Consider the following 219,844-nt stretch of genomic DNA (forward strand, 5'->3'; position numbering starts at 1 on the left):
GTATAGTTATTTTCCTCATTCCGTGTTAAAGTTTAATGTTGGAAGATAATTAGGAGGCTGTTGTAAATGACCTGGGATATTCTGAACATAATTGGCACGATTGCTTTTGCCCTTAGTGGAGTGAACGTGGCCATGGAGGAAAAATATGATTTAATGGGAGTATATGTGCTTGGTTTCGCTGCCGCTTTCGGAGGTGGTGCTGTGAGGAACCTGTTTATCGGGCTGCCTGTTTCCGCTCTATGGGAACAGGGGTATCTGTTTACCACTGCATTTATTATAATGACGGCAGCGTTTTTTACAACGGCGATATGGGCCACATTGTGGGAGAAATGGGGAGCGTTTTTTGATGCCATCGGGCTTGCAGCCTTCGCGATCCAGGGAGCGTTGTTCGCAGTTTCTATGGGACACCCAATGAGTGCTGTCGTTTTCGCCGCGGTGCTTACAGGTACTGGAGGAGGCATAATCAGAGATGTCCTTGCAGGAAGAAAACCACTCGTACTAAGAGAAGAAATATATATTTTATGGGCCGTACTTGGAGGCGTGGCAATCGCTGCCGGCTTAGCACAATCAGGCCTCGCCCTCGCTGTATTATTTTCGGCAATTGTCACACTCCGTATGCTTTCCGTACATTATAAATGGAAACTGCCAGTTAGAGCGGCAGGAGAAAAAACAGAAAGTATATAAAGGAATGAACCCCCATCAGTAAATATGGGGGTTCATTTTTATATATTCCGGGAAAGTGTCTCCAGCGTATATAGAATCGATTTATTTCTTTCAATAAACCGTTTCCTTTTTGTATCCGGCTGAAAACAGGTTACTGCTTCTATTCCTATATTCTCGTGTACATCTTCAATCTGTTTCACATGAAGATATTTTGGCTGCTTCTCCTTTACGAAAGGAACTGCCAGCTCAATCCATTCATCGGCGGTTTTATGAACTGTATCGGCAAATGGTTTGACTACCTTTACAAAATCGGCTGCTTCCTTTGTTTCCTGATGCTTTTCAAAGTATTGCAAAGCCTTTTTATTATATTCAAGCAATTTTCCTGTTAAATGATTTAATTGATCAGTTTCCCTAATGGCCACCATCAGCACCTCCTCTGCCATTGTAACAGATCAGCAGACGCAGAAGAAAGAAGGAGGATGCCAGTCAATCCGGATATCTTTCGTGCAGAAGGTGCTTGAGGGAGTATCAACAGCAAAATATCAGAAAGCTTAATTAAAAACTGAAAATACCTGCCAGTCTGTTTCGTTTTGGAGTTTTTTCAGCTTTTTTATCATGGAGATGAATGATTTTTTCAGCATTTGCCTGGAGAAGGTTTTCTATTTTCGCAAGACGGGTGTTAAATTGGTCAATGGAATTGGTAAGTTCATCGATTTCTTTCCTGTGCTGAAGCATTTGATACTCCACCACTTCATCTGCTTTATTCTGCAGCTGTTTATCAAGCTGGTCTACCTGCAGCAGCAGACTGCAGAACTTTTCATCGAGCATAGCAGCTGTCACCATTTTTACTTCCTCGGTTTCAGCCTTATGCCGTACAGGCTGTTTTCGCTTATTCCCTGTTTCTTTAGCTATCTTATGAAGCTTTTTATAATTATCTTCATTTATCTCATAATGGCCCGCTCCGCTGATTTCGCAATCAAGGCTGTGCTGTTTTATCCATCTCTGAATTGTCTTCTGGTTTACACCTAACTCCTCTGCTACTTCCTTTGTCCTCCACACCTTTTTCATACATAAAACCCCTTTCTCCCAGCTTTACTTCTCTAATTCTTCATTCATTAACCAACTCCTCCGACGGTGACAAAACTAGTTTGCTTTCGGCAAAGAAAGAAGAAAACTTCTTTATTTTTACAGCTTAAGTTAAAAAGGTGCAGTATATCTGCAGCTTATCGTTAAAGTATATGTTTGAGAGCGAGTAAAATACTTCTGTCTGTCCTGGAGCTTTTAAGGTTTTTGAAACGTTTTTATGTAAAAAACGTATATACAAGTGGGCATACTTTTATTAAGTTTAGTAAGAAAAGGCTATTTGCTTAAAATTTAATTATGTTAATATATAGTGATGGCTCTGGAAAAAAGGATGTGAAACAATGCCACTGAAATATCCGAATGGAAAAAAATATAGTCCAAAGCGCACCCTTTCGAAACCAAACAGCGTCAATAAAAAGGATGAAAGATACAGTAACAGGGGGATGACTCTTGAGGAGGATATTAATGAAACGAATGAGTATTACAGAGCACACGGGATAGCAGTCATTCATAAGAAGCCTGTCCCGCTGCAGATTGTTAACGTCCATTACCCTAAGCGGAGCGCCGCTGTTGTTACAGAGGCATACTTTAAAAAACCATCCACCACCGACTATAACGGGGTTTATAAAGGAAAATATATTGATTTTGAGGCAAAGGAAACAAAAAATAAAACCAGTTTTCCCTTAAAGAATTTTCACGATCATCAAATAACCCATATGAGACAAGTTACAGAACAAGGCGGTCTCGCTTTTGCCTTATTACGTTTCACTGTCACAGACGAAGTTTATTTTATACAGGCTGAGGCATTATTTGCTTTTTTAGAAGATAATGCAGACAAAAGAAAGTCTATACCGAAGAAAGATATTGAGGAACAAGGAATTTTAATTCCTCTCGGTTTTCATCCAAGGATTGACTACCTGAAGATTCTGGATAAAATAATTACTGATATATGAGTTTATCAATCAAACAGTATATTGATTGTATCTGAAAGGAAGATGCAAAAATGTCTGATAACTACCGGACAAGAGAAGAACGAAGAAAAGCAAAACAGCAAACTAAAAAAACGAATACGAATAAAAAAGGTAAAGGTCTCTTTAAAAAGAGTTTAACTGCTTTTGGTATTATTATGCTTATTATGTTAATCGGCGGAGCCGTTTCCGTGTTCGGCATTCTGAGAGGTGCACCGGACCTTGACCCGGATAGGCTTACTCTTGCCCAGAATCCGGAAATTTATGATCGGAACGGGGAACTAATGACTACCCTGCAAACTGCGGAGAACAGGAGATCAGTTAATATAAACGATGTTCCAGACCTCATGAAAGATGCTGTTCTGTCTGTAGAAGATGTTCGCTTTTACGATCATTTTGGTCTGGATATGCGTCGGATCGGCGGTGCTGTCGTAGCTAACGTTACCGGCGGCTTCGGAAGCGAAGGTGCAAGTACCATTACACAGCAGGTAGTTAAAAATCTGTTTCTGACTATGGATAAAACAATGGCCAGAAAAATACAGGAACAATATTTGGCAATCCGACTTGAACAACAGTACACGAAAGACCAGATTTTAGAAATGTATCTCAACGCTATCTACTATTCCGGAGGCCGTTACGGAGTGGTGGAAGCAGCTGATTATTATTTCAGCAAGGAATTAGATGAGCTTACAGTTGCAGATGCTGCCCTTTTAGCCAGAATACCGCAGCGTCCTAACCACTTTAATCCATTCAATAATCCGGAGGGTGCGGAACAACGAAGAAACATAGTTATCGGATTAATGGAGAAGCACGGTAAAATATCAGCTGAAGAGGCTGAGGAAGCAAGAAGTATTTCTGTACAGGATCAGTTAAACCGAAGTGAAAGGGATCCGAACCCTTATCAAGTTTTTCTGGAGCAGGCGCTGACCGAAGTGGAAGCAATCGACGGCATTGAGCCAAGCGATATTTACACTTCAGGCCTAAAAATTCACACTACACTGGATCAGGACCTGCAGCAGTATGTGGAACAGGTCATGGAATCAGGAGATCCATCCATTTTCCCTAATGATAAAATACAAGCGGGAATTACATTACTGGATACAAAGACTGGTGAAGTGCTTGCAATAGGTGGACTAAGGGAAGAGCCTGAAACACAGTTCAGCTATAACTGGGCTACGAAGCCAAGAAATCCACAGCAGCCAGGTTCAACAATCAAACCAATTCTTGATTACGGACCGGCAGTAAATGAATTAAAATGGTCTACCTACCACCAGATTGTAGACGAACCATATAACTTTGTTTCCACAGGAGATCCTGTGCGAAATGCAAGCGGGAACCACCGGGGCTCTGTTTCAATGAGAGAGGCTCTAAAAGACTCACTCAACGTACCTGCTGTTAAAGCGTTTAATGAAGTTGGTGTTGACAAAGCAAAAGCATTTGGTGAGAGACTCGGCCTTAATCTGGATTCCATTACGGAGGCGTATTCTATTGGAGGCTTCTCTAAAGGAGTCACTCCATTTGAAATGGCCGGTGCGTATGCGGCATTTGGTAATAATGGCCAATATAATCGTCCACATACAGTTACCCGTATCGAATTTCAGGACGGACAGACAATTAACCTGTCTCCAGAGCCTGTCGCTGCTATGGAGGATTACACAGCCTTTATGCTTACAGATATGATGAAAACAGTTGTTCAGTCCGGTACTGGAACAAATGCTGCTGTATCCGGCGTACCGATTGCTGGTAAAACAGGATCTTCCAATCTGGACCGGGAAGTCCGGGAAAGATACGGACTGACAAGCGGCGTAAGGGACTCCTGGTTTGCTGGTTACTCCACTGAGTTAACTGCCGCTGTATGGGCCGGATATGCGAGTCCTGAAGACGGTGTTATACAGTTAGGTACAGATGATGCAAGAGTGGCTAGCAATCTGTTCAGAACCGTTATGTCTTATGCCCATGAAAACCGGGAGGTATCTGACTTTGTACAGCCTGATTCAGTAGTAAGAGTAGCAATTGAGAGGTCAACTGGCCTTCTGCCTAGTGAATATACTCCTCAGAGTGAAATAGTTAATGAATATTTTGTCAGGGGAACTGAGCCTAGCAATGTTTCAGAGGAGTTTGAACAAACGGAAGCCGATTCTGTTCGCGGCCTCCAGGCTGTTTATAACGAAGAAGCCCATGAAATTCAAATAAGCTGGGATTACCCGGAAGATTTAAGAGATCAGTTCAGTTTCAGGCTGGAAATTAAAGGACCGGACCAAAGTGATTTTAATACAGTTGATATAACGAAAAATATGGAATACAGATTAAGCTCTCCGGAATACGGCGAGACGTATACGATACGTGTGACCGCTATTTCTGACAGCGACAGTAATTTAACAAGTGATCCTGCGGAAACTCAGGTGACTATACCTGAAGAGGAAATCGAAGAAGAAGAAGAAATTATTGACGACCTCTTTGAAGATGAGAATAATGAAAACGAAGCTCCTGAGAATGAAAATAATGACCAGGGAGAAAATGAAGGCAACCCTGAAGAAAACAATGATGGGAACGATCAAAACGAAGATCAAAACCAAGGTGACCAGGGGAATGGCCCGGGGCAAGGCAATAACCAGGGTAATGGCCAAGGACAAGGCCAGGGACAGGGGCAAGGCAACCAGGGCTCCGGACAAGGTCAGGGACAGGGAAACCAAGGTCCTCCTGATCAGGGTCAAGGAAACAACGATGAAGATGATAGCTCTGGAAATAACAACTCTGAAGAAAACAATGATTCTGCAGATGAATAAGCAAAAAGAGAACGGGGTATCCCGTTCTCTTTATTTATAAATTCCTTATTATTTATTTTTCATCAGAAAAACAGCCCATTTTTTACCCGACTCAATATACAGCTCGTTCAAAGTAATAAACGCATGGAATTGATTCGGTGAAGAAATGATATACTGAAGGCGGTCTGAAACATTCAATGGGGCATACTGAAAAGCTGAAACCGTTTCTGTTACCCCCTGAAGGCTTTTAACAGGCTGCCTGTTTACCCAATGCATAACCTGAATATAGATAGCGGTATACATAATAATGAGTGGTCTGGCCTCTGTCTTGTTTCTGACTTTAAAGAGATCCTCCAGCTGCGGTCTTCCCTCTTCCCTCCATAACCCGTATGCTAACTTTGAAACCTCTTCTGAATTGTCCCATGGAGTAAATAATGGTCCATTTTTATTATAAATGAAGGCAATGTCAGACAGAAAATGACCGTTCTGCCAAATTTCCTTTATAGAATGAAGATCTTCTTTAAGCTCCGCTGTATCCCCTGCTTTATAAAAAGGCTCAAGATGAAAATCCGGAGGTACAGAAACTATCCGTCTATCCAACAGTAATTCCCCGCTTCTTCATTCTTTTTTTGCCTTCCCTGCAAATTTCCAGCAGCGGGCATACCTCACACTGAGGGGACTGGGCCTTACAGTGATAGCGGCCAAAAAAGATCAGTCTGTGATGTGTAACTGACCAATCTTCTTCAGGTATTTTTCTCATTAGTGTTTTCTCAACTTCCAGCACAGAATCCTTCCAGCGGCATATTCCGAGACGCTTACTGACACGTTCTACATGGGTATCAACAGCAATGGCAGGTACATCGAAAGCAACAGAAGCTACTACGTTGGCGGTCTTCCTGCCTACTCCGGCAAGTTTAACCAGCTCATCCTTCTCTTTAGGTACTTCCCCGCCATAATCCTCTATTAACGACTGGCAAAGCTTCTGGATGTTCTTAGCCTTACTCCTGAACAGTCCAATTGATTTAATATCCTGTTCAAGTTCTTCAAGAGGTACAGCCAGATAATCTTCCGGCTCCTTGTATTTCTCAAACAGTTTAGGAGTGACCTTATTAACCAGGGCATCTGTAGCCTGTGCAGAGAGAAGCACTGCTATTGTAAGTTCAAAAGGATTAGTATGAGTCAGCTCACATTCAGCATCTGGAAACATTTTTGCGATTTCGGAAAGGGCATATTCGATTAGATTATTATTAAGCATTTTCTGTTCCCCTCCCCTTACCTTTTTCCGCCTTGCAGCCAGTTATAACGGGGATGTCTAGGTTTATTAGAGTTAGAGTCATTCACCGCTGCAGGTTCAAACATATTTTTGTTAGGCTGATTCCTTCTTATACGTTCCCCATGCTCTCTTGCCTGCTGGACCGACCGCACCCCGTTCTTTTTCCATTCGAAAAGAATCCTGTCTATGTATCGGAAGTTCATCTTCGAGGAAACTACCGCTTCCCTTAAAGCCGCTTCAATGATTTCAGGAGCATGTGTATCATCATCAAGCCACATCGAAATCATTTCCATTTCCATTGGTGATAGCGGCCGTGAGAATTCCTCTTCAAAACGGCGGAACAATCGTCCTTCTTCCACTTGCTTTGACTGTTTGCCCTTATCGATAGATTTTCCAGCTAAATACATTGTCACTTTTTCAAATAAAGGCTTTAAAGAAAAGCTCTCGGAAAGGCGCCCATCTTCATCCTGTTTTTCCTCTATTGCAAGGAAACCTTTCATTAACAGTTCCTTAAGTTCGTTAGCACACTGCAGTTCATCTATTGTCATCCGCTCCTGCAATTCAAATGGTGTAGGAAAAAAATTCCCTTCCTGTGAGAACTGGCGAATATGCATCAGGAGCATAAACTGCTGTTCTGAAATACCTAATTCTCCATAGCACTTAATAACTGATGAAGGAATGGTAAAAGGATCGTCCATATAAAGCTGAAGCATAAAGTCATTGTTCATTTTATCCACCTCACCCTTCATTATAACATGTTATTTCGTGTCGAACCGTGCCAAAATCAAGAAGTTAATATAGAAATATTTGAATAAAAGGTTGCGACAAGACGCTACTATCTTAAGGTGTTCTCTTGCTTTAATAAAAAAGCAGATACAGGCAGGATATATTTGTGATCTTCATATTCTTTATTTAAGCTGCTTTCATTAATTATACATCACTGTCCTGATAAATTTGGCTGTGATGGAAAAATAAACAGCCTCCTGGAAAAGGGGCTGTTTATTTTTAAATATGTGAATGCAGTACTAAAATACTGATTTATGGATACAGACGGTTTAAAAGTCGAGGGAATGGGATGGTTTCCCTTACATGTTCTGTACCGCAAACCCACCCGACTGTTCTCTCAAGACCAAGCCCGAATCCGGAATGAGGGACTGAACCATATTTCTGAAGATCCAGATACCACTGGTAGGAATCCAGAGACAGGTTATGTTCATCAAAGCGCTGTTTCATGAGTTCTTCATCGTCGATTCTCTGGCTTCCTCCGATAATTTCTCCATAGCCCTCCGGTGCAATCAGATCAGCACAGAGTACAACTTCTGGTCTGTCAGGATGAGGTTTCATGTAAAAAGCCTTAATTTCTGCTGGGTAATGAGTAATAAATACCGGCTTATCAAATTTTTCTGCAATGGCAGTTTCATGAGGCGCCCCGAAATCTTCGCCCCATTCGATTTCATGTCCGTCCTTTTGCAGCATCTCCACTGCTTCGTCATATGTGATTCTAGGGAATGGAGCTATTACATTTTCGAGTTTTGTTGTGTCTCTTTCAAGAGCTGCAAGCTCCTGTTTGCAGTTACGAAGTACAGACTGAACAATAAAGGAAACATACTCTTCCTGAATTTTGAGGCTGTCTTCATGGTCCATAAACGCCATTTCAGGCTCAATCATCCAAAATTCAATAAGATGTCTTCTTGTTTTGGATTTTTCTGCTCTGAAAGTAGGGCCGAAAGAAAATACTTTTCCTAAGGCCATCGCAGCAGCTTCCATATAAAGCTGTCCGCTTTGTGAGAGGAAGGCATCTTCATCAAAATACTTCGTATGGAACAGGTTAGTTGTCCCTTCAGCAGAACTGCCTGTTAATATCGGCGGGTCTACCTTAACAAATCCCTGTTCATTGAAAAACTCGTATGTAGCCCGGATAATTTCGTTTCTTACCTTCATAACCGCATGCTGCCTTTTAGAGCGGAGCCACAGATGCCTGTGATCCATCAGAAATTCAGTACCATGTTCTTTCGGAGTAATTGGGTAATCCTTCGCTTCATGAATAATTTCCACTGACTTCACAGTCAGTTCATACCCTGAAGGTGCCCTGTCATCTTCACGCACGACTCCTGTAACAAATAAAGAGCTTTCCTGAGTAATCTCTTTGCTGAGTTTAAATATTTCTTCTCCAACTTCAGCTTTAACTACCACTCCCTGAATAAATCCTGTTCCATCACGCAGCTGAAGAAAAGCAATCTTTCCGCTGGATCTTTTATTTGCAAGCCAGCATCCTATAGTAACAGATTGTCCTACATATTTACCTATTTCTGCAATTGTCGTTTTCACTCTATTCCCTCCAAAAAACTCTGTTTAAAGAAATATATGAGGCTGCCCGTTTTTATTTTGGGCAGCCGCCTTTTTATGGCTTGTTCTGCATCTTATTTATTATACCTTCGTCTGAAAATGGAAGTCAATCAGACTAAGCTTTACTGTGATTTCTAACAAAGCTTTCAATACGCTTTAATGCTTCCTGGAACTGCTCAAGACTTGTTGCATACGACAGGCGGATATTGTCATCTGCTCCAAACCCGCTTCCTGGCACTACCGCAACTTTTTCCTCTTCCAGGAGCGCTTTAACCCAGTCATCTGTTGAGGCAAAACCTCCATTTGTAACTGCTTCTTTTACATTTGGGAAAAGATAAAAAGCACCTTGTGGTTTTACACAAGAGAAACCTGGAATATTATTTACCTGTTCATAGACAGTGTTCAGTCTTTCCTCAAATGACTGCCGCATTTTTTCAACGGACCCATCCTCGTCCTCATAAGCTGCGATTGCTCCGTACTGTGCCATTACTGCAGGATTTGATGTAGTATGGCTTGCAAGGTTAGTCATTGCTTTAATAAGGTCTTTTCTTCCGGCTGTATAGCCAATACGCCAGCCTGTCATGGAATGTGATTTAGAAACACCATTTACAATAAGAGTCTGTTCTTTCAGTTCCGGTGAAAGCTGAGCGATGGAATAATGTCTGCCATTTCCGTATATAAGCTTTTCGTAAATTTCATCTGAGATAATAAGGATGTTATGTTTCAGGCAGAGCTCGCCAATTTGCTGAAGCTCTTCTTTCGTATACATAACACCTGTAGGGTTACTCGGTGAATTGATGATAACTGCTTTTGTATCAGCACTAACAGCAGCCTCGAGCTGTTCCGGAGTAATTTTAAACTGATTTTCTTCTTTTCCTTCAACGATAACAGGTTTTCCGCCGGCAATTTTTACTTGTTCGGTATAGCTTACCCAGTAAGGTGCCGGGATGATTACTTCCTCCCCGTCTTCCAGGAGGGTCTGGAATAATAAAGCAAGTGCATGTTTTGCACCGTTTGTTACAATAATTTCTTCAGGCTTGTATTCAAGCTGATTATCCTCTTTGAATTTGTTTATTATTGCTGCCTTCAGTTTTGGCAGTCCTCCTGATGGAGTATATTTTGTATGCCCTGCAAGCATGGACTTATAGCTTGCTTCAATTATATAGTCAGGAGTATTAAAATCCGGTTCTCCTGCCCCGAGACCGATGACATCATGGCCCTCTTCTTTAAGTTCTTTAGCTTTCGCTGTGATCGCAAGTGTTGAAGAGGGAGTAATTGCTGTTACTTTTGATGAAAATTTCATATTTTTCTCTCCTTGCTCTTATTAATTTCTGAATTGATAATGGCGGATGTATGTTCCGTCATTAAATGTCATATAATAAAACGAATGTCTGTCTGCCTGGTCTATGTATGTGATTTCATAAACGGGAGTGCTCCCGATCATACCTAAATTAATGCTTTGAATCCGGTCTATATCCAGCCGTGAAGCAGCGATATCTCTTGCCTCTTCCCTGGTTATCCCTTCTTCCTTTAAGCGGGTAATAACCCGTTGCTCCTGTTCCGCTTCCAAAGCCTCTTCCGACAGCTCTTCCACCCAGATGTATACTTCATTACCCGATGTATCAATTCCGTCAATAACCTGATATGCACGTCTTCCGTGATAATAGTTAACATCACGCACCTCTGCCAGATCTGTTTCTTCAAATGCCAGTGCCACAGCAGCTTGCTGTCTTTCCGTCAAAGGTTCCGCAACGGAATTGTACAGATAAAACATAAACCCGGCTGCTCCCGCTGCCAGAACGGCAAGCACCGCAATTATCCATGCTTTCATTTAAACACCCGCTTACGTTTTATAAATCGTAAAAACCATTTTATTCTCTTCCTGTTCGTCAAGGGCGAGCCCAAACATTAAATCTCTGTCCTTCAGTGTACGATTCAGCGAGTCGACGATTTTGTACAGATCGCCGGATTTTTCCACTTTAACAGTGGCTAATGTTTCTATTCCCTTTCCCTCTCCAGCCATTTCGACTCCTCCTGCTTAGTTAAAATTTCTTTAGTTTTGCTTCAGGGCGATCGTATGCTCCTTACTATTGCCACCGTCCACTAATATCAGCAATTAGCTCAAAAAAATGACTTTCCTTAACGGAGAAATATTGTTAATCATACTCCTTCTCCTGAAGGCGATACTAATATTAGCGCTCCGGAGTAAAGGATGATGAGCGTGGACGATTATAAAAACAGATACACTGCATCTGCTGCCTCCACAGCAGTCGTGTATCAGCAGCAAAAACATCTTTTTTCTCTGCGGTCACGCCACCGTCCAGACCATTTTAACATAATTTCGCTTAATTTCAGACAAACAAAGTTCCCGGATATGTGCAACAAAACTTAATACCAGCCTGCATCTCACTCTCATGGGCACCTGGTGATATCCAGGTGCTTTATTACATATGCAGATGAATCAATTTCATAATTCAAGATTTTCGATTTTAATGCACACTTATCTTAAAAAGTTACTTTATTGTTCGATTTACGCTTCAGACGGACGCGTTCTGCGGGCACGGCTTCAACTAATTTTTGCCGGCTGAAAGCCGTCAAAAATGGATTTTCAGCTCGCGCTATTCCCGCAAGAGTCGCCGTCTTACACTACAATCGAAAAGTAATGTTCGTCTTTTTTTATTCAAATCTTATATATGAAATTCATTACTAAGAATACCGATTGCACTTTCAGCACTCAGGCCTTAAAAAATTATTAGCTTCGAATTTTATTTTTTCTTCATCAAGAGTAGTTAATTCCTTATCTTTCAATAACTGCCTGCCTTGAACAAATACATCAGTTACATCAGAACTTTTAGCGGCGTAAACAAGATGGGATATAATTCTCGACTCATTCCAGGGACTCAAATGTACAGCACGCGGATCAACGAGGATAAAATCAGCCTGATAATTCTCCCGGATTATCCCTGTATCAGAGATACCCAGTGATTTCGCCCCCTGTCCGGCAGCCATTTTTAATACAGCTTCTGCAGTTGTAGCCTCAGGATCTTCCAGACGTCCTTTATGGATGAGGGCTGCGAATCTCATTTCCTCGAACATATCCAGGGTATTGTTACTCGCGGTTGAATCCGTACCGAGAGAAACAGAAATTCCTTTGTTCATCATTTCGGGAACAGGAGCAATACCTGAACCAAGTTTCAAATTACTTTTCGGATTGTGGGAAACAGAAACTTTTTCCTTCGCAAGTATCTCTATGTCTTCCTCATTTATATGTACACAATGTGCGGCAAGGCACGGAACGGAAAAGATCCCGAGCTGCTGCAGATGCTTAACTGGGCTCAAATGGTACTTTTCTATATGCTGTTCCACTTCTTTTCTCGTTTCCGCAACATGTGTATGGATGGCAATATTGTGCTGAACCGCCCTGTCTGCCACTTTTTCAAGAAATGCAGGTGGACAGGTGTATGGAGCATGCGGGGCCAGGGCAACCGATATTCTGTTATTACCGGCTCCGTTAAAATCTTTAAACAGCCGGACAGATTCCTCCAGCTTTTCATCCTGCTCCTTTTCCGGCGCAAGGCCGATCATCCCTCTGCATAATACAGCTCTGAGTCCGCTCTCTATCGTGTCCTTTGCTACAGTGTCCATATTCAGGTGGTACATATCAAGAAATGAGGTAGTGCCTGATTTGATCATTTCAGCCATAGCAAGAGAGGCTGCATTTTTTACAATTTCCTCAGTGAAGTTTCTTTCGTTTGGCCACATAACTGTTTCAAGCCAGGTCATCAGAGGCATGTCGTCACCTGCCCCCCGCAGGAAGGCACTCCCTAGATGTCCATGGGTGTTCATCAGGCCTGGCATGAGCCATTTACCTTTCCCATCAATCACATTACCAGCAAGCTCCACATCTTTTTCTGCTGGCTTCCCAGTTGATATTTCAATGAACTTCCCGTTCTTCACTTTAACATATCCCTGAAAAACTGTTTCCCCGTTTTCTTTATCATCCAGAGTAACTATTGTAACAGAATGTATTAAAAGCATTTTTCCCCTCCGATATGAACATACTGCCCTGTTTTTTTACCAGATTTGCTTCAATATATGCAGCCATCCAGCATGCAGCATATCTCTGGTATCAGATGGTTTTAACGTAATGATATCATAGTCCTCTTCATTACATTTTATCGTAACCGTTCCCATCCTGCTTGTCTGATAAATATCTATCCATGTTGCTTCGAGTCTTTCGAGTACATGGCTGCTTGGCGGTTCATTCCCATCCCTGAAAATAACAGCGACCTGCGGGTCCACTTCTTCCAGCAGTTTCTGCGATGTCGCACGGTCACTCGCAAAGTCCGGAACTTTAAAAATAGTCGATTTCAGGTCAAATTCCCGGACCAGTTCATTTTCAACCTGAATATCAGCAAGGCTTATATACAACAATTTCTTGTTATTGTTTTGAAGAAAAAATACCATTCCGCCTTTATCTGTCCCATTATTTTTCTCCACATACAGGACATCGAGCTGAAGGCCATCCGTAATAGTATACTGGCTGCCTTTTTCAAGAGTATTTATTTTGCCTTGATATGTTTTAAACAACGGCTCCGAGGACTTCAGGATCTCCTCGGACAGGAAGATTTCCCCCACGTCATAATTCTCAAGAATCCATTGTAAATTCCCGGCATATTCGCCCTGGCTGCCAGTTAAAATAAGCTTATCGACCAGATCTGCCTGATACAGTTCAAGCCTTTCCCTCAGCTCTTCCCTGCTGTTCTTGTGGCCTGTGTTTATCAGGACTGTTTCTCCCTGTTTATTTTGAACAAGCATCGCTTCTCCGTGGGTGAGATCAAAAAAAGTAAAGGCTGTCTCCCCTTCATCAAGATTCAGTTCTACAAACCCTGCAGAAACTGCAGTCTGGAAAAATAAAATACTAACCAGGCAAATAAGTATAGACCGTGTCAGAAAGGTTGTACGCATTCTAAAAACCTTCTTTCAAGATTCATTACAAAGCTTGTTTCCATGAAATTTACCTGTCAAAACGGAAAAAATCTGTTTTTGTTGTACATTCAGTGCCATGCCTATTTTATCCAGTCAGAAAGTTCTTCCTCCAGTTCATCCAGAGGCTTTTCCAGTACTGGAATATCAGGCAGAGACTTTATAAAGGATCCGCCATACCGGGTCGTGACAATTCTTCTGTCGAGAACAATCACCGCTCCTTTATCCGAACTGGTCCTGATCAGCCTGCCAAATCCTTGTTTAAAGCGAAGTATGGCCTGCGGCAGGGCAAGCTTCATAAATGGGTTAATCCCTTCCTCTTTAAGTCTTGAGGATTTCGCCTGAAAAACCGGATCATCAGGGGGCGAAAAAGGCAGACGAACAATGACTGTAACACTCAGATCTTTGCCGGGGATGTCCACACCTTCCCAGAAGCTGCTTGTACCGAGAAGGATGGATTGCTCGAACTGCTGAAAGTTTTTTGTCAGTTTTGACCTGCTCCCGCTTTGTACTCCCTGGGCAACGAGCATGAATTCATCATCCAGCATATCTTTAAGATGGTAATAACATTTTTTGAGCATGTCATAAGAAGTAAAAAGGACAAGCATTTTGCCTTTAGTTATTTGTGCAATTCGGTAAAGCTGGACAACCGCGGCTTCAATATAATTATTTTCCCCTGCTTCCTGGATGAGAGGCATGTCAGTCGGAATCATTAATTGTACCTGCTCGCCCCAGTTAAACGGAGACTCAACAATTTCACTTTCTGTCGGAAAGTCTTCCAGGCCGAGCCGCCGGGTAATATAATTGAACTTTTTCCCTACAGCAAGAGTGGCGGATGTAAAGATGATACTTTCTTTTTTCCTGAAAAGCCCGTCAGCAAGAAGATCTGCCACTTCGACAGGCCGGCCATGGACGTATACAGACTGTTTCGGACCTTTAATTTCAGCCTCCATCCAGTAAATCATCGATTCATCGTGGTCCAGGAGAAGGCTCTCAAACATCGCAAGGACTTTTCCGGTCCGTTCAAAGAAATTTCGCAGCGTTTCATTAAATCCGGGAATAAATTTATTATCGTTCTCATTTTCCTCCAGTATATCCTGAAGAGTATCAAGAGATAAGTACACTTCCCGCAAAGCACTCCTGCATCGCAGCGCGGCTTCTGTTACAGGAGACCACTGCTGGTCTCCATGGTCTATTTTCTTTGTATACCTTCCCCGCTCATTATATTTTGTATTCTTCCCTTGCACATATTGATTCAGAAGCAGAAATAATTCGTACCATTCCTGCTTTAAATTAATCCCCTGCTCATTCAGCCGTGACACAAAATTTTTCGTGCTGCTGCTGCTCAAAGCACTTAAAGAAGCCAGCCAGCCCTCGCCATCTTCCGTCCCCATTTCCTTCAGAAGATGTGTGAGAGACAGATAGTCCAGCTGGAGGCCAAACTGTTCTGTAGCTGTATCCTCCAGATGGTGAGCTTCATCAAAAATTATGTGCTTAAATCCGGGAATAATTTGATGTTCTGCTTTACTGTCCGCCAGTACAAGAGAGTGGTTAGTAATGATTAGGTCGGCTTCCTTCGCCATCCTTTTCGCACGCTGGTAAAAACATCTTGAAAACCACGGGCAATCTGGTCCTGTACAGGAAATTGCGTCACTTGCTATCTCCTGCCAGAAGCGGCTTGACCTGGGGGCAAGAGATAATTCCTCTACGTCCCCTGTTTCCGTTTCAGTCAGCCATACTAATATTTGCGCTTTTAAGAGAGACCTTTCATAGGAACCTGATAAATCGTTCTGGAGCAGCTGCTCAAATTTGTGGAGACATATATAATGGCCTCTGCCCTTTAGCAGTGCGTATTTCACTGAAAAAGGAAGTACATTTTTTAAAGCAGGGATTTCTTTTTTAACAAGCTGTTCCTGAAGCTGGATAGTCTGCGTGCTGATAACTACCGGCTCTCCTGCATGCTTAGCTTTAAAAGCTGCCGGGACAAGATATGCAAGAGTTTTACCTGTGCCGGTCCCAGCTTCAATAAGGCCAAAAGTTTTTTCGGTCAGTCTCTCATGGACAAATTCCATCATCCTCAGCTGCCCGGGTCTTATTTCATAATTCGGCATTCTTTCTTTGCACCATGCTTCGTTGGTGAGATAATCACTGAAATACCGGGAAAAATCCGGCAGCTCCCCGTCACTTTGTTCATTCTTTTTCTTCACAGCTTTTCTGATAACCAGCTCTCTGTACTCTTCCAGGTGTTCCGCAGTTTTCTCTGACATTTTTGCTAACTGCCATTTATGTATTAAAGAAGCAGTATGGCTTTTAAAAGACCCTGAAAGTTTATTAAGCTGCCGCAGGACACCGAAAGGGAGAGCTGAAATTTTTTCAACGATTTGAATAAACAGCTGGGCTGTCGCCTCCGCATCACTGTCAGCACGGTGGGGCTGGTCATGATTTACTGAAAAGTATTCGGAAAGCCGTGACAGCCTAAAGCTGTCAGCCGAAGGATAAGCAATTTTTGATAACTCAACTGTGTCAATAACAGGGCCTGCGTATGGCGAATAACCTGCAGCTGTCAGTTCTTCATTTATAAAATTAAGGTCAAATTCAGCGTTATGAGCCACAAAAAAAGCACCGTCCAGTGCTTCCAGTAACGGAATTACTGCTTCTTTAAACAGAGGCGCTTTTTCCGTATGATTTTTATTAATGCCAGTCAGCGACTGAATAAACGGGGGTATACTCCGTTCAGGGTTAACATAGCTTGAATATCTGTCTGTAATCTCCATATTTTCCACGACTACATAAGCAAGCTGAATAACACGGTCACCTTTAGCGAAAGATACCCCAGTTGTTTCCACATCTATGATAACAAACCGTTCCATCGTTTTTCCTCCACAACACCATCGGGCCTAGATCTCTGCAGCTTTTTCGGATAACTCCGATAAAAGAGGGTCAGTAATGTTATGTGCTTTTATTTCCGTGAGCGCTGAATCTATTTCCTGCCTGTCAGCCCAGCTGATTAGCAGCCACAAATAGGAAATCCAGCCATTACTATTTCTTTTATCCTGCTCAAAAAGCATCCGAAAAAACTTCTTTGCCTCCTCACGCTCATCCAGCAGCCCGTAATTCCAGGCCAGGCCGTGATAAACGACTGCAGGGTCACAGCCTTGTTTTTCTAGTTTTCTGTAGCAGTACAGGGCTCCGGAAAACAGCTCCATCTCTTCAAACTCCAGGGCAAGAGTCAGCAGGAGCTCCTTTGAATTAAATTTTTCAGCTGCATGGTACCATACTTCCATTGCCTCTGTATGGTTCCCTGTCTCCAAATAACATTTACCGAGCCAGAAAAAAACATCCGGATCCACATCGCCTGCAGATATCGTCTTTTTAAAATAAGGAAGTGCCTCATCAGGCATCTCCATAAGTAAATAACAGATTCCTAAATTATACACTACATCAGGGTTAAAGAGGAGTAATTCAGCTTTTTCTAAATAAAGAACTGCCTGTTCTGTGTTTTGCCGCTGTCCTTCCTGAAGTCCCAGACCGAGATAGGAAAAATGTTTTTCCAAAGGGTCGCTCGTCTGGTGCAGAACGTTTAAAAAGGATTCTTTTGCTTTGTCACCATCACCAGTATATAAAGCCGCATAGCCTGTATATAAATTCTTCCTTGGGGAAAGCAATTTCTCTTTTGCTTCCGCAGAAAAAAATTCAAGCGTCTTTTCATAAAGGCCTAAATTAAAATAACTGATTCCTTCACAGTTTTCATTTTCTTTATTAAAAGAATAAGGAGCAGATGTTACAAGTTTCTCTTTAATTTCATCAAGAAGCTCCAGTCTCTCGCTCCACTTTTCAAGCATCTTTTCATGCTGTTCAGCCAGCTGGGCCAGCCAGTAACTTTTTTCATACTCCGATAAATGTGACCCTTGTTCATTAAGCCAAGCGTATATCGTGTCCCATTTCTCCATATTCAAAATATATCCCTCCCTGCTGCCTGGTCCTGTAGTTTCAGTGTTCCAATGCACAGGGGAGAGATATACAGCTTTATTAAAGGACAATTTTGTAAAAAAAAACGATCGTTGAAGGTTCAGTTACTTTCAGTGTTTATCTGACTGTAGCTGCTGGTTCAGTATGCATCATTTCAATGATTTCATTTTTATCATTCAAAATAGCAACTTTTGGTTGATGAGTGGAGCATTCTTCTTCCTTAACCCATTTATATGAAATAATGATTACTGTATCCCCTGGCTGCACGAGACGGGCAGCCGCTCCGTTCAGGCAGATTGTTCTGGAACCTCTTGATCCTGGAATCACATATGTTTCCAGCCTTGCTCCGTTATTATTATTTACCACCTGTACTTTTTCATTTGCAAGTACTCCAACAGACTCCATTAGATCCTCATCAATTGTAATGCTTCCAACATAATTTAAATTTGCTTCTGTAACCGCAGCGCGATGCAGTTTCCCGCTCATCATTTCTCTGTACATGTCTTGTTCTCCCCTGTCAACTTTTTATTGCTCTGATTCCTTGCTTAATAGAATATTATCAATCAACCGAACCGTCGAATACTTAACTGCAGCAGCAATGATTACTGCTCCGTTTATTTCCTCTGTTTTTTCAAGTTCGGGAAAAGTTCTTATCTCTGCATAATCCACCGTGCCGCTTATTCTCCTGTTTAAAGATTCCTGCAGGAAATTTTCATAATAAGCAGAATCTTTTCGGGAACCTTTAAGAATAAGCTCCTTTGTTTCGCTGAGCACTTTATATATTTCCGGAGCTTCTGCTCTCTCCTCGTCATTAAGATTTACATTACGGGAACTTTTGGCCAGCCCGTCCTCTTCTCTTACCGTCCTGCCTCTGACAATGTCAGTTTTCAGGTGGAAGTCTTTTACAAGATTTTCAATTACTGCGACTTGCTGTGCGTCCTTCATGCCAAAGTAAGCCCGGTCAGGCGACACAATGCTGAATAACTTCATAACTACCGTGGCCACTCCGTCAAAATGACCTGGCCTTGACTTGCCGCATAAAACATCCGCCCCTTTTTTTACGATGAGAGAGGAAGTCATTATACGAGGATACATTTCTCTCACGTGAGGAACGAACAGGACATCGACACCGTTCTGCCTTGCAAGCTTTTTATCCCGCTCTAGGTTCCTGGGATATTCCTCAAAGTCTTCTCCTTCGCCGAATTGCAGAGGATTAACAAAAATGCTCATGACTGTATAATTATTTTCCTCCCCTGCCTGTTCTGCAAGAGAAAGATGCCCTTCATGGAGAAAACCCATTGTCGGTACAAAACCAATTGTTTTTCCGTCTCTTTTAATTGTTTCTGTCCAGTCCTGCATTGCTTTTACAGTGGTTATTACTATCATTATTTGCCTCCATAAAGCCTTTGTTCATTATCTTTCACTGCCTGGAAAACGTGTTCTTCTTCCGGGAAGGTCCCGTTTTTTACATCTTTATGATAAGCTGTTAAAGCTTCCTTCACTGATGAAGATATATTTGTATATCGCTTAACAAATTTAGGAACATAGCCTTGTGTATAGCCGACTAAATCGTGATAAACGAGTACTTGTCCGTCTGTAAATCTTCCTGCTCCAATTCCAATAACCGGAATAGACAACAGGCTGCTGATTTTTTCTCCGAGTGCTTCAGGCACACATTCGAGCACAAGCATACTGACTCCAGCTCTTTCTGCCTTTTCAGCATCAGCAATGAGTTTTTCTGCTTCACTGCTCTCTTTTCCCTGGACTCTGTATCCCCCTAATACACCTACAGATTGAGGCGTAAGCCCTAAATGGGCAACGACCGGAACCCCTGCGGCTGTCAGTTTTTCTGCAGTTTCAAGGACGGCTCCACCGCCCTCCATCTTTACAGCATGGGCCCCGCCTTCCTGAAGGAGTATCCTGGCTGCTGCGAAAGCCTCCTGTTCCGAAGCATGATATGACAGAAAAGGCAGGTCACTAACTATGAATGTACTGCCGGCACCTCTTTTAACGGCTTTCGTATGGTGAACCATATCCTGAACAGTTACTGGAATAGTTGATTCATAACCGAGTACCACCATTCCCACAGAATCCCCTACAAGCAGCGTGTCAATTCCAGCTTCTTCAGCCAGCTTTGCACCTGGGGCGTCGTATGCGGTAAGCATCGAAATTCTCTCGCCATTCATTTTCATTTTCTTAAAGTCAGCTGTAGATTTCATCCTCATTCTCCTTTCTGATTTGCCTGAGAAAAAGGGAAATATGTTGGCAAATGTGCTTTGAGCTGAAAATAGCATACTCCTAATTACAGCAAAAAACCTTCTTCCAGCAGGAAGAAGGTGAACACACTCCAAACCTTGATAAAGGGCATACTTCTCCCTTCATCATGTCACACCCTCTGTCCCAGTCCGGACTGCGGATCAAGGCAGAAATAATTTTTTGTAATACATCCAATCACAGGTACAGTTCCAGAGGATACTGCCCAACTTGAGTATAACAAATCTTTTTAAAACTATGTTAACTTTTTGCGAAGCTTATATCTGCCGAGTATATCTTTCTCAGTTCTCCGGCATCATCTCTCAGAAGTAAAACACCATCTTCATCAATTCCTTCAGCCACACCGGTGGTCTCCCCTTGCAGGTTCGAAGCGGTAATACGGCGCCCTATTGTGGAAGCATGAGCTTCCCACATAGGTTTTATCACTGAAAAACCTTTCGACAAGTACAGCTCATAAATCCATTCGAACTCTTTCAGCAGTACTGCAATTAAAGCAGATCTGCTGTATGTCCTGCCGGTTTCCGCAGCAAGTGAAGTTGCGATCTGGCTTAGTTCCCCTTCAAAACCTGTCTGATTAACATTCAGGCCAATTCCAATGATTACAGATTTTACCCTGTCAGGATCTGCCTGCATTTCTGTCAGGATGCCCGCTATTTTTCTCCCGTTCAGTAAAATGTCATTAGGCCATTTTATATGAACTTCCGCATTTGCTACCGCCTCCACAGCTCTTACAGCAGCCACGGCTGTAATTAAAGTAAGCTGCGGTGCCTGGCGCATACTGATATCAGGGCGCAGTATGAGACTCATCCAGATACCGGAGTTTTTTACAGATTCCCATTTCCTTCCAAGCCTTCCCCGGCCTCCTGTCTGTTCGTCTGCAATAACCACAGTCCCTTCGTCAGCTCCTTCACTCACCAGTTTGTTAGCTGTGGTCTGAGTAGAGTCCAGGGAATCGAAATAAACAATTCGGTGGAAAAGAGAATTTTCTTTTATCCGTGAAACAATTTCATGCTCGCTTAACGGATCTCCTTCAGTAGCAATGCGGTATCCTTTATTCGGTACTGCGGCTATGTCATAACCTTCTTTTCTGAGTGCGTCAATATATTTCCAGACCATAGTCCTGCTGCAGCCGAGCATTTCGCTTATTTTTTCACCAGATAAGTGTTCTTCTGAATGGTCCCTTAATAATTGCAATACTTTTGCCTTCATTCCCATTTCTCCCTTTTAAGCCATTCTAAAATTCGAGCCGTGTCATTTTCCACTTTGCCAAGGATGACTGCTTCTTCCACGGAATTAAGGACTTTCCCTATCCATTTCCCTGGCTTATGAGGAAACTCTCTCATAAGTATATGTCCATTGAGCTTCAAATCTTTTTTCGATTGCAGAGGAAGCTCCCTGAGCCGGCTGATCAAATAAGGAACATCAGGTTCTCTTTCTTCCCGGAGAGCAAGAAGCTTTTCCGCCGCAGGGATTAACTCAGACCCCAGGCGGTACAACGCGAGATCTTCCCATTGCTTCCCGGACTGTCTGGACGTTTCTTCGAGTACAGCCATCACCGACTTAATAATTTTTCCAGATCGCTTATAATAGTGAAGAAGTGTGTTCGCTTCCTCCCGATGCACGAAGCCGGCTATGATGCTCCACCATTCCACCGGAGTCCGGACAGGAAATCCGCTGCCTTCATTTGCACCTGCTTTTTCAGCGAGACTGATGCAACAGGCACCGAAATGGGGAAGCTCTTTTATGACAGGGTGTGATAATAAAAAAATGAGCTCATTAATATCCAGTTCGTTTTCCGCTGCCTTTTCAAACTCAGCAGCGACACGTTCCACTGCACATCGTCTGATGAGGGGGGCCAGTTTCTCCATCGCTTCATTTGTCCCTGTTTCAATCTCAAACCCAAGTTGAAGAGACAGACGAAGCGCCCTCAGCAGTCTCAGCGGATCTTCTCTGAAGCGGGCCGCCGGGTTTCCAACGGACTGTAGTAACTTCTTTCTGATATCTTCCTGACCATGAAAAGGATCAATTATTCTTCCTTCTTCTGTCATAGCCATAGCGTTACAGGTAAAATCCCTCACTGATAAATCTTCTGTAAGACCTCCATCTGTATGTGTCCTGGATTTAAATTCACTGACCTCTACTGTTCTTCCTCCAGCAGAGACAAGAATGGTCCCGTGGTTAACTCCAGGCTCTGCAGTACGTGGAAAGATATTTTTTACAGTATCCGCCGTCGCATCCGTACAAATATCAATATCTCTTACTCGCTTTCCCATCACTTTATCTCTGACAGCCCCGCCTACGATGAACGCTTCATAGCCTTCCTTTCTGAGCTCTGCAAGGACATAGCTGGCAGCTTCGTCCCAGCTTACCATTGCTCGTCACCATTTTTTCCATCGATTGCTTCCTGATAAATCCTTTCATAATGAGAAACAATTTTATCCTGATGGAAGTCCACCTGAGCTGTTCTCAGAGCATTTTCAGACATTCTGCTGTGTAATTTATCGTCTGTTAACAAATTGATTGATTTTCCGGCTATATCTTCAATATCGCCAAGTTCACAAATATATCCGCTCTCACCATGTTTAATCACTTCAGGGATTCCGCCAATGTTCGTGCCAATGACCGGTACACCACATGCCATTGCTTCAAGAATTACAAGGCCGAAGCTTTCTTTTTCAGATAAAAGAAGTTTCAGGTCACTCATAGCGAGAAGATCCGCTACTCTTCTTTGATTGCCAAGAAATTTAATTCTCGACGATATTCCAAGACGCTTTGCAAGTTCATTTACAACGGGGAGATCTGGCCCTTCTCCGATGAGCAGAAGGACAGCGTCTAATTTTTTCTGTACTTCAAAAAAAACTTTCACTACATCCGAAACTCTTTTAACCTGGCGAAAATTTGATATATGGACAATAATTTTCTGGCTTGGTCCAATTCCGTATTCTTCACGAAGGTTAGTGGTTCTGCGAGGGTAATAAACACGGTGATCAATGCAGTTATAAACCGTTTCAATATCCCTTTCAATCTTAAGAAGCTGTTTTGTATCTTCTGCAAGGTTGCGGGAAACGGCAGTCACTACGTCAGAACGCTCAATACCAAAACGTATCATGTCAGACAAGGAAGGGTCATGGCCAAGAATTGTTATATCTGTTCCATGCAGCGTTGTTATTACCTTCAAATGATCGCCTACCATTTCTTTAGCGAGAAAAGCGCTGATCGCATGGGGAATAGCATAATGCACATGAAGAATATCCAGCTGCTCCCGTTTCGCAACCTCAGCCATTTTGCTCGCTAAGGCAATATCGTACGGAGGATAGCGAAATACAGAGTACTGATTAACCTCCACCTCATGAAAATAAATATTTGCACTGCCATTTTCAAGCCGGAACGGAATACTGGAGGTAATAAAATGAATTTGATGCCCTTTTTCCGCAAGTGCTTTACCAAGCTCTGTAGCAACTACTCCGGAACCGCCTATTGTCGGGTAACATGTAATACCGATTTTATAATTCATTTTAAATATGATCTCCCAGTAAATGATGTATAAGTACAGGTTTTTCAGAAATAAATCCTTCTGCATATTCGACCCCGGCCTCGAATCCTAATACTCTCTCACGGGATTTCAGCCGATCTATGTATCCGTTATTAAGCGGGGTTGGTGTTTGGGAAGCCCCCCCCTGAAACTGACTTTTATAACTTGCTAACGCATCGAGCTTTACTGAAAGGAAACCAGAAATATCAACGACAAAATCAGGAGCTTCACTACCGTTTATTTGGTAATAATATAAGGCAGAAGGCCGGTATGCCGGAAAAGGGCACCTGTCCATATATTTTTTAATACCGGCGGAAAAAACAGCCTCCCTAACAATCTCTCCGCAATGTCCATGATCAGGATGTCTGTCTTTCCAGTGAGGAGCAAAAACCAGCCCGGGCCTGTATTCCCTGATAATTTCTACTAATGCTTCAATCGCTTCCTCTTTGTATACGTTAAGCTTCCTGTCCGGAAAGGATAGCTGACGGCGGCTGGAAATCTTTAAAATTTCTGCCGCTTTTTCTGCTTCTTTCTGCCTTTCTTCTACTGTTCCGTTCGATGAAAGTTCTGCCTTAGTAAGGTTTACAATCCCGGCAGCATAACCTTTATGGCAATACTTTGCGACCGTACCGCCCATACCTATTTCCACATCATCAGGATGGGCGCCCACCGCAAGAATATCAAGCTTTCTCCTGCTCATCAGAATCATCTTCTTTCTTTTTTTCCTTTATTAATTCCCGCCATTCAAAATCTCCCCTCTGCATACCTCTTAACAGTATTTCTGCGGTGGCTATATTCGTAGCCAGAGGGATGCTGTATACATCGCACAGGCGGATAAGCGCACTTATATCAGGTTCGTGAGGCTGGGCTGTCAGCGGATCTTTGAAGAAGATAACACAGTCCATTTTATTTTCAGCAATCATAGCACCGATCTGCTGATCTCCTCCGAGGGGCCCTGACTGGTATTTATGTAGTTTCAGAGATGTAGCCTCCATTATCCTTGTGCCTGTCGTTCCGGTTGAAAACAGGTTATGCTCTTTTAACAGATCTTCATATGCAGTCGCAAACTGCACTATCTCATCCTTTTTCTCGTCATGAGCAATAAACGCTATATTCATCTGCATCCCCCTATTATTCAATAATTTGTTCGAGACCGTAAACAAGGATATCAAGCTTCATAACCTCTTCACACGCAAGCTTTACTCCAGGCATGAAGGATGTTCTGTTATAGGAATCATGGCGCACCTTTAACGACTGGCCTTCCCCGCCGAAAATGACTTCCTGATGGGCTACAAGGCCTGGCAGCCTGACACTGTGGATTCTCATTCCTTCAAAATCAGCTCCTCTTGAACCTTCAAGCTGTTCCGTTTCTTCAGGATGTCCTTGCTTCTTCGCTTCTCTCACTTCAGAAATAAGCCTTGCAGTCTTAGCTGCTGTTCCGGATGGTGCATCAAGTTTACGATCATGATGCTGCTCAATTATTTCCACATCAGGCATATATTTAGCTGCCATCTGGGAAAACTTCATCATTAATATCGCCCCTATAGCAAAGTTAGGAGCTATGATTGCGCCAAGCTGTTTATTTTCCGCAATCTGAGACAGTTCTTCAATATCCTCATCTGTAAAACCAGTGGTGCCTACAACAGGCCTTACTCCATATTCAAATGCTGTGAGCATATGTTTTTTTCCGGTCTCAGGAGCAGTCAGATCTATTAACACATCACATTCTTCTTTTTGGAAGCATTCCTCCATATCCGTGTAGACAGGTATATCCAGCGGCTCCATTCCCTCTGCTTCTCTCATAAGCATTCCGTTAAACTTTCTGTCTATTACTGCCACAAGTTCAAAGCTTTCTTCTGCATGAACCATCTTAACAGCTTCCTGACCCATTTTACCTCTTGGTCCCGCAATTGCTATTCTGATCATTTTTTATTTACTCCCTTCGATTTTTGTCCAGCGGTCTTTATCTCTTGTCCGGAACTTTTCCATGACTATATCAAACGCTTCTTCCATATCTATATCCAGTGAATTAGAAAGGCAGATTAACACGAATAACAAGTCTCCTATCTCCTGTTCAATCGTCTTTTCTTCTTCACTGGATTTCTTCGGTTTTTCCCCATAATAATGATTGATTTCTCTTGCCAGTTCACCTGTTTCTTCAGTGAGACGGGCCATCATTGCGAGGGGGCTGAAATACCCTTCCTTAAACTGGCTTATGTAATCATCTACTTCCTTCTGCAACTCCTGCATCGTTTTATCAGCCATTATATACGCCTCTCTTTCCTTCGCTTCCCTAAAAAAGATACATACTAATGGTAGCGAAAACAAGCATGTTTGACAATGTTTAAGAGAATATATGCAGTAAGTGATAGTTCTTAAGGCAATCCTGTTTTCAAAAAATTTGAACCTCTTATATTAATACTTTATAATAGAGCAGTTAATGGAAATGCCTGGAGGTGGTTTAAGTGGCCGGTTCGATTAAAATTCAAAATATAATTTTTATCCTGATAGGGACAGCCATCATGTCATTCGGACTCGTTTATTTCAATATGGAAAACAACCTTGCTGACGGAGGATTTACTGGAATAACACTGATTCTTTATTTTGTCTTTTCCATCGATCCTGCATACTCTAACCTCGTTTTAAATATACCGTTATTTCTGATCGGGTGGAAGGTTCTTGGCCGCAATGTTTTTATTTACACAATTATCGGGACATTCGCTGTTTCTCTTTTTCTCTGGCTGTTTCAAAGGTACCCGATCATTTCTCTGCCTCTGCAGGACGACATGACGCTTGCCGCTTTATTCGCAGGGGTATTTATAGGAGTTGGCCTGGGAATTGTTTTCCGTTTCGGAGGTACTACAGGCGGGGTAGATATAATTGCCAAAATGGGGTTTAAATACCTGGGCTGGAGTATGGGGAAAACGATGTTTATGTTTGATGCTGCGGTTATCACTACTTCCCTCGTCTATCTTAATTACCGGGAAGCTATGTATACCCTTGTAGCTGTTTTTATAGCCGCTAAAGTTATTGATTTCATGCAGCAGGGTGCTTATTCAGGTAAGGCTGCCATGATAATTTCCGACCATGGTCCGGAAATAGCTGCAACTATTCTCAGGGAAATGGACAGGGGTGCTACTATTTTAAAAGGGAAAGGTTCATTCACAGGTATTGAGCGGGAAGTACTGTACTGTGTAGTGGGAAGAAACGAGATGGTGAGGCTGAAAAATCTTATTGCGAAAGTAGATCCCCACGCGTTCGTTACTTTAGGGGATGTTCAGGATGTTATGGGAGAAGGCTTTACATTTGACGAACATAAGCGGCCATTAGAGCGGTAGCAGAGTTTATCACCTGGCTGGAGGCGGGTTGAATATTCTTAACCATCGTGTGTGCAGGGTTCTTTCTAAGGTGGTTTCAGGACAAATTCCAGGTATTTCCCGGATAGTTGTCCCGCAAAAAAGCCAGAAAACTCTTCCACCTCCTGCAAAGCAATCAAACCCTTTCCCCAAAAAGAAAAGAGCCTGGATTCCCAGGCTCCTTACATTTTTAGTCTCTGTTCATAGCAACAAACATGAGGATAAACCTTACTAGTTCCATAACCGCTACGAGTGCGGCAGCAACGTAAGTGAGTGCGGCAGCATTTAATACCTTTTTGGTTTCCCGTTCCTCTTCATTCCGTATAACCCCTACAGAAACTACCTGCTCCATTGCACGGTTGGAAGCATTAAACTCAACCGGAAGAGTAATGACCTGGAACAGTACAGCAGCAGACATAAAGATAATACCAGCGAGGAACATGTTCGTGGCTCCCATGAAAATCCCAGCAAGGATTAGGAAAAATGAAATATTTGAGCCGAAGTTCGCGACCGGTACAAGAGCATGACGGAAACGGAGGAAAGCGTACCCTTCCGCATCCTGGATCGCATGTCCAACTTCGTGGGCTGCCACAGCAGCACCAGCCACGGAATTACCGTAATAATTTTGTTCAGATAAACGGACAGCCTTCTTACGAGGATCGTAATGGTCTGTCAGCTGGCCTTTGACTGGTTCAACCGTAACATCGTAAAGACCATTGTCATCTAATATTTTTCTGGCAACCTCCGCTCCGGCCATACCTGAAGAAGAAGCTACCTGAGAGTACTTCTGATAAGTGCCTTTCACTCTCATCTGAGCCCAGAGAGGCACTAAAAATAATATAGCAAGGTAGATGAGAAAACCCCCGAATGTTTCAAACATCTCTCCATTCCTCCTATTTAGTTAACTCTTAGCTTGTTAATATCAATTTTAGTCAAACTTTTATAAACTGTCAATTAAGAAGATTTATCCCGATGTAACCGTCCGTAGTACTCCCGCTTCAAAGCACGAGGTGAAGCGAAGATGTTCAGGCGGGAGAAACGGACGCTAACATCCCGATTAGTTCAGTTAACAATCAGTTGGGGATGCCCCCCCACTGATTGAAGGGTCACTTTATCGGTTCCGCCTTTTTTCGGGCTTATATTCTTCCTCTTTTTCACCTTTATACTTTCTCCAGCCACTGTAAGTGAGAGCTGTGACAATCGCCCCTCCAATTGTTAATATTACCCATATTAACGAAGGGTCTGAAGCCTCCTCCTTCTTACCTTCAAAAATTTCTGTCAGCATCGCTTCCAGGAGATTCAGCCTGTCGAGGAGGACTGCTGTGTTCTCCCCTTGCAAACCTGTGTTTTTCAGATAATTGACAAGGGCATTAAACTGCTGAAACTCTTCAGGTTTAAGACTTACAGACCAGGCTGGCTTCACTATCTCGTAAGCCCCGGTAAACTTCTCGATATTTTGAGTAAATTTACTCTTATCCCCTTCTTCTGCTGCAGATTTTAAAGCAGCGGCAGGTTCAAAAAGAGAGCTCTTTGTCTTTTTCCATAATGGCTGATGGGCTTTATCGTACACATCTACCAGGAGTCTCAGTTTTGCAGCCTTATTTACCCGTTCTTCATGGGGAAGCGAGACACTTACTACGGCCTCGTCAACTTCTTCATAAACTGAAGTAATCACTTGCAGCTCAGACATTGACAGATGATAATCCGACGCTCTGATGGATAAAAACTGATCTGAAAAACTATCGAGCAGCTGATGAGCCTCCTCATAACGGTTTTCCCTGATATACTGCAATATAGTATCGCTCGTATGATTAAGCTGTCTCCATAATTCCGCACCTGTTATTTCTCCCTCCCCATTCGCACTTACTGATGCGAATGGCAGGAATAATACTGTGCATAAGATAAGGATTAAAATTAATAATCTTTCGGCCATGCCTGTCCCTCCCCTTATTCATACTCTAACGTATGAGGGAGTGGACAGGAATAGACCGGAAAATTATTCAGTTCTAACTGCATTGGTTATCAGGATTTTTAATACCCTTTAAATTCTTCACGTACCTGATAGAAAGCATTGTTCACTTGTCTGTAGCTTTTAAAGTTCTCTTTTTTCTATATATTTATTACACACATATACTGTCAATAAACAGCCAATACTCAGCCAGAATGTAAAATAAGCGATTTCATTTATATATGAATAGATAGAACTGGAAACCCACGGATGCATACCATAGATATAATCAATAACATCATTATGCAGAGTCCATACAGCGGCTGCTATTAAGTGCCAGGCCTTTATTCTGTAAAAAGGCGAGTACAGCAACCCTTGTACAGCCATTCCCAGGTGAGAGCCAATCAGCATATATTGCTGCCATGTGAGCGTGTCTCCAGCGGCCGCTGCAGCAACAATCATAGCTACTGCCCAAATTCCGTACTTCAGCAGCGTTACGGCTGCTAAGGCTTCGATTAAGGGAATGCTTTTCCTCAGGAGAAATGCAGCTAATACGAAACAAAAGAATAAACTTGCTGTAGGGCTGTCAGGAACGAAAATGAGAAATATGCCAGGAGTGCGTTCCAGTTGAGGGATGTACCATATGTAGCCGTATATAGTTCCTAATATATTAATTATGAGAAGTATCCAAAGGAATGCTCTGTCTCTCAACATTGTAATTAAATATTCTTTCCACATAAGCATCTGTCCTTTTTGCTTTTCCAATATATTTGAAGGCTTGGTTAAATACAGGTGTAGGGGTAAAAGACTCTCGCTTGCACCACAGGCATAAGCGTAACATCTGCTTAATCTTCACGGCTCCCTTGCAAATGCGTCGATTTGTCTTGACGTATATTCTGCGGAGCTGTTCTGAAGAGGAAGAGACAGTCTCGCACATTCACCTGCAATCAACTTACCCAAAAAAACATTCTCTATTAACAGAGATTATTTGAAAAAAAGCTGACTGAACAAGTTCAGTCAGCTTTCTCCATTCATTTACTATTCATCGTCTCCGCCGTCGCCGTTTGGATCCTGGCCGTCGTTTGCGATAAATTCAGCAAGTGTTTCAAGTTCTTCATCGGTTCCATCGAACTGTCCAGGAGGCATATCTCCAAGACCGTTTTCGATGATATCCTTAACTTCCTCTGCAGTGTATTCACTTGCAAAGACACTTGGACCTGCGGCTCCGCCAAGCATGTCACCGCCATGACAGCCTATACAGGACTGCTGATTGAGATAAATCTCAAAGGCCTCGGATTCTTCATCGACTTCTATATCATCGACGATTTCACCCTGCTGTGCTGCAGCTTCCCAGTCATGCTCATCTACTGATTCCCATGTCAGGAAAATGACAGATATGACACCAAGCATCATTAGTCCGCTGGCGATTGGACGCTTAAATGGTCGTCTTTCAACACCTCTGTCAAGCCATGGTGCAAGAAGAAGCGCACCGAAAGCAATACCAGGCATAACCACTGCCCCAATAACAGTATATGGACCTGCAGCGAATTCATATTTCAGTAATTGATACAAGAATAAGAAATACCAGTCAGGCAATGGTATGTAGCCCGAGTCCGTCGGATCTGCCACACGTTCAAGCGGTGACGGGTGCGCCACTGTTAAACATAGATAACCGACGAGAAAAACAGCCCCAATCATCCATTCACGAAGCAGGAAATTCGGCCAGAATGCCTCTGTTTTACCTGGGTATTCAGAATAATCTTTTGGTATGTTCGGCTTTCTTTCAGCCGGTATTCGGGAATCCTCGACAAATTTCATACCTTTCCCGCGTTGCATAGCTTTCCCTCCTCTTCAAATCCGTTCCATCTTACAATGGACCGGAGATTCCTTGCTTACGAATCATGATAAAGTGGGCTGCAAGTAATCCCAGTAAAGCTCCAGGCAGGAAGAATACATGAATGGCAAAGAACCTGGTCAGCGTCTGAGCACCGATAATTTCTCCGCCGGCTAACAGAGCCTTCGCAAATCCTCCCACAACCGGAACACTTTCTGCAATTTCAAGTCCTACTACTGTTGCAAAGTAAGCTTTCATATCCCATGGAAGGAGATAGCCTGTGAATCCAAGGCCAAGCATTACAAAGAACATCAGAACTCCAACAACCCAGTTTAATTCACGTGGTTTTTTATATGACCCAGTGAAAAATACCCGGAGAGTATGAAGGAACATCATGACGATAACAAGACTCGCCCCCCAATGGTGCATACCACGAACGATCACACCATGTGTTACCTCATTCTGCAGGAAATAAACTGATTCATATGCATGAATAATATCCGGTACATAATACATTGTTAAAAACATTCCGGAAAGGATCTGGATAACGGTTACGAAAAATGTCAATCCTCCGAAACAATAAACAAAAGCTGAAAAATGATGGGCCGGGTTAACGTGTTCCGGAACCTCATGGTCGGCGACATCCCGCCACATAGGCGTAATATCAAGACGTTCATCCACCCAATCATAAATTTTTTGTAACATCCGTTACGCCCCCTTCTACCGTTGCATAGGTCTTCCTAAATACACGCTTCCGTCACGTACTTCCACTTCATACACGTCAAGCGGGCGCGTCGGTGGCGTTCCTGCAATATTTACTCCATCCTTCTCAAAACGCCCGTGGTGGCATGGACAGTAAAACTGATTTGGATGATCATCATGCCCTTCCCAGTTAACTGTACATCCCAGGTGAGTACATGTAGGCGATAATGCAACAATCTCGTCGCCTTCTCTGTATATCCACGCAGATCTTGGCTGGTCAGATGTATACCAAGCATCCTCTACTTCCACCTGGAAGTCGAAACGCTGAGGCTCCTCTGTTAAATCATCGAGAGTTGTAACTTGTACAAAATCAGATTCGCCGCCTGCCTCTAGAGCCGGGTCAAGTGCGAACCGAACCATTGGACTAATCATCCCCGCAGCCATAAAGCCGCCGACGCCCATCAGACAATAAGATAAAAACTGGCGTCTGGACACTTTGTGTTTCTTTTCTTCCACGACCTTCCCTCCTCACATCTATGTAATCTAAACGACACACAAAATAAGATACTAAGACATAATCATGATAGCCCAATAATTCTACGAATGTCAACAAATTCTATTAGAACTTGGTTAAAAAATCGGCTGCCTGTACACGTACTGGCAGAAAAACCATTGAGCCGCTTAAATCAGCACTTTTTCGCCTAAAACCAGAGCATTATATTCAGAACATTATGAAAAAGGCGTGAAATAGTATACTCAGAAAACATCAGAAATCAAATGTTAAGATCGTTCTTTCGGTTCCTGCTGCCATTTATCGGTAATTAATGGAAGCATCTGTTTCATCTGCTGGTTTAAAATCTCCTTCGCATAGGAAGCATCCATGGATTCCAGTGATAATGACGGCATCCAGATAAGCATGTCCGGAAGTTCGTTTTCGAGTTTTTTCCAGTCCCCGTCAGAAGTAACATAGACGATATGTTTGAAACCGTTTTTAAAAAAGTGCCTGTCCCATTCAAGAAGGCGTTCTAATTTTTGCTCATCTGCTTCACCGGATAAATAGGTAAAAGGTGCTATTTGAAATATCCTGCCTTTGAACTGTCTTTCCAGTTCTTCTGTAACAAGAGATGTAAACTCTCCCATTGATACCTTTCCTTTTGGATCTTTTTCCCAGTCGAGGGGAATCAGCGGGATCACCGCTGTGTCAACGTACTCTTTTGAATTTAGATATGTATCCATTTGCTGTGTAGTCCACTTCAATGCAATTCCTCTCCTTTGCTGATTTGATTATAAAGTCTGTTAATTTCCAAAAGAAAAGCCCTAATTAGTACAGGGCTTTTAAATCATTGTATTGTTTTACGAGATCATGAAAGGTCCTTTCGTCTCCATCAGCGAGCGCACGGTCAATTGCTTTTTCCAGTCCGGAGAGCTGATAGTCCCGGACCGCCTTATCCAGCACCATTTCGGCGAGAAGGCTTTGTACATTAGCCTCTTCCTTGTTTACAGGCAGATAAGGATTCTCCTCCAGTACAGCCATATATTGCGGTATTGACTGCTTGTTCTGAAAATTGAGCTGAATATAAACGTCTTCATTCCTGTTCAGGCGAATGTCATGAAAGGACTTCTCTGCGTCCATCGTCACATGCTGGTTCTTATGGAAAGCAAAAGGAACGCTGTCCACATCACTTGCTGAAATTACGAGCGCCTTCGGGCAATAGTCCGCCTGTTCCACAAAATGCACCCGTTCCATAAGAAGTTCATCACTCATAAGAAAGTTCAGGAGCCAGGCACATTCTCTCCGCTTAAGCTGATACTGATCCAGAAACCATTTTAAGAAATCACGTTTTTCCATAACAGGAACAGGGTTGTTCATCATAATTCCTCCCTCTTTTTCTGAGTAATACTTGAGGAAGACAATCTTAGCTGCAGCAGCAACGAAGTATACTGAGACACTTTCATGCTTTCTATTTTACTAATATATTCTTTACAGAGTCAAAAATTCCTTTATAAAATTTCGATTATCCCTTAAATAAATTTACTTTGACCTGTACTTTTCCTCTGAGCAAGAGTTATATAGCAGCATCCGTCCAGCACTGTGCAGGAAAGAAACCCTATATATTCCAGAACTTTAAACAATCTTTTCTCAATGATATCAGCAGGAGTGTCATAATAATATACTTCTACGTATTTTTCAAGAAATTCAGCTGTCTCTTTTTTTGCTGCAGCCATTTCTGAAGAAAGCCCATGGCTGAGCATATTGATGAGAAAAGGAAGACTTGGAACTGCACGTTTGTATACAGAAATATAAACCCGCATCAGTCTGTCCAGGATTTCGTTAAGGGATAAGTTCTGCCCGGCCTCCCACTTTTCTGTAACGATAAGTTTTTCTCCTGCTTCACAGATCCATCCCTGGCTGAACACAAAATCATAGAGCAGGGAAAAACAGTCGGGATAATAGTTAAAGTAACGTCCATAACCAAACCGCCATTGCTCTTCAGGGAGCTTTTCCCCCAGGGACAGCAGATTCAGAATTCTTTCCAGTTCCCTTTTATTAATAATTTTGTTCTTTGAAAGTTTTACAGGCCTCTCTGCCAGATACTCCATAAAAAGGAACAAATCATTAATAATATTTGCCGTATTATTGTTTTGACTGTCAGGGATATAAATGAATGTATCAGAAAACTTTCTGCATACGAACGTGTGAATTTTCTGGCGCAGCTCATCCGGCAGCAGCCAGCCTCCCTTTTCTGTTTTGTATATCCAGCCGTCTTCTTTCAGAATGGTAATTAACCTTTCGAATTTCCCTCTTTCAGATTTGTTTATAAAGGTAATAAGCTCACTGTCTGTAAACGAATAGTGAAATGTAGAGTACACAAACGGAAGGAGAAGCTGCTGACCGGCTGCTTCGAGTTTCCCCCATTTTCCCAATGCCAGTTCCTCATTAAGAAGTTCGTTAATCAGACCCCCTGCAAGCTCTTGTCTGGAATACAAGTTGCACGAGACCCCCAGCGCTTTTGCCCTGCTAACTAATTCTGACTGTGGCTGAGATAAAAGAACTTCCGTTAAATTCATAAGGTGCACCTCTTCTCTTATTTTGCCTTTTATTATTCCTCACAAAAAGAAAAAGCATCCGGAATTTGCCGGATGCTTACGTTTATTCGGTTAAATTAGCAAGTCTCTCTTCAATGTCCAGCCGGTCAGGCTGCAGAGAGAGGAGCTTCTTCAAATATGAAATTCCGGAATCTTTTCTGCCAGCTTCTAAATTTGCGTAGGCTGCTTCTTCAAGCAGTGTCTCATCTTCTTCAAATGCTTCCAGTGCATTTTTATATGCTTCTGCAGCTTCTTCAAGCCTGTCGTTTTCATAAAGGGCTTTACCCTTGTATCTTTCGAAGAAGGGGTCATATTCCCCATAATCATGGAGAAACGTTACCAGATCAATAGTTTCGTCATACATTTCCTCTTCCCGGAAATAAAGCAGCAGTTCCTTCACTGCAGAGACATTTGAAGGATTGATTGCAATAACCTTCTCAAGATAATTCTGCCCTTCTTTTCCGTTTCCTGCTGAAAACTGAAGCCTTGCCATTTCCAGATATAGTTCCTCATTATACTCGTCACGGCTAATCCCTTCCTTTAGAACTTCGAGCGCATCCTCCATTCGGTTCAGGGAGCGGAGCGCTTTAGCCAGATACGGAAATAAAGTAGTATAATCAGGATCTGTTTCCTTTAATTTCGTAAACTGCTTCACTGCAGTTTCATAATCATCCACCTGCAGGGCTGTATATCCATAACCGAATAATCCGTCAGAGCTTTCCTCTTTTTGAAGACCTTTTTCATAGTACTCCAGAGCTTCCTCGAACTGCCCTGTCGCCCCATATGCTTCAGCAATACGTAAAGCAGGATTGAGAGGATGGTCTTCCGGGAGCTTGTTCTGATGGATCACCTTTTTAAAATAAGGAATTGAGTGATGATAATCTCCGCGGTTTAAATAAAACTCACCGAGCCCAAATTGAATTACAGGCTCTTCCGGAGCGAGCTTTTCCGCCTGGAGCAGCTTTTGCTCAGCAACTTCTTCAAGTCCCTGGTTTTGGTATATATCAGCCAGCAGCAGCTGGGACTGGATAAAGGCCGGGTCGCTTTCATCAATTTCGTTCAGCATCTCAACAGCTTCGTCTTCCCTGCCCAGTTCACTGTAGCATTCTGCAGCAAAAGCAAACAGTTCTCCATTTTCCGGGTAATTGAACATGAGCTCTTCAACGAGAGGAAGAGCTCTGTCTACTAAGCCAAGTTCGTAATATAATTCAGCGATAGTTCTTTTCGTTTCGTCATCAGCCTTGCCAGAAAGCTTTTCCACTTTCTGCAGCCCTTCTTCATGCTGCCCGTTTTCTATTAATTGTATCGCGTTCCGCAGTTGTTCGTTCATAATAATCACCTTTCACTATTCGACTCATTAACCATTTTAACCAATAGTATTAAAGAGTCAAACAATTGGCTGCTACAGAGTGAAGGACATTGCCTCCCCTTCCCTACCTCAGCCAGCTAATCCTCATATTTATAAATCTCCTGTATCGGAAGGAATTTTTCCGGAATAAGATTGGTTAACTCTTTTCCTTTTATGTTTGAGAGTTTCCATTTGGTCCCTGTTTTCACTATCTTCCCTTTTAAAACAATAATGTCAGGAACCTTAAATGGCTGCGCAGCCTGTTCGGCTGAGGAAGAATACATAAGATAATCAGCATCGCTGCCCATTACAAGAGATCCCTTTTTAGGAAAGAGACCTGTTCTTTTTGCAAGAAAGGGAGAAACGGGAATGCCTGGGTCGGGAAAACTATAATAGGAATTGAATTTAAATACATCTACGATATGTTTCCAGGAGGCGTATATTTTTGCTTTTTCTTTCATATCAGTTACTTTTTCTAATGGTTTACAAATCAGCATCATTCTTTTTGGAAACATAGCTTCAGCAAACCGCTGCCAAGGAGCAGCAGCTATTTCATAGGCTGACTCAGCATAAAAAATTACTATTGGTACCGACTGCTGCCTTAGGCTGCGCATCCAGCTTTCAGACATTCTCGCCAGGGGGAGCTTCACTGCCTGTATATAATCAACAGGACAATCGGAAAGCTTGTGCCTTGTGTCCTGCAGGCAGTCGTCACTTTCACTTTCATATTCGATATTCACAGCATGTATAAGAGTTGTAAAGCCATGAAGCAGCTTCTGCTTGACATAGGATATCCCATTACCTGCTGAAAATTGTTCTGCTGCCTGAGTATCAAGAGTAATTTTTCCAGGGAAGACATTAAATTCTTTCGTATTCATTTTAAATATCCCTGCAGGACTCACAGGGAATTCTGCATACCTTACTTTTCCTCTGTCTATCCATAAACCTCGTGATTTATTCATGGTCTCGTCCCAGATATTCATAATATACTTCAAAAAGCTCCCCTCCTCTCATAGACAAGCTATGAAAAGAAGAGAGCTTTTATGTCAGCCATTAATCAGCATATTTAAATCCTTAAAGAAGTGTGGATAGGAAACTGCAACGGCTTCTGTATTCTTAACTGTAACTGGTCCGTCGGCAATCAGCCCGCATAAAGCCATTGCCATGCCAATTCTGTGGTCGCCAAAACTGTCAGCACTCCCGCCCTGAAGCTCAGACGGACCGTTAATAATCATTCCGTCACTGGTCGCTTCAATATCAGCTCCCAGTTTTTTCAGCTGGTTAACCATAGTGTCAATACGGTTGGTTTCTTTTACCTTAAGTTCCTCAGCGTCTTTAATTACCGTCCTGCCCTCCGCCTGGGTTGCGAGTACAGCTATTGCAGGTATTTCGTCTATTAACCTTGGTATCAATTCTCCGCTTATTGTAATACCCTTCAGGCGGCTGGATTTGATTTCAATTGTTGCTGAAGGCTCATTTCCTGATGATTCTTCCTCTTGTATTGTTACATCTGCACCCATTTGCTCCAGTACATCAAGAATACCGGTTCTCGTAGGGTTTATACCCACATTTTCAAGCCTTACTGAGCTGGACGGTGTAATAGCGGCTCCAGCGAGGAAAAATGCTGCGGATGAAATATCCCCCGGAACCTTTACAGTGGTGGCAGTAAGTTCTGGTTGCCCGTATACAGAAGCGTTCGTTCCTTCCACCTCCACTTTTGCACCAAAAGCTTTGAGCATCCGCTCTGTATGGTCTCTTGATCGATAAGGCTCCGTTACCGTCGTTTTACCTTCAGCCCCAAGTCCTGCTAGCAGGACAGCCGATTTCACCTGAGCGCTGGCAATGGGGGAGTGGTAATGTACGGGTACAAGATTGCCGCCTCTGATTGTCAGTGGTGTAAATCTCCCATTATCCCGCCCGTCAATTTTTGCATTCATCATTTTTAGCGGCCCTGTCACTCTCCCCATAGGCCTTTTAGCAATAGAATCATCACCTGCCAGGACAGCGGAAAATGGCCTTGTGGCAAGGATACCGGACAGGAGCCGGATCGTTGTACCGGAATTGCCTACATCCAGTATGGAATCAGGTTCCTGAAGACCCTCCAGTCCCCTGCCTTCCACGATAATTTTATCGTTCTCTTCATGAATAACAACACCCAGCTGTTTCATACAGCGGATGGTGCTCAGACAGTCATCTCCTTTAAGAAAACCGGTTATTTCCGATGTGCCTTCAGCAATTGAAGAAAACATAACTGCTCTATGGGAGATAGATTTATCTCCCGGGACAGATAATTCCCCGTTTAATCCCTGTGGTGCTCTGTTAATAATTTCTTCCATTTTTTTCAGCTCCTAAAGCAATTCATGTGTTTCATACATATGGTCATGGAGAATCTGTTTTGCTGTAACTAGATCTTCTCTTGAACGGAAACTCAGCTGGAGGACACCCATAATATCCTCCCTGGCCTCGATGATTCTAATATTGGTAAGACTGATTTCCTTCTTGGCCAGTATTCCAGTGACGTCAGATATTACCCCAGGATGGTCAGGGATGTCCACATATAGATCATTGAACGGCATGAGAGCGCCTTTTTTACGGGCGGGCAGCTGATCACGCAATGCTTTTGCCTCAGCGAAGAAGTTGTAAATCCCAATTTTATCTTCTTCTTCCAGCATATTCTTTACTTCCTGAAGGGCCCCGTCCCATTCTTGAAGCATTTCCAGCAGTACTTGCCTATTATGTAACAGGATATCACGCCACATAGCAGGTGAAGCAGAGGCAATCCTGGTCAAGTCTCTGAAACCTCCTGCAGCCAGCCGGGAAACAATAGGATTTTCCTTTCCCATCTCTCCCGCTTTCAGAACAAGAGAAGAAGCAATAATATGAGGCAGGTGGCTGATCATACCTGCAAACCGGTCATGTTCCTCAGGGTGCAGCTCAATAAATTTTGACCTCGTGCCCCGCAGCCAGTTTTGAAGCTGGATAATTTTAGATGCTGGTGTCCCTTCCGGTGGAGTAAGTATATAAAACGCGTTCTCAAAAAGCCTTTCATTTGACGCGGTTACCCCAGTTTTATGGGAGCCTGCCATCGGGTGCCCGCCGATAAAGGCCGCTCCCTTTTCTGAAAACACCCTGGCCTTATCCATGATCGTTGTTTTCGTGCTCCCTACGTCTGTAATAATGCAGTCTTTCTTTAATTGCAATTCGGAAAGCTCCCCAAGCATTTCCACAGCGCTTTGAACAGGAACAGCAAGAATAATAAGATCTGCATTTACTGCTTCTTTTTTATAGTCAACAGCTGTTTCATCCACAATTTTAAGAGACAAAGCGAGTTTGTTTACTTTGTCATCCGCATCCCAGCCAATTAATGTGCAGCCGGGATGCTCTTTTTTTACATTTAAACTTAGTGATCCTCCGATCAATCCTAATCCTAAAACTAAAACACGCTTTGCCAAAAATAGGACCTCCTTATTTAACCAGAACCGCAAGCTCCTTTAAGAGTCTTTCATTTTGCTCTTTATTGCCAAGGGTTATCCTTACTGCGGAAGGATATCCGAGGGCTTCTCCGTTTCTTGTAATAAACCCTTTTGAAAGAAGGTAATTAAACACATCTCCTCCTGGTTTATTAAAATCGATTAAAATGAAATTTGTTTGCGAAGGGAAGAAATTCAGGTTATTCTCTTTGCAGAATTCCTCATACCTTTTCATTTCAGTTCTGTTTTTTTCATAACACTCACTAATAAAGTCTTTATCTTCCAGTGCAGCACAAGCAGCCTTCTGTGCCAGTGTATTTGTATTAAATGGCTCACGTCCCGGGTCAATTGCTTTAACTACTTCCTCATGGGCAATTCCATAGCCTATCCTTAATGATGCCAGTCCGTATGCCTTTGAAAAAGTCCTTAAAATAATAAGGTTAGGAAAATCCTTCAGCAATGGAAGTGTTTGTGGGTAGTCTGCCGCTTCCACATACTCATAATAAGCTTCATCACTTATAACAAGGACATCAGAAGGCACTTTTTTAAGGAACTCACTGAACGCTTTTTCGCCGACATATGTACCAGTTGGGTTATTGGGATTACAAACAAATACCATTTTAGTATTTTCATCTATAGCCTCAAGCATAGCGTCCAGATCGTGTACTCCGTCTCTTAGTGGTACCTCTTTTACTTCCGCTCCCTCAATCACAGCATTATGCCGGTACTGGGGGAAAGTTGGTGCAGCTGTTACAATGTTATCATTTTTTGTCAGAATAGCTCTGCACAAGATGAGGATTACTTCGTCAGAACCGTTGCCAAAAATAAGTTCCGTTTCCTTAACACCAAGTGATTCAGCTGTTTTTTCACGAATTTCTCTTGCGTAGCCGTCAGGATACACTGCCAGATCTGTCAGCGCCTGGCTGATTGCCTCTTTCACTTTAGATGAATAACCATATGGGTTTTCATTTGATGCAAGCTTTACCACTTCACTAAGACCTAGTTCTCTTTTTACTTCTTCGATAGGTTTTCCAGGCTGATACGCGACCATGCCCACCATTGATTCTTTAACCTTCATATGCGTCCCTCCGCTTTCTCCTTCGTTATCACGAGTTTATTCATTAATAAAAGCAGGAGCAGTCTGCGTGTATTCCGGCAGCTGCTTCCCGCATTTTATATATATACTCTATCCTATTATGAAATTAACTCTGTGACAAACTCATTTATCTCATTTAGAGCATCTTTTCTGTATTTTTCATCAATTAACTGTTTTTCGTTCTTTGCAATTATTTTAACAAGGGCGCTTCCTACGATTACACCGTCAGAAATAGAATTGAAGTAGTTTACATGTTCCTTTTTCGATATGCCAAAACCGATGAGCACAGGAATATCTGTTTTTGTTTTTAAATATTCAAGTGTGTCAGGCAGCTTTTCCGAAAAGTTTTCCCTAACCCCGGTTACCCCGTAAGAGGAAACAAAATAGAGGAAGCCTTCACTTACAGAACTAATCTTTTCCATTCTTTCGAGGGAGCTTAAAGCAACAAGAGAAATCAGAGATATGTCCGCATTTTGGCAAAGTTCTCTTACAGAACCGCTTTCTTCTGCCGGAAGGTCAGGTACAAGAAGCCCATCAATTTCAGCCTCTCTCATTTTTTTGATTATTTCTTCTTCACCCGCTGCAAGAATGGGGTTAATATAAGTAAATAAAACTACCGGTATTTCCAGGCCTTTTTTCCTCGCTTCTTTCACACCGTCGATCGCTTTAAGAATAGTCATTCCGTTCTTTCTCGCCCTGTCCCCGGCTGCCTGAATCACAGGGCCATCGGCAAGGGGGTCACTGAAAGGAACTCCCCATTCAAGAGCATGGGCACCGGACTCCTGCAGTGCTAATGCAATATCAATTGACGCCTCCAGGTTAGGGTCTCCAGCCATTATATAAGGCACAAATAAGTTTTTCTGATCTTTGAATGCTGACGTTAGCAGCCGGCTCATCCTTCATCCCCTCCCAGCACTTGCTGAATTGTATGAACGTCTTTATCTCCTCGGCCTGATAAACAGACGAGAATATTTTCTGTCTCAGGGAGCTCACCAGCCCTTTTAAGGGCATATGCCAGCGCGTGGGCAGACTCAATAGCCGGAAGAATCCCTTCCTGAACACAGAGCACCTGAAGCGCTTCTATGGCTTCCTCGTCTGTAACAGCTTCATAGTTAACTCTGCCTGTATCTCGTAAATAAGCATGTTCAGGGCCTATCCCCGGGTAATCAAGTCCGGCAGATATTGAATACGGCTCTGTGATATTTCCTGCTTCATCCTGAAGCAAATAAGATAAAGAACCATGCAGAACCCCTTTTCTCCCTTTCGTTAATGTAGCTGCATGCTCTTCTGTATCAGTACCCTTCCCGGCCGCTTCAATTCCGGTCAGGCGCACCTCGTCCTCAATAAAAGGATAGAACATACCAATTGCATTGCTTCCGCCGCCTACACATGCTACTATTTCATCCGGAAGTTTTCCAGTTTCCTCTAAAAACTGTTCCCTGCTTTCCCGTCCGATTACTGACTGGAACTCCCTGACCATCTTCGGATAAGGATGAGGTCCGACTGCTGAACCGATAAGATAAAATGTATCATTAACATGAGCCACCCAGTGGCGGATCGCTTCATTTGTCGCATCCTTTAACGTCCTTCCGCCGCTCGTTACTTTGATAACTTCTGCACCGAGAAGCCGCATTCGGAAAACATTAAGTTCCTGCCGCTTCATATCTTCTTCACCCATAAAAACTTTACAAGTCAGCCCAAACCTGGCTGCCGCAGTTGCCGCTGCTACTCCGTGCTGGCCTGCTCCGGTCTCAGCGATTATCTGCTGCTTCCCCATTCGTTTCGCCAGCAGTGCCTGGGCGATAGCGTTATTAATCTTGTGGGCACCTGTATGGTTCAGGTCTTCCCGTTTAAGGTAAATGGAAGCTCCTCCGGCCTTTTCTGTAAGACGTTTTGTTTTTGTTAAAGGGGTAGGCCGCCCAGAATATTTCTTCCATTCCTCATGGAGTTCCCTGAAAAATTCTTCATCCTTGATCACCTTTTCAAAAGCTTCTTCCAGCTGTTCCAGGGCGTACATTAACGTTTCAGGGACATATTTCCCTCCAAATGAGCCGAACCGCCCTAATTTATCTGGTGCGTTGTATTTCTTCTTAACACTCAAAACCATCGCTTCCATCTTCCCTTCGTCCTTTTTTCCATGTGTTTCTATTCCTGAAGATAAATCAATTCCCGGCGGATGATATTTCATTAGCTCACTGACGTTTTCGGGTTTAATCCCCCCGGCGATAAAACAGAATGCACTTTGTTTACCAGCTTCCTTAACGTATTCCGGAACGCTTTCCCAGTCAAAGGCAACACCGCTGCCGCCCCATGCATTTGCTGTTTTCGTATCAATGACAAACCCATCGCATGCGCCATTATATTCCTGCATTTTGCTGAGGCTGTCCCCTCCATGGTGGATTGTTTTAAAAACCAGTGTTCCAGCTTTCTCTTTCAGCCTTTTTAAAAAATCAGGCGTCTCCGTACCATGGCACTGAAGTACATCCAGCCCGCACTCTTTTGCAGAGCTTAACAGAACATCTTCTTCCTCGTTTACAAAAACACCGGCAAGCTTCTGTCCAGTTTGTACTGGTTTTTTCCGTGTCCAGCTTTTCACCTCTGCTGCAGTAACCTGCCTCTTACTTGGAGCGAATACAAACCCCAGGAAATCAGCACCGCTGTCTACCGCATTACTGTAATCATCAAAGGACTTTATGCCGCAAAATTTCAAAAGTGTATTCATCTGAGTTCCTCCTTAAACCATTGCTCCAGGAGCATCTTTCTGTCAGATGCCGTCATGAAAGCTTCACCGATAAGCAGTCCGTCCGCCTTTATATTTTCCAGGTATTTAATATCTTCCTGCGTTTTCACTCCACTCTCACTTATGAAAAGGATGTCCTCAGGGACTAATTCTCTCAGCCTTGCAGATGTTTGAAGAGACGTATGAAATGTTTTCAGGTCTCTGTTGTTTACCCCAATCATTTTCGGCCGGCTGCCGGAAAGAACTTTCTCCAGTTCCTCTTCATCATGTACTTCCACTAATACATCAAGACCGAGTTCCTCTGCCATTCCGAGATATTCCTGTATCTGGGTTTTGCCAAGAATAGCAGCTATGAGTAATATCGCATCCGCTCCCATTTGCACGGACTGCTTTATCTGATTCTCGTGGATGATAAAATCTTTTCTGAGAACCGGCAGTGAAGTGCTCTCCTTCACTGCTGTAAGGTGAGAGCTGTGGCCCTTGAAAAATCGTTCATCTGTAAGGACGGAGACGGCATCGATAGCCAGCTGTTCGTATTCCCCGGCGATTTTCACAGGATCGAAGTTTTTCGTAAGCAAGCCTTTAGAAGGGCTGGCTTGTTTAACTTCGGCGATTATACCCATACTGCGGCTTGTATATTTCAAAGCTCTGAAAAGGGAGCGGTTTTCAAAATTCTGTATTAACTCCTGCCTTTCCGGAAGCTGTCGTACTTCTTCCAGTTTGTGATCAACAATAGTATCCAGGATCGTCGATGTCATTGTACGAGAACTCCCTTCCCTGCATTTCTGAGCTTTTCAAGCTGACTGAAAGCTTTATTCCCCAATGCTTCTTTTGCGGCATGCACGCCTTCCGCTATTGAAGAAACCGCTCCGTAAACATAAAGGGCCGCACCAGCATTAAGGAGAAGAATGTTTTCAGCCTCTTCTGGGCCTTCTCCTTTAAGAACAGATTCGATCATTTTGCCGCTTTCTTCTGCCGTTTCTACTAAAGCTGGCTTTATGTCACCGCGATTCAATCCCGCATCTTCCGGCGAAAATAAATACTCCGTCAGCCTGCCTCTCTGAATTTCATACACGTATGTTTTACCAGTTATTGTAATCTCATCAAGGCCATCGTCCCCTGTTACAAACATAGCTCTTTCTACACCAAGTTTTATCGCTGCCCTGGCCATCTTTACAGCTGCATGCCTGCTGTAAACACCGATCAGTCTTCTAGAAGCCCCAGCAGGATTGGTAAGAGGTCCCAGGAGGTTGAAAATTGTTTTAACACCAAGCTGCTTCCTTGCCTTTGCAACTTCCTTCATTGCCGAATGGTATATCGGGGCATAAAGAAAGCAGAGGTTGTCTGTTTTCAGCTTTTCTATCGCCTCTTCTTCCTTCGCCTGAATACTTATTCCGAGATAATCCAGTACATCGGCACTCCCTGTTTTCGATGAAACGCTTCTGTTGCCATGTTTAGCAACAGGGACGCCCAGTGAACTAAGAAGAATTGCAGCACCAGTTGAAATATTATAGGTGCCGCTTCCGTCACCGCCTGTACCGCATGTATCAAGAACAGGGAAAGGAGGTGTCACCTCCAGGGCCGACTCCTTCATCCCTTTAGCAAAACCTGCAATCTCATCAGCTGTTTCCCCTCTGTGCCTCAGGACAGCAAGTACTGCTGAGATTTGTTCATCGTTAAGTTCTCCGTTAAGCATGGATAAAAGCAATTCTTTGGCAGCCTCTTCACTGAGACTTTTAGTATTCAGAAAGTTTTCCATAACTTTGTTCATTTTAGAGTACCTCCTCAAGCTGATGCCGCCGCTCTGCGATCTTCACAGCGTACAATAATGCTTTAGCTTTATTTCTCGTCTCTTCCCATTCCAGCTCAGGAACGGAATCAGCAACAATTCCTGCGCCTGCCTGTATGGAAGCTGTACCATTTTTTAAGACAATTGTTCTGATTGCAATGCAGGAGTCGACACTTCCATTAAAACCGCAGTAGGTTACTGCTCCTGCATAAACTCCCCGGCGGCTCGTCTCAAGATCCTGTATAATTTCAGCAGCTCTCACTTTAGGAGCTCCTGATACCGTTCCTGCGGGATGTGCAGCAAACACTGCTTCAAAGGGCGTCGTCCCTTTCCTGAGCTGTCCGAAGACTTTTGTTATCAGATGCATGACGTGGGAGAAATAAGCCACACTCATCATATCCTCGACTCTTACAGAACCATATTCGCTTACTTTTCCAGCATCATTTCTCGCCAGGTCCACAAGCATAAGATGTTCGGCTCTTTCTTTTTCATCTGCGGCTAATTCCGCCGCCAGCATCCTGTCTTCGGCTTCATTGCTCCCTCGATGGCGTGTGCCGGCGATAGGATGAATCTCCAGCTCCTTTTCGTCATTAATTTTAACCAGCCTTTCTGGTGAACTGCCGATTATTTCCTGTTGCCCCAGTCTTAGATAATATAAATAAGGCGAAGGGTTAACTTTCCGGAGCACCCTGTACAGGTCAAGACCCGAGGAATTCACGTTGTACTGGAATCTTTGAGAGAGCACCGCCTGAAATATATCCCCTGCCTGGATGTACTCCTTTATTTGGGCTGCTTTATCGAGAAACTCCTCTTTTGAATAATTTGAAGTTACGCCATTGAATATATCTTCTGCCTCAGGCAGACTGCCTGGGGAAAGTGTCCGTTGTTCTGTTTTTCCGTATCTAATAACTGAAAGAATTTCTGCGATTTTTATCGTTCCTTGACGAAAACTTAATTCTGGTCTGCTTCCGTCCGCCTCCTGTAAGTGGATAATACTAATCTCCTCTTTTTCATGGTGAAAGGCGAGGATCGTATCACAAAAAACAAGATGAACATCCGGTTCTTCCGTACTGTTGCCAGATACTTTAGGTTCATAGTAGCTGTACGCTTCAAAACTTAAATAACCTACTGCTCCTCCAGGAAAAGGGATGTTCGGCAAATCAGGGGCTACATTCATATAATCCATGCTTTTTTCCCATGCCTCATTTAATGTACTGCACGTAATAAGACACTGGCCTGAAGCAGTTTCCAAATGAAATTGCCTTTGTTTCTCCACAATATAATATTTTGGATATAGTCCTATAAAAGAGTATTCTGACCATGAGGACAAGGCGTCCCGACTTTCCAGAATAAATGCTGCCTGCTTGTCAAACAACTGGAATAATTGAATAGGGGTTTTTGTATCTGCAACTATAGTAGATGTTACAGGGACTGTCCTGTACTTTGCTGCAGATTCTTTGAATTCTGAAAGGCTCGTTCCAATCACTGCTTTCACCTCTTTGGAAGAGTGACTGATTCGAGGGAGGTTTTACCAGAGGAGTGATAAACAAATACTAACTTTACTTTATCACTTTAAAACACTAAACCGACGAATGTACAAAAAGCGCCTGCCCCGGCAGAGGCAGACGCGCTATACGTCTGTCATATCAACTCTGCTCTCCTCATCTCGACTCATCTCATCTCAACTATTCTCATCTCATACACGACTTTCGCCGTTATAATGGTTAATGCTCTCAACTAAATTCTAACTATTCTTAACTAAGCTTGTTGTTATCCTAACGCATATTCGCATTCTTTGTCAAGGATAAATCCGGACGAAGAGTTACCGCTCTTTCTAAGTAAACATGGTTAATTTCTTCAGCCGGCTTATCCGTATTAACAGTCATCATCACCCGGATGCATTTCTCGAGGCTTCCAGGGACCGGGATTTCTCTTGCACACATAACCGGAACAAGATCATATCCTTCCAGTTTTCGTAATGCACCTGCAGGAAAAGCGGCATTTAAATCCTCCGTTACTGTTATCAGCACATGGGAAATATCATCAGGGCGGTAGGCGTTAGCCTCTTCCATCTCTTTAAACAGCCTGAAGGTGGCGCTTAAAATTTCTTCTGCATTATTTTCTTCCACTGTAGTGGCTCCTCTGATTCCCCTTACCATACTCATCCAACCTCTCGTTTAAATCTTTAGCTAAGTTTAACTTTATTGTTGATTTTCGTTACAGTCAGCTCGCTTTCCGCGGGCAATGCTTCAAAAAGCGTTACTTCTTAGAAATACTTCGATTTGTTTCGACGGATATCCTGCGAAGGTAAGCTGGCAGAGGAAGAAACAGCTACCATACTGCAGAGCGCACGTGGAGCTTCTGTCTCTTCCTCTTAACGTATCTCTTTGAAGCTACATGCGCCGAGACAACTCGCAGTGATTTCCTGATGTTATGCTCGTAGCTATTGCTTTTCCCGCAGGAGTCTCTCACCTTCCACTACAATCAATTTGCTTAAAAAGATTATTCTCATTTCACAAAGCTAATACTTTAAGAATTTCTTCATCTTTCACTTTTACCAGCTCTGGCTCTCCTATATTTTTAAGCAGCACAAATCTGACATCGCCATCGGACGCTTTTTTATCGCCTTTCATCCGTTTAAGAAGACGTTCTGCTGTGATACCAGGGGGAAGAGTAAGATCAAACCCCAGTGCTTCCATTTTTTTAACATATGGCTCATATGGAATTTTCACTCCGAATAAATATTCACTTAGCTGAAGTGCAAATTTCAAGCCCTTTGCGACCGCTTCTCCATGAGTGATTTTTCCATAACCCGATTCAGCTTCAACAGCATGACCCAGCGTATGTCCAAAGTTCAGAAAAGCACGGATTCCTTTTTCTTTTTCATCAAGTTGTACTATGTCAGCCTTTACCGAAATCGAACGTTGAAGCATCTCTTTCAGCACGTCTGTTTCTATGGAATGAAAGTCGTCCACTTTCTCGCTTATCCAGTTTAAGAAAGCTCCATCTGCTATAAAACCATGTTTAATTACCTCTGCAAATCCTGAACGCCATTCTTTTTCAGGCAGTGTCTTAAGGCATTCCGTGTCGTATATCACAAGCGAAGGCTGATGGAAGGCTCCAATCATGTTTTTGCCATAGGAATGATTAATCCCTGTTTTTCCACCAACACTGCTGTCATGGGCCAGAAGAGTTGTGGGCATTTGAATAAATGCTATGCCTCTCATATACGTGGCAGCAACAAAACCTGCAAGATCACCAATGACCCCGCCTCCGAGGGCGACAATCATTGAATTCCGGTCAAGATTTTTCTCAAGAGCCTCTGTCATTACCTGCTCATACACAGAAAAAGATTTAGAGCTTTCGCCGGACGGTACTGTACAGCAGTTTACCTTTACGGTTTCCGGAAAAGAGCTTAATACATCATTTAAATAGAGATTTCCCACAGATTCATCAGTTATGATGAAAAAGGAGGAAGGCTCCCCATTGAGATGATTTCTGATAATATTCCAGGTGTCCTTTCTGGTCCCTTCATCAATAATAACTGGATAAGGACTGGAACCCGCCTTTATCTGAAGGACTGAAGCCGTCATTAAAAATTCCTCACTTTTTCTGTATATGCTCTTAAATTAGCATCAATATCATTAATCGTATCCGCCCCGAACTTTTCGAGAAACGCATCAGCCAGCTCCCAGGCAACAGCAGCTTCACAAACTACTGCAGCCGCTGGAACCGCACAGCTGTCCGATCTCTCAATGCTTGCAGAAAACGGCTCTTTTGATTCAATATCGACACTCTGAAGGGGTTTGTACAGAGTTGGTATCGGCTTCATCGCCCCGTGGACAACAACTGGCATGCCATTAGTCATCCCGCCTTCAAATCCTCCAAGACGGTTAGTTCTCCGGTAGTAGCCTTGTTCTTCGTCGTGAAGAATTTCATCATGCACCAGGCTTCCAGGAAGCCTTGCCGCTTCAAAGCCTATACCTATTTCCACACCTTTAAAGGCGTTAATACTCATGACACCCCTGGCAATTTTACCGTCCAGCTTCCGGTCGTAATGAACATGGCTCCCAAGACCGACTGGAAGGTTGACAGCAACTACTTCCACAACCCCGCCAATAGAATCTCCATTTTCTTTCGCTTCATCAATTGCCTGTTTCATTTTCTCTCCGGCTTCTTCATCAAGGCAGCGAACCTCGGATGCCTCTGAACGTTCTTTCAGCTCACTGATTGAACTGTATTCAGGCTGGCTGCTTTTTATGTTTCCAATTTCAAGAACATGGCCGCATACTTCAATTCCGAAGTAGTTAAGTAATTCCTGAGCAACAGCACCAACGGCTACTCTTACTGTTGTCTCCCTGGCAGAAGAACGCTCAAGCACATTTCTCATATCCCGGTGATCGTATTTAATCGCCCCGTTTAAATCTGCATGGCCTGGACGAGGACGTGTAATTTTACGCTTAACCTCTTTCTCTTCCTCTTCTGTTAAAGGAGCGGAGCCCATTATCTTTACCCAGTGTTTCCAGTCTTTGTTTTCCACATGAAGTGTAATTGGAGCTCCGGTAGTTTTCCCGTGCCTTACACCGCTGGTGATCCGCACCTGGTCTTTTTCAATCTGCATCCTTCTACCCCGTCCATAGCCTTTTTGTCTCCTCGCAAGATGGACATTTATTTTCTCTTCTGTCAGCGGCAGCTGGCTGGGTACACCTTCAATAATTGCAGTAAGTTCCGGTCCGTGGGATTCACCCGCTGTTAAAAATCTCATTCTATCTACCTCTTCTTTCTTTATCGCTTTTATGTGCTAAATTAATGTTATGTTTAATTGTCGTTGATTTCAGTATATTTTTCAAGACCAAATAAAAAAAATTGTCTTTTTCTTATGTTGTTTGAGTGTATTATACAGGCAAAAGGGATATAAAGAAAACCCGCCGATTGGCGAGCCCGAAGGAGGTTAACTCCCTTATTTCCTGTATAAGTATTCAGCTCCCATTTTAGCTGGCAGGAGGGCGCCCCCCCCCCCAGGTTTCAATATGCTCAGGAAGATGCTTTTCTGTAAAAAAATGTGTCTTCAGATTCCAGTCCATATAATTTCGGATTAAAAATCTGCTCTGTACTTCCAACAAACAATAATCCCCCCGGCCTGAGAGAGTCACTCAGTTTTTTATATAAAGCCTGTTTTCCCTCTTCAGTAAAGTAAATCATAACGTTACGGCAGATAATCAGATCATAACCTGTTTCGCAATTGTCAGAAAGGAGATTATGCTGTCTGAATTTCACAGTCTTTTTCACTTCTTCCTTCACTTCATATCCAGAACCACTTTTTACAAAAAAGCTGTCCAGCATTTCCCGTGGGACCTCTTTTAGGGAACGTTCTATGTAAAAACCCTTTTTGGCGATTTCTAATACCGCCTTATCAATATCTGTGGCAAGGACTTCAAAATCATTGTAGGTAAAATAGTTCCTGAGCAGCATTGCCAGAGTATACGGTTCTTCACCTGTTGAACAGGCAGCACTCCACATTTTAATCTTTCGGCGGGAGACCTCTAATTCCTGAATTTTTTTCTCAAGTATTTCCCACCTCTCCGGGTTCCGGAAAAATTCAGAAACATTGATTGTCATCCTCGTTAAAAATTCTTCCATCATATCCGGTTCTTTAATAAGCGATTTATAATACAGCTGAAAATTAGTAAACCCCTGCTTTTCCCTGAGGGAAGTGAGTCTTCTTTTCATTTGTGCTTCTTTATATAATCCAAGATCTATTCCGGTACTGCTTTTTATATTTTGAACAAATAACTGATAATCGTCCTGCATCCTTCATTTCCCCTTATCATGTCGTGCCACTTGAATTTTAGCTGTTATAAAAAGCTGCCGGATTCCGGCAGCTTTTTATTAAACCCACTTAGAAACAGTTTTTTCGTATGTTACAAGCTCTTCTGTGTTGAAGAACAATTCTATTTCTCTTTTTGCACTTTCCTCAGAGTCGGAACCGTGAATAATATTCATGGAAACCTGTACTCCGAAGTCTCCGCGAATTGTTCCTGGAGCTGCTTCCTGCGGGTTTGTTTTACCCATCATTTTTCTTGCTTCAGCAATAACATTATCGCCTTCCCAAACCATAGCAAAAACCGGGCCGGAAGTAATGAAATCAACGAGCTCACCGAAGAAAGGGCGCTCCTTATGCTCACCGTAATGCTGCTCGGCTAGTTCTTTTGAAATCGCTAACATTTTTGCTCCCGCTAAAGTGAAACCTTTCTTTTCAAAACGGCTGAGCACTTCTCCAATAAGGCCTCGCTGCACTCCGTCTGGTTTAACCATTAAAAAAGTACGTTCCATTGTTGTCTACCTCCTGAAATTGTTATGTACTAAACAAACCTTTTTGATTATAGCAAATTTTCTCAGAAATCACAATGGAAACTAGTATATCGGTGTTATCCGAAGATAAATAAAAAGACCCTCGCCAAAGAGCCTTAAGATGAAACACAATTATCTGTAATTTAAAACTTGCGGCTGCCAATATAATCAGCGATTTGTATGAGGGCATTTTTCGCCTGAATGTCAGGAAGCTCCGCCATTGCCTCTCTTGATTTTTCGAGATACCTGTCGGCCATTTCCTTCGAATACCCAACAGCTCCTGACTCTTTAATAAGCTTTATCGTTTGTTTGATATTTTCCCCGGAGCCGTCTGCACCGTTCAGATAACTGATCACCCGCTGTTTAATGGATGGGTCATGATGCATCGCATATAATGCCGGAAGAGTTATATTCCCTTGCAGGAGATCACTTCCCGCAGGTTTGCCAAGTTCCTTTTCAGTACCTGTAAAATCGAGAATATCGTCTGTAATCTGAAAAGCCATCCCTGTATAGTAGCCATACCGGGCCAGTTCACGCTGATACAATACTGGTGCACCTGCTGCCACAGCACCGAGCTGGCAGCTCACCGAGATTAAAAGAGCGGTTTTTCGCTTTATCCGCCGGAAATACATTCTCAGGTTCTGATTCCAGTTGTACTGGTCTCTTATTTGTTCTACTTCTCCTATACACATTTCTACCATTGCTTCTGAGAGCAGCTGATGCACTTCCGGAGAATCGCTTTCTGTCGCTATCTCTATAGCTCTTGCAAACATATAATCTCCAGTGTACATTGCAACCTTGTTATCCCACTTAGCCTTAATCGTCTTTTTTCCCCGGCGAAGTTCTGCCTCATCAATCACATCATCATGAACAAGGGATCCCATATGTATTAATTCAAGGGGGACAGCTATTTTTTTTATTTCATCCAGATTATAGGTGCCAAACTGGGCAGCCAAAAGAACAAACACAGGTCGTATGCGTTTGCCTCCAGCTTTAAGTATATGTGCTGAAGCTTCCTGAAGCACCGGGTGTTCGGCGTTAATGTTTCTTTCAATTTCTTTTTCTATTTTCCCAATGTCAGAACGTAAATGCCAATAAATATCTGTCAGTTTCATTTGTGTCCACCTTGTCTTTGTTATACAGATTGACAATAGCCAGCCGGCTGCCAAAGCGAAATTTTGTGTACTTTTTCATCGAGTAAGCCCAGCTCATATGCCAGGTCATAATATAGATGAAGGCCTTCTATATGCTTAGCTGAAAGATCGTAATTGAGGCCGTTAAAATAGTTCTCCCAAAAATGGTATGAACCACCCATCTCCCCGCGTATCTTTTCAATCATTTCTTTAAAGCCATCCTGGAGCACCGCCTTCTTACTCAACTGAAACTGGTCATAAAGCGCGTGAAGGAGTTCTGGCTCCTTAAGCCATGCATCTCTTCTCGCTGCGATTACAGCAAAAGTCATTGGCAAGGATGTAAAATGAGCCCATACTTCTCCTAAATCATACCTGTAAATACTATTGTCCGCATTCCAGACAGAACGGATTGCATCGTCCCCAATGAGCAGGCAGGCATCATGAGATGCAAGCATGGATTGATAATCAGGAGCCATAGTTTCATAATTTACATTTAAATTATAAAATTTCTTTAATATGATCTTCAGCAGGTTCACTGATGTTGCAGAGCTTGAAGTTAGGGCAACCGACCGCCCCTCCAGCTGAGTTAACGGAACTTTTGAAAACAGAAAAATAGATCCCACTGCGGCCGGGGATGAAACAGACATATCCGGAAGAAGGATATACTCCTCACAATGTTCACCGTATGCAAAGGAGGAAATACCGCCAATATGCACCTTCCCCTCAGCCATGTCCCTGTTTAACTGTGCTGGAAATTTAGGTACGAAGCTGCATCCTCTGCTCTTTAACATTTCCCTGTCAATATGATAAAACAACGGCAGAATATTTGTATAGGAAATTTCTGCGATTACCAGGCTCATCTTTCTTCCCCCCAGCGTTTAAAAAGGTCATGTCCCACCCCGGCCTGGTCCAGCACCTTGCCTGCCACAAAGTTAACAAGATCGTCCAGCGTCTCCGGATTATGGTAAAACCCAGGCATGGCAGGTACAATCTGCCCGCCCTGGTCACTCACCTTTTTCATGTTTTCCAGGTGTACAGAATGGAGCGGTGTTTCTCTCGGAACAATAATTAATTTTCTTCTTTCTTTAAGCATAACATCGGCAGTTCTCTCCAGCAGATTCCCGGATATGCCGTTAGCAATTTTCGCTAAAGTTCCCATAGAACAAGGTACGATGATCATCCCGTCATTTTTCGCTGAACCGCTGGCGATTGGGGCTGAAAAATCCTGCTGTGTATGAAAATGAAGATTATCATTTTTGCCAAACAGTTCTTCAAGACAATTTTCCCTGTCTGTCGTGTCCATCCCCAGTTCATAATAAAACACCTGCCATGCAGCCTCTGTCATCAGGAGATGCACTGTATGTTCCGCTCTTAAAAGCGATTGTACAACCCTTACTCCGTATACAGCCCCGCTTGCCCCTGTAATTCCTACTGCGAATATCTTTTTATCGGTGTTCATATAAGTAAATCTCCAATCGTAAATGCAAGCATAGTCAGGCTGATTATTCCGTTCATTGTGAAAAAGGCTACATTCACCTTCGAAAGATCGTCAGGAGATACAAGGGAATGTTCATAGATCATTATCCCGGCCACAATAAGCACACCAGCCAGATATATCCAGCTGAGCGGTGTGATAAAGAATAATACGATCATAGCTGTTAAACTTAAAATATGGAATCCTCTTGCAAATAAAAGCGCTTTATGAATACCAAAAAAACTTGGAATAGAATACAATTTGACGTCTTTGTCGTATTCTGCATCCTGAGTAGCGTAAATCACGTCAAAGCCTGCTGTCCATAAAGCAACAGCAAGGAATAAAACAAATGCCTCCCAGGTTAATGTACCGGTAGCACCAACCCAGCCTCCAAGTGGCGCTATTCCAATGGTAATACCCAGAAAAACATGGCAGAGCCATGTAAATCTTTTTGTATAAGAATATATAACAAGAAAAAATACGGCAACAGGCAGTAAATAGACAGCCAGCATATTTAACTGAAATGCTGAAATAAACAAAAGGGCGAACGAGAGTACGAGAAACAGCCCTGTCTCTGACCTGGAAATCAATCCGGCAGGTATTGCCCTGTCAGCAGTTCTTGGATTAGCTTTATCAATCTTTGAATCAATAATTCTGTTTAATGTCATTGCCGCACTTCTGGCACCAACCATTGCCAGCGTAATCCAGATCCATTCGCTGATTGTAGGCCAATTCCCCTCTAACAGGAGACTGCCTAATACAGCCCCTAAAAATGCAAACGGAAGTGCAAAGACTGTGTGTTCAAATTTTATCATCTCTAATATTATTTTTAACTTCTTCATGGACATATCCTCGCTTATCCTGCAGTTAGTGATTAAGTAATCTATCAGTCTTTTCTGGCAAAGTGGGACGCAGCAGCCCCGCCGGAATAGGATTTATAGCTCACCTTGCTGAATCCGGCTTCCTGAAACATCTGCTTTAGTTCCTTTTTGCCCGGGAATGATTGCGCGGACTCCTGCAGCCATGAATATTCCTTATAGCTTTTCGCGAATATTTTCCCAAATACAGGCATAATGTATTTAAAATAAAGCCAGTAAACTTGTCTGAATACCGGAAGGTCAGGCTGTGATGTTTCCAGGCAGACCGCCATTCCCCCAGGTTTAACAACACGGTGCATTTCTTTAAGTACTGCCATATAATCAGGAACATTCCTTAAACCGAAGCCAATAGTGACAAAGTCAAAGGAATTATCTTCGAATGGAAGCTCCATAGCATTTCCATGCACGAGCTTAACTTGTTCCATACCTTCTTCCTTAATCTTCTTCTCTCCGACTGAAAGCATATTACGGCTGAAATCAAGGCCTGTGACCTCACCGCTGCTGCCTGCAGCCTTTCCGAGAGCAATTGTCCAGTCTGCTGTACCACAGCATACGTCCAGTGCCTTCGAGCCTTCCTGAACAGCCATTTTCTTCATCGTATCTTTTCTCCAGGCCAGATGAAGCTGGAAACTTATAATGGAATTCATTTTATCGTAATTGCCATATATAGATTCAAAAACCTGATGAACTTTTTCTTCTTTAGACTGTGCCATTACTTTACCCTTCCTCTGCAACACATTGTTTTTCATAGCGTACTTCTTCCAGCAATTCGTCCACACGGGAACAGATAATCGATTGTAAGGTTGTCCCTTCCGCACACATCCCGTATATTCTGTCTTTAACCGTCTCAATCCGGGCAATAAACAGATCATCCACATACTGGTCGCTTCTTCCTGCTGCGTATGACTCGGAAGCCAGTATTAAGGCGAGAGGGCCTTTTTTGCCTTCTCTCATTAGCATCGTTCTCTCTGTAAGCAGTCTTTTCAGGAGAAAAAATTCTTTAGCAGCCTTTTTCCAATCCTGGAGATTAAGTACACCAGCCACATGCTGGACAACAGATGAATCAATCGTAGCCATCTGTTCTGCACATTTGTAATAATCCAGCTTCTTATTTTGGTAAACACTCATCTTTGCCTCGTTAATTTCTTTAATGGAACAGGCAAGAGCCCTGATCATAGGGAGGTCATTTATCTTCGACAGTATAAAGTAGTAGAGACTGCTGTAATAGTCACCTGCTAGTACTCTCAGCTGTCTTTTCTTCTTATGGGAATCTTCCGTCTGCTGATCTGCAGAAACTTTCTCGTGGGTATCAAGGGCAGCCTGTACGAGGTAGGCAGTAATTACGCATTTATTGATATAGGAGGAGGAAAGCTGCTTTTCCTTCATCATACTGAATAAGATGACTCCCTGATCTTTATCCAGGGATGGTTCTTCTATGTATTTCTTTAAATAAGGATGCTCGATCCGGTTATAGAAACTTTCAAAAATCTCATTAAGTTCTTCGCTGTAAGTATATGATGATGTCATTAACAGATCCCCCAACGCAATTTCTATTTTGTCGCACAGCATCAAGCACCTTGCTTTGATTAACCACTAATTATGCAAACTGGCATGATAATTGTTTCAGCTGCTCCATCATTTTAAGTATACCATAATTGCCACGTATGGATAAGAGGAGCTTCTGAGGTTCATCACTGAGGGAAAGTACAAAAGCGCAAGCGCCTTGGTCACGAGCGACACTCTTTACCTGCGACGAGTAACCGCAGGTCCAAGCACTGGAAGGACTTTGACAGAAGCCGCTCTTTGGCTTCTGAAAAGGCCTGAGGTGACCTCGAGCTCGTAGGCGCTGAAGCTAGACAACTATCTTGGAAATTTATACTTTCTTACCCTTTAAAGAAAAGCAGGATTAACCTGCCCGCACTGCTTATTCATCACTGTGCATTTCCCCATGGGCTGTCTGAATAACCGCTTTTCCCCGTATTTTGATCGCTGAAGTATGTTCTGTGAACTGAGCAATCATTACTTCGTTTTTATCCAGCTTCTCTGAATGGTGAAACCGTGTATCTGTCCCTCTTGTTAAGCCGATGACATTAACCCCGTCCTGCTTTGCTTTAATAACAATATAATCTTTCTGATCGGACATTTCATTCACTCCCTGTGAAGTTGATTTTAAAATATTCCTGCCAGTTATTGCAGATCAGAGGTCTATCCTTTTATAAATGTGAGAACTTCGGCGCGTGCAGCTGCGTTCTCCTCAAAATGCCCCCTTACAGCAGAAGTCACTGTCTGAGACCCTGGCTTTTTCACACCCCGCATTGTCATGCACATATGCTCTGCTTCGACTACAACTATAACCCCATGAGGTTCCAGCGTTTCAACTATGGAATCAGCAATGGTAGAAGTAATTCTCTCCTGCAGCTGCGGCCGCTTTGTCACTGCTTCAACTGCTCTTGCCAGTTTACTCAGCCCTGTAACTTTTCCGCCTCGTGGAATGTAGCCAATATGGGCTTTTCCAAAGAACGGGACAAGGTGATGTTCACAAGTGGAATAAAATGGAATATCTTTTACAAGTACCAGTTCTTCATGGTCCTCACCAAAAATAGTTGTGAAATGTTCTTTTGGATCCTGATTAATTCCCTGAAAAATTTCCTCATACATTCTAGCCACACGCTTAGGAGTGTCTATAAGCCCTTCCCTGGAAGGGTCTTCTCCGACTGCTTCAAGAATCATTGTTACGGCCTCTTCAATTTTCTTATGGTCAACTTTATTCATAGAGGTGCCTCCGTTCATTATATCACTCATTAAGTCGATAAAATTCTAGCATATTCTGCAATATAAATACAAGCAGAGCGTGCTGTGTACAGCTTTCCTCTTATTATTCCTGCGGCTGGAAAATAAACACACAAAAAAAAGAACCACTAAAGTGGCTCTTTTTTTGCGGTAATTCGCGGCCCTGTATGTATGTTAATTATTTAACTGCATCTTTAAGGGCTTTACCTGGCTTGAAAGCAGGTACATTGCTTGCAGGGATTTCGATTTCTTCACCAGTCTGCGGGTTGCGTCCTTTACGGGCTGCACGCTCGCGAACTTCAAAGTTTCCGAATCCAATCAATTGTACTTTTTCATTGTTTTGAAGAGAACCAGTGATGACGTCAAAGACTGCATCTACTGCGTTAGTAGCATCCTTTTTGGAAAGTTCCGCCTTTTCAGCTACAGCATTGATAAGTTCTGTCTTATTCATACCATTCACCTCCTCCCATAGAATCATCTGTGTTATTTCTTTTCTTTCACAAAAATAAACTTTTTATACGTGTTTCCCTGTAAATCAAGGGATAACAAGGCTAATCTTAAACGATTAATAAAAATAATTCAACATTTTTTGCGGAATTCCTTGTAATTTCATGACTTTTTTACCTTATTTGCCAAAATTTCATCGAATGGCTAACATTTATTTCCATTTTTACAAAAGATACACTATCCGACCTTGCACAAGTAAAGCGGTCCTGAGAGCAGGCATATTCAGAATTATTCAGAATTCCGGAACACCCGATCACTTTAGCTGGAGAGAGGATTACTCCTTTCTTCACCTATAACTATATACCCCCCTGTTAAAAATAAGCAAAGAAAAAACCCTCCGAGTGGAGAGCTTATAAAATAATAGCTATTAATCCTCCTGAACCCTCATTGATAATACGTTCCAGTGTCTCCTTTAGTTTATACCTTGCATTTTCAGGCATTAACGATAATTTAGCTGATATACCTTCCCGCACAATAGAATTGAGAGACCTTCCAAATATATCGGAGTTCCAGATAGATAATGGGTTTTCTTCAAAGTCCTGCATCAGATAACGCACAAGTTCTTCGCTCTGCTTTTCAGTCCCTATAATAGGAGCAAATTCAGATTCCACATCTACTTTAATCATATGAATGGAAGGAGCTACTGCTTTTAAACGGACACCAAATCTTGATCCCTGCCTGATAATTTCCGGCTCATCAAGGCTCATATCCTCGATAGAAGGGGCGGCAATTCCGTACCCTGTCTGCTTAACCATTTTCAGAGCTTCTGCAACCTGGTCATACTCCCGTTTGGCTTCTGAAAAGTCCTGCATAAGCTCCAGCAAGTGATCTTTGCCCCGGATTTCCACACCAACCACTTCTTTTAATATCTCATCATAGAGATCGTCAGGTGCGTGCAGGTCAATTTCCGCTACTCCCTGGCCCATCTCAATCCCCGCAAGACGCGCTTCATCGATAAATTCATATTCAAAAAACTGGCCAACAACTCTGTCCACATCTCTCAGACGCTTTATATCTTTAACAGTATCTCTCACAGCAATTTCATAGTTGTCTCTCAGCCAGTGATCTTCCTTGAGCACCATTACCCAGCTCGGCAGATTCACATTTACTTCATGGACAGGAAATTCAAAGAGCACTTCACGCATTACATTATTTATATCCTGCTCTGCCATCCCCTCAATATTCATGGCCAGAACAGGCACGTCATGCTCCTCTTCAATACTTGATCTCAGCTGTTCCGTATCCGGATGCTGCGGGTGGACACTGTTAACAAGGACAATGAACGGCTTTCCTACTTCTTTGAGTTCTTGAATTACCCTCTTTTCAGACTCTGCATAATCGTTTCTTTCAATTTCGCCAATAGAGCCGTCGGTTGTTACTACAACTCCTAATGTGGAATGTTCCTGGATAACCTTTCTCGTTCCGATTTCCGCAGCTTCATGGAAAGGAATTGGATCCTCGTACCACGGTGTATTAATCATCCGGGGACCGTTTTCATCTTCGTATCCCCTTGCCCCGGGGACGGCGTACCCAACGCTGTCAACCACTCTCACATTAACATCAAGGCCATCGCCCACATGTATTTTAACCGCCTGGTTAGGTACAAACTTAGGTTCAGTGGTCATTATCTGTTTTCCTGCAGCACTTTGAGGCAATTCATCCTGTGCTCTTGCACGATCCGCTTCATTTTCAATATTCGGGATAACTGCAAGCTCCATAAACTTTTTAATAAAGGTAGACTTACCAGTCCGGACCGCCCCTACCACCCCTAAGTAAATATCACCGCCTGTTCGTTCCGCAATATCTTTAAAGATATCAATTTTTTCCACAAAATCCCCTCCCGGTCTGTTCAAAATAGATTGTATAACAGCTATTTTTCGATACAATGCAGAGACAATATATATTTATGATGTTGTCCATTAATTATGACAAAGCATTTATGTTTTCTGTCCGGTACAGGAGGTCAATATACCCCCTCCGCTTCCAGGCGCTCCAGAACTCTGCCTGTCTCTGAGCTGTCCCTGTGTTAAGACAACAAGTCTTCAGAATAAGAAAAGCTCTCCTTTCTCTTGTATGTATATGAGAAGGAGAGCTTTTTAGAACTGGCATGAACCAGTTCCAGCTTTGATTTATTCAGTTTCTGCCGGGAGAAATACAATTTCACCGTTCTCTATTGTCTGCCCCCTGGAATTCACTGGTGCAAAAGGAGAGTTTTCCAATAAAAGAAAGCGCAGATCATCTCCTTCCTCGTAGGAAGAAGCGTCTTCATTCTCAAGATAATATTGTATATCCAGAGAATAATCTATTATTATATCCCCATTTGTCTGCATGAGGAGAGGCAGGCGGTGGGTTGGATGGAACGGACTGTCAACAGCAGGCTGTTCCTCATAATTTAATGCTTCGTAATCAATCTCCAGAAGCTCGTCACCAGCGATTCCGGCAACAGGGGCGTACTCGTTTTCCCTTCTGTACATCTGAAGCCTTCGCTCAAATTCCTGAATTTCTCTGATTACAGTTAAATCAATGAGCTTAACTTCAGCCATTTCTTCTGGATTGGTGATTACATATTGATATATTCCACCGTTTTCAAACGAGTTCCCAGGAGCAGACTCCAGATATTGGGGTACCAGGCGTGCGAAATTCACCGGATAACGCCTGAATAACGGTGTTCCCTCTTCCCTGGGGGCCGTAGGGAGTACTCCGTTATCAAGACGATACTGAATGACGGCGGACTGTACAGCTTCAAGCTGTGCCTGGTATGGGGCCTGGTTTTCTACGCGGCGCTCCTGGGGGTAAAAACATCCGGCGAGCAGTACAGTGGCCAGTATTATTAATAGACAAGTCCTGATAGACACCATATATTCCACCTTGCATTTTCATTATAGTTTGTTTTATTCCGGTGTCGGCCCGGCAAAAACAGTAAAAAATATTATGAATCCTGCAACCATTATACAAATAAAGCTAATTGTTAATAACAGATACCTGAGAAAACCTGATAATTTCTCTTTTGTAAAAATTGTCAAAACTACAGAAATAAACATTAAACCCATTGCAAAAAAGGAGATCCACATATTCGTCATCGGATCGCTAGTCATATCTTCCACCTCATTATACACATTTAAAAGAAATTTACGGGATAAAGTGAACCTTCATTGGGGGTTTTGTTCATCCCCCAATGATTGTAAGTTGAACTAACCGGGATGTTAGCGTCCGTTATTTACCGCCTAATAAACATCTTTCCCACCATTTATGTTTGGAGGCGGGAGTTTTACGGACGATTGCATCGGGATAAATTATAGCACAGACGACAGCCCCTTGCACATCAATTACTATTTTCAGCAAATATATGTATGAATAAAAATAAGTGTTTTATTAGCTCAGAATGACTTTAAATTTTTTATAACAGTGATATCAATGAAATCAGAGCAAAGGAGGAACGAATTTTATCTATAAGCTTTGGATAAAAAGAAGAACATGACTTTTCGATTGCAGCGTATGACGGCGACTGTTTCAGGAATAGCGCGAGCTGAGAATCCATTTTTGACGGCGTTTTAGCCGGCAAAAATTAGTTGAAGCCGTACCCGCAGAAAGCGTCCGACTGAAGCGTAAATCGAACAACAAAGTAACTTTTTCCAAGATAATGTCCACATTAAAGTTGAAAATTATAAAATGGATTCAAATCAAATAAAAAGGCTGAAGAAACGGGGCAATTTCTTCAGCCGGTGACTAAACACTGCTTAATAGTGAAACAACCCGGATTTAGCGTTGCTTCGTTTTATTATATGCTTGCTTAAAAAGGTTCGATGAGAACATAAGCCCAGATTATCACTTATTTTGAAACATTTTTGCCAGGCTGGCAAAGTCAGTCGGAACATTGTTAGAAGTGATTGCTTTTACTAACTCATCTTCCTTTTTCTTCGAGACAGGTACATTAGCTAACTTTGCAACCTGATGAATGAGATTCCGGACATTTTCTTCGTTTTTCAAGTCGGTGGAGCTTACCTGATTAGCCAGTTTAAATAAATCCTGCTGCTTAACATTTGTCTTTTTTTCCACCTGATCAAATATCGATCCTTTTTTCTCGTCCAAAACAAAGCCCTCCTCATGCAAGATGTCAAGATATCTTATGCACAGGGGGGCATCATGTGATTACAGATCACTTTTAATCAGGCTATTCTTTAAAGTCATCTTTTCTTAATTTCAAATCCTCTACTTCGTGTTTTTTAACACGGCCCATAAGCTCAGTTACTGCTTCTTCGGGTGATTTATTATTGAATAGAACTTCATAAAGTTCGTTGGTAATCGGCATCTCCACCTCAAGCTTACGGGCAAGCTCATATGCAGCCTGAGTAGTTCTGATCCCTTCTACTACCATCCCCATCTCTGATAATACTTCCTCAACGCTTTTACCTTTTCCAAGCATATTACCAGCCCGCCAGTTTCTGCTGTGTACGCTGGTGCAGGTTACAATCAGATCGCCGAGACCGGATAGCCCCGCGAATGTCAGTGGGTTAGCTCCCATTTTCAGACCCAGTCGTGTGATTTCCGCTAACCCCCTCGTCATTAAAGCGGCTTTTGCGTTATCACCATAGCCTAGTCCATTTGTCATCCCGGCACCGATGGCAATAATATTTTTTAAAGATCCCCCGATCTCCACACCAATGAGGTCAGGATTAGTATAAACGCGGAAATGCTTATTCATAAACAAGTCCTGGACCCTTTTAGCTGTTTCCGGGTCGCTGGAAGAGCTTGTAACTGTTGTAGGCTGATAGAGGCTGACTTCTTCAGCATGGCTTGGCCCGGAGAGTGCTGCGACTCCGGCTCTCAGGGATACTGGGATTTCTTCTTCGATTATTTCCGAAACTCTCAAATGAGTACCAGGTTCAATACCTTTGCTGGCGTGTATAAACAGCACTGGACGGTCTATCAGAGTGGTAACCTTCTTAAGTACTTCCCTCATCGCTTTAGTCGGCACTACCAGGAGCACTGCTTCCGCCCCTTCAAGGGAGTGATTTAAATCTGTTACTGCGTTTATTCCTTCCGGAAGCTTTATATCCGGCAGATAACGGTTGTTCGTATGATTTATATTAATTTCGTTTGCCTGTTCTTCTGATCGGCCCCATAAATAAACATCATGCCCATTGCTGGCAAGAACGATGGACAAAGCTGTTCCCCAGCTGCCCGACCCCAGTACAGCGATTTTCGACATATTACTGCGTCCTCCCCTTTAAGTTGCTTTTTCTCCAATTTTGCTCTCAGTGCCTTGAAGCAGGCGTTTTATATTAGTTCTGTGGCGCCATAAAGAAATCAATGCAATAAACAGTATAAAGTAAGATAAATACGCCGGATAGTCAAAGAAACCGTGGAAGAAAAAGGTGATCACTGTAGTCAGTACGATAAAAAGCAGTGATCCTAAAGAAACATATCTTGTAATAACGATAGAAATAATAGCAATAACACCTGCGATTATTGCAGCGAAAAAAACAAGAGTAGCGAGCACACCTATTGTAGTTGCTACACCTTTTCCGCCTCTGAAGCCGAAATAAACCGGCCAGTTATGCCCGGCAATTGCGGCAATACCGCAGGCAGCGGCCACCATGCCCTCTCCAGTTAGCCAGAACCCCAGCAGAACGGCAGCGATACCTTTAAGACAGTCAAGCAGCAAAACCGCTATTGCAGGGCCAAGGCCGAGTACCCTCAGCGTGTTTGTCGCCCCGGCGTTTCCGCTGCCGTGCTGCCTGATATCAACCTGTTTCAGTTTTTTTGCCAGCAGATAACTGAAGCTGATTGCGCCTATTAAGTATGAAATTATAATCGAGATAACTGCTGTCATTACAACCCTCCAAATAATTAGTCATTTTTTTTACGGGCGATAATCCGGATCGGAGTACCTGTGAAATCGAATGTATCGCGGATTTTGTTTTCCAGGAACCTTCTGTACGAGAAGTGCATAAGTTCCGGGTCATTAACAAACAAGACGAAAGTTGGCGGTGCAACCGCGACCTGTGTGGCATAGTTGATTCGCAGTCTCTTCCCCCCACTGTCTGTTGGTGCAGGATTCATCGTTACTGCATCGACAATAAGATCATTCAGCACATGAGTAGGTACCCGCATATTATGAATTTCACTGACTTTATTCACCATAGGCAGGAGATTATGCATCCTGCGCTTTGTTTTAGCTGACAAAAATAAAATCGGTGCATAGTCAAGGTACAGAAATTCATCCCGGATCTTCTGCTCAAAGTTTTTCATTGTTTTATCATCTTTTTCTATGACATCCCACTTGTTTACAACTATTATTATAGCCCTTCCAGCTTCATGGGCGTAACCGGCAATCTTTTTGTCCTGTTCGATAATTCCTTCTTCTGCATTAATAACCATCAGAACAACATCGGAGCGCTCAATAGCCCGTAAGGCACGCAGCACAGAATACTTTTCTGTACTCTCGTACACCTTTCCTTTTTTCCGCATACCCGCTGTATCGATAACCACATAGTCCTGACCATCTTTTTCAAACGGGGTATCAATGGCATCTCTCGTTGTGCCCGGGATATCACTGACAATGACTCTTTCTTCTCCAAGAATAGCATTAACAAGAGAAGACTTACCGACATTAGGGCGGCCAATCAGACTAATTCTGACCGTATCTTCGTCATAATCCTCTTCTATGTCTTTTGGAAAATGTTCTGCGACTTGATCCAGCAGATCTCCCAGACCTATGCCGTGAGACCCGGAAATAGGGAAAGGATCACCTACACCAAGGCTGTAAAATTCATACAGTCGATCGTGCATAGTCGGGTCGTCTATTTTATTTACTGCTAATACGACAGGTTTTTTTGAACGGTACAGTATTTGAGCAACTTCTTCATCAGCTCCGGTCATACCTTCTCTGCCATTAACGACAAAACAAATGACATCCGCCTCTTCTATTGCCAGCTCAGCCTGCTGCCGCATCTGCACCATGAGCGGTTCTTCATTCATTTCTATACCGCCTGTATCTATGACATGAAATTCATGGTTAAGCCACTCTGCTGAACTGTATATTCTGTCTCTTGTCACCCCTGGTTTATCTTCGACAATGGCAATTCGTTCTCCTACTATTCGGTTAAAAATTGTTGATTTCCCTACATTTGGTCTTCCTACAATAGCTAATACCGGTTTTGGCACAATTTTTTCCTCACTTTCAAAACCAATTTTTCTTCTCTTCTGTATAATCAATAAAAAACTTCCTATTTATGCCTGGAAAGGAAGCAAGCTTTAATATTATAACAAACCATTTTTCTTTTTAACACTCTATATGAAAAGCAAGGCGCGAGAACTGCCAGCGAAAAGGATGGTCTTGTCCTCTTACGAGTAACGCTCAGGAAAGTATCAAACCACACATCACAACAGGACTCACCTGGATACCCCATCGCAGGTGGTGAACGACTTTCAAGATATTTTAAAGAATCTTAACTTCAAATAAATGATTCTTGTTATATGTGCATCCTTGAGCCGGGAAACCGTGCATGTCCCTGTCTTTTGTACCATTTCCGTTTAACCGCTTCCATAAACGCCTCTGTCTTGCTCCAGCAGAATACAAAGAGCATGCTTAATAATAATATATCAAGGAGCGCATTGCCGCCAATCACGTATTCAGGTGAAAACGGATGAGAAGACTGCCATAAAAAAACTGTGAAAATTATCTCACCCTGAATGAGGCCAGCAACTGCTACGGCCAGCCTGTTTGAAAGCTTTTTCACCAGTAAACAAACTACGAGGAAACAACTCGCACTAATTATATACAGCGGCGGTACATACAGCCAGACCGGCTCAAAATAAACAAGGTAATAGATAAAAAAGTATAATCCTGATAATAGAATACTAATAAAATAGAAATAGATAATGCTCAATTTCTGCAATGCCGAAACATATACACAAGCCGCAAAAGTTAAAATAACGATTGCCCCATTTACAGAAAACGCCAGCAGCTGCAGATTAATTGAGGACCCTGTTATTGCCCCCAAACAGATCACCAGCCACAAATTTCTCTTTTTTAAATTATCTTCAAAAAAGTAAATTACTATTATTGCCATCCAGCCTACCCAAAGAAATATAAAACCGTCCACACTTATTGCCTCCGTTCTTTACCAGGTCTTACAAGGATTGACCAGAACAGAGGTTTTGTATACATAATGAGCCTCATACTGAACCACGGAATAAAAATCGGCGAACTGAGTCGCAGTTCGCCGATTTGAGAAGATAAGGATATGTCCTTAACGTTTTATATCTGTCAGGCTTTAGTATACCAGTATACAAGGCGTTTAAATTCTGATTCTCCTGACTGTCCTGCTAATAGCAGGATGCCAATATGGTCAGGATTTGTTCCAGAATTCGCCGCTATCACCTGCAGCTGTTATTTTTTGTACTTTTTCAGCTGGTCTCCAATCATATCGCCTAAGGAAAAGCCTGAATGGTCATCTTCCTTTTGATACTCATTCTTAGCAGCTTTATCAGCTTTAGCCTCTTTCTCTTCTTCAAGTGCTCTGATACTCAGGGAAATGCGTCTTTCCGTGACGTTCACATCCAGCACCTTTGCTTTAACTGATTCCCCTTCTTTTAACACTTCACCAGGTGTTCCGATATGGCGGTTGGCAATTTGGGAAATGTGAACAAGCCCTTCCACTCCTGGAGCAATTTCAACAAACGCTCCAAAAGAAACTAATCGCTTTACCGTTCCTTCCACTACATCGCCATGCTGGAATTTCCCTTCAAGAGCTTCCCACGGCCCGGGAAGAGTATCTTTAATGGAGAGGGAGATACGTTCGTTGTCCGGATCAACACCAAGTACTTTTACTTTAACAACGTCACCTTCATTAACGACTTCTGAAGGAGTATCCACATGGTGGTGTGCCATTTGTGAAATATGAACGAGGCCATCCACCCCGCCGATGTCAACAAAAGCACCAAAGTCAGTCAGTCTTTGTACTGTACCTTCCAGTACATCACCCGCGTTCAGCTGGTTTAGTGTTTCCCGCTTTTTCTCAGCAGCTTCTTCGTCTAATACAGCCCGCTGGGAGAGGATTAGCTTATTCTTTTCTTTATCCATTTCCACCACTTTTACACGAAGAGTTTTGCCCTTATAGTCGGAAAAATCCTCAACATAGTGGCGCTCAACCAATGAAGCAGGGATAAAACCGCGAACACCAAGGTCCACTACGAGGCCGCCTTTAACGACATCAGCCACCTCCGCTTCAAAAGTTTCACTGTTCTCATGCTTTTCAGAGAGGTCATCCCATGCTTTCTCTGCAGCGACTGCCCGCTTGGAAAGAACGAGCTCTTCGTCAGTAAGCTTAATAACCTGAAGTTCTACTTCATCACCTTCATTAAGAACATCACTGACTTTCTCAACGTGTAAACTGGACAGTTCACTAATTGGGATAATACCATCCATTTTATAGCCTACGTTTACATACGCTTGTTTTTCCTCCACTTTAGTGACTGTACCTGTCACAATTTCCCCGACTGAGAAGTCTTTCACCTCAGCCATTTCATTATTCATCTCTTCTGTCATGTTAAATACCTCCTAAATCCCGAGTGACGGGCGACTTGGAACTTATTTTATGATAATCCCTACACCAATAGGGAAAATAACCAAATTAAAATCAGCCTCTTAACTCATATTCTTTAAGGAGTTTACGAATTCCTTCCATTATCTCCTCTGTCGCTTCTTCTGCGGAAGCCCGGTTTTCTCTGAGAGTTGCCATATCAACAGGGGGCCCGTAGACTACCAGAAGCTTGGAAAACAATTTATAGCTGCCTATCACGGCACACGGGACAACGTTCGAGTCAGAACGAAGGGCAAAAAAACCAACTCCGGCCAGGCCTTTTCCAAGATCACCGGTTTTACTTCTCGTTCCTTCAGGAAACACTCCGATCATCTCTCCTTCTTTCAGGAGTTTGAGACCTGTCCTTAATGCCTGGCGGTCACTCATTCCTCTTCTGATCGGAAATGCTCCGAGTTTTGGAAGAAGGGATTTTAAGACCGGCTGTGAGAAAAGTTCTGCTTTCGCCATAAATCGTGTCTTTCTCTTCAGAAAGCAGCCGACTAATGGAGGATCGAGTATATGTATATGATTGCTGCATAAGAGGACACCGCCATCGACTGGTATATTTTCTCTGCCGACGATCTTTACACGGTAAAAGATACGGAAGAAAACCCGGCACAAAAACTGGCCAAAACTGTATATACTGTTTTTCACCTGATCATTCCCTTTCTTTCGTCTGCGAGAGAGAGAATGGCCTTCACAACATCATCAATGCTCATCTTTGTAGAATCGATTTCCACAGCATCCTCTGCTTTTCTGAGCGGAGCGGTTTCCCTCTCGGAATCTATTTTATCTCTGTTGCGAATTTCTTCTTTCAGTACCTCAAGATCAGATGGCATCCCCTTTGATAGCTGCTCTTCATGGCGCCTTTTTGCCCGTTCATCGACGGAAGCGGTCAGAAACACTTTTAACTCAGCATCGGGCAGGACAGCTGTGCCAATATCACGCCCATCCATTACCGTGCCCCCTTGTTTTGCGAGCATTTGCTGCCTTTTTACCATCTCTTCCCTTACTTCCGGATGCCTGGCGACGTATGACACTTTACTCGTGACATCAATGAGGCGAATCTCTTCTCCAACATCATCATTGTTAACGGTTACGGTCTGCTGGCCGTTATATTTTACAAGTTCGATTTCTGTTTTATTTAGCAGCTTTAACAGTTCACTGCCGTTCTGAATATCTGACTGCTGCTTTAATGCTGCATATGTCAGAGCCCGGTACATTGCTCCTGTATCTATATATATAAATCCAAGCTGTTCCGCCACCATTCTGGCGACTGTGCTTTTACCGGCTCCGGCAGGACCGTCAATGGCAATATTCATCTGTTTTTTCATGGTGAAACCCCTCTTAACTTATCATATTGACTGCATCTTTATTTATCTTATCATACTTTTATTCCTGCGGTCTAATAATCACAGCCTACCTTTTGACTATATTTCCTTCCTGCCGTTCCTTCTCACGGTTTCTAATTGCAAGCTGCTTTTCAAAACAATAGCGGATAACTTTCTGCCTTTCAGTTTCTTTAATTAACATAAACTGAAGGGAAGCTCTCTGCCGGTCTCTGTACTCGTGTATTCTTACCACACGGGATTTTGTTTCAACATACAGACTTTCCCCGGAATTAAAATGGAGAGCTATCCATACCCTGATCGCTTTCCCTTTTTTCAGTTGATGGCTGTCCGGCAGAATGACAGACATCCCTCCTCCACTAAGATCTGCCGTCACTGAAGTGAACGGCTCGAATTCATGATCCAGTGGGTGAATGGCAACATCTGCAGCTGCATTGATCCGTACATACTGTCTCCTTTGAATTCTTTTATATTGCTTTTTCCCGGGATCGCTGAGAACTAACATTGGCCTTGGAAGTTCAGCGGCTCCTGCAACCTGAGATCTGAACAAGTATATAGCATCGTCATTACCGAGAAACCATACCCGAAACTCCGTGCCCCGGTGAAAATTCACTTGTTTACTAAACCCTTCCTCCACAGGAAAATCAATGTACAGCAAATCGCTGGCATAATCCAGCAGCTTGCTCCTGTATCTCTTTTTACTTCCGTCTGGTTGTGTCGTTTCTAAAAAAATAGTGCATCCTGCCTTAATCAAAGGACTCTTCCTTCCCTGTTAATTTTCCACTCCTAGATTATTCGACTCTGGAAAAGAAAATCCTTCAATTATTTTCAAATGGATATGATGTAAGGAAAAACAGAATATTTTTGTTAAAAATAAAGCTGCCAGCCCGGAGAGTGTTTCTCCGGCTGGCAGCTCTTCTGAATATTATTGATTCTGTCGGAGCACAGGTTCTGCATTTGCTAATTTTTCTACCTGCTCTTCTTTACCATTTTCAGCATTGATAAAAATTCTGTACGTATCATTATTTATCACACCAAAAAATTCATAGCAAAGTACTTCCTCTTCTAATTGGTTCTCAATAACCGCGAGATGGTATTCCATTACATCCAGGTTAGGGTTCAGCCGTTCTTCGGCTTCCTCTTTTGATAACTTCGGTTCTTCCACATCTCTGTCCCTGTGATGTTCAAGGTAAGCAAAGGCTTCAAATCCAATAACGTCCCCTTCATCAAGAGCAACTTCAACCGAGATTGAATCAGAATATATTCTCACATTGCCGAGTACTTCAGCAAACTTAAATACTCCGATGTTATCGTACTGTCTGCTGTCAGTTAACTGCATATTTTCATAGCCATTTCGCTCCAGGAACTTTTTCGCTTTTTCGGATGCTTCATTCAGGCTGATTTTCTGCTCGTCAATATCTCTTTCATTGAGCATCCAAACTGGTTCTCCGCCCTTTCTGGTCATATCCATAACAATATTCGTACCATGCTTTTGATCCGGAATAGTTATTGTGTAAGCTTTATATTCCAGCCCTTCTCCACTTTCACTAATCTCTGTCCCGCCGGAAGATTCTATACCCATAAATTTATGTGCCTTCTTAATTGCTTCTCTTTCTGAAACATTTTTACCTTTTAAATTTTCAGCAATTGCTTTATCATCTGCGCCGATTTCGGAAGAACCTGCTCCAAAGTCCACTTCTGAGAATCCGCCGACAGTTTCATCCAGCATTTCAAAACCGTTAATCACTGAATTATTATATGGTTCCTGCTGGGAAGCAAGCTCAAGTTCAACATCTGTCCATTTGAGATTATCCCGAAGGACCATGGACTGCACCTTTCTGATTTCACCCTGTACTTCTCCTGCCTGTTCATAAAGTTTTTGCAGGTTTTTGTATTCATCATCTGTTAAGGGGTCCTGATCCAGGTCTCTTATAGCGTTTTTATAAGAATACTGACCGATTTTGTATAATAATTCTTCCGTCTTACTAAAAGGCATCATACCAAGGGGAAGCTGCCCCAAATCTGTTTGCGCCTGGGCTGTAAGCCTCCACACTTCAGCAAGAGACGGGGAGAGACGTTCTTTAGAGTTCATGGCGAGTGTTGCTCCAAGTTCATCATGGAGCATATCTACATGGTAAGATAACTCATGAAATGCCCTTTGGTAATTATTCTCATTTTGCAGCAAAATAGCATTTTTCTCTTCCTGCTGTCCCCAGCCCCAAAATCCAGTGCCAATCAAAGCGATAGCTAATACTCCTATTAATACAGACCGAACCATAATTCCGCCTCCCTTCTTATTCGCAAAAAATGTGTTTGCCAATCTTCTTAATCTGCGGCCTCGTCCAAATCCATCCTGATGTTGCAGTATCAGGATTAAAATAATATAAAGCATTGCCAGATGGATCCTGGCCATTTATAGCATCAAGCACTGCTTTCCGGGCTGTTTCATCCGGCTCCATGTAAATCTGGCCATCTGCAACTGCAGTAAAGGCCCTTGGTTCAAAAATTACTCCTGAAGCTGTGTTAGGAAAAGTTGGGCTTGCTATTCTGTTTAATATGACAGCAGCAACAGCAACCTGCCCCACATAAGGTTCTCCCCTGGCCTCTCCGTAAACTGCCTGGGCCATTATCCTTATATCATTGTCAGTAAAGCCTTCAGGAACATTTATAGCACTTTCAATATCTGCTGCGTTATCCTGGGGGACTGGTTCTTCTTCTGCAGGAGCCGGAGTCTCTTCTTCCTGAGGAGCGGCAGGTGCAGGCTGTTCCTGCTCCTGGGCTGGCGCAGGCTGCTCCGCGCCTCCCCCCTGGCCTTCCTGAGGAGCAGGTGCTTCCTGCTGTCCGCCCTGCTGCTCAGGTTCAGCAGGAGGCTGCTGTCTCCCTCCGCCTTGTGGCTGCCTTTGCCCTCCTTGCTGAGGAGAATCCCCGCTGCCTTTTGGACCTTTTTGTATTTTTTTGTCCATCCCTCCGTAATAAGTAAACTTCCTGCCCTCCCGGAGCATGCGATGAACATATTCTTTGTCATATTGTGTTGATCTTTCAAGCATGTCCTTTGTTTTTTCACCTGCAAGCCCGGTAACTTCCATTCCAAACTCATGCTGGAAATTGCGTGTTGCCCAGTAGGTGCTCCATCCAAAAACACCATCAATATCTCCATTATAAAATCCAATGTACTGAAGGCGTGCCTGGAGCTCGACTACATCGTCCCCGGTAGCTCCCTTCTGGATAACCTGGTCACTGAATGCGTCTGCAGGCTGGGGAGCCGCCAGCAGCATTCCGTAAATAAACAGTGATACAACAAGACATATATGATGCTTTTTAAACTTTAAAAAACGTTGACTGCCCATATGAAATCCTCCTCAGTTTATTGCTCATTGCATAGCGGTTCATTATGGGTAGTTTTATCTAACGACCTCTTTTTATACAAAAAAACCAATTTAAAGAAAAACCTATTTTGCCGGATTGAATGTCCCCTTCCCTAAGACCATTGAAAAAGGACACATCCATTGGATGCATCCTTCAATTTAGATTTTCTATTCCGGAGATACATCGACCTCGAGCCGTGATTCATTTCCGCAAACACATTTCCTGAACCCCGTATCATATCCTCCTTCATTATTAGGCCTGCCTCGAAGGATATATTTTTCTCCACATTCCGGGCATCTGATCGTTATTTTATAACGTGGCTTAACTTCAGCCAACAAAATCACTCCTTTTTCCAAGTAAATTCAGCTTACCTGCAATGTATACAGGTTTGGCTGTCTCTTTAAGCTGCCGCCTTATCCCGCAGCACTCTTTCTGCTGAAAAGCTCCTGATTCTTGTTTGCCTTTTTTATCTTTCTTAAACTCAGAAGCCATAAGAAAATCATAAAAGGTATTAAATATAATACCCATTTATCCTGGGTCAGTAAAATAAAATTATAAAAACCATGCAAAAGGAATGGTAACAGAAAAGAATATGAAAGGAACAGTATCTTTTTCTTTTTGTAGAACTTCGCTTTACCAAGATAGTAACCCATTATGACGCCAAACAAAGCATGGCTGCTCACTGGAAAAACTGCTCTTAAAAAGGCTGTTTCCATCCCGTTTGCAAGGAGGTAGATAATATTTTCCGCAGAAGCAAACCCTAGAGCTACCGCTGTCGCATAAACAATTCCGTCATAGCGCTGGTTAAAATGCATGTGATGAAATACAGCAGCGACTACAACGAACCATTTAAGGAACTCTTCTATAAGAGCTGTCTTCAGAAAGGCCTGAACATAAACAGAGTCCGCCAGACCTTCTTCGACGATTGCAAACTGTATAAATAATATAGGAAATACAAGTAACCCGCCAAATAGAAAGCATCTTACCACCATGTGAACAGGTTCCTGCTCATATTCATCTTTTAAATAAAAATAACACAGAAGTGCTATTGCAGGGGCGATCCCTGCGGTAACCAGAGAAAGCATCCTCTTCATCGCCTTTCCGGCAGTTTTTTCCTCAAAACCGTTACTGAGTAAAGCCTTCTTTAATATTTTCCCCTGCACGAAGTAAGGTTATCAGCTTTATTCTGGCTTTTTTGCTGTCATAGTCTTTACCGAGAATCACACCCGCTTTGTACAAATCGTAGGCACTTCCTGAATACTCGTATGCAGTATATACCTCACCCTCTTCAGCTGCTGTCGTAACAACAATATGAATACCTTCAGCAATTGCCTCTTTAACAGCTTCCATCATATCAGGAGAAATCTGCCCACGACCTACTCCTTCAAGTATTATCCCGTCCACTTTACTGTCAATGCATGCCCGTATAAATTTATCATCTGCCCCGAGATAACATTTAATAATCTCTACAACCGGGACTTTACTATCTTTAGGCACCACTTTATCCTGCCTTAAAGGTTTTTGATACAAAAACAACTGATCATTATCAATTATACCTAAATAACCGTATCCGAATGAATTAAATCCCTGTATATTGGAAGCATGTTCCTTCTTAACGTATTTAGCAGCGAAAACTCTCTCATTGAATACCACAACAGTTCCTGTATCTCTTAACTGAGTATCAGAAGCAGAATAAATCGCATGGCGGAGATTAATAAAAGCATCACTCCCAAGCTCAACAGGGGATCTTTGTGAACCAGTGACAACAACCGGGCGAGGATCATCAATAGTCAGATCCAGATAGTACGCCGATTCTTCCAGCGTATCTGTTCCATGGGTCACCACTACTCCATCTGCTTCGTTGTTCTTAAATAAATGGATTATTTTTTTACGGATATTATCAAGATCTGAAAAACTAATATGCATACTTGGCTTCTGCAGCATAGAATAAATAGTTATATCAATATCTTCAGGGAGATTCAGAATAGTACTTAGTTCCTCTCCGGAAATAACACCTGAACTGAGCCTTCCTTCTTCATTATGTTTACTTGCAATCGTACCACCTGTTGTTATTACAGCAACTCTCTTCATAACTTTCCTCCCCATGCAGACTTATTAAATTTATCCCGATGAAATCGTCCGTAAAACCCCCACCTCAAAACATGAGTTAACCAGTGATGTTTAGGTGGGAGATAACGGACGCTAACATCCCGATTAGTTCAACTGACAATCAGTGGGGGATGAACAAAATCCCCACTGATTGAAGGTTCACTTTATGATTATCTGCTTCGTTCTTTGTCTGTAATTGCCACCGCTATTCTACCGCCGTGGAATCTGCCATTTTCAATAAAAATTTCATTTGCATTGTTTCCGGCTGCTATAACTCCAGCAATAAATATATTTTCCACATTCGTTTCCATGGTCTCTTCATTAAAAACAGGTCTTCCTGTTTCCGTTTCAACTTCAACACCCATTTCCTTTAAAAAAGAATGGTCAGGGTGATACCCTGTCATAGCAAAAACAAAATCAGCCCTGTCTTCCATTTTCTGATTATCTTTCCTGTATATAATACTGTTTTCCGTAATTCCCTCAATCTCAGTGTTAAAGTGCATGCTGATCCGGCCATTTCTGACAAGGCCATCAAATTCAGGGAGAATCCACGGCTTGATACTTTTTGAATATTCAGCCCCACGGTAATATACAGTTACTTTTGCGCCGGCTTTTTCAAGCTCAAGCGCTGCATCAACAGCGGAGTTTTTTCCGCCGATCACCGCCGTATGCTGGCCATAGAAAGGGTGTGCCTCTTTAAAATAGTGGAAAACATGAGGCTGATCCTCTCCTTCAATATTCATATAATTTGGGGAATCATAATAACCGGTGGCAATAATTAAATATTTAGTACTGTACTCTTTTTCCGAACCATTTAACAGCTTTGTCAGCACAGTGAAGTTCCGTTCCGCGTTTTTTGTAACCTTTACAACTTTTTCATAGGCGTTTATCTTCAGGTCTTTTTCCTCAGCCACCTGCCGGTAATAAACGAGTGCTTCGTTTCTTTTGGGCTTCCTTTCAATACTGTAAAAAGGGATATTGCCTATAGCCAGCTTCTCACTGCTGCTGAAGAACTGCTGATGAGTAGGATAGTTATAAATAGCATTAACTATATTGCCTTTTTCGATAATAAGCGGGCTCATTCCTTTATTCTGAAGAGCAATCGCCGCTGCAAGGCCACAAGGGCCGGCACCAATTATAATCGCATCTTCCTGCTTCATTTTTAACACCTCGATTGATTTACCTGTCATATATGATATTTATCCCGATGTAACCGTCCGTAAAACTCCCGCCTCAAAACAGGAGTGGAAGCGAAGATATTCTTTATGCGTGAGATAACGGACGCTAACATCCCGATTGGTTCAACTAACAATCAATGGGGGGATGAATCCCCCCACTGATTGAAGGTTCACTATATTATTAGCTTTCGTTAAAGTAAACTTGCAGCTCTTCCGGGATTGTCTCCACAACGAGAAAACGGGAGTAAAACTTGTGAAAACAGTAGTCACAAAAGAAACCCTTTCAGCTTAAGCGAAAGGGAATCTCTGATTCTTTTATTCTATTGTAACGCCATGTGAAAATTAAATCCAGCCTCGGAATCTGCTCGCTTCAGCCATTTTTCTCACACCAACCATATAGGCTGCAAGCCTCATGTCCACTCCTCTGGTAGAAGAGACACGATAAACATTATCAAAGGACGAGACAAGGATTTTTTCCAGTCTTTCTGCCACTTCTTCTTCTGACCAGTAGAATCCCTGATTGTTCTGTACCCATTCGAAGTAAGACACTGTTACTCCTCCTGCACTTGCAAGGACATCGGGTACGAGAAGGACTCCCCGGTCACTGAGTATCTCTGTAGCTTCGATAGTAGTTGGGCCGTTTGCAGCCTCAACAATAATTTCAGCTTTAATTTTATGGGCGTTTTCCTTTGTAATCTGGTTTTCGATTGCTGCAGGTACGAGAACGTCACACTCAAGTTCCAGCAATTCGTCATTTGAAATCGTATCTTTAAAAAGTTTAGTTACTGTGCCAAAACTGTCACGGCGATCAAGAAGATAATCGATGTCCAGTCCGTCCGGGTCGTGAAGACCTCCGTATACATCGGAAATACCGACAACTTTTGCGCCTGCATCATGCATAAATTTTGCCAGGAAGCTGCCTGCGTTTCCGAATCCCTGTATAACAATCCGGGCTCCCTCAAGGTTAATTCCCTTTTTCTTCACAGCTTCACGGATACAAATTGTAACACCTTTGGCAGTTGCAGATTCTCTGCCATGTGAACCTCCAAGGACAATTGGCTTTCCTGTAATAAAGCCAGGCGAGTCAAATTCTTTCATTCTGCTGTATTCATCCATCATCCAGGCCATTATCTGGGAATTTGTAAACACATCTGGTGCCGGAATATCTTTAGTAGGTCCCACAATCTGGCTTATTGCACGGACATAGCCGCGGCTGAGGCGCTCCAGCTCAGGAAAGGACATTTCCCGCGGATCGCAAACGATCCCGCCTTTTCCTCCTCCATAAGGAAGATCCACAATACCGGCCTTCAGACTCATCCAGATTGACAGCGCTTTCACTTCTTTTTCCGTAACGTTCGGGTGGAAACGGACGCCTCCCTTTGTTGGGCCAACTGCATCGTTATGCTGAGCTCGGTATCCTGTAAACACCTTGATCGACCCGTCGTCCATTCTAACAGGAATACGGACGGTCATCATTCTCAGCGGTTCTTTCATCAGCTCAAATACTTCCTGGGGATATCCAAGCTTGTCAAGAGCCCGCTTTATGACTGTACGTGTCGACACAAGTACGTCCTGGCTACCTTGATCACCTTTTACATTTTCGGCCTTTCCATTTTCCAACTTCTCGTTTCCTTCCATCACTTTCACCTCTGCGTCGTGTCCATATTAAAAAACAGATGACTAGCACCTTCTAACTATTACTATAAAGAATATAATATTATATTTCCACTATTCTATCGTTTTTTTAAACTTCTTTTCCTCTTCGTGCATATTTGAATCAATTTTATAATTCAAGGTTTTCATCATTTATACGAAATGATTCTTAAAATGTTACTTTGTGGTTCGATTTACGCTACAGACGGACGCGTTCTGCGGGCACGGCTTCAACTAATTTTTGACGGCTGAACGCCGGCAAAAATGGATTTTCAGCTCGCGCTGTTCCCGCAAGAGTCGCCGTCTTTCGCTGCAATCGAAAAGTAATGTTCGTCTTTTTTTTATGCAAAGCCTATATATGAAATTGATTCATTTACAAAAAAAAAAACAATATTACACTCTGTATTTTTTAAAAAAATCTGCTTCCTTTACAAGAAGAAAGAACAGGCAGGAATTTATTTTTTATTCTTGTCTATGTGATAAACACAAAAAAACTCCGTTTCGAAGGGAGTTTTTATTTAAAGTGCTCATTCAGCACCTTTAATGCTTTTTCTTTTATAATTTCTTTCCCGTATTCTTCAAGACGGAAGGCAGTAATTGTCGAGGTTTCGCCAAATTCAGCAAGCAAAGCTATTAAATTATCCGGGTGGATTATTTCCGTGTTTTCATCCATCAGCAGGTAATAAGAGCCGTCCATGGAGTACAGCTTCCCGGATTCCACTCCGATTCTCGCACATTCTGCTGCCAGCTGGATTACCTGCTCTATATCATCAAACCGGTAAATTAAATGTTCTTTTATATCAAGAGTGATCTGCAGTTCAATAAATGAATCATCAAAAGCGTCTTCCTCTTCTTCATCTTCGGTGATAGTAACAATAACCACCATGCCTTGGGATGGCAAGGCAAACACTTCCACAATAACCGGACCGTCAGTATGGAAACCGAGTTCAATGCTGGCCTCTGTTATCATGTCGCGAAATAAATCATGTACTTTGGGAATATCCATCCATATTTCTTCTTTTGATATCCCTCTCTCCCGGAGATCATCAAAGGTTAAAAATATTTTTATTTTATCAGATGCTAACCGCTCCAGGCGCATGGTCGGTCCTCCTCAATGATGTCAGATTGGGAATGTAAACATTTCTTACTGTTAACGTATGTACAGAGCATGTTTTTGGTTCGACCGAATACCCAATCATGCAGATGCATCTCTATTTTAATTATTTCATGCAGTTATGTATTCAGAAAGGAAACGGCTTGTCCGTTAAACGATAAAAAAACGAAAAAAGCCCGCTTAGCTTTTTCCTCTCAGTCTGAATAAATGAAACTGAGGTTTTGCCCCCAGTCTTAAATGTATACCAGTTGTGCCAAATCCGTTGCTTATAAACAGAGGGTTTCCACCCCGTACTTTCCAGCCGCCTTTTTCAGCTATCCCAAATGGTCCAAGGCGTATCTGTCCACCGTGTGTATGCCCGGCAAGGACTGCAGCTACTTCACTTCTTCCCCAGGTCAGAACAGCTGCATCCGGATTATGCGTAAGAAAAATAACCGGCCCTTTCGATGAGTTCAATGCTTTTCCTGCACATGTGCGCCCTGTACTCAGGTCCTCCACTCCCGCAATACTCCAGTATTCCTCTTGATCTTCAAATATATGCGCATCATTTTCAATCAATATAACTCCATAGTCCAGCAGCAGCTTCCTTAATTTATCTTCTCCGAATTCATAATCATTATTTCCCCATACAAAAAAGACCTGCCCTAAAGAAGTAAGGATCGTTAAATTATTCTTAATGTTTTCTTCCGGAACTCCCTTTTCTGCAATATCTCCGCCGATAAAAACATAATCCACTGGAGAAAATGAATCGAACATTTTTTTATCAAGTTTCCGGAAATGGATATCTGTTATAAAGAGAACCTTTTTTTCTTGTATTTTTACAGGGAGGTTAATTTGTTCTTCTGTCACTTCATAGCTCCTTGCCAGATGGTACATATAAAACAGAACGAAAAAGGGGAAGCATAAAATGGCTCCTGCAATCAGAAAATAATTCACTGTTTTTCTCTCCTCTTGTATCTGGCCAGGCGTTTATTGTAGGCAGCAGCCTCTATTATAGCATAGAGAACAGCTAAGGACAGAACGAGAAGGGCAGCATGCCTGTATAGAAAAAGCATGGATAATAAAGCCATTAAATATAACCACTTCTCAAGAAAAATTTTAGAGGGAAGAAGGAAATAAAACAGTATTCTCCCCAGACAGAGAAATCCTGCAGTAAAAGAAATGGTAGCCAGAAACCAGGTAAACGGCTCAAAAACAATTGATGCCAGAAAGGCTTCCCCTCCAACCTCCATGAAAGTATTATAATGGCCGGAAAACACTGCAAGACCGATCAATCCACCTGCCAGAATAAGAAATCTTTGTTTCATTTTGCCGCCCCCCGTTATTATACTCATTTATCAGAATATGCAGGAGGGGGGCAGGATTTGCAGCGATAATAGAGCAAAAAAAACAGAAGCTGCTGCTCCTGTTTTTATATGAGATTATTATTTTCTAGAATAAACCAACTGCTTTTCCGTTTTCGTCAACATCCATTTTCATGGCTGCAGGTTCTTTTGGTAGTCCGGGCATTGTCATAACATTTCCTGTAAGTGCAACGATAAAGCCTGCACCTACAGAAGGCTTCAGTTCTCTGACCGTTATTGTAAAATCTTCAGGACGTCCAAGCTTTGTCGGATCATCGGATAGTGAATACTGAGTTTTGGCCATACAGACAGGAAGATTTCCCCAGCCATTTTTCTCATAAGTCACAATCTGTTTCAATGCCTGTGCTGAAAACACCACATCTTTTGCGCCGTACACCTTCGTGGCTATGGACTCCACCTTCTCTTTGATAGAGGTGTCTAAGTCATAAAGATGCTGGAAGTTGTTATCCGATTTTTCAATCTCAGCAGTTACTCTTTCCGCAAGCTCTTTACCGCCTTCCCCGCCTTTTGCCCAGATGTCTGCAAGCTCTACATTGATTCCCTGCTCATCGCACCAGTTTCTGAGAACAGAAATTTCTTCTTCTGTGTCATGGATGAATTTATTTATAGCCACTACGTGCGGGAGTCCAAACTGGCGAATGGTTTCCACATGCTTTTCAAGATTTGTAAGCCCTGCTTTTAGTGCTTCCACATTTTCTTCCTTAAGCTGCTCTTTCGGAACGCCCCCGTGCATCTTAAGCGCTCTTATCGTTGCTACAATTACAACGAGGTCAGGGTCAATATCTCCTGCTCTTGTTTTTATGTCGAGGAATTTCTCAGCTCCTAAGTCTGCCCCGAAACCAGCCTCTGTAACCACATAATCACCAAGCTTTGATGCCATTTTAGTTGCGATTACACTGTTGCAGCCATGGGCAATGTTTGCGAATGGTCCCCCATGTATCAGTGCTGGTGTATTTTCAAGTGTCTGCACGAGATTCGGTTTAATTGCTTCCTTAAGCAACAGAGTTAATGCTCCCTCTGCGCCAAGATCCTTCACAGTAACCGGTTCTTCCTGAGGAGTATAGCCTACTACAATTTTAGCCAGGCGCTCTTTCAGGTCTTTCAGATTCTTAGACAGACAAAGGATTGCCATAATTTCTGAAGCAACAGTAATATCAAAACCATCCTGCCTTGGCATTCCCTGCAGAGGTCCCCCGAGACCGACCACAACATTTCTTAAGGCACGGTCATTCATATCCAATACCCGCTTCCATGTTATCCGGCGAACATCTATATTCAGCTCATTTCCACGGTGGATATGATTATCAAGCATTGCAGAAAGAGCATTATGGGCTGTTGTAATAGCGTGAATGTCACCAGTGAAATGCAGATTAATGTCCTCCATAGGGACAACCTGAGAGTATCCCCCTCCTGCAGCTCCTCCTTTTATCCCCATTGTCGGGCCTAAAGATGGTTCCCGCAGTGCAATAATCGCTTTTTTACCGATTTTATTCAGCGCCTGACCAAGACCTACTGTAACTGTAGATTTCCCTTCTCCCGCAGGAGTGGGGTTAATCGCGGTAACAAGAATGACTTTCCCGTTCTGCTTACTTTCCAGCCTGTCCATTATTGATAATGAGAGCTTTGCTTTGTAATGCCCGTACGGCTCCCATTCATCCTCTGATAATTCCAGTTCCTTTACCAGGTCTTTAATGGGAACCATATTCGCTTCCTGGGCAATTTCGATATCTGATTTTACATTCTGACTCATTCGCTTCAGCTCCTTATTTAATTTCTATGAATCTTTCTTTACAGCCCCATACCACTATTTTTTCAAAAAGGTAAAAAGCCCGTCTTTTCAGTATTAAAATTCTTATGTATTATCCTCAGCTGAATTATCCGGGACCTCTCATACCTTATCTGCAGTATATCAGGTTTTATGAGGAGTGTATAAAATATTCCGACAGGCTCTATTATATATTCATCAGTAAGCGCTTTCAAGCTTATTAATCACACCTCTCTATGTGAAGAAAACTTTCCAATTGACGTGCAGCTTTAGTATGAAGCTTTAGTAGATGAACATTGACTAAAGGATCGGACAGTATAAAATAACTTCACAAAAGCAGATCTGGGACTATGTAACGTGTAGACAACAAAGGGGAGGGGATCCGCAAATCGTCACATTCATTCGCTATTAACCTGGAATTTAATGTGATCAAGACACGATAACAAACAGAACGCCTGGAAAATAAAATCCAGGCGTTATTGCCAGCTATTTATAATGTTTACTTATGAAATAAATTAATATCATATTTATCGTTCAGTTCATGGTATTCCCTTAACCTGTTCCGGGATCCGCTTGGCGAGTGCCATATATCATCCGCCCGGTCAATGACATCCTCTTTCAATTCCTCAAAGTCCTTTTCCTTTTTGTCAAAGTATCTGGCTTTATTATTAAAGTTATAAAAGCATAAGAAAAGGGCTGCAATCCAAATCAACAGCAAACCGTCGTCAAGAAGGAAGGTTAAATATGAACTGCCTGGTCCCGCCTGGCTTAAACGAAGAAAAATATAAATGGCACCCAGGGTTAAAACGATGAAAAAAATAATCGCTGCTCTGTACATCTGCTTTTCAGCCTTTTTTTCTTTCTTTTTGGCCTGAATTAATGTATCAATAATAAACAGATGGTATTCCTTATTGTTATCTTCTGATACATCCTGTCCCATAATTCGCACCCTCCTGCATAGATAATCATGTTAATTAAGTCTATGCGGGAGACTGGACAGGTTTACCTTTATTTTTATATCAGCTTACTTTTTACAGGATTTCTATCCAGAGTGGATATGTAATCGTTGCGCCGACTATTAAAAAGAAAAGGATAAAAAGTATCCGCACGAGAGGAAACCGCGTGCTTTCTTTTTTTGCAGCAAAGTTTGCTTTTTTTCGGTTGCTTTCTGTTTCTCTTTGTTTTCTCCGGCGGTGGACTCTGCTTCTCGGAGGCAGTTCAAGCAGATTGCCCTCGTCCTCTTCCTTGTATTTTCTGTTCGGAAGGTCGGAGTTTTTCTCAGCTGTTTCATTATTCTCTTCTTCTGGTCCGGCATTCTGTGAATAAGGAGAGTGTTCGGCCATTTCCCCACCTCTTAAAGTAGATTTATATGCTTATTTTAACATAAGCCTGTTAAAGTTTGACATAGCCTGATAAAAATAAGTGAATTGCTGAATTTACACTGCCGTTTTTCTTATTTTATCTAAGAGTCCGTATCTGATACACCCTCCCAGCAACATATCAATGACCATATGGCATAATATTACCGTCAGAAGATTGCCGGTCACCAGAAACAAATATCCGAGAAAAAAACTCATTCCTACAGTAAATGAAAACAAGAAGAAATTATCGAGATACCGGAAATGAATGAGTGCAAAAATTAATGAAGCAGGAATAAAACCTATGCTTGTCTGAAGGACACCACGAAAAAGTAGTTCTTCAGAAAAACCAATGACAAAAGAGAGAAAAACAATGTGATATGGCGACCGGTTTTTAAACATTCTCTCATTTATTCCTCCGTCATCAAACCAGCTTTTGGGGAGATACCTTACAGCAGCAAGTTCTATAAGGACTATAAACAGACCAGCACCGGCGCCAATTAACAGATGATTTAGATTCCAGGAAATCAGAGTAAACGGGTAAAACCAGCTTTCAAAGATAAACCTGCTGAGAATAAGAGCAGCCAGAAGCATAATGAACTGGGTGATATACAGATTCAGCACCAGCTCTCTGTCTGAGAGGTGTTTGATTATTTCTGACTGTTTTGTCACCTAATCGTCCTCCGTTTAGGCCCTATCAGCATTTGGGCAAGCTCTTCTTTCCAGCCGTTTTGTTCAATTGGCAGCCGTCTGTTTTCTTGCATGTTTTTGTTCCCTGAAAAAACATCGTTAATGGACAGACCGCAAGCAGAGCAGCATTTTTCAATCCCTGCTTCTTTTTCTTCGTCAAAGTATCTTAATATGCCCGCGCGAATGCATGTCTTTCCCTGAACAAGGCTTTCCATGTCCTCAAATTTCCTTTCCTTTTCCAGCTTTCTGTAAGAAAACTGTCTGTTTAATTTATTAAACAGCTGTTCACTAATACCCCTCTCATTTATAACCGGGCCGGATATTATATTTTCTTTCTCAAGATAAAACTTCAGCATTTTCCACTGTGGTTCCTCAGCTTGCAGAATCTTACTCATTTCTCCGTCTCCAGGAAGGGACACATTGTTTTGCCCGAGCTGCTTGAGTGTTCTTAGCCATACCTTCAGTTCTTGTTCCTCAGGAAACTCCAGATCAATAAAAGACAATGGAATATATTTGTCTTCGTCTGTATAAATAATTACAGCAGCACTTTCAGCTTCGTCTCTTCCAGCCCGGCCGGCCTCCTGTACAAACTGCTCTGCGGACGGGGGAAGATGCATATGAATAACCGTACGAATATCCGGCTTATTGATTCCCATCCCAAAAGCACTTGTTGCACAAATAATATCAAGCTCGTTATTTAAAAACTGATGCTGGACCAGCAGCCTGTCCTCCTTTGACATACCTCCATGATAATAAGCAGTTAATCCGGCATTCAATGATTCAATATACCGGGACAGACTTATTGTATCGCTTCTTGTAGGAGCATAAATGATGGCTGGCTTTTCCAGCGTTTTCAGACAGTTTTTGAGATACTCCAGTTTTAGCTGTTTTGTTTCTGCTTTATGGACAAAAAATTTAATATGCTCCCTGTTTACTGAATATCGGTGTATAACTGGGTCGTCCATTTCAAGCTGGCCTATAATATCTTTTTCTACCTTATTAGTTGCTGTTGCTGTTAACGCAAGGCATGATGGGTTTCCGAGAAATTTTATCACTTCCTTCAGCCTTAGATAATCTGTTCTGAATTCATGTCCCCACTGTGAAATGCAGTGCGCCTCATCTACAACAAATAAGCCGTTTTTTATTGAGGCCAATCTTTGCAGTAACTTTCTGTTGGCAAGCATTTCCGGAGATAAAAACAGCATTGTATCTGCATTGATTTCATTCAGGACATGCTTCCTTTCTTCAAATGTGAGCATTCCGTTCAGCTGAAGCACATTCTTATCCCCTTTTGCCCGGAGCTGATGAACCTGGTCTTCCATTAAGGACAATAGCGGTGAAACAACGATTGTCATTCCGTCAATCAGTCTGGAAGGGAAATGATAGCATAATGTTTTTCCGGCTCCTGTTGGAAGCACCGCCAGTACATTTCTTTTTTCAAGTACTGACTGGATAATTTCCTTCTGTCCAGTGCGAAATTCAGTATGGCCGAATTTCTCCTGCAGTATTTGCTCAAGATTCATATTATCTCTCCCTCTGCCTTGCCAGTGCCAGCCTGATCTGAAAATAAGAGTATTTCCCACCCAGTTTGTCCTTTATTTGCTTAAGCCGCTTTGAACCAGTCTCTTCAGCAGCCCGCAAAATAACTGATGCCTCTTCTTCATTTATTAAATGATTACTAATATTTTCCTTATCATAAATCGCAATTTCAATAATATGGTCTTCAATTGTACTCCGCTTCAGACCTCTTATCCCCATTATTTCTTCCAGTGTTTTCCCTTTTTTAAGAAGCTTATTTGTTTCTTCTGCCGAAGCAGTTAATATCTGCTTCCCTTTTTTTATCTCTGCAAAAGTATGAAGGAACGGATACTTGCCCGGGTTTTCCCCTGTATTCTTTATCAGCAGATGAAGGACGGACTGGAAAAAAAGTTTAGTATACAACGGATCACCTGCATACATATAAGATAACTGATCAAATGTCCTGCCTGTATGGCCCGGGGCAGTCAGTCTGGAAACAAACAGTTCAGCCTCTCTCTCAGGCAGCTGGTGTAAAAACTCGACCAGTTCATTGTATAACTGTTCACTTGCCGTTGCAGCTGGCTGTTGCAGCTCCCTGATTCTCTGTTTAACCCACCTTTGAGTATCCAGTCTGTAACTTACAGGTATAAACTGTTTTTCGTTTACAGCAAATGAAGCGAGTGTCTGGAAAAATAAAGAAAATCGTTCCCAGTACACAGGAGCCAGGCCAGACCATTCGTATTTACCACCATTAAAATAAGCCGGGAGCTTATATTTCTTATCAAGTGTTTGCAGGACTTCTTTGCCCTTGCTTGTAAGCAAATAATAATTCCCTTCTGATTCAGACAAAAAACCTTTTTTGAGCATAAGAGAAACTGAATCTTCAAATCTTTCTCTGCTGAGGTTTTTAACTGAACCTGCTATTTTATAACAGTCGAATAAACGGGCATCCTGTATAGTCTGAGCAGAGCGTTTGCCTGTCAGCAAGTGGTATACTCCTCCGGAGGTGCGCTGTCCGTTCACTCTGTTTATTAAAGTTAAAATAATCCATTCTAAACAGCTCATTTTTTTACCCCTTCGAACCATTTATTTTATTATAAGTGACTGGCTGCAGACCAAGCTACTAAAGTACTTCTGCAGTGGTATCTATCGGTTACTTGTCCTGTGAATACCATTCTCTGCCAAAGTGGACCAGTGTTATTATGAAGACTTAGGATTTGTGCGGCCAGCGGCGGGAAACTGTGCAGTCTAATTTTATATTGAAATGTAAGTTTATAACCTTTACAATAAAATATGAAAGAACTTTCTTCACAAAAGAAGGAATATCTTTTCCCCTTTTAGAATAAACAGAGAGAACAAAGGGACTATTAATTTATATTCTATTTTTAATTTATGGGAGGTTTTTTGTTATGGCAAAGTACACAATCGTAGACAAAGACACATGTATTGCTTGTGGCGCATGTGGAGCTGCAGCACCAGATATTTATGATTACGATGATGATGGGATCGCATTTGTGATTCTTGATGACAATGAGGGAAACACTGAGGTTCCGGAAGAGCTTTACGAAGATTTGGAAGACGCTCACGAAGGTTGCCCGACAGACTCCATTAAAGTCGCTGACGAGCCATTCGAAGGAGACGCTTTAAAGTTTGAATAAAACACATAAACAATGACCACCGGTTAGTTATCGGTGGTCTTCCCTTTTTAATCGTCTAAAGCTGCCAGTTAAGTTTTTTACACTCTTAAACAGCTTATCCAAGACTCTCGAAATCCTCCTTCAGAATAACTCTGTCTTTTTTTACCTCAACCAGGTCTTGCTTCTCCCATTTTTTCAGCTGTCTGCTGACAGTTTCTCTTGTAGAACCTATTATATTTCCCATTTCCTGATGTGTTAGTCGGATAACATCCCCCTGGGTATCCTGCAAATGAGCCAGGGCTCCTTTAAGCCGTGATTCTACATTTAAGGACAGGATTTCGTTCAGCTTTTTCTGCAGGTAAAAAATCTTTTTATTCATTACCTGGATGATTCTTATCGCAATTTCAGGGTTACTCTCAATTAATTTCTCAAAAGAGTCAACAGGAATAGCCAGCACGGTCACATTCTTCTTTGCTGTCGCAGTTCCAGGATACACAGAAGAGCCAAAAAAACCTGAGTGAGGGAAAATTTCTCCCTCACCAAGAACATTTATCAAGCTTTCCTCCCCTGTTTCTGTGAGCTTACTTATAAGGATTGTCCCTTCCCCCAGTACATAAATGTGGGTCTTCGGCTCCCCTTCCCAAAAGAGGACTTCTTTATCTTTAAGCTGCCTTATTCTGCTCATTGTCAGAACCGGCTCCAGCTCATCATTTGTAAGCCCTTCAAAAAAAGGCATTTCTTTCAGATGGTTCTTCCAGTCTTTCATTTGGACCCCCCCAGTATGCTGAGTAACGAGACCTACATAGTCCGTTTACAAAATTAGATCATTCGATTTCCCCTCTTCTTGAGTTTACCGGTATTTGTCAATAGCTGCAATACTATTTAGTTTTCTTTACGGCAAAAAAGAAGAGGCTGGAATTCACTAAAGAAAAAACGAATGAGGGGCAGAACAAATAAATAGGTACTCTGCAGAAATATACGTTCGTGTTCCGCTGGCATGGATGGCTATGTTATTTAAAAATATTCAGCGGCAGGCAGGCGGAAACTAAATAGTTCGGTACATCTACGACTTCACTGATCTTTAAATCCACAGCCACACTGCAAAGAGCATATGCTTCCTGATCACTGAGCCCATATTGAGAGATTAGATGCTCAATCATGTAGCTTATGGACTTTTTGGTAGCTTCCATCAGATCGGGACTGAAACCTGTAGTGACATAATAGCCTTTCTCTCCGTTCCCCTGAGCGAGAGGGCCTGGCGTAACAAATTGGGGTTCCTTTATCTGTTTCCCTTTATGAACTTTAAACTTCAGCTGAATGTCCATCGGGGCTTCAATAGCTGTTCCGCACACTTCTCCATCCCCCTGGGCCGCATGAGTATCTCCGACAGAAAAAAGAGCCCCCTCTACCCATACTGGCAAGTATAGTTTAGTTCCTTTCGTCAAATGCCTTATATCCATATTTCCTCCATTCTGGCGAGGTGGCACTACACTATGTTCACCAGGTTCCTGCAGAGCAGTACCAATCGTTCCAGGAAAGGGATTCACAGGTATTTCAATTCCAGGCAGGAACTCAGCGTGAGTATTTTTCTTTAAGTCCCATATTTTAAGAAATGGTTCGGAAAATTCCTCACTCAGCAGACCGAACCCGGGAATAATTGCTGTCCACCCCCAGCTTTGAGGACCAAATCCTTCAATTTCCACTTCCAGGGTGTCCCCCTGTTTTGCTCCTTCAATGTATACAGGCCCAGTCACGGGATTCACTTTGCTGAAATCCAGGTTCTTTACATCTGATACATCAGATGAAGGAGACAGCTGCCCCCCTGACGAGTCTATTACCTCAAAGTACACGCTTTTCCCGGGAGTTACTGAGAGTGCTGGTTCAAGGCTGTTATCCCATACATTATGATGGCAATGGCTGTGTATCGTGTGATTTGGTTTTTTCATGTGTAGCCCTCCTATTTTTTATTGGTTCAATTATAATTTTCACAGCATAATTATTCAATTAAGAAAAAAATAAATTTTCCGATAACGTTACCGTGTGAAAGTTCTGTCTTCATGGTATGATTGTCACTAAAAAGAAAATTAAAAACGGAGGCGGAGTTATGAAAGTTAAAGACAAGATTGAACAGAGGACATTTACCGTATTAATTTCAGATCAGATTAGTGAGGAAGGACTGCAGCCGTTATTCAGGAACGAGTCAATTAAACTGGTTTTTGAGCCTCTCACAAGCACCTCACTTCCATTGAAGCAAATTGATGCGTTGCTTATCAGAAGCGCCACCCAGGTTACAAAAGAATACTTAGAGCAGATGGAAAACCTTAAAATCATTGGCAGGGCTGGTGTAGGAACGGATAATATAGACTTGAATGCGGCTACAAAACGAGGGGTTGTTGTAGTAAATGCTCCTGAAGGTAATACGATTTCCACGGCGGAACATACTTTTGCTATGATGATATCGCTTCTCCGGAATATCCCGCAGGCAGATGCTTCTATGAAGCAGGGGAAATGGGAAAGAAAAAGCTTTCAGGGAACTGAACTTTTTGGTAAAACAATCGGAATAATAGGTTTTGGAAGAATTGGCACAGAGCTGGCGAAAAGGGCAAACGCCTTTCAGATGAAGGTTCTTGCCTATGATCCTTTTCTGACTAATGAAAGAGCAGATAAGCATAAAGTAAAAGCTTCAGCACTGGAAAAACTCCTTGAAGAAAGTGATATTATTACTGTCCATACCCCGCTTACAAAAGACACAAAAGGAATAATTAATGAGGCTGCTTTTAAAAGGATGAAAAGCGGAGTGTATATATTAAACTGTGCAAGAGGCGGCATTATAGATGAAAAGGCTCTTGAAGCTGCTTTATCTGAAGGACATGTAAGAGGAGCTGCTATTGACGTTTATGAAAAAGAGCCAGCTGTTAATCACCCGCTTTCTAAGTTTCCGCAGGTAATTACCACCCCCCACATAGCTGCCTCAACTACGGAAGCCCAGCTTCACGTGGCAGAGCAGGTGTCTCAGGAGGTCGCCCAGTTTCTTGAAGGCCAGCCGGCAATTCATGCAGTTAATCTTCCGTATTTTGAGCAAGGGGATTACGAACAATATCTCCCGGTTTATAAATTAACAAAAACCATGGGGGAAATTGGAACACAGCTGTCAGAGGGGCCAGTAAAGCAGATAGACCTTTCTTATGCCGGAGAGATCTCCCATCAGAATACAAACTTTTTTAACAGAAGTTTTCTGTGCGGATTTTTTGAAAACCAGATTGACAGTTATGTAAACGAGGTTAACGCCCCTCTCATAGCAAAAGAAAGAGGCATCCAGGTAAGTGAAAAACATCTCAACGACTCGAAAGGTTATTCAAATTTGATACAGGCCGATTTATCAGGCGAGTTTTCAGGGGTGAGTATTTATGGTACTTACCACAAGGAATTCGGAGCAAGGATCATCCAGCTGAATGATTTTCAAATAGATTTCCAGCCACAAAAGCACAATCTTTTTATCCAGCATAATGATCAGCCTGGGGTTATCGGAAAAGTCGGGCAGCTCCTTGGCACACACGGGATTAACATTGGGACAATGCAGGTAGGGAGAAGAAGTGAGGGTGGCCGTGCTATTATGCTTCTTGCCATAGATAAAGTCTGTGACCGCGAAGTGATCGAAAGCTTCCGCACAATTGAAGAAATTTACTCAGTATCTCCTCTGGAACTGTCTGTAAATGAAAGATAATATTTACAGCTGCATGGTCCCTCCATGCAGCTGTACTTGTTTTTTTCCTGCACTGTTATTTAATCAAGCGGAGCGGTCGACCTCTCCCTCTGATTAAACACAGTAACTTTAGTATAGCCTGCTTCCTTTGCTAAACTTACTGCTTTATCATACTCATAACCTACATGCTCCGGTTCGTGGGCATCAGATGAAAGCACGAGGGGGATACCTTTTTTAAAGCACATTTTTAATAAATCCGGGTGAGGATACATTTCTCCTGCGGGTTTCCTTAAACCGGCGGTACTCAGTTCAATACATGTATCTGAAGCTGCAAGGGCGTCTGTAGCCCTTTCATATTGTTCCAAGAGAAAATCCCGATCCTCCGGTATGTAACGAAAGATTTTCACCAGGTCGAGATGGCCCACAATATCAAACAAATTAGACTGGGCAAGAGTTACGATCTGATCATAATATTCGGAATAAATTTTTTTCAGATCTCTTTTCTCCCACTCCGCTCTGAATTCTGCAAGATCAACGCCAAAATCACCATTCCAGTGTACACTTCCTATTACATAATCAAAATGATAAGAGTTAATAAATTCAGCCATTTCTTTATGCTTGCCTGGAGTGTAGTCCATTTCTATAGACATTTTTACATTATATCCTTTTTCCTTCGCCTCTTTAAACAAGCTTACATATTCCTCCATTTTATACCATCTTCGATCATTCACCCATGGATTGCTTAGTATGTTCTCTGTCTCATAAAAATGGTAGGCATGTTCAGATATACCAAATTCCTCAATTCCTTTTTTTTCAGCTTCTTTTAAAAATTTTAGCAAGTAATCAAAAGTCAATGTTCCTTTCTCCAGGTGATTATGGTAATCAGTCCGCATGTCTTCCCCTCCATTTTTCCTTAATCATAACATGGATTACCCAATAAAATTAATGATGAGCGCGGAAACTATTGCGGATGTTACTGATCCTCTCATAATTCAAGTTGGTTTGAAATGGATTTTAAATTTATGGTAAAGTGGGTACTAGTCCAAATGTATACAATGAGTAACCAGAAAGGTGGAAGCACGAATGCTTAATTTAAAAGGAAAAGGTCTGCTCGCACTTTCAGCTGCAGCCGTTCTGATTATTTCCGCTTGCGGAGATAATAATGATAACGGAGCCGGAAACACGCCTGTTGATGAAAACACAGGAAATGAGGAAGCAGCTCCTGAAACAGATAATGAAACCGATGAGGGAAGTGAAGAAGCCGCTGCCCGTGTAAACGGTGAAGAAATAACTGTAAATGAACTGGATGAAATGCTCCATCAAAGACTAGCCATGTGGGGATTAGACCCTGAAGATGAGGAAAACGAGGAAATGGTGCATATGCTTCGTGACGAGCTTCTTAATCAGATGATAACCAATGAAATATTAGTGCAGGAAGCAGAACGCCAGGAGATTACAGTAGATACTGAAGAAGTAGACGCCCAGCTGGAACAGATCATTGCTCAGTTCCCATCTGAGGAAGATTATGAAGCTGCCCTTCAACAGCAAAACTACACAGAAGAACTGCTCCGGAGTGAAATTGAGGCAGAGCTCAGAAGAGAAGAACTGCTGACACTTGATCACCTGGATGAATCGGAACTTGAAGTCAGTGAGGAAGAAGTACTGGAATATTATGAACAGCTCCAGCTTCAGGATGAGACAATAGGTGAGTTGGAGGAGGAGCAGGAAGAAATAGAGCTCCATCTGAAACAGCTGAAGTATCTCGAAGAGCTCAGAGAAGAAGCTGACATTGAAATACTTGTATAGAAAAAAGGTTAAAAATAGCGGTTCTAAGTCAAATGTTGGGGGTGGGAGATAATCTCCTGCCCCTTTATCCCACTCGAATTGTTTGTCCTTTTAATTGGTGATGTAATAACACACGAAGGCGTAAGCGATCGTACCTCCTAAAACCGAACCCGTTTCGTTTAATTACTTTTGTTTGGTTATTCAACCCTTCAATAGGACCGTTGGTATATCCAAAGGTAAAGCTATTCATGATTTCCGTCTGCCAGTTCTTTAGCGTTTCAATTGCTTTAATAAATTCTTTCATCCCGGACTGTTCCACCTGGTGATAAAAGCTGTAAAGGCCACGTTTTACTTTAAACCCATCTTTAGGCCCTGTCTTTTTGGCCTCATCAAACCAGGAACGAAATGCCTCTTTGAGCCTGTAAGCTTCCTTCAATTCATCAGACAGGTGAAGGTACCTCTCCAGATACCAGAGCTGCTTGTCCGTTAATTCCTCATATCGTTTGTTAAATACATGTTTCATTCGCTTGCATTTTTTACGGTCATACTCATGAAAATCCTTTTGGACCCTTCTCCGTACCCGGTCCAGTGCCCAGAAAATGTAACGGCAGAAGTGGAACCGATCTGCCACAATAACAGGATTACCAAGCGATTTTTCTACAGCCGACTTGAAGGAGTAGCTCATATCCATAACGACCACTTTCACATTTGTCCCTTTTTTCCGAAGGTAATTCTTGACGGTCCTTACGGATCGGTCAGGCAAAATGTCCAGTGGCTCCCCTGTCTCACCATTGGCAATGATCACTTGATACTTCCCTTTATTGGTATCACCCTTATACTCATCAATCGCGATTACTTCCGGCAGTTGTTTCACTTCTTTTAACATCGGGGCAGAAAGCGAGTCGAACCGTCTGATAGCTGTAGATGGTGAAGTGTGAAACTGCAGGGCGGTATCCTTGAAATTCTTCCCCTGTATTACACGCAGCCCCATCGCCTGATTCCATTCAGCCGAATGACGCTGATAACGTTCAACGATATGGGTTTTTTCCGGAAACCTCTTTCCGCAAGTGCATTTATAGCGACGCTTCCTGTAGAACAAATAAGAGATTCTTTCAAATATCTTCAGGTGTTTAATCTTCTGGATCCGGTAATCATGCACACGTTTCGTTTTCTCGCCACAGGCTGGACAACGATGATGTGTCACCTTCAGCTCTACATGGAGATGGAATGAATCTTCAACTGTCTCTGTTTTTGTGATTGTCACATCTTCTAATCCAGGTAAAATAGTGTTAAAATACATGTTGCACGCAACTCCTATCTTTTTTCTTGTTTCTAGTCAATTCAAGTGTAAAAGATATAGGAGCTTGCGTGTTTTTTTATGCTCACTAAATTTTCTAAAGACCCCAACAAATAGTTTAGAGCCAAAATAGCACACAAAAACGCCTGGATTTATTATCCAGGCGTTTTTGTCAGTTAATTTACCTTATAAACGTTTGGCCAGCACATTAATCACACACATAGGGAGTGTACTTTTGATCGGATCTCTTGTGCCAGACCTGTTCATTCTCTACAAAAAAATCAGCTATTCCGCTTATACAGAATATCCTCTTTCCCATATCTTTCATTCACAGTTCTGGCCGCAGTAAAGAAAAAGTCAGACAGACGGTTAAGGTACTTCACAGCTGCCGGAGGAATCTCATATTCATCGTTAATCCGCAGAATATTCCGTTCCCCTCTTCTTGCAACCGTCCGGCATACGTGGAGATTAGCAGCGGCAGTAGAACCTCCTGGCAGGATAAAAGCTCTGAAAGGGGTCAACTCTTCTGTGTATATGTCAATCCTTTTTTCTAAATATGGTACATAATCCTCTTTAATGGCCCATTCCTCATCTGTTTTTTTACTTACATTGGCAAGATCGCCGCCAAGGTCAAACAGCTCGTGCTGGATTTTTTGAAGATCTTTTACCAGATCTTCCATTTTCTCATCCTGAAGGGAGGCGACTGCCAGTCCAATAAAACTGTTCAGCTCATCAAGCGTGCCGTATGCTTCTACCCGCTCATTTGTTTTTCTTACCCTCTTGCCAATTAACTGTGTATCTCCGGTGTCACCTTTTTTTGTATATATTTTCACTTCTATACCTCCTTGTTCAGTTCAAGAGATATCCCATATGTTATAAGTTTTTTCAGGGACAGGATTAAAGCATTTTTACTTCGGTTCTCTTCAGATTTACGCTGCGATGCTGCCAGGACAATAACAGGTTCCTCTTCCTTATTCTCTGTATAAGGATTTTCTCCAATCCATCTGCCAATTTTGGCAAGCAGTCTGAAAAAATCCGATTCCTGCAAAAAGCCATCTATAAAAATGGCAAGTACCGCAATTTCATTCCTGCTGTTTTTTATGATAAGCAATTGGTTGTTATCATCAGTCAAAAGTCTCCCCCGCTTTAGCGATGGTCGATTATCAGATGCAAAAAAGAAGTTGTCATCACTCCGGAGTATAACAGGCTCCTGAGACTGCTTTACAAATTTAAATTCCTTTTCCCAGGAAAAACCTTCTTCTTTTTCCGAAGTAGTCAAGGTCTTCATAAACCCTTCAGCTGAAATTGTGATTACTTCCTCTGATTCCTTATAAGACACTAATTCGTCGTTATGAGACCAATTTCCTTTCTCCTGAAAATCGAAAGTTATTAACGGCTTGGGAGTTGTAGGATGATCTCTTCTCATCAGTGGAGTATTATATACACCTGAAATATTCCCCTCGCTCAGAGCTTGCTTTGGTCCGCTGAGAGAAACTTTCTCTCCTTCACTCATTAACAGGATTTCATCACAGAAGAGACTGGCCATATTAAGATCATGAAGAACAGCAATAATTGTAATCCCTTTTTCTCTTGCAAGCCCTTTAATTTGTTTCATCATTTCAATTTGATAAGAAATGTCCAGATGATTCGTAGGTTCATCGAGAAGCAGAATTGCAGGTTCCTGGACGAGCGCCCTTGCTAGGTAAACCCTTTGCTGCTCACCGCCGCTTAACGATGGCAGGGGGAGAGCAGCATACTTTTCCAGATTAAGAAGACGGATAACTCCGTTTACTTTCCTTTCATCTGTTTCATCGTAAAAGTGAAAAAGTCCTTTTTTATGAGGATATCTTCCCATCTCGATTACATCTTTCACCGTGTAGGAAAATGAGCTTTCAGGCTGCTGCGGAAGCAGGGTTATTTTTCTTGCCAGTGACTTTCTGTCGTACGCTTCCAGTTGCTTTCCATCAATAATTACTTCCCCTGCCTGTTTTTCCAGTACACCTGTGATAAGTTTGAGCAGTGTGGACTTCCCGCATCCGTTAGGCCCGAGTATCCCAAAAAACGTCCCCTTTTGTACTTTGAAATCCAATTTACGCACTACAGGTTTGTCTCCATAACCTCCAGTTAACCCATTCACTTCAAGCATTTGCTCTCCTCCTTTCTATGCAAGCTTCCCCCGGTTTTTGCTTATGAGTATAAGACCAAACACAGGAGCTCCTATAATTGCAGTAATAACTCCAATGGGAAGTTCTCCGGGAGCAATGATCGTTCTGGATATAATGTCAGCAAATACAAGAAATGCTCCGCCTGCCATGGCAGACAGAGGAATAAGATGCTTGTGGTCAGCTCCCCAGAGGATCCTGACAAAGTGCGGGATTACAAGACCTACAAATCCAATTGTACCGGAGACTGCTACCGCGGCACCTGTGAGCAGTGAAGCCGCAAATAAAATCATTACTTTTTTACGGCCCACATTAATCCCAAGATGATGGGCAGACTGTTCCCCAAAAACAAAAGCGTTAAGTTCGCGCCAGTGGATTAGTAATAACAGAAATCCGGCGGCAAAGAAAGGAATGATAATATAGACATGATTCCACCCTCTCATTCCGACTGATCCAAGAAGCCAGTAGATAAGCTGTCTTAATTCATCTCCGCTAAGTGCAATAAATAAAGAAATAACAGCTCCTAAAAATGAACTGAAAATAATACCTGTTAGAATGATGGTTTCCACTGCTAAACTCCGCTGTACCATTCTTGCAAATGCTAAAACGAGAATTAAAGTGAGAAATCCTGCGGAAATAGAAACGACCGGCAGTGTCAGCATCCCAAGCATTGGCAGGGACAGACCAAAATATATTACTGCAACTGCCCCGACAGCCGACCCGGAAGAAGCTCCGAGAGTATAAGGATCTGCCAGAGGATTCCTTAAAAGTCCTTGAAAAGCGGCTCCAGCCACTGCAAGAGAAGCCCCGACAAAAACTGCCAGCAATACTCTCGGAAGGCGGATTTCCAGAATAATATGGGCAAGAAGAGGATCTACCTGAGCCTCTGTTCCAGCCCACGGAAAAATGGAAACAATGGTGAATAATATATCCCTGGCAGTTATATTTGCACTTCCGGCACTTATACCGGCGAAAAACGCCACCGCCAGCAGTAACACCATGCCTGCATAGACAGCTGTCTTACTTTTTAATTTACTCGTAATACTCCGGATAAACGAGTTCCGCAAGCTGCTCGACTCCTTCAATTAAACGTGGCCCCTGCCTGGAAACAAGATTCGCCTCAATATCATAAACTCTCTCGTTCTGTACGGCTGATACATCCTGCCATGCTGAACGTTCAAGAATCTGTTCTTTACTGTTTTCTGTATAAGAGCCGTATGTTGTGATAATAACATCAGGGTTTGCAAGAACAGCATCTTCTTCTGTATAAGCAACCCAGCCATCTTCCTCACCCGCAACGTTTTCAGCTCCAATAATTGTCAGTATTTCATCCATAAAAGTTCCGCTTCCTGTAGTAAAAATATCTGGCGATGGTGATACTTCCACCCATACAGAAACTCTGTCTTCCTCGCTGATGCTTTCTCCGGTTTCCTTTACAGCATTCAGCCTTTCTTCCATATCGTTTACTATTTCAGCTGCGTTTTCCTGCTGTCCAAGTAAAAGGCCGATATCCTCTATCAGTTCATATACACCGGGAAAATCATTCGGGTCTTCAGCAACAAAAACAGGTATTCCAGCGTCTTCAATTTGGCCTACAGCATCCAGGTCATTTATGAGTCCTGCCAAAACAATGTCAGGCTCTTGCTCTAAAACGGCCTCCACATCAATTACCATATCACCAACGGTTGGCAGGTCTCCTGCTTCCGGCGGATAATCATCGTTGCTGGTTACAGCTACAAGCTGGTCCCACGCGTCCAGCGCGTATATAATTTCTGTATTGCTTGGGAGGATCGAAATTACTCGTTCAGGCTTTTCTTCAAGACTGATGTTTTCCCCTCTTGCATCCTCCACTTCGGCAGGTAACTCTTCGGCAGGTTCATTATTCACATCATTGTTACCGGCTTCGTTATTTTCATCTGCACTATTATCTTCTGCTCCGTTGTCAGCATTTTCCCCTGCCTCGTTACTTTCATTATTAAGATTGTTTTCTGCTGCGTTGTCTTCCGTCTGGCAGGCAGCAGAAAAAATCATTGTAAAAATAAGCACAGTACATAAATACCATTTCTTCATTACCTTTCCCCTCTTTCAGTTATGTAATTTTCCCGTAAATCAAATTACGCACCATAAGCCTGGCACTCTGGGATAACTGCATATTTAACAACTCTTCAGGAAATAAAAAAAGCGTTCCCCTTAACCTTGGGAACGCAGAGCGATCAGCATACATTGAATAATTTCCCACTGAACTGCAGCCAGATAAAAAATTAATGTTACTGCTCCACCTTTTCCTCGAAGGTATATTTACGTTAAGGCAGGTCTCCTGACTTACGCCATTACGTTTCTCTCCCTTCCCATGACCGCCTGGTCACAGTGGATTTGAAAAAAACGAAGCGATTACAGTGGCGGGACCGTGCCGGAATCACACCGGCTTCCCTTTTAACACACCTCACAGAGGTGTGACCTTACGTTGCAGATTACTATTTTGATTTACAACTTCATTATACACTAATCAACAAAAAAGAACAGAAATATAAAGTGAACCTTCAATCAGTGGGGGTTTTATTCATCCCCCACTGATTGTTAATTGAACCAATCGGGATGTTAGCGTCCGTTATCTCCCGCCTAAACAGCTTCGCTTCCACTCCTGTTTTGAGGCTGGAGTTTTACGGACGGTTACATCGGGATAAATCAGGTTGTCCTCAAACGGCCTTGGCGATAAAATAGAAATATAAGAAAGGCGGGATAAAGAATGAGCGTTGAAGAACATAAAAGCCAGGCACCTGACTCTGTGACATGCAGAATTCTCACTGTTTCTGACACCAGGACGATGGAAACAGACAAAAGTGGTAAACTGATGAAGGAATTTCTGGAAAATGCAGGCCATAAAATAGCCGGGCACGAAATCGTAAAAGACAGCTATACAGACATACAGGACAAGATAAGAGAAGCGAGTGAAGATAAGGAAACAGAAGCACTGCTGATCAATGGCGGTACAGGAATAACTTTCAGGGATACTACATATGAAGCGGTCCTTCCTATGCTGGACAAAGAACTTCCAGGTTTCGGAGAGCTATTTCGATATTTAAGCTATGAAAAAGATATAGGCTCCGCCGCTATCCTGAGCCGCGCTGTTGCCGGCGTCCGGGGCAGCACAGCTGTATTTTCCACACCTGGATCCTCAGGTGCTGTTAAACTGGCTATGAAAGAGCTTATCGTACCTGAACTGGCTCACGTAATGCGGGAAATATATAAAGATCAGAAATAAGCAGTAAAAAGGACTGGGCCAAATATTTAGTATAAATATGAATTTAAGAAATAATATGATAAAAATTACAGGGGAAGTGAAGTCAGCGTTATCTGGCCTCATGAATGATGGATAGCGAAGCGTGTTTTTTTAACAAAACGGGATAACGGAAGAAGGAACCGGCAAAATTGGGGCAGCGGATCTTCCCTCCGCTAATAAACAAAGTAAAAAGGTGGTTCTCGAGGATCTGCAATAAAGCACATTCACCATTAAACCGATAGTTCAGGTGAGTGAAAGAAGACAAAATAACAACAAAAACGCCTGGATGCTAAAATCCAGGCGTTTTTGTTTGCTAGCTATACTGTTTTTTTCGTTGTTAATTGATTATTTTATCTGTTATTCCTGACTAACTACGGACGGAAATACTCAGACCACAAGCCTGTATTTATGTTTCTTATGGAACAAGATTTTTCTTCAAATTTATTTCGGACCATAAGGTAAAAACACGGAAAATGTCGTCCCTTCTCCAACTTTGCTGTGTGCTGAGATTTTACCTTTATGAGCATCAACAATGTTTTTAACGATTGCCAGTCCAAGACCAGTTCCGGCTCTGCCACGAGTTCTGGCCTTATCCGCTTTATAAAACCGTTCAAATACAAAAGGAAGATCTTCTTCAGGTATTCCTGAACCTGTATCCTCAACATCTATTCTCACACCATCATCTGCAGGCTCCACTCTCAGGGTTACCTTTCCATCAGAAGATGTATGGCGAATAGCATTGTCTATCAAGTTTGTAAGCACCTGCTCAATCCTGTCAGGATCTGCAGGAACAGGATTATCAATCTCTTTTATATCTCCGGATACCTTTATCCCGTGTTCTTTTGCCACCCCCTGGAATTTTCGGAGCACTCGCTGGGAGAACTCTGTTACGTTCATTTCCTCCAGGTTCAGTTCTATATGTCCAGCTTCCATCCTGGCAATGTCCAGAAGTTCATTTACAAGACGGCCCATTCTCAGGGATTCATCATAAATGATCCTGGCCATCTCAATTTTTTCTTCTTCCGTATCTGCTATACCGTCAATAATTGCTTCACTATATCCTTGCAGCATGGAGATCGGGGTGCGAAGTTCATGAGATACATTAGCAATAAAGTCCTTACGCAATTTATCATGCTGCCGCTCCTCTGTCATATCCCGCATCACAGCTACTGCGCCCCGTACCTGGGACTGGTCGTACAAAGGGGTCATGAGAATAACCCAGCTCCGGCCCTGGACATCTACTTCTCCCATTTGTTCTTCTTCCTGTTCTACTACCTGTTCGAATAACTGGGCAAGTTCCTTAGGAAGTTCCCCGGATTCAACTACCTCTTCCCCCTGTTCATACAGCCACGCACCGATAAATTCATTAGCAGGAGGGTTAGTAACCATTACTGAACCGTCCCGGTCAAGGGTAATGACACCATCAGCCATGGAGCTTAATATTCTTGAAAGTTGTTCCTTTTCCTGATTCAATGCAGTTAAATTAGTATTTAAGGCTCTCGCCATCCGGTTAAATGCAATCGCAAGCAAGCCTATTTCATCATTTGTCAGGATAGGGACTTTCGTATCGAAATTACCTTTGGCAACTTCCAGGGAAGCTTTTCGCATTCTTCTCAGGGGAGAAGTAATTCTTGTAGTAAGGAAGAAAGCAAAAATAGTTGTAAGAACAATTGCAATTCCAGCGGACAAAAAGATAATGTGCTTTGTCTGGCTTGCAGCAGCATCCACGATATCGAGCGACTGGTAAAGGAACAAAGCTCCATCCTCACCATTTGCTACATCTACAGGGATGCCTACGAGCATCATTTCATCAGTTACTTCCTCTCCATTGAGAGGAAAAGAATACTGTCCTTCAGTAACTATCGATTCTCTGTCATCCAGCACATGAGAAAGGTCCCGGTCATCTATAAAAACCGAGACTGGAAGGTTATGGTCAATTCTGTCGGGTGTAAACCACCTGTCCTCTCCTTCTGTGATGAGAACAGCCTTTGTGGAATACGTTTCAGAAATATCCCTGCTGATTGAGATCGCCGCATCACTGGTACCTTCATCTTCAATAAGAGTTGCAATCAAGTCAGCGTGGTTCATCAGCTGATTTTCCGCCTGCTCTTTATGAAAATGTTCGAAATACTGAAGCAGAAGGATCGTTAAGATAGTCAATACAACCGAGACTAATAAAAGTATTGTAAGCCATAACTTACCAACCACACTTCTCCAGAGAAACATTACTCTTTCACAGCCTCAAATTTATAACCGACTCCCCATACGGTTGTAATCATATTGGCAGCTTCCGGAGACACTTTGTTAAGCTTCTCCCTCAGACGTTTAATATGCGTGTCCACTGTACGAAGGTCACCGAAAAATTCATAATTCCATACATCTTTCAACAGTTGTTCCCTTGCAAATACTTTATCAGGTGATAAAGCAAGGTAATGTAGCAGTTCATATTCTTTCGGCGTTAAACTTATATGTTTCCCATCGGCAGTTACCCGGTGTGCATCATTATCGATTGTTAAATGAGTGAAAACGAGAACATCTTTCGTTGTTGTTTCTGTCTGCAAAAACTTGGTTGAAGAAGCGCGTCTAAGCAAAGCTTTGACCCTGAGCACGACTTCCCGGGGACTGAAAGGTTTCACAATATAGTCATCCGTCCCGGCTTCGAAGCCCTGTACTCTGTTAGCTTCTTCTCCTTTTGCAGTAAGCATGATAATTGGTGTCGCTTTATGTTTCCTGATTTCCTCACAAACCTCTATCCCATCTATTCCAGGCATCATAAGATCAAGCACAATGAGGTCATAATCTGTATCAAGCGCCATTTCTAAAGCCTTTTCTCCATTTTCTGCGTCATCAACTTCGTATTCTTCCCGCTCAAGATACATTTTCAACAGCCGGCGAATACGTTCTTCATCATCTACTACAAGAATTTTGGCTTCTTCTGACATTAATATTCCTCCTCAAAAACTATAATAGATCAACGATCTCTAAATTATCAGCATTTTCCACACAATAATTATATTTTACCATGTTAATTTTCATCATTGTACAGTGATTATGAAGAAAGTGTAAACATAAAGCCGCCTCACAGGAGACGACTTTACACAGTAATGAAGGTTCAGCAGGCATTTAAGCAGCCAATCTGCTTAATGCCTTGCCGAAAATCAGGCATAGGAATGCAGGCCTGCAATTACAAGGTTAACGAAGATTAAATTAAACATAATAATGGCAAAGCCGATTACACACATCCACGCACTTTTTTCTCCATGCCAGCCTCTGGATAGACGAAGGTGGAGATAAGCTGCGTAGAACAGGAAAGTGATAAGTGCCCAGACTTCTTTAGGATCCCAGCCCCAGAACCTTGTCCAGGCAATCTGCGCCCAGATCATCGCAAAGATTAAACCTCCAAGTGCGAACAGCGGGAATCCGATAGCGATGGAACGATAGCTTAGTTCATCAACGGTGTTCGGATTTACTCCTTTAAGAAGCGGCTGAATAGCTCCTCCAACAGGTTTACGGAATATTGCACGGAGAATAAGGTAAAGTACAAGCCCTCCCAACAGGGACCAGATAACCGTGTTAAGGTCCTGGCTGACAATATTCGCAGGTGTGGAGAAGAATGGCTCCATCCTGTCTTCAGTAACCAGTTCACCCTGATTTGGACCTACGATCGCAGGCATAGTATAAGTAACAACACTTTCATTGTCTCTTTCATTGATATAATTAAACGTTGCTTCATATCCAGCAGCGTTAAATCCAATATTCAAACTGATATAAGCAACAACACTAACGAGGGAGTACATAATGAACTCCAGCCATTTTACTTTCTTTGACTTTTTCGTAAAGTCAATCACTCTTATGAGATATAACAGTCCGCCGACGAATCCAATGGCCAGCACTCCTTGGGCAAGAGCTACAGTAATAACGTGAATCGTGAGCCAGTAGGACTGCAAAGCAGGTATAAGCGGCTGCACTTCCCGGGGGAACATCGATGCGTAGGCAATGATCAGCATTACTATAGGCATCGTGAAAAGGCCAAGATAGTTATTTTTATATATCGGATAGATGATAATCAGTCCAAAGGACATCATAATGCCAAGGAATGCTGTGTATTCAAACATATTACTTACCGGAGCATGTCCGGCTGCTATCCATCTTAAAACAAAATATGTCATAGCAGCCAGAAACGCCAGAATGGCTGTAATATAACCGAATAGACCAGCTTTATTATTCTCGAGGCCTTCTTTATTTTTAAATTTCCTGCCCGTTATTGATACAGCGAAAAATACTGTTGATGCCAGGTACAGGAAAAATGCGATTAGTAGAAAGTTACTGCTTAGTTGGACCATTTTTATTCTCCACTCCTTCTGTTTCCTCCGGCCCTGCTTCTTCATTATCTGCTTGATCTGCAGGAACTGGTATCGCCGCCGATTTTGAGACCGCCTCAAAATCATTTTTCAGAGCATTCCAGTTTTTATTGGCATGCCCTGCGGCCCATATTTCACCATCGCGGTTCTGCAGCCAGATTCTTCGGTGGTGCCAGTAGGACCCCTGAACAAGCCCGATCATGAAGATAGCTCCTCCTACGATTAAGATCGGTATCGTTCTGTCTCTTCGGACGGTGAGGGCTGTCACATTAAGCATATCAAGATCAACCATGCGGATTGTATGCTCATTTTCTCCATTTATTTCTTCGTTCATCTGTATTCCTATTAAACTAATTTCCCCTGTGTCTGTTTCGGGATCCATATCCGGTGTGAACAACTCAAAGATAATCCTCGGATTGTCAGGAACCCGGTTAACTGTGTCAGGAGTCCCATTGTCATTAATATAGAAGTTAGGGAAGTATTCCATAATTTCAATTCTGTAGCCATTATCAAACTCATATACCATATCCGGTTCATATAAATCCACTGTAAATCGAAGGTCGGCAATCTCTTCATTCAGTTCTTCGTCTTCCGTTTCAATCGCAAACGTGAATTCAGCAAGCTCATTTAATTTATAATCTACCTGGTACAGGGAGAACCCTTCAAAAGTGAGCGGCTCATTAACACGGATTTCCTGCTGTTTAACTTCTTCAAGTTCTGTACCGACTCCAACAGCACCGTTATCAGTGCGCCTTAGTAAGGTAGCGTTAGTCTGAAAAGTCTCCACCACAGGAGCTCCTGCCCTTTCCAGCGCCTCCCGAAACTGCTCATCTTCTTCATCGTAATATTCTACAAAAAACTGGTCATTCCGAAGAAAATATTCGCCATCTGTACCTTTAATAACTACTTCTTCTCCTTCCCTCACCCAGATATGCTCATCAATATACATAGCAGGGAAGAAACGGAGCATTGCCCCGATCAGGAATATAATAAGGCCAATATGGTTAACATAAGGCCCCCATCTGGAGAACCGGCCCTTTTCAGCGAGAAGATTTCCATCTTCTCTGCGAACTTTATATCTTCTCTTTAATAACACTTGTTCTGCCTTGTCTATTTCTTCCTCAGGATTTTCAGCAGTGTCTGCCTTTGCGAAAAATCTCTGTCTCTTCAGAAAACCGGTATGCCTTGTAACCCGCTGTGTTTTTAATGCTCTGTGCAGCGGAACTATACGGTCAAGGCTGCAGATAACAAGGGAAATACCTAGAGCAGCAATAAGAAGCATGTACCACCATGAACCGTACAGGTTGTGAAAACCAAGCTGGTAGTAAAGTTTCCCGGTAGTTCCGTATTCTTCTTCATAATATGTGGTAGGGTTTTCCCCAGCCGGAATATACATTTCCTGTGGATATATTGTTCCCAGCGATGAAGCGAGCAAAAGGATAACAATAATCCATATACCAACTTTTACTGATGAAAAAAAGTTCCAGATTTTATCGATAAAAGATTTTTTATATGTCTGAGATCTTCTTGCGACCCCTTCGTACCGCATATTTGCAAGCTTGCCCTCTTCCTCTTTCAGAGGCTTTCCGCAAGACTCGCAAAGATAAGTCCCGTAAGGATTTACGTGACCGCATTCACATTTTACTTTCTCCATTTTTATCCCCCACTAGTTACCTCCAGGAATTAACCTATCAAAAGATTCAATAACCTGTGCTTCTGTTTTTGCACCGATCTGCCTCTCGATTACATTTCCATTTTCATCAATTAGAAACGTTGTAGGCAGGCTGGCAACACCATAAGCATTGCTTACGAGCATATCCCGGTCGATATACAAAGGAAAATCAAGCTGGTGACGTTCCTGGTGGCGTTCGACCCTTAAAGTAGACTCATCCACATTCACATTCACAACTTCTACTCCAAGTTTCTCATATTCTTTGTAATGTTCATTCATATATTTCATTTTATCTCTGCAGAAAGAACAGTATGTTGCCCAGAAATTAACATAAACACCATTTCCCCGAAGTTCTTCAAGCTCAAGAATATTGCCGGCAGGATCCTGGACCCTGAAGTTCGGGGCAATATCTCCCTGATCTACGACGCCCCGCTCTTCAGCATAATGGCTGTAAAAGGTATAGCTTACAGCGCCAATCATGATCAGCAAGATTACAGAACGGATAATAAGCCTTTTCTGTTTCATCTTTCTCCCCCATTTAATTATTCAAGGATAATTTCATGTTATCATCATATAAAAAGTGTTAACACATTTAAAAATGACAATTTGTGAACATTATGTGACAGCCATTTCTCTTAACTGTTTCACCTCATGAGGTTTCAGCTCTCTGTACTCTCCCGCATTCAGTCCTTTTAAATCAAGAAACCCATAAGATTCACGTTTCAGTTTAATAACTGGATGGCCTACTGACTCAAGCATCCGTCTCACTTGTCTGTTTTTTCCTTCCCGGATTGAAAGTTCAATTATTGCCGTATTCTTTCGTTTATCAGTGCGAATTACTTTCGCTTTTGCAGGAGCAGTTTTGCCATCCTCCAGTACAATGCCTTTTTCCAGCTTTCTCACTGTCTCCCGGAGGGGCATACCTTCCACCTTGGCAACATACGTTTTATAAATTTTATATTTAGGGTGCATAAGTGTGTTTGCAAAATCTCCGTCATTTGTGAGAAGAAGCAGCCCAGATGTATCGGAATCAAGCCTTCCAACCGGGTAGACCCGCTTATCGGTAAAAATATAATCGGTTACCACTTTTCTTCCCTTATCATCAGCAACACTCGAAATAACCCCTGCTGGTTTATATAGTAAAAAATAAACTGGTTCCTCCTTATCAAGAGGAACACCATCCACAACAACCTCATCTGTTTGGGTATCTACTTTCGTACCCAGTTCTGTAACCTTCTTTCCATTCACGAATACCTTACCATCGATAATAAGCTGCTCTGCTTTTCTTCTGGATGTAACCCCTGCCTGTGCAATCACTTTCTGTAAACGTTCCATCTATTTTCACCCCGGAAAGATTTTATTTTTAAAATTAAGGAAGTATAATATTCACCATGAAAATTGTCCAGCTCCAGCGCCTACTCGCTCGAGGTCACTTCGGTCCGTCAATCGAAGCTGAAAAGCGTGCTTCTTCAAAGCATCCTCGAATAAGCTGTCCAACGAGCATAACTTCATGAAATACTGCGAGTTGCCTCGACGGACAAACTCCGAAGCGATACTTGTAGAGGAAGAGGCAGTGCTTGGGCCTGCGGTTACTCGGCCCAAATTTACGCTTCGAAGCTAACGCAGGCAGCATTTGCTCCTGCGCCACTTCGTTTGCTCGTCGCAGGTAAAGAGTGTCGCTCGTAAAAAAGGCGCTTCCGCTCTTCTTATTAGTTTTGGGCTAACACTGCTTGTTCAAACGTTAATTTTATCTTTTTTTCCTGCAGGAAACAAATAAAAAGTCTTCCATGCTTTAAAAGCATGAGAAGACCTGAAACGTGTTTTGATAGGGTCCTTTTTTTCAGAAACTTACAGAAAAACAAGTGACACAATAATAATAGCAGCTGTTATTCCAATAACATCAGCTATGAGTCCTACTTTAAGCGCGTCTCCCATTTTTTTTATGCCGACTGCCCCGAAATATACCGTAAGAACATAAAAGGTCGTATCTGTACTGCCCTGCATTGTAGACGCCAGCCTGCCTATAAATGAATCCGGCCCATGGGTTGCGATAAGGTCACTCGTCATCCCGAGAGCCCCGGTACCTGATAAAGGCCTGATCAATGCGAGAGGAACGATTTCTGCCGGAACTCCGGCCATTTCCAGCGCTGGCCTGAAAAGAGAGACGAAGAATTCCATGGCACCTGATTCCCTGAATACCGAAATGGCCACCATCATTCCCACAAGATAAGGAATAATAGAGAACGACATCTTAACGCCCTCTTTCGCCCCTTCTACAAATATCTCGTATGTTGGAACTCTTTTAAGTGTGCCGGCTACAAGCACAATAGCTATAATTAAAGGAATCAGCCAGACGGATATTGCAGTGATCCATGCCAAAGTGCTCACATCCTTCGGTTAGTTCTCCGGTAATGAAAATATCTGTCTGTTAGAATTGCTCCCGCCGTTGAAACAGCAGTGGCCAGTATGGTTGTCCCGACTATTTCTGTTGGAGATACAGAACCATACTGCATTCTTATTGAAATAACTGTAGTCGGAATCAGAGTTATGCTTGCAGTATTTATCGCCAGCAAAGTTATCATTGAACGACTGGCTTCATTGCTTCCTCCATTCAGCTTTTTCAGCTCTTCCATTGCTTTTATTCCCATCGGAGTCGCCGCATTGCCAAGGCCGAACATATTTGCACTCATATTTGATAAAATATACCCCATTGCCGGGTGGTCCTTCGGTATATCAGGGAAGAGCCTCTTTGCCACTGGCCTGAGCACCCAGCTCAGAGCGCGGAGAAGGCCTGCTTTTTCAGCGATTCTCATTAAACCGAGCCAGAACGTCAGGACACTGATCAGCCCTATGCAGATAACAACCGCTTCCTTCGCGCCATCAAATACCGCGCTGTTGACTTTATCCATTGTCCCATTAATCCCTGCAAAAATAATCCCTATTACAAACAGTGAAACCCAGATAATATTAACCACCTGATTTCACTCCCGCTGCCATAAACAACTGCTCGAACCAGGTTTTCCAGAACGGCTTTTCCTTTGGTGCTTCCTCGGTATACCTGAGAGGGATGATACCTATCGTTTCATTGTCCAGTTCAACCTGGACTGTACCAATCGGATACGGATGGCCTTCTTCCTCCCATCGCCCGTCTTCAGGTGGCCGATATAAGGATACTATTTGTTTTACTTTGTTCTCCTCTTCTTCGGAAACAGGATAGCTGAATGTATATTCTGCTATGATTTTATTATGGTAGTAATCATCTTCTATATCTTTAACAACACCTTTTTTAATGATGTCCTTTACTTCGAAACTGTTAAATCCCCATTCAAACATACTGATATGGTCGTTCCAGTCACTGGGTGCGTTTATCGTGACTGCAATAAGCTCGTTGCCGCTTTTCTCCGCTGTTGATACAAGAGTCCGTCTCGCACGTTTCGTATATCCGGTTTTCCCTCCGGTAGAATGTTTATAAAGCTGTGTCAACAGCCTGTTCTTATTGTTAAAAACACGGTAGCTTTCATCTTTGCTTACAGAACGGTAAGATTTGGCCCCGGTGATTTCTCTGTATAAGGGATCATTCATCGCATACCTTGTCAGGACTGCCATGTCGTAGGCAGTAGAGTAATGTTCTTCGTGATCGTCAAGACCATGAGGGTTGGCAAAAACAGTGTTATTCATTCCCAGTTCCCTGCGCTTTTCTTCCATCATGTAAACAAACCCTTCAAGACTGCCTCCAACATGTTCAGCAATTGCCACGGCTGCATCATTACCGGAACGGAGCATAAGGCCGTATACAAGATCCTTCAGCTTAATTTTTTCTCCTGCAACTAAATATATTGATGATCCTTCCGTGCCCTGCGCGTTTTCTGATACAGTTACCCATTCTTCCATCTGGCCGGATTCAATAGCAATAATTGCTGTCATAATCTTTGTAATGCTGGCAATACGCATAGGTGTGTCCGCTTCCTTTTCGTAAAGTATCCTTCCGCTCTCCTGCTCCATAAGGATTGCTCCTTTTGCCGAGACATTACCAGGATAAACAGCAGCTGAAGCCGGCAGCTGAAGGCCTGAAGCAATGAATGTTATTATGAGAATCACTTTAATTATTTGTCTGCTCATCAGAATCCCCCAGGGTACCTTTTTGTACAAGTCTATGCGGCGCCTCTTAAGTTATGTCCACTTGAATCAACAAGACCAGAGAGGAGGCTTATCTGTACAAAAAAAAAGATTCTGATTATGGAATAGGAATTCTCATAATCAGAACCTTTTTTACTTGGCATCCTCTTACTTCGCTTAACCTTTCGGCTTGAATACAAGAGCGGCAAGAAAACTGAATATAATAGCAGCTGAAATACCAGCACTGGTCACTTCAAAAATACCTGTGATAATTCCAACCAGCCCATTTCTTTCCGATTCTGCCATAGCCCCGTTCACAAGTGCGTTACCAAAGCTTGTAATTGGCACAGTCGCGCCAGCTCCTGCAAAGTCGATCAGCGGCTCATACAGTTCAAGCCCCCCCAGCACTGCACCGGCAACTACAAGAGTACTCATTGTATGTGCTGGTGTAATTTTCAAACCGTCCATTAATAACTGTCCGATGAGGCAGATCGTACCTCCAACGATGAATGCCCACAGAAAAGTCACGATGAAATACCTCCTTGCATCTCAATAGACACAGCATGCGCAATACAAGGAATGGATTCCTGCTGCTGAAAAGTAAGCGGGGATAAAAGCGCTCCCGTAGCTACAACCAGAATCCTGTTTAATTCTCCCCGTTTCATTCTATTGAGAAGATGGCCATACGTAACAGCAGCGGAACAACCGGAACCACTTGCCCCTGCCATTACTTGCTGATCCTTTTTGTACAGAAGAATACCGCAGTCCATAAACTGATTTTCCTGGACTTCCAGACCTTTTTTTTCAAAAAGTTCAAGAGCTATATTTCTCCCGATCCTCGCCAGATCCCCGGTTACAATTAAATCATAATAATCCGGAGGCAGGTTTCGATCCTGCAGATGTGCTTCAATGGTGTCAACCGCTGCTGGTGCCATAGCCCCTCCCATATTAAACGGATCTTTAAGCCCTTCATCCACGACTTTACCTATAGTAGCTGAAGTGATTGCCGGACCTGCTCCTGTTTTACTTAAGATAGCTGCCCCCGCAGCTGTCGCTGTCCGTTGTGATGTTGGAGGTTTCTGTGCACCGTAATCATTAGGATAACGGAAGGTTTTCTCAACGGCTCCATAGTGGCTTGCAGATCCTGTCATAACCTTATCTGCACCATTGCTGTTCAGGATGAAGGCGGCCAGAGCAAGTCCTTCCATAGATGTTGCACACGCACTAAAGAGCCCGAAAAAAGGAATATTAATTTTTCTGCATGCAAAACTTGTGGAGGTAATCTGGTTTAAGAGATCACCTGCAAAAACGAACTGGATATCATCTTTCGTCATGCCTGCTTTTTGCATAGAAGTTTCACAGGCATTCTCAAAAAGCACTTTCTGTGCTTTTTCGTAACTGTCTTCACCAAACCACTGATCTTCGTAAAAAGCATCAAAATCTTCGGGAATGGCTCCCTTTTGTTCAAAGGGGCCGCCTATCACACCGGTTGAAATAATCACCGGCTTTGTTTCAAACAACCACGTTCTCTTACCTGTAAGCATCCTGGTTCCTCCTACATTCCGAGTAATGTTCTTACAAGAGCGATGACGAATGCGGCAACTGTGCCAAAAACTATGACTGATCCTGCCAGCTTAAACATGTTGGAACCTGTGCCTAAAACAAGTCCCTCTGTGCGGAATTCAATCGCTGCAGAAGCCATCGAATTAGCAAAACCAGTAACTGGTACAGCGCTCCCAGCCCCTGCAAACTGGCCAAAACGACGGTACACCCCAAACCCTGTCAGTAAAATAGCTATAAAAATAAGAGTGGCCACCGTTGGGTCTCCTGCAGTTTTTTCAGTAAAATCAAAGAAATACATATAAAAATTCTGTACAGCCTGTCCGAAGGTACAAACAAGCCCCCCGATAATAAATGCTTTTAAGCAATTTATCCCTATAGGCCTTTTTTCCTCATGCTTTGCGGCAATCTGCTGATACTCTCTTTTTTGCTGCTCTTTATTTTGCTGGTTTTGATCCATTTGCTCCGCTCCTTTACTTTCAGCCTTTCATGTCCTTGTCTGCCTTATCGAGTTTCTTTTTTAATTCTTCCTTTGTAATCGTCCTGTCATTTACTGAACTTTCAAGACGGGATAAATCCCTGTTGATTTTTTTGTCTGTTGAAACGTGCACAACCGCATCTTGATTTAACTTCTTAGCCCGTTCGTGTGCCCCTTTTCTAATCTTCTTTAAGAAGAGACGGTCAAACCCCGTTACGGTAAGTGTTATATATACTTCATTATCAATTTGCACCGCTGTTACAGCATCAACTTCCTTCATACGTTCCAGTTCTTCCTTCATCCTCTTTGCGTCCTGCTGCGGTACTTCAGCATAAACTGGTTCCTGAGTGCTGCCAAAGGCCCCCTGGTTTGCATCATTTGTCTGACAGCCTCCAATTAATGAAATTACCGCCATGAAAAATATAATTGCCGTTCTGGCTGATCTCATTTCTGTCTCTCCTTTCTCGTAGGTTTTATTATTTTGAAACAGAAGAGAAATATGTACGGTGGCGAATATTACTCTGCCTTTAAATATTTTATGGAAAATCGCAGAAAATAACCGGACAAAGTAATATGTACGGATGGAGGGATAGGTTTTGGATACAAACTTCACTTATTTAACAACTGAGTTGTTTTTTGGATTTATAGCACTGCTCGTTTTAACAAAAATACTGGGGAAAACACAAATATCCCAGCTTACTCCTTTTGACTTTATTTCTGCCCTTGTCCTTGGAGAGCTTGTAGGAAACGCTATTTATGATAAGAATATCGGACTGAACTATGTTTTATATGCAGTCTTTTTCTGGGGGACTTTAATAGCTGTAGTGGAAGCAATCACACAAAAATGGAAAAAATCGAGAGGTATACTTGAGGGAAAACCTTCAATTGTTATAAAAAGAGGAATTGTCGACAGGGAACAGCTGAAGAAAAACAAGCTTGATCTTAATCAACTGCAAAACCTGCTTCGAAATAAAAATGTATTTTCCATTAACGAAGTTGAATACGCCATCCTGGAAGCAAACGGAACCGTCAATGTATTAAAAAGGTCACCTTTTCAGACTGTTGAAAAAAGAGATTTCACAACTACCTTCTCTCCTGCTGTACTTCCGGTCTCTGTAATTCTGGACGGGGAATGGGTGGAGGATAATATTTCCGAAACACCATTCACTAAGAAACAATTAGAAGAGGCTCTGCTGCTGAAAGGCCTGAGGGCAGAACATGTTTTATACGGAGAATGGTCTTACGAAAACCAGCTTTATATTCAGACAGCCCATTCCCCGTATATAAAATATATAGATATATAAAAAGCTTCTTAGCAGAGGGGTCAATTAATAATTTGACTCTCTTCAATTCTGCTGTAATAAATCGATTAAATGTCTTTGACTATACTGAACCTCGCCCCGGCCCATGACCAGTTAACAACATTCCACCAATTAGTCACGTAACTCCCCCGGTCGTTCTCATACTGAAGATAATATGCATGCTCCCAGACATCGAGAGGGAGAACGGGTATTACATCCCACTGGCTCAGGTTCTGGTGTTTTTCAGCTGTAAGGATCTCCAGTCTTCCTGCCTGTGATTGCCACACAAGAATAGCCCAGCCTCCACCCTCTACATTTTTTGCCGCCTCCGAGAACTGAAGTTTAAATGTACTGAAATTATTAAAGTCTTTATTTATCTGCCTTGCTATGGCTCCTTCAGGTTCTCCGCCTCCTTTCGGCGACATGGCATTCCAGAACAAAGAGTGTAAATAATGTCCTGCACCATTGAAAGCGAGTTCCCTTTTCCAGTGCTTAATAAGCTCAAACTTCCGTTGGTTTCTTTGCTGCTGAAGTTCCTTTTCCGCTTTATTAAGCCCTTCAACATAAGATTGATGATGCTTGCTATGGTGAAGTTCCATAATTCGCCTGTCTATATACGGTTCAAGAGCATCATAGGAATATGGCAGTTCTGGGAGCTTATGCCCTCCCACTGGAACTCTGGCAACTTCGGGGTAAGCATTTTTACGTTCCGTCTCTGTTCCTGCTACTCTTCTACCGTGAAGGTAATGGCTGTATAAATGCTCAGCCTCTTTTTCCAGCTGCCTGAGAAAAGATGGATCCAGTATTTTTCGCTGACTGAGCATATAAAGGAGATTTTCAGCTTTCTCTGCCACATCTTTGTGTATGTTTGCACTGTCCTCCTTTAACTCTTCAGTAAAGTTCTCCAGCCAGACTGCTAAATCTCTGGCATAGTCTCTTTGTAAATCCATAATATCCCTCCCAGATTATCATTCACATCCTATCCTATGAAACTCCGGAAGAAAGCATGCCGTATTACTGTCCGGCTTTGCCTGCCAAATGCAAAACAAAAGAACATGGATTTTCCCATGCTCTGTTTTGAAATATCTATTATCTATTTAATAAGCGTCCCGCTGCTGTATTTTAGTACGATAATCTGTTTCATAGTATTCCAGTTCTTCTCTTACTTCCTGGATCGGTCCTTCCAGTTCTCCCATCAGGGTTTTCAGCTGGTCAGGGACGGGTGAGCGGAATTGTATCGCATTTTTCCCTGTATAAGCAGCCCGGCTGTCCTCATACCACACATCCAGTTTCGGCTGGAAAAACTCTTCAATACATTGATGAAAAATCCAGTATAAAGTTTTTTCAGCAGCACCTTTTCGAAAGGTTTCACTTCTTAATATTAAATTCCCGGATTCCTGTCCTTCATCAAAGAACACGAGAATTCTTCTGAACTGGTCAAGAATGTCTGTATAGTCCCCTTTTGAATGGTCCGCTCCTTCTTCCATCAGTTCTTCAAGTGTAGTACTGTTAAGATATTCCCGGAGTTTATCGGCCGAAGAATTTAATTTATCCACGGTAAGTGAAAGCTGTTGACGTACTAAATCATTCCCCATGATTTAATTCCTTCCTTTCATAATTGCCATATTATATATTATTCCATACAGTACATATAATGTCCTTCTTTTGGACACGAATGTTAATACTGGCCGGACTAGTACTCTGAACAGAGTCAGCCTTGCTGATGATCATCGTTTTCATGATCTTCCATCTGCTCCTGGAATTTTGACAGGAACAAATCCACCTCTTCTTCTGAATCCTCTTCCGAATCAGGAACCGGCAGCGGCGGGAGTTCTTCTGTGGACCGGAGGCCGAACTGTTCAAGAAATTCCTTCGTAGTACCATACAGAATGGCTCTCCCTGTACCTTCTGCCCGTCCTACTTCCTTAATTAAAGATTTAGCAGTCAGTGTTCTGATCGGCCGTTCCGACTTCACACCTCTTATATCTTCAATATCAACACGGGATACAGGCTGTTTATAAGCTATGATAGCCAGAGTTTCCAGCGCAGCCTGTGATAGTGTTGTCGAGGAAGGTGCCTGTACAAGACGTTTAAAATAAGGGGCATGTTCCGGTTTTGTAGTTAACTGATAAGCGCCTGCTATTTCTGTTATCTGAATTCCTCTTGATTCAGAAGAATAAAGTTCTTTCATTTCTGATATATAGAATTTAAGAGTTTTTCTGTCAATCTGAAGTACTTCCATCATCTGCTTCTCATCAAGTCCTTCTTCTCCTGCTACAAATAAAAGTCCTTCTATCACTGCTTTAATTTGATGGCTGTTCAACCTCCAGTGCCTCCTTTTCATGGATGATTATGTCGTCGAAATTAACGTCCTGGCTGCATATTATGCGGTCTGCTTTCATAAGTTCCAGGAGGGCCAGGAATGATATTACCATCTGGTATCTTTCTTTTTCCTCAAAGAGTTCGGAAAATCTTCGTGTCCCTCTGTGAGAACGGAGATTTTCCATAATTTCTTCCATTTTATTATCAATAGGAATTTCATCTCTCTGAATTTTTGATACGGCCTTTTTTCTGTCTTTTTTTCTTTTGCTGATTTTTTGGAAGGCAGTAAGCATATCATATATTGATACATTTATCTGACTCTGGTCTTCCTCGTTGTCTGTTTCCTTCAGCAAAGGTGTCAGGTCTGTCATTGGCTTTGAGAACAAATCGCTTCTTGCCCGTTCTCTTTCTTTGAGTTCTCCCGCTGCTTCTTTATATTTCTTATATTCAATAAGACGGTTCATCAGCTCATCCCGCGGGTCCTCCACTGCTTCATAATCATATTCCTGTTCCATCATTTCTTCTTCCTGTACCGGAAGAAGCAAAAGGCTTTTCATATGCAGTAATGTGGCAGCCATAACGAGATACTCGCTCGCAATGTCAAGCTGAAGTACTTTCATCGTATGTATGTACACCATGTACTGTTCAGTGATTTCTTTAACAGGAATATCATATAAATCAAGGTCATTCTTTTGAATTAAATGTAATAATAAATCAAGAGGGCCTTCAAAACTATGTAATTTCACACTGTATTGCATTATCTCACCATTCTTTCGCTCTTAGTTGTATTATAGCATAAAGTGAAACTTCCATCAGTGGGGTTTTGTTCCCCCCACTGATTGTCAGCTGAACCAATCGGGATGTTAGCGTCCTTTACCTTCCGCCTGTACATCTTTACTTCACCCACATATTTTAAGCCGGATGTTTTAACAGGCGATTACATCGGGATAAATCCCGGCAGGTCCGGCGCCATAAAATCCGGTCAGAATATATAATACTTAATGCATTTGTCCGCCCCTAAAGTCACCGGGCTTTAACAGTGCCATAAAACTATGGTAATCTATACATTAACCTGTACAGGCTGCCCGCTCCTCTGTATCCCCGGAGCTGCCTGTTTACGAGCAAATATTTATAGATGGAGGAAATTATGAACAGGAATTATCCAGAGGCTTATCTTGAATATTTATTTCATTTCCATGCCACCAGAGATTTTTTTGAATGCCATGAAGTGATGGAAGAGTACTGGAAAGCCAATAAAAACATTCGCTGGCTTGCTTTAATTCAGATAGCTGTCGCAGTTTACCATGAACGAGCCGGCAACATGCCAGGGAGCCTCCGTCTGTATCGAAAAGTATTATGCCATATAAGAAAAGATCCTGAGATTTTTGCAGGGCTTGGCATTAATACTGATGAACTTACTTCCATCGTCAGATTGAGGATTAAGAATATCATTGAGGAAGGTGTGTACGAACCCCTGAATCTCCCTATTAGTGACCCTGAACTTATAAAGAACTGTAAGGATATTTGCGCCCGGGCAGAACTAGACTGGTGTACTTCAGAAAACCTTGATGATAATGAACTGATTTTCAGACACAAATTAAGGGACAGGAGCGAGGTTATTGAAGAACGCCTGGCTTCATTAACTAATAAACAAAGAGAAAGGAAGGGTAGTTAACCCTGCCTTTCTCTTTTCTTTTACAGCTCTTGTTTATTCTATAGAATCCAGATCCGTATGTTAGTTATTTCTCTTTGCAATGTTCCAGAAAATCTTTTGTGTGCCTGGTTCCAAGAAGCTCTGCCCCAAGGGCCGTCTCTGCTGCCTGTATCATCTTAGTAGCGACACCTTCGTTACGGTAGGAAGGATTCACACTGAGGTCCTTCAGAACATAACTGTCCTGGGATTTTTCCACTCCTATAACTCCGACAAACGCTTCCTGCTTCCAGAGAAAGAGCTGGCAGTCAGGATCTGTCTCATAATGATCCACCGTCTGCTGAAGCTTTTTTATTTTTTTCTCGCCAGGCATAAAAGACAGTAAGCCCATTGCTATTTTCTCATGTTCCTTTTTATAGGGAACAAGCATAAACATCCCTCACTATGAAAAGCTTTTAGTTAAATTAGCCATTTCAATCGCTGAAACCCCTGCTTCATAGCCTTTGTTTCCAGCTTTCGTTCCTGCACGTTCAACAGCCTGTTCAATCGAATCGGTTGTAAGTACACCGAAGATGACAGGTATGCCGCTGGATAGTGTGATTGATCCAACTCCTTTGGCTACTTCACTGCATACATAATCGAAATGTGGAGTTGAACCACGGATAACAGTTCCAAGTGTTATAACTGCATCGTATTCCCCGGACTCAGCCATCTTTTTTGCTATTAATGGAATTTCAAAAGCTCCCGGCACCCATGCAATATCTACGTTCTCTTCATCCGCCCCATGGCGTCTGAGAGCATCCTGAGCTCCTTCAAGAAGCTTGCTTGTAATAAAATCATTAAACCTTCCTGTAACGATACCAAATTTCAGCCCTGATGCTACCAGATTTCCTTCAAAAACTTTTCCCATAATCATTTCCTCCTAAGAATAATTAAAAGTGCAGTATATGTCCCAGCTTGTCTTTCTTCGTTCTTAAATATTTATCATTATCTTTTGAAGAGGGAAACTGAAGAGGGACACGTTCCACAACTTCAAGATCATACCCTTTTAATCCTGTTATTTTGCGGGGATTGTTAGTTAACAGCTTCATTTTCTTAATCCCCAGGTCTCTCAGTATTTGTGCGCCAATACCGTAATCCCTCAGGTCAGGAGCAAAACCGAGTTTTTCATTCGCCTCCACAGTGTCGTAACCTTCCTCCTGTAGTTTATAGGCTTTCATCTTATTTAACAACCCTATGCCACGGCCCTCCTGCCTCATATACAGGACAACACCTGAGCCAGCGGCCTCAATCTGACTGAGCGCTGCGTGCAGCTGCGGGCCGCAGTCGCAGCGGTGGGAACCGAGAACATCTCCAGTGAGGCACTCGGAATGCACTCTGACAAGTGTTGGTTTCTCACTGTTTATATCACCTTTGACGATGGCAATATGTTCTTTTTTGTCCACTATGTTGCTGTAGCCGATTGCTTTAAAGTCTCCAAAATCTGTAGGGAGATCAATTTCCACTTCCCGCTGAACAAGTTTATCTTTCCTGTTACGGTACTGGATAAGGTCTTTTATTGTAATCATTTTAAGATCATGCTCATCTGCGATTTTTCTCAGGTCAGGCACTCTTGCCATTGATCCGTCTTCTTTAATTATTTCACAGATAACTCCGGCAGGTTCCGACCCGCACATCCTTGCAAGATCTACTGCAGCCTCTGTATGCCCCGCCCTGCGGAGTACTCCGCCATCCTTGGCCACAAGCGGAAAAATATGACCGGGCTTTTTAAAATCCGTAGCTTTAGTGTTACTGTCTATAAGGCTTTTAACAGTAAGTGACCTTTCGTGAGCAGAAATCCCTGTAGTCGTGAATTTATGGTCAATACTAACTGTAAACGCTGTACCATGAGGATCAGTATTATGATCAACCATCGGAAAAAGATCGAGCTGTTCAGCACGTTCCTGAGTGATTGGGGTACAGACTAAACCTCTTCCGTGGGTAATCATAAAGTTAATAACTTCAGGGGTGGTTTTGTCTGCCAGCGCCACAAAATCCCCCTCATTTTCCCGGTCTTCATCATCACAAACTATAACTACCTTCCCCTGCATCAGCTCGTATATCGCTTCTTCAATTGGATCAAACATGGAAATTCCCCCTTTTATTTTGACGCTGTTTTAGAATAACGAATTTAGAAGCCATTTTTCTCAAGAAAGTCGGCTGTCAATCTGCCCTGTTCCCGGTCCTTACCAGTTCCCCCGCCTTTTAGCAGCTGATCAATATATTTTGCGAGCATATCACATTCTATATTAACAATGTCCCCGGGCACTTTATTGCCAATAATCGTTTCTTCCATAGTGTGAGGTATAAGGGAAATAGTAAACGAGTCGTCTGTAAGCCCGAAGATAGTCAGGCTGGTACCGTCCACCGTAACGCTCCCTTTCATAATCATGTACTTTCTCAGGGCAGGTTCCACTTTAATTTCATAATAAACCGCGTTATGCTCCGGGCTTTTATTCTGAATTGTGCCTATTCCATCCACATGCCCCGACACAAAATGCCCTCCAAACCGGCCATTTGCCGCCATTGCTCTTTCCAGATTCACATAAGAACCATTTTTCAAATCACGGAGGCTCGTACTCCTTACCGTCTCAGGCATAAGATCAACTGTGAACATCGACGAGTCAAAAGATGTTACAGTAAGACAGACACCGTTTACAGCAATACTGTCGCCAAGATTTACATCTTCGAGGATTTTCTTCGCATTAATTTTCATAACGATGGCATCCCCTGTTTGGCGCATGTCCAGAATGGTTCCTTTTTCTTCAATTATTCCCGTAAACATTAAATTTCACCCTTTCGAAGGAGTATGAGCTTAATATCTTTGCCAATTTGTTCTGTTGCTTCTACTTCAAGCTGAGGAGCATCAGCAAGGCTGGAAATCCCTTCTCCTGAAAAAGCTCCTTTTGCTTCGCTGCCTCCAATAATAGAAGGGGCGAGATAAACAATTACCTGCTGAAATTCTCCTGAGCGAAGGAAGGCATCATTCACAATTCCTCCTCCCTCCACTAACAGAGATGTAATTTCATGCTCTCCAAGGATAGCAAGAAGCTCAGTTATATTAATTTCATTGCTTTCCATTTCGATTATTTTTACACCAGTACGGCATAGCAAGTCTTTCTTTTCCTGAGGTGCACCTTTTGTTGTGATGATCCATGTTGGCGCACTCTTATCTTTCACTATTCCAGCCTCTGACGGGGTTCTCAGCCTCCGGTCAAGGATAATTCTTACAGGATTCCTTCCACCCCCATCAAGCCTTGTAGTTAACAGGGGATCATCGGCCAGAACTGTATTAACTCCTACAAGAATGGCATCATTTTGGTGACGAAGCATATGTACATCCTTCCTTGCTTCTTCACCGGTAATCCATTTACTCTCACCAGTTTTAGTTGCAATTCTTCCATCCAGGCTGGTGGCTGACTTTAATGTAACATAAGGCTTTTTAGTTTTTATAAAGTGGAAAAACTCCCGGTTGATCCTGTCGCCTTCTTCCTTCAAAAAGCCTTCAATAACTTCTACTCCCGCTTCCTTCAGTTTTTGTATCCCTCTTCCGGCAACCTTCGGGTTAGGGTCACTGGAAGCTACAAAGACTTTCCTGATACCAGCCTCAATGACTGCGTCTGCGCAGGGAGGCGTCTTTCCGTAATGAGAACAAGGCTCGAGGGTAACGTACATTACTGCTCCTTCAGCTTTCTCTCCGGCCATCTGCAGCGCATGTCTTTCTGCATGGGGTTCTCCTGCTTTAAGATGGGCTCCAAAACCGGCTACTTCATTATTCTTTACAATTACCGCACCTACAGCTGGATTTGGCGCAGTCTGTCCTTTTGCACTTTTTGCCAGATCAATTGCCATTTTCATATAATGATGGTCCATTGTTAAAATCTCCAATCTTTATCGTGACTAAAGAAACAGAAAAAACCCTGAAAGATACAGTTCCTTCAGGGTAAGTTGTGGTGAAAAAAGAAAGGGTATTCAACGAAAATTTTGCACAGGAAATAAACAGGCCGGATTACAGTACTCAGCCAGTAAATAATTTCCATATCGAAGAATGGGAATACACTGTAGTATTCTAAAAATAGACAGAAATATCCCTGCTTCAATACCCACTCGTTTTTCACCGCAATTTCCTTCTCCCATCCAGACTATACTGTCGGTCCTGGTCTCTCACCAGATCCACCGCCGTTATCAAACGCCGGGTCACGGACTTAAAAGCGTATACGCTTTATCACCGCCGGTTGGGAATTTCACCCTGCCCCGAAGGAATCGGTAATTAAGTTTTGTTTATTATATCACAAATATAAAAATTGTGTTTAAATTTGCTTCTGAAAAGATTTTTCTGTCAGAAACAGTATACGGCATATTGCAAAAACACTCCCGGGGTACCTTAATGGGGAGTGTTTCCATACAATTACTCTGCGTCGTAAACTTTAACTTCTTCCATAACGTCGCCTGGCTTTACTTGAAGCACAGCATCCATACCTTTTGTTACGCGGCCGAATACAGTATGCACGCCATCGAGGTGCGGCTGTGGTTCATGTACGATGAAAAACTGGCTTGACCCAGTGTCTTTCCCAGCATGAGCCATTGATAAAGAACCTTGCAGGTGTTTGTTTGGGTTGCCCTCTGTCTCACATTTGATCGTTTTTCCACTGCCGCCTGTGCCTGTTCCGTGAGGACAGCCACCCTGCGCAACGAAACCAGGGATAACACGGTGGAATGTCAGGCCGTTATAAAATCCTTCATTTGCAAGATTTTCAAAGTTTTCTACTGTCTTTGGAGCGTCTTCCGGGAAAAATTCCAGTTCCACAGTGTCTCCGCTCTCGAGTTTGATATAACCTTTTTTCATTTACAAAACCTCCTGGGATAAAAATAACAATGTCAACACAAATATCTTTATTATTGTACTATATAAAGGTTAAGAATGGAAACAAGCCCACTTTTTTTCTTTTTGGCGCTGTTAAACATATTGTTGATTTTCACTGCAGGACGCTCGCTTGCCTCCTTTCGCTACAATCAACAGGTGTAAAATAAAATGAACATTAGCCTTTAATAAAGCCTTATTTGTTAGATGCTGTTAACAAATGAAGATTTATCTCTGTTTAAACGATACGGCATCTCATTGCGCACGAGATCTTTAAACGATTCCCGTTTAACAACAAGATGATCTTCACCATTTTCTACAAAAACAACGGCAGGCTTCGTAATCCGATTATAATTGCTTGCCATAGAAAAACCATAAGCGCCAGTTGAGGAGACGGCGAGAACATCTCCCATCCTCGTTTCAGGGAGCTCAATATCCCAGATGAGCATATCGCCGCTTTCACAGCATTTACCAGCTATAGAAACAAGTTCCCCAGGCTGCTCATTCATTTTATTCGCAACGGCAGCTTCGTACTTAGCCTGATACAGTGCCGGTCTGATATTATCAGTCATACCGCCATCTATAGATAAATATGTCCGGACCCCCGGAATATCTTTACGGGCTCCAATGGAGTAGAGCGTTGTACCGGCCTCACCAACGAGAGCTCGCCCCGGCTCAATCCATATTTCCGGGATTTTGAGGCCGAATTCCTCCGCCTGTTCTTTTACAGCTGCCACCATCGCTTCTACATAGTCGCCAAGGGGCAGGGGTGAATCTTCTTTCGTATACCGGATACCAAAACCGCCACCAAGGTTTACTACTGCCGGTTCAAATTGCAGATTGTCATTCCATAGTTTTAATAACTTATATATTTCATGGATGGCAGAAACAAAGCCTTCTGTTTCAAAGATTTGCGAACCTATATGAGAATGGACTCCTTCAAGTTCAACAAAGCTGTGTGACTGGATCATTTTTATCGCTTTATCTGCCTGCCCGCTTTGAATATCAAAACCAAATTTTGAGTCTTCCTGTCCGGTGGAAATATACTCATGAGTATGTGCTTCCACTCCTGGTGTAATCCTGATCAGTACCTTTGTATTAACCTTTAGTGATTCAGTAATTGCCATAAGCCATGACAGCTCAGTAAAATTATCCACTACAAAACAGCCGATACCTGCTTTAACGGCCATTTCTATTTCTTCATGGGATTTATTATTCCCATGAAAATGGATACGTTCTACAGGGAAGCCTGCTTCCAGAGCAGTATATAACTCTCCTCCTGAAACGACATCCAGGCTTAAGCCAAGCTCATCCACCAGCTGCATCATTGCCACACAGCTGAAAGCTTTGCTTGCGTATGCAACCTGGTAGTTAATATTATGCTTTTCGAAAGCCCCTTTAAACTGGCTTGCCCTTTTCACGATATCTTCCACATCATATACATATAAAGGCGTTCCGTACTTCTCCGCCAGTCCGACTGTGTCAACTCCGCCAATCTCTAAATGGCCTAGCTCGTTTATTTTACTCGTTCCGTATAATCCCATAAATATCTCTCCTCGTTCATCTTTCCCGATGGATAAGCTCTGTTTAGATGTTTCATTCACAGAAAAAGGATAACGGGGCTGTTTTTCCGTTATCCTGGACGCAAACGATCATCATCGCTTTCCATCGGATAGTACTCCACTACAGCATGCAGTGACAGTGCTTTGCTTTTTCAGCAAAACCCCAGCCTTCCACAGTTTGGAGAACCGCGGACGCTTCGGCAATTTGACCTTTCAAAACCTTTCCTAGCGCTCCAGCCGCTCCAGGTTCCTACTCATTCTCATTGCTCCTCTACCTCTGACGATTATTTTTCGAGGTGTACATAAATATTTTCCTCTGTTATGTCAATAGTTAAAACTGTTGTTTTCAACAATAACATACCTTTACGGCCATTACAATATTAATTTATGAAGTTTTACGCCGAAGCAAATACGAAGCGCAGGGACAATTTACTGAAAACAGCAACTGGTCCATTTATCAGGAAGACCCTTGTTTAATGACGTTTTGAGGCTGAACAATACTAGGCCTTCTTCGTTTCACAGGTACAGCCTGCCTGATCAGAATATCCATCATAGCTACCGGATAAAAGGGGATCAGCGGCCACAAGTACGGAACATTTAAATTTTTCTTCGCAGAAAGCCAGATCAGGTAGATTGTCAGCCCTAGTACAAACCCAGGCAGCTTAAACACAGCAACAAGAAGGATTAGTACAAGGCGTGACATCTTCAAGGCAAGAGACAGCTCATAGCTTGGAGTTGCAAACATTCCGATCGCCCCTACTGCAACATAAAGAATGACTTCCGGAACAAGAAGCCCCACTTCTATCGCAATCTCACCTATTAACAGTGCTGCAACAAGACCTAATGCTGTAGCAAGAGGGGAAGGGGTATGTATCGCAGCCATCCTAAGCAGTTCAATCCCAAGTTCTGCGAATACAATCTGCAGGAAAACAGGTACATTTGTCGTCTCATTTGGCCCGATAAATTCCAGTTCATCCGGAAGGAGTCCAGGTTCCATCACTACAAGCAGCCACAGCGGGAGAATTAACAAAGAAAGGAACATACCTGAAAATCTCACCCACCGTAAAAATGTACCTACCATTGGCGCCTGCCTGAACTCCTCGGCGTGCTGCACATGATGAAAGAAAGTAACCGGAAATATAATTACGCTCGGAGAGGAATCGACAATGACTACCACATGTCCTTCCAGCAGGTGTGTTGCAGCGACGTCAGGACGTTCCGTATACCTTACAACAGGGAATGGATTTGCCCCCTGCTTCACAACATATTCCTCTACTACCTTATCTGCCATTGTGATTCCATCTACATCAATGGCTTCAAGCTCTTTTCGAATCACTTTCACTAAATCAGGGTCAGCGATACCATCTATATAAGAGAGGCAAATATCTGTTTTGGATCTTCTGCCAACCTTCATTATTTCATTACGAAGCCGCTCATCTCTGATCCGTCTTCTTGTCAAAGCTGTATTTTCAATAATATTTTCAGTGTAACCGTCCCTGCTTCCTCTGACCACTCTTTCTGTGTCAGGTTCCTCAGGTCCTCGTCCAGGATAACTTCTTACGTCCACCACAATTGCTTCAGCTTCACCATCAATAAGTATAAAAATCAACCCTGAGAGCATCTCCGTGATGGCATCTTCCACTGTTTTTACATATTCAACCTGGACATGAGTCAACCTGTTTACAATCTGATCCCGTACCTGATATTCCCGTTTTTCTCTGGAATCCAGGTCCATCAGTTCTTTCAGCAGCTCGATTATGTACTGAATATCACATAATCCGTTGACGAAATAGAACTGCACTTCCTTATCAAGGATATTCAGCTTTCTTATGCCTACATCAAAGCTTGTACCAATACCTGTCCGCTCTGTTATTGTCCTTTCATTATCTCTTATATTCCTGGAAATTGGCTCCTTGTTATCCTTCTGAACCAGATCCATCAAACCCGCTCCTTTCGATAATCAATTCAACGGCCATTGTTGTGACCGGCGCCCCTCGTTCCACAGAATCATAACCGCCCATTTTTCCAGGATCGCCAATACCTACAATGCAGGGAAGCTTCAGCTGGTCTAATACTGACACAGTGTCGCCTCTGATTCTCCCTGGTTCGATATCCCTGATTCCTTCCTTATCAACCCCGTATTCTGTGAGATTTCCATACTTATCAATCGAAACAGAAACCTTCGTCCATTCACTGCTGTCCGAGTGAGAGGCTACAGCCACAGCACCGAGGATTTTAATTTGCGGAGATTTCCCGAGACTCATCAGAACCCTCTCACCCTTACCTTCATCTATCCAGCCACAATCGTCACACAGGACGAGTACAGGTTCTTTTTCTGCTTTCAGGATGAGCTTAAGCAGCTCCTCCGCTGTATGGGTGCTTGGATTCCCTGACGACTCTTTTACAAAGGAACAATTCAAGTTCTCTGCTGCTTTAGCTGCTGCGTCCCTTGCCGTTGCATCTCCGTCCGTTATAATAATGACCCGTTTCCTTCTGTCCATCTCCTTACTCCTTATTGGGAAAATCCACTCTCAGCAAAAATGCTGCCTGGCGGCTCCCAGTTTATGAGGATACTCTTTATCTGCCTGTATCTTCACCTCAAGGGTTTGCTGTTAGTATGATTGATTCTTTTCCATCTCATTCAGAAATAATAAAGAAAGACCCGATAATGGATGGAACCCTTTAGCAAAAATAATATCGATCCGCCTCCAGAATCAAGAGAGTTTGCACTTATCGGCTTTTGAGGTTTAGGTTAAGCAGCCGATTTAATATTTAGACGCAAAAAAATCTGGTTAATTAATAATATTTGTTAAAAAGGGCTTAAATAACGGAGCAATTCCACTTATTAACTCAAAAATGCAAAAATGAGAGAATTTGGCTCGCATAACCGGAAACCTTCCCCTTATACCACCCCGACCGAGCCCCAGTCTGCATATAACCGGAAAAACTCCTTTTATTTTATTTTGATTTCACTGTGTCGAACCGGCTTTATCGCCGGAATTTTATAACTTCCTCAAAGCCAAAGAAAAAACAGCCTGGCTTCAGCCAAGCTGTTCTTTGAGCTGCTTTAATATTTTCTTTTCAAGCCTGGAAACCTGCACCTGGGAGATTCCAAGTCTTTCAGCTACCTGCGACTGAGTCTGGTCTTTATAATACCGCAGATATACGATCAGTTTCTCTCTTTCCTCCAGCTTCTCGATTTCATCCCGTAAAGCAATCTTGTCAAACCACTTCATATCTCCTTCATCTGATATCTGATCCAGCAAGGTAATAGGGTCGCCATCATTTTCATATACTGTTTCATGAATAGACGTAAGCTGCCTGCTTGCTTCCTGGGCAAACACTACTTCCTCCGGAGTCATATCCAGTTTCTCGGCAATCTCTTTGACGGTAGGTGTTCTGCCGAGAGTCTTTGATAGTTCATCTTTCAATTTTCGTATCTTATTAGCACTCTCTTTAATAGAACGGCTTACTTTAACTGTTCCGTCATCTCTTAAAAAACGCTGTATTTCACCAATAATCATTGGAACCGCGTAGGTAGAAAATTTAACATCATAGCTCAGGTCGAATTTGTCCACTGATTTTATTAGGCCGATACATCCGATCTGGTATAAATCGTCAGCTTCATAACCTCTGTTCAGAAAACGCTGGACAACAGACCAGACGAGACGGGTATTAATATTGACTATAGTATCCCTCGCCTCCTGATTACCACCCTGAGCCTCTTTTATTAAGTGTTTTACCTCTTTGTCATTTAAATATGCTTTACCTGCTTTTGTTTGCTTAACCTCAACATCCATAGGCTTTCCCCTTAATTACAAAGCGCACGCTGTTTAGACAGGCGCTTCACCAGAGTTACAGTTGTTCCAGCCATCGGTTCTGATTCGACTACGACCTTATCCATGAAATTTTCCATTATTGTAAAACCCATCCCGCTTCTTTCCAGCTCTGGCTTTGTGGTGTACAGAGGCTGCCTCGCTTCTTCTACATTATGAATTCCATTTCCTTTATCACGGATAACTATTCGTACTACATCCTCTTCCAGCTCCACAAATAAGTCGATCATCTCATCCGTATTTTCCGAATACCCATGGATTATTGCATTTGTAACTGCTTCACTCACAACAGTTTTAATTTCTGTCAGTTCATCCATCGTCGGATCAAGCTGAGACACAAATGCTCCTACAGTCGCTCTTGCAAAGGACTCATTCTCACTTCTTGCGGAGAAAGCAAGTTCCATTTTATTTTTCACGACGCCACCCCCAGGACATAAAGTGCATCCATTTCATTGGAAGCAAGCTTCACAATTTTGAACATACCGGACATCTCGAACAGCCGTTTAATGTGAGGGGAAATAGAGCAGACTACCATTTCACCGCCAAGAGTCTTTACATATTTATAGCGCCCTAAAATGACCCCCAGCCCTGAACTGTCCATGAAACTCAACTCTTTAAGATTTAATAGAATGTGAGTAAGCCCCTCTGTTTCCAGAGCGCTATCCACCTTTTCTCTCAGTTCCAGAGCGGTGTGGTGGTCCAGTTCACCTTCCAGTCTTACACATAGTACGTTGTCCCGTTTTTCCAAGTCGATTAGCAAACCCATTTTTCCACCCCTTGTCTTAAATTCTTAACCTTCCAGTTCTCCTCTCCCACGAGGAAAATTGGTTTTGCGTTACTAGTTTTTCTGTGCCGCCCATCTGGTCTCCTGCTTCAGTTCAAAACTAGTGTCTATTCGTCAAAACTGCTCAAGAACCGATGCTCAAAAGTTCCTTTTACCGACGAGAAGAGACGCTGTTCGCTTCATTAACGTCCAGTAGGAAGCAGCAGTAATATCAGTTTCTGCTACTACTACTGTTTCGGAAAGAACTTTCCCGTCCTTTTCCACATAGAGCCGCCCTACAGGATCTCCTTTTTGGACAGGCGCCGGTACTGGCTGGTCAATTTCAAGGCGTTCTGTAATCCCCTCAGTGGATTCCCCTTTTTTCAAGAGTAAAGATACATTCTCTTCCACAAGTACAGAAACGTTTGGCAGTGAACCTTTACTAATTTTCGCTTCGCCAAGGAGATCACCACGTTTATATCTTTGCTGGAGCTCATACTGGCTGTATGCATAATCAAGCATTTCCGTAATCTGGCGGTTACGTTCCTTTGGAGTCGGTGCCCCCATGACAACCGCAATTATTCTCATGCCGTTCTTATTAGCGCTGGCAGTAAGGCAATATTTTGCCTCGCTCGTGTAGCCGGTCTTCAGCCCATCTACACCTGGATAAAATTTCACTAATTTATTTGTGTTAACGAGCCAGAACTTATCTTCTGAATCTTCCCGCAGGTAGTCCTCATACAAGCTTGTATATTTAGTAATGTCTTCATACTTCAGTAGTGTTTTTGCCATTATTGCCAGATCAGAAGCTGACGAATAATGATCTTCAGCTGGAAGGCCATTTGAATTCTGGAATTTTGTACTTTTAAGACCAAGCTCCTTTGCTTTATCATTCATCATCTGCACAAATTGTTCTTCAGATCCTGCCAGGTGTTCAGCCATTGCCACAGAAGCATCATTTCCTGAAGCGATGGCAATTCCTTTCATCATTTCTTCCACAGTCATCTCTTCTCCAGGCTCCAGGAAGATTTGCGATCCTCCCATGGATGCTGCCCTTTCACTCGCCCGGACTTTATCATCCCACTTCAGCTTGCCTGTATCGATTGCTTCCATTATTAAAAGCATCGTCATAATCTTGGTCATACTTGCAGGGGGAAGCTGTTCCTTACTGTTCTTTTCATAGAGGACCTCTCCCGTATCCCTCTCAATTAATATTGCAGAAGTTGCCTGGTCTGCCAGATCCACAGAAGCCTCTTCTGCGAAAACAGCAGTACCTGAGGAAAATATATATATACCTAAAATAAAAATTACGAACAACCTTTTCAATCTTATCCCTCCATTCTTTTTCTTTACCATTCTGCCCGAAAGCTTCGTTAATATACTAATATTTGCACGATTGGAAAATGGAGGGCAAAAGACGGATATGCTATTGCAAAACGGGCCCCCTGCACATGCAGAAGGCCCGTTTTATATAAAATCATTATTCACTTATTACATCATAAATTAATGGCGGGGAATCAAAAGGTTTGTCCGAAACAGTGAACGATTCACGCACTTTTCCAGCAGTTTCATCAACATTTTCAGTATTTGCGTGTAATGTGGCGAGCGACTCGCCAGCTTTAACTGAATCCCCGATTTTTTTATTTAATACAATCCCCACTGACAAATCGATTTCCGAGTCTTTTGTTGCTCTGCCGGCTCCGAGCATCATAGCTGCAGTACCTATCTTATCAGCGACAATTCCTGATATAAACCCATCTTTTTCTGCTTTTACTTCAATCTGGAATTCAGCAGACGGAAGCTTCTCCGGATTGTCGATAACAGAAGGGTCTCCCCCCTGTGCTTCAGCAAATACTTTAAACTGGCTGAGCGCTTTACCTGATGAGATTAATTCTTCAAGCATTTCCCTGGCATTCTCCAGGTTTTCTGCTTTCTCTGCAAGAACTACCATATGACTGCCTAAAGTAAGACACAGATCTGTAAGATCTTCAGGGCCTTCCCCCTTCAGCGTATCAATGGCTTCTTTTACTTCCAGCGCATTACCTACCGCAAAACCAAGTGGCTGGCTCATATCGGAGATTACTGCAGATGTTTTTCTTTCCAGGTTCCTTCCGATTTTCACCATTGTTTCAGCCAGCTCTCTTGAGTCGGAGAGCTCTTTCATAAAAGCGCCGGCGCCTGTCTTCACATCAAGAACGATAGCATCTGCTCCTGAAGCGATTTTTTTACTCATTATTGAACTGGCAATAAGAGGTATGGAGTTTACCGTCGCAGTTACATCCCGAAGACCATACAGTTTCTTGTCGGCAGGAGTAAGGTTCTTTGTCTGTCCAATTACCGCTGCCTTATTTTTATTAACGAGGCCCGTAAATTCCTCGTTTGTAATTTCCACACTAAAGCCCGGAATCGATTCAAGCTTGTCGATCGTTCCTCCGGTATGTCCGAGACCTCTGCCACTCATTTTTGCGACGGGAACACCCGCTGCCGCAACTAAAGGGGCAAGTACCAGTGTAGTGGTATCGCCAACTCCTCCTGTAGAATGCTTATCCACTTTTATCCCGTTTATCGGTGACAGGTCAATCGTATCCCCAGAGCGGACCATCGCATCAGTAAGCACTGCTGTCTCTTCCTCGTTCATCCCCTGAAAAAATACAGCCATAGCCCACGCACTCATTTGGTAATCAGGAACTTCTCCATCTGAATAGCCGGAAATAATGAATTCAATTTCTTCTTTCGTGTGGGAAAAACCATTACGCTTTTTTTCAATTAAGTCAACCATTCTCATTATAAATTCCCCTCTTTCCGAATCTGCTTATGCACTGCTCCCTCTGGCAGGGAATAGCTACCCTTCTATCTTCTGCATTGTTTTCTTGACGAAGGCAAGAAAATTTTCCCTCACTCTGTCAGTAGTTTCGATTACTTCCTCATGTGATAGTGGTTCATCCAAAATGCCGGCAGCCATATTTGAAATGCATGATATACCTAAAACTTTCATACTGCTGTGCCGTGCGGTAATCACTTCCGGAACAGTGGACATACCTACCGCATCACCACCGAGAGTCCGGATCATCCGTACTTCAGCAGGTGTTTCGTATACAGGGCCGGGGTTCCCAACATATACCCCTTCTTTTACTGTAAGCTTTAATTCTTCCGCTGCCTGTTTTGCCTGTTTCAGAAGCTTCGGGCAATACGCTCTGGACATATCCGGAAAACGGACACCAAGCCCTGCGTCATTTGGGCCAATAAGCGGGTTAGTCCCAAACAAGTTAATATGGTCATTTATTAACATTAAATCTCCTGCTTCAAAACTTTCATTAACTCCTCCGGCTGCATTTGTAACTATTAAAGTTTTAACCCCGATTGCTTTCATTACCCGGACCGGAAGAGTTACCAGTTCCATACTGTAGCCTTCATAAAAGTGAAAACGCCCCTGCATAGCTACAACAGGCTTGCCTTCAAGGTTCCCTATAACCAGCTGCCCTTTATGGCCTGCTACAGTGGAAGAAGGAAACCCGGGGATATCTGAATAAGGGATAATTTCCGCCTGCTCGATTTCTTCTGCAAGAACACCTAAGCCAGAACCCAGGATGAGTCCTGTTTCAGGTCTTACATTCGTTCTTGAGGTGATATACTCTTTTGCTTCCTTGATTATGTTCGCTGTCTCCATTAATTTCCCTCTCCTTTATTCCAGCTCATTTAAAAAGCTTTTGCCGAACTCGGGCATTTTCACCTTAAAATTGTCTGCGACCGTAGCCCCAATATCTGCAAACGTTTTCCTGACCCCTAAGGATTTCCCTTCTTTCATCCGCTTATTATAAGCAAGGAGGGGTACATATTCTCTTGTGTGATCTGTGCCAGGGTGAACAGGATCGTTCCCGTGGTCCGCTGTTATGATAAGCAGATCATCTTCCTTTAGTTTTTCCAGTACTACATCCATACGCTCATCAAATTCTTCCAGCGCCTTGCCATAACCAATCGGGTCTCTTCTGTGGCCGAATTTAGCGTCGAAATCAACAAGATTTAAAAAGCTCAATCCGGTAAATTCCATGAGAAGAGTTTCGTTCAGTTTGTCCATACCGTCCATGTTTGAAGTCGTTCTCAAGGATTCTGTTATGCCTTCCCCGTCATATATATCTGAAATTTTGCCGATAGCGATAGAATCCAAATTGCTGTCTTTCAGTTCATTCATTACAGTACGCCCAAATGGTTTTAAAGCATAGTCATGCCTGTTTGAAGTTCTTTCCCAGTTGCCAGGGCTTCCGACAAACGGCCTTGCGATCACTCTGCCGACCATATACTTTTCATCAAGAGTCAGTTCCCGGGCGATTTCACAAATTTCATACAGTTCTTTAACCGGTATCACTTCTTCGTGTGCTGCGATCTGAAGCACCGAATCAGCGGAAGTATACACAATTAAGTCACCAGTTTCTATATGCTGCTCACCTAATTCTTCAAGAATTTCCGTTCCTGAGGCAGGTTTGTTACCCAGTACTTTTCTTCCTGTCCGCTTTTCAAGGTCATTGATCAGTTCTTCTGGAAATCCTTCCGGAAAAGTACGAAACGGCTGGTCAATATTAAGGCCCATAATTTCCCAATGACCTGTCATCGTATCTTTTCCTACAGAAGCTTCTTCCATTTTTCCATAGCAGGCAAGCGGGGTTTCAGCTTTCGTTCCGCCTTGGTAATCTTTAATATGTGACAGTCCGAGCCGATCCAGATTCGGCATTTTTAAACCTTTCATCTCCTCAGCGATATGCCCGAGGGTATCGGCTCCTTCGTCATTGAATTCCTTTGCATCTGGCGCCTCCCCGATGCCGACTGAATCCATCACTATTAAGAAAATTCTTTTATACTTGTAATCGTTCATGTTTTCTTCCTCCTGAAAATCAATTATTTTACATAATTTATTATTTGATCTGAATTTCCCCTTCAGGACGCACGACTCTCCAGGGGGAACACTCATATAACATATTCGTGAGTACCGGGCATAACCTCACCTATATGCTTCAGGATGTCCCGGGGATACTCTCCTCAGCATTGCTTGCACAGGAAGAGAGATGCAGCTTTTTTATCTTTTATAGTCTCTCCATTTTATATACCCTTAAAGATATATATAAACCTGTCGTTATTGTCAGGTGTCAGATGTCAGACGACTGATAACATAAAAAAGCAAAAATGCCCAATTAGTTCTTGGGCTTATGCTCTTGGATGAAACTTGGAGTAGACTTCCTTCATTCTCATTTTTGTTACCTGAGTGTATATTTGGGTAGTGGAAATATCCGCATGTCCGAGCATTTCCTGGACAGCCCGTATATCTGCACCATTTTCCAGCAGATGGGCTGCAAACGAATGCCTTAACGTATGGGGAGTCAATTCTTTGTTTATCCCCGCTTTCTCTGCAAGATTTTTAATAATTTTCCAGAAGCCCTGCCTGGTCATTTGTTTACCATGGTGGTTTACAAACAGGATATCGTGCTGCTCTCTGATTAGTAAAGGACGGGCTTCCCGAAGATAACGCTCCGTCATTTTCACAGCAGATTTTCCAAGGGGAATGACACGTTCTTTGTTTCCTTTTCCGATACAGCGTATAAATCCCATTTCCAAATGTACATCCTGCAATGTTAATCTGCAAAGCTCACTCACTCGTATGCCAGTAGCATAAAGCAGTTCCAGCATTGCTTTATTTCTCATATTCAGCGATGGATTATCGACTGATGTATCCAGCAGTTTTTCCACTTCATCCATGGGCAGGATTTTCGGAAGCTTCTTCTCCGCCTTTGGAATTTCTATCTGAACAGACGGATCCTTGTCTGTATAAGATTCTCGAATCAGAAACTGATGAAAAGCCCTGATGGAAGACAAGGTTCTTGCAAGTGTGGAGCTCGTTTTGCCACTGTCTTTCAAACTGTATAAATAGTGAAGAATAGACGACCTGGTAATTTCAGCGGTACGTTTTTTATTTTCTGTCTTTTGTATGTAGTTAATATAGTTTTTTAAATCTCTTGAATAAGCCTCTGTAGTATTAACTGACAGCCCTTTTTCTTCTTTTAAAAACTTAATAAATGCTTCCAGTTCATGTTCCAAATAATCTCCGCCTTTACACTGTTATTCTCCATGATTCAAAAAATATTTCAGGCGCCAGACCGAACTTTCATTCATTATACCACCGCTGTCCTGCTGAAGCACTTTAACCGCTCTTCCTTCCGGCTCCCCGTATCGATGGTAGTCTTTATATTCCCCACTCACCCATAGAATACCATAATAAAAAACAAGCGTGCACCCCATGAATAAGAAAAATACAAAAATTGCTTCCCAGATAGTTTTTACATGTTTCATAATATCATATCTTCCTCTCATAACCTGCAATTAATACAGGATATGACGGGAATGGCCTTTTATATACCTTTTAGTCAGAATAACAGTAAATTCAGGGCAAATTAAGAAAAGCGCAAGCGGTTTGGTTACGAGCGACACTCTTTACCTGCGGCTAACCCCAGGCCGAAGCACTGCCTCTTCCTCTGCAAAAAAGAAAACCCGCCGGTTGGCGAGCCTTAAGGCATAGACAGAATCATATTTTGCGCTTATATTCATGCCCAGAAAAAAATACTGCATTTAATCAGCTTCACAGCAAAAACTTAATATTTTATTAAAGTAAAAAACGCACGATTGCTCGTGCGAAAAAATCTTTTATATGTTCGGTTCCAGCAGCATGGTTACCTGCATCTGTGGCAGATACCATGAAAGGTAAGCCGATGATCCTTAATATAGAAATTCCATTCTTTTTCTACCACTTTTTCTACATCTTCCAGTAAATCTTCCTGGATCTCATCCACCGAACCACATTCAATACAGACTAAATGGTGATGAAAATGTGCCGCTCCCTCTTTCCGGAGGTCGTACCTTGAAACACCATCACCAAAATTTATTTTATCTACTACTTTTAGTTCTGTTAATAATTCAAGGGTGCGGTAAACTGTGGCAAGCCCGATTTCAGGTGACTTTTCCTTTACAAGCATATAAACATCTTCCGCACTTAAATGATCTTCTTCATGTTCGAGCAACACTCTGACAGTCGCTTCTCTCTGCGGAGTAAGCTTATAACTTTGCGAATGCAGCTGCTTCTTGATTCTCTCGATTCTCTGCTCCATATCGTCCCCCCCAATAAACACCAGCTATCGGTAGTTATATTATACTCTTTGAGAAAAAAGGGTGTCAAATGAGAATCGTTATAAAATTGATTTTATAATTATTATTATTTAATAAATAGTATTATGTTAGCTTATCCAGCCAAAAACAAGCTTCATTATCGCAGGCGACAAATACGCTTCATAGGCTGAGACGACCGCAATAGCAGCAGCAGTTGCTGCGAGGAAAATTGTATACACCAGAAAATGGCGGAATATTGGCTCCTGGTTTTTGGTCGTTATCTGCCTCCATACTTTTATTGAAAATGAAGCTGCAAAAACAGTAACAGTGATAAAAACAGGAATGAGCATAAGATTCTGCGGAAAGATTGCAGCAAAAGCAAGAAGAAAACCATCAAATCCCATCTGATTAACGAGAAAGCCGACTGTAAACCCTATTACGAGGCCTTTGAGGAATAAAAGAATAAATATAATTGGCAGACCGATAACTGAGAGCCCCAGCACCCACATTAAGCCAAGGTATTTAATGTAATGAGAGAAAGTTCCTGAAAATATTTCAGCAGGCACAGCAAACTCTCCCATTTCTACCTGGCTGAAAAACAGTGACAGGTAATTATACAGCTCATTTTTTTGTGTCAGTCCAAGGCTGTTTACGATAACAGCTCCAAAAACGACTCCCATGGATAAAAGTACAATAGAAAACATATAAATGGAACGGTGTTCCTCTATATGGCTGATTAATACAAGTTTAGCAGTCCTTCCCCGCTTCATAGTTCCGCCTCTCTTCTTTCTGAAGTCTCGTCCTGTTTAATCCTATGAAACTATGAAGCAGTCTATGACAATCAGATAGATTCTCTTTAAATAAAGCTCTGTTAATCTTTATTGTTGATTTTCACTACAGGACGCTCGCTTGCCTCGGGCATTGCTTCAAAGAGCGCTACTTCTCGAGTCTGCTTCGATTTGTTTCGACGGATATGCTGCGAAGCTGATCTGGCAGAGGAAGAAACAGATACTTTTCCCGCTGTGTTCCTGTCTCTTCCTCTACGAGTATTGCTTTGGAGTGGTATGTGCCGAGACAACTCGCAGTATTTCATGATGCTTTGCTCGTTGCTATTCCCGAAGGCGTCTCGCTTTCTTCCGCTACAATCAACATACATGTAAAAATCAATATTGACCTTTAACTGTGCCTTATAGAAAAAGGATGGAACTGTCCCAGCCTGTTAATGCGAAGAGAGAACAGACCCGCACTTAGAAAGAATATTTCTATTGAATTTTCCCGTAAATTCCTCCCCCGCCTTCTTTTAAAGTAAATACACCCGCTCTCGCCTGAATAATTTTTTCCGCTACTTTATCAGGTATCACACTCTTGAGCTCCTCATCCTTCGCTTCGTGAAGCACCCGCATCTCTGTTTGAAATGCGTCAAGCAGGCGGTTTAATGTTTTTGGACCGCATCCCGGAATAAATTCCAGAGGAACCTGGTGCAAATATGGGGGCCTTTCCGGCTTTATTCCAGATGCTTCCGAAGAGTTTTCCAGAAAATAGCGCTGCCTTTCAGCAAGCTCCCTAATCCTTTCAGAGACACCCATCACTCTCTGGCCATGTCCTGTACAGAGGCAGTTTACAGCGGGCAGTTCACATGCACGGCAAAAGGACCGGTAATATTTTCCAAGCTTCGGGTGAAGTCCTACGTTTCTCAAAATTCTTCTTTCCCCGGCAGAAGAAAACATTTTCGCTATTTCAGAAAAGTCCGGAGCTTCAAGTTTTACTACTTGATGCTCCCTTGCTATTTTGGAAGCAGAATGTGCATCAGAATTCGTAACAAAGTGATATCCAGCGAGTTCAGGAAGCTGATCAGCCATATAGGTATCAGAGCTCAGCCCCAGTTCTACAGCGTCTATCTCATCTGGGTCGAGCACCTCCGCTAATGAGGTTTTCACACCTTTTCCGTACAGGCTCTTAAATGGTGTAAAAATATGGGCAGGAATAAATAATCCATTCAGTTCTCTTACTTTTTGCTGAAGTTCCCGGGCCTGCGCATAAATTCTCTGGGAACTGAGATGAATATTTTTCACTCGTTTTCCGCACCAGGAAGAAAAGTGCCTCATTTCTTTTAACCCGGGAAAATAACAGAGAAGATGGACTGGCCCCTGGCAGGACTGGTCATAAACTTCCAGCTCGGACCCAGGAATAAGGGTAACCTTCTCCTCGAAACGGATGCCTCCCCCTTTCAGCGGGACAGCTCTTCCCTGATCAATAAGCTCCTCCAGTTCCTCCAGAACTTCCGGAGACTGGGCATCAATAACACCAATAATGTCCAGCCCTTTTCGGAAAGAAGCTTCCTCAAGAACCGCTTCCAGTGTCAGGTTTCTTGAGGCGGTAATTTTTACAGGACGGCCGCTCTTTGCAGCCCCAATATGAATATGTAAGTCCATATAATAGTTCTTGAGCTTATTTACTGCCATTTTGTCCACCTTTATTTCGATAATTTAGCAGGTAACCAGGAGTTATTTGTCCCTGAGTTTCAAGTACTGGACTGCGAAAACTGTCTTTGCATCATGGATTATTTCTTTTTTTATTAACTCTTCTGCCTCTCTTAGAGTAACTTCGAACATTTCCACAAATTCGTCTTCTTCTGTATTTTTCGTACCTTCCTTTAAATTCTCCGCAAGATAAAGGTAGATCTTTTCGTCTGCAAAACCCGGACTAGTATAAAAAGAACCAAGAGCTTTCCAGCTTTCCGCCTTAACTCCAGTTTCCTCTTCGAGCTCTCTCTTAGCGCAAACTAACGGATCCTCATTCTTTTCAAGCTTGCCTGCCGGAATTTCCGCGATAGTCTTTTCGAGGGGCTTCCTGAACTGATTTACGAGGATCAGTTTCCCTTCATCAGTTACAGCGATTACCCCTACAGCTCCAGGATGGTTAACGACTTCGCGTTTACTATTTTTACCATTGGGTAGAATAATATCATGAACATTTAAGTCGATAATCCGTCCTTTATACACAGCTTCCGTCTTAACGGTTTTTTCATTAAAATCCTTCATTAGATTCCCTCCAGTTCTGATACAGCCATTGACATCATATTGATTAGCATACCAGAGTTACTATTTGTTTTCACGAGGAGGAAAGGCGATGCATGTTTATTACAGAAAAAATGGCATGACTCTTTACGGAAAAGTTTGGGAAATCAGAGAATTTCTCAAACAGCAATCACGGGAATATCATACATTAGCTGAATGGTGCAGAAGTTCTGCTTCCAGATACCAATGGACGGCAGCGGCGACTCCCAGGAAAAAAAGGGGATCTTTGTCCATCGTCCGCCCCATGGAAGTCAGAGGAAACGGCGACATCTTTTGAACCGCATCCAGTTTAGGCCACAGTTTCTCTTCGGCTATCTTCTCCATTCTGATATGCGGGTAATTACTGAGTTTTCCTTCACCAACTTTCAGCAAAGGATCAGAATAAGTTCCTGAAGGCAGGGGCAGGACGCTTTTTGCATACGTTAATTCTGTCAGCGGAGTTACTGTATGATGGCTGATGCCCTGATGCCTTTTTCTTTTGTCTGCATCCGAAAGCCTTGGTATCCACACAGGGGTCCCCCCAAAAGAGCCTGTTAAATTAGCCCACTCTGCCTGAGCAAGCCCGCTGTATCCATAAGTCGTTCCAGTCCCTGCAGCTCCGGGACCCAGTGTCACCATAACTGCTGCATCGGGAAATTTTTCTGCAGCGTACTGGAGGCCAGTCGCTACATTAATAACTTCCCCCTTTCCCCCGAACGCCTGTCCCGAGGTAAGAGAATAAAAACCTGGCTGATGATGAAGATATTCCAGATTCCTGCTCACTGGCAAAGGGAGGGAAGCTTCATCGCTAATCACTGCCACCAGGGGCTTCTTTGACGATAGTAAAACCCAGACAATGATAAGCATGCTGTGTAATTCCCCAATAAGCACATGCTTGTTTTTCAAACTAAGCCGATTTTTAAATAAGCCGTGTTCATCGCTTTCCGGGGCTTCCAGCGCCAGTACACTGTGCTGGTCTCCCAAATAGCGCAGTTTCATAATATGTCCGTCAGGCTTCTCCTTTAAACTTGTTTCATTAACCTCATTCTCAGGAAGAACTGTCCTGACGATATCCCATCCTCCTGTGCCTAGATGCAGGTATACTGCTGTAGTATTTACAATAACCCAGTCCCCCACTGACGCATCCCTGCATAAACGGCGGTACAGTATTGCCCTCCCAGCACCTCCACTCGTCTTCAAATGTATAACTTCTCTGGAAACCTCAGTAACTTCCAGCACCTGAACTTGTTCCTCAAGAAGCAATTACCCCACCTCCATTTATTCCGATGTAACCGCCCGGAACTCCCATCCCGATTGATCAACTAATTAATCAGAGAGGGATGGCCCCATTCTGATTGAGTTTCACTTTATGAAATATATTCCGGAACAGAAAAGAAAATACTCTGCATTTGAAGCTTAAGCAGCTTGTTGTTACCATTTAAAATAAGGGTAATGCAAATAAGCGAAGAAATTATAAATAAACGAGGTGGAAAAATGAAGAAAAACCGTTTAGGCAATTCAGAGCTATTCGTATCAGAAATCGGCTTTGGCTGTATGTCTCTCACAGGCAATTACACAGAAGATGAGCGCATAATCCATGAAGCAATAGATGGTGGAGTTAATTATTTTGATACGGCCGATTTGTATGATTTCGGGATGAATGAGGAAACAATTGGCAAAGCCATTAAAGAAAAACGCCAGGATATAGTTCTCGCTACAAAAGGAGGCAATGAATGGGGGAAAGGAATTGATGGCTGGCGCTGGAATCCGTCGAAGGATTACTTAAAAAATGCGGTTAAAGATTCCTTAAGACGTCTTAATACAGACTATTTAGATTTATACCAGCTGCACGGAGGCACCATAGAAGACCCTGTAGAAGAAACGATTGAAGCCTTCGAAGATCTAGTTAAAGAGGGAGCTATCCGCTATTACGGAATTTCGTCGATCAGACCTAATGTCATCAAAGCATACGCCGAGAAATCCAATATCGTAAGTATTATGATGCAGTATAGTCTTCTGGACCGCCGCCCCGAAGAATGGTTTGGCCTGTTAAATGAAAGCAACATTTCGGTAATTGCCCGGGGGCCAGTTGCTAAAGGACTTCTTACTGATCAATTTGAACAGCGGTTAAAAGAGGACGGATACTTAAGTTACAGTAACGAAGAACTGAAGAAGACTCTGGGCGATCTTAATAAAGAAGCGAAGTCTCATGAGATAAGCCTTCAGCAAATGGCCCTAAGATACGTGGCCGGGCAGCCTGTTGTTGCTGCAGCAATTCCCGGAGCCAGCAAAATCAGCCAGGTAAAAGATAATATATCTGCTGCTGAGGTTCCTCCTCTGTCTGAAGAGCTTGTGGAAAAACTGCAGAGAATTACAAAAGAAGATTTTTACGAAAATCACAGGGACTGAGTTTATCAGCTAAAAGAGGCTAGGACAAAATATATTTTACTAAAAAAGAATGAGAACCAGAATAGGAGCATAGACACCGCTCCTCATCATTCGTTTTTAAAGTTAAATATTTATCTCTGTCCCAGCCTCTAAATTTATTATCCAGGCTGATTAACTTTGTTCATATTGCTCTCTCGCCTCTGCAAGGAATTCTTTAAGAAGCTCGTAATTTACATAACCCTGTCTCCTGATAACTATTTCACCTTCAGGATCAATTACATAAGTAATCGGTATTCCCATTACCTGATAACTGTTATACACATCTCCATCCTGGTCCATAAGTGTAGGGAAAGGCATCGGAAAATCCTCGATGAACTGGGCGACTGAATCTTCATTTCGCTCCGTAGTTGTCATATTAACACCGACCACCTGAACATCTTCATTTTCATAATCCTCTGAGAACTGGATAAAATCCGGCATTTCTTCTCTGCATGGGGGACACCATGAAGCCCAGAAGTTCATGACCACAAAGTCTCCCTGAAAGTCTGATAAACTCTTTTCATCATCAGTACCGAAAACCGGCAGCCTGAAATCCACAGCCTGCGCCCCGGCCTGTGGTCCAGTGCTTTCATGTTCACTCTGTCTTTCATCTATTCCGCCGCTCTCCAAATATTCCTGAAGCCGCTGCTCATTGGCTGCCTGCTTTTGAGAGTGGTCGTTTACAATGTATGATCCTGTGCCAATAGCTGCGATTAATATAAATAATGTGATCAGTTTCCTGCTTGTCATAGGGGCACCTCCTTCTCCTCACCTTCCAGTATAAAGGTTTTTTCTCGTCTACAAAAATAATTAGAGTAATTTTCACAATCTGTTCATCTTCTCCTCCTGGTATGTATATTTATATAATAAGATTCATTAGGACTTGCTTTGCTAAATTTTATTAACCTGACACTGTAAAATCTGTTAAAATGAAAAAGTCTCGTATGCTGTGCAGAAAAGATGTAGTTATGATAGTCATTTTTATTACCATTAATGTGTATGAAAGGAAGATCCTCTTGAGTTTATTTGAAGCAATTATTTTTGGTATAGTACAAGGGCTGACAGAATTTCTCCCTGTATCCAGCACGGCTCATATTGTTATTACACAGCTTGTTTTCGGCTATACTTTTCCAGGTCTTGCATTTGAAATATTTCTCCATCTGGCTTCCGTAGTCGCTGTTACTTTATATTTCTGGAAAGATCTCTGGAATGTTATTAAAGGTTTCTTTCGCTTTTTAGCAAAAAGAGAACAGGAGGACAAAACTCAGTTTTTCTTCGGCCTGTACATACTGGTTGCCACTTTAATTACCGGAGTGTTAGGAGTTGTTTTATCTGACCTTGCAGCGGATTCTATAAAGACTCCTCCATTCATCGCCGGGGCCCTGGTGATTACAGGGCTGGCTCTGATTTTTATTGAACGGTTCCACCGTTACGGTAATAAAACGGAGAAGACCATGACTTTCTGGGATTCCGTTCTTGTTGGCCTTGGCCAGACGCTGGCTGTTATACCCGGTATATCCAGGTCCGGGGCAACCCTCGTTGTCTCTCTTCTCGCCGGCCTGAACAGAGAAACAGCAGTAAGATATTCTTTCCTGCTGTCAATTCCTGTAATCCTTGGTTCCACCGTCCTGGCAGTCGGAGATATCTCGGCCGAAGTTATTGAGTATATCGGCGTTGGGAATCTGATTGTTGCATTCATAGTAACATTCATCTTCTCTATTATAGGAATCATCTGGCTCATCGAATTCCTGAAAAAGAGCAAGCTTATCTATTTCGCAATTTACTGCTTTGTCGTTGCTATTCTTGTAGTAGCTTTTCTTGATCCAAATCTGATCATGGAAGTGGAATAAATCGAACCCTGTATTTACACTTGTTTATATAACGCTAAAAAAGGTACCAATTATCTAATTACGATAATTGGTACCTTTTTACTTTAAAGAGGCTGTTTTCTCCCAGTCTCTTTCTCCTTAGTATTAGCTGTTGACTGTCATCACTACCGTTTCACCTGCTGATGCATTATCAGTATTCTCGTTTTTCTCGATAGATTGTACAGCATCCCCATTTGTGATAATTACAGGAGTAATTGTGCTTTCCGCCTTTTGTTCCACAAGCTGCATATCAAACTCAATCAGTTTGTCCCCTTTGGCGACTTTATCTCCTTCTTTAACAAACGCTTTGAATCCTTCCCCTTGCATATTTACAGTTTCAATCCCAATATGAATAAGAATTTCAACGCCGTTTACTGTTTTAATTCCCACGGCATGTTTAGTAGGGAACACTTGCATAATTTCTCCATGCACAGGTGATACAACGGTTCCTTCTGAAGGGACTACAGCTACTCCGTCCCCCATCATCTTCTGTGAAAAAGTAGGATCGGGTACTTCGGTGAGTGGTACTACTTTTCCGCTCATAGGGCTTGCAAGTACATCCTTCCCATCAGCTTCAGGCATTTCTACTTCTTTCGATTTATTTTTATCAAGTCTAAATAGTTTTTTTAACATGCGAATCACCTTCCAGTTCAGAAATTAGTTTTTTTTGTATATACATGTTACACATGAGGTAGGTCTATTTTATTAAAAACCGCGATAGTTTGTAAACGAATATCACTTGAAAAGAAAATTACATTTTTTTCCGAACATTAATTACCGACAGGAAGATATAGTTCGGAAAAATTAGTTTGCTGATACAGATTAATATGCTATAATCAGTTCATCTTAATAATTAACACTCGTATAACTGTGAGAATAAGGCTCACGAGTCTCTACCAAACGACCGGAAATTGTTTGACTACGAGTGAACGGCCTCTCGCAGGAACTTTACATTAGCGTTTGTTAAATTAATGCTGGTTATGTATAAATTGTTTCCCTGTTTTTCTCCTGGAAAAACCCGAGAAGACCATTCACTTGGAGTCACAGTGATGGTCTTCCCGGGTTTTTTTTATTGTTTTGCGCTTCAACCCGGAATCTGTTCGAGAGATTCTCAAAAAGTTTAACAGGAGGAGTTAGAAAATGGAGCTATTAAAAGATTATATACAGAACAAAGGCAGTGTTGTTAACGATGGAGTCTTAAAAGTTGATTCATTTTTAAACCACGCTATTGATCCATCATTAATGGATGAGATAGGAAAAACCTTCGCCAAAAAATTTAAAGATGACGGTATTACTAAAATATTGACCCTGGAGTCATCGGGGATAGCACCTTCCTTAATGGCTTCTCTGCACCTCGGCTGCGGCCTCGTTTTTGCCCGGAAAAGAAAATCACTCACTATGCTTGATGGGCTTTTCACTGCAGAGGTTTATTCATTTACAAAGCAGCAGAGCAACGAAATTGCTGTTTCCAAAGACTTAATTTCCAGCAAGGACAAAATTCTGATCATTGATGATTTCCTTGCAAACGGCCAGGCTGCTTTCGGATTAATTGAAATCGCTGAGCAGGCAGGTGCCGAAATAGCAGGAATCGGTATCGTTATTGAAAAGGCTTTTCAGCCAGGGCGTAAGCAGCTTGAAGACTCTAGTTACAGGGTGGAATCTCTCGCCCGTATCCGTTCATTAACTGATGGAAAAGTAACTTTCCTTGCAGAAGAAAAACAGCCGGCAAGCCGGTAATCAGAAAAGGAGCCAATACTATGAACTCAGCAAAAGCAATTAATTATCCATGGTTTAAAAGAGAAGATACTGATGCTTTCTTTGCCCTCTTTCAGAACAACCTTGCAAATTTTGTAATTATCACAGTTACGATGCTGGGACTTGGCTTTCCCGCTTCCCTCGTCTTCGGAAAGGTTATTCCCGGGGCAGCAGTCGCTGTTATTTTCGGAAATTTATACTATGCTTATATGGCCGGACGCCTCGCGAAAAAAGAAGGGCGTACAGATGTTACCGCCTTATCATACGGAATCAGCACCCCGGTAATGTTTATCTTCCTGTTCGGAGTCTTAGTTCCTGCACATGCTCTGACCGGTGATCCGGAACTTGCCTGGAAAATCGCTCTTGCAGCCGCGTTTCTCAGCGGATTGATTGAAGTTCTCGCAAGCTTTACCGGGAAATGGCTTCAAAGAAATCTCCCAAGAGCTGCAATGCTCGGAGCCCTTGCTGGTGTAGCTCTGGCGTTTATCGCTGGTGAAATGCTTTTTAAAACACTGGAGATGCCTGTTGTAGGGCTGTTCGTTCTTGCTGTTATCCTGTTAGGGATTGTTGGAAAGGTTTCTCTTCCGTTTAAAATTCCGGCTTCTCTTTTTGCCATCATTATAGGTACAGTAATGGCGTTCGGTCTCGGTTATGCAGATATTAGCACGGTAAATGAGGGACTCGGAAACCTTGGATTTTATCCAATCCTCCCTTCCCTTGCTGTTTTTGAAGGTTTTCAGTATTTGCTTGGAGCTGCGATCGCACTTCTAGCTGTTTTACTGCCTATTACCATTTATAATGCAATAGAAACAATGAATAATGTGGAAGCAATGGCCGCGGAAGGCGACAATTATGATGTAAGGGAATGCCAGGCTGTCGACGGAGTCGGCACAATGCTCGGAGCTGTTTTCGGCGGGATGTTCCCTACTACAGTTTACATTGCTTCCGTTGGATCAAAATGGATGGGAGCAGGACGGGGATACAGTATTCTTAACGCTGGCGTTTTCTTCATAGCCGCCATGTTCGGTGTTATTGCAGCTCTTTCAGCAATCATTCCTGTTGCTGTAGTTGCCCCAATCCTTGTTTATGTAGGTATTTCTATGGTCTCTTCTGCCTTTGCTACAAACGAGAAAAAATACTACATTGCTGTTTCAATCGCAATGCTTCCATATTTCGCAAACTACCTGATGACACGATTCAACGGCAATAATCCGGAAATGATCGCAGATCTGTCTGCCGGGATTGTGCCTCTGGGACAAGGTGCTATGTTTACAGCCATTATTTTAGGTGCTATTACAGTTTTCCTGATTGACCATGAATATCATAAAGCTGCTCTGTTCTCTTTCATCGCTGCATTTTTAAGCTTTATCGGTCTGATGCACGCTCCATCTATGGGCTTCGCAGCGGCAGCGGATTATGCAGCAGGCTACGTTCTCATCGGTGTTTTCTTTGGAGCTTACTACTTAAAGGATATTCGTGTTGCAGCCCGTGAGAAAACGAAAACCGAAGCGATTGCCGGTGATTGATTACTTTCAGTTTACAGAAGAAAAGCCTGGCGGGAAATGTTCCGCCAGGCTTCTCCTTTATTTTTTAACGCCAAGTATTCGATTTATAGCCTTTGCGACTCCCGCATTAACATTTTCATCTGTTACCTCATCGCAGATTTGTTTCACTTCTTCTTCAGCATTTCCCATGGCTACCGAATACCCTGCCGTTTTCATCATGGAAACATCATTAAAGTTATCACCAATTACCATCATATTTTCAACAGGGATGTTGAAATGACGGGACAGCTGCCTGATCCCTTCCCCCTTCGTAGCGCTGATATGGGTTATTTCCAGATTTTCTTTGGCAGATGAACTGACAGCTACATCCATTTTTCTCGTTAGCTGATGTTTCGCCCGGTTCCGTTTTTCATCATCCTCTGTAAACGCGAGAATTTTAAATAACTCAACACCCTCCTGCTGCAACAATGCATTGTAGTCATCTGTCATGTTAATGGCACCTTCTGCAAAACGCTCTTCTGCGAGACTCATCACTTCATCATAGCTCCCGAACTTCCCTGTGTTCACCAGAAGATCCACAATAACATCAAGCCCTCTTTTGGCGTTATTCGAGTAAGCCCCTTTAGTCGTATATACTTCATAATAGAGCTTTTCCTCTTCAAGTATGGCCTGCATTGCCACGAAGTCTTCATAAGTTAAAATCTGCTGGTGAATTATTTCCCCGTCTCTTTCCCTTACTTCTGCTCCATTAACACACACGAGCGGCAGGCGGAGATCCGCTTCCTTCAATGGCATAACAGCCTCTGTGTAGTCTCTTCCGGTAGCAACAGCTACTTCAATTCCCTGTTCTATTGCAGCATGAATAGCTTTAATATTTTCCGGCGAAATCTCCCTGCCATCGTTAAGCAGTGTACCGTCCATATCTGTAGCAATTAATCTGATGTCTTTCGTCATTTTGTACATCTCCCTTTGTATTCTCAGTTGTTGTTTTATTTATATTTGGTAGTCCGTCTGCACGGTTCAATTGACCGTTTAATCCCGGTAAATCATTTTTCTTGTCATCCCTCCGTCTACCACAATATTTTCTCCTGTAACAAAAGAGTTTTCAAAGTCTGATAAATAAAAACAGGCTTTAACGATATCTTCCGGATTCCCCACTCTTTTTGAAAAATGCTGTTCATGATCCTCACTGCGCAGCTCATCGTAGTTTGCAGTTTCAATCCAGCCTGGACTTACGCTGTTTACCCTGACTTTTCCTGCCAGACTTGCTGAGAGGGCATGAGTCAAAGCGATTATGCCTCCTTTTGAAGCAGCATACGCTTCTGAATCCGGCTCGGACATCGTGGCTCTCGTAGAGGATATATTAATGACCGACCCTCCAGCTGAAAGATGAGCTGCTCCATACTTAGCAAACAGAAAAACACTGCTTAAATTAGTATGGATGATCTCTTTCCATTCATCAAAGCTGAGCTCCTCAAGAGGAACAAATCTGGATACTCCAGCGTTGTTTATAAGTATATCCAGCTTGTCCCCCTTCGATATAACAGTCTCAATGACGGCCTTTACATCCTTTTCCTTTGAAACATCTCCTTCCACAAAGACCGCTTCCAGACCTTTTGCTGCAAGCTCTTTTTCGAGCGTTTCTCCTGCCTCTCTGTTCCTGTCACAAAAATAAACAAAAGCTCCTTCTTCTGCGTACCTTTCGGAAAGTGCCTTGCCGATTCCCTGCGCTCCGCCAGTCACAAGAACGGTTTTCCCTGAAAACTTTCTGCTCATTTTTATCTCATCCTTTCACAAAATATTTAAAATGCTTGTCCTTCCATGCCGAATGAAAAATCCCGCCTTTTTTTCAGAAGGCAGGATATTTCCTGGTTACGTATCTATATTGAGCGGTCCTTGTTACCATTTTAGCATGACTTTGTTTTCAGTAAGCCAGTAATGCACCTGAAGCAGATGGGCTATCAGCTGTGGTCCTGTCATAAGCTGCCCGAAATACGGCTGTTTAAACGAAGCTCCCTTTGTATCAATAAGCTGCTGCAGCTGTTTCTTCTCAAAAATTTCCGTAAGAGGAGTCTCCTTGTCGATAACCTTTTGCAGACCGTTTGCGGCGAGCCTTACATAGTCCGGATGGTGAGTTTTTGGATAAGGGCTTTTCTTCCTGTAAAGCACATCGTCAGGCAGAATCCCTTCAAGTGCTTTTCTTAAAATTCCTTTTTCTCTTCCACCCAGCATTTTCATCTCCCATGGTATGTTCCATACATATTCCACGAGCCGGTGATCAGCAAAAGGCACTCTTACTTCCAGGCTTGCCGCCATGCTCATCCTGTCTTTCCGCTCCAGTAACGTGCTCATAAACCAGATCATATTGACATAAAATAACTCTCTTCGTTTTTTATCCAGACCTTTTTCCCCATCGAGATGAGGTACTTCTTTTAATGTTTCCTCATATTGCTTTTCCACATACTCTCTGAGGCTAAGCCTGTTTTTCAGCTCTTCCTTCAGCAACCCTTCCCTTTCGCCGACAGAATTCATCCACGGAAAGATTGGCTGACTCATCATCTTTTCATCATGAAACCATGGATAGCCCCCGAATATCTCATCTGCACATTCTCCTGAAAGACCTACTGTAACGTCCTGTTTAATTTGTTCACAAAACCATAACAGCGACGAATCAATATCTGCCATCCCCGGCAGGTCCCGGCTTTTTGAAGCTGTTTTAAGATAGTCATACAGGATCTCATTAGATATGACGCAGGTTCTGTGGCTTGTTCTGTAGGATTTTTCCATTTTATGAATCCACTGTTTATCTGAGTCCGGCTGAAATTTACTTGATTTAAAATAACGGTCATTCTCTTCATAATCGATGGAGTATGTTTTCAGCTGCCCTCTGCCATTCTTCTTCAGATAATCTGCACTTATCGCTGTGATTGCACTGGAATCCAGGCCTCCGGACAGAAAGGTACACACCGGAACGTCTGCCACAAGCTGGCGCTGGACTGTATCGATAAATAAAGAGCGAACCCGTTCTGCCGTTTCCTCCACTGAATCAGTATGGGGCCTGCTCTCCACCTGCCAGTACCTTCTGATTTCCAGTCCTTCTTTCGAAAATCTCATCCAGTGCGCCGGCCGTAATTCTTCCATCCCCTTATAAATACCATGGCCCGGTGTCCGGGAAGGGCTTAGTGCGAGGACTTCTCTTAATCCACCTTCTTCAAGTACGGGGTCAATATCTTTATGTTTTAATATTGCTTTAATTTCCGAACCAAAGACAACACCATCACCCAGTCTGTAAAAAAACAGCGGCTTTACACCGAGGCGGTCTCTTGCCAGGAATAACTGCTGTCTTTCTCCGTCCCAGACAGCGAAAGCATATATTCCATTTAATTTATCGAGGCAGCTCTCCCGCCAGTGGATATAAGCTGTCAGCAGAACTTCTGTATCTGAATGGGTTCGGAAAGTAAAACCTGCTGCCTGAAGCTCTCTTCTCAATTCCTCTGTATTATACAATTCACCGTTATAACAAATAGTATAGGAGTTTTCCCCATGAACCTTTGTCATGGGCTGTACTCCCCCTTTAAGGTCAACTACTGCGAGCCTTGTATGCCCAAAGGCTGCGTGCTCCTCCAGCCACAGCCGGGAATCATCAGGACCGCGTTTTTCCAACGTGCCTGTTATCGCTGCCATCGTTTTCTTCTCACCTTTTAAGGAACGGCTGAAGTCGATCCATCCTGTAATGCCGCACATCCTGTATCCCCCTTATAAGCAGACAAACTTTGTGATCGCCTGTTACATAGCGAAAATAAAGTATAAATAGTTTTGCACTTTATTATGGTATTCATTTTTTATCCATCTGTGTCTTCTGGAGACAATCAAACAGAATCGCTAATTCCAGCCTTCCTCCTAAAACCCTTTAGCTCTGCAATGGCATCAGTTTCCTGTACTATAAAAAAAGCCTGTATATATCCAGGTAAGCAGTTCGTACCTTGGAAAAAATCCAAGCTGATTTTCAAATTACAAATACTGCAAGAGCTTCTTGCATCCCCTGAGTTTCGGATTTTCAATTTTCAAGTACCGCAAGAGCTTCTTGCATCCCTTGAGTTCCGGATTTTCAATTCTCAAGTACCGCAAGAGCTTCTTGCATCCCTTGAGTTCCGGATTTTCAATTCTCAAGTACCGCAAGAGCTTCTTGCATCCCCTGAGTTCCGGATTTTTGATTTTCAAGTACCGCAAGAGGCTCTTGCATCCCCTGAGTTTCGGATTTTTAATTTTCAAGTACCGCAAGAGGCTCTTGCATCCCCTGAGTTTCGGATTTTTAATTTTCAAGTACCGCAAGACCTTCTTGCGTACCCTGAGTTCCAGATTTTTAAATCTCAATTACCGCAAGAAAATCCACTGCACTGTAAAGTTACAGCAAATAACACAATGACAACAGTTATTATAATTATGTTATTTGTGCTGATTTTTTGCAGGCTGATACAGTGTCATTAATATCCAGTAATCGTTGATATATAAACGAACATAAACAGACCAAACCCTTAGATTTGGCCTGTGCTGTTTCATATTTTCTCCAGCTTGTGAAATCAGATTGCCTCAGAATAAGCCTGACAAGCTCCCATTTAGAAAACCCGTTATACATTCTCCTGTTTCCGGATATGCTCCAGCAGGCGTTCGCACCCTTCCGTGACTAATTCGTACACCTCCGGAAAGTTCCCGGTAAAATACGGATCCGGCACGTCAGCCGAGGCAGCCGACGGGACGAAATCGAGCAACCGGGCTACCTCTCCAATCTTTTCTCTTCCCCTGAGTTTGTTAAGATTTCCTATGTTCGAAGCATCCATTCCAATAATATAATCGTAATTTTTCAAGTCATGGGAAGTTACCTGTCTTGCGGTAATCCCGTTATGGTCAATACTATTTTCATCGAGAATTTTCAATGTCCCTTCATGAGGACGGCTGCCAATATGCCAGTCCCCCGTGCCTGCGGAATCTGCAGTGATTTTATTTTCCAGCCCCGCCTCTGCCGTTTTCTGCCTGAAGATAGCTTCTGCCATCGGGGATCTGCAGATGTTTCCTAAACATACAAATAATACTTTAATCACTGGCTATCTCTCCTTTTGCCGACATTCTCCGTTCATTTTATTATTATATTCCCCGTTGCGCCAGTAAAATATATAAGACAGAAAAAAACCTCCTGGATTATCCAAGAGGCTGAAGGACTTTCTCTTCTTCAAGTAAATAACTGAAATTACGGCGAATATCTTTTAACACCTCTGCTAAATCCTCATACTCCACTCCGATTTGATACTTTTTTATACTGGTCAAAGAAAGAGAATCATTCGGGTGAGCAGTGAGGATCTGGACGATTTCTTCAGGATCGCATTCAATCTCTTCTACTCTTTCTCCTTCACAATGGCAATCAGCATTTTCAAATCTTTCATATACTATATATATGTCCTCCCTGGTAACTTCGGCCAGCAATTCCCTTGTTTCCACCAAATCTTTTACGATCATTTGAAAGACACCCTCTTTTCCGTTATTTTCCCGGAAGCAGTCTTCCGGATAAAAGTTTGTGAATGTTGTCACTTTCTCCCTGCATCTTTAATATACAACTTATTCAGGCTGCATGCGGAAAAAAATGTGACTATTCCTTTAACATTCTGGGAGAAGAAGGCGCAGACAGCCAGAATTCTTCCCGGCTCTCTGCTGCTTCATTTTTTATGCCCTCCCACAAGGGTGTTTCGGTGTCTCGCTGTTCCTCCTTCGGTATAGGAAACTGCGCGAAGGAGACTGTTAGCTCCATGCTTGCGGCGGATTTCATCCATAGCGTATCCAAGAGCCCGCTGTTTAGGTCTTTCGTTATTAAAAAGATTCAGCTGTATCACATCGTCGTTATAAATATTTGAAAGTGCCACAGAAATGCGGCGGACAATACTGCCGTTGAAATTTCTCCGAAAAATGTCTAAGCACACATGGTAGATTTCCATTGTGATGTTCGTAGGTTCCTGTACCGTCTGCTGCCTGTAAAATCCAGGTTCACTGACAGCTTTGCTGTAGCCAAGCCCCAGGCAGATTGTCTGTCCGGCTTTTTTTTCTTTTCGGGCCCTTGCTGCAACTTCCTCACACATTTCAAGAATAACCCGCTTAATTTCCGTTTCGTCCTTATAATCCCTGAGAAGAATCTGGCTTTTACCATAGCTGATCTGCCCGCTTAAAATCGGGGCACCAAGTTCCGACAAGTCAACCCCGTTAGCATGGTAATATAACTGGTTCCCCATTATCCCGAACTCTTTTTCCAGCTTGTGCAGAGGATAGTTCGCAAGCTGCCCTACAGAAAAAATCCCCATCCGGTGAAGCCGCTTTTCCACCCTTGAGCCAATTCCCCACATTTTCTGCAGGGGGGATACAGGCCACAGCTTTTCTTCTACGTCTTCATACCCCCAGCTTGCAATACCTCCTTCTGTCTTTTTAGCTTCAAGGTCAAGGCAGAGCTTGGAAAGAAGCATGTTAGGACCGATTCCCACAGCACAGCTAAGGCCAAACTGATGATACATGTCCTTCTGAATTCTGGCAGCCAGTTCCTGCGGGCTCCCCCACAACCGTTCCGTACCGCTTATATCGAGAAAACTTTCATCTACACTGTATGTGTGAATCGCCTCCATCGGCACATAACGATGAAAAAGCTCTGTCACTTGCACAGAGATATTTAAGTAGGTGGCCATAGCCGCGTTTACGAGCTTAATCTTTGGGTCTTCCGGCACTTCAAACAGCCGGTTTCCTGTTTTTATTCCAAAGTCCCTTTTCATCGCCGGAGTCGCTGCAAGAATCACACTTCCCTCCCTCTTCGTGTCTCCTACTACCGCAAGATGGCACGAAAGAGGGTCAAGGCCCAGCGATACAGCAGCACAGCTGGCATAAAAACTTTTCATATCTATGCACAGAACCATTCTTCCAGACTTTTGCTGATTATCCCACCTCATTGTTGCCTCCTTCTCCTGAACAGGGAACAAACGTTCTCGTCTGTGTTTATTATATTCCCCGTTCTACTTAATATTCAACTGGAAATTAATGTTTGGGGGAGAAGATGAAAAGAAGGTGAGGTATGAAACTAAAGAAGGAGGAAGGAGGAAATAAAAAAATGGCCACACCTGAATAAAGTGTGCCCATAACGGATTTAATTGAAAATGCGGAAACTAATCTGGACAAATATTTAAGTTTTTACTAAGATTTGTCCAGCAAATCACCATTAAAAACTTCCTCCCCAGGCGGCTTTATTTTTCACTTTTTCTTAAACTGGCTGCCGGCAACAGCTTCTGTAAGTCCGGGAAATAACTGATAAAGCTTAGCCCCGAGCCCCATCCAGAAGGGCAGATTAACTTCCCTTTTAGGTTTTTCAATTAAATTGACAAGACGAAGAGCGACTTTTTCCGGATCAAGCATGAATTTTTCCACGTTCTTGCGGTATTCGCCGGTACTGTCTGCTGTGTGGAAGAAGTCTGTCCGTACCGGACCTGGATTGACAACACTTACATGTATGCCGCTGTGGTCCAGCTCCATACGCAGACTGTTTGCAAAGCCGAGTAAAGCATGCTTCGTAGCCGAGTACCCGGAAGATTTTGGGGTTGCGAGTTTTCCCGCAAGTGAAGCAATGAAAATAATATGTCCGCTTCTCCTCTTCCTCATCTGGGGAAGAACCGCTTTTGTACAGGCAACAGCACCGTATAAATTAACATCAAACATTGCTCTGAAGTTATCCAGGCTGCCTTCTTCCACAGATTCAAAGATTCCAAAACCTGCGTTATTAATGAGAGCATCCACCGGCCCCGCTTCGTCCGAAATCTCGTTAAAGACTCTTTCAACTTCCTGTTCATTCGTAACATCCAGTTTAAAAGTAAATGGTGTAATTCCTGTTTCCTTTTTAATGGCTTCGGAAACAGCCTGCAGTTTTTCTCCGGAGCGGGCAAGGAGAACCGGGGTCCCTCCTCTTTTCGCAACTTCAAAAGCAGCATACTGCCCGATGCCCCGGGAAGCACCAGTAATTACCACCGTTAAGTTTTTCCAATCAGTTCTCATTTTTCTCTCCCTTTCTCTGCTTAGGGCGGAAATACTCACTTATATAAAAAGCTGCTTCCAAAGATGGAAAAAGGCCCTTAATATTCAGGCCAGAAATCCTTCCTTTTCACCCCGCGTATATTAAGCTATAATTAAAGACATATTATGCTATTTTATACTATTATATAAATCAACCATTTTATTATACAACAACACTTTGTCTTGCCTGGCTGATTAGGAGGTATATCGCTTATGAAGAAAAGCCATTACGACGCAGTTATCGTCGGAGGGGGCTTAGCTGGATTATCAGCAGCTGCTTATCTTGCCCACAGCGGAAAAAAAGTAGCTGTCATCGAAAGAGGAAAACTTGGCGGCCGAGCCATGACTATAAAACTAAAAGGCTTTCAGTTTAACTTTGGTGCTCACGCGATTTATGGACGGGACCAGTCTTATTTGACAAAAATCGAACAGGAACTGGGATTAAAGTTGTACTGGTCTGATTTTACCCAGTTGAAAGCGAAATACGACCTTGGAGATGAAGTGTCTGTAGTGCCTACCAATATAGGCGGCCTTCTCCAGACAAAACTATTAAGGGGAATGGATAAATTCCGCTTCGCCTACCATATTATGTTTACGATGCTCGGTTTTGAAAAGGGTGACCCTGATGTATCTATAAAAGAATGGCTGGACGGGAAAAAAGTAAGCCCTGCTGTAAAAGAAATGATGCTTAACCTTGCATCGACAAACTTCTTTACCGGAGAACCGGAACGAATTCCTTCAGATGTATTCTTCGGCTATTATCGCAGGCTTTTTAAAACGAATATACCGGTCAGCTATATTCAGGGGGGCTGGAGAAGCCTGATTGAAGAATTTATAAAAATTATTGAGAGTAACGGCGGAGAAATCATTACGAAGACAAGGGCAAACGGCGTGACCACGGAAAAAGATAAAGTGACCGAAGTGCGCACTAAAAAAACAATCTATACTGCGGATGACTTTGTTTTCGCCATCCCTCCCGAGGAACTGAAAGAGCTGTTTTCAGAAACAGAGCTTGAAAAAGAGCTGGAAGATTATACAGATTACGAACCGACTTACGTTATGTTCTATGATGTAGGGTTAAAAAAACGTATCGACTCGCAATATACCTATATTTTTGATAAAGACCGGCAGATTTTCATCACCGATATTTCTTATTATGATATGGAGGCTGCACCTCCGGGAGGACAGCTGCTTCAGGCTGTTGCCTATCTGAAAAAAGAGGAAGTAAACAATCCGGACGCATATACTGATATTAAAGACAAAATTGAAGAATTTTACGATAAACACTTTGAAGGCTGGCGGAAACAGCTGATCGTTCCCCGGGTATCAAAAACTGCTGTTGTGCAGGCAATAAAATGGACGATGAAGCAGCGGGGACTTCCAACATCGTTCCCTCAGTATTCAAACGCACATTTTGCAGGAGACTGGTGCCAGGGGGCCGGCCAGCTTTCAGAACTCTCCTTCTCAAGCGCCTATAATTCATGCCAGCGGATTTTAAAAAAAGAGACCAGCAAACAAGTGGGCTGACTGGGCCCGGGTAAAATTTAATCGAAAAAAAGCCTGTTCTTTTTTCAGGCTTTTTCTTTTTAGTAAAATAAGAGAGTAACATAAAGTCCCGTATTGTTATGGAGGAAGTTAAATCAATGTCACACACACAAACAAGGCCACCGTGGAAAAAGCAACTGTACGAGATGGTCGAACACCGTTATTTTACACGAGTAATTATCAGTTTAATCTTTTTCAATGCAGTTATCGTAGGGCTTGAAACCTCCCCTGCTATATATGAAGAGTATAAAACGCTCTTTTTCAGGTTGGATATGGTCCTTCTCTGGATCTTCACTGTGGAAATCATCATGCGTCTTCTCGCTGCTCCAAGCTATAAACATTTCTTTACAAGCAGCTGGAACTGGTTTGATCTGATTATCGTGTCAGCAAGCCATATATTCGCAGGCGCTCACTTTATTACTGTCCTGAGGATATTAAGGGTATTGCGTGTTTTCCGGGCAGTATCGGTTATTCCATCTTTAAGGCGTCTCGTTGATGCCTTGCTGATGACAATACCTGCTTTAGGAAATATCATCCTGCTTATGAGCATTATCTTTTATATCTTCGCTGTAACCGGGACTATGCTCTTTCGCGAGGTGGCCCCGGAGTATTTTGGCACACTCGGGCTTTCACTCCTCACACTTTTCCAGGTGGTAACCCTGGAATCATGGGCGAGCGGAGTCATGTGGCCGATTTATAATGAAATGCCCTGGTCGTGGATATACTTTGTTTCTTTTGTGCTTGTCGGAACGTTTGTCATCTTCAACCTCTTTATCGGGGTTATCGTAAATAACGTGGAAAAAGTTGAAACATCAGGGGAAGAAGTAAAGGATACCCACAAGGAAGTAACTGAGCTTAGGGAAGAAGTGCGGGAATTGAAACAGCTCCTCGAGAAACAGCTAAAACGGGAAAACTGAGGTTGCTGCCTGGAAAAAGTCCAGGCAGCTTTTTTAAACTTTCTAACTGGAATGTTCGGAAGAAAAACGCTATGTGAGATTATCTTACAAATGTGAACCGGAAAGCAAACAGCCGTGATATAGTATGAATATACTGAAAATAGTCAAGATCCTTATTCTTAAATGAAGCAGCCAGACTAATAACAATAAGGAAAGGAGTTCCTTTTTTGTCTTATAAAGAAAAAAAAGTTATCAGCATTGGAGTAATCAGTGAATTAACAGGCCTTTCAGAAAGGCAGATCCGTTATTATGAGGAAAGGAAGCTGATTTTTCCTGACCGCAGCAAAGGAGGTACACGAAAGTATTCATTCATGGATGTAGAAAAACTGGTGGACATCGCAAATAAAATAGAAGATGGTATGCAGACCTTTGAAATCCGCCGGGAGGAAAAAAGAAAAGCAAATGTGCGTGATAAAATGCTTCGGGGCCAGTTAAACGCAGCCTTCAAAATGAGAAAATAAGCATCCTCTCTGAAAGCTCTGAGGATGCTTTTTTCATGCCTGTATGAAGATGTTCAAGTCATTTATACAATAATCCTCCCTGTCCAGCCTCTGAATTTTTTCAGATTGTAAATTAGCTAATTTGGCATACTATCCAGAGAAAGTAATGGAGGTGTATAAAATGACAGTTGGCAAAAGAAGGACAGTTTATTTCCTGCTGATCACACTGGTAGTCATTATGACATCCGCCGGGGGGAATGTTTTAGCTGCGGGATCACATACAGAGGAAGAATTGCCTAAGGCAGCAATCATAATAGATGATTTTGGCGGTGACACAGGCGGCGTCATAGACTTTTTTGAATCAGGAATACCTATAACCGCGGCAATTATGCCTTTCCTTGATGAGTCCACCGAACAAGCTGAAAAAGCAAACAAATCAGGGTTTGAAGTAATAGTGCATTTACCGATGGAGCCAAAACGAGGAAAAAAATCCTGGCTGGGGCCGATGCCGGTTACAACTGATCTTTCAACAAAAGAGGTTAAAGAAATAGTCAGAAAGGCTATCGAAGATGTTCCTTATGCCCGTGGGCTGAATAACCATATGGGCTCTAAAGTCGTGGGCAATGAGAGGATTATGCGGGCTATTCTTGAGGTTGCCAAAGAGCATAATCTTTATTTTATCGACAGTGGTACAAGCGGTGACTCAGTCATTCCAAAACTTGCGGAAGAAATGGAAGTTCCATATGCAGTGCGGGATTCATTTCTGGATGACAGTTATTCATCCCGTGATCACGTATTCAGACAAATGGTGAATGTCTGCCGGCTTGCGAAAGACCAGGGACAGGCAATTGCCATCGGCCATGTTGGTGTGAAAGGAAAAGATACGTTCGCAGGAATTACTGATGCTCTGCCATACTTTAAGAAAGAGAAAGTTATTATTGTGCCTGCATCTCGTCTTATTAAAAATGAAATTGAAGAAAAGCCTGATACTTTCTGGCAGAAAAAAGCGAGGTATAAAAATGACTAATACAGCCCGGACTTACGAACGTCTCGTCATGAATATTACTGCCAAAGACGGGACTAACGTTATTCTGCGCCCTGTCAGGCAGGAAGATGCAAGTGACATAATTACAGCTGCCGATGATATAATTCGCGGAGGGCGCTTTATTCAGAAAGAAAGAGCAAGGACATTAGAGGAAGAACAATCTTTCATCAGGGAGGTGGCTGAAAAAGACAATATGTATGCTGGAGTCGTAATAGATAACAGGGTCAGAGGAATCGCAAGGCTTGTCCGTGGGGAACTGAAAATGAAACGGCATACTGCACTGTTCCGGACATGGCTCGGCAAAGAGGCACAGGGAAAAGGACTGGGGAATGCAGTAATGGAGTATACTCTCCACTGGGGAAAGATCCACGGTCTTCACAAAATTAATCTGACTGTATTCGCGTCGAATAAAGTTGCTGTTAAATTATATGAAAAGCACGGTTTTGTTACGGAAGGGGTCCAAAAGGAACAAGCCTTAATTAACGGGGAATATGACGATGAGATCTTCATGGCTTATTTTTATAATAAATAAAGGAGCCTGTTTTAACGGGCCCCTTCTTCTTCATCCGCTTCTTCAAATAAAAGCTTAATACCCTTCTTCATGACTGGCGGCAGTTTTTCAAAGGAATAGGTAACATTCAGCCTTTCCAGCCAGCTGTGCGGATCACGGCCATCCGGTCCAAAATTAATCATGGACATATTTAGCTCTTCCATCTCAGCGAGAGGTAAGTCGTAGGTGACTCCCCACAGCGGCATATTTTTTAGCAGCGGTGTTAGCGCCTCCGCCCCTCCTGGAAGAGATGTATAACTTAAATCAGACAGCCCTGGAAAGTAGTTTACCATCTCCAGGTCAATATCCGATTCATCTTTTGCAATTTTTATCAACTCGCTGCTGAATGTATCTATAGTTTTGTCACCTTTGGAGGAAACAGGAGGATAATATGGCGGAGCATAAAATAATACAATCATCGGCGCCTTATCTTTGCATACAGATGCCATTTCATGAACTATTCTGTATGATAATTCCCTGTCATCCCCCTGAACTTCAGCCTGGAGATATGAAAGCATACGCTCTGCCTCTTCTTCCCCCACTTTGGAAACAGCAAGATCCCATAGTTGTTCGTATGTGTATATGTTTATATTCCGTTTCCGCGGTATATAATCCAGCGTTTCCGCAAACTTTTTTTCCCGTTCATTATAATCTCTGATTATATTTTCAGCTGCTGTTCCTGCAATCTCAAGCAGGTCCTTTGTTACTTCTTTGAGCGGCTTTCCCATGGACATTAAATTAAAAATGGTAACAGCAGCGTGAGGGATCTGAGTAGAATATTCTTCTTTTAAATCCTTCTGTATCAAATTCGCAGGCGGTGGTGTTTTTTCTTCCTCCACCTTTTCTGTAAACATAGGATTAAGTTCCAACAGGCTGGTAATGTGCGAAGCCATAAAATTTCCGTTCAATCCGGAAAAAGGTTCTGCCACATGTGCTTCCTCCCCATAACAATAAAAACCCGGAAGTATTTTACCAAGAGAACCCTGATATAAATAGCGCTGCGTATCTCCAGGATATTTTGTAAACATAGGTTCCGTGTTCCAGACGACTTTATAATTAAGGTTATGATGCCTGGCAAGTTCCTGAAGAACAGGCACAGCAGCTCTCATTCCTGCAGAGTTTACTTCTTCATCCGGTACGGCAAGCAACATTAAATTACCTTCGAACTCCCCCGCTGCCGCAGCTTCAATCATTGACATAGAAAGTGCAATTCCAGCTTTCATATCCATTACACCCCGTCCGAAGATCCATTCATCCTTCTCCAGATCTTTCTGGACAAAATCAGGAAGGCTCTCCCGCTGTTCAAGCATTTGTACAGTCAGTTCTCTTGGACGAAAAGCGAGGTTCTTCCACTCTCCGTAATCTTCCACATCCACTACATCAAGATGGCCCATTAATATAATTGTTTCAGCTGAGGGTTCTTTCGATTTAACAAGAGCAGTAACAAACTTTCTTCCGTCGTCTGTATAGTGGGTCTGCAAATGATCGCTGTTTTCAGAAAAATATGTAAGTGTTCTGAGTTCATAATCTACAAACTCCATTATTCCGATTTCTTCCTGTGACCCGGTGACACTTGCATATTCGCAAAGTGAAATTGTCAGGGCTTTCAAACCTTCTTTTGACTGCCATTTCATTCAGTTTCCCCCCTGCAAGAGATGTATTTATTGTCGATTACTCTTTTATTATCATACAATTTATTCAGAGAGGTTTAAAGGTCTTTATTTTACCTGATGAAACTGCAGCACTACTGCTGGTTCTTTGTCTATATAAACAACCTGCGTTTTATATCCTTCTTCTTTTCTTGCTCTGAATGTTCTTTCTGTTACCGGTCTTTTTGTTCCCCACTGCAGCGTGGAGATGTCCTCCCATGATCCATTTGTAATCATTTCCTGTTTATAATAATATTTATTGCCTGAAGGATATGTTTCACATATATATTTTACAGTTTGTCTGCTGTGCATTTTTCATCACCTCAGCAGATAGTATTAGCACGTGAAACAGCGGCTAAACAGAGGGACAAGCTGAAATTAACAAATGTAAGCGTTTTCTTTTTGACTTTTTTTCATCCAGCCACTAACATAGTATATAGATATAAAGTTTACATTTTCCCCCTAATATAAATCTCATAAAAGAAAGTGTGCATTTTATGCAAAAACTTGATGATTGGAATATTCTTGATAACAAGATCACACCATTTATGATTCCGGCAGAAAAAGTTGCCCATGTACACCCGGACAATACACTGGAACACGCTCTGTTAGTGCTGATAAAATCTGGTTATACAGCAATTCCTGTACTTGATACTTCCTTTAAATTGCATGGTTTAATAAGCAAAGCGCAGATTCTCGATTCTATTCTGGGGCTTGAGCGTATAGAGCCTGAACGGCTTCAGAATACAAAAGTTGACGGAGTAATGACTTCTTCCCTTGCATGCATAAACGATTCAGATACATTTGAAAGAGCACTATCCTATTCCATTAACCATCCATTCGTGTGCGTGGAGAATTCAGACGGTGAATTCATGGGGATTATTACACGAAGCAAACTTCTGGCTTATCTGAATGGCTATTTGCATGAATCGAGAAAAAAAACATAGCTGTAGGACAAATAAGCACCCCTGCTGAAAAGGGGTGTTTTTATTTTCTCCTCAGAAACTGAGGGTTCCGGCAAATTTTTATACTGCAAGACTCCATTCTGACAAATTACCCTTTATTATGCTACAGTAAGTATGAAAACCCCGATGAGACAGATGAAAAGGAGCTGTAATTATGAATGCAAAGTTGTTTTCTCCGTATGAAGTAAAAGGTGTTTCCATAAAAAACCGCATCGTTATGTCGCCAATGTGTATGTATTCATCATATAGCAAGGACGGGAAAATCAGTGACTGGCATTATCCCCATTACATAAGCCGAGCTGTCGGCCAGGCAGGGTTAATAATGATAGAAGCCACCGCAGTAACAGAACAGGGAGTTATTTCTGACCAGGATCTTGGTATATGGTCAGACGAACATATTGAAGGACTTAAAAAACTCACCACAGGAATGAAACAATATGGTTCAAAAACAGCGATTCAGCTGGCCCATGCTGGTCGAAAATCCCTGTATGACGGCGAAATTGTTGCCCCTTCCCCAATTGCTTTCGATGAGAAGAGCAAAAAGCCGAAGGAAATGACTGTGGAAGAAATAAAAGAAACGGTGAAAGCATTTAAAGAAGGAGCACGCCGTTCAAAGGAAGCTGGTTTTGATATTATTGAGATCCACGGAGCTCACGGATATTTAATTAACCAGTTCCTCTCCCCGCTCACAAATAAACGGGAGGATGAATATGGAGGAAGCAGGGATAACCGTTTCCGCTTACTGAAAGAAGTAATCGAAGCGGTCAAAACAGAATGGGACGGCCCTCTGTTTACAAGAATTTCTGCAGATGAATACCACGAAGATGGTAATAAAATGGAGGACTTCGTTTATTTTTCAACAGAGATGAAAGAACTTGGTGTTGATCTGATTGACTGCAGCTCCGGAGCTGTAGTAAGAGCACGTATTTCACCTTATCCTGGCTACCAGGTACGCTATGCCGAGACAATCAGGAAAGAAGCAGGAATTGCTACTGGAGCAGTTGGTATGATTACTTCTGGTATTCAGGCCGAAGAAATACTTCGAAATGAACGGGCTGACCTGATTTTTATCGGAAGACCTTTCCTGAGAGATCCATACTGGCCAAGAACAGCTGCTGGTGAGCTTGGAGTGGAACTGGATCCTCCATACCAATACAGCAGGGGCTGGCAGGCAGTTAACTGATGCCTGCAAATATCCTGCAGCTGTATACAAATAAAAAAAGGCTGTGTGTTCCATTAGAGAACACACAGCCTTTTTTATTTTTTCTGTCCACTTTTACATGAAATAAAAGACTTGAACCCCATACTATAATACGGAGGCGATGAGTATGAAATATTTCAGTTTATTTATCTTAGCTGCATTATTACAATTAAATACAGGGGATGAAAGTATTATTCTTACACATGAAGGAAATACTCTCGCAACAGTGGCACATACTGCGTTAACCTCCGATATTCTGGGAGGGCCTCATATTGATGAGAATAAATTTGAGGAGTTTCTCGCTAAGCTTGATTCACAGGTTTATAAAGAACCGGTGAATGCTAAAATTGATAAAAGCGGCCGGATAATTGGAGGAAAACCCGGTTATAAGCTTGATAAACAAGCTTTTTCCGAAGCATTTTTAACCTATTTTTACCGGGGAGATGGGGGGAAGATGGAAGTACCGAAGCTTGTTATCCACCCGAAAGTGGATAGTGAGCTCCTGGCAAATTTGCATGTAAGGCAGTTAAGTTCCTACGTGACTTATTTTAACATTAAAAATGAAGAACGTTCACAGAATATAGCTCTGGCTGCAGAAGCACTTGACAGCCATGTCGTATTTCCAGGTGAGGTTTTTTCTTTTAACGATACGGTGGGTGAAAGAACGGCTGAAAAAGGGTATCTTCCTGCACCTGTCATCGTTAAGGGTGAATTGTATGAAGGAGTGGGAGGAGGTATCTGTCAAGTATCTTCTACTTTATTTAACGCTGTAGACATGGCAGGGGTAGAAATCCTTCAGCGTTACTCTCACAGCCGCCGTGTTTCCTACGTGCCGCCTGGAAGGGATGCTGCAGTCAGCTGGTACGGACCTGATTTTACATTCAGGAATATTCATAACCAGCCTGTGTTAATCAGAGCTGCAGTAACAGGGAATTCTCTCCTCATTCGAATTTACTCCTCTGATGTAATTAACTATGAGAAAAGAGAAGTACCTTCTGCTCCGAAACTTTATCAGTGAGCAGATACCACTGTTAATTAAACAGAACTGCATTGGGTTCATTCAGCCTGGGCGGAAGGTACTCAAAAAAAGCGCCTTTTCATCTGCTCAAACTGATTTCTCTTCAAGGGATGAAAGGCGCACTGGCAGTATTTACTTTGTTATTGTACGGCTTTACATTCCATCAATTACTTCTAATATGTCTTCCGCATTTTCACCAACTAAATAATCGATTTCCCGTACCATTTGTTCCGTCTCCGGATTTATTGCAGTATATCCTCTGTAAATAGCCTGCTCTTCTTCGTCAATGAAACCAAGGGAAATTCCAAGATCTCCGCTTCTGTCAGAGAGAATACTGAAGCTAAGTCCAAGCTCCTCTTGCAGCTGCCGGTGTTCTTCAGGAGAAGCAGGGCTTATCCCATAAACGTTGACTCCTCGTTCATTAAACTCGTCCATATACGTATTCAGCTGAACCAGCTGATCAATGCAGACTGCTCAGGTTACCCCGGTAAAATAAAGATAGAGTTCTTTTTCCCCACCTGAAGGGAACACTTCCACACTCCCGCCCTCAGTATCAGGGAGCGAGGTTCCAAGCTGTGCCGGATCGTATGACTCATATTCCCCGGCTTCGTTTTCACTGCCGCAGGCAGCCAGTATTAAGAAGAAGCTCATTAAAAGAGCTAGTGTAAATGAAGCCTTCATAAACTAATACTTCCTCCTTCAAAAATCAAATGAAAAATTCCGGATTAACAAACCGCTTGTCCGGAAGAACATAATAATCATACCAGTTTTAGTATAAGCTTGAAAGCACAAGGTTCCGTATTAAATAATTTAATTAAAGAGACCATCCAAAACAAAAGGCCGCAGTCACGGCCTCTCGATTAGAACTTTATTATTATTTGACATTAAAGTACCCGCGAAGCACTTGTGTCAGATAATCAAAGGGGGTTGTTTCCACCTGTCCATACCCTCTTTGCGTATGGAGATGAATGGCGTTAGGCAGTTCTCTTTTTAACTGTTTCCTTAACTTTTCTCCCGCATCATCAGCATCCACTAAAATATACACATCTTTGTCCTCAATAGGAAGAATTAATGTTTCAAGCTTCTCATCGCTTAATGTACCGTACGTACAAACTACATCAACCTGTTCATCAAGCACCTTCCTGACCCGCTCCCGGTCATTTGAGCCCTCTACTATTAATACCTTTTCCATTGCTGATTCATCCTTTTTCCAGTTTAGTGAATACTACTGGCTTTGAAAAGCAGCCAGCAGGCTGCCCTTCTGTTTATTTTTCCTGCACCTTTTTTCTTCATACTGATAACCTGTTTCCAGCCTCGACACAAGTCACAGACTAACCTGAATGCTTATTCTCTCTTTGCAGTTATTTTATGACAGAGCGAGCTGTTTTGTCCTTAATACTATTTATGCGTATATATTAATGAGAAGTCCTTTAATCTCTCCGGTTAATTGCAGGATAGTAAGCCCTTTTTGTTCCTTATTCAGTACAGCATTTGTAAGATCCAGTAATTTACTGTCTACTTCACGGACAATTTTATATACTTTTGTACGCCCGCGCCGGTTAAAACCTTTACGTTCCTCAAGGCTTAAACCAAGCTTTACTGCATCTTCCATAAATTCCTTCACGAGCTGTTTGTATTTTCTTAACTCCTCAACCGTTCTGGATTCTGCAAGCGTTTTTCCCTGTTCATCTATTTTGACCATAAGATTATTCAGTCTTTCATACGCCTGATTGTCTCTGCCTTTTTGCATAATTTCCTGAAATGTAATTTTAGGATCTGTGGAATTATCTTTTTTTTGTGTAATACCGTTCATGCCTGTCCTGCCGACTCTTTGTACGTCCATATGTAAGCTCCTTTACCTTTTGAGACTACTTCTATTATAAGCCAGTTTCCTGGCTGAACCAACCCGGATTTAGCCTTAGCTTCCTGTTTTTATTAAAAAAGAGACCTGTGAAAAGGTCTCTGTTAACTTATTGCAGGAGCTGCAGGACTCCCTGAGGCAGCTGGTTTGCCTGGGCAAGCATGGCAGTAGCTGACTGGTTTAAAATATTATTCCTGGTAAATTCGGTCATTTCAAGAGCCATGTCCGCATCTCTTATTCTGGATTCTGCAGCAGTCAGGTTTTCATGAGTGATCTGCAGGTTATTTATCGTATGCTCCAGCCGGTTCTGGGCAGCTCCAAGAGTTGAACGGGCGTCGGATACATTGTTTATGGCAACGTCAAGCTTGGCGATCGCTCCGGCTGCGTCTTCTTTGACATCAATTTGTTCTCCGGCACCACCAAGTAGTGTCGCCATATCCATTTTAGGAAAAGTAATACTGATCGTCTGATCGGAATTTGCCCCTATCTGGAAATTAAGGCTGTTATCTTCTTCATTCAATAATTTCTTTGTATTAAATTCAGTATTTCTGGAAATACTGTCTATTTCTTCTTCCAGCTGATTTATTTCTTTCTGGATTTGGTCACGGTCTGTTTCCTGATTCGTATCGTTAGCTGCCTGAACAGCCAGTTCACGCATTCTCTGAAGCATAGCATGTATTTCCTGCATCGCTCCTTCTGCAGTCTGAATAAGAGAAATACCATCAAGAGAGTTTCTTTCCGCCTGCTTAAGGCCCCTAATTTGCGACCTCATCTTTTCTGATATAGCAAGACCTGCTGCATCGTCCGCCGCCCTGTTGATTCGCAGTCCGGAGGATAGCTTTTCCAGATTTTTTGATGTATGAAACTGATTCTGGTTTAAGTTTCTGTATGCATTTAAAGCCTGAATATTATTATTTATTTTCATAATGATCCTCCCTGGTCAATCCGTATAAATTGCATTTTGTTCATACGCCGTCGTCTGCCGTCTGATGTTCTCGGGCTTTTTATCCTGAGTATGCTTCATAGCCTCCATCCAGGCTGTGGAAATCCCGGACAGATGGCTTGCTGCTTCATCGACCAGAGACAGATCTTTTTTGTAATTTGCTTCGATTATTATATCAGCTATATAGTTATAGACTGCATCAAGCTGGTCTGCGACAATCCCTGCCTCATAGTTAATGCCCGCTCCTAAACGGTGAATAATATCGCTTGCTTTTTGCAGTTTTAGATTCGCTTCTGTGTAATTCTTATTCTGAATAGCCAGCTTAGCTTCATCAAGATTGTCTAAACAAGCTTCATATAACAAGGCTGTAATTTCCTGGGATGTCTTTTTATGCAGAGCCTCTTTTGTAATCATTTGTTTTCCTCCGTTCCTGAGAAATACGTGTATCTATAAATTTTATCGTCCTGTAATCATATATTTTAATAATTACTTTCGATTTCTTTAACCAAAAGTAATATTTCTGCCATTACTGCATAAAGCTGGGGCGGTACATTATCTCCAAGATCCGTATCAAGAAGCACAGCCAGGAGGTCTGCATCCTCTTCCATAGGTATTCCTTCCTTTGAAGCAAGCTCGATTATTTTTTCGGCAACAGCTCCTCTGCCCTGAGCCACCAATTTCGGCTGTTCCCCGGCCTGGTCGTCATAACGAATGGCGACTGCCGAGGGGCCTCTTTCTTCACGTCTTTTTATATAATTAAAATGCTTTGAGACGATCATATTTTAAAGTCAAATCCTTTCTCGGTCATTACTGGGAACACAGGTCCTGAAGCAGGTTTTTTTTCTTCTTTATGAGTCTCAGTCATCCTGGCGAACTTGACACCTTTAATATAAAAACCCATATCTTCCAGCCTTTCAGTATATTTCTGTGCCACAGGCTTAATTCTGTTTTCAAAATCAGGCTGGTCGTTTTTTAAAACGATGCTGAGGGCTCTTTCTGCGACCTGAAGAGAAATCCCTACTTCGCCCATTCTTTCCGTCCCAACAAGAAAATAGAGGTTACAGTTCTCCCAGTCAAGATTCTTTCCATCATTCCTGGAGTTAACGTAAACCTGTATATTTTCTGACTGCCCTTTCAGTAAAAGAGGAAGCTGAAACATAAGCATTTGCAAATTCTGCTGTGGATCAGCCCTGCTCATCAGCTGCTGTCCGGCAATACTGTTCAGGGATTGCTGTGCCTGCTGCCTCCCTCCTTCATCTTCTCCTCTGACAAGCTGATGAAGAATGGCCTTCAGGTTTCTGTCGGATTCCTGCGGCAGCTGGCGGCCGGAAGCTAAGTGCTGAGCCAGTTCCGCTTCTCTTTGCAGGCCGGTATGCCGGAGACCTTCCAGTATCTCCCGGGGAGAACCCCCATTTTCAGTAAATATTCTTGTGGAATGCTGGAGCTCTCCTGCAAGTCTTTGAACTGGTGGTTTCTGCTGCTGCCATTCTGCCTCCCTCATTAAAGAGTGCTGTACCTTCTGATTAGATGGTTTAAAATTGAGGCTTTCCAGTGTTTGTCTGACTTCTTTAACCAATTGGGATGCATGCTGGGCATTACCTGCCTGAAGGCTTTTTTTAGCCTCAGCCAGCATAGTGCTTGCCTGCATAACTTTCTTCTCCGTTTTCATATCGGTATAAAGCATCCAGTCACTTTTCAATATCGCTTTATCCAGCTGCTTTATTATGTTATCAAGTAATGGTGCTGACTGGTTAACGGCTTCCGGCCTGGACTGCTGTATCAGGATGGATGTTCGAAAAAGCTGGGCTGCCGTATCTCTCTGGAAAGCCTTGAATTCATCAGTTGCTCTCGCAAGACGTTCTGTAATTTCAGTAATCAGAATATTTTTTGACGGAATCTTTTCAGACTGTAGTACCTCGTTTGCCAGATACTGCATTATTTCATTTCTTATATTTGGTTCCATCGCCTGCCTGGAAGCAGAAGGATATACTTTCTCCGCCTCTGCAAGAGCATCAATCATTATTTGTCTCCCTTTGAGCTCCCGGCCTTCTGCCAGCTTTACAGCTGCTTCCGCTGCAGCTTTGTCAATAATAGAAGCAGCATCAGGAACTGCTGAGGTTGTAGCGAATTCCTGCTGAATCCTTTGTATGGCTGTTTGTAAGTCTGGTTCGTTTTCGACAAGTTTCTGGAGACTGAAATAGATACTGTCCCTGCTGCCAGAAGATATGGCCGTTGTTTTTTCTGGTTCAGCCCCGCCTGTATGCCGGATATTCTGTTCTCCCGAAACTTCCATGAGAATCAGGGATCTTACCTGCTCCCAGGACAGCCTCTCCGCTGCTGCCTCTTTGTTTTGCTGCGGGAAGCTATGTACATTCGTTTTATCATTTAAAGCAGCCTGTACCGCCCGAAGCTTTGCCTCAGTGGGTTCAAGACTCTTCTTCGCCAATAATGCGGCAGCTGTTGTCCGCTCTTCCAAAGTTCCTTCTCCACGCTGCAGAAATTTATTTAGGACCTTAACTGATTCTTTTGTTAATGTAATGCCATTATCCGAAAATGCTTTCATTGTCTGCTGCAGATGAGAAGATATTTTCATGCCACCTGAACTTACAGGTGTTTGCTCCCCACCACCGTTTGAGACGTAAGGACCACCAGACCCGTTAGTAACAGAATTCAGTGAAGGACGTCTGCTTTCCCCTTCCACAGTGCTTACCTGGAACTTTTCATTTGCCTTTCCTTCCACTTTAACAGTGACACGATCACCTTGAGGAAGGTCATTAGTAAATACTGCCCTTACTTCCTGCCCCCTGATCGAAAGAAGTGCGTCTCTGCCAGGCAGACGGTTTATAATTCTCCCGTTATATATTTCACCCTCGCGGATTTTCGAATTGCTGTTACCTGGATTCAAGTGTGCTTCCAAATTGTTAATATGCACGTAAAACACTCCCTGTTCCTGCTTGTATTATATATATCGGTTCATCCCATGAAGGAATTTAGAGGAAGTTTAAAATATAAGTACGGCTTCACCTGTTTAAGGTAATGAGCGCAATAAGAAAAAACCGGCAGCGCTGCCGGTTCATTCTTCTTCGTTAAACAGTCCATTATGCATAAAGTCTTTCTCAAGACTCGTTCCCCGCTTCTTTTTATCCCGAAGAAGATCGCTGCGGTCACTTCCATCCCCTTTCTTAATCTGTGTTCCGCTGAGGAGGGAACTTTCCCCATATTTATCCCGCAGTTTATCTACCACATTATTCAGCTTTTCCTGTTTCAAATCTTTCGTGTAGGAAAATAAATCGAGCTGCTTATAAGCCTGCCCTTTTTCAACAAGATCCATAGCAGTAACTCCGAGAAGGCGGACAGGGTCCCCGTCCCAGTATTTGTTCCATAGCTGCCATGCCGCTTCAAAAATCTCTTTGCGGGTGCTTACAGGGTATGGTAGTTTACTGCTTCTCGTAATGGTATTGAAATTGTGGTACCGGATTGTCAGCTGAATATTACCGGCATAGACTTCTTTACGGTGAATCCTTCTGCTCACTGAATCAGCGAGGTTCATAATTACTTTCTTTATTTGCCCGGTATCCTTCACATCTTTTGGCAAAGTTGTAGAGTTTCCGACGCTTTTAAACTCCTCTGCCGCGGAAGGATCTACAGGTCTGTTATCAATCCCATGAGCCTTTTCATACATTCTCTGTCCGCTTATTCCGAAACGCGCCTGCAAATAATCGACCTCGGATTCCGCAATTTGTCCAATTGTATGTATGCCAAGTTTCCCGAGCTTTTCTGACGTCTTTGAGCCTATTCCGTGCATCTCAATTGCCGGGAGAGGCCAGAGCCGTTGTTTTACTTCCCGTTTTCTTAAAACAGTAATTCCCATTGGTTTTTTCATATCACTGGCCATTTTAGCCAGAAACTTATTTGGGGCTATACCTATGCTGCAAGGTAAATTCAGTTCATGTTTAATGCGCCTCTGAAGGTGTTCCGCCAGCTGCAATGCTGTCATCTCAGTGTCTGTTTCTGTTATGTCCATATAACCTTCGTCAATAGAAACTGGTTCAACGAGAGGGGTATACTCATACAGTATTTGAAACATTCTCCTGGATGCATCACGATATTTCCCAAAGTCTGGTTCTCTGACAATAAGCTCAGGACATTTTTTTAAAGCTTCCCATAAAGGCATCGGAGGTTTTACTCCTCTTGCACGTGCTTCATAACTAGCGGTAACGACAATCCCCCGCCTTGCTTCTGCATTTCCGGCTATTGCAAGCGGCTTTCCTGACAGGGCAGGGTCGAAGGCAGCTTCCACAGAAGCATAAAAACTATTCATATCAACATGAAATATTATCCTTCCCTTTCGCGTCCCTGTCATATTTAACCCTCTTTTCAACAAACTTTGATATATGTACCTTCGTTTTTTCCAACTATGCGCAATATGTTAAAGACTACTGCAATTATAATAAATTTCTACTGATTTAAAAATCAGTAAGGAGAAAATTCACTAACTTCACATCACATGAATGAAATTTCAAATATATATTTTGTATAAAAAGAACAAACGTTTCTGTTCGATTGCAGAATAAGACGGCGGTGACTGTCTCTTCCTCTGCTCCTGCGGTTACTCGTCGCAAAAAGAGTTTGCTCCTGCGGTTACTCGTCGCAAAAAGAGTTTGCTCCTGCGGTTACTCGTCGCAAAAAGAGTTTGCTCCTGCGGTTACTCGTCGCAAAAAGAGTTTGCTCCTGCGGTTACTCGTCGCAAAAAGAGTTTGCTCCTGCGGTTACTCGTCGCAAAAAGAGTTTGCTCCGGCGGTTACTCGTCGCAAAAAGCGTTTGCTCCTGCGGGTACTCGTCGCAAAAAGAGGTTTGCTCCTGCGGTTACTCGTCGCAAAAAGAGTTTGCTCCTGCGGTTACTCGTCGCAAAAAGAGTTTGCTCCTGCGGTTACTCGTCGCAAAAAGAGTTTTGCTCCTGCGGTTACTCATCGCAAAAAGAGTTTTGCTCCTGCGGTTACTCGTCGCAAAAAGAGTTTTGCCAGCTTAGTTCCGTAGAATATCCGCCGAGACAACTCGATGCATTTGCGTGAAGAAGGTGCTCGTTCTTGCGGGAAAAGCATGAGAAGCTGAAAATCCATTTTTGACGGCATTTGACTGTCAAAAATTAGTTGAAGCCGGGCCCGCAGAACGCGTCCCTCTGAAGAGTAAATCGAACAAAAAGTAACCTTTTAAGATAATGTTCGTATTAAAGTTGAAAATCTTGAATTATGAAATTGAGTTACATATGTGAAAATAACAAAACACCGGCTGCCCGGTGTGTCGAATCTCGTCAATTATTTTACCTGGTGTCCACCTTTAATTTCCAGAACAAAAGTGTTATGATTGAGTAATACTAAGGTGAGAGGCGGTCGATATAATGTCGGAATATATCCAGAATGAGGCCCCTTACGATATAGTGCTTAGTTTAATCGTGGAAATTGTGGCCGAGTGTGAAAGCAGTGAATGTCCTTCACCTACTCTTGAAGAGCTTTCTAACCAGATAGGTTATTCAGAAGAAACGATTCTCGAATCTCTAGAATATGGGAATCTGGAACCCGTCAGCATACTACAGTAGGTGCTGCGGGTTCTTTTTTCGTCGTCCCGTATCCTTACGTACTTACCACTCATCATAATTTTCTGTAGTTTCCTCCACCCAGTCTACAAATTCCCTTCCATGAAAATGGAGGTTAACTTCTCTGTGAAAGCGAATCAGCTCCTCAATAAACTCTTCATTCTCTTTCTGATATTCATTGAGGAAGGAAAAGAGTTCAAAATCTTTTTCTTTTGATTGATTACGTTTTAGCTTTCCTTCTTCAGTAAGCTCAATGTATGTTATTCTTAAATCACGCTCATCCTTTAGCATCCTCACAAGTTTTTTTTCCTGCAATCGTTTAATTACCTGCATGACTGTGGAGCGGTCCCATAAACCAATTTTCGCAATATGGGAAACAGAAATTTTTTCTTTTGAGTGGACAATCCACATAATATGCTGTTCAGCCAGGGTCAAACCCAGTGCTTTTGCGTTCTGCTGCCACTCTTCCTCTAACACTTTTCCTATACCTCGAATGTAATTTAATAGTAAATGATTATTTCGATTGACTGACATATCATCACTTCCCGAAAATTTTACTTCAGAATCTGAATCTTCTTTACCATACCATAATTATCAAGGGCAAGAAATAATTTACATGATTTTTTACATAAACGCAGGTTGTATACATGCAATACCTTTACCCTATCTTCAGGAAACTGATACCTTCAGTTTAGCTAAAGAAATTATGCCGATTTTTCAGCCTTATTATTAAGTAAGTATCATCGGCAGTGTACCTATGTCAAATTTTCCTCTTCAATTATTTTTCTTTCCTATCAAGTAAAAACAGCACTCTCCATATGGGAGAGTGCCTCATTACTGTTATTCGCTTTCGGCGGCATTTCTGATGATTTCTGTAACAAGCTCAGCTGTTTTGACAAGCTCTTCCACCGGCATTTTTTCATTTGTTGTATGGATTTCTTCGTAGCCAATACCGAGGTTTATTGTTGGAATGCCATGGCCGGCAATAACGTTTGCATCACTGCCTCCGCCGCTTGTTTTCAGTACAGCTTCCCGTCCAACCGCTCCAATTGCTTTTTTAGCAACTTCCACGACATGGTCGCCATCTTTATGTTTAAACCCTGGATAAATTACCTCAATGTTTACATCAGCACGTCCGCCCATGACTTTCGCGGCTTCTTCCAGAGCCTGTTTCATTGCTCCTGCCTGCTCTTCCATTTTTTCCGGAACTAAAGAACGGGCCTCTGCAAGAATCTCCACTCTGTCTGTCACTATATTCGTCTGGGAACCACCTTCAATACGTCCAATATTAGCGGTAGTTTCCTCATCAATTCTCCCTAAAGGCATATTTGCAATTGCTTTGGCAGCAATCGTAATTGCGGAAATTCCTTTCTCCGGCGCAACACCTGCATGGGCCGTCTTACCATGCACTGTCGCTGCAATTTTTGCCTGGGTAGGTGCGGCTACGATGACAGTTCCTACTTTTCCGTCACTGTCCAGCGCAAAGCCGTACTTTGCAATAAGGTCGTCACGGCTGAGAGCTTTTGCTCCAATTAATCCGGATTCTTCCCCAACTGTAATAATGAATTGTACAGTGGGATGGGCTATATTGTTTTCTTTTATTACTCTCACTGCTTCAAGCATTGCAGCAAGTCCTGCTTTGTCATCCGCACCAAGTATCGTTGTACCGTCAGTTTTTATGTACCCGTCCTCAATAACCGGATTGACTCCGTTACCTGGAACTACTGTGTCCATATGGGACGTAAAATAAATCGGGTCCGCATCTGACGTTCCTTCCAGGGTACAGATAAGGTTTCCAGCTCCGTGCCCGGTGATGTGAGTAGTATCATCTTCTTTTACTCTCACACCGAGGTTTTCAAATTTCTCTTTTAATACATCGGCGATTTCTCTTTCATATTTTGTTTCAGAATCTACTTTAACGAGTTCAAGAAATTCTTCGGTTAATCGTTGTTCGTTTATCATAGGAAAGCCTCCGTTTTCTTAATAAGGAATCGCTGTAATTGTAACATATTGTCCCGTTTTTATTAAAAATAATCTCCTGTCGGCTCCCATGGAATGTTTACAGAGGAATATTACCGTGTTTTTTAGAGGGACGTGGTTCTTCTTTCCTCTCGAGCATTTCAAGGCTCTGGATAATCTTTATTCTTGTCTCCCGCGGGTCAATGACATCGTCAACCATGCCATTTGAAGCAGCAATATAAGGATTAGCGAATTTTTCACGGTATTCCTCGATTTTCTCCTGACGTGTCGCTTCAGGGTCTTCACTATCCCTGATATCCTTCGCAAAAATAATATTCGCGGCTCCGTGGGGGCCCATTACAGCTATTTCAGCATTCGGCCATGCGAAGACTATGTCAGCTCCAATTGCTTTACTGTTTAAGGCTACGTACGCCCCGCCGTAAGCTTTCCTTGTAATGACAGTAATCTTAGGCACAGTAGCTTCAGAATAAGCATACAGAATTTTTGCCCCGTGACGGATGATTCCCCCGTGCTCCTGTTTAATTCCCGGAAAAAATCCAGTTACATCCTCGAATGTAATCAATGGTATATTGAAGCAGTCACAGAAGCGTATAAACCTTGATATTTTGTCGGATGAATCAATATCGAGGCCACCAGCCATGACCTTCGGCTGGTTCGCAATAATTCCGATTGACCGTCCCCCTGCTCTGGCAAAACCGACAACTGCGTTTTTAGCAAAGGATTTATGGACCTCCATAAAGCTCCCCGTATCTGCAACCTGTTCTATCACTTTCCGCACATCATACGGCCGGGTTGGATCAACAGGAACATCATCCAGCAGATCGTAAAGAAAATCATCTGTTTCTTCCGGTTCCAATTGAGGGGGCAGGTCTTCGTTATGCTGAGGCAGGTAGCTGAGAAGCCGCCGCACTTCGTTCAGAGCCTCTTCTTCGGAAGCACAGGAGAAATGGGCATTACCACTTTTCGTTCCATGGACCTGTGCACCTCCCAGTGCCTCGGAAGATATTGATTCACCAGTTACAGTCTCAATTACTTTAGGACCGGTAATAAACATCTGGCTGGTCTTTTCGACCATAAAAACAAAGTCTGTGATAGCCGGAGAGTACACTGCTCCCCCGGCGCATGGACCCATTATTACAGAAATTTGCGGTATTACACCCGAATAAATGGAGTTACGGTAAAATACATGCCCATATCCGTCAAGGGATAAAACACCTTCCTGTATTCGGGCGCCACCAGAATCGTTTAGTCCGATAAATGGTGCTTTATTTTTTACTGCAAGGTCCATTACGTTAGCGATTTTCTTTGCATGCATTTCGCCTAGAGCCCCGCCATAAACAGTAAAATCCTGAGCGAACAAAAATACCATTCTCCCGTTTACTTTTCCATAACCGGTTACGACCCCTTCTCCAGGGGCAGACCCTTTCTCCATGCCAAAATCCTGGTTTCTGTGCTCTATAAAAGGATTAAGTTCAACAAAGGTGCCTGTGTCGAGAAATATATCGATCCGTTCTCTCGCTGTTAGTTTTCCTTTTTCATGCTGTTTGTCAATCTTCTCGTCTCCGCCGCCCATTTCCACTTTCCTGCGTTTTTCATAAAGTTCGTTAATTTTATCATACATATCCATACTTACTCGTCGTCTCCTTTAATCTTCTCAGGCTCACATAACTCTACAAGTACTCCTCCGGCACTTTTCGGATGGAGAAACGCGATTGGATAACCTCCCGCTCCCTCTTTCGGAGTTTCGTCGATTAACTCGACTCCTTCCCGCTTAAGCTGGTCAAGCCTTTCCTGCAGACTGGTTACCGACAATGCTATATGATGAATCCCTTCTCCTTTTTTCTCAATAAATTTTGCAACCGGGCTGGATGGAGAAAGCGGTTCCAATAATTCCAGTTTAGTATTCCCAAGCCCCAGAAAAGCTACTTTTACCTGCTGGGACGGAACTTCCACAATTGTATCTACTTTAAGGTGAAGGTGGTCTAAATAAAATGGCAGGGCAGCATCAATGGATTTTACTGCAATTCCAATATGGTCCAGCCCTTTTGGCTTATCCAGAAGCCCTCTTTCCTCTCCACGTCCTTCCAGCACGGCTTGCTCAATATAAGCAGCCACAGTTTTGGTAGGTGTTCCCGGAGTGAATATTTTTTTAATCCCCTGTTCCTCAAGGGCCTTTACATCCTCAATAGGGATGACTCCCCCGCCAAAAACAATAATATCAGCAGCGTCTGCTTCCTTCAGCTGTTTTAAAACCTCAGGAAATAACACATTATGGGCTCCCGACAGGCTCGACAGACCGATAGCATCCACATCCTCCTGAATAGCTGCCCGGACAATTTGTTTAGGCGACTGCCTTAACCCTGTATATATTACTTCCATACCGGCATCTCTGAGAGCCTGAGAAATAACTAATGCCCCTCTGTCATGCCCGTCAAGTCCTGGTTTTGCAATCAATACTCTTATCTTATCCATTTGATCCAGTCACTCCTCTTGATTCTCCGACGATTAATATTCTCCGAATACATCTCTTAAAGTATTTGAAATTTCACCGATAGTGGCATAACACTTGACCGCTTCAATAATGTGTGGCATCAGGTTTTCTGTTCCTTCAGCTGCTTCTTTCAGATCTGAAAGTGCGCTGTTCACTTTTTCATAATCTCTTTTTGCTTTAAGGTTTTTCAGCCGCTCGAATTGTTCTTCCACAAATTTATCATCCACACGCATTAATTCAGGCTCAGGTTCTTCATCTAAAGTGAATTTATTAACTCCTACGACTATTTCTTCTTCTTTTTCAACTCTTTTCTGATAGTCATAGGCTGCCCGCTGTATTTCCCGCTGCATATACTGCTGTTCCACAGCTGCTACTGCTCCGCCTCTTTCTTTGATCTGCTGCATATATTCATACGCTTTTTCTTCCAGATCATCAGTAAGAGCTTCCACGTAATAAGAACCTGCTAAAGGATCAATGGTATCTGCTGCTCCTGTTTCATGAGCGATGATCTGTTGTGTTCTGAGGGCTATCCTCGCTGAATCCTCCGTTGGCAGTGCCAGCGCCTCATCCTTCGAGTTTGTGTGAAGGCTCTGGGTTCCTCCAAGAACTGCTGCCAGTGCCTGAAGTGCCACACGCACAATATTATTATCAGGCTGCTGGGCCGTTAGTGTTGAGCCGGCTACCTGAGTATGAAAACGAAGCTGGTGGCTTTTCGGATTTTTCGCTCCGAAATCTTCCTTCATAATTTTTGCCCACATTCTTCTCGCCGCTCTGAATTTTGCTGCCTCTTCAAAGAAATTATTATGTCCATTAAAGAAAAAGGCGAGCCTTGGCGCGAATTTATCCACATCCAGGCCTGCTTCAATAGCGGCCTCTACGTATGCCACAGCATTTGACAAAGTAAACGCCAGCTCCTGGACAGCAGTTGAGCCCGCTTCACGGATGTGATAGCCGCTTATACTGATTGTGTTAAATTTCGGCGTGTTTTCTGTACAGTAAGCGAAAATATCCGTAATAAGCCTCATCGATGGTTTGGGCGGATAAATATAAGTTCCTCTTGCTATGTATTCTTTTAATATATCGTTCTGGATTGTGCCTTGTATTTTCTCTTTGGAAACACCTTGTTTCTCTGCAACGGCAATATACATTGCAAGAAGTATGGCTGCAGGAGCGTTAATCGTCATCGAGGTACTGACCTCATCGAGAGAAATACCTTCCAGCAGGATTTCCATATCTTCGAGAGAATCAATCGCTACTCCAACCTTTCCCACTTCCCCTAATGACATGGCATCATCGGAATCATATCCTATCTGAGTTGGAAGATCAAAGGCGACAGAGAGTCCTGTCTGACCCTGGTCAAGTAAATATCTGAACCTTTTATTTGTCTCTTCTGCTGAACCAAATCCTGCATACTGGCGCATTGTCCATAAGCGCCCCCGGTACATTGACCTTCTAACTCCTCTTGTATATGGATACTCTCCGGGAAAGCCAAGCTTATCTTTGTAATCTTCGTCTATTTTTTCTGGTGTATATAATCGTTTTATTTCTGTACCGGATGAAGTTAAAAATTCATCTTTACGTTCTGGTCGTTTTTTAAGTTCTTCTTCTGTTCGCTTTTTCCACTCTTCAAAAGCTGATGTTTGTTCTGACACTGTTTGATTTCCTCCTTTGAAATTGCCGGTTTAACCATCCGGAATAGTACATGGGAAAAGCCAGATTTCACAGGCCTTAACATACATTACTTCGTTACGTTATTCGACAATTCCTTCTTTTTTATTTAGCTCTGTTAAACTTTATTGTTGATTCCACTACAGGACGCTCGCTTGCCTCGGGCATTGCTTCAGCTACCTCGGAAGCCCAAAAGGCTTCCGAGGGGATCTACAGCTAATGCTATTCCCGAAGGCGTCTCGCTTCCTTCCGCTACAATCAACATACATGTAAAAATCAACATTGACCTTTAACAAAGCCTTTTATTTAAATACAGGATAATGGAGGAGACTTTTCAGAGAAGCACTTGCCTAAATGTCTTAACAGAAGTAAAATATAAGGTAGCAATGTTCAAGAGGAGGTAAGTCTGATGCCCCGAAAAATGAGGAAAGCAATTATATATGTAATGATAGCTACAATGGCACTAGGTACAGTTTTAGCCGGTTTAGCTATGTACTAAAATTAAGAAAAGCGCAGGCGCCTTGGTCACGAGCGGTCAAGCACTGGAAGGACTTTGACGGAAGCCGCTTTTTGGCATACATGTGCTCCTGCGATTACTCGTCGCAAGGCAGCAGAGATGCAAATTCACGTAGTAGCCTGCCTGAAGTGACCTCGAGCTCGCAGGCGCTGGAGCTGGACAATTTTCTTAGAAAATTTAAACTTTCTAATTTAATAAAAAGGACAGCATCCCTATGCTGTCCTTTACTGTGTTCCATTTTCTTCTGCTTCCTTTTTCTTTACTGCCCCTGCCCTTACCCCAAGTTCTTCAAAAGAAGCATCGCTGGAAGTAATCATCACTTTTGTTCCGAGAGGAATTTCCTGAAACAGAATCTCCACGTCACTGTTATACATTCTGATGCACCCAGCGGTAATATATTTCCCTATAGTTTCGGGATTATTTGTTCCGTGAATACCGTAAATTCTTCCGTCTGTCCCTTCTGCATCCACACCTATCCATCTGGAACCGAGAGGATTGTCTTTATCCCCTCCCTGAATATTATCTTTCCTGTAATAAGGACGTACAGCTTTCACTGTAACTGTATGCTCGCCTTCAGGAGTCAATTCATCCGTCTTGCCAGTAGAAACATTATATACCTGCCGTACCTCGCCCTCGTAGATAAACGCGAGTTCATTTGTTGATTTTTTAATGATGATATACGGGTCGCCAACAAGAGGGTTTTCTCCGATTGGCCATACTGGTGAAATAACAAGCAATAAAGATAACAATATGGAAACCAATTTTACCACGCCTTCTGCTGCAGGATAACTTCCTTTGCTACACTTTAGTTGTTACAGAAAGCCTGTTAAATATTCATCGGAGTAAAGAGTAATTTTTTACAGTCTTAAACTGCCTCTTAATCAGCAGATACTGTTCTATCTCCTGAACGAGCTGAAGCATGGCAGCCCGTGCTTCAAATTCCTGCCTCGATTCAGGCAAAGGCATCTCTTTAAACATATCCCGCAGCTCTTCAAGCTGGTTAATAAAAATAAATGCAGTGTTTTTCGGATTTACCCCCACACTCAGCCGCTCAATAAAATCACTTATCATCTCTCCCTGTTTCAGCTGAAGATCAATGGAAGTTATCAAGGGCATCATACGTTCAATAATATCGAGCTGTTTCTCCCTCATCTTAAAATAATGGTAGTACTGATCTTCATAACGCAGAATGTGGTTGTCTAAATTCTGGATTGCCGTATTCTTGGCTGACTGAAGTAAATCAGCGGCTTCGGTTATCTCTCTGCCGTCCCAGCTGCTTTCCCCATTCTTAATATATACAGCAAATTCATGAAATATTTTAGAGTATAGTTCTTCCAGCCTGTTCTGCATATTACTCAGATCGTTTTCAACACTTGGCATATATATATTCATTAACAGAGCGCATCCTACCCCTATTATAATAAGAGCCAGTTCGTTGGCAATAAGTGCTGCGGTGATTGCCCCGTAAGAGTATATGTGAAGGATGATGACCGCACTCGTGACAATACCAACCTGCAGCCTTAAAGCTACCATTGTGGGAATAAACAGGAGAAGAAACACTCCCAGTGAAAAAAAGTGATATCCTAACAGTTCAAAGATGACAGCTGCATAAACCATACCGATAATAGCGGCAGCAAATCTTATCCATGACATACTAAGGGAGCTTCTTCTCGTTTTCTGCACACATAAGATAGCAATGATTGCTGCTGAAGCAAAATAGTCCAGCTGAAGGAACTGTGCAATCGCTATTGCCAGCGAAGCTCCAAGCGCTGTTTTTATCGTCCTGTAGCCTATCCGAAACATTCCCTCGCCTCCTGCGGTTTACTTCCTGATATTGCAGCCATATGGTTACTATTCACTATTTCGTCTGAAAAATTGGTTGCGGCCTGTTATTTTTATGATTGTTGATTTCCCTCTGGAAGAAGCTTCCTTTTCCAGGTCTGCTTCAAAAAGACGTTACTTCTGTTTAAAATGAAAAACTCCAGTATAATTTATACTGGAGTAGTTTATGTACAGTTTGGCGCGCCCACCAGGATTCGAACCCAGAACGCGAGAGCCGAAATCTCGTGTGATATCCATTTCACCATAGGCGCATAAACGGACGATACTGGTTCGTCCGTACTATAGGAGTATAACAATACAGAGAGTAAAAAGCAAGTGTTTTTTTATCTGCCAGTATTATATTCCTTTTCTTAACTCAGTGATTATACCTCTTCTTCAAACATGCTTTCATATCTTTCGTTCATTTGTTCTTTCGTATAACCCAACTGTGCTAATCTGCCTGTAAAGTTCTTTGCCCACAGGGAAAGACGCTGAGCTGCTTTTTTGTATTTCTTTGCCTTTGATCCTTTTTCTTCTTTTGCACGGTGGTCTGCATTTGACATAACATTTTCTGAGATAAATAAAGCTTTCCAGATGTCCTCTTCACTGAACTCGTCCGCATACTCATTAAAATACTCAATAACCTTTTTATAATAGCTGTCGAATTCGTTGAATTCAATCTCTTCCTCCATGTTTAAATAGACATGAAGCTGTTTGTAAAGTTCCTGCATACTGCCTACACTCCTTATTCCACATAAATAATTTTTCCGTACAACTATAACGATGAAAATTATAGCATAAAGAAAAGGAGGCTGCACCTCCTTTTCACCAGGTTTTATTGATTTTGGTGTGGCTGTACGTAAAGACCTTTAAAGAACGCTTACTTAAAGTACTGGTCAAAAGCTTTTTCCAGCTTCTGAACTACTTCAATTGGTTCATGGCCTTCAATTTCATGCCTTTCAATCATTGTCTGGATTTTTCCGTCTTTAAGAAGTGCGAAAGAAGGTGAAGATGGCTCATATCCTTCGAAATAAGATCTTACACGCTCTGTTGCCTCACGGTCCTGGCCTGCAAATACGGTTACATAATTGTCAGGTTGTACTTCATAGTTTTTCATATAGGCAGCTGATGGACGAGCTATTCCACCGGCACAGCCGCAAACTGAATTTATCATAACAAAAGTATTCCCCGGCTTATTCAGCAGCTCATCAACTTCATCCGCTGATTTTAGTTCCTGATAGCCTGCTTCTGTCATTTCTTTTCTTCCTGCCTGAACAACATCATTCATAAATAATTGAAAGTCCATTAATATGCACTCCTTTATTACCATTGTGATTTCCATTTTACACGTAAAAATTCTCTAATGCTATAATTTTGTACTATTTTAAAGAAAAACGTACAAGACATAAAAGCGCAAACGCCTTGTCTCATCCTCCGCATTATTGATTAGAGCCAGATCATCGGGACAGCCCGATGAAACCTCGTGAGGAGTACGCTCGGTTAATGCAGGCGGGCAGGCGCTTGCGCTGAAAAGTTATTGTAAAATCAATGCTTTTCGTCAGTTTCCGGTAATATAGTTTCTGTGCTCTTCATTCCATTTCCTGTGAAGAGAGAGAAGTTCCGGGAGCAAAGCTTTCAAACTTTCTTCGTCCCTCTTTTTTACAGCCTGGAGAAACTTTTCCTGCGTATCTTTATGGGCAGCCTCCCACGCTTCACTTTCTGCAGGATGATCACTCGTTTCTCCTTCTTTACTAAGTTCTTTCATCTTTTTATAAATAGCTTCTTTTTCTCTTACGACTTCCTGCCATTTCTCTTTCAGCTCCGGCTGGAATTTCTCGAAAAGCAGCTCCATATAATAATAAAAATGCGGCTTAATAGCAGAATGCCTGTGCATTATATCTTCCGTATACCCGCCGCCGTTTTCTCCGCCGGCATCTTGTCCATCGTGGGCCAATGCAGCTGCAGGGACAGTAAAGAGCAATACTGCCAGCATAAAAATATATAAATTCCGAACAGAATTAGTAGTTTTCACAGAGTTCATCCTTTCCTTTTTTTCTAGTATGCTCCGTGATTTTACATTTATGAATCCATTTCATAATTCAAGATTTCCCTCAGTAATAGGAACTTTATCTAAAAATATTAATTTGTTGTCCGATTTACGCTTCAGACGGACGCATTCTGCGGGCACGGCTTCAACTAATTTTTGACGGCTGAACGCCGTCAAAAATGGATTTTCAGCTTCCCATGCTTTTCCCGCCAGAGTCGTCGTCTTACGCTGCAATCGAAAAGTAATGTTCGTCTTTTTTTTTGCAAAGCTATATATGAAATTCATTCTTATGTAAAAACAAACCTGGCTGTGAGACAGCCAGGTTTGTTTCCTTACTTAATATATACTCGTATTACTTTCATTCATGTTCTCTAGCGTATTTTTAATATGCGCCATAAATTTACCGCAAATTAATCCGTCGAGGACTCGATGATCCAGTGACATACAGAGATTCACCATATGCCTTATAGCTATTGCGTCATTTTCCATAACCACAGGACGTTTAACAATCGATTCCACGGAAAGGATTGCTGCCTGCGGATAATTAATAATAGGCTGAGACTGAACAGACCCGAATGACCCTGTATTATTTACAGTGAAAGTCCCCCCCTGCATATCTTCCTGCTTCAGGGAATTAGAGCGCACCTTTCCGGCAAGGTCATTTATTTCTCTAGCTAAACCTTTAATCGTTTTTTCGTCTGCATGTTTAATTACTGGAACGAAAAGTTCTTTTTCAGTAGCAACAGCAAGGGAAATATGCACATCTTTATGGCGGATGATTTTATCGCCGGCCCACTGTGAGTTAATTTGCGGATATTCTTTCAGTCCGTCAACCACAGCTTTTACAAAGAAAGGCAGGAATGTTAATTTAATATCTTCTTTCCGGTTAAACTCATCTTTTATTTTGTTCCGGAAGTTAACGAGATTTGTAACATCCACTTCAACCATCATCCATGCATGCGGAGCCTCGTGTTTTGATTTAACCATATTATTAGCGATTGCTTTCCTTACACCGGATACAGGAATTTCTTCCGTTCTTCCAGCTGAGGCAGCTGGCTGCCTGTAGGTTTCCCTGCCTCCCGCTGGAGCAGCATCCATTTCTGGCGCCGTTCGTTCCGGAGCCATCTCTGCAGGTTTTGGTTCTTCAGCAGCTTTAGGCGGAGTCTGGGCTTTACCGCCTTTTTCAGGTATATTGCCCCCTTCAATTAAGGCAAGAAGGTCTTTTCGTGTAATACGGCCGCCCCGTCCACTTCCTTCAACCTGCTCAAGATCAATATTATTTTCCTGAGCAAGACGGAGAACTGCAGGAGAGTAACGTTTTTTAGCTGAAGTGTCCTCCTGCTGTACAGGTTCTTCTTTCTTTTCAGATGATGGAGCTTGTTTCTTTTCGGAAGGAGCAGCCTCCCCCTCTGCCTCCATCGTGCAAATAACTTCGCCTACTGCAATTGTCTGGTCTTCCTCTGCGATCAGTTCTTTGATCGTTCCTGTATAGGAAGAAGGTACTTCCGCATTCACTTTATCAGTCATTACTTCTGCGATGGGATCGTATTTATTCACCTGATCGCCTGGCTGTACCAGCCATTTTGTTATAGTACCCTCTGTTACACTTTCGCCTAACTGGGGCATTGTAATTTCAGTTGCCATAAAATAAGGTGCCTCCTTTTATTAAAATTCTGCAAGCTCCTTCATAGCAGCTTCTACTTTATCCGGATTAACCATAAAATATTTTTCCATTGTTGGCGCATACGGCATTGAAGGGACGTCAGGTCCTGCCAGACGCTGGATCGGTGAGTCCAGGTCGAATAAGCAGTTTTCCGCAATAATTGCTGCTACTTCGCTCATGATACTGCCTTCCTTGTTATCCTCGGTAACGAGAAGCACTTTCCCTGTTTTCTTAGCGGCTTCAATAATCGCCTCTTTATCGAGAGGATACACGGTCCGTAGATCAAGAATATGTGCTTCGTACCCTTCTTTTGCCAGGTTTTCTGCAGCCTGCATTGCAAAATGGACACATAGGCCATAAGTAATTACGGTAATGTCTTCTCCTTCACGCTTCACATCTGCTTTCCCTATTGGAAGCGTATAATCCTCATCAGGCACTTCACCTTTTATGAGTCTGTAGGCACGCTTATGTTCAAAAAATAACACAGGATCTTCACTTCGGATAGAAGCCTTTAGCAATCCTTTAACATCATAAGGTGTTGAAGGCATGACAATCTTCAGACCTGGCACATTAGCGAACAATGCTTCCACTGACTGAGAATGATACAGCGCCCCATGAACGCCCCCTCCGTATGGAGCACGGATAGTAATCGGGCATGTCCAGTCATTATTTGAACGGTAACGAATTTTTGCTGCTTCAGAAACAATCTGGTTTACAGCAGGCATAATAAAATCAGCAAACTGCATTTCGGCTACAGGACGCATTCCGTACATAGCCGCTCCGATGCCTACTCCGGCTATAGCTGACTCCGCAAGCGGTGTATCAATAACCCTTTCTTCTCCAAATTGTTCATAGAGACCGTTAGTAGCACGGAACACTCCTCCACGCTTACCAACATCTTCTCCAAGAACAAATACGTTTTCATCTCTTTCCATTTCTTCTTTCATAGCAAGTGTAACTGCTTCAATATATGATCTGACTGGCATAATGCAATCACTCCTCTCCGTATACGTGTTTTAAAGCGGATTCTGGTTCTGCATATGGTGCATTTTCCGCATATTCTGTCGCTTCATCAATAATCTTCCTCAGTTTTCCACGGATCTCCTCTTCCTTCTCATCAGTGAGCAGCCCTGTTTCCCGCAGATAATTTCCGAAAGTAATAATATTGTCCTTTTTCTTCGCTTCAGCAACCTCTTCCCTAGCACGGTATACACTGTCGTCATCATCACTGGAGTGAGGTGTCAAACGATAGGAAACTGTTTCAACAAGTGTTGGCCCGTCCCCTTTAACAGCTCTTTCTCTCGCTTCAGAAATCGCTTCGTATACTGCAAGAGGATCATTCCCATCCACTGTTACGCCAGGAATCCCGTATCCAACTGCACGGTCTGAAACATTCTCACAGTTTAACTGTTTCTCAAGCGGTACAGAAATAGCATATTTATTATTTTCAACCATGAATATACATGGAAGATCATGAACACTTGCAAAGTTTATCCCTTCATGGAAATCCCCCTGGTTAGAAGACCCTTCACCTAATGTCGTAAAAGAAACAAAATCCTGTTTCTTCATTTTAGCTGCAAGGCCGAAACCAACTGCATGAGGAAGCTGAGTAGTTACAGGGGAAGAACCTGTGACGATTCGATTCTTCTTCTGTCCGAAATGTCCCGGCATTTGTCTTCCTCCGGAGTTCGGATCTTCTGCTTTTGCAAATCCGGAGAGCATCAATTCCTGAGGAGTCATCCCGAAAGTAAGTACTACCCCCATATCCCGGTAATAAGGCAATACATAATCCTTTTCTGTATTCAGGGCAAATGCAGCCCCAACCTGCGCCGCTTCCTGCCCCTGACAGGAAATTACAAACGGAATTTTCCCAGCACGGTTTAGAAGCCACATTCTTTCATCTATCATCCGTGCCATCAGCATAGTTTCATACATTTCCAGAACAGTTTCATCAGATAATCCTAGTTGCTGGTGTCGAAGTTCACTCATTTTATTCCCTCCTTAGTTATCTTCCTGAATAACAAACTATCCTCCGTGAATTGCCTTACCGTCAACGGCAAGTGCTGCTTCGCCGACCGCTTCAGACAGGCTAGGATGAGGATGTATCGTCTCCGCAACCTCCCAATGAGCAGCATCCAGTACTTTTGCCAGAGCAGCTTCAGAAATCATATCAGTGACATGCGGGCCAATCATATGTACCCCGAGAAGATCGTCTGTTTTCGCATCTGAAACAAATTTAACAAAACCTGTTGTATCCCCGTTCACCAGAGCCTTTCCAATTGCTTTAAAAGGAAATGTTCCAGTTTTTACTTCGTAGCCTTTCTCTTTAGCATCTGCTTCCGTAAGTCCTACACTAGCTGCTTCAGGAGAAGAATAAGTACATTTTGCTACCATGTCAGGGTTCACTGGATGAGGGTCACCGTCAGCCATATGCTCCACAGCTGCAATTCCTTCATGGGAAGCAACATGGGCAAGCTGAAGGCCGCCGATAACATCACCGATCGCATAAATATGTGATTCTTTCGTCTGGTAATATTCGTTTGTGACGATAAAATCCTTCTCTGTCTTAATATCTGTGTTTTGCAGACCTATATCAGAGATATTTGCAGCTCTCCCAACCGAGACAAGCACCTTTTCTGTTTCTGCGTATTTTGTTTCACCTTTATGCTCATAAGGGACGATTACCTTATCTCCGTCAGTTTTAACCTGATCTGCAAGCACCTTGGCAGAAGTTACAATTTTCACTTTCTTTTTCTTCATTGCCCGGAGCATCTCTTTAGAAATATCTTCGTCTTCGAGCGGCAGTATTCTTGGCAGATATTCGAGAACTGTTACTTCCACACCGAAGTCTGCAAGCATTGACGCCCACTCGATACCTATTACCCCTCCGCCAACGATAGTAATCGATGCCGGCAGTTCTTCCATTTGCAGCGCTTCATCGGAGGTCATGATCTTCTCTTTATCGATCTCAAGACCCGGCAGTGTTTTCGGCCTGCTGCCAGTGGCAATAAGAACAAACTTCGGAACAAGCATTTCATTTTCTGATCCGTCATTATTCTCTACAGAAATTGTCCCTGGTGACGGAGAAAATATAGAAGGACCTAAAATTCTTCCATGGCCATGAAATACATCAATCTTACCTTTTTTCATCAGATGCTGTACGCCTTTATGAAGCTGGTCCACGATTCCTTGTTTTCTTTCCTGCACTTTCAGGAAATTGAGTCCTGGCTCAGACGTTTCCACACCAAAATCAGCGCTTTTCTGAACTGTTTTATACACTTCCGCACTTCTGAGTAGTGCCTTGCTCGGAATACAGCCCTTATGAAGGCATGTCCCTCCGAGGTTCTCCTTTTCAACCACAGCGACTTTCATTCCTAACTGGGAAGCACGAATTGCTGCAACGTAGCCCCCGGTTCCTGCACCCAGTACTACTAAATCGTAATCTTTAGCCATAATTACCTCCTCAAAACGTGTAAGTGAGAAGCAGCCAGATGGCAGCTGCTCACTCTTGCTTTAATATTCCTTTGCTTCTTCCTCATCCCGTAGGACGCGGAGGGCTCCTTCTGCCAGCGCCTGCAGTTCATTTTCCCCAGGCTTAATAATAACGTTGGCTATCCACTGAATTCTTTCTGTTATTTTGCTGACAAATTCCTTTCCATAAGCCAGTCCGCCGGTAAGGATAATTGCATCTGTTTTTCCTGACAGTACAGCAGCGGCAGCTCCTATTTCTTTTGCGATCTGATAAGCCATCGCGTCATATACAAGCTCCGCTTTCTCATCGCCTTTAGCGATTCGGTTTTCTACTTCGACTGCATCGTTGGTACCTAAGTAACCAACAAGTCCGCCCTGTCCAACAATCTTCTTCATAATTTCGTCCGCATAAAATTCCCCTGAAAAACACATGGAAACTAAATCACCTGCAGGCACAGTCCCGGCCCTTTCTGGTGAAAACGGGCCTTCCCCGTGCAGACCGTTATTAACATCTATTACACGTCCGTTTTTATGAACCCCGACAGTAATACCACCGCCCATATGCACGACGATAAGGGAAAGTTCCTTATACGACGTTTTCAGTTCGTCGGCTACTCTCCTGGCAACCGCTTTCTGATTCAGTGCATGAAAAATACTTTTTCTTTCAAAATCAGCAAAGCCTGATACCTTTGCAATGTCATCCAGTTCATCTACCACGACAGGATCAACAATATAAGAAGGAATATTAAGCTGGGAAGCAATTTCCTCTGCGAGGATCCCCCCAAGGTTTGAAGCATGCTGACCGGAATAACCTTCCCTTAAATCCTGGATCATTCTGTCATTTACTGCATACGTTCCTCCTTCGATAGGACGGAGGAGTCCCCCTCTGCCGACAACAGCGGATAACTTTGATAAATTCATCCCCTGATTATCGAGAGTCTCCAGGATCATCTGCTTTCGGAAAGGATACTGGTCGATAATTGAATCATAATCATTAAGTTTGTCCCTGTCATGGCGGATCGTTTCTTCCATGATGATTCTTTCATTATCAAAGACACCTATTTTAGTCGATGTAGATCCTGGATTAATCGTTAGTATTCTGAAATCTTTTTTGTGTTCCACAATATTGCCCTCCATTGTCAAAAAACATATCTCAACGGAAGATCAGCCCTTAAAGGAGAGATCTTTATTTGCTTATCTGCCACGGCTTAAAATGTTCATGCCGTTCTGAAGAAATTGTTTACGTGAACGTCTCATCGTTTCAATTCTTTCCTCTGCCATTCTGTCTGCAGCTTTATAGGAAGGAATCTGATCCCTCTTTGAAATTTCAAATATCGTTGAGATACTGTCATAAATTGTTTCTACTTTTTTCAGAGCTCTTTCTCTGTTGTAGCCTAACAGCTCATCAGCCACATTAATAACACCGCCTGAATTGATAACATAATCTGGTGCGTATACAATACCCATTTCCTGAACAATATCTCCGTGCCTTGTTTCTTTCAGCTGATTGTTCGCAGCTCCGGCTATTACCTTTGCCTTAAGCTGTGAAATGGTTTCATCATTAATTGTCGCTCCGAGTGCACATGGAGCATATATATCAGAGTCCACACTGTATATATCCGCTGGATCTACCGCTTCAGCTCCAAATTCTTCTACAGCCCTTTGTACAGCTTCTTTGTTAATATCAGTAATTATCAGCTTCGCTCCTTCTTCATGGAGGTGGCGGCACATTGCGTATGCCACGTTCCCCACACCTTGCACTGCGACTCTTTTCCCTTCAAGGGAATCTGTCCCGAAGGCTTCCTTTGCAGCGGCTTTCATTCCTACATATACACCGTAGCCTGTAACAGGGGACGGGTTTCCGGAAGAACCGAATGCTGGAGAAATCCCTGTAACATAATCTGTTTCAGAATAAATAATATCCATATCCTCAACTGTTGTCCCAACGTCTTCAGCTGTAATATACCGTCCTCCAAGACCTTGAATATAACGTCCGAACGCCCGGAACATTGCTTCGTTTTTATCTTTGCGCGGGTCTCCTATAATAACTGTTTTCCCCCCGCCAAGATTGAGTCCTGCAGCGGCATTTTTATATGTCATCCCTTTCGCAAGACGAAGCGCGTCCTCAAAAGCTTCTTCTTCAGTAGCATAAGTCCACATTCTTGTACCGCCAAGGGCTGGTCCGAGAGTTGTATCATGAATTGCTATAATTGCTTTCAATCCTGACTGCTTATCCTGGCAGACAACCACCTGTTCATAATCATAAGTTTCCATGTACTTAAACAATTCCATTTTTATTCCTCCTCTGAATATTCCCTGTGTATAGCGTTTATAATTAATGGACTGAAGAAGAGCCTGTGCCCATTGCTATTGAAAAGAGTTTACTGTTTACAGAATCTGCTCTTGATGTAAGGATAACCGGGGCTTTTGCACCTGTAATTATCCCCCCGACTACAGCATTTCCAAAATAGGTAAGGGACTTATAAAGCACATTGCCAGTTTCAATATCCGGCACAAGCAAAATATCAGCCTTCCCCGCAACTTCAGAGTCGATTCCTTTTTGTAATGCTGCTTCCTCGGATACTGCATTATCAAAACCTAGCGGACCATCCACAACACACCCGGTTATCTGGCCTCGTTTATTCATCTGAGTCAGTGCGGCGGCATGAATTGTCGCTTCCATTGCAGGATTAACGGTTTCTACCGCTGCAATAGCCGCAACTCGAGGTTTTTCTACTCCGAGCCCTTTTACTGTTTCAACTGTATTCTGAATGATTTGAGCTTTCTCGTTCAAATCTGGGTTTATATTCATTGCGGCATCTGTTATAAATAGCATTTTATCTCTTCCCGGGAGTGAAAAACCAGCTGCATGGGAGAGAATTTTGCCTGTCCTGAGCCCTGATTCCTTATTCAGAACCGCCTTCAGCAGAACAGAAGTTGAAAGCATCCCTTTCATTAATACTTGCGCTGCTCCTTTATTAATTAGCTCAACAGCTTTTAGAGCAGATTCCTTAGGGACAGAGCTATCCACCAGCTGGATTTTTTCTCTGTGCCTGCTGGTCATACCCGCTTCTTCAGCCAGCACTTCCATTTTTTCAGCAGGACCTGTAAATATAAATGAGGCAAGCCGGAGATCTATAGCTTCTTTCGCTGCCTGAAACAAAGAAATGTCATCAGCATGGGCTACTGCGATTGTTTTCTTTTCCGATGCCTCCTGAATTGAATGTATCAGTTCTTCATATGTCATGTATTTATCTCACCTTCCTCTTCATTACCGTCCCGCTTATATAATACATGCAAGTTACATGCCAACTTTTAAAATCAGGAAAACGTTTACAAAGCCCCTCTTTTATCACAACGGAGTGTGCATTTTTTTTCACAGTGCGCAATAATTTGCATGCAAATTATTGCGCACCTCCTGTTTTTGGGAAAAAGAGGGATTAAGTGACATATACCTCCTGACTGTTCTAGTTTTCAATATTAATGCTTAATTTATCAATTTTATAATACAGACTCCGTAATGAGAGTCCGAGAGCCTTTGCTGTTTTAGTTTTATTACCATTATGCTCAAGAAGAGCTTCTATTATGGTCTGTTTTTCGGTTGCTTCTAATACATCCTGCAAGGTTTGTCCTTCCTGTCTCATACTTCCTGCTGGAAAATTATCACCAGTCCAGTCTCCACCCCCTTTAGTTTTGTCACTGTTCAGCTGCGGGAGATGAGCCGCGGTTATAGATTGTTCAAGGTAATGCATATGTATCATCGCTCTTCCTATGATATTCTCCAGTTCTCTTACGTTCCCCGGCCAGTGATATTCCTGCAGCATACTTATTGCTTCCTTATCGGCGCCCTTCACATTCCTGCCATATTCCTGATTGAGTTTTAAAAGCAGGTGGTCACAAAGCTGAGGTATATCCCCAGCTCGCGATCTTAATGGCGGTATATAGATTGGCATCCTGTTCAGCCTGTAGAATAAATCGGCCCGAAATTCCCCTGATTCCAGCCTCTTTTCCATATTTACATTGGTTGCGGCAATAACCCTTACATCTATAGCAACCGGTTTTGTACCACCGACTCTGACGATTTCCTGTTCCTGCAGAACTCTCAACAGCTTGGCCTGTATTTGCGGAGTAATCTCCCCTATTTCATCGAGAAAAATACTTCCCCGGTCAGCCTCCTCGAAAAGACCTTTCTTCCCTCCTTTTTTCGCTCCGGAAAAAGCCCCTTCTTCATAGCCGAATAATTCACTTTCAAGCAAAGTTTCCGAAATTGCAGCACAGTTAACCCGGATAAACTTATTAAATTTTCTGCTGCTTGCGTTATGTATTGCATGAGCAAAAAGCTCTTTTCCTGTTCCTGACTCTCCCTGGAGAAGAATAGTTGCAGGAGTAGCTGCGGCTACCTTTGCCTGCTGAATCGCAACCTGCAATTCCTCAGAGTTACCAATAATATCATCAAAGGTATACTTAGCTTCCAGCGTTCTGATGATCTGTTTAGCCTTTTCCAGTTCGTCAGTCAGCGTTTCAATCTCTGACATATCATGTATGACCCCAACACTTCCTTTAATCTTCCCGTCGACAATGACAGGGGCGACATTTACTGCTACATCTTTTCGGTTAGGACCTACTTTCATTTTTGCGCCCCTGACTGAATTCCCGGTTTTCAGCACGCGCATATGCATGCTTTCCCCTTCGGAAATGTCAGTGTAAGCAGGTTTTCCGATTACTTCCTTCTTATCCAGACCGGTCAGCCTTGTATAAGCAGGGTTAATCAGCAGACCTTTTCCCTCTTCATCCACTACAGATATAGCATCATCCGAGGAATTTATTATCGCCTCCAGCATTTGTCTGATACTCTTTAAATTCGTTACCTCTTCGGCCATATGAAAAATTTCAGTCACATCTTTAAAAACACCAAGTGCTCCAATAAGCCTGCTGCCCTGAAACATAGGAACGCGGGTGGTGATTATCTGCCTGTTTTCCCCAATTACCTGCCGTCTGTTTGTTTCCGTTTTTCCCGTTTTCAGAACTCTGGGAAGTTTGCTCGTAGGCATGAATTCTTCAATTCTTTTCCCCAGGACATCATTCCGCTTCAGGCCGGACATCTTTTCAGCAGAACGGTTTATTAATGTAATTCTTCTTTCAAGATCTATAGCTATCATGCCATCGTGTGTGGAATCTAATATAACATCCATAATGGTGTTATGTTCTTTTACCGCATCAAGAAGAAGCTCTTTTTCTTCCATTAAATAAAACATAATGGAAGCTACAGAACTTGGAATAACCGTGGCAGGGTCATTTATCAAGTAGTTTCTCAATTCATTCAGTAAACTGCTGTCCCCCGTCACCTCGATTACGACGTCAACAGGAGATAATCTCTCATATGCTTCCTTCCAGGATGAAAATACAGGAATGTTCATTTTTTTTGCTTTAATTATCCCTGGAGCCTGTTCGTTTTTATCCACTATACCGCATACACGAAATTGCTCCGTTTCAATAAAAACTTCAAAAAGCGCAGAACCACCTGTACCGGCCCCGACGAGCAATACCCTTTTCACACCTATCCCTCCCGGCGTTTCGGCAGTTAAAAAAACTGCCTGTTATATCTGCATAATTCTACTTACACTATACAGGAATCATCGCCATAAAGAAATTGTCATCCTGTACCCACGGACGGTTGCATCGGAATAATGGAAAAGGAAATAATTCATTTGCCCTGCCGGACAGGTTTCAGTAAAATATAAGTAGAACTTCTGTCTTTAATTAAGGAAAAATAGAAAGGGATTTTTTTATGACGATACAACGTTTTACAGCATTAATGATTCTTTTAATCCCCGGTTTTATCGCCGGTTACGGAATTAAACTTATGAGAGACACTATATTTCAGCAGCTTGTCTGGCCTTTCAGCATTCTCTGGCTGCAATTCCTTGCAGGTGCGGCAGCCCTTGTTTTAGGAGTATGGTTTATTGGAGGGTTCGTTTTGTACAGAGACAGAAAAAACGGGAAAGTAGCTCCTCGTTTTCAGAAAACAGAAGGATAATTTCAGCTGTTCCGCTTTGTGCGGGACAGCTTTTATTTTAATCTCCCAAACTGGTCCAGGTGTTTTATCCCCGGAGTTGCTTCCACCCATGCCTGTAATGAAATTTTTTCAGCCAGAAACGTGACAATGACAGTAAACAGAGTTACAGCAAGGATATATAAACTACCAGCATAATGAAGCAAAAGGAGGGCGCCTAATGCTCCCGCCAGCATCGCTCCGTTATCTCCGAGCATTCCCTGGATCCTCGATTCCGCACTTCCAAGAATGAGAATTAACAAAGCTAAACAGACTGCTGTTATAACTCCTGCTTTCGTGATTACCGGCCAGAAAGTCAGCAGAAATATAATTTTCCAGACCCTTAATGGTTTAGTGTCAAAAAGATTCATTGAATGGGGAAAGAGAATAAGGAGCAATAGTACAGTAAGTCCAGCATACAGGGCCCCTTCGAAGTTAAATAAGATATAGACAGTCGCCGCAGCTGCGACACCTGCCGCCTTAATAAGTCCAGTAGAAACTTCTTTCTTTTCAAGAAACAGCCTGAAATGGCCTTTTATTCCTTTCGGGTGAGCTTTTCCAACTCTGTCATCAATCAGACCGAGAATCCAGACGAAAGAAAGGTAAAAATACTCCCAGGGGCCAACCGGGAACATCCTGTAGAACAGAGCATCAAGGGTGACTACGACAAAAAGGACTGTCCCTATGCTGTATGGGATCTTCAGCCCTGTGTAATTATTTACCGTCCAGCCTTTCTTTACAAAAAGACGGCTGATAAAATGATTTAAAACGATTATTACCAACGGGATTATTAATAATTCCATGTGGTCAGCTCCATTTCAAGCCACTGCCTTGCCCTGTGGCAAATTCCCCTGAAGTCCTTCCCAGTCGCACGGTGGTTCATCAAGGTATTAACTTCTTTTATAACTCCTCCATGTTTCAGAAAAAGTAAATTCAGATAAATTTCCAGCCCATACCCTCGCCCGTTCCCGGATAATATGAACGGAATCCAGTTACGGTGAAACGCTCTCTGTCCGGATAAAGGAGCAAGCAGCTGTATTCCCGTGTGTTTCCGTATTATATTAACAGCCCTCTTTTTAACCATTCCAAATCCGCTTTTACTTGCGGGAGGAAACACAGCAGAAGTCATATCAGCCTTTTTAACCATCAAAGGAAAGAGCAGTTTTTCTGCTTCCCTGGCAGTAGCCCCTAAATCCGCATCAAGGAGAACGACCCATTCCCCTTCGATAAAGTTCAGTCCAGTGAAAACTGCAGCAGATTTGCCTTTATTATCAGGAAGAGAGTGAACAAGATCTGCTTTTTCCCGGGCTATTTCTGCTGTTCTGTCAGTGCTGCCATCATCAATAACCACAATTTGGTTAACCCATTTTTCCTCCCGGAGGCTGTTTAATGTTTCATATAGCCTGTCCGCTTCGTTATATGCCGGAATGATTATGTCTGCTGTTATCATTTTTTATATACTCCTTTAATAAGCCAGTATGTGAAATATTCCATCTTTCAGAGTACATAGGCATATCTTTCATCCAGCTGCTTAAGTTTTTCCATTCAGATATCTTATCCCCTGCATACATTCTTGTAAGAATGGTGGAACCCATTCCTTCCCTTCCTTTCTCAGCCATCTCAACTGCAGAGCTTTTACACCCGAGCAAAATTATATGCTCTGCTTCAGAGACAAAGGCGAGCATAACCGCGAGATCTTCACTCAGGCCCGGAAAAGGTATTGCCAGAGAATCTATCGAAAGTTTCTGGAGCCTTTCCTTGCCCGGACTGTGGCCATTCATATAGGAGTGTGCGATGAATTTCCCTGTATAACGCCAGCTTTCTTCCGGCACCGAGTCCATATCACCTATAATATAATCTGGTTTAATACCATTTCTGTACAGTATTTCCGAAGCGCCGTCTATAGCAAAAATAACTGAGTCCTTCTTATTAATGCAGGGAAATAAATATTGTATATCGTTTTCTACATCTTTTCCTCTGCCAACGATAAAAACACAAGCATTATCCGCTTCTTCTAATTTTGGCAGCTGCTTAACCGCTGATAGAAAAAGATCAATCTCCTTTCGGGCATAGCTAAAACTGTTCTCGGCAAAACTGGCGTATAATTCGGGAAACTGACTTTTTCCTCTCTGTAGCAGTGCTGCCAGGTTATCTTCCGTATATCTTTTTACTCTTCCTGATAACCGCCACTTTTCTCCTAGTTTTAGCCGTATTGATGTACCTTTTATTTTGATTTCCGATTTATGCTCTTCCGGTACAAAATCATCTACGGTATCAAAAACAGATACACCTGCAGACAGAAGATACGAAACCCCTGAGCGGCTAAGTTTTCCGGTAACCGAAGTTCTTGTATTAATAACTGTTTTTACTTTTTTTCTCAGCATATCCTGTGCTGCTGTAATATCAATATCTTCATGCTCAATTATAATAATTGCGCCTGGAGGAACCGTATGAAGCAGCTGTTTTGTAATCGGCCCATAATATGCTGTGCCTGAAATTACTTCTGAACCCAACGCCTTTCCTCCTCTCGTAATAAGTCCTAGTAGTAGTATGGTCAGAAAACGTTCCATGCATAATAAAAAATCAAATTTCTCCTTAAACATAAAAACAGCCTCACACATTTTAATGTATGAGGCTGACGTATCCAAATTTAATGAGTCCGTTATAAAAGAAACGCTTTATGAAACTTCTGTGGGTGGTTCGCCTGGGCACAGATTTTAATTTCCGCGACTTTTACATTATCAGCAAATTCTTCATTGACCGTTCCATTAAAGAAAAACTTTGTTAGCTAACCTTGTGCTCGATTCTCAGTTTGTCAGCGACCATCGCTATAAACTCCGAGTTTGTAGGTTTTGCTTTTGAAACGTTGACAGTATAGCCAAACATCTTAGAGATGGATTCAATGTTCCCTCTGCTCCATGCAACCTCAATCGCATGGCGAATTGCCCGTTCCACCCTGCTCGCTGTCGTGTTAAATTTTTTCGCAATATCCGGGTAAAGAACTTTAGTAATCGAACCAAGGAGCTCAATGTCGTTATATACCATAGTAATCGCTTCTCTTAAGTACATGTAGCCTTTAATATGCGCCGGAACACCAATTTCATGGATAATGCTTGTAATACTCGCATCCAGGTTCATTGGTTTATTTTCTTTCCTGCTGCTGGATAATGAAGATGCGGACTGTACATACGCAGGGGCATTACCACTGACGTCACGTATTTTGTTCATCAATGTGTCCATATCAAATGGTTTCAGAACATAGTATGCTGCACCTAGTTCCACGGCTTTCTTTGTCACGTCTTCCTGTCCAAACGCAGTTAGCATAATTATATTTGGACGTTTAGCTAATTGCCGCTGATTAAGTTTTTCTAATACAGCAAGGCCGTCTAAATGAGGCATTATAATATCAAGAATTAGAACATCCGGTTCTGCATCTTCAACTAACTCAATACATTCCTGTCCATTAAAAGCTTTTCCTACAACATCCATATCATCCTGTGAATTAATATAGTCCTCTAACAGCATGACCAGTTCACGGTTATCGTCTGCCACACATACTCTCACATTTTTCACAAATCGTTCCTCCCAATCACTAATTTATTTCATTGTACCACTTATATTCGACAATGGAGAGTCTTTTCCTTTAATTTTTTGGATTTATTAAAGATTATCATTGATTAACTACCGAATAATACGAATTGCTTCGTTTTTCGATACGATTCGATTAGTATCAACAAAACTCTTCTTATGTTTGTCGAAATTCCTTTATGTTATATGAACTATGCTTATGATAAATAATTATGTGTATATTACATTCCATAAAAAAACGTAATTCCCTGCTAAATTCTTATTTTCTTTTTCTGTATCTCTTCTTGGAATAATAAAGAAAAAGACGGGTTTTTATCCCGCCTTCTTTTCTTCTTCATATATATCAATTCCTGCTTCTTCAAGCATCCATTCAATATGGCAGCCATACCCGGATGTTGGATCATTGACAAACACGTGGGTCACAGCCCCGATTATTTTATCGTTCTGAAGGATCGGGCTCCCGCTCATACCCTGAACAATGCCGCCAGTCGCCTCAATTAGTTCCGGATCTGTAACCTTAATTACCATACCCTTCGTAGCAGGAAATTTTTGCTCAGTGGTGCTTACAATTTCAATATCGAACCTTTTTACTTGATCGCCATTTACCACCGTTAATATTTCCGCCGGACCTTCCTCCACCTGACCAGCCAAACCTATTTCAACAGGTTTATTAAATTCTCCGTTATCCAGATCATCGAGCAAAGTTCCAAATATTCCAAATGGACTGTTCTTCTTTATATCTCCAAGGACTTTTCTGTCACTTGAAAATCTTGCCAGTTTTTCACCTGGCTCTCCAGTAATACCCTTTTCAATTGATGTTACCTTTGAACTTACGATTTCTCCTTCATCAACTTCAATGGGCTGCCGTGTATCCATATCTGAGATAACGTGCCCAAGCGCTCCGTATTTTTTTGATTCAGGATCGTAAAAAGTCATTGTACCTACACCAGCGGCCGAATCCCTTATATAGAGGCCGAGCCGGAAGGTTTCGTCGCCTTTTCCTCTTACTGGTGTAATCGTTTTCTTAAGATGCTCTCCGTTGCGTTTAATCCCTATCTCCAATGGTGCTTCTGATTCTCCGGATTGCTGCACAACAGGATTAATATCATCTAATTCTTCAATTTCCACGCCATTCATTGAAGTAATCATATCACCTACATGAATTCCTGCTAATTCTCCTGGTGAAACGCTCCCTTTTTCTGTATCCACTAAATGATGCCCTACAACGAGGACCCCATCAGTCTGCACCCTAACCCCGATTGACTGTCCGCCTGGAATTACTTTTCGCTCAGGCAGTACAGTTACATCCATTGACTTTACAGGAAATCCTTTTAAACCAAATTGCACTTTGGTCTGATCAGTTTTATATCCTGTAATTTTCGTGCTTCCTGTATCAGTTACTGCTGATACAGAACCATCCATCGCAGCGGCAGGCAGTGCCAGTGGGGCTTCATAATCCTGTCCTTCAAACAGTATAAGATGGTGTGGTGTATTTATATAATTCTGGACCGGAGGAAAAAATACAGCAGAGAACAGTATCACAAGGAGAAGAGTTCCTATGCTCTTTCGCACAAACCTTTTTCTCAAACTAATTCACTCTCCTCGTTCCTAACCTACACCTCCACTCATGGCTGTACTACTAATTTTGCCTTGATGCAGGTCATTTATAACCTTCGGGCAATAAAAAAGCTAACCTGAAATGGTTAGCTTTACATTATGAGTTGAATTTTAGCCTTTCTGCTGCGCCTGTGTAAGAAGTTCGCCGGCGTGCTTCCTTGTCAGGTCGGTAATCTCAGCACCGGAAATCATCCTGCTGATTTCCTCAACCCGTTCCTCTTTAACAAGCGGCTTTACAGAGGTAACCATCCGCTCATTATGGACTTCCTTGGAAATAAATAAATGAGTATCAGCCATTGCTGCCACCTGAGGGAGATGGGTGATACAGAGTACCTGGGAACCAAAGGAGATCTGATGAATTTTTTCAGCTATCGCCTGGGCAACCCGGCCGCTTACACCGGTGTCAACTTCATCAAAGATAAGAGAAGTAACTCCTTCATGAGTGGAAAGGATGGTTTTAAGAGCAAGTATCATCCTTGATATTTCCCCGCCCGAAGCCACCTTTGCTAAAGGCTTCAACGGCTCCCCCTTATTTGTTGCCACCATAAACACCGCTTCATCCATTCCGTCCTTTGTTGCAGGCGGCCGTTTTTTTAAATTTAACAGCCCATGAAGCTGTACATCTTTTTCTAAGAATTCCACCTTAAATTCAGTATCCTTCATATAAAGGTTTTTGAGCTGTTTCTGAATTTCCTTTTTAAGGTTTTCAGCTTCTTTCTGCCTCAGTTCTGTCAGGTTTCTGCCTTCCACCAGCAAATCCCTTGCAATGGACTCCAGCTCCAGTTCCCACTGTTGCAGACGCTCATCACGATTATTCAGCGTATCAATTTCTTCTTCAAGCATAGCAGCGTGCTCCAGAATATCGTTTACTGACTCCCCATATTTGCGTTTAAGCTGATTAATTTCGCTCAGCCTGCTTTCAATTTCATTAAGCCTTTCAGGGTCAAACTCTATACCTTCGTAATAATCCCTTAAAGAAAAAGCTGATTCTTCCAGCAGATAATAACTGTTCATTATTGTTTCTTTTAACGGCTGAAGTTTTTCATCAATTGCCGCAGCTTCTTCGATCTGATTCATGGCAGCCATAGTCCACTCCAGTCCCTTTCCATCACCATACAGGGAATCATATGCTCCGTGAACGGTTCTGTAAAGTTCCTCACTATGGTCAAGGCGTTTCTTTTCCTCAAGCAGAGACACATCCTCATCGGGCTGCAATTTCGCTTCTTCTATCTCTTTAAACTGGTACTGAATAAGATCAAGACGCTGAATCATTTCCTGTGCGTTTTCAGTAAGCTGAGCAAGCTGGTCTCTCTTTCTCGAGTAGTTATCAAAAAGCTTTCTGTATTCAGCCTTTGCTCTTTCCAGGGTCTCCCCTGCAAACCTGTCAAGCAGTAAAATATGCTTGTCAGACTGGAGTAATTGCTGGTGTTCATGCTGCCCATGAATATCAACAAGAGTCTGTCCGATCTGTCGTAAAATAGCAAGGGTTACAAGCTTGCCATTAACACGGCAAATACTTTTTCCCTGGTTTGTAATTTCCCGTCTCAATATAACTGTCTCATCTTCGTCTGTTTCTATACCCAAATCTGTGAACAACTGGTGTATTTCATGCCCATTATCTATTGAAAACAGCCCTTCTATTTCAGCCCGTTTACTGCCGTGCCTTACGAAGTCTACCGATCCCCTGCCCCCAATGAGCTGGCCGATAGCATCAATAATTATTGATTTACCGGCACCTGTTTCACCTGTCAGCACAGTAAGCCCTTCATCAAATGATATGGTAATTTTGTCTATTATGGCAAAGTTACGGATTGAAAGCTCCATTAACAACAGCCATCACATCCTTTTTTCAAAGAAAATTTACAGCATTTCCAAAAAGCGTTCACTAATGTTTTCGGTATCGTTTTTACCTCTGCAAATAACTAAAATTGTATCGTCTCCGCAGATTGTGCCCATCAGCTCCGGCCAGTCAAGGTTATCAATAAGCGCCCCAACTGCATTTGCATTACCTGGAAGTGTTTTCATAACGATAAGATTATCGGTATGGTCGATGGAAACAAAACTGTCCACGAGCGCTCTTTTTAGTTTTTGCAGGGGGTTAAACCTCTGGTCGGACGGCAGGCTGTATTTATATCTTCCGTCCATCATCGGAACTTTCACTAAATGCAGCTCTTTTATATCTCGGCTTACAGTTGCCTGTGTTACATTAAACCCGCTTTCACGAAGCTGGTGAACCAGGTCATCCTGTGTTTCCACTTCAAAATTGGATATTATTTCCCTGATCTTTATATGCCGCTGCCCTTTATTCATTACAACTCCTCCATTGCTGTTGTCTTCTTTACACCTTATTTGGCAGTAATTATCTATTCTACTACGTATATTAAACGATTTCTTATATTTATACAATTTATTCTGCTGAAACGTTGGATACAAGTGCATATATTATCAAGTTCTTCCGCAGGCAACTGATTCCAATGTGAACAAGATACGGAGTGAAAAGCAGAAAAAAGGCTCAGATGTTATGCTGAGCCTTTCGCATTAAAACACACTTATATTATTTATTCAGCATCATGGGCTTCCCTGACTATCGAGGGGATTTTAGCTTTTAACTCTTCATTCGTCCCTGCTGAACCGGTATTTTTTAAATATAGAAGAAATTCTATATTTCCCTCTCCGCCCCTTATTGGAGAGCCTGTAATACCGGCAGGGTAGAATCCTTCTTTTTCGGCAAATTCAACAATATTACGTAAGACTTTTTCATGAATAGCCGGATCACGGACAATCCCTTTTTTCCCAACTTCTTCTCTTCCTGCTTCGAATTGAGGTTTCACTAATGCGGACACCTGGCCATCTGTTTTCAAAATTGTTCTTAGAACAGGCAGGATAAGCTTCAGTGAAATGAAAGAGACGTCTATAGTAGCAAATTCAGGTGTTCCCCTGTCAAACATCTCAGGGGTTGCATGCCTGAAGTTAGTTCTCTCCATAACAGCCACCCTCTCATCCTGCCGCAGCTTCCAGGCGAGCTGGTTGTACCCTACATCTAGGGCATACACAAAACTTGCACCTTCCTGAAGAGCACAATCAGTAAAACCGCCTGTAGAGGCTCCTATATCAAGTACTATTTTATCTTCAAGATTCAGGTTAAAAGCAGAGACTGCTTTTTTCAGCTTTAGCCCGCCTCTGCTTACATAAGGAATGGCTTGTCCTTTTACCCTCAATTCGCTGACAGTGCTTACCTTTGTACCTGGTTTGTCGATTCTGTCCCCATCAGCATACACAAGTCCGGCCATAATGGAACGTTTCGCTTTTTCTCTTGTTTCCATCAGACCTTTTTCCACTAATAAAATATCTATCCGCTGCTTTTTCTCCATGTTTACGCCCGCTGCCTCTTTCTCGGCAGGATTTTCTCAGCACGCTGAACAATATTATCCGATGTAAGACCGATTTCCTCCCATAGCTTGGAAACACTGCCGTGTTCAATGAATCGATCAGGCACACCCATTCGTTCAACCACCATGGAATGTATATCGTTTTCATGGAAGAATTCAAGTACAGCACTTCCGAACCCACCTTGAAGAGCAGCTTCTTCCACTGTTAGCACTGGCCTGTTTTTCCTCGCCAGTTCAAGGAGCATTGACTCATCCAGCGGCTTTATGGATCTGGCATTTATTACTTCAGCCTGGATTCCTTTCCTGGCGAGCATATCCGCAGCTTCCATTGCAAGTGGAATCATTGTACCGAATGTTAAGAGGGAGAAATCGCTTCCGTCTCTCAGTACTTCCCACTCCCCAATTGGTATTTCCTTTAACTTTTCATCCATCTGCACACCGTATCCGTTTCCTCTTGGATACCGGACAGCAATTGGTCCGCCATCATAATTGACAGCTGTATAAATCATATGCTGAAGCTCATTTTCATCCTTAGGCATCAATATTTTCATATTAGGCAGATGTCTTAAATAAGAAATATCGAAGACTCCCTGATGGGTTTCCCCGTCTGCACCTACGAGTCCTGCACGGTCGATAGCAAAAAATACATTCAGGTTCTGCCTGCAGACATCATGAACTACCTGGTCATAGCCACGCTGCAGAAACGTGGAATAAACTGCAAATACCGGTTTCATTCCCTGAGTAGCAAGCCCTGCGGCCATTGTAGTGGCATGCTGTTCCGCAATACCAACATCAAACATCCTGTCCGGGAACTCTTTGGCAAACTGGTCGAGCTTCGTTCCTCCCGGCATTGCTGCGGTTAAGGCGACCACCCGGTCATCTTCACGGGCCACTTTTTTCAGGCTCTCAGCAAACACTCCGCTGTAACTAGGGGGGCCAGGCTTTTTAACTACTTCTCCAGATTCAATTTTATATGGTCCCAGACCATGCCAGGTACCCTTCGCATCATTCTCTGCAGGGGCGTAACCTTTCCCCTTTTTCGTGATAACGTGAACAAGAACAGGCCCTTTTGTTTTCCTGGCGTAATTCATGTTTACTTTCAGGTCTTCAAGATCGTGCCCATCTACAGGACCGAGATAAGTAAAACCTAATTCCTCAAAGAACATTCCTGAAACAAGGAGGTATTTTAGGCTGTCTTTTACTCTTTCTGCTGTTGCAGCCAGACGTCCGCCGAACGCAGGAATTTTCTTAATAAGCATTTCCAGTTCATCTTTTGCCTTCTGATACTTGCCTGCAGTACGCATTCTGCCAAGGACGTTATGAAGAGCCCCGACATTTGGAGCTATCGACATTTCATTATCATTCAGCACCACTATAAGGTCTTTCTGTTCATGGCCGATATGGTTAAGCGCTTCCAGTGCCATACCCCCTGTAAGAGCTCCATCGCCGATAATCGGAATGACTTTATCATCTGTTCCCTTTATATCACGGGCTGCAGCCATACCCATCGCAGCTGAGAGAGAGGTTGAACTGTGGCCGGTTTCCCATACATCATGCTCGCTTTCAGACATCTTTGGAAAGCCGCAAAGCCCTTTATACTGCCTTAACTCATCAAACTTTCCTGCCCGGCCGGTCAATATTTTGTGGACATATGCCTGATGTCCTACGTCCCATAAGAACTTATCCTTCGGGCTGTCAAAAAGCTGGTGAAGTACAAGGGTAAGCTCGACTACCCCTAGATTAGGGCCAAGATGGCCGCCAGTTACAGATAATTTAGCAATTAAAAAATCCCTGATATCCTGGGCCAGATCTTCAAGTTGTTCATTCGAATAGTTTTTCAGAAATTTTGGGTCTTTAATGCCTTCTAAGTTCAAGGAAAAACCCTCACTTTCTTATAGTTTTCTTACTGCCTTTATTTCTTTTATTCGCATTTTTGTTCTTCTTTTTACCATTAAAAATAGTTATTTTCAATTTTACCTCTAAAAAGTAAAATAATCTACCCACGTTATAGATGATCTCTGTGGAGTACTGAATTGCAAGGGTTTTCCCAACTGACTTACCGCCGACAGTCAGTGCAGCGACAAGCGCTGTGAACAGTACAGAGACGAGAAACTGAAAGGTTGTCCCTTCCTCATACCCCAGCTGAAGGGAAAAACGGAGTACGACATAAGCTGAAGCAGTACCACTGATAACCCCGGCTATATCACCTATCACATCATTACAGAAATTTGCAAAGCGGTCAGCATTCCGGGTAATATGCACGGCCTGTTTTGCTCCGGGAAGCTTTGCCGCAGCCATGGCATGAAATGGTTTTTCATTTGCCGCTGTCGCCGCTACCCCTATAGTATCAAATAATACACCAATGAATACAATAATGAAAACAATTACCATTCCTGTTCCCCACGTCACGCCGCTTAAAATAGATGTGGAGATGACAGCAAAAAGAGCCGCCAGCACCAAGGTGATAACGGCTACAATAAGGCTCCAGTGTAAAGATTTTTTTATCGATTCTTTCATAAATCATCATCGTTTCTTTAAAATATTTATGTCACATTCGCCCCGATTAACTTTTTCTATAATTATGTAATTCGGGTGGTCACTTAAAGAGTAAAGTCTGCGTCTTAGGTCCAGTAGGTTTTCCCAGCCAGGTACCGCAGCGTCGCCGCTGTGACGGTTTCCCTTTAAACCCGACTTGACGTTGTCGCCAATCGCCAGACTGGATTACCACTTAGTACGCACTATAATCCTCTCTAAATGTCCTTGGCAGAACAGTCTAGGAGTTTTCCTCAGCAGTTCTTAACCATCTTCTATCCTCTTTTGCAGAGTCGATTTCATATGAATGATTGCTGTATACAACCGAGCATTCATAATCCCCTCGAACTCCACTCAAGGCAGGCTACGCTGCTCGCAAGCTCCCAACTCACTAAGCAGGTTCATACCTCATATCACAGCTCACGCGGGCACGCTTACCGTAACATAAGGCCTCCGCGGTTGCAGGGTCAACGCCCACATGCCATTGTGGATCGCCCTACAGCCTTTACTCCCAGTCAGGACCCAAGGCTGGGCGCCTCAAGCCGAAACTAGGAACTTCATCGATGTGCCCTTTAGCGGATTTTTAGGCCCGCTTTCAAAGATGGAGAACCGACTAGAATACTGCACCACCCGATACTACTTGTATTATAGCATGAAAACTGGTTGTCTGACAACAGTACAAACATTCCCCCAGACAAGGGCTTGCGATTAATATATGAACTTAAGGGCTTGCGATTAATATATGAACTTATTAAGAGTATTATATTCTTTTACAAACGGAACCTCAAGAAGAACGATTTTTTATATAATCAGCCAGTTCTTCTAATAATGTATGATTTAAATTTGTTTCATATAAATATTTTTTTGCAGTATCAAGATGATGGTCGAGCTTTTTTCTGGCACCTTCTGTCCCCAGGAGTTTTGGATAGGTGCTTTTGTTATTAACAACATCACTGCCTACCCTTTTCCCAAGTTTTTCTTCATCTCCTTCTACATCAAGAAGGTCATCTTTAATCTGGAATGCGATCCCGATGTGATAGGCGTATTTCTTTAGTGATAGTCTGTCAGCTTCACTTAATCCGGCAATTACTGCTCCTGCCTCTACAGCTACAGACAGTAAATCTCCTGTTTTATGCCGGTGAATATTTTCGAGCTGGTTCACATCGATGAGCTTTCCTTCAGCTTCCATATCTTCAGCCTGTCCGCCGACCATACCTTCCGGGCCGGCAGCAACAGCTACCAATTGTATAAGCTCCAGTTTCTCCGAAGCAGTCAGGTGATCTGCTTTTGATATTAATTCATAGCTGTATGTAAGCAAAGCATCTCCGGCAAGAATAGCCATAGCTTCCCCATGTACTTTATGGTTAGTTGGCTGGCCTCTGCGCAAGTCGTCATCATCCATAGCCGGAAGGTCGTCGTGTATCAGTGAATAAGTATGGATCATTTCAATCGCACAAGCCACTTCATAGCCCGCGGATATAGGTTTGCTGCAGCTTTCAAGCACTGCCAGAAGAAGGACTGGCCGCACCCTTTTTCCGCCGGCTTTAAGAGAATATACCATCGCCTGTTTGAGAGATTCCGGACAGTTTAACCTATTTATAAATTCAGGGAGCCGTTCATCTATCTGGCTTTTTTCACTATTAATAAATTCATTTATCGTCACCTGTTTCATTCCGGTGTGTCCTCACTTACTGAAAAGGGGTTAAGTTCTCCATCTTCTGTAAGTACCTGGGTCATTTGTTTTTCCACATTTTGAAGCCTGTCATGGCAGAACTTAGATAGCTTCATTCCTTCTTCAAACATCCTGATTGCTTTCTCGAGAGGAACATCTCCTTCTTCCAGCTTATTAACAACTGTTTCAAGTTTTTCCATCGCTTCCTCAAAAGTCAGTTCGTTATTTTCAGTTCCCATTATTTTCACTCCTGTTCACTTTAGGAAGTTCCTTATATTCCCGGTCTGTCACCTTACATGTTAGCTCCCCGTCCTGCAGCCTGATAGAAATAGCTGTGTCTTCCGGGGCGTCCGCCACCTTTTTTACAAGCTGGTTTTCTTCGTTATATACGAGACTGTATCCTCTATCCATCATTTTCAAGGGACTGAGGACTTCCAGCTTAGAAATATTCACAGAAAACTGTTTTTCTTTCTCCTGGACCAGCCTGTTAAGTGATTTACTTAAATTTATTTTTAAATCTTCCAGCTTTTTCTTTTGCTGGTCTATGAGATTTGCGGGATGTACCCGTATTATACGCCCTGCAAGTTCTTCCTGTCTGGTCCGTTTCTTTTCCAGAGTGCGGCTTACAGATTTTCGGAGGGATTCCACCAGCCGGTCCAGTTCCTGCTCCTTTTGTTCCAGAAGCTGTTTAGGATAGCGAAAGGCATAGGATCTGGCCAGATAATCGAGCCGGTCCCGCCCGGCATTATGAACTGCCTGGATTCCTCGTACAAGTCTCAGTTTCCGCTCTTCCAGAGATCTGGCAAGCTCTTTAATATCCGGAACAGCCATTTCTGCTGCAGCAGTTGGGGTGGGGGCTCTAAGGTCGGCAACGAAATCACTGATGGTTATATCTGTTTCGTGGCCTACCGCAGAGATTACAGGGATAACAGACTTATATATGGCTTCAGCTACAATTTCTTCATTAAAAGCCCACAATTCTTCGATGGACCCCCCTCCCCGCCCTGCGATGATAACATCGAAGTTTCCTGCGGCATTTGCCTGATAAATCGCTCTCGCAACAGAAGAAGCCGATCCTGGCCCCTGCACGAGAACAGGAAGGAGGATAATCTTTGCAACCGGAAATCTTCTTTCAATTGTTGTGATAATATCACGGACTGCTGCCCCCGTTGGCGATGTGATCACAGCTATAGATTTTGGCACGGCTGGTATTGGTTTTTTATTTTGAGGCGAAAAATACCCTGCCATATCCAGTTTCTTCTTCAGCTCCTCAAATGCCATATATAGATTGCCTATGCCATCAGGCTGCATTTCTTTTACATATAACTGATACTGCCCATGAGGTTCATAAACTGAGATATCCCCTCTTACAAGCACGCTCATCCCGTTTTCCGGCCGGAACTTCAGGAAACGATTACTTCCTGCAAACATGACAGAATTAACTTTTGACCTGTCATCCTTTAAAGTAAAGTACATATGCCCCCGGGAATGGTGCTTGAAATTCGAGATCTCAGCCCTGAGCCATACATTCTGAATGAGCGGCTCAGAATCTATTACCCTTTTAATTATTTTGTTTAGTTCACTGACAGATAAAAACTCCTGTTTCATGAAATTCTCCTCTTAAGCAGAATATTTCTTTGCTGATACTATAGTATTATGAAGAAGCATTGTTATCGTCATAGGCCCTACCCCGCCAGGGACTGGAGTGATATAGGAAGCGATCTCCTTCGCTCCTTCGTAATCTACATCGCCCACCAGTTTGCCATCGTCATTTCTGTTTACTCCCACGTCAATGACTACTGCTCCTTCTTTAATATATTCCTTACTCAGGAAGAAAGCTTTACCCACAGCAACAACTAAAATGTCTGCTGACTTAGTATATTCTTTCATATTCTTTGTCCTGGAATGGCAGTAAGTTACTGTAGCATCTTCTTTCAGCAGCAGCTGCCCCACCGGCTTGCCGACAATATTGCTTCTTCCCACAACGACAGCGTGCTTTCCCTTAATCTCAATCCCTTTTGATTTTATCATTTCAATAATGCCAAAAGGAGTACAAGGCAAAAACGTATCCTGCCCGGTCATCATCCTCCCTATGTTAACGGGGTGAAAACCATCTACATCTTTCTCAGGGCTGATCGCTTCAATTACAGCTTCCTCCGATATATGGCCAGGGAGTGGCAGCTGTACAAGTATCCCATGAATATGCTCAGCTTTATTCAACTGATTTATTTTTTCAAGAAGCTCTTCTTCAGTTACAGTATCAGGGAGTTCTTCAAGTTCTGAATGAATCCCTGTTTCACTGCATGCTTTTTGCTTTGCTTTCACATATGATCTGGATGCAGGGTCTTCTCCCACAAGAATTACAGCAAGACCTGGTGTTATCCCCTGTTCTTTCAGCTTTTCAGTTTCTTCCTTCATTTGTTTCCGCTTTTCTGAAGCAAGCTCTTTCCCGGAAATAATTGTTGCTGACATCAGTGTTTCCCCCTTTAAAGTTAAAAAGCTATATAACAGGCACCTGTGATATGCCTGTTAGTTATCTTTAATTAAACTGGCGGCTACATTTGACAGCACGCCATTAACAAAACGTCCTGGCTCCTCTTCCCCGGTAAACCCTTTCGCAATATCAATGGCTTCATTAATACTCACGTTAACAGGGATATCCTCAATCCATTTCATTTCATACACAGCGATGCGCAGTATAGCCCTGTCTACTCTTGAAAGACGGGAAAGGTTCCAGTTCTTCAGCGCTTTTTCAAGCAGCTGATCTATTTCTTCCAGATTCTCAAGGGTTCCGTGCACGATATTGTTCAGAAAAGGTGTTTTTTCTTCCCCCTCTTCCAGTACGGCCTGAATTGCTTCATCAGGGTGTACATCTGTCATTTCAACCTGATAAAGTGACTGAACTGCTTTAATGCGTGCGACTCTTCGATTCATTAAGTATACGTCTCCTTTAATTTCCTGTTTCTGTTTATCCATCGTGGAATATCCAGGCTGGATATTAATTGTTTATCCTGATGTAACTATCCGTAAAACCCCCGCCTTAAATTATGGGTTAAAGCCACGATGTTTAGGCGGGAGTTACGAACGCTATCATCCCGATTGGTTCAACTAACAATCAGTGCGGAAAAAACAAAACCCTGCTGATTGAAGTTTCACTTTATATTAAATATCTTTTCCATTCAAATCTGATGATAGCATAACTTTTCAGTAGTTTACACAAATTGTCCTGGTTCTCTGAACCTTTTCCTTTTATCTGACTTATCTGAAACTTACGTTTAACTTTACTGCTGATTGCTGCTTTAGTATCTGCCCCTTAACTTAAAGAAAACTCGCGGGTTAACAAGACTTAAGGCGAAGACAGAGGCCTCGTTGCGCTTATACTTTCGCTATAAGAATTTTCACTGCTTTGAACTAACTTCATCGCTAAAAATTTTATACATTCTTAAAGTGTAAAAAACCAAAGGGAGTTATCTCCCTTTGGTTTTGACTAATATTTATCCCTGGTCCTTTTTTTGCAGCTCAGCCTCGTTTTTTTGTTCGAATTGCACACCAACAACATGAACGTTTACTTCTTTAAGCTGAATAGCTGTCATATTCTTTAAGGTCTGATAAATATTTTCCTGAATTTTTCTGCATACGTCCGGGATTGAAACACCATAGTTAGTAACTATAAAAGCATCAACAACTATTCCTTCATCCCCAAGGTCAACTTTCACACCTTTTCCGTGCGTGCTTTTCCTCCCGAGACGTTCAGCTACTCCTGCAGCAAAATTCCCTCTCATTGTCGCCACACCTTCTACTTCAGTGGCTGCGAGGCCGGCAATTACTTCAATAACCTCAGGAGAAATCTCCACCTTACCCAGTTCTTCTTTATCGTCTGACATATTAATCATATGGTTCTCCATATAACTTCCTCCTTTAGAAAGCTCACTCTGCCGATTCCGGTTTTAACGGATGTTTTTCAAGAAATTTTGTATTAAAGTCGCCGCCGGTGAATACTTCATGGTCTAACAGCCGCAGATGGAAAGGTATTGTCGTATCCACGCCTTCAATTACAAATTCACTAAGCGCACGTTTCATTTTGGCAATCGCTTCATCGCGGGTATTCCCATAAGTAATCACTTTAGCAATCATTGAATCATAGAACGGCGGTATGACATATCCAGGAAAAGCAGCGCTGTCAACCCGGACACCAAAACCTCCGGGAGGAAGATACATTTCAATCTTTCCTGGGGAAGGCATAAAATTTTTATCCGGGTTTTCCGCATTAATACGGCACTCAATTGACCAGCCATTAAAAGTGACTTCCTCTTGAGTATAGGAGAGCTTTTCACCGGACGCAACTAATATTTGCTCTTTAATAAGGTCAATCCCTGTAACCATCTCAGTAACAGGATGCTCTACCTGTATTCTTGTATTCATTTCCATAAAATAAAACTCGCCGGTATTATGGTCGAAAATAAATTCTATCGTGCCAGCTCCTACATAATCAACTGCCTGTGCTGCCCGTACGGCCGCATCACCCATCTCCTGGCGCTTCTCAGGAGTAATTGCAGGCGAAGGGGTCTCCTCTACAAGCTTCTGCAGTCTCCTCTGAATAGAGCAGTCCCGCTCTCCAAGGTGAATAACATTACCATGTTTGTCTGCAAGAACCTGGATTTCCACGTGGCGGAAATCTTCTATATATTTTTCAATATATACTCCCGGATTTCCAAAGTTGGCTTCAGCTTCACGCTGAGTAATAGAAATACCTTTTCTCAGTTCAGCTTCATCCTTGGCAACCCTGATTCCCTTTCCTCCGCCTCCTGCAGTTGCTTTTATGATTACAGGATAGCCCATTTCCTCTGCAAGCCGGACACCGTCTTCAGGGGTTTCAATAATTCCTTCTGAGCCAGGAACAACCGGAACACCTGCCCGCTTCATAGTTGTCCGGGCTACATCTTTTGTGCCCATTTGACTGATCGCATCCGGGCCAGGGCCAATAAACTCAATATTGCATTCTTCGCAGATTTCCGCAAAAGCAGCATTTTCAGCGAGAAAGCCATATCCTGGGTGAATTCCATCTACTTCCGTCAATGTTGCCACACTCATTATATTAGTAAAATTCAAATAGCTTTCTGCTGAAGAAGTGGGACCAATACAGTATGCCTCGTCCGCAAGCCTTACATGAAGAGCATCACTGTCAGCTTCCGAAAACACTGCCACAGTTTCTATCCCTAGTTCTTTGCAGGCACGTATAATTCTTACTGCAATTTCTCCTCTGTTAGCTACGAGAACCTTCTTAATCAATTTAATCAGCTCCTATTCCGGTTTCACCAAGAATAGTTCCTGCCCGTATTCCACAAGCTGTCCATTCTCTGCTAAAACTTCTACTATTTCTCCTTTTACTTCAGCTTCAATTTCATTCATTAATTTCATTGCTTCAACGATACAGACGACTGACTCTTCGTTCACTTTGTCTCCGGTTTTTACATATGGAGAAGAATCAGGAGACGGCGCCTGATAAAAAGTTCCAACCATTGGAGAAGTGATTGTATGTAGTTCCTCGCTCCTCGTATTGTCAGCAGGAGAAGGCTGTTGTTCTTCTTTAACCGGTGCCTCGGTTACTGCAGGTGCAGCGTTATTTTCCCGGACTGTCTCCGGCTTATCAGCCTGTACAGCAGGTGCTGCTGGCGCGGAATGCACAGCAGTCTGGACTGTTCCACCGGCTGATTGTTTTTTCATAGAAACTTTCGCACCGTTTTGTTCAAAATCAAATTCTTCAATGCTCGATTGATCAATTAGTTTAATTAGTTCACGGATTTCCTGAATTTTTAACATAATAGCCACTCCTCTTCAGTATTGATTTCTTTTCCTGGTAGTTTGTATACATCTAAAACATTTTCTTAATATAACATCGTTACCCTGTTATTAGGAGCAAGTCCTAAAAAATATGCTACCTTAAAAAAATCAAAATGAAAACCTTTTTCTGAAATAAAAAAATTTATACTCTCCGTGCTGGAAAATCCTGAAAGTTTATGTATTAAGGCCGGACCGTAACCTTGTATAGAAAACTTGGCAAGACAAGCCTTTAAAGGCGAAGGATTGCCTTAGTTGCACTTATACTATATTCCTAAAAATTTTAGCTGCGTCGAAACTTGCTCCGCTGCTAAAATTTTATGCTTTCCTATAGTGTAAATAAAACCCTTTCCATGGCGGGCACAGAAAGGGATTGTAAATTACTGTTCGTTTTTATACTCCCTGAAGACCGGGATTTCAGACAGGTTATCGGGGATTTTCCCTTTTTCCAGCAGAATGATCTTTACGATGTTTTTATTTCTTGCCATATGGTATTTGTCGCCATATTCATTTTCCTGTGTAAACCTTTTTAAACTCTGGTAATCTTCTTCCTGAATAGATATTGGTTCTGCGTCTCCTGCATCTTCCGGATCCTGTTCAAAACCTACTTCAAATTCTACGATTTGAACTTTGTCATTTTTCACATTCCTCGTTTGTTCCAGTACGGCTTTAGCGCCTTCGGTTAATTCAGACCATTCCATAAACTATCTCTCCCTTTATATCCCTGTAATTTCCGACAGTATTTCATTCCTTAAGGGTTTCTGTTCCAATTGGATATTATACCATTTAAATGAAGCAATGTTAAACTTTATTGCTGATAACTAAACATTAAACTTTGATATAAAAGAAAGGCTGTATTAAACTTTGTTGTTGATTTTTGCTCCAGGAGGCTCTTGTCCTGTGGGCATTGCTTCAAAGAGCGTTACTCCACCGAAAACGCGTCGATTTGTTTCGACGGATATTCTGCGAAGCTAAGCTGTAAGAGGAAGAAACAGCTACCTTATGTAGAGACTGCTGTCTCTTCCTCTTAGAGTATCACTCGAAGCCGTATGCGTCGAGACAACTCGTAGTGTTTGCATGATGCTTCGCTCGTAGCTAATGCTTTTCCCGCAGGCAAGAGCATGTGCTTCGCCGAGTAATCATCGATTTGTCTCGACGTATACTCTGTGGAGCTTAGCTGGTAGAGGAAGAGACAGTCTCGTTCGCACCTTTCGCGAAAATCAACATTACACTTAAAGTCAACATCAGCCTTTAACAGAGCCAAAAGAAAAAGGAGGCTGTTCGCCTCCTCTTAGTTTACCCTTTATTTTCCTGATTGAAAACCGACGCGTACATTTTTATCTCCAAGCTGTTCATAAGCCATTTTATTTAATTCAGCAGCTTCCGATTTAGACAGATCTTCCGCTTTTACATAGATCTTCACGTCGTTCTCTTCTACAATTACAAGTGCATCGTCATACCCTTTTGACCGAATAAGCGTTTCCAGCATTTCCTCTTTTTGCGACAGTGTGCGGAGCTCTTCATACTTATCTAATGCCTGCACCTGAACCTCTGTATCTGATTCATCAGACAAAAATACATTCACATACTCTTCGCTCAGCCTCTCCCTTGCATCCATCCGCTGCAATCTTATCGTATTAAATACTTCTTCCGCCGCCATGCCTGATAAGAGCGAACCCTCTCCAAGCACATCTTCCACTTCCTCCAGCTCAATGAAAGTTACATCTTCATCAACCGGCCCAAATTCATCCGCTGAATCTGAATTACCTTCACTGCCTGCTTCGTCATGCATACCAGTCATTGCTTCCTCCGGCTGCATATTTTCCATTGAAATATAATAGACGGACAGGACAACAATTAAACTGAGCATTGTTAACAACCAGACTGTTTGTCTTTTCAGCACCATTTTTTAAGACTCCCCCTTCGTTTTCTTAGGCAGTACAGAGACTCTGTGTGACGGCACATCCAGCACACGGCTTACAGCTTCCACCACCCAGGTTTTTACTTGAATGTTGTCCACCCCGCTGGCGACGATGAGGACCCCTTTTATATCCGGTTTCTCAGTTTTTACAATAAGAGGTTCTTCCCTGTCTCCATTTCGGATTATTACAACCTGCTCATCCCTGGTCTTATCTTTAACTTCCCGCTTTCCTCCCTCCCGGTCCGTTTCTTCTGTATACTGTTCTTTTGTATTCTCGTTTGTCTTATATACTGTTCTTTCTGTTTCTGCCAAATTAACAACGACAGTTACATCAGAAACACCCACCACCTCCTCAAGTGCTCTTTCCAGCTGTGATTCATAAAATGATTCATAATCGGACATCGTTGTTATTTCTTTTGGTTTGCTGTCTGATTTAAATACCTCCTCAGCGGCTTTTTCTTCGCTCGCCGTACGTTCCATTACCGGCTCGTGCTCTTTTTCCTGGTCATCCTGGAGGAATGAACCGATAAGCATAAACAGAACTCCCGCCCCCATTAAGATAAATAAATATTTTATATTCAGCTTTTTTCCCCGGCTCTTATCTGAAAGTCCCTTCAGCCAGTCCGGTCCCTTTTTTTCAGACAATTTGTTCCCCGCCTCCTTACCCGTTCACCAGAACATGGATTTTTTCTTCAGGCATGCTCCATAATTCTCCGAGGAACGCCTGGATCTCCCGGGTTAATCTATCTGATGCTTCTGCTGGTTCTGTTAAAGGCTCCTTGTTAATTTCAACCGGATCAATGTTAATAATGTCAATTCCCTGCTCATCAACCTCCTCGCCGGGGCTTTCCAGATGCACGACAATCTCGGTAAGATAGTTTTTCAGTTCCTCTTCATTTTCCGGGTAGTCCTGAATATTAACTGTCACTTCTTTCATCACCACCTCAAACTTTTCTCTCACAGCATCTGCGGCCTGTTCTTTTAATTGGACAGCCATCTGTTCTGAAATATATGCAAGTTGTACCTCTTCTATATCCATTTTCTTTGAATCAAGTAAACTTGAATCCCCGCTCGTGTTTACATTCGCTGCTGAAGAGATTTCTGCAAGCAGCTCTTCCGGGTCTGCCTGAAAAACAGAAAGGAGGGGCTGAAGCATTACCATTAGCAGCATTAACCCGACGACAAGCTTGACATATCGCTGCATTTTTGAATTAGGGAGAATCAATTCCAGCACTGTCGCGAATAAAATCAGAAGAATTATATTAGTAATCCAGGCAGTAACCACGCTCATCGCCATTTCCTCCCAACTTTGTTTTTCATCTCATCATCAGCGAAAGATTGCCTGAAACGACCAGTATTGTCAGGGACAAAAAGAACATCAATGACACTGCTGCCAGAGCGGCGAAAACAAATAATACAGACTTTCCTATTATCGTGAGGCACTGAATAATCGGCCCTCCACCGAGCGGCTGTAATATAGCAGCCGTAAACGTGTATATCAGTGCAAGTGACAAAACCTTTAGTGCAGGGAAAACACAGATAAGCAGAAGAAGCGCTACCCCGGCGACACCAACCGTGTTTTTAAGGAGCACAGAGGCTCCCATCACTGTATCGGCTGCATCAGTAAACATTCTTCCTACTACAGGAATGAAGTTGCCGGTTACAAATTTGGCAGTCCTGATAGCAATACCATCAGCAACTGCTGCCGTGGCCCCCTGGACAGAAAGTACTCCGAGAAACACAGTGAGGAATACACCAAGCCCTCCCATAGCAATATTCCTCAGGAACTGGGCCAGTTTTGTCACCTTATAATGCTCTGACATCGTACTGACGATCAGAAGTAAAGTAGACAGAAACAGCAGCGGCATTACAAAATACTGGACAAATATACCGCTCGTATGGACAAGGAACATAATGACAGGGTGGAATAACGCTACAGAAGTAACACTGCCTGAAGAAGCCATTAATACAAGAAGCAGAGGCACAAGGGAGACCATAAAGCTGCTCATTGTCTCGATGGCAGATTGTGCGAACTGCATTGCAAGGTGAAAACTGTTTAATGCTATAATCATCAGGACCATATAAGTAATTGCATATGCAACCTTGCTTATTGCATGCTGCTCGAATGCCTGCTGAAGCTGGGACAAAATCATACTGAATACCGCAAGAAGTATAAGAGTTCCTAAAAGCTTGCCGTTTGCGAATATTTCATGAAACAAAAAGCGGAGAAAACCGCTTATCCATGCACCGGGGGAAAACTGCTTGTCTCCCTTAACAAATTCCATAAATTCCCCGCGCTGAATTTCCGGAAGAAAGCCTTCATTTTCCAACAGTATCTCATCCCAGAACCCCATGATTTCTTCTATTCCAAGCCTGTCCAGCTGCTCTTCTATAAGCTCGTCCTGCAGAGGCAGATCGTCCTCTCCAAAAACCGGGAAAGCCGGGAGAAGAAAAGCTGAAATAAAAACAATTAAAACTAAACCTGCGGTGGCTCCTCTTCCTTTCACCTTCTTCTCCCTCCCTTAAGAACCAGGTATAAGACCAATAACTGTTTCGATAATTACCGATATTATCGGGATTGCCATAACCATAATCAGAACTTTACCTGCTAATTCAATCTTTGAAGCCATTGCCCCCTGACCGGCATCCTTTGCAATCTGGGCACCGAACTCTGCTATATATGCAATCCCAATAATCTTAAGAACTGTCTGAACGTATACAAGATTAATATTTGCACTGTCTGCCAGTTGTTCCAGCAGGCCAATAATCATTGCTATCTGGTCTATAAGAAAAATAAAAATAATAACACCGGTAAAAACAGTCAGCATAAAGGCGAATATTGGCTTATGTTCTTTAACTACCAGTGCAAGAAAGGTTGCAATCATACCTAAGCCGACTATCTGGATGATCTCAATAGGTCATCACCCCCGATCAGCTTTGGAAAAGGAACACGCTTCGTATCTTCTGAAAAAGATCATCCACTACAGAAGCCACCATATACAACACCACTACAAAAGCGATCAGTGTGACCCAATTTGCGATTTCCTCTTTCCCCATCTGCTTCAGAACTGTATGAATCATAGCAACTACTATCCCTACACCTGCTATCTGAAAAATCAAGCTCACATCATAATTCACTGTTATTCCCCTCCCAGCCAGGCAAGTCAGAGCATGATGAGCACGATTAGTGCCCCGCCTAAAAAACCCAGGCTTTTATACATAGATTCATATTTTTTCTGGGATTCAGCAGCTTGCTCTTCCTCCTGATTAAAATAAGAAATTGCCAGCCTGATCTGTTTTCGCTGGTTCTCCATATCCTGCTGGCCCAGTGTCTGGCCAAACTGCTGCAGAATGTTTATCTCAGCTGCAGATAAGTCGGACGTGTCTTTCCAGGTGTACAGAGTTCTTTGCCAGATCTCCGAAGCTGACGCTTCTTCAGTACAGAGTCCGTCGGCCACCTTTTCAAAAAATCTACCAAGCAGCGGCCCTGCCTGTTTTCCAACTTTACTGCAGGCGAGAGGAAGAGGTGTCATGCCGAAGACCATTTCTGTCTCCAGTGCTTCAAAGGCGAGCTTTAACTCTCTGATTTGCCTTGTTCTTCTGGAAAGTCTGCTTGAAAATTCCCATCCAAAAACAGTAGCTGCCAGAATTATTAACAACGCTCCTGCCAGTTTCATCGTTTAACTCCGGCAGGGCGCTCAGATAAATACTCCAGGTTCCTTACATTTCCTGTTCTGGATTTAATATTGAGCTCTATCACACGCTGAAATACTCCTTGTTTTAAAAGTGCTGATATTGTTGGCCTTTTCTTAACGTCTTCCAGATTTTCACCATGTACAGAAGCAAATATAGTTACTCCGGCATGGACAGCCTCCATTATCGCCTCCCCGTCTTCCCTTCTGCCTATTTCATCAACGATAATAACTTCGGGACTCATGGAACGAATCATCATCATCAGCCCTTCCGCTTTAGAACAAGCATCAAGTATGTCTACCTTAACGCCAAATTCATGCTGCGGCACTCCCCTGACCGAACCAGCCAGTTCTGACCTTTCATCGATTATTCCTACATTTTTTGCGTCTATTTTTCCGCTGCTTCCTGAACTGATAAGCCTTGCAAAATCCCGAAGAAGGGTAGTTTTTCCGGTTTTCGGGGGACCGATAATCAGCGTATGGCACCACTCCCCTTGCTTCTGCAGCTGGGTGATGTATTTCTCTGCGGCACCTTTTTTTTGTCGGGCAATGCGTATATTGTAGGAACTGATTTCACGTATGCCTTTTACTTCGCCCTTTTCCATAATTACTCTGCCAGCCAGTCCCACTCTGTGTCCCCCTGACACAGTTATATAGCCACGTTTCAGCTCTTCTTCAAGCCGGTAAACAGAATGCTGGCTGAGGAGGCTCATCATCAGGACAGACTCTTTTTCGCTAAAAATATATGGACGGGATTCGTCCATTAAGGTATATGTCCTGTCCCTCGTCCGGATTTCCACCGGCCGGTTCACTCTGAGCCTGATCTCTTCCGCTTCGCCAAGCACATTGGCCGGCAGGAGAATCGTATTTTTTCTGATCGCTTCTGGAAGAATTTTAAGGATCTCTTTCACCAGGCTTCACCTCCAGTTGCCTTTTTCATGTCTCTGCCTATAGAGAATATATGAGAGCACGTCCTTTTTATGCCTAAGTCATAAAGTCTTCGGATAATTTTAAGGACAAATAAAAAAGGCCCGCATGAGGGGTATCCTCACGCGGCCTTGCTGTAGTTAATATGAAAACAAGGAGTTTGGTCAGGTGATGATCAGCATTTAGCCTTAAACTTTAAACCTGAACAAAAGGACCCTTACAAATAGTTTCTGCCTGTCACAGAGAAGACATTTTCCTGATCACTTCCGACAGCATATCTTTGTCTTCCATCCATTCTTCAAAAGAACTTCTGTCGGCACAGAAAGATCCTGCAGGTTTTCCATCCTTTGATATATCTACACAAAACAAATCTTCCGAATGATTATAATACCGGATAACTAAATCATCTAATACTAATCTTTCCTCTGCTTTTTGTTTCCGTGCTGATTCTTCAAATTTCCGAACATGGCTTAAAATCAGTGCAGTTACTTCCTCTTCATCCCACTCTTCATATTGTGAAACAGTTGAGCAAAATGAACCCATCGGCTCTCCATCCTTCATAACCTCAAGACACATCACATGGTCAGAAAACTGGTAACAGCTTGCAGATATACCATCAGCCAGCTTTATTATCTCTTTATTCATCGTTCCCCTCCTCTAATAAATGCTTACTAATAAAATACCTGAATATTCATAATAATTAAACTAACCCGCTCAATCGAGTAGGAGGGGGTGACTAACCCCCGACCTCTCACACCACCGTACGTACGGATCCGTATACGGCGGTTTCATGAAAATCAAACGTTATATCAACGACTTCAAACCCATCCTGCGCCAATAGGCGTCATTAAGCGTATGGTGGAGAATTGGGCTACAGGCGACTCGCCAGTAGCCTTTTCTTGTGTTTCCCCATTCATAAGCCTTCTGCTTCGATACTCCCAAGGCGATTAGGTTTCTGACTTTTGTTTTCGGTTTCTTCCATTCTTTCCATCGTACCATTCGAAGTCTTCTTCTTATCCACTTCATTAATTCCTTTAATACCGAGGGTGTTTCCGCCAGTCGGAAATAATTTCTCCAGCCGACGATAAACCGGTTCAGCTTGCCAATTCTGTATTCCATAGGAATACTTTTCTTTCGGGAAGTAATCTCACGGATTCGACCTTTTGCCCGTTGGATTGATTCCCTGTGTATTCTTATTTTCGCTTTTCCTTTAGAAGAAGCTGTGAAACTGAAACCCAGGAACTTTCGTTTCCACGGACGGTCTACCGCGCTCTTTTCCCGATTTACCTTTAGCTTCAGTTTATCTTCAATGAAGGTGATCATGTTCTTTCGGATACGCTCTGCGGCTTTCTTTGACCCCGTGTAAATCTGGCAGTCGTCCGCATAGCGGACAAAGCGAATACTCCGTTTCTCCAGTTCTTTGTCCAATTCATCCAGGACAATATTTGAGAGAAGCGGGCTTAATGGACTCCCTTGGGGAGTCCCCATGTCGTTTTGCCTAACTAATCCGTTTTCCATGATTCCTGCCTGAAGGTATTTCCGGATGAT

General features: G+C 42.6%; 228 protein-coding genes, 1 tRNA gene, 1 pseudogene and 4 riboswitches. Of the genes and pseudogenes, 28 read left to right on the forward strand and 202 right to left on the reverse strand.

The features are described 5' to 3' along the window. Window positions 1–66 precede the first annotated feature (66 nt). A complete protein-coding gene (locus BK582_RS20825) occupies window positions 67–684 on the forward strand; it encodes a trimeric intracellular cation channel family protein (RefSeq protein ID WP_078596872.1) in 618 nt (205 codons plus the stop codon). Window positions 685–722: 38 nt separating this feature from the next. Here the strand turns inward: BK582_RS20825 and BK582_RS20830 are convergent, their stop codons facing one another. Both BK582_RS20830 and BK582_RS20835 read right to left on the reverse strand, forming a co-directional pair. After that, window positions 723–1,088, reverse strand: a complete 366-nt coding sequence (locus tag BK582_RS20830) for a YppE family protein (protein ID WP_218190750.1) — start codon at window positions 1,086–1,088, stop codon at window positions 723–725. Window positions 1,089–1,218: 130 nt separating this feature from the next. After that, on the reverse strand, window positions 1,219–1,731 hold the full coding sequence (locus BK582_RS20835) for a MerR family transcriptional regulator (RefSeq protein WP_078596874.1): 513 nt from the start codon (window positions 1,729–1,731) through the stop codon (window positions 1,219–1,221). A gap of 356 nt (window positions 1,732–2,087) precedes the next feature. Between BK582_RS20835 and recU the strand changes: the two genes are divergently transcribed. Together recU and BK582_RS20845 are read left to right on the forward strand one after the other, a co-directional pair. Beyond that, a complete protein-coding gene (gene recU / locus BK582_RS20840; protein ID WP_078596875.1) occupies window positions 2,088–2,699 on the forward strand; it encodes a Holliday junction resolvase RecU in 612 nt (203 codons plus the stop codon). A 50-nt stretch (window positions 2,700–2,749) separates the two neighbouring features. Next, window positions 2,750–5,500 carry a penicillin-binding protein 1A gene (locus BK582_RS20845; protein WP_078596876.1) on the forward strand — a complete coding sequence of 917 codons (2,751 nt, stop codon included), beginning with the start codon at window positions 2,750–2,752 and terminating at the stop codon, window positions 5,498–5,500. Between the two features lie 48 nt (window positions 5,501–5,548). On the opposite strand, the gene BK582_RS20850 is transcribed toward BK582_RS20845, so the two are convergent. The 21 genes from BK582_RS20850 to BK582_RS20950 all read right to left on the reverse strand — a co-directional run bounded on the left by BK582_RS20850 (window position 5,549) and on the right by BK582_RS20950 (window position 26,124). Beyond that, on the reverse strand, window positions 5,549–6,079 hold the full coding sequence (locus BK582_RS20850) for a YpoC family protein (RefSeq protein ID WP_078596877.1): 531 nt from the start codon (window positions 6,077–6,079) through the stop codon (window positions 5,549–5,551). After that, entirely contained in the window at window positions 6,072–6,734 is a 663-nt protein-coding gene (gene nth, locus BK582_RS20855; RefSeq protein ID WP_078596878.1) for an endonuclease III, read from the reverse strand. Before nth ends, BK582_RS20850 begins: the two co-directional genes overlap by 8 nt. A 17-nt stretch (window positions 6,735–6,751) precedes the next feature. Continuing rightward, entirely contained in the window at window positions 6,752–7,480 is a 729-nt protein-coding gene (locus BK582_RS20860; RefSeq protein WP_078596879.1) for a DnaD domain-containing protein, read from the reverse strand. A gap of 310 nt (window positions 7,481–7,790) precedes the next feature. After that, window positions 7,791–9,080 carry an asparagine--tRNA ligase gene (gene asnS, locus BK582_RS20865; protein ID WP_078596880.1) on the reverse strand — a complete coding sequence of 430 codons (1,290 nt, stop codon included), beginning with the start codon at window positions 9,078–9,080 and terminating at the stop codon, window positions 7,791–7,793. Between the two features lie 133 nt (window positions 9,081–9,213). After that, window positions 9,214–10,401, reverse strand: a complete 1,188-nt coding sequence (locus tag BK582_RS20870; protein ID WP_078596881.1) for a pyridoxal phosphate-dependent aminotransferase — start codon at window positions 10,399–10,401, stop codon at window positions 9,214–9,216. Between the two features lie 21 nt (window positions 10,402–10,422). After that, complete coding sequence (locus BK582_RS20875) at window positions 10,423–10,929, reverse strand: cell wall elongation regulator TseB-like domain-containing protein (RefSeq protein ID WP_078596882.1); 507 nt, start codon at window positions 10,927–10,929, stop codon at window positions 10,423–10,425. Window positions 10,930–10,941: 12 nt separating this feature from the next. Beyond that, the gene (locus BK582_RS20880) at window positions 10,942–11,121 is read right to left on the reverse strand and encodes a YpmA family protein (RefSeq protein WP_078596883.1); all 180 of its coding nucleotides are present in this window, start codon (window positions 11,119–11,121) and stop codon (window positions 10,942–10,944) included. Window positions 11,122–11,825: 704 nt separating this feature from the next. Continuing rightward, window positions 11,826–13,136, reverse strand: a complete 1,311-nt coding sequence (locus BK582_RS20885; RefSeq protein WP_078596884.1) for an amidohydrolase — start codon at window positions 13,134–13,136, stop codon at window positions 11,826–11,828. 36 nt (window positions 13,137–13,172) lie between these two features. After that, window positions 13,173–14,066, reverse strand: a complete 894-nt coding sequence (locus BK582_RS20890; RefSeq protein ID WP_078596885.1) for a ComEC/Rec2 family competence protein — start codon at window positions 14,064–14,066, stop codon at window positions 13,173–13,175. A 101-nt stretch (window positions 14,067–14,167) separates the two neighbouring features. Then, window positions 14,168–16,954 carry an ATP-dependent DNA helicase DinG gene (gene dinG / locus BK582_RS20895; RefSeq protein ID WP_078596886.1) on the reverse strand — a complete coding sequence of 929 codons (2,787 nt, stop codon included), beginning with the start codon at window positions 16,952–16,954 and terminating at the stop codon, window positions 14,168–14,170. A gap of 27 nt (window positions 16,955–16,981) precedes the next feature. Next, window positions 16,982–18,034 (reverse strand): tetratricopeptide repeat protein, encoded by a 1,053-nt coding sequence (locus BK582_RS20900; RefSeq protein WP_338066850.1) that lies wholly within the window; start codon window positions 18,032–18,034, stop codon window positions 16,982–16,984. 136 nt (window positions 18,035–18,170) lie between these two features. Beyond that, window positions 18,171–18,554, reverse strand: coding sequence for an aspartate 1-decarboxylase (gene panD, locus BK582_RS20905; protein ID WP_078596888.1), 384 nt, complete (start codon window positions 18,552–18,554; stop codon window positions 18,171–18,173). 24 nt (window positions 18,555–18,578) lie between these two features. Next, on the reverse strand, window positions 18,579–19,439 hold the full coding sequence (panC, locus tag BK582_RS20910; protein WP_078596889.1) for a pantoate--beta-alanine ligase: 861 nt from the start codon (window positions 19,437–19,439) through the stop codon (window positions 18,579–18,581). Continuing rightward, entirely contained in the window at window positions 19,439–20,272 is an 834-nt protein-coding gene (gene panB / locus BK582_RS20915; RefSeq protein WP_078596890.1) for a 3-methyl-2-oxobutanoate hydroxymethyltransferase, read from the reverse strand. Before panB ends, panC begins: the two co-directional genes overlap by 1 nt. A gap of 295 nt (window positions 20,273–20,567) precedes the next feature. After that, window positions 20,568–21,536, reverse strand: a complete 969-nt coding sequence (locus BK582_RS20920) for a biotin--[acetyl-CoA-carboxylase] ligase (protein WP_139368276.1) — start codon at window positions 21,534–21,536, stop codon at window positions 20,568–20,570. Next, the gene (locus BK582_RS20925; protein ID WP_078596892.1) at window positions 21,533–22,699 is read right to left on the reverse strand and encodes a CCA tRNA nucleotidyltransferase; all 1,167 of its coding nucleotides are present in this window, start codon (window positions 22,697–22,699) and stop codon (window positions 21,533–21,535) included. Before BK582_RS20925 ends, BK582_RS20920 begins: the two co-directional genes overlap by 4 nt. Beyond that, entirely contained in the window at window positions 22,693–23,841 is a 1,149-nt protein-coding gene (gene bshA, locus BK582_RS20930; protein ID WP_078596893.1) for an N-acetyl-alpha-D-glucosaminyl L-malate synthase BshA, read from the reverse strand. The genes BK582_RS20925 and bshA overlap by 7 nt, the downstream gene beginning before the upstream one ends. Before the next feature lies 1 nt (window position 23,842). After that, entirely contained in the window at window positions 23,843–24,559 is a 717-nt protein-coding gene (bshB1, locus tag BK582_RS20935; protein WP_078596894.1) for a bacillithiol biosynthesis deacetylase BshB1, read from the reverse strand. Beyond that, window positions 24,540–24,977 (reverse strand): methylglyoxal synthase, encoded by a 438-nt coding sequence (locus BK582_RS20940; protein ID WP_078596895.1) that lies wholly within the window; start codon window positions 24,975–24,977, stop codon window positions 24,540–24,542. Before BK582_RS20940 ends, bshB1 begins: the two co-directional genes overlap by 20 nt. A gap of 13 nt (window positions 24,978–24,990) precedes the next feature. After that, the gene (gene dapB / locus BK582_RS20945) at window positions 24,991–25,785 is read right to left on the reverse strand and encodes a 4-hydroxy-tetrahydrodipicolinate reductase (RefSeq protein WP_078596896.1); all 795 of its coding nucleotides are present in this window, start codon (window positions 25,783–25,785) and stop codon (window positions 24,991–24,993) included. 3 nt (window positions 25,786–25,788) lie between these two features. Then, a complete protein-coding gene (locus BK582_RS20950; protein ID WP_078596897.1) occupies window positions 25,789–26,124 on the reverse strand; it encodes a nucleotide pyrophosphohydrolase in 336 nt (111 codons plus the stop codon). Between the two features lie 200 nt (window positions 26,125–26,324). Here BK582_RS20950 and BK582_RS20955 point away from each other — a divergent pair, with 200 nt between their 5' ends. After that, on the forward strand, window positions 26,325–27,197 hold the full coding sequence (locus BK582_RS20955; protein ID WP_078596898.1) for a YitT family protein: 873 nt from the start codon (window positions 26,325–26,327) through the stop codon (window positions 27,195–27,197). A 208-nt stretch (window positions 27,198–27,405) separates the two neighbouring features. Here BK582_RS20955 and BK582_RS20960 read toward each other — a convergent pair whose 3' ends face one another. From BK582_RS20960 to BK582_RS21255, 62 genes and pseudogenes are all read right to left on the reverse strand, one after another. Then, window positions 27,406–28,095, reverse strand: a complete 690-nt coding sequence (locus BK582_RS20960) for a zinc metallopeptidase (protein ID WP_078596899.1) — start codon at window positions 28,093–28,095, stop codon at window positions 27,406–27,408. Window positions 28,096–28,326: 231 nt separating this feature from the next. Beyond that, window positions 28,327–29,148 carry a sporulation protein YpjB gene (locus BK582_RS20965; protein ID WP_078596900.1) on the reverse strand — a complete coding sequence of 274 codons (822 nt, stop codon included), beginning with the start codon at window positions 29,146–29,148 and terminating at the stop codon, window positions 28,327–28,329. 159 nt (window positions 29,149–29,307) lie between these two features. Continuing rightward, complete coding sequence (lhaT, locus tag BK582_RS20970) at window positions 29,308–29,901, reverse strand: lipoprotein heptaprenylglyceryl N-acetyltransferase LhaT (RefSeq protein ID WP_078596901.1); 594 nt, start codon at window positions 29,899–29,901, stop codon at window positions 29,308–29,310. A 300-nt stretch (window positions 29,902–30,201) separates the two neighbouring features. Next, on the reverse strand, window positions 30,202–30,999 hold the full coding sequence (locus BK582_RS20975; protein ID WP_078596902.1) for a menaquinol-cytochrome c reductase cytochrome b/c subunit: 798 nt from the start codon (window positions 30,997–30,999) through the stop codon (window positions 30,202–30,204). A 31-nt stretch (window positions 31,000–31,030) separates the two neighbouring features. Beyond that, window positions 31,031–31,702: a menaquinol-cytochrome c reductase cytochrome b subunit gene (gene qcrB / locus BK582_RS20980; protein ID WP_078596903.1), complete on the reverse strand. Its 672-nt coding sequence runs from the start codon at window positions 31,700–31,702 to the stop codon at window positions 31,031–31,033. 15 nt (window positions 31,703–31,717) lie between these two features. Further along, window positions 31,718–32,215: a QcrA and Rieske domain-containing protein gene (locus tag BK582_RS20985; protein ID WP_134163589.1), complete on the reverse strand. Its 498-nt coding sequence runs from the start codon at window positions 32,213–32,215 to the stop codon at window positions 31,718–31,720. Between the two features lie 264 nt (window positions 32,216–32,479). Beyond that, window positions 32,480–32,956: a YpiF family protein gene (locus tag BK582_RS20990; RefSeq protein ID WP_078596904.1), complete on the reverse strand. Its 477-nt coding sequence runs from the start codon at window positions 32,954–32,956 to the stop codon at window positions 32,480–32,482. 64 nt (window positions 32,957–33,020) lie between these two features. Then, window positions 33,021–33,569, reverse strand: a complete 549-nt coding sequence (locus tag BK582_RS20995; protein WP_078596905.1) for a ReoY family proteolytic degradation factor — start codon at window positions 33,567–33,569, stop codon at window positions 33,021–33,023. A gap of 152 nt (window positions 33,570–33,721) precedes the next feature. Beyond that, a complete protein-coding gene (locus tag BK582_RS21000) occupies window positions 33,722–34,768 on the reverse strand; it encodes a hypothetical protein (RefSeq protein ID WP_078596906.1) in 1,047 nt (348 codons plus the stop codon). A gap of 82 nt (window positions 34,769–34,850) precedes the next feature. Then, window positions 34,851–36,116: a tetratricopeptide repeat protein gene (locus tag BK582_RS21005; protein ID WP_078596907.1), complete on the reverse strand. Its 1,266-nt coding sequence runs from the start codon at window positions 36,114–36,116 to the stop codon at window positions 34,851–34,853. A gap of 116 nt (window positions 36,117–36,232) precedes the next feature. Beyond that, a complete protein-coding gene (locus BK582_RS21010; RefSeq protein WP_078596908.1) occupies window positions 36,233–37,129 on the reverse strand; it encodes a hypothetical protein in 897 nt (298 codons plus the stop codon). 51 nt (window positions 37,130–37,180) lie between these two features. Further along, window positions 37,181–38,470, reverse strand: coding sequence for a 3-phosphoshikimate 1-carboxyvinyltransferase (gene aroA, locus BK582_RS21015; protein ID WP_078596909.1), 1,290 nt, complete (start codon window positions 38,468–38,470; stop codon window positions 37,181–37,183). 12 nt (window positions 38,471–38,482) lie between these two features. Continuing rightward, window positions 38,483–39,586 (reverse strand): prephenate dehydrogenase, encoded by a 1,104-nt coding sequence (locus BK582_RS21020; RefSeq protein ID WP_078596910.1) that lies wholly within the window; start codon window positions 39,584–39,586, stop codon window positions 38,483–38,485. A 13-nt stretch (window positions 39,587–39,599) separates the two neighbouring features. Then, window positions 39,600–40,682, reverse strand: a complete 1,083-nt coding sequence (hisC, locus tag BK582_RS21025) for a histidinol-phosphate transaminase (protein ID WP_078596911.1) — start codon at window positions 40,680–40,682, stop codon at window positions 39,600–39,602. 116 nt (window positions 40,683–40,798) lie between these two features. Next, on the reverse strand, window positions 40,799–41,596 hold the full coding sequence (gene trpA / locus BK582_RS21030) for a tryptophan synthase subunit alpha (RefSeq protein WP_139368277.1): 798 nt from the start codon (window positions 41,594–41,596) through the stop codon (window positions 40,799–40,801). After that, the gene (gene trpB, locus BK582_RS21035; RefSeq protein ID WP_338066851.1) at window positions 41,593–42,807 is read right to left on the reverse strand and encodes a tryptophan synthase subunit beta; all 1,215 of its coding nucleotides are present in this window, start codon (window positions 42,805–42,807) and stop codon (window positions 41,593–41,595) included. The genes trpA and trpB overlap by 4 nt, the downstream gene beginning before the upstream one ends. Next, a pseudogene (locus BK582_RS28260) lies at window positions 42,802–43,422 on the reverse strand (phosphoribosylanthranilate isomerase); the annotation flags it as partial. The pseudogene BK582_RS28260 and the gene trpB, both read right to left, overlap by 6 nt. Beyond that, window positions 43,419–44,198, reverse strand: coding sequence for an indole-3-glycerol phosphate synthase TrpC (gene trpC, locus BK582_RS21040; protein ID WP_078596913.1), 780 nt, complete (start codon window positions 44,196–44,198; stop codon window positions 43,419–43,421). The gene trpC and the pseudogene BK582_RS28260, both read right to left, overlap by 4 nt. Further along, complete coding sequence (gene trpD / locus BK582_RS21045) at window positions 44,195–45,211, reverse strand: anthranilate phosphoribosyltransferase (RefSeq protein ID WP_078596914.1); 1,017 nt, start codon at window positions 45,209–45,211, stop codon at window positions 44,195–44,197. The genes trpC and trpD overlap by 4 nt, the downstream gene beginning before the upstream one ends. A 1-nt stretch (window position 45,212) precedes the next feature. Beyond that, complete coding sequence (locus tag BK582_RS21050; protein WP_078596915.1) at window positions 45,213–46,715, reverse strand: anthranilate synthase component I family protein; 1,503 nt, start codon at window positions 46,713–46,715, stop codon at window positions 45,213–45,215. Between the two features lie 289 nt (window positions 46,716–47,004). Beyond that, entirely contained in the window at window positions 47,005–47,388 is a 384-nt protein-coding gene (gene aroH, locus BK582_RS21055; RefSeq protein WP_078596916.1) for a chorismate mutase, read from the reverse strand. A gap of 354 nt (window positions 47,389–47,742) precedes the next feature. Beyond that, entirely contained in the window at window positions 47,743–48,822 is a 1,080-nt protein-coding gene (gene aroB / locus BK582_RS21060; protein WP_078596917.1) for a 3-dehydroquinate synthase, read from the reverse strand. Next, window positions 48,822–49,994, reverse strand: a complete 1,173-nt coding sequence (gene aroC, locus BK582_RS21065) for a chorismate synthase (RefSeq protein ID WP_078596918.1) — start codon at window positions 49,992–49,994, stop codon at window positions 48,822–48,824. The genes aroB and aroC overlap by 1 nt, the downstream gene beginning before the upstream one ends. Window positions 49,995–50,263: 269 nt before the next feature. Beyond that, window positions 50,264–51,040: a CheR family methyltransferase gene (locus tag BK582_RS21070; RefSeq protein ID WP_078596919.1), complete on the reverse strand. Its 777-nt coding sequence runs from the start codon at window positions 51,038–51,040 to the stop codon at window positions 50,264–50,266. Between the two features lie 78 nt (window positions 51,041–51,118). Further along, complete coding sequence (gene ndk, locus BK582_RS21075; protein WP_078596920.1) at window positions 51,119–51,562, reverse strand: nucleoside-diphosphate kinase; 444 nt, start codon at window positions 51,560–51,562, stop codon at window positions 51,119–51,121. Window positions 51,563–51,723: 161 nt separating this feature from the next. Continuing rightward, window positions 51,724–52,695 carry a heptaprenyl diphosphate synthase component II gene (hepT, locus tag BK582_RS21080; RefSeq protein ID WP_078596921.1) on the reverse strand — a complete coding sequence of 324 codons (972 nt, stop codon included), beginning with the start codon at window positions 52,693–52,695 and terminating at the stop codon, window positions 51,724–51,726. A gap of 20 nt (window positions 52,696–52,715) precedes the next feature. Beyond that, the gene (locus tag BK582_RS21085; protein WP_078596922.1) at window positions 52,716–53,573 is read right to left on the reverse strand and encodes a menaquinone biosynthetic enzyme MqnA/MqnD family protein; all 858 of its coding nucleotides are present in this window, start codon (window positions 53,571–53,573) and stop codon (window positions 52,716–52,718) included. Next, window positions 53,570–54,172: a UbiX family flavin prenyltransferase gene (locus BK582_RS21090; RefSeq protein ID WP_078596923.1), complete on the reverse strand. Its 603-nt coding sequence runs from the start codon at window positions 54,170–54,172 to the stop codon at window positions 53,570–53,572. Before BK582_RS21090 ends, BK582_RS21085 begins: the two co-directional genes overlap by 4 nt. Further along, on the reverse strand, window positions 54,169–55,029 hold the full coding sequence (locus BK582_RS21095; RefSeq protein ID WP_078596924.1) for a UbiA-like polyprenyltransferase: 861 nt from the start codon (window positions 55,027–55,029) through the stop codon (window positions 54,169–54,171). The genes BK582_RS21090 and BK582_RS21095 overlap by 4 nt, the downstream gene beginning before the upstream one ends. A 44-nt stretch (window positions 55,030–55,073) precedes the next feature. Continuing rightward, complete coding sequence (locus tag BK582_RS21100; RefSeq protein WP_078596925.1) at window positions 55,074–55,778, reverse strand: demethylmenaquinone methyltransferase; 705 nt, start codon at window positions 55,776–55,778, stop codon at window positions 55,074–55,076. Between the two features lie 4 nt (window positions 55,779–55,782). Then, window positions 55,783–56,592 (reverse strand): heptaprenyl diphosphate synthase component 1, encoded by an 810-nt coding sequence (locus BK582_RS21105; RefSeq protein ID WP_169911185.1) that lies wholly within the window; start codon window positions 56,590–56,592, stop codon window positions 55,783–55,785. Between the two features lie 397 nt (window positions 56,593–56,989). Beyond that, a complete protein-coding gene (gene mtrB / locus BK582_RS21110) occupies window positions 56,990–57,208 on the reverse strand; it encodes a trp RNA-binding attenuation protein MtrB (RefSeq protein ID WP_078596927.1) in 219 nt (72 codons plus the stop codon). A gap of 62 nt (window positions 57,209–57,270) precedes the next feature. Further along, complete coding sequence (folE, locus tag BK582_RS21115) at window positions 57,271–57,837, reverse strand: GTP cyclohydrolase I FolE (protein ID WP_078596928.1); 567 nt, start codon at window positions 57,835–57,837, stop codon at window positions 57,271–57,273. A 196-nt stretch (window positions 57,838–58,033) separates the two neighbouring features. Then, window positions 58,034–58,306, reverse strand: a complete 273-nt coding sequence (locus BK582_RS21120) for an HU family DNA-binding protein (protein ID WP_167553234.1) — start codon at window positions 58,304–58,306, stop codon at window positions 58,034–58,036. A 406-nt stretch (window positions 58,307–58,712) separates the two neighbouring features. After that, window positions 58,713–60,191: a stage IV sporulation protein A gene (gene spoIVA, locus BK582_RS21125; RefSeq protein WP_078596930.1), complete on the reverse strand. Its 1,479-nt coding sequence runs from the start codon at window positions 60,189–60,191 to the stop codon at window positions 58,713–58,715. Between the two features lie 300 nt (window positions 60,192–60,491). Beyond that, window positions 60,492–61,220 (reverse strand): hypothetical protein, encoded by a 729-nt coding sequence (locus BK582_RS21130; protein WP_078596931.1) that lies wholly within the window; start codon window positions 61,218–61,220, stop codon window positions 60,492–60,494. A gap of 33 nt (window positions 61,221–61,253) precedes the next feature. Further along, window positions 61,254–61,457: a DUF2768 domain-containing protein gene (locus tag BK582_RS21135; RefSeq protein WP_167553235.1), complete on the reverse strand. Its 204-nt coding sequence runs from the start codon at window positions 61,455–61,457 to the stop codon at window positions 61,254–61,256. 730 nt (window positions 61,458–62,187) lie between these two features. Further along, a complete protein-coding gene (locus tag BK582_RS21140; protein WP_078596933.1) occupies window positions 62,188–62,451 on the reverse strand; it encodes a stage VI sporulation protein F in 264 nt (87 codons plus the stop codon). A gap of 82 nt (window positions 62,452–62,533) precedes the next feature. After that, window positions 62,534–63,571 carry an NAD(P)H-dependent glycerol-3-phosphate dehydrogenase gene (locus BK582_RS21145; protein WP_078596934.1) on the reverse strand — a complete coding sequence of 346 codons (1,038 nt, stop codon included), beginning with the start codon at window positions 63,569–63,571 and terminating at the stop codon, window positions 62,534–62,536. Between the two features lie 18 nt (window positions 63,572–63,589). Next, the gene (gene plsY / locus BK582_RS21150) at window positions 63,590–64,195 is read right to left on the reverse strand and encodes a glycerol-3-phosphate 1-O-acyltransferase PlsY (RefSeq protein WP_078596935.1); all 606 of its coding nucleotides are present in this window, start codon (window positions 64,193–64,195) and stop codon (window positions 63,590–63,592) included. A gap of 17 nt (window positions 64,196–64,212) precedes the next feature. Further along, window positions 64,213–65,529, reverse strand: coding sequence for a ribosome biogenesis GTPase Der (gene der, locus BK582_RS21155; protein WP_078598206.1), 1,317 nt, complete (start codon window positions 65,527–65,529; stop codon window positions 64,213–64,215). Window positions 65,530–65,837: 308 nt separating this feature from the next. Further along, window positions 65,838–66,470, reverse strand: a complete 633-nt coding sequence (locus BK582_RS21160) for a YphA family membrane protein (protein ID WP_078596936.1) — start codon at window positions 66,468–66,470, stop codon at window positions 65,838–65,840. Between the two features lie 287 nt (window positions 66,471–66,757). After that, window positions 66,758–67,915, reverse strand: coding sequence for a 30S ribosomal protein S1 (gene rpsA, locus BK582_RS21165; protein ID WP_078596937.1), 1,158 nt, complete (start codon window positions 67,913–67,915; stop codon window positions 66,758–66,760). Between the two features lie 91 nt (window positions 67,916–68,006). Further along, complete coding sequence (locus tag BK582_RS21170) at window positions 68,007–68,603, reverse strand: lysophospholipid acyltransferase family protein (RefSeq protein WP_244895452.1); 597 nt, start codon at window positions 68,601–68,603, stop codon at window positions 68,007–68,009. Then, window positions 68,600–69,283 carry a (d)CMP kinase gene (gene cmk / locus BK582_RS21175; protein ID WP_078596938.1) on the reverse strand — a complete coding sequence of 228 codons (684 nt, stop codon included), beginning with the start codon at window positions 69,281–69,283 and terminating at the stop codon, window positions 68,600–68,602. Before cmk ends, BK582_RS21170 begins: the two co-directional genes overlap by 4 nt. A gap of 85 nt (window positions 69,284–69,368) precedes the next feature. Further along, window positions 69,369–70,052, reverse strand: coding sequence for a flagellar brake protein (locus BK582_RS21180; protein ID WP_078596939.1), 684 nt, complete (start codon window positions 70,050–70,052; stop codon window positions 69,369–69,371). 171 nt (window positions 70,053–70,223) lie between these two features. Beyond that, entirely contained in the window at window positions 70,224–71,576 is a 1,353-nt protein-coding gene (gene ypeB / locus BK582_RS21185; RefSeq protein ID WP_078596940.1) for a germination protein YpeB, read from the reverse strand. Window positions 71,577–71,592: 16 nt separating this feature from the next. Further along, complete coding sequence (gene sleB, locus BK582_RS21190) at window positions 71,593–72,645, reverse strand: spore cortex-lytic enzyme (protein ID WP_078596941.1); 1,053 nt, start codon at window positions 72,643–72,645, stop codon at window positions 71,593–71,595. 186 nt (window positions 72,646–72,831) lie between these two features. After that, entirely contained in the window at window positions 72,832–72,999 is a 168-nt protein-coding gene (locus BK582_RS27305) for a hypothetical protein (RefSeq protein ID WP_167553236.1), read from the reverse strand. 78 nt (window positions 73,000–73,077) lie between these two features. Continuing rightward, on the reverse strand, window positions 73,078–73,749 hold the full coding sequence (gene prsW / locus BK582_RS21195; RefSeq protein WP_078598210.1) for a glutamic-type intramembrane protease PrsW: 672 nt from the start codon (window positions 73,747–73,749) through the stop codon (window positions 73,078–73,080). A gap of 40 nt (window positions 73,750–73,789) precedes the next feature. Continuing rightward, the gene (locus tag BK582_RS21200; protein ID WP_078596942.1) at window positions 73,790–74,755 is read right to left on the reverse strand and encodes an asparaginase; all 966 of its coding nucleotides are present in this window, start codon (window positions 74,753–74,755) and stop codon (window positions 73,790–73,792) included. 188 nt (window positions 74,756–74,943) lie between these two features. Beyond that, window positions 74,944–75,933 (reverse strand): YpdA family putative bacillithiol disulfide reductase, encoded by a 990-nt coding sequence (locus tag BK582_RS21205; RefSeq protein WP_078598212.1) that lies wholly within the window; start codon window positions 75,931–75,933, stop codon window positions 74,944–74,946. 360 nt (window positions 75,934–76,293) lie between these two features. Beyond that, the gene (locus tag BK582_RS21210; RefSeq protein WP_078596943.1) at window positions 76,294–77,589 is read right to left on the reverse strand and encodes a Glu/Leu/Phe/Val family dehydrogenase; all 1,296 of its coding nucleotides are present in this window, start codon (window positions 77,587–77,589) and stop codon (window positions 76,294–76,296) included. Window positions 77,590–78,118: 529 nt separating this feature from the next. After that, window positions 78,119–78,703 carry a genetic competence negative regulator gene (locus BK582_RS21215; RefSeq protein WP_078596944.1) on the reverse strand — a complete coding sequence of 195 codons (585 nt, stop codon included), beginning with the start codon at window positions 78,701–78,703 and terminating at the stop codon, window positions 78,119–78,121. 195 nt (window positions 78,704–78,898) lie between these two features. Next, on the reverse strand, window positions 78,899–79,654 hold the full coding sequence (locus tag BK582_RS21220; RefSeq protein WP_078596945.1) for a metallophosphoesterase: 756 nt from the start codon (window positions 79,652–79,654) through the stop codon (window positions 78,899–78,901). Then, window positions 79,651–80,025 (reverse strand): hypothetical protein, encoded by a 375-nt coding sequence (locus tag BK582_RS21225; protein WP_078596946.1) that lies wholly within the window; start codon window positions 80,023–80,025, stop codon window positions 79,651–79,653. Before BK582_RS21225 ends, BK582_RS21220 begins: the two co-directional genes overlap by 4 nt. A 124-nt stretch (window positions 80,026–80,149) precedes the next feature. Then, on the reverse strand, window positions 80,150–81,832 hold the full coding sequence (locus BK582_RS21230; protein WP_078596947.1) for a formate--tetrahydrofolate ligase: 1,683 nt from the start codon (window positions 81,830–81,832) through the stop codon (window positions 80,150–80,152). Window positions 81,833–82,346: 514 nt separating this feature from the next. Then, window positions 82,347–82,787, reverse strand: a complete 441-nt coding sequence (locus BK582_RS21235) for a DUF2663 family protein (protein WP_078596948.1) — start codon at window positions 82,785–82,787, stop codon at window positions 82,347–82,349. Window positions 82,788–82,878: 91 nt separating this feature from the next. Continuing rightward, window positions 82,879–83,190: a hypothetical protein gene (locus BK582_RS21240; protein WP_078596949.1), complete on the reverse strand. Its 312-nt coding sequence runs from the start codon at window positions 83,188–83,190 to the stop codon at window positions 82,879–82,881. Between the two features lie 93 nt (window positions 83,191–83,283). Beyond that, complete coding sequence (locus BK582_RS21245; RefSeq protein ID WP_078596950.1) at window positions 83,284–83,877, reverse strand: CPBP family intramembrane glutamic endopeptidase; 594 nt, start codon at window positions 83,875–83,877, stop codon at window positions 83,284–83,286. Next, a complete protein-coding gene (locus tag BK582_RS21250; protein WP_078596951.1) occupies window positions 83,874–85,418 on the reverse strand; it encodes a RecQ family ATP-dependent DNA helicase in 1,545 nt (514 codons plus the stop codon). The genes BK582_RS21245 and BK582_RS21250 overlap by 4 nt, the downstream gene beginning before the upstream one ends. A gap of 1 nt (window position 85,419) precedes the next feature. Then, on the reverse strand, window positions 85,420–86,478 hold the full coding sequence (locus tag BK582_RS21255) for a YpbB family protein (RefSeq protein WP_169911187.1): 1,059 nt from the start codon (window positions 86,476–86,478) through the stop codon (window positions 85,420–85,422). 344 nt (window positions 86,479–86,822) lie between these two features. Here BK582_RS21255 and BK582_RS21260 point away from each other — a divergent pair, with 344 nt between their 5' ends. Then, window positions 86,823–87,071, forward strand: a complete 249-nt coding sequence (locus tag BK582_RS21260; protein WP_078596953.1) for a 4Fe-4S domain-containing protein — start codon at window positions 86,823–86,825, stop codon at window positions 87,069–87,071. Window positions 87,072–87,165: 94 nt separating this feature from the next. Here the strand turns inward: BK582_RS21260 and BK582_RS21265 are convergent, their stop codons facing one another. Together BK582_RS21265 and BK582_RS21270 are read right to left on the reverse strand one after the other, a co-directional pair. Next, a complete protein-coding gene (locus tag BK582_RS21265; protein ID WP_078596954.1) occupies window positions 87,166–87,816 on the reverse strand; it encodes a Crp/Fnr family transcriptional regulator in 651 nt (216 codons plus the stop codon). A 244-nt stretch (window positions 87,817–88,060) separates the two neighbouring features. Next, window positions 88,061–88,996, reverse strand: a complete 936-nt coding sequence (locus BK582_RS21270) for an acetamidase/formamidase family protein (protein ID WP_078596955.1) — start codon at window positions 88,994–88,996, stop codon at window positions 88,061–88,063. A gap of 158 nt (window positions 88,997–89,154) precedes the next feature. Here BK582_RS21270 and serA point away from each other — a divergent pair, with 158 nt between their 5' ends. Further along, window positions 89,155–90,774, forward strand: a complete 1,620-nt coding sequence (gene serA, locus BK582_RS21275; protein ID WP_078596956.1) for a phosphoglycerate dehydrogenase — start codon at window positions 89,155–89,157, stop codon at window positions 90,772–90,774. Between the two features lie 59 nt (window positions 90,775–90,833). Here serA and BK582_RS21280 read toward each other — a convergent pair whose 3' ends face one another. After that, complete coding sequence (locus BK582_RS21280; RefSeq protein WP_078596957.1) at window positions 90,834–91,646, reverse strand: histidinol-phosphatase; 813 nt, start codon at window positions 91,644–91,646, stop codon at window positions 90,834–90,836. A gap of 190 nt (window positions 91,647–91,836) precedes the next feature. Here BK582_RS21280 and BK582_RS21285 point away from each other — a divergent pair, with 190 nt between their 5' ends. Continuing rightward, on the forward strand, window positions 91,837–92,559 hold the full coding sequence (locus BK582_RS21285; protein ID WP_078596958.1) for a SurA N-terminal domain-containing protein: 723 nt from the start codon (window positions 91,837–91,839) through the stop codon (window positions 92,557–92,559). A 64-nt stretch (window positions 92,560–92,623) separates the two neighbouring features. Here BK582_RS21285 and BK582_RS21290 read toward each other — a convergent pair whose 3' ends face one another. The 5 genes from BK582_RS21290 to BK582_RS21310 form a co-directional block, all read right to left on the reverse strand. Further along, window positions 92,624–93,838, reverse strand: a complete 1,215-nt coding sequence (locus BK582_RS21290; RefSeq protein ID WP_078592795.1) for an ISL3 family transposase — start codon at window positions 93,836–93,838, stop codon at window positions 92,624–92,626. 278 nt (window positions 93,839–94,116) lie between these two features. Beyond that, window positions 94,117–94,668 (reverse strand): cob(I)yrinic acid a,c-diamide adenosyltransferase, encoded by a 552-nt coding sequence (locus BK582_RS21295; RefSeq protein ID WP_078596959.1) that lies wholly within the window; start codon window positions 94,666–94,668, stop codon window positions 94,117–94,119. 2 nt (window positions 94,669–94,670) lie between these two features. After that, window positions 94,671–95,981, reverse strand: a complete 1,311-nt coding sequence (locus tag BK582_RS21300) for an ABC transporter ATP-binding protein (RefSeq protein WP_078596960.1) — start codon at window positions 95,979–95,981, stop codon at window positions 94,671–94,673. 15 nt (window positions 95,982–95,996) lie between these two features. Next, window positions 95,997–97,064 (reverse strand): FecCD family ABC transporter permease, encoded by a 1,068-nt coding sequence (locus BK582_RS21305; RefSeq protein WP_244895453.1) that lies wholly within the window; start codon window positions 97,062–97,064, stop codon window positions 95,997–95,999. Continuing rightward, window positions 97,030–98,067, reverse strand: a complete 1,038-nt coding sequence (locus BK582_RS21310; protein ID WP_078596961.1) for an ABC transporter substrate-binding protein — start codon at window positions 98,065–98,067, stop codon at window positions 97,030–97,032. The genes BK582_RS21305 and BK582_RS21310 overlap by 35 nt, the downstream gene beginning before the upstream one ends. 220 nt (window positions 98,068–98,287) lie before the next feature. Further along, a riboswitch (cobalamin riboswitch) is annotated at window positions 98,288–98,474 on the reverse strand. Between the two features lie 269 nt (window positions 98,475–98,743). On the opposite strand from BK582_RS21310, the gene BK582_RS21315 reads away from it, so the two are divergent. Continuing rightward, a complete protein-coding gene (locus tag BK582_RS21315; protein ID WP_078596962.1) occupies window positions 98,744–99,259 on the forward strand; it encodes a MogA/MoaB family molybdenum cofactor biosynthesis protein in 516 nt (171 codons plus the stop codon). A 459-nt stretch (window positions 99,260–99,718) separates the two neighbouring features. On the opposite strand, the gene BK582_RS21320 is transcribed toward BK582_RS21315, so the two are convergent. The 13 genes from BK582_RS21320 to BK582_RS21380 all read right to left on the reverse strand — a co-directional run bounded on the left by BK582_RS21320 (window position 99,719) and on the right by BK582_RS21380 (window position 111,912). Then, window positions 99,719–101,503 carry an ATP-binding protein gene (locus BK582_RS21320; RefSeq protein WP_078596963.1) on the reverse strand — a complete coding sequence of 595 codons (1,785 nt, stop codon included), beginning with the start codon at window positions 101,501–101,503 and terminating at the stop codon, window positions 99,719–99,721. Beyond that, on the reverse strand, window positions 101,503–102,219 hold the full coding sequence (locus BK582_RS21325; RefSeq protein WP_078596964.1) for a response regulator transcription factor: 717 nt from the start codon (window positions 102,217–102,219) through the stop codon (window positions 101,503–101,505). Before BK582_RS21325 ends, BK582_RS21320 begins: the two co-directional genes overlap by 1 nt. Window positions 102,220–102,435: 216 nt before the next feature. After that, window positions 102,436–103,620, reverse strand: a complete 1,185-nt coding sequence (ccsB, locus tag BK582_RS21330) for a c-type cytochrome biogenesis protein CcsB (RefSeq protein ID WP_078596965.1) — start codon at window positions 103,618–103,620, stop codon at window positions 102,436–102,438. Further along, complete coding sequence (gene resB, locus BK582_RS21335) at window positions 103,601–105,292, reverse strand: cytochrome c biogenesis protein ResB (RefSeq protein WP_078596966.1); 1,692 nt, start codon at window positions 105,290–105,292, stop codon at window positions 103,601–103,603. The genes ccsB and resB overlap by 20 nt, the downstream gene beginning before the upstream one ends. Before the next feature lie 12 nt (window positions 105,293–105,304). Continuing rightward, entirely contained in the window at window positions 105,305–105,835 is a 531-nt protein-coding gene (gene resA, locus BK582_RS21340) for a thiol-disulfide oxidoreductase ResA (RefSeq protein ID WP_078596967.1), read from the reverse strand. A 90-nt stretch (window positions 105,836–105,925) separates the two neighbouring features. Beyond that, the gene (locus tag BK582_RS21345; protein WP_078596968.1) at window positions 105,926–106,645 is read right to left on the reverse strand and encodes a pseudouridine synthase; all 720 of its coding nucleotides are present in this window, start codon (window positions 106,643–106,645) and stop codon (window positions 105,926–105,928) included. A gap of 513 nt (window positions 106,646–107,158) precedes the next feature. Then, window positions 107,159–107,689 carry a spore maturation protein gene (locus BK582_RS21350; protein WP_078596969.1) on the reverse strand — a complete coding sequence of 177 codons (531 nt, stop codon included), beginning with the start codon at window positions 107,687–107,689 and terminating at the stop codon, window positions 107,159–107,161. 5 nt (window positions 107,690–107,694) lie between these two features. Then, on the reverse strand, window positions 107,695–108,285 hold the full coding sequence (locus BK582_RS21355; protein ID WP_078596970.1) for a nucleoside recognition domain-containing protein: 591 nt from the start codon (window positions 108,283–108,285) through the stop codon (window positions 107,695–107,697). Further along, on the reverse strand, window positions 108,278–109,429 hold the full coding sequence (locus BK582_RS21360; RefSeq protein ID WP_078596971.1) for a D-alanyl-D-alanine carboxypeptidase family protein: 1,152 nt from the start codon (window positions 109,427–109,429) through the stop codon (window positions 108,278–108,280). Before BK582_RS21360 ends, BK582_RS21355 begins: the two co-directional genes overlap by 8 nt. Before the next feature lie 174 nt (window positions 109,430–109,603). Next, on the reverse strand, window positions 109,604–109,954 hold the full coding sequence (spoVAE, locus tag BK582_RS21365) for a stage V sporulation protein AE (protein WP_078596972.1): 351 nt from the start codon (window positions 109,952–109,954) through the stop codon (window positions 109,604–109,606). Next, window positions 109,951–110,970: a stage V sporulation protein AD gene (gene spoVAD / locus BK582_RS21370; RefSeq protein WP_078596973.1), complete on the reverse strand. Its 1,020-nt coding sequence runs from the start codon at window positions 110,968–110,970 to the stop codon at window positions 109,951–109,953. The genes spoVAE and spoVAD overlap by 4 nt, the downstream gene beginning before the upstream one ends. Window positions 110,971–110,981: 11 nt before the next feature. After that, entirely contained in the window at window positions 110,982–111,446 is a 465-nt protein-coding gene (gene spoVAC / locus BK582_RS21375) for a stage V sporulation protein AC (RefSeq protein ID WP_078596974.1), read from the reverse strand. A 19-nt stretch (window positions 111,447–111,465) separates the two neighbouring features. After that, complete coding sequence (locus BK582_RS21380) at window positions 111,466–111,912, reverse strand: YhcN/YlaJ family sporulation lipoprotein (RefSeq protein WP_078596975.1); 447 nt, start codon at window positions 111,910–111,912, stop codon at window positions 111,466–111,468. A gap of 148 nt (window positions 111,913–112,060) precedes the next feature. Between BK582_RS21380 and BK582_RS21385 the strand changes: the two genes are divergently transcribed. Further along, a complete protein-coding gene (locus BK582_RS21385; RefSeq protein WP_078596976.1) occupies window positions 112,061–112,768 on the forward strand; it encodes a DUF421 domain-containing protein in 708 nt (235 codons plus the stop codon). 65 nt (window positions 112,769–112,833) lie between these two features. On the opposite strand, the gene BK582_RS21390 is transcribed toward BK582_RS21385, so the two are convergent. The 4 genes from BK582_RS21390 to BK582_RS21405 all read right to left on the reverse strand — a co-directional run bounded on the left by BK582_RS21390 (window position 112,834) and on the right by BK582_RS21405 (window position 115,845). Continuing rightward, window positions 112,834–113,715, reverse strand: a complete 882-nt coding sequence (locus BK582_RS21390) for a superoxide dismutase (protein ID WP_078596977.1) — start codon at window positions 113,713–113,715, stop codon at window positions 112,834–112,836. A gap of 147 nt (window positions 113,716–113,862) precedes the next feature. Beyond that, on the reverse strand, window positions 113,863–114,360 hold the full coding sequence (locus tag BK582_RS21395; RefSeq protein ID WP_078596978.1) for a DUF3907 family protein: 498 nt from the start codon (window positions 114,358–114,360) through the stop codon (window positions 113,863–113,865). A 116-nt stretch (window positions 114,361–114,476) separates the two neighbouring features. Continuing rightward, the gene (gene scpB, locus BK582_RS21400; RefSeq protein ID WP_139368279.1) at window positions 114,477–115,088 is read right to left on the reverse strand and encodes an SMC-Scp complex subunit ScpB; all 612 of its coding nucleotides are present in this window, start codon (window positions 115,086–115,088) and stop codon (window positions 114,477–114,479) included. After that, the gene (locus tag BK582_RS21405; RefSeq protein ID WP_078596980.1) at window positions 115,069–115,845 is read right to left on the reverse strand and encodes a segregation/condensation protein A; all 777 of its coding nucleotides are present in this window, start codon (window positions 115,843–115,845) and stop codon (window positions 115,069–115,071) included. The genes scpB and BK582_RS21405 overlap by 20 nt, the downstream gene beginning before the upstream one ends. A 389-nt stretch (window positions 115,846–116,234) precedes the next feature. Here BK582_RS21405 and BK582_RS21410 point away from each other — a divergent pair, with 389 nt between their 5' ends. Next, window positions 116,235–116,762 (forward strand): DUF309 domain-containing protein, encoded by a 528-nt coding sequence (locus BK582_RS21410; protein WP_169911191.1) that lies wholly within the window; start codon window positions 116,235–116,237, stop codon window positions 116,760–116,762. A 64-nt stretch (window positions 116,763–116,826) separates the two neighbouring features. Here BK582_RS21410 and BK582_RS21415 read toward each other — a convergent pair whose 3' ends face one another. From BK582_RS21415 to ribD, 5 genes are read right to left on the reverse strand one after another with little or no spacing between them, the layout of a single operon-like run. Next, on the reverse strand, window positions 116,827–117,168 hold the full coding sequence (locus tag BK582_RS21415) for a GNAT family N-acetyltransferase (protein WP_078596982.1): 342 nt from the start codon (window positions 117,166–117,168) through the stop codon (window positions 116,827–116,829). Between the two features lie 12 nt (window positions 117,169–117,180). After that, entirely contained in the window at window positions 117,181–117,648 is a 468-nt protein-coding gene (gene ribH, locus BK582_RS21420) for a 6,7-dimethyl-8-ribityllumazine synthase (RefSeq protein WP_078596983.1), read from the reverse strand. A gap of 22 nt (window positions 117,649–117,670) precedes the next feature. Further along, window positions 117,671–118,864 (reverse strand): bifunctional 3,4-dihydroxy-2-butanone-4-phosphate synthase/GTP cyclohydrolase II, encoded by a 1,194-nt coding sequence (locus tag BK582_RS21425; RefSeq protein ID WP_078596984.1) that lies wholly within the window; start codon window positions 118,862–118,864, stop codon window positions 117,671–117,673. A 44-nt stretch (window positions 118,865–118,908) separates the two neighbouring features. Then, complete coding sequence (ribE, locus tag BK582_RS21430; protein ID WP_078596985.1) at window positions 118,909–119,562, reverse strand: riboflavin synthase; 654 nt, start codon at window positions 119,560–119,562, stop codon at window positions 118,909–118,911. Then, window positions 119,562–120,650 (reverse strand): bifunctional diaminohydroxyphosphoribosylaminopyrimidine deaminase/5-amino-6-(5-phosphoribosylamino)uracil reductase RibD, encoded by a 1,089-nt coding sequence (gene ribD, locus BK582_RS21435; RefSeq protein WP_078596986.1) that lies wholly within the window; start codon window positions 120,648–120,650, stop codon window positions 119,562–119,564. The genes ribE and ribD overlap by 1 nt, the downstream gene beginning before the upstream one ends. A 77-nt stretch (window positions 120,651–120,727) precedes the next feature. On the opposite strand from ribD, the gene BK582_RS28160 reads away from it, so the two are divergent. Next, window positions 120,728–120,850, forward strand: a complete 123-nt coding sequence (locus BK582_RS28160) for a hypothetical protein (protein ID WP_276328222.1) — start codon at window positions 120,728–120,730, stop codon at window positions 120,848–120,850. Between the two features lie 48 nt (window positions 120,851–120,898). Beyond that, window positions 120,899–121,043, reverse strand: a riboswitch (FMN riboswitch). A gap of 142 nt (window positions 121,044–121,185) precedes the next feature. Here the strand turns inward: BK582_RS28160 and BK582_RS21440 are convergent. The 18 genes from BK582_RS21440 to BK582_RS27925 all read right to left on the reverse strand — a co-directional run bounded on the left by BK582_RS21440 (window position 121,186) and on the right by BK582_RS27925 (window position 139,264). Beyond that, the gene (locus tag BK582_RS21440; protein WP_078596987.1) at window positions 121,186–121,623 is read right to left on the reverse strand and encodes a peptidylprolyl isomerase; all 438 of its coding nucleotides are present in this window, start codon (window positions 121,621–121,623) and stop codon (window positions 121,186–121,188) included. Between the two features lie 218 nt (window positions 121,624–121,841). Next, the gene (gene lysA / locus BK582_RS21445) at window positions 121,842–123,182 is read right to left on the reverse strand and encodes a diaminopimelate decarboxylase (protein WP_078596988.1); all 1,341 of its coding nucleotides are present in this window, start codon (window positions 123,180–123,182) and stop codon (window positions 121,842–121,844) included. A gap of 121 nt (window positions 123,183–123,303) precedes the next feature. Beyond that, window positions 123,304–123,482: riboswitch (Lysine riboswitch) on the reverse strand. 175 nt (window positions 123,483–123,657) lie between these two features. Next, window positions 123,658–125,139 (reverse strand): spore germination protein, encoded by a 1,482-nt coding sequence (locus tag BK582_RS21450; protein WP_078596989.1) that lies wholly within the window; start codon window positions 125,137–125,139, stop codon window positions 123,658–123,660. Beyond that, the gene (spoVAEA, locus tag BK582_RS21455) at window positions 125,117–125,701 is read right to left on the reverse strand and encodes a stage V sporulation protein SpoVABEA (protein ID WP_078596990.1); all 585 of its coding nucleotides are present in this window, start codon (window positions 125,699–125,701) and stop codon (window positions 125,117–125,119) included. Before spoVAEA ends, BK582_RS21450 begins: the two co-directional genes overlap by 23 nt. 540 nt (window positions 125,702–126,241) lie before the next feature. Further along, window positions 126,242–127,000 carry an RNA polymerase sporulation sigma factor SigF gene (gene sigF / locus BK582_RS21460; protein ID WP_078596991.1) on the reverse strand — a complete coding sequence of 253 codons (759 nt, stop codon included), beginning with the start codon at window positions 126,998–127,000 and terminating at the stop codon, window positions 126,242–126,244. A gap of 11 nt (window positions 127,001–127,011) precedes the next feature. Continuing rightward, entirely contained in the window at window positions 127,012–127,452 is a 441-nt protein-coding gene (gene spoIIAB, locus BK582_RS21465) for an anti-sigma F factor (protein WP_078596992.1), read from the reverse strand. Continuing rightward, entirely contained in the window at window positions 127,449–127,802 is a 354-nt protein-coding gene (spoIIAA, locus tag BK582_RS21470; RefSeq protein WP_078596993.1) for an anti-sigma F factor antagonist, read from the reverse strand. Before spoIIAA ends, spoIIAB begins: the two co-directional genes overlap by 4 nt. A gap of 156 nt (window positions 127,803–127,958) precedes the next feature. After that, window positions 127,959–129,125: a D-alanyl-D-alanine carboxypeptidase family protein gene (locus BK582_RS21475; RefSeq protein WP_078596994.1), complete on the reverse strand. Its 1,167-nt coding sequence runs from the start codon at window positions 129,123–129,125 to the stop codon at window positions 127,959–127,961. Between the two features lie 154 nt (window positions 129,126–129,279). Next, entirely contained in the window at window positions 129,280–130,584 is a 1,305-nt protein-coding gene (locus BK582_RS21480) for a pyrimidine-nucleoside phosphorylase (protein WP_078596995.1), read from the reverse strand. A 57-nt stretch (window positions 130,585–130,641) separates the two neighbouring features. Then, window positions 130,642–131,466, reverse strand: a complete 825-nt coding sequence (locus tag BK582_RS21485) for a purine-nucleoside phosphorylase (RefSeq protein WP_078596996.1) — start codon at window positions 131,464–131,466, stop codon at window positions 130,642–130,644. A 15-nt stretch (window positions 131,467–131,481) separates the two neighbouring features. Then, window positions 131,482–132,666: a phosphopentomutase gene (gene deoB / locus BK582_RS21490; RefSeq protein ID WP_078596997.1), complete on the reverse strand. Its 1,185-nt coding sequence runs from the start codon at window positions 132,664–132,666 to the stop codon at window positions 131,482–131,484. 329 nt (window positions 132,667–132,995) lie between these two features. Then, complete coding sequence (xerD, locus tag BK582_RS21495) at window positions 132,996–133,883, reverse strand: site-specific tyrosine recombinase XerD (protein WP_078596998.1); 888 nt, start codon at window positions 133,881–133,883, stop codon at window positions 132,996–132,998. A gap of 21 nt (window positions 133,884–133,904) precedes the next feature. Next, window positions 133,905–134,135 carry a YqzK family protein gene (locus BK582_RS21500; protein ID WP_078596999.1) on the reverse strand — a complete coding sequence of 77 codons (231 nt, stop codon included), beginning with the start codon at window positions 134,133–134,135 and terminating at the stop codon, window positions 133,905–133,907. Between the two features lie 377 nt (window positions 134,136–134,512). Continuing rightward, window positions 134,513–134,947, reverse strand: a complete 435-nt coding sequence (gene fur, locus BK582_RS21505; RefSeq protein ID WP_078597000.1) for a ferric iron uptake transcriptional regulator — start codon at window positions 134,945–134,947, stop codon at window positions 134,513–134,515. A 126-nt stretch (window positions 134,948–135,073) separates the two neighbouring features. Beyond that, window positions 135,074–135,715: a stage II sporulation protein M gene (gene spoIIM / locus BK582_RS21510; protein ID WP_078597001.1), complete on the reverse strand. Its 642-nt coding sequence runs from the start codon at window positions 135,713–135,715 to the stop codon at window positions 135,074–135,076. A gap of 492 nt (window positions 135,716–136,207) precedes the next feature. Then, entirely contained in the window at window positions 136,208–137,407 is a 1,200-nt protein-coding gene (locus tag BK582_RS21515; protein ID WP_078597002.1) for an endonuclease Q family protein, read from the reverse strand. A 42-nt stretch (window positions 137,408–137,449) separates the two neighbouring features. Continuing rightward, the gene (locus BK582_RS21520; protein ID WP_078597003.1) at window positions 137,450–137,986 is read right to left on the reverse strand and encodes an NUDIX hydrolase; all 537 of its coding nucleotides are present in this window, start codon (window positions 137,984–137,986) and stop codon (window positions 137,450–137,452) included. 177 nt (window positions 137,987–138,163) lie between these two features. Then, window positions 138,164–139,264: a DUF3866 family protein gene (locus BK582_RS27925; protein WP_078597005.1), complete on the reverse strand. Its 1,101-nt coding sequence runs from the start codon at window positions 139,262–139,264 to the stop codon at window positions 138,164–138,166. A 231-nt stretch (window positions 139,265–139,495) separates the two neighbouring features. On the opposite strand from BK582_RS27925, the gene BK582_RS21535 reads away from it, so the two are divergent. After that, window positions 139,496–140,410: an aldo/keto reductase gene (locus BK582_RS21535; protein WP_078597006.1), complete on the forward strand. Its 915-nt coding sequence runs from the start codon at window positions 139,496–139,498 to the stop codon at window positions 140,408–140,410. A gap of 150 nt (window positions 140,411–140,560) precedes the next feature. Here BK582_RS21535 and BK582_RS21540 read toward each other — a convergent pair whose 3' ends face one another. Then, complete coding sequence (locus BK582_RS21540) at window positions 140,561–141,178, reverse strand: TlpA family protein disulfide reductase (protein ID WP_078597007.1); 618 nt, start codon at window positions 141,176–141,178, stop codon at window positions 140,561–140,563. A 266-nt stretch (window positions 141,179–141,444) separates the two neighbouring features. Here BK582_RS21540 and uppP point away from each other — a divergent pair, with 266 nt between their 5' ends. Continuing rightward, on the forward strand, window positions 141,445–142,278 hold the full coding sequence (gene uppP / locus BK582_RS21545) for an undecaprenyl-diphosphatase UppP (protein ID WP_078597008.1): 834 nt from the start codon (window positions 141,445–141,447) through the stop codon (window positions 142,276–142,278). A 123-nt stretch (window positions 142,279–142,401) separates the two neighbouring features. Here uppP and BK582_RS21550 read toward each other — a convergent pair whose 3' ends face one another. Beyond that, window positions 142,402–142,929 carry a PTS sugar transporter subunit IIA gene (locus tag BK582_RS21550; protein ID WP_078597009.1) on the reverse strand — a complete coding sequence of 176 codons (528 nt, stop codon included), beginning with the start codon at window positions 142,927–142,929 and terminating at the stop codon, window positions 142,402–142,404. A 207-nt stretch (window positions 142,930–143,136) separates the two neighbouring features. Continuing rightward, window positions 143,137–143,238: riboswitch (purine riboswitch) on the forward strand. Window positions 143,239–143,436: 198 nt separating this feature from the next. Between BK582_RS21550 and BK582_RS21555 the strand changes: the two genes are divergently transcribed. Together BK582_RS21555 and BK582_RS21560 are read left to right on the forward strand one after the other, a co-directional pair. After that, entirely contained in the window at window positions 143,437–144,033 is a 597-nt protein-coding gene (locus tag BK582_RS21555; protein ID WP_078597010.1) for a xanthine phosphoribosyltransferase, read from the forward strand. A gap of 20 nt (window positions 144,034–144,053) precedes the next feature. Continuing rightward, window positions 144,054–145,577, forward strand: a complete 1,524-nt coding sequence (locus tag BK582_RS21560) for a uracil permease (RefSeq protein WP_078597011.1) — start codon at window positions 144,054–144,056, stop codon at window positions 145,575–145,577. A 57-nt stretch (window positions 145,578–145,634) separates the two neighbouring features. Here the strand turns inward: BK582_RS21560 and BK582_RS21565 are convergent, their stop codons facing one another. From BK582_RS21565 to asnB, 3 genes are all read right to left on the reverse strand, one after another. After that, window positions 145,635–146,510, reverse strand: a complete 876-nt coding sequence (locus tag BK582_RS21565; RefSeq protein ID WP_244895454.1) for a Cof-type HAD-IIB family hydrolase — start codon at window positions 146,508–146,510, stop codon at window positions 145,635–145,637. A 78-nt stretch (window positions 146,511–146,588) separates the two neighbouring features. Beyond that, window positions 146,589–147,332, reverse strand: coding sequence for an SDR family NAD(P)-dependent oxidoreductase (locus BK582_RS21570; RefSeq protein ID WP_078597012.1), 744 nt, complete (start codon window positions 147,330–147,332; stop codon window positions 146,589–146,591). A gap of 123 nt (window positions 147,333–147,455) precedes the next feature. Continuing rightward, window positions 147,456–149,300, reverse strand: a complete 1,845-nt coding sequence (gene asnB / locus BK582_RS21575; protein WP_078597013.1) for an asparagine synthase (glutamine-hydrolyzing) — start codon at window positions 149,298–149,300, stop codon at window positions 147,456–147,458. Between the two features lie 84 nt (window positions 149,301–149,384). Here asnB and BK582_RS21580 point away from each other — a divergent pair, with 84 nt between their 5' ends. Then, a complete protein-coding gene (locus BK582_RS21580) occupies window positions 149,385–150,044 on the forward strand; it encodes a hypothetical protein (RefSeq protein WP_169911193.1) in 660 nt (219 codons plus the stop codon). A gap of 140 nt (window positions 150,045–150,184) precedes the next feature. Here BK582_RS21580 and BK582_RS21585 read toward each other — a convergent pair whose 3' ends face one another. The 4 genes from BK582_RS21585 to BK582_RS21600 form a co-directional block, all read right to left on the reverse strand. Then, on the reverse strand, window positions 150,185–150,655 hold the full coding sequence (locus BK582_RS21585) for a low molecular weight protein-tyrosine-phosphatase (RefSeq protein ID WP_078597015.1): 471 nt from the start codon (window positions 150,653–150,655) through the stop codon (window positions 150,185–150,187). A gap of 97 nt (window positions 150,656–150,752) precedes the next feature. Beyond that, the gene (locus tag BK582_RS21590; protein ID WP_078597016.1) at window positions 150,753–151,139 is read right to left on the reverse strand and encodes a hypothetical protein; all 387 of its coding nucleotides are present in this window, start codon (window positions 151,137–151,139) and stop codon (window positions 150,753–150,755) included. 125 nt (window positions 151,140–151,264) lie between these two features. Beyond that, window positions 151,265–152,533, reverse strand: a complete 1,269-nt coding sequence (locus BK582_RS21595; RefSeq protein WP_078597017.1) for a Y-family DNA polymerase — start codon at window positions 152,531–152,533, stop codon at window positions 151,265–151,267. A gap of 298 nt (window positions 152,534–152,831) precedes the next feature. Next, a complete protein-coding gene (locus BK582_RS21600; protein WP_078597018.1) occupies window positions 152,832–153,626 on the reverse strand; it encodes an SDR family NAD(P)-dependent oxidoreductase in 795 nt (264 codons plus the stop codon). 231 nt (window positions 153,627–153,857) lie between these two features. Between BK582_RS21600 and BK582_RS21605 the strand changes: the two genes are divergently transcribed. The 5 genes from BK582_RS21605 to BK582_RS21625 all read left to right on the forward strand — a co-directional run bounded on the left by BK582_RS21605 (window position 153,858) and on the right by BK582_RS21625 (window position 158,162). Beyond that, entirely contained in the window at window positions 153,858–155,171 is a 1,314-nt protein-coding gene (locus BK582_RS21605) for a phytoene desaturase family protein (protein ID WP_078597019.1), read from the forward strand. Window positions 155,172–155,287: 116 nt separating this feature from the next. Beyond that, complete coding sequence (locus tag BK582_RS21610) at window positions 155,288–156,106, forward strand: ion transporter (protein WP_078597020.1); 819 nt, start codon at window positions 155,288–155,290, stop codon at window positions 156,104–156,106. Window positions 156,107–156,312: 206 nt separating this feature from the next. Then, entirely contained in the window at window positions 156,313–156,606 is a 294-nt protein-coding gene (locus BK582_RS21615; protein ID WP_078597021.1) for a MerR family transcriptional regulator, read from the forward strand. Between the two features lie 160 nt (window positions 156,607–156,766). Continuing rightward, window positions 156,767–157,612, forward strand: a complete 846-nt coding sequence (locus BK582_RS21620; RefSeq protein ID WP_078597022.1) for a divergent polysaccharide deacetylase family protein — start codon at window positions 156,767–156,769, stop codon at window positions 157,610–157,612. Beyond that, window positions 157,605–158,162 carry a GNAT family N-acetyltransferase gene (locus BK582_RS21625; protein ID WP_078597023.1) on the forward strand — a complete coding sequence of 186 codons (558 nt, stop codon included), beginning with the start codon at window positions 157,605–157,607 and terminating at the stop codon, window positions 158,160–158,162. Before BK582_RS21620 ends, BK582_RS21625 begins: the two co-directional genes overlap by 8 nt. A gap of 11 nt (window positions 158,163–158,173) precedes the next feature. Here the strand turns inward: BK582_RS21625 and BK582_RS21630 are convergent, their stop codons facing one another. Together BK582_RS21630 and BK582_RS21635 are read right to left on the reverse strand one after the other, a co-directional pair. Then, complete coding sequence (locus BK582_RS21630) at window positions 158,174–159,814, reverse strand: M20/M25/M40 family metallo-hydrolase (RefSeq protein ID WP_078597024.1); 1,641 nt, start codon at window positions 159,812–159,814, stop codon at window positions 158,174–158,176. An 84-nt stretch (window positions 159,815–159,898) separates the two neighbouring features. Further along, window positions 159,899–160,141 (reverse strand): hypothetical protein, encoded by a 243-nt coding sequence (locus tag BK582_RS21635; RefSeq protein ID WP_078597025.1) that lies wholly within the window; start codon window positions 160,139–160,141, stop codon window positions 159,899–159,901. 185 nt (window positions 160,142–160,326) lie between these two features. On the opposite strand from BK582_RS21635, the gene cbpB reads away from it, so the two are divergent. From cbpB to BK582_RS21650, 3 genes are all read left to right on the forward strand, one after another. After that, window positions 160,327–160,776: a cyclic-di-AMP-binding protein CbpB gene (gene cbpB, locus BK582_RS21640; RefSeq protein WP_078597026.1), complete on the forward strand. Its 450-nt coding sequence runs from the start codon at window positions 160,327–160,329 to the stop codon at window positions 160,774–160,776. A gap of 172 nt (window positions 160,777–160,948) precedes the next feature. After that, a complete protein-coding gene (gene namA, locus BK582_RS21645) occupies window positions 160,949–161,977 on the forward strand; it encodes an NADPH dehydrogenase NamA (RefSeq protein WP_078597027.1) in 1,029 nt (342 codons plus the stop codon). 145 nt (window positions 161,978–162,122) lie between these two features. Further along, window positions 162,123–163,013 carry a VanW family protein gene (locus BK582_RS21650; RefSeq protein ID WP_078597028.1) on the forward strand — a complete coding sequence of 297 codons (891 nt, stop codon included), beginning with the start codon at window positions 162,123–162,125 and terminating at the stop codon, window positions 163,011–163,013. Window positions 163,014–163,166: 153 nt separating this feature from the next. Here the strand turns inward: BK582_RS21650 and BK582_RS21655 are convergent, their stop codons facing one another. From BK582_RS21655 to BK582_RS21695, 9 genes are all read right to left on the reverse strand, one after another. Beyond that, entirely contained in the window at window positions 163,167–163,478 is a 312-nt protein-coding gene (locus tag BK582_RS21655) for a redoxin domain-containing protein (RefSeq protein ID WP_269148990.1), read from the reverse strand. A gap of 9 nt (window positions 163,479–163,487) precedes the next feature. Beyond that, window positions 163,488–163,694, reverse strand: coding sequence for a hypothetical protein (locus BK582_RS21660; protein WP_078597030.1), 207 nt, complete (start codon window positions 163,692–163,694; stop codon window positions 163,488–163,490). A 193-nt stretch (window positions 163,695–163,887) separates the two neighbouring features. Continuing rightward, a complete protein-coding gene (locus BK582_RS21665; protein WP_078597031.1) occupies window positions 163,888–164,205 on the reverse strand; it encodes a toprim domain-containing protein in 318 nt (105 codons plus the stop codon). 210 nt (window positions 164,206–164,415) lie between these two features. After that, window positions 164,416–164,856: a YaaR family protein gene (locus tag BK582_RS21670; RefSeq protein WP_078597032.1), complete on the reverse strand. Its 441-nt coding sequence runs from the start codon at window positions 164,854–164,856 to the stop codon at window positions 164,416–164,418. 127 nt (window positions 164,857–164,983) lie between these two features. Beyond that, window positions 164,984–165,799, reverse strand: a complete 816-nt coding sequence (locus BK582_RS21675) for a flagellin N-terminal helical domain-containing protein (protein WP_078597033.1) — start codon at window positions 165,797–165,799, stop codon at window positions 164,984–164,986. A gap of 15 nt (window positions 165,800–165,814) precedes the next feature. After that, window positions 165,815–166,231: a flagellar export chaperone FliS gene (gene fliS, locus BK582_RS21680; RefSeq protein ID WP_078597034.1), complete on the reverse strand. Its 417-nt coding sequence runs from the start codon at window positions 166,229–166,231 to the stop codon at window positions 165,815–165,817. 65 nt (window positions 166,232–166,296) lie between these two features. After that, window positions 166,297–166,596, reverse strand: coding sequence for an EscU/YscU/HrcU family type III secretion system export apparatus switch protein (locus BK582_RS21685; RefSeq protein ID WP_177344651.1), 300 nt, complete (start codon window positions 166,594–166,596; stop codon window positions 166,297–166,299). Next, a complete protein-coding gene (locus tag BK582_RS21690; protein ID WP_078597035.1) occupies window positions 166,593–168,749 on the reverse strand; it encodes a hypothetical protein in 2,157 nt (718 codons plus the stop codon). Before BK582_RS21690 ends, BK582_RS21685 begins: the two co-directional genes overlap by 4 nt. 141 nt (window positions 168,750–168,890) lie before the next feature. Beyond that, the gene (locus BK582_RS21695) at window positions 168,891–170,180 is read right to left on the reverse strand and encodes a DNA polymerase IV (RefSeq protein ID WP_078597036.1); all 1,290 of its coding nucleotides are present in this window, start codon (window positions 170,178–170,180) and stop codon (window positions 168,891–168,893) included. Between the two features lie 200 nt (window positions 170,181–170,380). Between BK582_RS21695 and BK582_RS27315 the strand changes: the two genes are divergently transcribed. Beyond that, a complete protein-coding gene (locus tag BK582_RS27315) occupies window positions 170,381–170,854 on the forward strand; it encodes a hypothetical protein (protein ID WP_169911195.1) in 474 nt (157 codons plus the stop codon). Window positions 170,855–171,215: 361 nt separating this feature from the next. Further along, a complete protein-coding gene (locus BK582_RS21700) occupies window positions 171,216–171,413 on the forward strand; it encodes a hypothetical protein (RefSeq protein ID WP_078597037.1) in 198 nt (65 codons plus the stop codon). Between the two features lie 42 nt (window positions 171,414–171,455). Here the strand turns inward: BK582_RS21700 and BK582_RS21705 are convergent, their stop codons facing one another. From BK582_RS21705 to BK582_RS21725, 5 genes are all read right to left on the reverse strand, one after another. Beyond that, complete coding sequence (locus BK582_RS21705; RefSeq protein WP_078597038.1) at window positions 171,456–171,944, reverse strand: MarR family transcriptional regulator; 489 nt, start codon at window positions 171,942–171,944, stop codon at window positions 171,456–171,458. A 306-nt stretch (window positions 171,945–172,250) separates the two neighbouring features. After that, window positions 172,251–173,372, reverse strand: a complete 1,122-nt coding sequence (locus BK582_RS21710; protein WP_078597039.1) for a M20/M25/M40 family metallo-hydrolase — start codon at window positions 173,370–173,372, stop codon at window positions 172,251–172,253. 97 nt (window positions 173,373–173,469) lie between these two features. Further along, on the reverse strand, window positions 173,470–175,017 hold the full coding sequence (locus BK582_RS21715) for an acyl-CoA carboxylase subunit beta (RefSeq protein ID WP_078597040.1): 1,548 nt from the start codon (window positions 175,015–175,017) through the stop codon (window positions 173,470–173,472). 2 nt (window positions 175,018–175,019) lie between these two features. Next, window positions 175,020–175,862 (reverse strand): methylmalonyl-CoA epimerase, encoded by an 843-nt coding sequence (gene mce, locus BK582_RS21720; protein ID WP_078597041.1) that lies wholly within the window; start codon window positions 175,860–175,862, stop codon window positions 175,020–175,022. A gap of 33 nt (window positions 175,863–175,895) precedes the next feature. After that, complete coding sequence (locus BK582_RS21725) at window positions 175,896–177,533, reverse strand: acyl-CoA mutase large subunit family protein (RefSeq protein ID WP_078597042.1); 1,638 nt, start codon at window positions 177,531–177,533, stop codon at window positions 175,896–175,898. 425 nt (window positions 177,534–177,958) lie between these two features. Here BK582_RS21725 and prli42 point away from each other — a divergent pair, with 425 nt between their 5' ends. Further along, the gene (gene prli42, locus BK582_RS27320) at window positions 177,959–178,048 is read left to right on the forward strand and encodes a stressosome-associated protein Prli42 (RefSeq protein ID WP_167553239.1); all 90 of its coding nucleotides are present in this window, start codon (window positions 177,959–177,961) and stop codon (window positions 178,046–178,048) included. 242 nt (window positions 178,049–178,290) lie between these two features. Here the strand turns inward: prli42 and BK582_RS21730 are convergent, their stop codons facing one another. The 15 genes from BK582_RS21730 to BK582_RS21800 form a co-directional block, all read right to left on the reverse strand. Beyond that, window positions 178,291–178,818, reverse strand: coding sequence for a L,D-transpeptidase (locus tag BK582_RS21730; protein ID WP_420841252.1), 528 nt, complete (start codon window positions 178,816–178,818; stop codon window positions 178,291–178,293). 82 nt (window positions 178,819–178,900) lie between these two features. Beyond that, window positions 178,901–179,869, reverse strand: coding sequence for an aromatic acid exporter family protein (locus tag BK582_RS21735; protein WP_078597044.1), 969 nt, complete (start codon window positions 179,867–179,869; stop codon window positions 178,901–178,903). 215 nt (window positions 179,870–180,084) lie between these two features. After that, window positions 180,085–180,159 (reverse strand) — tRNA-Arg (locus tag BK582_RS21740). Between the two features lie 111 nt (window positions 180,160–180,270). Further along, entirely contained in the window at window positions 180,271–180,618 is a 348-nt protein-coding gene (locus tag BK582_RS21745; RefSeq protein WP_078597045.1) for a hypothetical protein, read from the reverse strand. 149 nt (window positions 180,619–180,767) lie between these two features. Continuing rightward, the gene (locus tag BK582_RS21750) at window positions 180,768–181,193 is read right to left on the reverse strand and encodes a BrxA/BrxB family bacilliredoxin (protein ID WP_078597046.1); all 426 of its coding nucleotides are present in this window, start codon (window positions 181,191–181,193) and stop codon (window positions 180,768–180,770) included. A gap of 252 nt (window positions 181,194–181,445) precedes the next feature. Then, window positions 181,446–181,919: a hypothetical protein gene (locus BK582_RS21755; protein WP_078597047.1), complete on the reverse strand. Its 474-nt coding sequence runs from the start codon at window positions 181,917–181,919 to the stop codon at window positions 181,446–181,448. 60 nt (window positions 181,920–181,979) lie between these two features. Then, the gene (locus BK582_RS27325) at window positions 181,980–182,168 is read right to left on the reverse strand and encodes a hypothetical protein (protein ID WP_169911197.1); all 189 of its coding nucleotides are present in this window, start codon (window positions 182,166–182,168) and stop codon (window positions 181,980–181,982) included. Between the two features lie 102 nt (window positions 182,169–182,270). Beyond that, entirely contained in the window at window positions 182,271–183,578 is a 1,308-nt protein-coding gene (locus tag BK582_RS21765; RefSeq protein ID WP_078597049.1) for a dihydrolipoamide acetyltransferase family protein, read from the reverse strand. Window positions 183,579–183,599: 21 nt separating this feature from the next. Next, complete coding sequence (locus BK582_RS21770; protein WP_078597050.1) at window positions 183,600–184,583, reverse strand: alpha-ketoacid dehydrogenase subunit beta; 984 nt, start codon at window positions 184,581–184,583, stop codon at window positions 183,600–183,602. 7 nt (window positions 184,584–184,590) lie between these two features. Next, window positions 184,591–185,586, reverse strand: coding sequence for a thiamine pyrophosphate-dependent dehydrogenase E1 component subunit alpha (locus BK582_RS21775; RefSeq protein WP_078597051.1), 996 nt, complete (start codon window positions 185,584–185,586; stop codon window positions 184,591–184,593). 36 nt (window positions 185,587–185,622) lie between these two features. Beyond that, a complete protein-coding gene (gene lpdA / locus BK582_RS21780; protein ID WP_078597052.1) occupies window positions 185,623–187,050 on the reverse strand; it encodes a dihydrolipoyl dehydrogenase in 1,428 nt (475 codons plus the stop codon). 60 nt (window positions 187,051–187,110) lie between these two features. Next, on the reverse strand, window positions 187,111–188,205 hold the full coding sequence (gene buk, locus BK582_RS21785) for a butyrate kinase (protein ID WP_078598219.1): 1,095 nt from the start codon (window positions 188,203–188,205) through the stop codon (window positions 187,111–187,113). 57 nt (window positions 188,206–188,262) lie between these two features. Then, complete coding sequence (gene bcd, locus BK582_RS21790) at window positions 188,263–189,360, reverse strand: branched-chain amino acid dehydrogenase (RefSeq protein ID WP_078597053.1); 1,098 nt, start codon at window positions 189,358–189,360, stop codon at window positions 188,263–188,265. Between the two features lie 43 nt (window positions 189,361–189,403). Further along, window positions 189,404–190,315 carry a bifunctional enoyl-CoA hydratase/phosphate acetyltransferase gene (locus tag BK582_RS21795; RefSeq protein ID WP_078597054.1) on the reverse strand — a complete coding sequence of 304 codons (912 nt, stop codon included), beginning with the start codon at window positions 190,313–190,315 and terminating at the stop codon, window positions 189,404–189,406. Window positions 190,316–190,535: 220 nt separating this feature from the next. Beyond that, the gene (locus BK582_RS21800; RefSeq protein WP_078597055.1) at window positions 190,536–192,623 is read right to left on the reverse strand and encodes a sigma-54 interaction domain-containing protein; all 2,088 of its coding nucleotides are present in this window, start codon (window positions 192,621–192,623) and stop codon (window positions 190,536–190,538) included. Between the two features lie 233 nt (window positions 192,624–192,856). Here BK582_RS21800 and BK582_RS21805 point away from each other — a divergent pair, with 233 nt between their 5' ends. Beyond that, window positions 192,857–193,105 (forward strand): DUF2627 domain-containing protein, encoded by a 249-nt coding sequence (locus BK582_RS21805; protein ID WP_414457998.1) that lies wholly within the window; start codon window positions 192,857–192,859, stop codon window positions 193,103–193,105. A 32-nt stretch (window positions 193,106–193,137) separates the two neighbouring features. Here the strand turns inward: BK582_RS21805 and BK582_RS21810 are convergent, their stop codons facing one another. From BK582_RS21810 to BK582_RS21950, 29 genes are all read right to left on the reverse strand, one after another. After that, on the reverse strand, window positions 193,138–193,923 hold the full coding sequence (locus BK582_RS21810) for a hypothetical protein (RefSeq protein ID WP_078597056.1): 786 nt from the start codon (window positions 193,921–193,923) through the stop codon (window positions 193,138–193,140). Further along, entirely contained in the window at window positions 193,911–194,570 is a 660-nt protein-coding gene (locus tag BK582_RS21815) for a glycosyltransferase family 2 protein (RefSeq protein ID WP_078597057.1), read from the reverse strand. Before BK582_RS21815 ends, BK582_RS21810 begins: the two co-directional genes overlap by 13 nt. Further along, window positions 194,536–195,633 carry a putative cytokinetic ring protein SteA gene (steA, locus tag BK582_RS21820; protein WP_078597058.1) on the reverse strand — a complete coding sequence of 366 codons (1,098 nt, stop codon included), beginning with the start codon at window positions 195,631–195,633 and terminating at the stop codon, window positions 194,536–194,538. The genes BK582_RS21815 and steA overlap by 35 nt, the downstream gene beginning before the upstream one ends. 271 nt (window positions 195,634–195,904) lie before the next feature. Further along, window positions 195,905–196,693 carry a sporulation transcription factor Spo0A gene (gene spo0A / locus BK582_RS21825; protein WP_078597059.1) on the reverse strand — a complete coding sequence of 263 codons (789 nt, stop codon included), beginning with the start codon at window positions 196,691–196,693 and terminating at the stop codon, window positions 195,905–195,907. Window positions 196,694–197,020: 327 nt separating this feature from the next. Continuing rightward, entirely contained in the window at window positions 197,021–198,295 is a 1,275-nt protein-coding gene (gene spoIVB, locus BK582_RS21830; RefSeq protein ID WP_078597060.1) for a SpoIVB peptidase, read from the reverse strand. 141 nt (window positions 198,296–198,436) lie between these two features. Further along, window positions 198,437–200,155 (reverse strand): DNA repair protein RecN, encoded by a 1,719-nt coding sequence (gene recN, locus BK582_RS21835; protein WP_078597061.1) that lies wholly within the window; start codon window positions 200,153–200,155, stop codon window positions 198,437–198,439. A gap of 30 nt (window positions 200,156–200,185) precedes the next feature. Beyond that, the gene (gene ahrC, locus BK582_RS21840; RefSeq protein ID WP_078597062.1) at window positions 200,186–200,635 is read right to left on the reverse strand and encodes a transcriptional regulator AhrC/ArgR; all 450 of its coding nucleotides are present in this window, start codon (window positions 200,633–200,635) and stop codon (window positions 200,186–200,188) included. Window positions 200,636–200,883: 248 nt separating this feature from the next. Further along, window positions 200,884–201,696, reverse strand: a complete 813-nt coding sequence (locus BK582_RS21845; protein ID WP_078597063.1) for a TlyA family RNA methyltransferase — start codon at window positions 201,694–201,696, stop codon at window positions 200,884–200,886. Between the two features lie 2 nt (window positions 201,697–201,698). Beyond that, window positions 201,699–203,588: a 1-deoxy-D-xylulose-5-phosphate synthase gene (gene dxs, locus BK582_RS21850; RefSeq protein WP_078597064.1), complete on the reverse strand. Its 1,890-nt coding sequence runs from the start codon at window positions 203,586–203,588 to the stop codon at window positions 201,699–201,701. 10 nt (window positions 203,589–203,598) lie between these two features. Beyond that, window positions 203,599–204,231 (reverse strand): CNNM metal transporter family protein, encoded by a 633-nt coding sequence (locus BK582_RS21855; protein WP_078597065.1) that lies wholly within the window; start codon window positions 204,229–204,231, stop codon window positions 203,599–203,601. Window positions 204,232–205,030: 799 nt separating this feature from the next. Next, window positions 205,031–205,918 carry a polyprenyl synthetase family protein gene (locus BK582_RS21860; protein ID WP_078597066.1) on the reverse strand — a complete coding sequence of 296 codons (888 nt, stop codon included), beginning with the start codon at window positions 205,916–205,918 and terminating at the stop codon, window positions 205,031–205,033. Next, window positions 205,915–206,157 (reverse strand): exodeoxyribonuclease VII small subunit, encoded by a 243-nt coding sequence (locus BK582_RS21865; RefSeq protein WP_078597067.1) that lies wholly within the window; start codon window positions 206,155–206,157, stop codon window positions 205,915–205,917. The genes BK582_RS21860 and BK582_RS21865 overlap by 4 nt, the downstream gene beginning before the upstream one ends. Then, entirely contained in the window at window positions 206,147–207,526 is a 1,380-nt protein-coding gene (gene xseA / locus BK582_RS21870) for an exodeoxyribonuclease VII large subunit (protein WP_078597068.1), read from the reverse strand. Before xseA ends, BK582_RS21865 begins: the two co-directional genes overlap by 11 nt. 12 nt (window positions 207,527–207,538) lie before the next feature. Then, the gene (gene folD, locus BK582_RS21875) at window positions 207,539–208,390 is read right to left on the reverse strand and encodes a bifunctional methylenetetrahydrofolate dehydrogenase/methenyltetrahydrofolate cyclohydrolase FolD (protein WP_078597069.1); all 852 of its coding nucleotides are present in this window, start codon (window positions 208,388–208,390) and stop codon (window positions 207,539–207,541) included. A gap of 57 nt (window positions 208,391–208,447) precedes the next feature. Further along, window positions 208,448–208,852 (reverse strand): transcription antitermination factor NusB, encoded by a 405-nt coding sequence (gene nusB / locus BK582_RS21880; protein WP_078598223.1) that lies wholly within the window; start codon window positions 208,850–208,852, stop codon window positions 208,448–208,450. A 560-nt stretch (window positions 208,853–209,412) separates the two neighbouring features. Beyond that, on the reverse strand, window positions 209,413–209,823 hold the full coding sequence (locus tag BK582_RS21885) for an Asp23/Gls24 family envelope stress response protein (protein ID WP_078597070.1): 411 nt from the start codon (window positions 209,821–209,823) through the stop codon (window positions 209,413–209,415). Between the two features lie 22 nt (window positions 209,824–209,845). After that, window positions 209,846–211,207 carry an acetyl-CoA carboxylase biotin carboxylase subunit gene (gene accC / locus BK582_RS21890; protein ID WP_078597071.1) on the reverse strand — a complete coding sequence of 454 codons (1,362 nt, stop codon included), beginning with the start codon at window positions 211,205–211,207 and terminating at the stop codon, window positions 209,846–209,848. Between the two features lie 12 nt (window positions 211,208–211,219). Next, a complete protein-coding gene (accB, locus tag BK582_RS21895; protein ID WP_078597072.1) occupies window positions 211,220–211,738 on the reverse strand; it encodes an acetyl-CoA carboxylase biotin carboxyl carrier protein in 519 nt (172 codons plus the stop codon). Between the two features lie 398 nt (window positions 211,739–212,136). Beyond that, window positions 212,137–212,457, reverse strand: coding sequence for a hypothetical protein (locus tag BK582_RS21900; RefSeq protein ID WP_078597073.1), 321 nt, complete (start codon window positions 212,455–212,457; stop codon window positions 212,137–212,139). A gap of 602 nt (window positions 212,458–213,059) precedes the next feature. Continuing rightward, window positions 213,060–213,662 (reverse strand): SpoIIIAH-like family protein, encoded by a 603-nt coding sequence (locus BK582_RS21905; protein WP_078597074.1) that lies wholly within the window; start codon window positions 213,660–213,662, stop codon window positions 213,060–213,062. A 3-nt stretch (window positions 213,663–213,665) separates the two neighbouring features. Next, window positions 213,666–214,322 (reverse strand): stage III sporulation protein AG, encoded by a 657-nt coding sequence (gene spoIIIAG / locus BK582_RS21910; protein ID WP_078597075.1) that lies wholly within the window; start codon window positions 214,320–214,322, stop codon window positions 213,666–213,668. A gap of 16 nt (window positions 214,323–214,338) precedes the next feature. Further along, a complete protein-coding gene (gene spoIIIAF, locus BK582_RS21915) occupies window positions 214,339–214,968 on the reverse strand; it encodes a stage III sporulation protein AF (protein ID WP_167553240.1) in 630 nt (209 codons plus the stop codon). 25 nt (window positions 214,969–214,993) lie between these two features. Further along, complete coding sequence (spoIIIAE, locus tag BK582_RS21920; RefSeq protein WP_088036955.1) at window positions 214,994–216,148, reverse strand: stage III sporulation protein AE; 1,155 nt, start codon at window positions 216,146–216,148, stop codon at window positions 214,994–214,996. A 51-nt stretch (window positions 216,149–216,199) separates the two neighbouring features. Beyond that, window positions 216,200–216,592, reverse strand: coding sequence for a stage III sporulation protein AD (gene spoIIIAD / locus BK582_RS21925; protein ID WP_078597078.1), 393 nt, complete (start codon window positions 216,590–216,592; stop codon window positions 216,200–216,202). A 16-nt stretch (window positions 216,593–216,608) separates the two neighbouring features. Beyond that, on the reverse strand, window positions 216,609–216,815 hold the full coding sequence (gene spoIIIAC / locus BK582_RS21930; protein ID WP_078597079.1) for a stage III sporulation protein AC: 207 nt from the start codon (window positions 216,813–216,815) through the stop codon (window positions 216,609–216,611). A 26-nt stretch (window positions 216,816–216,841) separates the two neighbouring features. Continuing rightward, the gene (spoIIIAB, locus tag BK582_RS21935) at window positions 216,842–217,354 is read right to left on the reverse strand and encodes a stage III sporulation protein SpoIIIAB (RefSeq protein WP_078597080.1); all 513 of its coding nucleotides are present in this window, start codon (window positions 217,352–217,354) and stop codon (window positions 216,842–216,844) included. Further along, a complete protein-coding gene (gene spoIIIAA, locus BK582_RS21940; protein WP_078597081.1) occupies window positions 217,351–218,280 on the reverse strand; it encodes a stage III sporulation protein AA in 930 nt (309 codons plus the stop codon). The genes spoIIIAB and spoIIIAA overlap by 4 nt, the downstream gene beginning before the upstream one ends. Before the next feature lie 253 nt (window positions 218,281–218,533). Next, window positions 218,534–218,941, reverse strand: coding sequence for a hypothetical protein (locus tag BK582_RS21945; RefSeq protein ID WP_078597082.1), 408 nt, complete (start codon window positions 218,939–218,941; stop codon window positions 218,534–218,536). A 159-nt stretch (window positions 218,942–219,100) separates the two neighbouring features. After that, window positions 219,101–219,844: group II intron maturase-specific domain-containing protein (locus tag BK582_RS21950; RefSeq protein WP_244895316.1), on the reverse strand; the 744-nt coding region annotated here is incomplete at its 5' end.

It is taken from the genome of Evansella clarkii (assembly GCF_002019695.1).
GTDB classification, from domain to species: domain Bacteria; phylum Bacillota; class Bacilli; order Bacillales; family Salisediminibacteriaceae; genus Evansella; species Evansella clarkii.

What these genes read in the sequence shown, in the direction of transcription:
- BK582_RS20825 (WP_078596872.1), top strand. Translation starts at nt 67, where the DNA reads ATGACCTGGGATATTCTGAACATAATTGGCACGATTGCTTTTGCCCTT.
- BK582_RS20830 (WP_218190750.1), bottom strand. Translation starts at nt 1,088, where the DNA reads ATGGTGGCCATTAGGGAAACTGATCAATTAAATCATTTAACAGGAAAA.
- BK582_RS20835 (WP_078596874.1), bottom strand. Translation starts at nt 1,731, where the DNA reads ATGAAAAAGGTGTGGAGGACAAAGGAAGTAGCAGAGGAGTTAGGTGTA.
- recU (WP_078596875.1), top strand. Translation starts at nt 2,088, where the DNA reads ATGCCACTGAAATATCCGAATGGAAAAAAATATAGTCCAAAGCGCACC.
- BK582_RS20845 (WP_078596876.1), top strand. Translation starts at nt 2,750, where the DNA reads ATGTCTGATAACTACCGGACAAGAGAAGAACGAAGAAAAGCAAAACAG.
- nth (WP_078596878.1), bottom strand. Translation starts at nt 6,734, where the DNA reads ATGCTTAATAATAATCTAATCGAATATGCCCTTTCCGAAATCGCAAAA.
- BK582_RS20860 (WP_078596879.1), bottom strand. Translation starts at nt 7,480, where the DNA reads ATGAACAATGACTTTATGCTTCAGCTTTATATGGACGATCCTTTTACC.
- BK582_RS20870 (WP_078596881.1), bottom strand. Translation starts at nt 10,401, where the DNA reads ATGAAATTTTCATCAAAAGTAACAGCAATTACTCCCTCTTCAACACTT.
- BK582_RS20875 (WP_078596882.1), bottom strand. Translation starts at nt 10,929, where the DNA reads ATGAAAGCATGGATAATTGCGGTGCTTGCCGTTCTGGCAGCGGGAGCA.
- BK582_RS20880 (WP_078596883.1), bottom strand. Translation starts at nt 11,121, where the DNA reads ATGGCTGGAGAGGGAAAGGGAATAGAAACATTAGCCACTGTTAAAGTG.
- BK582_RS20885 (WP_078596884.1), bottom strand. Translation starts at nt 13,136, where the DNA reads ATGCTTTTAATACATTCTGTTACAATAGTTACTCTGGATGATAAAGAA.
- BK582_RS20890 (WP_078596885.1), bottom strand. Translation starts at nt 14,066, where the DNA reads ATGCGTACAACCTTTCTGACACGGTCTATACTTATTTGCCTGGTTAGT.
- dinG (WP_078596886.1), bottom strand. Translation starts at nt 16,954, where the DNA reads ATGGAACGGTTTGTTATCATAGATGTGGAAACAACTGGGGTATCTTTC.
- BK582_RS20900 (WP_338066850.1), bottom strand. Translation starts at nt 18,034, where the DNA reads ATGGAGAAATGGGACACGATATACGCTTGGCTTAATGAACAAGGGTCA.
- panD (WP_078596888.1), bottom strand. Translation starts at nt 18,554, where the DNA reads ATGTACAGAGAAATGATGAGCGGGAAACTGCATCGCGCTGCGGTTACA.
- panC (WP_078596889.1), bottom strand. Translation starts at nt 19,439, where the DNA reads ATGATAGTAATAACCACTGTAAAAGCAATGCAGGACTGGACAGAAACA.
- panB (WP_078596890.1), bottom strand. Translation starts at nt 20,272, where the DNA reads ATGAAATCTACAGCTGACTTTAAGAAAATGAAAATGAATGGCGAGAGA.
- BK582_RS20920 (WP_139368276.1), bottom strand. Translation starts at nt 21,536, where the DNA reads ATGAAGGCAAAAGTATTGCAATTATTAAGGGACCATTCAGAAGAACAC.
- BK582_RS20925 (WP_078596892.1), bottom strand. Translation starts at nt 22,699, where the DNA reads ATGGTAAGCTGGGACGAAGCTGCCAGCTATGTCCTTGCAGAGCTCAGA.
- bshA (WP_078596893.1), bottom strand. Translation starts at nt 23,841, where the DNA reads ATGAATTATAAAATCGGTATTACATGTTACCCGACAATAGGCGGTTCC.
- bshB1 (WP_078596894.1), bottom strand. Translation starts at nt 24,559, where the DNA reads ATGAGCAGGAGAAAGCTTGATATTCTTGCGGTGGGCGCCCATCCTGAT.
- BK582_RS20940 (WP_078596895.1), bottom strand. Translation starts at nt 24,977, where the DNA reads ATGAATATAGCGTTTATTGCTCATGACGAGAAAAAGGATGAGATAGTG.
- dapB (WP_078596896.1), bottom strand. Translation starts at nt 25,785, where the DNA reads ATGATCAGAATAGCAATTGCGGGACCAAGAGGTAAAATGGGTCAGGAA.
- BK582_RS20950 (WP_078596897.1), bottom strand. Translation starts at nt 26,124, where the DNA reads ATGGCTGATAAAACGATGCAGGAGTTGCAGAAGGAAGTAGATGATTAC.
- BK582_RS20960 (WP_078596899.1), bottom strand. Translation starts at nt 28,095, where the DNA reads ATGTTTGAAACATTCGGGGGTTTTCTCATCTACCTTGCTATATTATTT.
- BK582_RS20965 (WP_078596900.1), bottom strand. Translation starts at nt 29,148, where the DNA reads ATGGCCGAAAGATTATTAATTTTAATCCTTATCTTATGCACAGTATTA.
- lhaT (WP_078596901.1), bottom strand. Translation starts at nt 29,901, where the DNA reads ATGTGGAAAGAATATTTAATTACAATGTTGAGAGACAGAGCATTCCTT.
- BK582_RS20975 (WP_078596902.1), bottom strand. Translation starts at nt 30,999, where the DNA reads ATGCAACGCGGGAAAGGTATGAAATTTGTCGAGGATTCCCGAATACCG.
- qcrB (WP_078596903.1), bottom strand. Translation starts at nt 31,702, where the DNA reads ATGTTACAAAAAATTTATGATTGGGTGGATGAACGTCTTGATATTACG.
- BK582_RS20995 (WP_078596905.1), bottom strand. Translation starts at nt 33,569, where the DNA reads ATGAACAACCCTGTTCCTGTTATGGAAAAACGTGATTTCTTAAAATGG.
- BK582_RS21000 (WP_078596906.1), bottom strand. Translation starts at nt 34,768, where the DNA reads ATGAATTTAACGGAAGTTCTTTTATCTCAGCCACAGTCAGAATTAGTT.
- BK582_RS21005 (WP_078596907.1), bottom strand. Translation starts at nt 36,116, where the DNA reads ATGAACGAACAACTGCGGAACGCGATACAATTAATAGAAAACGGGCAG.
- aroA (WP_078596909.1), bottom strand. Translation starts at nt 38,470, where the DNA reads ATGGAAGAAATTATTAACAGAGCACCACAGGGATTAAACGGGGAATTA.
- hisC (WP_078596911.1), bottom strand. Translation starts at nt 40,682, where the DNA reads ATGAAGGTTAAAGAATCAATGGTGGGCATGGTCGCGTATCAGCCTGGA.
- trpA (WP_139368277.1), bottom strand. Translation starts at nt 41,596, where the DNA reads ATGAGCCGGCTGCTAACGTCAGCATTCAAAGATCAGAAAAACTTATTT.
- trpB (WP_338066851.1), bottom strand. Translation starts at nt 42,807, where the DNA reads ATGGTTTTGAGTGTTAAGAAGAAATACAACGCACCAGATAAATTAGGG.
- trpC (WP_078596913.1), bottom strand. Translation starts at nt 44,198, where the DNA reads ATGACATCGACGATCCTGGATACTATTGTTGATCACAAACTGGAAGAA.
- trpD (WP_078596914.1), bottom strand. Translation starts at nt 45,211, where the DNA reads ATGAACAAAGTTATGGAAAACTTTCTGAATACTAAAAGTCTCAGTGAA.
- aroH (WP_078596916.1), bottom strand. Translation starts at nt 47,388, where the DNA reads ATGGTAAGGGGAATCAGAGGAGCCACTACAGTGGAAGAAAATAATGCA.
- aroB (WP_078596917.1), bottom strand. Translation starts at nt 48,822, where the DNA reads ATGACGGCTTCAGTCCTTCAGATAAAGGCGGGTTCCAGTCCTTATCCA.
- aroC (WP_078596918.1), bottom strand. Translation starts at nt 49,994, where the DNA reads ATGAGATTTTTAACAGCGGGTGAATCCCACGGACCGGAACTTACTGCA.
- BK582_RS21070 (WP_078596919.1), bottom strand. Translation starts at nt 51,040, where the DNA reads ATGCAGGACGATTATCAGTTATTTGTTCAAAATATAAAAAGCAGTACC.
- ndk (WP_078596920.1), bottom strand. Translation starts at nt 51,562, where the DNA reads ATGGAACGTACTTTTTTAATGGTTAAACCAGACGGAGTGCAGCGAGGC.
- hepT (WP_078596921.1), bottom strand. Translation starts at nt 52,695, where the DNA reads ATGAAACTGACAGATATTTATTGGCATTTACGTTCTGACATTGGGAAA.
- BK582_RS21085 (WP_078596922.1), bottom strand. Translation starts at nt 53,573, where the DNA reads ATGAGCCTGGTAATCGCAGAAATTTCCTATACAAATATTCTGCCGTTG.
- BK582_RS21090 (WP_078596923.1), bottom strand. Translation starts at nt 54,172, where the DNA reads ATGAACACCGATAAAAAGATATTCGCAGTAGGAATTACAGGGGCAAGC.
- BK582_RS21095 (WP_078596924.1), bottom strand. Translation starts at nt 55,029, where the DNA reads ATGAAGAAGTTAAAAATAATATTAGAGATGATAAAATTTGAACACACA.
- BK582_RS21100 (WP_078596925.1), bottom strand. Translation starts at nt 55,778, where the DNA reads ATGGCACAGTCTAAAGAAGAAAAAGTTCATCAGGTTTTTGAATCTATA.
- BK582_RS21105 (WP_169911185.1), bottom strand. Translation starts at nt 56,592, where the DNA reads ATGACATCATCATATACTTACAGCGAAGAACTTAATGAGATTTTTGAA.
- mtrB (WP_078596927.1), bottom strand. Translation starts at nt 57,208, where the DNA reads ATGTCCGATCAGAAAGATTATATTGTTATTAAAGCAAAGCAGGACGGG.
- folE (WP_078596928.1), bottom strand. Translation starts at nt 57,837, where the DNA reads ATGAATAAAGTTGACCATAAGAAAATTGAAGAGGCCGTAACAATGATT.
- BK582_RS21120 (WP_167553234.1), bottom strand. Translation starts at nt 58,306, where the DNA reads ATGAATAAGACAGAACTTATCAATGCTGTAGCTGAAAAGGCGGAACTT.
- BK582_RS21130 (WP_078596931.1), bottom strand. Translation starts at nt 61,220, where the DNA reads ATGGTGTCTATCAGGACTTGTCTATTAATAATACTGGCCACTGTACTG.
- BK582_RS21135 (WP_167553235.1), bottom strand. Translation starts at nt 61,457, where the DNA reads ATGACTAGCGATCCGATGACGAATATGTGGATCTCCTTTTTTGCAATG.
- BK582_RS21145 (WP_078596934.1), bottom strand. Translation starts at nt 63,571, where the DNA reads ATGTCGAAAATCGCTGTACTGGGGTCGGGCAGCTGGGGAACAGCTTTG.
- plsY (WP_078596935.1), bottom strand. Translation starts at nt 64,195, where the DNA reads ATGACAGCAGTTATCTCGATTATAATTTCATACTTAATAGGCGCAATC.
- rpsA (WP_078596937.1), bottom strand. Translation starts at nt 67,915, where the DNA reads ATGACAGAAGAGATGAATAATGAAATGGCTGAGGTGAAAGACTTCTCA.
- cmk (WP_078596938.1), bottom strand. Translation starts at nt 69,283, where the DNA reads ATGAAAAAACAGATGAATATTGCCATTGACGGTCCTGCCGGAGCCGGT.
- ypeB (WP_078596940.1), bottom strand. Translation starts at nt 71,576, where the DNA reads ATGGTTCGGTCTGTATTAATAGGAGTATTAGCTATCGCTTTGATTGGC.
- sleB (WP_078596941.1), bottom strand. Translation starts at nt 72,645, where the DNA reads ATGGGCAGTCAACGTTTTTTAAAGTTTAAAAAGCATCATATATGTCTT.
- prsW (WP_078598210.1), bottom strand. Translation starts at nt 73,749, where the DNA reads ATGCTTTCTCTGGTTACCGCAGGGATCGCCCCTGCAATAGCACTTCTG.
- BK582_RS21200 (WP_078596942.1), bottom strand. Translation starts at nt 74,755, where the DNA reads ATGAAGAGAGTTGCTGTAATAACAACAGGTGGTACGATTGCAAGTAAA.
- BK582_RS21205 (WP_078598212.1), bottom strand. Translation starts at nt 75,933, where the DNA reads ATGAAGCAGGAAGATGCGATTATAATTGGTGCCGGCCCTTGTGGCCTT.
- BK582_RS21210 (WP_078596943.1), bottom strand. Translation starts at nt 77,589, where the DNA reads ATGGAAGGAAACGAGAAGTTGGAAAATGGAAAGGCCGAAAATGTAAAA.
- BK582_RS21215 (WP_078596944.1), bottom strand. Translation starts at nt 78,703, where the DNA reads ATGCGCCTGGAGCGGTTAGCATCTGATAAAATAAAAATATTTTTAACC.
- BK582_RS21225 (WP_078596946.1), bottom strand. Translation starts at nt 80,025, where the DNA reads ATGAAACAAAGATTTCTTATTCTGGCAGGTGGATTGATCGGTCTTGCA.
- BK582_RS21230 (WP_078596947.1), bottom strand. Translation starts at nt 81,832, where the DNA reads ATGAGTCAGAATGTAAAATCAGATATCGAAATTGCCCAGGAAGCGAAT.
- BK582_RS21235 (WP_078596948.1), bottom strand. Translation starts at nt 82,787, where the DNA reads ATGGGACAGGATGTATCAGAAGATAACAATAAGGAATACCATCTGTTT.
- BK582_RS21240 (WP_078596949.1), bottom strand. Translation starts at nt 83,190, where the DNA reads ATGGCCGAACACTCTCCTTATTCACAGAATGCCGGACCAGAAGAAGAG.
- BK582_RS21250 (WP_078596951.1), bottom strand. Translation starts at nt 85,418, where the DNA reads ATGAATCTTGAGCAAATACTGCAGGAGAAATTCGGCCATACTGAATTT.
- BK582_RS21255 (WP_169911187.1), bottom strand. Translation starts at nt 86,478, where the DNA reads ATGAGCTGTTTAGAATGGATTATTTTAACTTTAATAAACAGAGTGAAC.
- BK582_RS21260 (WP_078596953.1), top strand. Translation starts at nt 86,823, where the DNA reads ATGGCAAAGTACACAATCGTAGACAAAGACACATGTATTGCTTGTGGC.
- BK582_RS21265 (WP_078596954.1), bottom strand. Translation starts at nt 87,816, where the DNA reads ATGAAAGACTGGAAGAACCATCTGAAAGAAATGCCTTTTTTTGAAGGG.
- BK582_RS21270 (WP_078596955.1), bottom strand. Translation starts at nt 88,996, where the DNA reads ATGAAAAAACCAAATCACACGATACACAGCCATTGCCATCATAATGTA.
- serA (WP_078596956.1), top strand. Translation starts at nt 89,155, where the DNA reads ATGAAAGTTAAAGACAAGATTGAACAGAGGACATTTACCGTATTAATT.
- BK582_RS21280 (WP_078596957.1), bottom strand. Translation starts at nt 91,646, where the DNA reads ATGCGGACTGATTACCATAATCACCTGGAGAAAGGAACATTGACTTTT.
- BK582_RS21285 (WP_078596958.1), top strand. Translation starts at nt 91,837, where the DNA reads ATGCTTAATTTAAAAGGAAAAGGTCTGCTCGCACTTTCAGCTGCAGCC.
- BK582_RS21290 (WP_078592795.1), bottom strand. Translation starts at nt 93,838, where the DNA reads ATGTATTTTAACACTATTTTACCTGGATTAGAAGATGTGACAATCACA.
- BK582_RS21300 (WP_078596960.1), bottom strand. Translation starts at nt 95,981, where the DNA reads ATGCTTGAAGTGAATGGGTTAACTGGAGGTTATGGAGACAAACCTGTA.
- BK582_RS21310 (WP_078596961.1), bottom strand. Translation starts at nt 98,067, where the DNA reads ATGAAGAAATGGTATTTATGTACTGTGCTTATTTTTACAATGATTTTT.
- BK582_RS21315 (WP_078596962.1), top strand. Translation starts at nt 98,744, where the DNA reads ATGAGCGTTGAAGAACATAAAAGCCAGGCACCTGACTCTGTGACATGC.
- BK582_RS21320 (WP_078596963.1), bottom strand. Translation starts at nt 101,503, where the DNA reads ATGTTTCTCTGGAGAAGTGTGGTTGGTAAGTTATGGCTTACAATACTT.
- BK582_RS21325 (WP_078596964.1), bottom strand. Translation starts at nt 102,219, where the DNA reads ATGTCAGAAGAAGCCAAAATTCTTGTAGTAGATGATGAAGAACGTATT.
- ccsB (WP_078596965.1), bottom strand. Translation starts at nt 103,620, where the DNA reads ATGGTCCAACTAAGCAGTAACTTTCTACTAATCGCATTTTTCCTGTAC.
- resB (WP_078596966.1), bottom strand. Translation starts at nt 105,292, where the DNA reads ATGGAGAAAGTAAAATGTGAATGCGGTCACGTAAATCCTTACGGGACT.
- resA (WP_078596967.1), bottom strand. Translation starts at nt 105,835, where the DNA reads ATGAAACAGAAAAGGCTTATTATCCGTTCTGTAATCTTGCTGATCATG.
- BK582_RS21345 (WP_078596968.1), bottom strand. Translation starts at nt 106,645, where the DNA reads ATGGAACGTTTACAGAAAGTGATTGCACAGGCAGGGGTTACATCCAGA.
- BK582_RS21360 (WP_078596971.1), bottom strand. Translation starts at nt 109,429, where the DNA reads ATGAGCAGACAAATAATTAAAGTGATTCTCATAATAACATTCATTGCT.
- spoVAD (WP_078596973.1), bottom strand. Translation starts at nt 110,970, where the DNA reads ATGCTTACAGGTAAGAGAACGTGGTTGTTTGAAACAAAGCCGGTGATT.
- spoVAC (WP_078596974.1), bottom strand. Translation starts at nt 111,446, where the DNA reads ATGGATCAAAACCAGCAAAATAAAGAGCAGCAAAAAAGAGAGTATCAG.
- BK582_RS21380 (WP_078596975.1), bottom strand. Translation starts at nt 111,912, where the DNA reads ATGAGATCAGCCAGAACGGCAATTATATTTTTCATGGCGGTAATTTCA.
- BK582_RS21390 (WP_078596977.1), bottom strand. Translation starts at nt 113,715, where the DNA reads ATGGATTTACAAAGAGACTATGCCAGAGATTTAGCAGTCTGGCTGGAG.
- BK582_RS21395 (WP_078596978.1), bottom strand. Translation starts at nt 114,360, where the DNA reads ATGGGGAATGATTTAGTACGTCAACAGCTTTCACTTACCGTGGATAAA.
- BK582_RS21405 (WP_078596980.1), bottom strand. Translation starts at nt 115,845, where the DNA reads ATGCAATACAGTGTGAAATTACATAGTTTTGAAGGCCCTCTTGATTTA.
- BK582_RS21410 (WP_169911191.1), top strand. Translation starts at nt 116,235, where the DNA reads ATGAACAGGAATTATCCAGAGGCTTATCTTGAATATTTATTTCATTTC.
- BK582_RS21415 (WP_078596982.1), bottom strand. Translation starts at nt 117,168, where the DNA reads ATGCTTGTTCCCTATAAAAAGGAACATGAGAAAATAGCAATGGGCTTA.
- ribH (WP_078596983.1), bottom strand. Translation starts at nt 117,648, where the DNA reads ATGGGAAAAGTTTTTGAAGGAAATCTGGTAGCATCAGGGCTGAAATTT.
- BK582_RS21425 (WP_078596984.1), bottom strand. Translation starts at nt 118,864, where the DNA reads ATGTTTGATCCAATTGAAGAAGCGATATACGAGCTGATGCAGGGGAAG.
- ribE (WP_078596985.1), bottom strand. Translation starts at nt 119,562, where the DNA reads ATGTTTACGGGAATAATTGAAGAAAAAGGAACCATTCTGGACATGCGC.
- ribD (WP_078596986.1), bottom strand. Translation starts at nt 120,650, where the DNA reads ATGGACCATCATTATATGAAAATGGCAATTGATCTGGCAAAAAGTGCA.
- BK582_RS21440 (WP_078596987.1), bottom strand. Translation starts at nt 121,623, where the DNA reads ATGAAAAAAGGTTATATCAAACTCGAGAGCGGAGACACTGTGGAACTG.
- lysA (WP_078596988.1), bottom strand. Translation starts at nt 123,182, where the DNA reads ATGGGATTATACGGAACGAGTAAAATAAACGAGCTAGGCCATTTAGAG.
- BK582_RS21450 (WP_078596989.1), bottom strand. Translation starts at nt 125,139, where the DNA reads ATGGATCTGGTTCAGAAGGATAACAAGGAGCCAATTTCCAGGAATATA.
- spoVAEA (WP_078596990.1), bottom strand. Translation starts at nt 125,701, where the DNA reads ATGGACAGAAGGAAACGGGTCATTATTATAACGGACGGAGATGCAACG.
- sigF (WP_078596991.1), bottom strand. Translation starts at nt 127,000, where the DNA reads ATGGATGTTGAGGTTAAGCAAACAAAAGCAGGTAAAGCATATTTAAAT.
- spoIIAA (WP_078596993.1), bottom strand. Translation starts at nt 127,802, where the DNA reads ATGGGTTTGCTAATCGACTTGGAAAAACGGGACAACGTACTATGTGTA.
- BK582_RS21480 (WP_078596995.1), bottom strand. Translation starts at nt 130,584, where the DNA reads ATGAGAATGGTTGACTTAATTGAAAAAAAGCGTAATGGTTTTTCCCAC.
- BK582_RS21485 (WP_078596996.1), bottom strand. Translation starts at nt 131,466, where the DNA reads ATGGAGACAGCGAACATAATCAAGGAAGCAAAAGAGTATATCACCTCA.
- deoB (WP_078596997.1), bottom strand. Translation starts at nt 132,666, where the DNA reads ATGAACGATTACAAGTATAAAAGAATTTTCTTAATAGTGATGGATTCA.
- BK582_RS21500 (WP_078596999.1), bottom strand. Translation starts at nt 134,135, where the DNA reads ATGAAACATGTAAAAACTATCTGGGAAGCAATTTTTGTATTTTTCTTA.
- fur (WP_078597000.1), bottom strand. Translation starts at nt 134,947, where the DNA reads ATGGAGCAGAGAATCGAGAGAATCAAGAAGCAGCTGCATTCGCAAAGT.
- spoIIM (WP_078597001.1), bottom strand. Translation starts at nt 135,715, where the DNA reads ATGAAGCGGGGAAGGACTGCTAAACTTGTATTAATCAGCCATATAGAG.
- BK582_RS21515 (WP_078597002.1), bottom strand. Translation starts at nt 137,407, where the DNA reads ATGGCAGTAAATAAGCTCAAGAACTATTATATGGACTTACATATTCAT.
- BK582_RS21520 (WP_078597003.1), bottom strand. Translation starts at nt 137,986, where the DNA reads ATGAAGGATTTTAATGAAAAAACCGTTAAGACGGAAGCTGTGTATAAA.
- BK582_RS21535 (WP_078597006.1), top strand. Translation starts at nt 139,496, where the DNA reads ATGAAGAAAAACCGTTTAGGCAATTCAGAGCTATTCGTATCAGAAATC.
- BK582_RS21540 (WP_078597007.1), bottom strand. Translation starts at nt 141,178, where the DNA reads ATGACAAGCAGGAAACTGATCACATTATTTATATTAATCGCAGCTATT.
- BK582_RS21550 (WP_078597009.1), bottom strand. Translation starts at nt 142,929, where the DNA reads ATGTTAAAAAAACTATTTAGACTTGATAAAAATAAATCGAAAGAAGTA.
- BK582_RS21555 (WP_078597010.1), top strand. Translation starts at nt 143,437, where the DNA reads ATGGAGCTATTAAAAGATTATATACAGAACAAAGGCAGTGTTGTTAAC.
- BK582_RS21560 (WP_078597011.1), top strand. Translation starts at nt 144,054, where the DNA reads ATGAACTCAGCAAAAGCAATTAATTATCCATGGTTTAAAAGAGAAGAT.
- BK582_RS21565 (WP_244895454.1), bottom strand. Translation starts at nt 146,510, where the DNA reads ATGACGAAAGACATCAGATTAATTGCTACAGATATGGACGGTACACTG.
- BK582_RS21570 (WP_078597012.1), bottom strand. Translation starts at nt 147,332, where the DNA reads ATGAGCAGAAAGTTTTCAGGGAAAACCGTTCTTGTGACTGGCGGAGCG.
- asnB (WP_078597013.1), bottom strand. Translation starts at nt 149,300, where the DNA reads ATGTGCGGCATTACAGGATGGATCGACTTCAGCCGTTCCTTAAAAGGT.
- BK582_RS21580 (WP_169911193.1), top strand. Translation starts at nt 149,385, where the DNA reads ATGGTATTCATTTTTTATCCATCTGTGTCTTCTGGAGACAATCAAACA.
- BK582_RS21595 (WP_078597017.1), bottom strand. Translation starts at nt 152,533, where the DNA reads ATGAGGTGGGATAATCAGCAAAAGTCTGGAAGAATGGTTCTGTGCATA.
- BK582_RS21600 (WP_078597018.1), bottom strand. Translation starts at nt 153,626, where the DNA reads ATGAGAACTGATTGGAAAAACTTAACGGTGGTAATTACTGGTGCTTCC.
- BK582_RS21605 (WP_078597019.1), top strand. Translation starts at nt 153,858, where the DNA reads ATGAAGAAAAGCCATTACGACGCAGTTATCGTCGGAGGGGGCTTAGCT.
- BK582_RS21610 (WP_078597020.1), top strand. Translation starts at nt 155,288, where the DNA reads ATGTCACACACACAAACAAGGCCACCGTGGAAAAAGCAACTGTACGAG.
- BK582_RS21620 (WP_078597022.1), top strand. Translation starts at nt 156,767, where the DNA reads ATGACAGTTGGCAAAAGAAGGACAGTTTATTTCCTGCTGATCACACTG.
- BK582_RS21625 (WP_078597023.1), top strand. Translation starts at nt 157,605, where the DNA reads ATGACTAATACAGCCCGGACTTACGAACGTCTCGTCATGAATATTACT.
- BK582_RS21630 (WP_078597024.1), bottom strand. Translation starts at nt 159,814, where the DNA reads ATGAAATGGCAGTCAAAAGAAGGTTTGAAAGCCCTGACAATTTCACTT.
- BK582_RS21635 (WP_078597025.1), bottom strand. Translation starts at nt 160,141, where the DNA reads ATGCACAGCAGACAAACTGTAAAATATATATGTGAAACATATCCTTCA.
- cbpB (WP_078597026.1), top strand. Translation starts at nt 160,327, where the DNA reads ATGCAAAAACTTGATGATTGGAATATTCTTGATAACAAGATCACACCA.
- namA (WP_078597027.1), top strand. Translation starts at nt 160,949, where the DNA reads ATGAATGCAAAGTTGTTTTCTCCGTATGAAGTAAAAGGTGTTTCCATA.
- BK582_RS21650 (WP_078597028.1), top strand. Translation starts at nt 162,123, where the DNA reads ATGAAATATTTCAGTTTATTTATCTTAGCTGCATTATTACAATTAAAT.
- BK582_RS21660 (WP_078597030.1), bottom strand. Translation starts at nt 163,694, where the DNA reads ATGAAGGCTTCATTTACACTAGCTCTTTTAATGAGCTTCTTCTTAATA.
- BK582_RS21665 (WP_078597031.1), bottom strand. Translation starts at nt 164,205, where the DNA reads ATGGAAAAGGTATTAATAGTAGAGGGCTCAAATGACCGGGAGCGGGTC.
- BK582_RS21670 (WP_078597032.1), bottom strand. Translation starts at nt 164,856, where the DNA reads ATGGACGTACAAAGAGTCGGCAGGACAGGCATGAACGGTATTACACAA.
- BK582_RS21675 (WP_078597033.1), bottom strand. Translation starts at nt 165,799, where the DNA reads ATGAAAATAAATAATAATATTCAGGCTTTAAATGCATACAGAAACTTA.
- fliS (WP_078597034.1), bottom strand. Translation starts at nt 166,231, where the DNA reads ATGATTACAAAAGAGGCTCTGCATAAAAAGACATCCCAGGAAATTACA.
- BK582_RS21685 (WP_177344651.1), bottom strand. Translation starts at nt 166,596, where the DNA reads ATGATCGTCTCAAAGCATTTTAATTATATAAAAAGACGTGAAGAAAGA.
- BK582_RS21695 (WP_078597036.1), bottom strand. Translation starts at nt 170,180, where the DNA reads ATGACAGGGACGCGAAAGGGAAGGATAATATTTCATGTTGATATGAAT.
- BK582_RS21700 (WP_078597037.1), top strand. Translation starts at nt 171,216, where the DNA reads ATGTCGGAATATATCCAGAATGAGGCCCCTTACGATATAGTGCTTAGT.
- BK582_RS21705 (WP_078597038.1), bottom strand. Translation starts at nt 171,944, where the DNA reads ATGTCAGTCAATCGAAATAATCATTTACTATTAAATTACATTCGAGGT.
- BK582_RS21710 (WP_078597039.1), bottom strand. Translation starts at nt 173,372, where the DNA reads ATGATAAACGAACAACGATTAACCGAAGAATTTCTTGAACTCGTTAAA.
- BK582_RS21715 (WP_078597040.1), bottom strand. Translation starts at nt 175,017, where the DNA reads ATGGATATGTATGATAAAATTAACGAACTTTATGAAAAACGCAGGAAA.
- mce (WP_078597041.1), bottom strand. Translation starts at nt 175,862, where the DNA reads ATGGATAAGATAAGAGTATTGATTGCAAAACCAGGACTTGACGGGCAT.
- prli42 (WP_167553239.1), top strand. Translation starts at nt 177,959, where the DNA reads ATGCCCCGAAAAATGAGGAAAGCAATTATATATGTAATGATAGCTACA.
- BK582_RS21735 (WP_078597044.1), bottom strand. Translation starts at nt 179,869, where the DNA reads ATGTTTCGGATAGGCTACAGGACGATAAAAACAGCGCTTGGAGCTTCG.
- BK582_RS21745 (WP_078597045.1), bottom strand. Translation starts at nt 180,618, where the DNA reads ATGCAGGAACTTTACAAACAGCTTCATGTCTATTTAAACATGGAGGAA.
- BK582_RS21750 (WP_078597046.1), bottom strand. Translation starts at nt 181,193, where the DNA reads ATGGACTTTCAATTATTTATGAATGATGTTGTTCAGGCAGGAAGAAAA.
- BK582_RS21765 (WP_078597049.1), bottom strand. Translation starts at nt 183,578, where the DNA reads ATGGCAACTGAAATTACAATGCCCCAGTTAGGCGAAAGTGTAACAGAG.
- BK582_RS21770 (WP_078597050.1), bottom strand. Translation starts at nt 184,583, where the DNA reads ATGCCAGTCAGATCATATATTGAAGCAGTTACACTTGCTATGAAAGAA.
- BK582_RS21775 (WP_078597051.1), bottom strand. Translation starts at nt 185,586, where the DNA reads ATGAGTGAACTTCGACACCAGCAACTAGGATTATCTGATGAAACTGTT.
- lpdA (WP_078597052.1), bottom strand. Translation starts at nt 187,050, where the DNA reads ATGGCTAAAGATTACGATTTAGTAGTACTGGGTGCAGGAACCGGGGGC.
- buk (WP_078598219.1), bottom strand. Translation starts at nt 188,205, where the DNA reads ATGGAGGGCAATATTGTGGAACACAAAAAAGATTTCAGAATACTAACG.
- bcd (WP_078597053.1), bottom strand. Translation starts at nt 189,360, where the DNA reads ATGGAATTGTTTAAGTACATGGAAACTTATGATTATGAACAGGTGGTT.
- BK582_RS21795 (WP_078597054.1), bottom strand. Translation starts at nt 190,315, where the DNA reads ATGACATATGAAGAACTGATACATTCAATTCAGGAGGCATCGGAAAAG.
- BK582_RS21805 (WP_414457998.1), top strand. Translation starts at nt 192,857, where the DNA reads ATGACGATACAACGTTTTACAGCATTAATGATTCTTTTAATCCCCGGT.
- BK582_RS21810 (WP_078597056.1), bottom strand. Translation starts at nt 193,923, where the DNA reads ATGGAATTATTAATAATCCCGTTGGTAATAATCGTTTTAAATCATTTT.
- BK582_RS21815 (WP_078597057.1), bottom strand. Translation starts at nt 194,570, where the DNA reads ATGATAACAGCAGACATAATCATTCCGGCATATAACGAAGCGGACAGG.
- ahrC (WP_078597062.1), bottom strand. Translation starts at nt 200,635, where the DNA reads ATGAATAAAGGGCAGCGGCATATAAAGATCAGGGAAATAATATCCAAT.
- BK582_RS21845 (WP_078597063.1), bottom strand. Translation starts at nt 201,696, where the DNA reads ATGGAGAAAAAGCAGCGGATAGATATTTTATTAGTGGAAAAAGGTCTG.
- BK582_RS21855 (WP_078597065.1), bottom strand. Translation starts at nt 204,231, where the DNA reads ATGAAAGAATCGATAAAAAAATCTTTACACTGGAGCCTTATTGTAGCC.
- BK582_RS21860 (WP_078597066.1), bottom strand. Translation starts at nt 205,918, where the DNA reads ATGAAACAGGTGACGATAAATGAATTTATTAATAGTGAAAAAAGCCAG.
- BK582_RS21865 (WP_078597067.1), bottom strand. Translation starts at nt 206,157, where the DNA reads ATGGGAACTGAAAATAACGAACTGACTTTTGAGGAAGCGATGGAAAAA.
- xseA (WP_078597068.1), bottom strand. Translation starts at nt 207,526, where the DNA reads ATGAAACAGGAGTTTTTATCTGTCAGTGAACTAAACAAAATAATTAAA.
- folD (WP_078597069.1), bottom strand. Translation starts at nt 208,390, where the DNA reads ATGTCAGCAACAATTATTTCCGGGAAAGAGCTTGCTTCAGAAAAGCGG.
- nusB (WP_078598223.1), bottom strand. Translation starts at nt 208,852, where the DNA reads ATGAATCGAAGAGTCGCACGCATTAAAGCAGTTCAGTCACTTTATCAG.
- BK582_RS21885 (WP_078597070.1), bottom strand. Translation starts at nt 209,823, where the DNA reads ATGGAGAACCATATGATTAATATGTCAGACGATAAAGAAGAACTGGGT.
- accB (WP_078597072.1), bottom strand. Translation starts at nt 211,738, where the DNA reads ATGTTAAAAATTCAGGAAATCCGTGAACTAATTAAACTAATTGATCAA.
- BK582_RS21900 (WP_078597073.1), bottom strand. Translation starts at nt 212,457, where the DNA reads ATGGAATGGTCTGAATTAACCGAAGGCGCTAAAGCCGTACTGGAACAA.
- BK582_RS21905 (WP_078597074.1), bottom strand. Translation starts at nt 213,662, where the DNA reads ATGGTGCTGAAAAGACAAACAGTCTGGTTGTTAACAATGCTCAGTTTA.
- spoIIIAF (WP_167553240.1), bottom strand. Translation starts at nt 214,968, where the DNA reads ATGAGCGTGGTTACTGCCTGGATTACTAATATAATTCTTCTGATTTTA.
- spoIIIAB (WP_078597080.1), bottom strand. Translation starts at nt 217,354, where the DNA reads ATGAAACTGGCAGGAGCGTTGTTAATAATTCTGGCAGCTACTGTTTTT.
- BK582_RS21945 (WP_078597082.1), bottom strand. Translation starts at nt 218,941, where the DNA reads ATGAATAAAGAGATAATAAAGCTGGCTGATGGTATATCTGCAAGCTGT.